Below are 188,001 nucleotides of genomic sequence, written 5' to 3' on the forward strand. Positions count from 1 at the left end.
CACCTTGGCCGCCTCGGACCGCGGAGCGACCAGGACGGCATCCCGTGTCGCGATGACGATCATGTCGCGCAGGCCGATGCCGGTCACGAGCATGTCGTCGCTGCGCAGCAGGGAGCCTGAAGTGTCGATGGCAACGACCGGACCATGCATGACGTTACCGTCATCGCTCTTGATCCCCACCGCGTGGATCGAATCCCAGGCGCCGACATCGGACCAGTCGAACCCCGCAGCCAGGACACCCGCCTTCGTCGTCTTCTCCATGACGGCGTAGTCGATCGAGGTTTTCGTGATTTCCGTGAACGCCTGCGGATCAAGCCGGATGAAGTCGAGATCGGTCTTGGCGCTGCCCAAGGCGGCGCGCGCGCCGGCGAGAACCTCCGGCGCAAACCGCTCCAGCTCTTCGATCATGGTGGCGACCGAAAAAACGAAATTGCCGCTGTTCCAGAGGAAGCCCCGATCGAGATAATCCTGCGCCGTTGTCGCATTCGGCTTCTCGACGAAACGCGAAAGACGCTTCGCTTTCTCGGCACCGAGCACTTCGCCCGGTTCGATATAGCCGTACGCTGTCGAAGGCGCCGTCGGGACGATGCCCAGCGTCATGATCAGCCCGTCCGCCGCGAGCTCGGCAGCCGCCAGACAATCGCTCCGGAAAGCATCCGCGTCCATCACGACATGGTCGGCCGCGAGCGCGATGGCGACGGCGTCAGGCGACCGTCGCTGCGCGAAGAGGGCGCCGACCGCGACAGCCGCCGCGGAATCGCGCCGCTCCGGTTCAAGAATGATGTCGCCGGCGATGCCGAGCGCCTGCATCTGCTCGGCCGCGACGAAGCGGAACTCCTGGTTCGTGATCACGACCGGGCGCCCGAACGGCGCGCCCTGAACCCTGAGGAGCGTGGCCTGATACGTCGAGAGTCCGTGGCCCAGCAGATTGATGAACTGCTTCGGCATCGAGTCGCGCGAGACCGGCCAGAGTCGCGTTCCTGCCCCGCCGGCCATGATCAGAGGTGTGATGATCATTTGTCGATTTGGCTCCTCGGCGCAGCGAGTGAAAGTTGTCCTGAAACGAAATCAGCCGAGATGCAATCGATCCGGTCGCATCCCGGCGGAGGTGCCCGTCGCGAACCAAGACGATCGCCGCTCGGCCGTGCTTTCGGCGATCGGCGTCCCCCTGCGCCGCCGCAAGCGCCCCCGAACAAGCATCGCCCCCGTCTGCACGTCAAAATCGTCGCGCAACGCTTGCGACGTTGAGGCGCATCGCGAATAACACGCCAGAGCCGCACGAACGAAGATGATCGCATGAAAGCCAATCTGCCGTTTGAACGTGTACTTTTGACGGGCGCTGCCGGCTTCGTCGGTTTTCACGTCGCGCAGGCTCTCCTGGATGCGGGTGTAGAGGTGTTCGGCATCGATAGCCTCACCCCCTACTACGATCCGGCACTGAAGCAAGCGCGGCTCGATCGCCTTCAGGCGCGCAACGGCTTCTCATTCGAGCAGAGCGACCTTGCCGACTATGACGGCTTCGAAGCGGCGTTCGCCGCATTCCGGCCGCAGGTCGTCATTCATCTCGGCGCTCAGGCCGGCGTGCGCTACTCGCTCGACAATCCCCGCGCCTATGCCAGCGCCAATCTCGACGGCTTCCTCTCCGTCCTCGAAGCCTGCCGCCGGCATCCGGTCGACCATCTCGTCTACGCTTCATCGAGTTCGGTCTACGGCGCCAATGCCAAGGTTCCGTTCAGCGAGCATGACCGCGCCGACCATCCGGTATCGCTCTATGCCGCGACCAAGCGGGCGAACGAATTGATGGCCCACGCCTATTCGCACCTCTACGCCATTCCGACGACCGGACTGCGCTTTTTTACGGTCTACGGCCCCTGGGGGCGTCCGGACATGGCGTATTTCAAATTCACCAAGGCTATCCTCGAGGGCCAGCCCATCGACGTCTACGCCGAGGCCGAGATGAGTCGCGACTTCACCTATGTCGACGATATCCGCGAGGCGATCGTGAAGCTCGCCGGCCTGCCGCCCACTGCCGACCCGAAATTCGATGCCTCCGATCCCGATCCCGCAACGGCGTCCGCGCCGTTCCGCCTCTACAATATCGGCAATCACACGCCGGTCCGGCTCGACCGCTTCATTGCGGTGATCGAGGAGGCCTGCGGACGCAAGGCCATCAAGAGGCACTTGCCATCGCAGCCCGGCGACGTGCCGGCGACTTACGCCGATGTCGGCGATCTGGCGGCTCGCACCGGCTTCAGCCCGGCAACACCGATCGAGCAAGGCATCGCGCGCTTCGTCGAATGGTATCGCTCCTTCTACAGCATTTGAGGGCGAAGCGAGCGTAGCAGGTTATCGAGTGACAGCGAGGGCAAGGGATGCATTGGGCTGACAGCCCGCCCCGGCTTTCGGCAGCGATCAAGGCGCCCATTTTTCGGTAAGCCTCACCCTCCTATGCTGCCCCCACATCCACGGCGCACGCGCGGTCCCGCATCCCGATGGATGGGATCGACCGCCTGCTAGGGCCTCATCGCGAAGAGTTCCTGGTGAAACCGCTCCGTCACCGGCAATCCAGCGGCGGCGAAATCCGCGCGCAGCGCCTCTCCGAAGTCCGAGGGGCCGCAGAACCACATGCTGGCGGCGCGCCATTCCGGCACGGCCGCGCGAATGCGATCCCCAGTCAGTCGGCCGTCCCGGCCGCTGACGAAGATATGCAGACGGATGTTCGCGGCCTCGGCATCCGCCTTGAGCTTGGAAAGCGCGGTCTCGTCGACATCCGTGGTCGGATGGAACAGGTCCACCTCCGGCGGCGGCTGGTCCGGACACGCCGACCGCCCCTGGGCCAGGTATTTCATCCTGGCGATGAACGGCGTGATGCCGATGCCCGCACCGATCCAGATCTGCCGCGGCTGGCTGTCGACGAAGTCGAAGCAGCCATAGGGCCCCTCGACCTTCACATTCTGGCCGACGCTCAGCTTCTCCCGCAGCCGGCTCGTGTGGTCTCCGAGCTCCTTGGCGATGAAGGTGATCCGGCGGTGATCGTCATGCCATGCCGAGGCGATGGTGTAGGGGTGCGCGCCTTCGCGAACATCCGACGTCGCGAAGGCGAACTGCCCGGGTTTATGGCCGGGCCAGCCTTCCGGCACATCGATCTCGACCTCGACGACGCGCACGCCGGGATAGTGCCGGAGCGAGGCGATCCTGCCCGCGACCTGCCGACCGGCGCCGACACGGCGCAGCAGAACGATGGTTGCCGCATAGGTGCCGGAGGCGAGGAGCAGCGCCATCACTACACCGAGCGGCGCCGCCCAGTAGTCGAAATCGGTCAGGACAACGGCGTGGAACGCCAGGACGAGGTATGCGGCCGCAAGCAGGCGATGGGTCTGGTAGAAGAAGCGGTAAGGGACGTGCCGGATGAGCGCTAGCGCGATCAGGAGAACCGCCGCATAGAACGCCCATTCGCCGAGCCACTCTGCCGAGCCGCGCAGGTTCGCGAAGGCCTGCTCGATCGGATTTTCCAGAGGCGGTCGCGCTCCCCGCGTCGGGCGCGCCAGCCAGCCCCATCCGACCGCCCATTTCGGCCCCCGGCTCCAGAGCCAGTGAATCACCGAGAGGATGAGCGCGGCGATGCCCAACCATTTGTGCAGGCGGTACATCTTGTCCAGCCCGCCGAGCCAGCGTTCCGGCCCGCGCGGCCGCAGCGCCAGGATCATCGCGACGCTCATCGCCGTCATGGCCAGGACGCCGCTGTACTGGACCATGGCGCCGCGCAGGGCGAAGAAATTGGCCGACTGGAACGCCGCCGGCTCGGCCGCCAGCCACAGAAGGCTCAACAGGGCTAACAGGCACCAGAATGCGTATTTGATGTTCCGCATCGCCGTCGAAATTCTCCATGGAGGATGAGAATTAAACGCTACGGGCTGTGAGGCGCGTCATTGATGGAGGTCAAGCCCGGCCGCAATCGAGCAGCCGCCGACCGCCATTTTGTGACCTTTCCAGGAGGCCGGCAGCACCCTGGTGCACGCTCGACCAGGGGCAAGGACATCAGAAGGTACGCCTGGCTGCCCGGATAGCCCGTGGCCACCGCCCGTACGACTTTCCTTCGCTCGTCGTTGGCGCTACGCACAATTCGAACTCCGGATGGCGCCCCGGTACCTCTGCGTCATTACCATCCTTTGAACAGCGTTCGACCTCGGGACGATCGGCCTCTCATGAGCAGCCTGAAATTCGGAACCTCCGGCCTGCGCGGTCTCGTCAGCGAACTCGTCGGCCTGCCGAGCTACAGCCATGTTCGCGCCTTCTGCTCGATGCTACGCGATGGCGATGCGCAAGCGCGAGAAGAAGTGCTGGTCGGCCGGGACTTGCGCTCGTCGAGCCCGCTCATCGCGGCCCAGGTTGCTCAGGCGATCCTCGATGCGGGTCTTACTCCGGTTGACTGCGGGGCCGTGCCGACGCCCGCACTTGCACTGGCCGCAATGACACGCGGCTGCGCGGCCATCATGGTGACGGGCAGTCACATTCCCGATGACCGCAACGGGCTGAAATTCTACCGGGCGCAGGGTGAGATCGACAAGGCCGACGAGGCCAAGATCCTGGCTTGGCATGAGCAGTTGGGCCTGAGCGCGATGCCGGCAGCGCAGGCCAAGGCGGCCCCCTATGATGCGCTGACGGCTTACCGGGCCCGTTATGTGGAGTTCTTCGGCAGCGCGGCGCTGGCGGGCTTGACCGTCGGGGTCTACCAGCATTCCTCCGTCGGCCGTGACGCGATCTGCGATGTACTGGCCGCGCTTGGCGCGGAACCGCTGCCCCTGGGACGCAGCGACAGCTTCATCCCCGTCGATACCGAAGCCTTGCGCCCCGAGGACGAGGCCCTGGCACGGGAATGGGCCGCCGGGCAGCGGCTCGATACCATCGTCTCGACGGATGGCGATGCGGATCGTCCTCTCGTCGCCGATGAACGGGGAACCTTCCTGCGCGGCGACCTCGTCGGCGCCTTGACCGCACGGTCTCTCGGGGCCGATGCGATCGTCACTCCCGTCACATCGAATTCCGCCCTCGACCGGCCGGGGCTGTTCGCGCGCGTGGTCCGCACGCGCGTCGGCTCGCCCTATGTCATCACCGGAATGGGACAGGCGGCAAGCGAGGGCGCCGCTGTCGTCGTCGGCTTCGAGGCCAATGGCGGGGTGCTGCTCGGCTCGGATGTCACCCGTGAAGGACGCATCCTGCCGGCGCTGCCGACACGCGATGCCATGCTCCCGATCCTGTCGACCTTGGCTCTGAAGGCGCGGCAGGGCAAGCGCCTGAGCGAAATCGCAACGGAGGCCGGTTTCGCGGTCGCCTTGTCGAACCGGCTCCAGGAGATCCCCCAGGATCGCACCGCCGCGCTGATCGCCAGGCTCGATACCGACGATGCGGCGTTCCGCGACGACAGCTTCTCGGCCCATGGCGGGGTGGTCGCACGCGACCGCCGCGACGGGCTGCGGTTGACCCTGGCCGATGGCAGCACGGTGCATTTCCGGGCCTCGGGCAATGCTCCCGAGCTGCGCGTCTATGTGGAGGCTGCCACGCCCGCTCTCGCCGAAGCGCTGCTCGCCGAGAACCTCGCCTTCGCAGCGGCTCAGACCCGTTGACGTGCCGAGAAGCGGGCTGCGGCCTTCGCTGAAGAACGTCCCGTCGGCAGGATCGCCGTAACGAGAGCTAGAATACCCGCTCGATGAAGATTTGCGCGGTGCTCTGCGTGCCTGAAAGCGCCGCGGCACGCGCAGACCCGACGATGTCCAGGCGCTGCCAGGCCAGTGATCCTTCCAGGCCGAGGCGCAGGCCTTCCACCGGCTTCCAAATCACATTCGCAGACGTTCGATCGATCCGAACCTGCCCCCCAATATCGCCTACACGCGGCAAGGTCAGGCTGTAACGGCTGATATAGGCGTTGCTGGACCATTCGTCCGACCAATCCCAACCGATCGAGACGACGCCGGACCACCCGCGCGTCGTCTGGTCGCCGGTCAAGAACGGTAATGCCGTGCGCCGGTCGAGCAGCGAGCCGACATAGGCCGGCGCATCGACAGCGCCGGCGATCTGGCCGGACAGGGTGAACGACCGGTCGAGCACGCTGCCTTCCCAGGTCGCGCCGATGATGGCGGCCCGGCCCGTCAGGCTGGAAGCCCCGATGCGCGGAACCTCTCGCAGGGCGACGGCGCCGTGCACGGTCAGCGCCTCCCCCTCATAGACCAGGCGCGCCACGCCATCCGGTATCCGCTGCCCCACCGTCGGCAGCGGAATGCGCCGATCGACGGAGACGTCTTCGGCCGACAGCGAGAGGCTCAGCTCTTCGGTGAGCGGCCGCTCATAGCCGATCAAGGCAACGGTGCGGCTGGGAATGCGCCCGATCAGGGCGAACTCGTCGCCAGTCCAGAAATCGAAGCGCGAGCTGGCCAGCCCGGCGCTGAACGCCCCCAGCGTGATGCTCGCCTCGCCGATCGTGACGTCGGTGCCACCGCCGCTGTTCGTGTCCATCGAGAACTCGAAGGCCGTCGCGAGATAATGGCCATTGGCAAGCGACTGACCGCTTTCGATCCGAAAGGTCGTGCTGAGCGGAAAGCTCACCGTATTCTTCGGCACGAGCCCCGTCGCGCGCGCCAGGGCATTCGCTCGATAGTTGTCGCGTTGGAGCCCGGCATTCACCGTTCCGGAGACGACGATGCAGCCGCCCAAGCCGGGCGAGACGAAGCCGGAGGGCGGAGGATTCTCGTCGTCGTCCGTCTCGTCTTCCTCGTCGTCATCTCCCGTATCGTCGGCACCCGCCTTGCCAGGGGAGATGGAGGGTGGTTCGGGCAGGAGGGGCTCGAGGTCCGGTGCCGCGATGGTGCAGCTTCGCAGAAGGGTCGGCGGCCTGCCGGCTGCCCTTGCCTCTCCGACAAGGTCTAGCAGGCCGATCGATGCCGCCGCCCCGACCGCAAGGACAACCCCTTCGCGGCCAGCCGCCCTGGCAATCTCGCGTGCAAGGCTTGCGCGCCGAGCCGGCTTGCTGGCGGCACCCTGTTTCAAAGTCTGATCGCTTCCGCAGCCCGGCCTCTCGCGCAGCCGCTGCCAGATGCCGCAACGTCGCCGCCAGCCATCCTCAACCGCAGAGCAACCACGATCCGCGCCTCGTGATTGACGGGAATGTCTTGGTACATCTTGATATCAAGACACACCGCAGACGACAATCATCATAGCCTTCCCACCAAGCACTCATCAGAACGGATTCAGGCTGGGCGCAACGCCCGAGACGTCGGGGGCACGTTTCCGTGGCGGAAGATATCGGCAAGAATGACCTGATAGTGGTCTCGACGCGGCCAATCGGCGAAGTGCATGACCTGCCCCTCTGCCCGGCCTGCCGCAGATTTTCTTGTTTTTTTCAACGCATGGGAGAGTGCAGATGCAAAGTGGAAAGCGACTGGCCGGCCTTGGGATCCTTGTTCTCGCCCTTCCCTTGCTGAGTGGTGCGGCGCACGCCGTGGACCGCATGGACGGGGCCTGGACGACGACCGCTTCGACCTGCGATCAGGTCTTCGTCAAGAGCAAGGGCAAGCTCGCGCTCAAGCGCACGCTCGATGGCTGGAGCGCCTTCATCGTCAACGGCAACCGGATCAATGGCGCGAACGCCACTTGCAACGTGAAATCCTCCAAGCAGAAGGGCGACGTGACGACGCTCCTTCTCAGTTGCGCGGACAAGATCATGTTCGACACCATGACGGTCTCGATCCGCTTCAAGGAAGACGGCACCTTCGTCCGCTTCGACCCCGAATTCCCGGAGGTGGAGACAAGCTATCACCGCTGCGACCGGTGATAGCTGCGGCGCTTCGGCGCCGGATTGGGTGGACAGGACGCAGCCAGCGACGGCGAGGCCTGCGCCGATCATTGGCCCGCACGAAGGCGCCCGGAGGCGACAGTGGCTCTGGAACCATGAACGCCCGCCGCGATTGAGCGCGGGCGCAACAGCACGCATCGGCTACGCGCCAATCCGCTATTCGGCGTCACTGCCCCCGGCATTCCGGCGCCATGCGCCCGGCGTCGCGCCGGTAAGCTGGCGAAAGACGCGCGTGAAGTGGCTCTGGTCCCCGAAGCCGCACATCAGCGCAATGTCGGAGAGCGGCAGATGCTGCTGGACGAGATGCTTCTTCGCCTCCGAGACCCGCAACCGCATGAGATAGCGCTGCGGGGCCACACCGACGCTCTGCCGAAACGCACGGGCGAAATGGCTGGCCGTCAGCCGGCACTCGCTGGCGACTTGCGCGATCGTCAGGTTCGATGCCAGGCGAGCCATCATGATCTCCTGCGCCCTGCGCTGTTGCCAGCCGGCCAGCCTGCCATGTCCGGCGCTGGCTGAGGGTTCGAGGCCGCCAAAGGCCCGGGCGAAATGGATCAGCAGGGCCATGGCGATCTGATCGGTCAGAAGCTGGTTGGCGCCGGGCAAGGCCGAGGCATGGACCAGCGCCTGCGACAGCCCCCACAAAATATCGTCCTGAGCGTCGTTCTCCGAACGCAGCGTCGAGGGAGCGCGGCCGCCATGTTGTGCAGCCATCGCGCCTAGCGCTTCGGAAGGAATGTAGAACTGGAGGGCGTCGAAACGGCCCTTGAACTGCCATTGCGGATCGTCGCGCAAATCCACGACGTCGACGGATTTCGCGTGAAGGCGACCCGATCGATAGCGCCGCCCTCCGAGCCAGCCGGAATGGCATTCGAGATCGTCCACTTGCTGGAGGATCGAAAATGCGTTCTCGCTCCGGGTCTGGTCGGTGCGCTCCCTGAAGCGCCGCCCACAGGAGAGTCTCGTCGCCGCCAACCCCAACCGGCCGTCGAGATGGAACTCGGAAACGACCCGCCCCTGCATCCCGAAATGATCGGCGATACACGCGCCGAAAAAGCCCTTCGGGTCTGCTGCTCTCGACAACCGCATGAACGCAACCCCCGGCAATGCCTTGGCCTGCCAAAGCCGCGGCGATCTCATATCGTTCGCCCTTGGATCCGGTTCCTCGCCTTGGCCAACCGCGCGGTTGTGCCTTTATCGCTCATCGATGAGAATCGTGCCCGATCGATGATTTGCGGTCACGAATAGCAACAAAGGCGATGACCTGAAAAGGGAGGCGCTCACCACCTGAACGTGTCCTGGGAACGGTATTCCGATGACGCGGTGCAGCAGCTCGCCCTGACGGAAGCCTAGCTCGGCTGGAACCTGTCGCGAGGGGGAGCGCGGATCGACGCCATCAGGATGATGCCGCCGCGAGCCCTCCGCAGCGGCATCATCGCCCGGTCAGCTCGCTCCCGGTCAGCTCGCTTTGGCAGCGTTCGGCCCGATGGTCTCGCCATGGGTGACGCGCTCCGGCGCCTTGTGGACCATCGTGTAGGCGTAGTCGACGCCCATGCCGTAGGCGCCGGAATGCTCCCTCACGATGGCCATGACGGCATCGTAGGTCTCGCGATGCGCCCAGTCGCGCTGCCATTCGAGCAGAACCTGCTGCCAGGTCACCGGCACGGCGCCAGCCTGCACCATGCGGTCCATCGCGTATTTATGCGCGTCGCTGGAGGTGCCCCCGGAGGCATCCGCGACCATGTAGATCTCGTAGCCGCCCTCGAGCATGGCGCAGAGCGCGAAGGTCGTGTTGCAGACCTCGGTCCAGAGCCCGGAAACGACCACCTTCTTGCGGCCGTTGGCGGCGAGCGCGTCGCGGACGTTCTGGTCGTCCCAGGAGTTCATCGAGCTCCGCTCCAGGATCTTGTGCTCGGGGAAGACCGCCAGCAGCTCGGGATAGGTATGACCGGAGAAGCTGTTCGTCTCGACTGTCGTGATCGTCGTGGGGACGTTGAAGGCCTTCGCCGCCTTGGCGAGGCCGACGACGTTGTTTTTCAACACCTGCCGGTCGATCGACTGGACGCCGAACGCCATCTGCGGCTGCTGGTCGATGAAGATGAGCTGGCAGTTCTTGGGAGTCAGGACTTCCAGGTACTTGGACATGTTGCCCTCCTTTGGGCGACCGGGTGAATGCTTGATGAGGCGCAGCGGTTGAAGATTTTGCGCAGGCGCCGTCCGTGCGGTCCGCGTTAGACGCAATCTCTCATGGCTCTGTTTCCCCGCGATGCTTCACCGGGTTCGGTGGCGGATCGACATGGAGGAAGTGCCGCACGACCGGCCCGCCCTCCCCGGCATGGAAGCGCGCGACCTCCTTCTGCAGATCGGCATCGGCCTTCGAAACGCGGCGGTGCTGGCGCAGATGCTCGGCCCAGGACGCGACCATGAACCATTCGACGAGCTTGTCCGGATCGGCGGTATCCTCGGTGATGCCCCAGCCATAGGCGCCGTCGCGCCGCCGCTCGGCCGAGAGGGCGTTGATCGCGCGCAGGAAGGCCTCACGATCGGCAGACGGCACGCGGTATTCGATGAGAATCAGAACCGGGCCGCGATCGTTCTCGATGGCAGCGGCGGTGAGCGGCTCCGGCCAGTGATTGGAGGGCGCGAGATCGGCTTCGCCGGCCGGCAGTTTGATCCGATGCATGATCAACCCGGCGACCAGCAGCGCCGCCGCGCCGATCAGCAGGGTGCCACGAATGCCGGCGGCTTGCGCGACCGCGCCCCAGCCGAGGCTGCCGGCGGTCATCGCGCCGTTGAACACGGTCAGGTACACCGCGAGCGCCCGGCCGCGCACCCAGTTCGGCAAGATCGCCTGGGCGACGCCGTTGAGCGTGGTCAGCGCCACGATCCAGGCCGCGCCGAGCAGCAGCAGAATGACCACGGCGAGCCATTGCGGCGGGCCCGATGTCAGCCCTGCCATGACGACTGCGGTCAGAACGGCCGAGAACAGCAAGAGCCCGTCGGCATCGAGCCGGGCGCGCAGGCGCGGCAGCAGGACGGCGCCGCCGATCGCACCAGCCCCGACCGCGCCGAGCAGGATCCCGTAGAAGCCGGCGCCGCCGCCGAGCAGGTTGCGCGCGACCAGCGGCAAGAGCGCCCAGACGGCACTGGCGCAGGCGAAGAAGATCGCCGCGCGCAGCAGCACGACATGCAGTTCCCGGCTCGCCCGGGCATAGCGCAACCCGGCGCGGAACGCGCCGGCAAAGCGCTCGCTCAGCGCATCGTCGGCTCCCGGCGTGCGGCGCCACCAGATCAGGGCGCCGATGACGATGACGTAGCTCAGCACGTCCGCGCCATAGGTCACGCTGGCGCCGAGAGCGGCGAGGATCAGCCCGCCCAGAGCCGGGCCGATGGCACGGGAAATGTTGATGCCGAGCGAGTTCAGCGCCACCGCGCTCTTGAGATCGGCCTTGCCCACGAGCTCGGGCACGATCGCCTGCCAGGTTGGCGCCATCAGCGCCGCGCCGATACCGCCGAGGAAGGTCAGCCCCACCAAAGCGGGCACGCTGAGCTGTCCGGTTCCGGCCAGGAGCATCAGCGAGAGGCTGACGCAGCCGAGCAGGATCTGGATTGCGATCAGGAACTTGCGCCGGTCGAGAATGTCGGAAAGCACGCCGGCGGGAATGGCGAGCAGGAAGATCGGCAGCGTCGCCGCCGCCTGCACCAGCGCGACGGCTGCCGGTGCGCCGGAGAGGTCGGTAACCAGCCAGGCGCTGGCGACGTCGCGCATGAACGAGCCGATATTGCCGATGATCGTCGCCGCCCAGAGCGCGGCGAAGACTTTCTGGCGCAGCGGCGCGAAGCCGGAGGACGGGGCCGGCGATGTGACGGCGCTCATCGCGTGCCTCCCCTGCGCCGCGACAGATCGTCGAGCGCGACCAGGATGAAGCCGCCGATCAGGCCGAGATGCTCGAAGAAGCCGTTCATCGCCATCATCCGCCCCTGCCCTGCCGGCATCTCCCAGAAGCGCAGGGCGAGGAAGGTCGCAGCGAGCGTGAAGCCGGCGAGCGCCAGCGCGGCGAGCCAGCGCCAGCGACCCACGAGGATGAGCGCGCTCATCGCGAGTTCGAAGACGATGACACCGACCGCGAAGAGCGGCGCCGGCGACAGGCCGAAATGATCCATCTCGGCGATCGCACCCTGAAAATCGAGAATCTTCGTGACCGGCCCCTGGATATAGGCGGCGCAGAGCAGCAGCAGCGCTATCCAGCGCAGCACGCCTGTTCGCGGCACCGCCACCGATTGGTCGCTCCCAGCCATCTCACACCGCCCAGCAGGCGCAGCCGAGCGCGCCCCAGAAGCTGCGCAGGTCTCCGACTGGCAGCTTGCTCGACCAGGCGCCGGCATGGTCGTGGCCATGGACGTTGCAGGAACTGGCGCAGCCGCAGTTGGTCATGGCCGCCCGCCGCAGCGAATTCTTGCCGGCCCCCTCCGGCTCGCCCCAGGCGGCATAGCCCTTGAAGGTGCGAACGGGAGACCAGTCGGGCATCGCCGGCGGCGGGGCGCTCTGGTCGGCGCTGACGAAATCACGGGCGCCATAGACGACCTTGCCGCCGACCACGGTGAGGTCGGCCGAGATATGCGAGATCTCGTCCTCCGGGCAGGCGAAGAAATCACGATCGGGCACGATTAGATCGGCGAACTGGCCGACGGCGATCCGGCCCTTCTTGCCCTCCTCGTTCGAGAACCAGGTGACGTTCTCGGTCCACATCCTCAGCGCCGTCTCGCGGTCGAGGCAGTTGCGCTGCGGCGTGATGCGCAAGCCGCCGACGGTCTTGCCGGTGATCAGCCAGGCGAGCGAGACCCAAGGGTTGTAGGAGGCGACGCGAGTGGCATCGGTGCCGGCGGAGGTCTTGATGCCCTTCTCCAGCATGCGCGCTACGGGCGGTGTCGCCTCGGCCGCGGCCGCGCCGTACCGTTCGACGAAATACTCGCCCTGATAGGCCATGCGATGCTGCACGGCGACGCCGCCGCCGAGCGCGGCGATGCGGTCGATCGAGCGCTCCGAGATCGTCTCGGCATGGTCGAAGAACCAGTTCAGCCCCTTGAGCGGAATCTCCTTGTCGACCTTCTCGAAGACGTCGAGCGCGCGCGAGATCGTCTCGTCATAGGTCGCGTGCAGGCGCCAGGGCCAGCGGTTCTCAGCGAGGATGCGCACCACGCCTTCGAGGTCGCCTTCCATCTCGGGCGGCATGTCCGGACGCGGCTCGCGGAAATCCTCGAAATCGGCAGCCGAGAAGACGAGCATCTCACCAGCGCCGTTATGGCGGAAATAGTCGTCGCCCTGCTTGTACTGCGAGGTCTTCGTCCAGTTGAGGAAGTCCTCCTTTTCCTGCTTCGGCTTCTGGGTGAACAGGTTGTAGGCGAGGCGGATGGTGAGCTGGTTGTCGTCGGAGAGCTTCTGGATGACGGCATAGTCGTCCGGATAGTTCTGGAAGCCGCCGCCGGCATCGATCGCGCCGGTGACGCCGAGCCGGTTGAGCTCGCGCATGAAATGCCGGGTCGAGTTGACCTGGTAGTCGAAGGGCAGCTTCGGGCCCTTGGCGAGCGTCGCGTAGAGGATGGCGGCGTTCGGCCGGGCAAGCAGCAACCCGGTCGGGTTGCCATTGGCGTCGCGGGTGATCTCTCCGCCGGGCGGCTGCGGCGTATCCTTGGTATAGCCGACCGCCCGCAGCGCCGCCCCGTTCAGCAAGGCGCGGTCATAGAGATGCAGGATGAAGACCGGCGTATCGGGCGCGACGGCGTTGAGCTCTTCGATGGTCGGAAGGCGCTTCTCCGCGAACTGGTGCTCGGTGAAGCCGCCGACGACGCGCACCCATTGCGGCGGCGGCGTCACCGCGACCTGGCGCTTGAGCATGCTCATCGCGTCGGCCAGAGAGCGCACGCCGTCCCAGCGCAGCTCCATGTTGAAGTTCAGCCCGCCGCGGATGATGTGCAGGTGGTTGTCGATCAGCCCCGGCAAGGCGCCGCGGCCCTTCAGGTCGATGATCCTGGTGTTCGGCCCGGCATGGGCCATCGCCTCGGCCTCGCTGCCGACGGCCAGAAACACGCCGTCCTTAACCGCGACGGCGTTCGCGGTCGGGTTGCTGCGGTCGAGCGTGGTGAAGCGGCCGTTGCGGAGAATGAGATCGGCGGTCATCGGCTTGTCTCCGGATGGCTGGGGCTGGCCCTGGGCGAGGGCCGAGGAAGCGAGCCCAGGAAGGGCTAGCCCGCCCAGAACGGTGCGGCGCGTCGGCATCAACCGCGTTCCTTCTCTGTCGCGGTCACCTGCGAAGGCTTCGCACCAGCTGGCAGATGGCCGAAGACATGCGGCTTGACCTGATGCTCCCAGGACTGCGCCGCCGGCGCCTTCGCCCAGAAGCCCCGCAGCAGCGGCGGCAACTGCTCGCCGATCAGGATGCCGAGCAGCCCCACCAGCGCCACCACCGGCGGCGCCGGGGAGCGCACATTGATGAGGCTGTAGATCACGCCAACCAGGAGCCCGGCGCCGAGCGAAAGCAGATAAATCTTCATGCGCGCACCCATGCCCGAAAGTGAAGGCCGCCCGTCCAACGCTCCGGACAACCGCCATGCGCGGACAGGCTGGGGCGCAGGCGGGTACAAGTCTTGTCGGTTTGAACGATCCTTTGCCTGATCTGTCGATCGCCGCGCCGCAGCCCAGCTTACGCCAAGGCGCGCGTGGATGCGCGCACGATCAGCGCGACCGGCATCAGCTTCACGCAGGCGCTCATGTCCGGATCGGCAAGACGCTCCAGCAGGTGCCGCGCCGCCGCCTCACCCATCTCGGCATGGGCGATCCGGATGGTGGTCAGCGGCGGATCGACCATGTCGACCAGCGGCATATCGTTGTGACCGACGATCGAGATGTCGCGCGGACAGGAAAGTCCTCGTCGTTTCAGCTCCTGGTAAGCACCCAGGGCGAGCAGGTCGTTGCTGGCGGCAATTGCGGTCAGGCCAGGCGACCTGCTGAGAAGTGCCGTCGTCGCCACCTGTCCCTCGGACCGGCTGTAACCTTGCGCCACCGCGACCGCCGAGGGATCAAGCCCCGCGGCCGTCATCGCCGCCTCGAAACCACGGCGGCGGAGAATGCCGGTCGAGAGCTCCTCGGGGCCGGCCAGATGTCCGATCCGGCGATGCCCGAGGCCGGCGAGATGCTCGACCGCCAGCCGCATGCCGCAGATATCATCGGAGACGACGGTGGCGGCGCGCGGCCGATCCTCGGCGCGGTTGACCAGCACGGTCGGGATATTCGCCGCCAGGCAAACGGTGAGCACCGGGTCGCTGCGCCGGGCGGTGGCCAATACGAGCCCGTCGACGCGACGCGCGATCAACTCCTCGACGATCGCGATTTGGCGGGCTTCATCGGCCCCACCCTCCGCGACGAGCATCGAATAGCCGTCTCTCGCCAGCGCCGCGCCGACACCGTCGAGGATCGGCGCAAAGACGGGATTGGCGAGATCCGGCAGCACCACGCCGACCAGGCGCGAGCGCCCGGTCCGCAGCGAGGCTGCGATCGAGTCGCGGCGATAGCCCTGCCGCACCGCCTCCGCCCTCACCTTCTCGACGACCTCCGGAGAGATTCGGTGCGCCTGGGCAGGATCGAGCGCGCGCGCGGCCGTCGACCGATGCACGCCGGATGCCTCGGCGATCGACTGGAGTGTCGCCGCGCGCGGCGGGCCCGCTGCCAGGGTCTTGGATTTCATGGGTTTTCTGCTGACTGAATCACCATTCGGAACAGAGCATTTTTCGCCTCGCTTGACAACGTGCAATCGATCGCATAGTTGAAATGCAATCGATTGCACGTCGTTGCGCCTGACACGCTCCGACAAGCGACGGAGGAAACGCCGATGAATGCGAGGGTAAGGACCGTGGCGCCGGATCCGGCGCGCCGCTCCCACATCATCGAGACCCAGGAGGCGGTGACGCCGGTGGTGCTCGACGCGATGTCGCGGGCACCGAATGCGCGACTCACTGAGGTGATGTCCGCCTTCGTCCGGCACATGCATGCCTTCGCCCGGGAAGTCCGGCTGACCGAGGAGGAATTCGAGTTCGGCCTCGATGTCCTCAACCGGATCGGCCAGGCGACGAACGACAGCCACAACGAAGCCGTGCTCTTTTCCGACGCGATCGGCTTTTCGACGCTGGTCTGTATGCTGAACAACGGCCAGAACGGCGCAACCGAGACGGCCGCGGCCCTGCTCGGCCCGTTCTGGCGGATGCATTCACCGGCGACGCCCAATGGCGGCTCGATCATCCGCTCGCCGACGCCCGGCCCCGCGCTCTTCGCCAATTGCCGGATCACCGACTCGCAGGGCCTCCCCCTTGCCGGCGTCGAGGTCGATGTCTGGCAAGCTTCCCCGGTCGGGCTCTACGAAAACCAGGATCCCGGCCAGGCGGAGATGAACCTGCGCGGCAAGTTCACCACCGACGCTGACGGCTGCGTCGCCTTCCGCTCGGTCAAGCCCGCCGGCTATCCCGTGCCCACCGACGGCCCGGTGGGGGAGTTGCTCCGGGCTCAGGAGCGTCACCCCTACCGCCCCGCCCATCTGCACTTCCTCGCCTACAAGCCCGGCTTCCGGACGCTCATCACCCAGGTCTTCGTCGATGACGACCAGCATCTCGAAAGCGATGTCGTCTTCGGCGTGACCCGCCACCTCATCGGCGACTTCCGGCTGGGCAACGGCCCCGCTCCCGACGCCGATGTCGAGGGGCCCTGGTACCTCTTCGACTACGCCTTCGTGATGGAACCCGGCGAGGCGAAGCTGCCGATCCCGCCGATCCGCTGATCCGCGCCTTTCCCCTCACACTCAAAAGCAGGGACAGCCATGTCTCATCTCGCCCAGCCGGACGCCGCCGCGCCGCTTCGGAAGCTCTATCCGCGTTCGCTCGACGGCAAGGTCGCGCTCGTCATTGGCGGCACAGGGGCCATCGGTGCAGCGACCAGCCGCATGCTCGCCGCCGCCGGCGCGACGATCATCGTCACCCATCTCGCCGGCGAGCGCGATACGCAAGCCGCCGAGGCTCTCATCGCCGATCTTGGCGACGGCCATGCGGCCTATGTCGCCGATGTCGTCGACACCGACTCGCTGGTCGCCCTGCGCGATGCCATTGAGGCCCGCTTCGGCCGGCTCGACATCCTGATCAACGCGGCCGGCTACACCAAACCCGTGCCGCATGCCGATCTCGACGCACTGACCGACGAGCTGATCGACAGGATGCTCCAGGTCAACTGGCGCGGTCAGTTCGCGACGGTCCGCACCTTCGCGCCGATGCTGAAGGCCTCCGGCGACGGGTTGGTGGTTTCGATCTCCTCGATCGCCGCCTTCACCGCCGTGGGATCCTCGATCGCCTATTGCGCCGCCAAGGCCGGCATCGACGTGATGACCAAGGCGCTGGCGCGAGTATTGGCGCCGGAGGTCCGCGTCCTCGCGGTCTCGCCGGGCGTGGTCGATACCGAGTTCGTGCCCGGCCGCGGCGCCGACTTCAACGACAAGGTCAGCGCCTCGACGCCGCTGAAGCGGATCGGCTCGGCCGAGGACATCGCCGCCGCCATCACCGCCTGCGCCACCATGCTCGGCTACTCGACCGGACACATCATCCAGGTCGATGGCGGCCGGGCGCTCTGAGAGAGAAGCACCATGCGCGCCCCGCTGCCCAAGGTCTTCATCACCTGCGCGATCACCGGCAACCTGACCAAGCCGGAGCAGAGCCCGCATCTGCCGATCACGCCCGAGCAGATCGCCAATTCGGCGCTCGAAGCCGCCGAGGCCGGTGCCGCGATCGCCCATATCCATGTCCGCGACCCGCAAAGCGGCCGTCCCTCGATCGAGCTTGCGCTCTATCGCGAGGTGGTCGAGCGCATCCGCGCCCGCAATCCGGACCTGATCATCAATCTGACCACGGGTCCGGGCGGGCGCTTCGTGCCCTCGGAGCAGAATCCGAAAATCGCCGGTCCCGGCACGACGCTGATGGTGCCGGAAGGGCGCGTCGCCCATGTCGCGGCCCTCAAACCCGATATCTGTACGCTCGACCTCAACACCATGAACTCCGGCGGCGAGGTCGTGATCAACACGCCCGGCAATGTCCGCCGCATGGCCAGGGTGATCGCGGAAGCCGGCGTGCGTCCTGAGATCGAATTGTTCGACTCCGGCGACATCGCGCTGCTGAACGACCTGATCAAGGACGGCACGCTGCAGCCGCGCCCGCTCACCTCCTTCGTGATGGGCGTGCGCTACGGCTTCCAGCCCTCGCCGGAGACCGTGCTCTACGCCCGCGGCCTTCTGCCCGAAGGCGCGCTGTTCACCGCGATCGGCATCGGCCGCTCGGCCTTCCAGTCGGTCGCGCTCTCCTATCTCGCCGGCGGCCATGTCCGCGTCGGGCTCGAGGACGGCGTCTATATCGAGCACGGCGTGCTCGCGCCCTCGAACGCCGCGCTGGTCGAGAAGGCCCGCCGCATCGTCGAGGACCTCGGCGGCGAGATCGCCACGCCGCGGGAAGCCCGCGCCCTCATCGGCCTGCCCGCTCGCGCCCCCGGCGCGAAGCGGGTGGCGTGACCCTTTGCATCAGGATCGCACCGCCATGTCCCCTGCCACCGAAACCCTCATTCGCGAAGCCAAGGCTGCCCGCGTCCAGACCGTGCGGGGCCTGCTGCTCCATGCCAAGGCCGCGAGCTATGAGGAGATCGCGCTACCGATCGAGGAGCGGCCCCTGCGCCCGCTCGCCGCTCGTGAGGTCCTGGTCGAAATCCAGGCCGCGGCGGTTAACCCCTCCGATGCCAAGGCTGCGACCGGGCTGATGCCCTACGCGGTCTTCCCGCGCACGCCGGGCCGCGACTTCGCGGGCAAGGTCATCGCCGGACCGGAAGAGCTCCTCGGCAAGTCGGTGTTCGGCTCCTCCGGCGATCTCGGCATCCGCCAGGACGGTGCCCAGGCGAGCCATCTCATCGTCGAGGCCGATGCGGTCGTCGAGATTCCAGCCGGCATCACGATGCGAGAAGCCGCCGGTATCGGCGTCCCCTTCGTCACCGCCTGGGAGGGCCTGCGGCGCGCCGGCTTGCCGAAGGCGGGCGAGACCGTGCTGATCCTCGGCCTCAACGGCAAGGTCGGCCAGGCCGCTGCGCAGATCGCGAGCTGGCGCGGCGCCAGGGTGATCGGCGTCGTGCGCCGCGAGGAGCCCTATGCCGGCCATGCCAGCACCCCGGTCGAGGTCGTCTCCGCCAGCGGGACGGATGTGCCGGCGCGGGTGCGCGAACTGACCGGCGGTAAGGGCGCCGACATCGTCTTCAACACGGTCGGCGACCCCTTCTACGAGATCGGCCAGAAATCGATGGCCGTCGGCGGCCGGGCGATCTTCATCGCTGTGGTCGACCGCTTCGTCACCTTCGACATCCTCGCCTTCTACAAGGGCCGCCACACCTATGTCGGGATCGACACCATAGCGCTGGGCTCCGTCGAGACCGGCGCGATCCTGCGCAATCTCGCGCCGGGCTTCGCCGCCGGCATCCTGAAGCCCTTCCCGATCAAGGAAAGCGCGGTCTACCCGCTCGAGCAGGCCCATGCCGCCTATCAGGCGGTGATGGGTTCGTCGCGCGACCGCGTCGTGCTGGTGCCGGGAGCCTGACGCCATGCATGTCGTCCGCTTCAACGAGGCTCCCCCCTATGACGCTCCCGGCCATGCGCTGATGGCGATGGTGCGGCTGCAGGGCCGCGAGGCCGGCCCGGCCGACACCGCCTGGCTCGGCGTCTCCACCATCGCGCCCGGCGGCGGCACCACCCTCGACGCCTCCGGCGTCGAGAAGCTCTATGTCGTGCTCGACGGCACCGTCACCGTTTCGAACGGGCAGGACAAGGTCCGCCTGCAACGCTGGGATTCCTGCCGGATCGCCCCAGGCGAAGGACGTCAGCTCAGCAACGACACCGGCGAGCCCGCCTCCATCCTGCTCGTCATGCCGCTCCAGACTCCGCCGGCCTGAGCCGGCGCGACCATGAAGAGACCGCGAACCGCCTAGCCAAGAAACAAACCAGCCGCGGGCGCACCCCGCGGTGGCGCAACCATGCGCCAAGGGAGGACCAAATGGCTGCAGATCATCTTTCCCCACGCCCGGCCAAGCGCTGGTACAATATCCTCTACGTTCAGGTCCTCATCGCCATCGCCGCCGCCATCGTGATCGGCCATTTCTGGCCATCGATCGGTGTCGAGATGAAGCCGCTCGGCGACGGCTTCATCAAACTGATCAAGATGGTGATCGCACTGGTGATCTTCTGCACCGTCGTCTCCGGCATCGCCGGCATGAGCGACATGAAGAAGGTCGGCCGCGTCGGCGGCAAGGCGCTGATCTATTTCGAGGTGGTCTCGACGCTGGCTCTGGTCATCGGCCTCGTCGTCGCCAATGTCGTCAAGCCCGGCGCCGGCTTCAACGCCCACCCCTCGGCGCTCGATGCCAAGGCCGTGGCCGCCTATGCCGGCAAGGCCGGCGAGCAGTCCATCACGGACTTCCTGCTCAACGTCATCCCCAACACGGTGGTCGATGCCTTCGCCAAGGGCGACATCCTGCCTGTGGTGCTGATCTCGATCCTGTTCGGCTATGTGCTCTCGCATCTCGGCGAGCGGGCGCGGCCCGTCCGCGACGTCATCGATGCCGGCTCGAAGCTCGTCTTCGGGGCGATCAACGTCATCATGAAGCTCGCCCCCATCGGCGCCTTCGGGGCCATGGCCTTCACGATCGGCCGCTACGGCGTCGGCTCGCTCGGCCCGCTCTTCCTGCTGATCGCGACCTTCTACCTGACGAGCCTGATCTTCGTGCTCGGCGTGCTCGGCCTCATCGCTCGCTGGGCCGGCTTCAGCATCCTGAAGTTCCTGGCTTACATCAAGGAAGAGATCCTGATCGTGCTCGGCACCTCCTCCTCCGACCCGGCCCTGCCGAGCCTGATGGAGAAGCTGGAGCGCGCCGGCTGCTCGAAGCCGGTGGTGGGGCTCGTCGTGCCGACAGGCTATGTCTTCAACACCGACGGCACCTCGATCTACATGACGCTTGCCGCGCTGTTCGTGGCACAGGCGACGAACACCGACCTTTCCCTGCACCAGCAGCTCGCGATCTTCGCCGTGGCCATGCTGACTTCGAAGGGCGCGTCCGGCGTCACCGGGGCCTCCTTCATCGCACTGGTCGGCACGCTCTCGGTCGTCCCGGCGATCCCAGTCGCCGGCATGGCGCTGATCCTCGGCATCGACCGCTTCATGAGCGAGGCCCGCGCTTTGGTGAACATGATCGGCAACGGCGTCGCGACGCTCGTCATGGCCCGCTGGGAGGGTGAGCTCGATCAGGGAAAGCTCCGGGCAGCCCTGAACGGCGAACCGCTGCCCGAGCCCGACGCGGCTGAGCATCCGGCGGCACAGCCCGGCACGATCGGGCTCGCCGTCCGGGCGGGCGAGGTGCTGAACGGCGCCGGCGGCGCGGCCTGAGATACCGCCGATTGTCGCGGGCTCGCGAGACGGTTAGCGTCTCGGGTCGGTCGCCTGTCAGGATCATGAGGAGAAAGCGCATGTCCGCCCACTCCGCGCCCGTGAACATCGCCGTGCTGGACGATTATCAGAATGTAGCCCTGTCGATGGCGGACTGGTCCGCGCTTGGCGGACGCGCCCGCGTCACCGTGTTCAACGATCATCTTGCCGATCCCGACGCGGTCATTGACCGGCTCCAGCCCTTCGAGATCGTCTGCTTGATGCGCGAGCGCACGCCGATGACGCGCGCGATCATCGAAGGGCTGCCGCGGCTGCGCCTGATCGCCTCGACCGGCGCACGCAATGCCTCGATCGATGCCAAGGCGGCCGAGGAGCATGGCATTCAGGTCGTCCATACCGGCTATTTCCCGACGCCGACCATCGAGATGAGCTGGGCGCTCATCCTGGCGAGCGCACGCGGGCTCGTTGAGGAGAACGCCTCCTTTCGCAGCGGCGGCTGGCAGCGCCGGATCGGCAGCGACCTCCACGGGCGGACATTGGGCCTGCTCGGCCTCGGCAATATCGGCGGCGCCATGGCCCGCATTGGCCAGGCCTTCGGCATGAACGTCATCGCCTGGAGCCAGAATCTGACCGCCGAACGGGCGGAGACGGCAGGCGCGACATGGGTTTCGAAGGAGGACCTGTTCCGGCAAGCGGACATCCTCAGCATCCATCTGGTCCTGAGCGGACGCACCCGCGGGCTGGTCGGCGCCGCGGAGCTGGCGCTCATGAAGCCCACCGCCCGGCTCGTGAACACGTCGCGTGGCCCGATCGTGGTCGAAGCGGATCTGATCGCCGCGCTCAAAAACAAGACGATTGCCGGCGCCGCCATCGATGTCTTCGATCAGGAACCGCTTCCGGCAGACCATCCGCTGCGGAGCCTGCCAAACCTGCTCGCGACGCCGCATATCGGCTACGTCTCGCAAAATCTGTATGAGCGCTTTTATCGCGACACGGTCGACAACATCCTGAGATGGCTGGACGATCGCGCTTCATCCTGACGGCAGAGAGATGCCGGTTCCGACGGCAGTTTCGTGGATGGAAAGCTTATTTGGTTTTGATCATGGTGACCTGTGCGTTGCTGTCGTTCCAGCGTTTCAAGATGTTGATCGTGACGTCGCTTTGGTGACGATGCACGCGCAGATCGAATTGCGAGGAACCCAGCGTCAGGCCGCGAATGATCACGTCATCGAGAAATGATGGCAGTACCGGGTCGACCAGCTTTATCTCGTTTGCCTCGGACGGAAGCTGCAGCCCGAGGCAAGCGGCCAGCATGGCAAAGGGAGCCGCAGCGGCCCAGGCCTGAGGCGAACAGGCCACGGGATAGGCGGTCGGACCACGTCGTGGCTTTCTGAGGAAGCCGCAGAACAGCTCCGGCAGGCGCTGCTGCTCCTGATAGGTCGCAACGTTGGCGAGGGCTTCGAATAATCGTGCCGCCTCGAACTTGAAGCCGTAGGCACCAAAGCCGATTGCGATCAGCGCGTTATCGTGCGGCCAGACCGAGCCATTGTGATACGACATCGGATTATAGCGTATTTCCCCGACGTTCAGCGTCCGGATGCCCCAGCCGCTGAAGCTTCCCTCGCTCATCAGGGTGCGAGCAACCCGGGTCGCGCGCTCGGGAAGGGCGATGCCCCCGAACAAGGCATGTCCGGCGTTGGACGAACGAACCCGGCAGGGCCGCTTGTCGCCATCGAGGGCGAGCGCATAGGAGCCGAGCTCCTCGCACCAGAAGGCTCGATCGAAGCGCTCCTGCAGAACCGATGCTTGCTGTGCGAGCACGTCGGCACGGTCGCGCAGCCCCAGGGCACGAGCGATATTCGCTCCGGCCCGTCTGGCGGCATAGACATAGGCCTGGACTTCGACGAGGGCGATCGGACCTCGCGCCAGCGATCCGTCGGCATGAAAAATCGAATCGTGACTGTCCTTCCAGCCCTGATTGGCCAGCCCGCTTTCCGTCTCGCGAAAATACTCGACAAATCCGTCCCCGTCGCGATCGCCGAATGTGTCGCACCAGAGGAGCGCGGCCTCGATATTGGCCCAGAGCCGTTCGACGGTGGCGAGGTCGCCAGTGCGATCGAAATACTGGCCGGCCAGCATGACGAACAGCGGGGTGGCGTCGACCGAGCCATAGTAGAACTTGAACGGAACCTCGCCGAGATTGGCCATCTCTCCGCTTCGTCGTTCATGCAGAATCTTGCCCGGCTGGGCGTCGGCAGCGGGATCGATGATCGCAGCCTGTGCCCGCGCCAACTGCAGCAGGACGCCGCGCGCGACCGAAGGATCGGCCCACAGCAGCATCATGGCGGTAATGATCCCGTCGCGGCCGAACATCGTCGAGAACCATGGAATGCCGGCATAGGGATAAAGCCCATCGGCCCCGCGGGTCATGAGCATGTACAGGTCCGAGGTCGATCGCCTGATGAGATCGGTGAAGGGGGCGTTCGACGATGTCACCTTGGAGATGTTGGCCGTCAGCGCACGAAGATCCCGCCGGGCGTCCTGATAGGCCTTGGCGAAGTCCTGGGGCGGTATGCCGGGGGCGTCGCTGAACGGCGGAATCTGCCGTTCCGAATCATTGATGAGATCGCAGGCGACGGTGACGAGGAGCGAGGTTCGCTCGCCAGGTTCCAGGCGGAACCGGAACGAGGCAAATCCTTTCGTCAAATGATACGGTTCCGGCTTGAAGCGAAGGACCGTTCTTCGCACCCTGTCGTCGAGACCACGATAGGCGAAGCGCGCGGCGCCTGAACCGATCTCGGTCTCCGTCTCGCCACGACGGGAGCGCTTCATCCCGCGGACCTCGAAGAGGTCGCGAAAATCCGCTTCGAAAGATATCGACAGCGAGAATTCGTGCGGAATCCGATCGAAATTGCGCAATCCGACGCGTTCATAGCAGACCGCGTTCCAGAGGAATTTCGTCCGCTCGATCGCGATCGCGTCGCGCGGGATCACGGTTGAACCGTCCCCCCGCTCGATTTCCGGATTGGCCAGATCGACCGTCAGGGCGGTATTGTCGTCCTGGATTACGGAGCAAAGGATCAAGGGCCGCTTGCCCTCGAAATACAGCTGCAGCCGCGAAAGATGCCTGGTGTCGTTGCAGAACAGCCCCTCGGACGTGTTCGGGGTGATCCCGATGTCGCCGTAGCTGTCGAGGACGGCGAAGGTATCGCCGGACTTCAAGGTGCGGAGCGGGCGTTCGACCAGGGACGGATGGGCATCGAGGGCATGCTCGATCGGCCTCTCATGCTGCGGCGCAATCTGGGGGTGCCCTGGCCGGGCGTTCTGTTCATGCATCGGAAGCGCCCTTCTCCGGAGGTCGCGCGGTGCGTTCAGACGATTGGTTCACGTCACTGCGTCGTTTCTGCGGCCCCGCGAGAATTCCGGGGGGACGCCAGCAAACGATCGAATGCCGCAAGATAGTCGCGCGCCATCCGCGCGGCAGTGAAATGACTCTCGTAGTGGACATGTACCCGCCAACGATCCAGGGCAGCGCAGCGCCGACAGGCGGCGACGGCATCCGCGATCGTGTCGACGATGAACCCGGATACCCCATCCTCCACGATTTCCGGCACGGAGCCGTTGCGCCATGCGATGACAGGCGTTCCTGCCGACATGGCCTCGATCATGACGAGGCCAAATGGCTCGGGCCAATCGATCGGAAACAGCAACGCCCTGGCTCCGCCCAGCAGTGTGGCCTTCCTGGCCTCGTCGATCTCGCCGATGAATTCGATCAGCGGATCGTCGAGCAGCGGCTCTATCCGGGTGCGGAAGTAGTCCTCGTCGACAGGATCAATCTTCGCCGCGATCTTGAGAGGCATCCCCGCACGCTTGGCAATCTCGATCGCGCGGTCCGGACGTTTCTCCGGCGTGATGCGGCCGAGAAACGTCAGGTAATCTCCTCCCTTCGCATCGAAGGGACACAGCCCCGGCCCCAGGCCGTGATGTACCGTGGCCAGCCAGTTGACGGTTGGAGGCATCGGCTTCCGCTGGCCCTGGGAGATCGAAATCAACGGCATCTGCGGAAAGGCCTGATAGACCGGCAGGAAATCGGGCAGATCGAGGCGGCCATGCAGCGTCGTCACGCATTTATGGGCCAGGTCCGAGAACAGCGCGTGCTGAAGCAGGTCGAGGTGGAAATGGATGACATCGAACGACGCATGCCGCTCACGGACCTTTGCCAACATGGCGAGATGACTGGCCGTATGATCGCGAATTCCTGCCAGCCGCAAACCCTGTGGCGAGCATGCGACCAGTTCGGCAGAGGTTTGGGAATCGCCCGAGGCGAACAAGGTGACGTGATGTCCGAGCCGGACGAGTTCCTCGGTGAGCCATGACGCAACGCGTTCCGTCCCCCCGTATTTTCGGGGAGGAACTGCCTCCGACAGCGGCGCAACCTGGGCGATCCGCATCTGCCTGTCTCCCGCCGCCGGCATCGCGAATGCGGCGAGCTAGCAACGCCTGTCCCCGCCGAAAGTTCGGGCTAGTTTCCCGGGGAGTGAATTTCCGTCGTCCCCCGCGGGATCGTCTCAGGCATGGCGATCAGCATCAGAACGAGAGCCGCCAGCCCCACCCCGGCGAGCACGGCGAAGGCGACTGAGTATCCGCCCCAGACGACGAGGCCTCCGGCGAACGCATAGCTCGATGCGCCCCCGATACCTTGAATGGTCCCGATGATGCCGCGCGCCATATTGTAGCGACCGCTGCCTAGGACGGCGCCGTAGAGAACCAGCGGCAACAGCACGTCGAACAGCCCGGCCCCCATCCCATCGAGAATTTGGAACGCGATCATCCAGTACGGGCTGTCGACTCCGGCAAAAAGGATACCGCGCAGCGGGAGAGCTGCGAATGCCAGGATGAGCAATGGCTTTCCGCCGATCCGGTTGGCGCGCATGACGAGGAACGCCATCGGAATCGTTGCGAGCTGGGCAACGATAATCGCCGCCGAGGTGACGGCGGACTCGAATCCCCTGGCCTCCAAAGCGAGCTTTTGGCTCGCGAGGGCCAGCATTGGCGCATTCGCGAAATGGAACAGCGCCGTGCCGATCGCGAGCACGGCAAAGGGCCGCTCGGCGAACAGGCGCCGCCATGCGTAAGGCTGACCGGCAGCTGGACGGACGTCATCGAGACCGCGAGCGCGCTGATGATCGATGGCCTTTGCCGGGATCGAAAGGACCGCGATCATCGACAATCCGGCGAACAGCGGAAGCATGTAGAACACGCCGCGTTGTCCGAATTGCGTGCCGACCGCCGCGGCGACCGCGGCGATGAACAGGTTGCCGGAACGGTCGAACGCGGCATTGCGCCCGAGCTGCCCGGCGATGTCGTGGGAGCCGAACAGCCCCAACGTGATCGCAGCGACAGTCGGCGCGAAAACGGCGCCCAGGAGCGCCATGCTGATATCCGCCGCGAACACGACCGCGAGCGTCGGATACGTCACGATGCTCACACCGAGCACCGCCAGGCACCAGGATCCAGCAACGATGAGGCCGCGCTTGGCAGGCGTGGCGTCGATCAAGGCGCCGATTGGCGTGTGAAAGACGATGCCCATCAAACCGCTGGCGGACAGCACGGCACCGATCGTCGCCTGGTCCCAGCCAGCCTCCGTCAGCAGGAAGACATTGACATAAGGCCCGAGGCCTCCGCGCAGATCCGCGAGCAGGAAATTCAGCCAGTCGAGGCTCGACCGATATGACAATTGATCCTCGCACCTGTGTTCCGAGGACGAAGGGTCAGGCGAGGTCTTCGGAAGGCACGGCACGAAAGAAGCTCATCGCCCGGAGAACACCGAAATCTCCTGCCTTCCAGCGCGGAGAGGACCTCTCGTCTTGGCCACCTGCCTTTTGCGAGCGTCTTCGGCCGATCAGCCAACCGCCGGATCGGCGCCGCGCGCCGGTCGGCGGTTCGGGGCTTCGCTGGCGGTGCGCCGCAGCTTCTGGCCAGCGGCTCGGTCCCGGGCCTTTGAAGCCCGCCCGCAAAAGTCCTTGCGGATCTCGGAAAGGTCGGCCTCGTCGAGCTCTTCGAGATCAAGCAATTCTTCGCGTGCGCCTTCCAGCCTGATGATCAGCTCGTCGAGCTTGATCTGCATCGCGGCTGTATCGCGGTTCTGACTGTTCTGGATGATGAAGACCATCAGGAAGGTGACGATCGTCGTCGAGGTGTTGATGACGAGCTGCCATGTATCGTTGAACCCGAAGACAGGTCCCGACGCCGCCCATACGGCGATCAGAGCGACGGCAGCAAAGAACGTCAACGGCTTGCCGGTCCAGCTTGCAACCGCTTGAGCCAGTCGTGTGAAGAGGGAAGCCTTGTTGTTCTTGTGGATGAGATGCTCGATGGAACTGCTCATTGACATCGTCCCGGATGCGCCGCGAGGCGCAAGTCACGCCGCCCGCTCGTTGCCTCCCGGCATCCCCAGCCCCAGTCCAATCTCTTGGTCTGCCTCATCCCGCGCGATGAAAACCCGGCCGGCTCTCGAATGTTCCGGGAAACGGCCATGCTCCCGGCGGTGCCGCCCGAGACCGCATCGGCCGTTCCGGGCGCGTGATCGTCGACCCGACCTCGGCAGGGCCCGGGATGTGACGCCGCGGCACCGAGCCTTGCGGAGTGATCCAAACCGCTCGGCCCAGTGAAAGGCGCCACCAGGATTCTGCAGGGCCCAAATCCTCACGCGGCCCGACGATTGATCGCATCCAGCGCGAGCTTGGTAAGCTTTTCGTCGGTGGAAGCTTCCTCGTCGAGATTCTGCTTCAGCAGCGATGCGCAGTCGTTTCGACCCAGCTGCTTTGCCCAGGCCACCAGCGTGCCGTAGCGCGTGATCTCATAGTGCTCGACCGCCTGTGCAGCAGCGATCAGGGCGGCGTCGAGCACCTGCTTGTCCTCGACCTCGCCCGCGACCTCATTGGCCTCATCGAGGATGCCGTCGATAGCGGGACAGGTGACGCCCTTTTCCTCGACCCCGTGCAGCCGGAAGACTTCCTTCAGGCGGGTGATCTGGCCCTCGGTCTCCCGGAGATGGTTTTCGAAACCGCGCTTGAGCTCAGGGCTCGTCGCCTTCCCGACCATATCCGGCAGCGCCTTCTTGATCTGGTTCTCGGCGTAATAAATGTCGCGCAAGGTATGAACGAAGAGGTCGTCCATCGTTGCGATGTCCTTGGAAAACCAACCCATGGCTGTCGCTCCATCTCGTAGGAGGGGTCCCCCAGCTCTTGCCTCTCTTTAAGTCGCCCCGCCAGCCCTCTCTCGAGGGCTGGCGGGGGTCCGGCTCATATGACCGTGGAACGATGCGGAGCCGCCGTTTCGTCGAAGCGGCTCCAGCCGGCTGCACGGTATTCTGCGAGGCGCGCATTCCGGTCGATCGGCGTCGCTCCGTCGAGGATGGCCTCGACTGCCGGGACCTGCTCATCGGCAACGCGGACCGAAACGACGGTGCCGCCACGACGAACCGTTTCAGCGTAGTAGTTGGCATCCTCTTCGCTGTGACCGGCGCTGGTCAGAGCGCCGACGATGCCGCCGGCTACGCCCCCTGCCGCGGCGCCAGCAGCCGTGGAGGCGAGCCAGCCCGCCGCGACCACCGGGCCGATCCCGGGAATGGCGAGCAGTCCGATACCTGCGAGCAGACCGGCCGCTCCGCCAAGCGCCGCGCCGATTCCGGCGCCTTCACCGGCATTGCTGTCATCGGCCTTGGCGTGCCGGCCGACCACGCTGATGTCGGCGGCGCTTACGCCGCCGGCTTCGAGCGCCTCGACCACCGAACGAGCGGTTTCGTAGCTGTCGTAGGAACGGGTGAGTGTCTGAGTCATTTGCTGCCTCCCGGTTTACTTGCGCGTGACGTTGCCGCGGTAATCGACGGTCACATTCACCTTCGTTCCGCCATGGGAAGCGCTGCCCTTCCAAACGCCGTCCGCATCCTTGGTCAGGGGACCGATCTGCGAATAGCCGTTGGCCTCGAGCCGGCTCTTGGCCTGGCCCTCGGTGAAACTATTCGCACCGGGGAGCGGAGCATTCTTGTCCGCGTCGCCCTTCGGCGACGGAACTGGGGAAGTGGTAGCAGTCTGAGCAAACGCACCAAACGTCGTCGACGTCGCGATCAGCGACGCGATCAAAAACTTCTTCATATTCGGACACCTCGATATTCGCGGCTCAGCCGCGGATATACTTAGAACGATCGGACCGCTGATTCTGTTCCGCTTGAATTCAACTTCGCAGAGATTTGTCGCCTTGCAGGCTCTTCTTCAGGGCATCGAACAGATTCACCACGTTGGCAGGCCTCCCGTCGTCGCGGCTGGCCGAAACCCTCGCGCCCTTCCGGCGCTTCTTCGACGCGATCAGCTTCAGCAGGTGCTCCCGGACGGGATCCTTAACCATCTCCGGCGACCAGTCTTCGCTTTTGGCCTTGATGAATTTCTGCGCGAGTTTCAGAAGTTCCGCTTCCGGCTTGTCTTTCTCGATATCGGAAAAATAGGCTTTTTCGTCGCGAACTTCGTCCCCGTAGCGCAGCGTCCAAACGACGATTCCGCGGTCGCGCGGCTCGAGCATCACGGCCCGCTCGCGCCGGTAAAGCACGACCCTGGAGATGCCCACCATCTTCGCCGCCGCCATGGCATCGCGGATGACGGAGAAGGCCTCGATCGCCACCTCGTCGTCAGGCACCAGATAGTGCGGACTGTCGAGGTAGATCCAGGGAATCGAGTCTTTCGGCACGAATTTGTCGATATCGATGGTACGGACCGTGTCGAGCCTGACCGCCTCGATCTCCTCGTCCTCGATCACGACGAAGCGACCGGGCTCCGCCTCGTAACCCCTGGCCTGGTCTTCCGTGTCTACCGGCTTGCCGCTCTCCGCATCGACATAGCGGCTGACGACACGATTCCCGGTATCGCGGTTCAAAGTGTGGAAACGAACCTTTTCGCCCTCCGACATCGCAGGGGTCATGGCGACCGGGCAGGTCACGAGGGACAGCTTGAGGTAGCCCTTCCAATAGGTCCGAGCGGGCATGGCGACGCGACTCCGCGAACGAAACTGCGGATCAATGCCGGGCATCCGAAACGGTTCCGGCGCAGCGGAACTTGGCCGGGCATCCGAAACGGGTCCGGCGCGGCGGAACTTGCCTTCGGCGGATGCATTGAATCGACGGTGTTGCGTCAGGAGTGGGTGCCATGGCTGCGGTGCGGGCGAACTGGAAGGGCTACCTGAAGTTCGGCGAGATCAGTTGCCCGGTCGCGCTCTATACCGGCGCCAGCACGGCCGAACGCGTGTCGTTCCACATGATCAACCGCGACACCGGCCATCGCCTCCGGCGCGAGTTCATCGATCCCGTTACCGACGAGCCTGTCGATAGGGATCACCAGATCAAGGGCTTCGAGATCGACAAGGACCGCTATGTCGAGATCGAATCGGACGAAATCGCGAAGGCTGTGCCGGAAAGCGACAAGACGCTGGCGGTGGCCGCTTTCATCCCCTGCACCGACATCGACACGATCTACTTCGACAAGCCCTACTATCTGGCGCCCGCGGGGCAGATTGCCGACGAGGCCTTCGCGGTGATCCGGGAAGCTCTTCGAGCGAGCAAGGTCGGCGCGCTCGCGCATGCTGTTCTGTTCCGTCGCTACCGCGCGCTGATGATTCGCGCACAGGGGCCAGGACTCGTCGCCCATACGCTGAACTTCGACTACGAGGTGCGTTCGGCTTCGGAAGCCTTCGACGAGATTCCAAAGCTCAAGATTCGCAAGGAGATGCTCGATCTCGCCAAGCACATCATCGAGACCAAGCGAGGCGAGTTCGACCCGGCCATGTTCGACGACAGGTATGAGGCGGCTCTCGCCCAGCTGGTGAAGGCGAAGTTGGCAGGCAAGCCAGTCAGGATCGCGAAAAAGATGAAGTCTCCCAAGGTCGTCGACCTCATGGAAGCGCTCCGCGCCAGCGCGGCACCTGACCGGGCTCCATCAAGGCGAAAAGCTCAGGGAAAGGCGGCCTAACCCTCGTCGTCCTTGCTTGCCCGAGAGGCGGCCTGGAGCCTTAGCCCGATCAACATGACGAGTTCGCGAACCGTCTTGCACGCCTGCATTTCTTCGTCGGGCACCATATCGCAATCGAATTCGCGTTCGATGACATTGCCGATCAGGGTCAGGTCGTCGAGAGTGAGACCGATCTCATCGATTGCCGCATGCGGCTCCAGCAATTCGGATTTTACGAGCCCCTCCCTCGCGATGATCTCCAGAAGCCGGGCGATGAGTTCTGCCTCTGGAGGATTGAGATCGGTCATCGCTGAGCTAACCTCGAAATCTGAAACAGGCCGTTGCCGAGTCGCTCCGCCAAATGGAAAGCTCGCAAAACTTACATCAACAATAAATTCTGAGACAGAATATCAGCCGATATCAACACATTTAACATCGACATGACGATCACATCGACTCGTCCAATGTTTGTATTTCCGCCGAAATACCCATTCAATCAGCGCATACATCGCATCAGAAGCTTTCCCGATGGGAGAGAGAAGATGCTTTCATCTTCATAGCGAACCGGGCTTCCGTCCTTGAGCGTGTACGACGTCATGGAGAGACCTGGCCAGTCACGCCAGACGATGACGGTGTAGTGGTCGCCGTATTCGTCCTCGCAGCGCTCCCGATACAGCTCGCGCTTTGCGGGCATGGGCCGGCGCGCGGGCGGCCCCGCAGCCTTCCTCAAAGCGACCATTTCGCACCTCACACAACGCACTGATGATGACAGCAACCCGCTCGGCGATGCGAGGTTCCGCCACCCGCTTGCTGCGAGGCTGCAGTTCCTTGCACGAGCGCAGTCAACTCGGCAATCGCCGCGATGATCATCCTTGCCGAACGATTTCCACGAAGCGGGCGGCCAGTTGCGAGAGCGGCCTGCTGCGCACGGTCATCAGGCAAATCGTGGTGGGAATCTCGGGCTGAAGCGAAAGCTGGGCCAGACCATCGAAGCGCTGCGCCTGTGTCAGCAGACTGTCGATCAGCGTGACATCGCCGGGCTCTGCGAGCAGATGCGCCGCCGAGATGCTGTAGGGAACCGTTATGAAGGGCGCATAGTCGAGCCCTTCCCGTTCATAGGCCTGAGCGATCAGCCAGCCGAGCGGCGACTTCTCTCGATCGAAGCAGATCATGCGCCGCGTCTTGAGCTGGTGCAGGTTGACCGTGCCCTGTCCGGCGAGGGGATCATCCTCGCGCACCAGAGCGATGATCGAGCCGCCGGCGAGCGGTGTCAGCGCGATATCGTCGGTGACACGAGGGGAGAACATCAGGCCGATATCGGCCGTCCCCCGCGAGAGTTCCGTCGGAGCATCGCCCATGATCAGCTCGACGCGCGCCTGGGGGTATTCGTCGGTCAGGCGGCGCAGGGCGCGGGCGATGATGCCATGGCCGATGCTCGGCGTGGAGGCGATGCGCAGCGGCATTTCCTGGCCGGCGCGCAATCTGGCCGCGGCGTTCCGCAAGGCGCGCCATTCCTGGTCGACCGCATCGAGGGCAACCATCAGGGCACTGGCCTCCAGGCGCAGGCTCAGGCGGCCTTCGCGCCGCTCGAAGACCTCGACCCCGAGGCTCGCCTCACTGCGCGCGATGATCTTGCTGATCGCGGACTGCGTCAGGTTCAGCTGGCGCGCGGCCTCGACCGTGGTGCCGAAGCGGTGCACCGCACGGAGCACGGCGGCGTGGGCTGGCGTGAACGGTCTCATGGAGCCGGGCGTTCCTGAAGCTGCGCGAGGAGCAGCCGGGCAGCCCTATCGAGCAGCGATCCCCGCCGGTAATGGGCGAAGGCCGTCACCAGCGGGCTCTGCTCCAGCGGCAAGGCGGCAAGGCCCTCGACGAGGTTGCTGCTGATGACGAAGCCATCGACCAGCGCGATGCCGACGCCCTCGCGGGCCAGATGGCAGGCGGTGTCGGTGTGGCGGACCGTGATTGCGACGCGACCGGCCAGCCCCGCGCCGATCAACGCGTCCTGGAAGCTGTCGGAGGCGCTCACGCCATCAGGCCCGTAGCTGATCAGGCGCTCGCCCTCGAGATCGCCCCGCGACAGTACCGTGCGCCCGGCATGCCGGTGCCTTCGCGAGAGCACGCAGACAAGCGGGCTGTGCCCGAGAGCTACGTCCTCGATCTCCTCCGCCGCCATCGGCCCATAGGAGATGCCGAGATCGGCTTCGCCGGCGCCGAGATGCTCGCGCACATGGTCGAACATGATTTCGACCGCGGCGGCCTCGCCGAGGTCCCGGCGCGTCCGGGTGATGGCCGGCGGCAGGATGCTATGGGCCAGCCCCGGGACCGTCGCCACCCTCAGCCGGTCGGCCATGCCGACGCGGATCATGTCCGCCTCATGTCGGGCGCGGCGCAGCACGCTGAAGAGCGGTTGAGCGCGCCCGACCAGCGACTGTGCTTCCGGCGTCGGCACCAGCCGGCCCTGGATGGTCGTGGCAATGCTGAGCCCGAACTCGTCTTCCGCCTGCCGCAGCGCCTTGATGACGGCGGACTGGCTGATGCCCAGACCCTGCGCCGCCTCGCCCGTTCCGCCGAGCCTCACGAAGATGTCGACCGCCAGCAGGGAGCCCAGCTTCATGGAGTATTCCAGACGGTTGATGATCTTGCCGAATGTTTCATTGGAAGGACTAGTTGTCGTTATGGAAGGATGCAAGCCGCCGCCGCAATGCGGCCAATGAATCAGGGGATCGGCATGACCAAGTTTCGCTCGTTGCTTTCGGCCGGCGCGCTGGCGCTCGCACTCGGTGCCCCCGCTCTGGTGGCAGCGCCTTCCACTGCCTTCGCCAAGGGGACGTTGCGGCTGGCGCAGACGCAGGACCTCGTCTCGCTCGATCCGATCGCGACCAGCGACAACGCYTCSATCTWCGCSCARCTSCTGATYTTCGACACSCTGCTSCGSCCGAGCAAGGAYGCCACSAAGCTCGAGCCYGGSCTCGCCGAGAGCTGGMAGGTCAGYGMCGACGGCAYGACCTACAGCTTCAGGCTGCGCGAGGCGAAGTTCTCGGATGGCACGCCCGTCACGGCGGCCGACGTCGCCTTCTCCCTGAAGCGCGCCGGCAGCGATGCTTCGAGCTGGAAGCGCTTCTTCTCCGGCATCGACACGATCGAGACGCCGGACGACCGCACCGTCGTGCTCAAGCTCAAGAAGGTGTTCACGCCGCTCCTCAACAACCTCGCCCTGTTTTCTTCGGCGATCCTGCCGCAGAAGGCGTTCGAGGCGGCTGGCGACAAGTTCTTCGAAAAGCCGATCGGCAGCGGCCCGTTCACGGTCGCGGCCTGGAACAAGGGCCAGGGCCTCTCGCTGAAAAAGAATGCGAATTACTGGCAGGCCGGCAAGCCCGACCTCGACGGGGCCGAGCTGATGGTCATCCCGGAGGGCAACAGCCGCGTGCTGAAGCTGCAGGCTGGCGAAGTCGACGCAGCGATCGACATCCCGCTGAACCAGCTTCAGGGCTTAGGGCGCGACGGCAAGATCAAGACGGCGGTAGCCAACGTCTTCCGCACCGATTTCGTGCTGATGAACACCCGGAAGAAGCCGTTCGACGATGTTCGCGTCCGGCAGGCCCTCAACTACGCCATCGACAAGGAAGGGCTGCTCAAGGCGCTGCTCTACGGCACCGGCAAGGTCTCTAACTCGCCGATGCCGCCGATGGCCTATGCGGATCCGGGCCTGAAGCCCTATGGGCACGACGTTGCCAAGGCGAAGGCGCTGCTGGCGGAAGCCGGCTACAAGGATGGCTTCAAGACCTCGCTGCTCGTCGATTCCAGCAAGCCGCTGCATCGTCAGCTCGGCCAGGCCCTGCAGGCCGCGTTGAAGCAGATCGGCGTCACCGCCGATATCCGCCTCGTCGAAGGCGGCACCCACTGGACCACGACGAAGGCCGGCGACTACGAGATGGCCGTGGCCTATGCGACCAGCGACACGATCGACCCGGACCAGCTCGTCGGCTTCCTGCTCGTCAACCCCGAGCGCGCCAACGCCTATCATACCGAGTGGAAGAACGAGCGCCTCAACGAGCTCTACGAGAAGGAGCGCGTGACGGCCGACGGGCCCGAGCGGGGCAAGATGTTCCAGGAGATCGTCAAGCTCGCCCATGACGGCGCGCCGTCCGTCTTCCTCTTCTATCCCGGCACCTCCTACGCCTATCGCAGCAATGTCGAAGGTTTCGAGGTGCTTCCGACCTCGAATTTCCGCCTCGAGGACGTGAAGCTGAAGTGAGGCAGGGGCGCCCCGGCGCCCCTCGGCCCACCCTCCTGCCATGCTGATCTACATCATCAAGCGCCTCGTCCAGCTGGTGCCGGTCCTGTTCGGCATCACGCTGGCCTGCTTCCTGCTGCTGCGTGCCCTCCCCGGCGACCCTGCGACGCTCCTCCTCGGCGCTCGCGGCGGCGCGGAGGAGATCGCGCTGATGAAGCAGCGGCTCGGCCTCGACCTGCCGCTGTGGCGGCAATATCTGCTTTTCCTCGCCGATATCGGCTCAGGCAGCCTCGGCCGTTCCGTCGTGCATGCCCGGCCGGTGATGCAACTCGTGCTGGAGCGGCTGCCGGCGACCTTGTGGCTCGTCGCCTATTCGACGGCGCTCGCCGTCGCGATGACCGTGCCGCTGGCGCTCTGGTCGGCGCTGCGCCGCGGCGGGCCGGTCGATCTCGCGATCAAGCTCGCCTTCACGATCGTGATCGCGATGCCCTCCTTCTGGCTCGGCCTGATCTTCGTCATCCTCTTCGCGATCTGGCTGCCGCTGTTTCCGACCTCGGGCTATGGCGAGGATGTCCTCTCCCGGCTGCACCACACCACCCTGCCGGCACTGGTCATCGCGCTCGCGACGGCCTCGCTGACGATCCGCAGCCTGCGCAGCGCCATCCTGGCCGTGCTCGGCTCCGACTATGTCACCACGGCCCGCGCCAAGGGCGCAGGCACCGGCCGGCTGATGGGCGTTCATGTGCTGCCCAATGCGCTGATCAGTTCGATCTCGGTGCTCGGCGCGCATACGAGCTGGGTGATCGGCGGCACGGTGGTGATCGAGACCGTCTTCGCCTTGCCGGGCCTGGGCTCGCTGTTCGTCGAGTCGATCTTCGCTCGCGACTACCCGCTGATCCAGGGGCTCACCATCGTCTTCGCCGTCCTCGTCGTGCTGATCAATCTGGCGACCGATCTCGCCTATGCGCTCGCCGATCCGCGCATCAGGCTGGAGTGAGTCGATGGACCGTCTTCGCTCCAATCCGAGCCTCATGGCCGGGCTCGGCATGCTGGCGCTGCTCGCCGGTTTCGTCGCGCTCGGCCAGGTCTGGACGCCGCAGGATCCCTTCGCGGTCGATTACGGCAACACGCTGCAGCCGCCTTCCCTGGCTAGCTGGTTCGGCACCGACGATCTCGGCCGCGACGTGGCATCGCGCGTGCTGGCCGGCGGCTATGTCGACCTCAAGGTCGCGTTGATCTGCGTCGCCGCGCCGGCGATCCTCGGCGTGATGATCGGCGCGATCTCCGGCTTCGTCGGCGGGCGCGTCGACACCTTCATCATGCGGGTCACCGACATCTTCTGGGCCTTTCCCTTCTACGTGCTCGTCATCGCCATCGTCGGCGTGCTCGGACCGGGCGAGACCAATCTTTACCTCGCCTTCCTTCTCGTGAACTGGATCTCCTTCGCCCGCATCGTGCGCGGCGAGGTTCTGGTTCTGCGCAACCTCGAATTCGTGCAGGCGGCGCGCAGCCTCGGCTGCACGACGCCGCGGATCGTCGCCGCCCATATCCTGCCGAATGCGATCAATCCGGCCATCGTCTACGCCATGGCCGACGTGGTGCTGACGATCCTCGCCGTGACCTCGCTCAGCTTCCTCGGGCTCGGCATCCAGCCGCCGACTCCCGAATGGGGGCTGATGATCGCGGACGGGCGGCAATTCCTGTTCGACGCCTGGTGGATCGCGACCTTTCCCGGCCTCGCGATCATCTACACCGGCGTCACCTTCGCGCTGATCGGCGAAGGCCTCGACACCGCGCTTCGGCCGAAGGGCTGATCCGTTCTTTCCGACCCGCCTTCGACAGGTGTGCCATGAGCTTTTTCGACGAGGATGAAAACCTGCAGCGCATCAGCGCGCTGTTGACCGCAAAGGCGGTCGCCGCATTCCGCGAGCGCGGTGTGCCGGAGGAGCAGTTCGGCTTCGTGCTGCTGCAACCGGGCCAGCAGGGCGAACGGCCGCGCGGTACGGCGCTGCGTGCGGGCTGGCGCAGCTATCCCTGCTCGCTGGTCAAGGTCTTCTTCCTGGTCGCCGCGCAAGCCGCTCTGGAAGCGGGACAATTGGTCGAGCATGAGGAGCTTGATCGCGCCATGCGCGACATGATCCTCTGGTCCTCCAACAGCGCGACGAACTACGTCATCGACCTGCTTTCGGGAACGAGCGGCGACACCCTCCTCTCCAGCGCCGAGATGACGGCCTGGGGCGAGCGGCGCGAGGCCGTCAATCGCTTCTTCGACCAGCTGGGTTGGCCGGAGCTCGCCGGCATCAACCTCAACCAGAAGCTGATGGACGACCTCCGCTATGGCCGCGAGAAGATCGGCCTCGACCGCTCGCCCGGCGGCCACAATGCCCTGACGCCGGTCGCCATGGCCCGGCTGATGCACGAGATCTTCCATGGCTCGGCGCTGAGCACGACAACGCGACGGGCGGTCGAACCGCTGCTCGCGCGCGATCTCGCGAGCCCGTTTGTGAAGCGCGGCGCCTATCAGGTCTCGGGATATCTCGCAGGCGGCATGCCGGCGGGCACGCAGATCTGGTCGAAGGCCGGCCGCACGCGCTGGCTCGGCGATGAGCGTGCCGATTTCCGGCGCCATGACGCCCTTCGCGCGATCCTCCCGGGCGGGCAAGAGTTCACCTTGACTGTTTTCACGCAGGGCGAGGCCATCGCGGAGGACGACGATTTCCTGCCGTCGCTCGGCGCTCTCGCCGCCGGGCAGCTGATGCCGCCGGCATCCGCCGGTCAGTAGGTTGCCCGGCCGCCTGACAGATCGAAGACGCCGCCGGTCGAGAAGGAACACTCGTCAGACAGAGCACCATCCGCGCGACTTCCTCGACCTCGACGAAGCGCCCCATCGGGATACGGGACAGGATGTCGGCGCGCCGCTCGGCGGAAATCTCCTTCGCCATCGCGGTCTCAGCCGCCGCGGGGGTGATGGCGGTGACGACGATGCCGTCACAGGCCGTTTCCTTGGCCGTGCTCTTGGTCAGCGCGATCACCCCGGCCCTGGTGGCCGAGTAGCTTGCTGGCCGCTGGCATGAGGATCGTGACCTCATGGAGGTCGCGGCCCGGCCTGGAGCGCGCATAGCCCACGCTCCATATTTGTTGGCCTCAACCGCCCAACCCCGTGTGACGCTTTACGAATGCCCAGGCGCTGGCCCAGGCGCCCGCATTCGCTTCGGCATTCGCGGCCGGCGTTCCGCCCATGGTCGAGGAGGTTCCGTTCATCGGATGGCGATGGGAGATGCGCGTCGCCGGGGTGTAGGGGAACAGGATGGAATGCCCGGCTTCGGGCCAGTTCTTCCAGACGACCTCATGCGGATGGCCGGCGGCCAGCAGGCTCGACTGCACGATCAGCGAATAGAGATCGGAAGGCCACGCCCCGTCGTCGCCGCCCGACAACAGCAGCACCGGCCCGGCGATCCGCTCGACCGGGATGCGGGCGCGGGCCATCGCATCGGGATCGCCCAGCGCGGTGCGCATCGCATCGGCGTTGCGGCGGATTTCAGTCGCCTCGTCATAGGGCTTCCAGCTCGCCGTGGCGTTGTCCTGCCATTGATGGACGAGCGGCTTGCCGCCGAGCGTCCAGCACGGACCGTCCCGGCCGAGCCCCGGGGCGGGGTCGGCTGCCGCCTGACCGCCATGGACGAAGGCGCTCGGCACATAGCCCAGCACCGCCGAGACTTTTTCGGGAAAAGTCGCGCCCAGCAGAAGCGCAAGCTCGCCGCCGCGCGATTGCCCGGCAACGGCGACGAAATCGTTCAGGGGGCTCACATTGGCACGCAGCCAGTCGAGCCCTCCGGCGAAATACTCGAGCGGCGTGTTCGAGATGTATTGCGGCAGCCCCGGAGCGCCGAAATAGCCGAGCGCCAGCGCCGCTACGCCACGCGAGGCCCACAGCGCCGCGCGTGGCTCGTTGATGCCACCGCCGGAGCCGTTGAGGATCATGATCGCCGGATGCGGCCCCTCGCCTGCCGGCAGGAACAGCGTGCCGACGAGCCCATCCTCGGCAAGCGGATGCCGGGTGACGCCCTCTGCCATGAGAATCTGCGTGAAGCCGTCCGACGCCGTAAGCTCGCCGCCGATATGGGCGGTGAGCCTGGTCTCCAGCGGCCGGGCCATGTCGGCATGGAACAGCTCGCCCTCACCTTGCTGCGCCCAGATCAGCCCCATCGCGGCGATGCCGGCATAATCGCCCCGCAGCGGCGCGTCGCGATCGAGCTCGACGGTGCCCGCAGCATCCGCCGCAAACACGGCCTGCGCCCGCCAGAGATGACCGCCCCGCTGCGTTTCCGCTGCAATGGTTACCTCCCCGCCAACCGGTAGCCCAGCGAGGGCGATCCGGCGCGGCACGTCGATCAGGTCGATCGCAGGGCTGACGGAGAAAGCGGCGGGCATGGCGACTTTCGTCTCCGTTAAGTCCGGACCGTGTTTGAGAGTGGAACCACGATGTCATCCCGGCCTTGAGCCGGGATCCATCGAAGGGCTGCGGAGCTCTACGATGGATCCCGGATCGGTGCGGCTTCGCCGCTTGTCCGGGATGACGTCCGAGTTCCCTTGGATGAAGGCTGACCTCGCAAGGCGGGCTCCGAAGTCACTTCGCCTTGCTAACCTGCATGGCGACGGTGCGGTCGCTGTTCCAGGGCACGACCTTCAGGTCCGGCCGGCTCGCCCAGATGTTCTTGTAATGGTAGAGCGGGATGATCCCGACATCGTCCATCACCACCTTGACGGCGTCCTTGATGATCGCCTCGCGCTTGGGATCGTCGAATTCGGCGCCGGCCTTGGCGAGCGCCTCATCCAGCTTCGGATTGCTGTAGCGGCCCCAGTTCGAGGCTCCCAGCCCCTTGGCCGGGTCGACCGTCGCCAGGATCGAGGTCATGGCATAAGTGCCCTCGCCCGTGCCGTTGCCCCAGCCGACGATGCTCATCGCATATTCGTTCTTGTTGGCGCCGGTCACATAGACCGGGAAGGGAACGACCTCGACCTGCGTCTCGACGCCGATGCGGGTCCAGAATTGCGCGACGGCCTGCGCGGTCTCGGGCGCCAGCGGATAGCGCTCGCCCGGCACATGCATGGTCAGCTTGAAGCCGTTGGGATAGCCGGCCTCGGCCAGCAGCGCCTTGGCCTTGGTCGGATCAACCGCGATCTTGGCGTAGTCGGGATTGTACCCGAAGGTGTCTGCCGGCATCCACTGCGTCGCGACCGTCACGCCGCCGCGCGCAACGCGGTCGGCGATGGCCTCTCGGTTGATCGCCATGTTGAGAGCCTGGCGGACACGCTGGTCGAGCAGGGGGTTCTTGTCGAGCGGCTTGCCGGCCTTGTCGGTAATGAACTTGGACGGCGCCGGGTTGAAGCTCGGCTGCAGGATCAGCGCGCGCAGGCCGGGATAGGACCAGACCTTGACCTTGGGATTCTTCTCCAGCTTCTCGATGTCGGAGAAGGAGACCTTGTCGATCATATCGACATCGCCCGAGAGCAGCGCGGCGGTGCGCGCCGCGGGGTTGGCGATATAGCGATAGCTCACCTTGTCCCACTCGGCCTTGTCGCCCCAGTAGGTGTCGTTGCGCTTCATCTCGATGCGGTCGCCCGGCGTATAGCTGACGAAGGCATAGGGGCCGTCGACTACCATCGCCTTGCCGCTGTTGTAGTCGTCGGTCGTCGCCGTCTGGCCGATATGCTTGCTGACGATGTAGATGCTGGAGATGTTGATCGGCAGCAGCGGGTCGGGTTCCTTGGTGGTGATCACCAGCGTCTGCGGGTCCTTGACCTCGACCTTGGCGACGCTGCGCAGGAAGCTCTTGAAGCTCGCGACCGAGCCCGGCACGTTCTGGGCGCGCTCATAGGAAAAGGCGATGTCCTCCGCCGTCACCGGCTTGCCGTCGGTCCAGACCGCCTTGTCGCGGATCTTGAATTCCCAGGTCGTGGGCGAGGTGCTTTTCCAGGCCGAGGCGAGACCGGGAGCCATGCCGCCGATCGTCTTCTGCGCGACGATGGCGGGGAAGAAATGCTGCGCAACCGAGTGGTCGCCGGCATAGTTGTTGAGCTGCGGGTCGATCGCGGAGACCGGGTCGGCGAAGCCGATGCGCAGGTCTTCCGCCGAGGCGGTCCCAGCGGCGACGATCAGCGCCGCGGACAGGGCAAGCGTGCTCAGTTTGGTCGTCATCCGATCACTCCTGTTAGCGCGCGGGCTTGGACCGCGGGCGTATCGTTGAGGTGGCAGGCGGAACGATGGCCCGGCGCGATCTCGCGCAGGGCGGGTTTCTCGACGCGGCAGCGGTCGAAAGCGGCCGGGCAGCGCGGATGGAAATGGCAGCCGGGCGGCGGCGCGGCCGGACTCGGGATCTCGCCTTTAACGGGAGCATAGACCCGCCGCCGCTGCTTGAGATCGGGAATTTCGGCGAGCAGGCCCTGCGTATAGGGGTGGTTGGGGTGGGCGAAGAACTGCCGCGCCGGCGCATCCTCGACGATGCGGCCGAGATACATGATGACGACGCGGTCGGCGATGTGCTGCACCACGCGCAGATCATGGCTGATGAACAGGTAGGTCAGGTCCAGATCGCGCCGGAGCTGCATGAACAGGTTGAGGATCTGCGCCTGGATGGAGACGTCGAGCGAGGCGACGGACTCGTCACAGACCAGGAAGCGCGGCTGCATGGCGAGCGCGCGGGCGATCGAGATACGCTGGCGCTGTCCACCGGAGAACTGGTGCGGAAAGCGCTGGCGATAGACCGGGTCGAGCCCGGCCCGCCGCATCTGCGCGCAGACATAATCGTCGAGCTCGGAGCGACCGACGATGCCGTGGACGAGAGGCGCCTCGCCGATCGCCGCGGCGACGCGCATGCGCGGGTTCAAGCTCGCCTGCGGGTCCTGGAAGATGAGCTGCACGTCGCGATGAACCGAGCGGTCACCCCGCGGATCGCGCCCGAAGACGCGGACATCGCCGCCGCTCGGCGGCAGTAGCCCGGCGGCGATGCGCCCAAGCGTCGACTTGCCGCTGCCGGATTCGCCGACGAGACCGACGAATTCGCCGGTCGGGATGGTGAGGTCGATACCGTCCAGCGCATGGATGACAGGCTGACGCTTGGCGAGATGCAGCTTTACAGCAAGCCCGTCCGCACGGCCGAAGCGGCGGCTCAGGTCGCGCGTCTCAAGCGCGGGGGCCGAATAAGAAGCGGTCGTCGTCATGCCGCTACCTCGGCAAGCGAAGCCGGGCCTGTGAGAGGGTGGAAGCAACGCAGCTTGTGCGCGCCCTGCGTGAAGGCGGGCTGCCGCGCGCAATCATCGGCACGGCGCGCGCAGCGCGGCCCGAAGGCGCAGCCATCAGGCGGGGCGACCATGTCCGGCGTTGTGCCGGGTATCTGGACCAGCATCGAGCCCGGTGCGCTCGCTCCCGGCAGGCTGCCGATCAGCCCGGCCGTATAGGGATGGCGGGGATTGTCCAGCACGGCATCGACGCGGCCCTGCTCGACGATGCGGCCGGCATACATCACCGCGATCTCATCGGCGATGCCGGCGATGACCGAGAGATCATGCGTGATCCAGAGCAGCGCCGTGCCGCTCTCGCGTGTCAGTTGCTGCACCTCGGCCAGGATCTGCGCTTGAATCGAGACGTCGAGGGCGGTCGTCGGCTCGTCGGCGATGATCAGATCGGGCCGGTTGATCAGCGCGATGGCGATGGAGACGCGCTGGCGCATGCCGCCCGAGAGCTGGTGGGGATAGGCATCGAGCCGCGCTTCCGGGCTCGGGATGCCCATGGTGCCCAGCATGTCCCGCGCTCTGACGCGGGCCGTCGCCGCGTCGACGGCCTCATGCGCCCGGATCGTCTCGATCATTTGCGTGCTGATCCGCAGCACCGGGTTCAACGTCATCATCGGGTCCTGGAAGACCATGGCGATGCGATTGCCGCGTAGGCGACGCAGGCTCTCCTCGTCGAGCCGCGTCAGATCCCGGCCGTTGAACAGGATTTCGCCGTCGACAACCCGGCCGGGCGGATCGATCAGCCCCATGATCGAGAAGCCCGTCACGGACTTGCCCGAGCCGCTTTCGCCGACGAGGCCGAGCGTCTGTCCCGCCCGCAGCGTGAAGGAGACGTCGCGCACGGCGTCGAGATCGCCGCGATCAGTGTGGAAACGGGTGCGCAGATTGCGGACTTCGAGCAGCGGCGCGCTCATTTCAGCGCCCTCGGATCGAGCACCTCGCGCAGGCGGTCGCCGACGAGGTTGATCGCGACGATCGCCAGCAGCAGCGTCACCCCGGGGAAGAAGCTGATCCAATATTCGCCCGAGAGCATGAACTGGAAGCCGTTGGCGATCAGCAGGCCGAGCGAGGGCTGCGTCACCGGTGCGCCGAGGCCGAGGAAGGAGAGCGTCGCCTCCAGCGTGATGGCGCGCGCCACCTGCAAGGCGGCGATGACGAGCAGCGGCGGCAGGCAGTTGGGCAAGACATGGCGCAGCAGGATGCGCGAGGTCGGCAGGCCCAGCCCCCGCGCCGCCTCGAAATAATCGCGCTTGCGCTCGACCAGCGCCTGGGCGCGGGCGGTGCGGGCGTAATAGGCCCATTCCAGCAGCACCAGCGTCAGCACGACATTGCCGATGCCCCGGCCCAGCAGCGCAAGCATCAAGAGGGCGATCAGGATCGAGGGCAGCGACATCAAGAGGTCGACGAGCCGCATGATCAGCGCGTCGACGAAGCCACCGCTCCAGGCCGCGATCAACCCGAGCATGATGCCGAGGATACCCGCCAGCACGGCCGAGCCGACGCCGACGGTCAGGCTGGTCCGCAACCCGTAGAGGATAGCAGAGAACAGGTCGCGGCCTTGTCCATCGGTACCGAGCCAGTAGGTGAGATCGGCGCCCGAGGAAGCCGAGCCGGGCGGTAGCCTTGCGTCGAGCACATCGATGGCAGCGAGGTCGAACGGGTTCTGCGGGGCGATCTGCGCGGCGAAGACCGCGCCCAGAATCAGCAGCGTCAGCAGGCCAAGGCCAATGACAGCCGTGGGCGCGCGCAGGAAACGGCTGAGCGCATTGACGGCCGGTCGGCGGGCGGTGGCGGCGGGAACGCTCGTCATGTCGAGGCCTCCTCGCGAACGCGCGGGTCGAGGATGCGGTAGAGGATGTCGACGACGAGGTTGATGATGACGAAGAGCGTCACCACCACCAGCAGGTAGGCCATCACCACCGGCCGATCGAGCGCGTTGATGCTGTCGAGGATCAACTTGCCCGAGCCCGGCCAGGCGAAGATGCTCTCGGTGACCACCGCGAAGGCGATGGTCGAGCCGAGCTCGAGCCCGAGCACCGTCACCAGCGGGATCATGATGTTGCGCAGGATATGCATCGTCATGATCCGGCCGCGGCGCAGCCCCTTGGCCCGCGCGAAGCGGACATAGTCGAGCGGCAGCACCTCGCGCACCCCGGCCCGTGTCAGCCGGATCACCAGCGAGACCTTGAAGAGCGACAGGTTGATCGCCGGCAGGAGCATGTGCCGCCAGCCGTTCAAGGTCAGAAAGGACCAGTCCGCGCCCAGGAAACGGACCGTGGTGCCGCGCCCGCTCGCCGGCAGCCAGCCGAGATAGACGCTGAAGGTCATGATCAGCAGGAGGCCTACCCAGAAGGTCGGCAGCGAGAAGCCGAGGATGCTGCCCGTCGTGATCAGCTTGGAGAGCCGGCGTTCCGGGTAGAGCCCGGCATAGAGCCCGAGCGGCACGCCGAGAATGACCGAGAAGACCGTCGCGGCGATGGCGAGTTCAAGCGTCGCCGGCAGGCGCTGCAGGATGAGCGTCACGGCCGGGACGTTGTAGACGAAGCTGCGGCCGAGATCGCCCTGCAGGGCACTGCCTGCGAAGCTGAGATATTGCTGCCAGAGCGGCCGGTCGAGGCCGAGCTGCGCCACGAGCGCGGCCCTGTCGGCCTGCGTCGCATCCGGAGCCAGCAGGATGTCGGCGGGATTGCCGATGGCGTGCATGCCCAGGAACACGACGAGCGACATCGCCACCACGACGAGGAGCGCCTGCGCGATGCGCTGGAGCAGCCAGCCGAGCATCAGACCGGTACCGCGGCCTGTTCGGGCAGGATCGGCTCCCACTCGTCGCCGAAGATTTCCGGCTCGGAATACTCCTGGCCACGCGCGAAATGCGCCTCGACATCCTCGACGAACAGTCGCGCCGCGACGGCCTGCGACAGCCGCACGGCGCCGTCGCTGATCGCCGGAATGTCGCCCGATACGGTTCCGTGGGACATCATCGCCGGATAGCAGAAGCAATGGACGCGTTCGAGGCCGGGGCAGGCACCTGGAATCTTCGGCTGGAACTCGAAGGCGGTGCCGAGATCGGGCAGAGAACCGAGACCCGCATCGGCATCGGCGGGCACGCCGCGATCGCTCCACAGCCGGGCGCTCGCCGCGATCTCGGCGAGGAAGGGGCGATTGTCCCAGTCGACCCGGAAACCAGTCGAGAAGATGATGAAATCGAAGCGCATCGTACCCGCGCTGGTCTCGACGACGATCTCGTCGCCGTCCATCCGTGCGGAATGCAACGCCGTGCCCTGACGGAAAAAGGCGTTGGGATACCGCGAGACGCGCAGCACGCTCGCACGCGGCGGCGGCACCTGCTCGCGAGCGATGTAGCTGTTGATCCGCCATTTCCAATCGTCGGGCAGATAGCGGTAGCCCGCGATCGAACCGGGATGGCCCATGCCCTTGCCGCGGTTGATGCGCGGAATGTCGCGGCGGCGGATCAGCAGGTCGACGCGCTCCGCCCCCGCCTCCAGCGCGGTGCCTGCGCTGTCCATCGCGGAGGCGCCGGCGCCCACTACGGCGACGCGCTTGCCACGCAGCGCGGCATAGTCGTTCGCGTCTGAGGAATGCGCCCAGCGCTCGCGCGGCAGGCTGTCGGCGATCGCCGGCACGAAGGGACCGCCGAGCCCGTCGCGCCCCGTGGCCAGCACGACATGGCGCGCCCGCACGCGCTGCCGCTTCCCGGCCGCGTCGATCTCCAGCGTCGCGTAGTCCGCTCCCAGATGGATCGCAGCGATGTCGTGATCGTTGCGGACATCGAGACGCAGCACGTCGCGGAACCAGCGCAGATAGTCCATCCACATCAGCCGCGGGATCTTGTCGAGCCGTTCCCAATCCTCGGCGCCGAACTGAGCTTCGAACCAGGCGCGGAAGGTCAACGACGGAATGCCGAGTGCCGGCCCGGTCAGGGTCTTGGGCGAACGCAACGTCTCCATGCGCGCCGTCGTTGCCCATGGTCCTTCGAAGCCCTTCGGCCGGCGGTCGAAGTTGACGGCACGCAGGCCGATGTTGCGGAGCGCCCCGGCGGCGGCCAGCCCGGCCATGCCGGCGCCGATGATCGCGACGTCGAGCAGCGGCTCGCCCGCAATGTCGCGCTGCGGAACCCAGGGCGCTGCCGGAAGGGTCAGCAACTCAAGCTCACGGGCGACGCGGCGGTTCAGCGCTGCCAGCCCTTCGGGAACCTTGCCTTGATCGGCTGTCACAGCCGCGTCTCCTGTTTGGTCAGCGAAGCGAGGAGGGCGTGGTGCTCCTCGGGCGGGATCAGGGTGAAATCGTCCAGCCGCTGCTGTGCCACCATCTGCAGCGCCGCGATCAGCTCGCGGACCTTGTCGGGGACGGCGACGCCGCGTGCCGTCACCACCCCGAAGCAATAGGGGATCGGCGTCGCCAGCGGCAGGATGCGGACGCCCGGCGTCGGGCGGCCGGTCAATGTCAGCGGCTCGACGATCGCCACGCCCGCTCCGGCCTCGATGAAGGAGAGCGCATTGATCGTCGAGGTCGTGCGGACGCGGACGCGGACATCGACACCGGCCGCGTTGAGAGCTGCGCGAATGCGCGCCGGCACTCCGCGGCGCATCGACATCCCGACGAGGCTGCGCCCGGCCAGCGCTCGCAGCTCCACCGGGCCTTCGAGACGCGCCAGAGCGTCGCCTTCGGGCACGGCCAGCACGCAAGGTGCGGTGCCCAGCCATTCGACGGTCAGGTCGCGATGCAGCAGGGGCGCGCTGGTCGCGCCGATCTGGGCCGTGCCGGACATCACGGCGTTCTGGACGCGGTCGGGATTCTCGACCTCGATCGCGAGCCGCGGCGGCTCGTCGAGGCATCCGAGCGCCTTCCAGGCACCGGTCAGCAGCCCGAAGGCCAGCGCCGACACCGCCGCCACACTGATGGGCGGCTCGGACTCGCCGACGACTTCGCGGGCACGCTCCCAGAGATTGACGAAACCGGCCAGCGCCCGCTCGACATCGTCGCGCAGCACCACGCCTTTCGGCGTTAGGACCAGCCGTTGGCCGGCGCGCTCGAAGAGCGGCTGGCCGAGGTCGCGCTCGAGCTCCTGGATCATGCGGCTCACCGAAGGCTGCGACACGCCGAGATGGCGCGCGGCAGCGGTGACGCTGCCCAGGGAGGCAACCTGCAGATACGCCTCGAGGGTCTTGAGGCGGCTCATCGCGTCAGTCGTTGCGGACGGGGTCGCCGAGCACGTGCATCAGCCGGTTGGCCCAGCCGAACAGCGCCGTTGACAGGATGAGGTCGACAGCCTCGGCCTCGCTGATGCCGGCCTCGCGCAGCTTGGCGGCATCCGCTTCAGTGACCGCCGGCGGCGATTGCGAGAGCTTGACCGAAAAGTCGAAGATCGCCTGGTCGCGCGGCGAGAGCTGTGCCTGCTCGCCACGCGCGAAGAGCTCGTCGGTGACGGCGGTGTCCTTGCTGAGCTGTGCGTGGCGGGAGGCGTGCACGGCTGCGCAGTAGATGCAGCGATTGACGATCGAGGCGCCGATGGCACCGAGCTCCCGCTCGGCCCGGCTCATGCCGCCCGGATCGTACATGATCGCGTTGAACAGCGGCGAGCGTACCGACAGCGTCTCCGGATCATGCGCCAGGACCAGCACATAATCCGAGACCTTGGTGTTCGACGGCGTGATCTTCAGCGCGTCGCGTTGCTCGGGAGTGGCGCTGGCCAGATCGACCGGGGTGACCCGCGGCTGCCATTCAGGAACGGTGCGGGTGAAGCGATGGACGATCCGGCTCATGCCACAGCTCCTTTGAGGACAGCGAGCCCGGCGAAGACCCGGCACTGGTAGCTCATAAAGGCGTTGAGCTCGCAAAGGCGCACGATGTCGGCCTCCGCGACGCCGGCTGCCTTCAGCCTCTCGATATCCTCGGAGACGACCGCACGTGGCTCGGCTGCGACCTTGTCCATAAAGGCGATGGCAGCCCGTTCCCGCGCGTCGCTGCTGGTCTGAGCCGGATCGGCGAGATTGCGGACAGCCGGCTCGGCAATCGCCGCGAGGTAGTGCGAGGCCAGTTTCGTCTGGCCATTGAGGGTTGCGATGCGCGCGGCCATCGCCGTGCGCCACTGAGCTGGAAACCCACCGGGATCCCGCGGCTGGATTACCGCGGCTTCGGCTTGGCGGCTCATCTCGATGATGTTGGCGCGCGCGTGCGCCGCGGTCAGAGCTTCCGCTTCGAGCCAGGGAGACGCCTCGGGACCGACGGTCTGGGTCATAGCAATTCCCTTCATGCATCAACTTATCGAGTTAATGCTTATAACGAATGAAGCCCGCCGTTTGCGCTATGTCAAGGATCGATCGCTGTCGGTATGCAAGGGCGCGGCCGTGCCCGCGCGCTGCGCGCCAGACCCGTGGGATCCGCGTGCACGCGATTGCAGCCGGCCCGCCCTCGACACGCACCGCTTCGGGCACTCCCGGATCGACACTCCTGCTGGAGAAGACCAGCCGCGAGATTCCCGCTCGCGAACTGTTCGCCATCGACGATGTCGATGCCGCGACCGCGTTTCCCGCGGATGATGCAGCTCGGCTCGGCACTGGCCAGCACGCCTGGATATGGTACGAAAAATGCTGGCATGAGCGCCGCTGAACGACCTTCGTACCCGAAACGCCTTAGAGGATTTGCGATGGCCCACAGCCTCAACCCCAAGTTCACGCCGGCGGCCGTGCGGACCCAGGACAATCGTCCGGACTTCTCCTCGGAGGCGATCCGGACGGTTCGGGAAGATCTGGCAGCCTGCTTTCGCGCCGCGGCGCGCCACGGCTTCGAAGAAGGCATCTGCAATCACTTCTCGGCCGTGGTGCCCGGGCACGATGATCTCTTCATCGTCAATCCCTACGGAAGGGCTTTTCGCGAGATCACCGCCTCCGAGCTTCTGATCTGCGATTTCGAAGGGAATGTCATCGCGGGCGATGGCCAGCCTGAGGCGACGGCCTTCTACATCCACGCGGAGATTCACAGGCGCGTTCCTCGGGCCAAGGTGGCCTTCCATACGCATATGCCCTACGCGACTGCGCTGAGCATGACCGAGGGCGATCCGCTTATTTGGGCCGGCCAGACCGCTCTGAAATTCTACGGTCGCACGGTCGTCGACAGCGATTACAACGGGCTGGCGCTCGATCATGGGGAGGGCGCACGCATAGCCAACGCGGTGGGCCACGCGGATATCGTGTTCATGCGCAATCATGGGGTGATGGTGCTGGCTCCCAATGTCGCGGAAGCCTGGGACGACCTCTACTATCTGGAACGCGCAGCACAGGTCCAGGTTCTGGCCATGTCGACCGGCCGCCCGGTCAGATCCGTCCCGTCCGATATCGCCGAAGCCAAGTATCGACAGATGCGCGAGGGAGATCCCGAGTCAGCCCGGCTTCATCTCGCATCCATTCGGCGGCAGCTTGATCTGGAGGAGCCGCAATATCGTCATTAGCGGCAAACTGGCGCGGCACCGCAGCATGTCGGGCAACGGCGACGCCTGGATCTGGAAAGAGCATCCAAATGCCGCCACCGCGGAGCCTGGGAGGATCTCCGCTTGTGCTCGGCATGTACGAGCACCTACGTGAATAGGATGCGCTGGGTGGACCGAATGTGAACAGCCGACAGATCGAGGTATTTGCCGCCGTGATGAAGGCGGGCACGGTCTCGCGAGCCGCGGAGATTTTGGGCGTCACCCAGCCCGGTGTCAGCCGGCTGATAGCCGAGCTCGAAAAGTCGCTGGGCTTTGCCCTCTTCGACCGGGTGCGCAACCGCATCGTGCCGACTCCGGAGGGACGCACATTCTTCGCGGAGGTCGAGGCGAACTTCCGCGGGATGGACCGGCTGCGCGCCAGCGCGGCACGTATTCGCGACTATGGTGCCGGTCAACTTCGCGTCGCCACCCTCTCGGCGCTGAGTTCTTCGATCGTTCCGAACGCCGTTCTGCGCTTTCGCCAATTGCGCCCGGATGCGACCGTCACGCTTATGGTCCTGCCCTCGCGCGACGTCCGGGATGGAGTGGCTGCCGGCATCTACGATGTCGGTCTTGCCGCCGACGAGATCGATGTCACCGGGGTCGTCCACCAGGTCTTCGTCCAGCCGCGCGCCCTTTGCGCCATCCCGCTCGGCCACCCCCTCGCCTCGCGGGAGACGATCGGCCCCCACGATCTGTCCGGCATCGATTTCGTCGCCTATGTTCCGGAAGATCGCGCCCGGCAGCGCTTCGACATGATCATGTCAGAGGCAGGAGCAGTGCCGCCGCGTGTCGTCGTCGAGACGATCTACGCCGCCACCGTTTGCGCGCTGGTGGCACAGGGGGTAGGCGTCGGGCTGATCAGTCCTTACGCGATCGCGGGCCATGATCAAAGTCGCCTCGTGCTGCGGCCCTTCGAGCCGCCGGTGCTGAGCCGCAGCTTCCTCATCCTGCCGCCCGACCGGCCTAAATCGCAGCTTGTACGCGATTTCATAGGCTGTCTCATGGAAGCGCGCTGATAACCTGGGCTTGCGAAAGCGAGCCATGCGCTGGCTCGCACCGTCAGGCGGCAAGCGCAGCTTGCGCGGGCGTGTACGGCAGGCGCAGGCTCTCCGCGACCTGAGCGTTGGTGATCTGGCCGCGATGCACGTTGAGGCCCGCGGCGAGATGCGGATCGTTGCGGATCGCATCCAGACCGTTTGCGGCCAACGCCAAGCCGAAGGGCAATGTCGCATTGTTCAGCGCGTAGCTCGACGTCAGCGGCACGGCACCCGGCATGTTGGCGACGCAGTAATGGATCACGCCGTCGATTTCGAAGGTCGGGTCCGCATGCGTCGTCGGATGGGAGGTTTCGAAACAACCGCCCTGGTCGATTGCGACGTCGACGAGGACCGCACCGCGTTTCATCCTGGACAGCTGGGAGCGCGACACCAGGCGCGGCGCGGCCGCGCCGGGGATGAGCACCGCACCAATGACGACATCCGCGGCGAGGACCTCTTCCTCGATCGCATGGAGCGTGGAATAGCGTGTCCGCGCCCTGCCGCCGAAGTGCTCGTCGAGCTGCCTGAGCCGCGGCAGGGACCGGTCCAGAATCACCAGATCCGCTCCCAGGCCCGCCGCCATGCGCGCCGCGTGAGTGCCGACGACACCGCCTCCGATGATCGCAATGCGCGCCGGAGGCACCCCCGGCACACCGCCGATCAGCACGCCGCGCCCCCCAGCATGCCGCTGCAGGCAGGCCCCTGCAGCCTCGATCGAAAGCCGGCCTGCCACTTCGCTCATGGGCGCCAGCAATGGCAGGCCGCCGGCCTTGTCGGTCACGGTTTCGTAGGCGACTGCCGTGACCCCCGACTTCAGGAGCCCGGCCGTCTGCTCTGGATCAGGGGCGAGGTGCAGATAGGTGAACAGGATTTGTCCCTCGCGGAGCTGCACCCACTCCGACGGCTGCGGCTCCTTGACCTTCACGATCAGGTCGGCCCTCGCGAAGACTTCTGCTGCATTCGCAACGACCCTGGCGCCCGCGGCCTCATAGGCCGTGTCGGGTGCAGAAATGCCGGCTCCGGCGGTTGTCTCGACAAGGACTTCATGGCCCGCTGCGGTGTATTCGCGCACGGCTTCCGGGGTCAGCCCGACCCGGTATTCGTGGACTTTGATCTCCTTGGGTACACCGACGCGCATTGCTTCCTCCTCGTTATGGTTGGAGCTTGGCTAGTCGCGCGCCGGTGCCGGCGCGGGACTAAGAACGCGAGTGAATGGCTCTCCAGATGGTCTGCGGCGTCGCCGGCATGTCGATATGGCGCACTCCATGGGGCGAGAGTGCATCGACGATCGCATTCATCACCGAAGGCAGGGAACCGGCGCATCCGGCCTCCCCGCAGCCCTTGGCGCCGACAGGATTGGTTCGGGTCGGCACGCCCTCGCTGATGAAGGTGAAGAAGGGCACGTCCGCCGCGCGCGGCATCGCATAATCCATGTAGGAGCCGGTCATCAGCTGGCCGCTTTCGTCATAGGAGGTCATTTCGCAGATCGCCTGGCCGATGCCCTGCACGACCCCGCCATGGAGCTGCCCCTCGACGATCATCGGATTCACCAGCACCCCGAAGTCGTTGACCATAACATAGCTCGCGATCTCGACATGCCCGGTATCGGGATCGATCTCGACCTCGGCGATGTGGCAGCCATTGGGATAGGCCGAGGGCGCCGCCTTGAAGACATGGTCGACATCCAGCGCCCGCGGCAGGTCATCGGGCAAGGCTGCGCCCGCCTGCAGCTTGCGGGCGAGCTCCATGATGCCGACCGAGCGGTCGGTGCCAGCGATGCCGAAGCGGCCATCGGCGAATTCGATATCGGCGACACCGGCCTCCAGGAAGTGCGCGGCCAGCAGCTTGCCTTTCTCGATGACGAGCAGGCTCGCCTCGATGATCGCCGAGCCGCTCGCCATGATCGATTTCGAGCCACCGGTGCCGCCGCCGGCGATCAGTCGATCGCTGTCCCCCTGAACGAGGCGAATCTTCTCGAAGGGCACGCCCAGTTGGCTCGTCAGGACCTGGGCGAAGGGCGTCCAGTGTCCCTGCCCATAGTCGAGCGTCCCGGTCACGATGGTGACCGTTCCGTCCGGCTCGAAATGGATGCCGCCCATCTCGTTGGTCGGAGGGGCGGTGACTTCGAGATAGCAGCCGATCCCGCGGCCGCGCAGCTTGCCGGCCTTGCGGCTGGCGCGCTCGCGCGTCCGGTAGCCCTTCCAGTCGGCGGCCTCCAGCGCCCGCGCGAAGAGCGCCGGGAAGTCGCCGCTGTCATAGACGGTCCCGATCGGGGTCTTCCACGGCAATTGCTTCGGCGCAATCAGGTTGCGCTGCCTGAGGACAGCCCGGTCGATGCCCATTTCCCGGGCCGCGGTATCGATCAGCCGCTCCATGAAATAGTTACCCTCGGGGCGTCCGGCGCCGCGATAGGCCGCGATCGGCACGGTATTGGTGACGGCACAGCGCGTCTGCACCTCCACCAGCGGCGTGCGGTACATGCCGACGCTGTTCTTGCCGATGTTCAGCGTGGCCATCATTGGGCCGGGGGGCGAGAGATAACCGCCCATATTCCCGGTGCCGGTGAAGCGCGTCGCCAGGAACCGCCCGCGCGCATCGAGGGCGAGCTCGGCCTCGAAGATCATGTCGCGGCCGTGATGGTCGGAAACGAAGCTCTCGGACCGCTGGTCGGTCCATTTCACCGGCTTATTCAGCAGCCGCGCCGCATGTAGCAGCACGACATATTCCGGGAACACGGCCGACTTCATGCCGAAGGAGCCGCCGACATGGCCGGTCAGCAAGTGCATCCGGTCATGCGGGACACCCATCGCCGCCGCCAGGTTGTTGCGCATGCCGAAAGCGCCCTGGCTCGGGGCGTGGAGCGTGTAACGCTTCGTCTTGCGGTCATAGGTACCGATCGCGGCGCGCGGCTCGATCGGATTCACGATGATGCGGTTGTTGACGATCTGCACCCGCGTGACATGCGCGGCCTTGGCAAAGGCCGCCGCGACCTTCGCAGCGTCGCCGAAATGGTAGTCGAGGATGAGGTTGCCGGGAACCTCATCGAACAGCTGCGGCGCGTCCGGGGCAAGCGCCGCCTCCACCGAGGTGACGGCGGGCAGGATGTCGATATCCAGCGATATGGCCTCGGCGGCATCGCGCGCCTGCTGCGCCGTGCGGGCCACGACCATCGCCACGGGGTCGCCGACGAAGCGCACCTTATCCGCGGCAAGTGCCTTGCGGACCGGCTTCCTCATCGCGGTCCCGTCCCGGTTCGGCAGGTCCACCTGGCATTTCAGCGATCCGTAGTTCTGCCCCTCCAGATCATCGGCCGTGTAGACCGCGACGACACCCTTCATCGCTTTCGCAGCTTCGGTATCGATGCCGCGAATGACGCCATGCGCATGCGGGCTTCGGACGAAAGCCGCGTAGAGCTGTCCTTCCAGCGCAAGATCGTCGGTGTAGCGCCCTTGACCGCGGACCAGCGCGGCATCCTCGTTGCGCGGGACAGACTGGCCAATTCCGACGCGGCCGGTCGCGCGATCGACCCGAGACACATGCATATTCATCGCAAGGCACCACTATCGAACAGAAACCGAGGCGCTGGCTCAGGCAGATAGCTGCCTTTGCCTTCGACCTCGCGCGGCGCCACCTCATTGCGAGCGGCGGACCCGACGGCGCACAACCATATGCGTGCCGGATCGAATTGGCGCCTGGGGCTGCGGCATGGCTCCATTGACCGTGTCGGATAGCGCGGCGCGACGCGACCTGAAGCTTTGCCCTTGTGGAAGCGCCAATGACGTAACCTGATACTGCGCCGATCCGACGCACGGTCTGCAATGTTCAACTTCCACAGCATGCTGCGCCGGCAGCGATCATGTTCGCGGTTGACGAGCCTGTTCGACGCAGGAGCGCGTTTCGGAGGGCAGCCGAAGCCATTTATCGTCCGCATCGACGGACGGCATCGGCTGCGCGCGACGCAAGCAAAATTCTATACGAAAGCGCTTCTACAAATAATGATTTATGTCAAAAGAGGTTTCTTTAGAATAAAATTGCCACCGTTGATTCCGATGGCCAAATCTGCTTATCAAACGCCGCCGATAAGCCGAGCAAAACAAGAATCGTCGCCAAGGAAAAAGCGGTCCGATGAGCAATTTCTACGAGGAGCAGGTTCTCAGCGTTCATCACTGGACCGATACGCTGTTCAGCTTCACGACGACTCGCGACGCGGCATTCCGCTTCAAGAACGGCCAGTTCACGATGATCGGACTCAAGGTCGACGAGAAGCCGTTGCTGCGGGCCTACAGCGTCGCGAGCACCAACTATGACGAGTGCCTGGAATTCTTCTCGATCAAGGTACCGAACGGGCCTCTGACGTCGCGGCTCCAGAACCTCAAGGTCGGCGATCCTATCGTCGTCGGCAAGAAGGCGACGGGCACGCTCGTCCTCGACAATCTCCGTGACGGCAAGCGCCTTTTCCTGCTTGGCACCGGAACCGGCCTCGCACCCTTCCTCTCGCTGATCCGCGACCCCGAGACCTATGAGCGCTTTGAGAGCGTCGTGCTCGTGCATGGCTGCCGGCAGGTCGCGGAGCTGGCCTATGGCGAGCGGATTCAGAGCCAGTTGCCGCAGGACGAATTCCTCGGCGACATGATCCGCAAACAGCTCGTCTACTACCCGACGGTGACTCGCGAGCCGTTCCGCAATCGCGGACGCATCACCGACTTGCTGACCTCCGGCCAGCTCTTTTCAGATATCGGGCAGCCGGGCTTCGATCCACGCAATGATCGCTTCATGCTCTGCGGCTCGCCGCAATTATTGGCCGATCTGAAATCGATCTTCGCGGCGCATGGCCTGCACGAGGGCAATCACGGGGAGCCGGGCGACTACGTGATCGAAAAGGCTTTTGTCGAGAAGTAGCCGCCATGATCCGGCACATCGTATTTTTCAGCGCCAAGGCTCCGGAGAATATCGAGGCGATTCGCAGAGGCCTGTCGATCCTGACAGGCATCCCTCATGCCCTCAGGCTCGAGATTGCCAAAAATCGGAAGTCGGATCCGCTGAGTTCCGAAGTCGACATCGTCGTTTACGGCGAATTCGCGGATCACGCAGCCCTCGCGGCGTACAAGGCCCACGAGCTCTATGCCGAAGCGATAAGACGGGTGCGGCCCCTGCGTGAGTTGAGGCTTGCTGCGGATTACGTAATCGCCGAGGCGACGACGGAACCTGCGGTCGCCCGCTGAAACGCCGGCCGCGGCGCCCCTTCAAGCTTCGGGTGCCGACGGGGGCCGCTGGTCCGATGGTGGGGCCGCTTGCCCGTGACCGAAGGACTTCGATCGCGTCGCGCGTCCCTACCGACAGTGAAGGCACATGCGGTCGAACCGCAGGGGTGATCCGGCCCACGCCTTGGACGAGGCCGCATCGATTTCTGTCGGAGGCGCGCCGCGCCTCCTATGCGGCTGTGCGGTTCAGCAAGCGGCGAAAATGATCCGCCTGCTGATAGAAGCGTTCAGCTTCAACGCGATCGCCTGTCGCTTCACGCTTTCGCGCGGAGCCCATGGCGCGCTCGAAATGCGCCCGAATATCCAAATCCGCCGCTCGCCCTGCCCGATTGCGTATATCGCCAGCCGGCAGCTTGCGGTGTTGGAGGTCCATGGCTTTCTCCTCAGCCCATGATCCGCGCGACGATTTTGCGCAATTCTTCGCGCGAGAGGCCACAAGGTTCGGGCTTCCAGCTTGATGAAGCTTTCGGAGGCAATGGCTGCAAGGCCGTGACGGCTACGCGCAATTTCTTATGTTCGTATCGAGTCGTATTTTTCATATGGTTCCAGTGGCGCGCGGCTTGTCCGCGCTGCCTGTAAGGCTGCCGTGCAGAATGCAGGCAGCGGTAAGCTGCGAAACGGCGTTCGATTGTCGAAAGAGTAAAAAATCGGGCAACGCGCCTGTCGCGGCGAGGCCAGCCGAATAGCTCGGTCGATGAAACCTTCTAGTGAACCATTGTGGCCGTTTGAAGTTGCCGCAGCTGCGTCAGGGGAAATAATTCGCAGGCCTGACAGCTGCACCGTGCCGGCAGGAACCATGCAGGTTCTTCCCGATGGCAGTCATCGCGCCATCGATCGCCTCGAAAGGTCCACGCAACACGTCAACCATCCGTGGAAGCTCGTCGATGGTCAGGACGATCCAGAACTGGTCATGAGGATCGCGGACGATCGAGCAGACCGAGCGCTCCAGCAGGTCGGTGACGCCCCATCGATTGGATAGATTCGGGCGAACTGTCGTATCCATAACCACCTCCTGCTTCACGATCAGGGAGAAGTCGGTTTCGTCCGTGCGCTGCGCTTTGGCTTCGGTTGCATTGCAGCTTCGCCAGCTGCCTTGGCGTCGGCGGCCTCCTTGGCGAGCCGCTGTGCTCGCAATCTCGCCGTTCGCTCGCGAATGGCGATCTGTTCCTTGCGCAACGCGTCAAGAGCGGTTTCAGCCTCGGCGCGACGTTGCGCTGCCAGCGTCGCCCTGCTCTGGGCTCGTAGTCGGGCCTCTTCCGGCGAGATCCTGTTATCCGACATCGGCTAACTCCTTCCTGCCCGCGCGATGCCAAAAGCGCGAGCGTCATTCCCGCGCAGCGCGTTCCTGCAGTGATCGAACGGTTTCGAGCGGGGCGTTCCGAGGCCGCTCGACGCCGACCCACGACAGTTCAGCCCGTCGCGGGGCATGGCGCACACGCCCCTCTCGGCGGCTCGGCCGGGCGATGCGCTCACGTTCGGCCGCTGGGAGGCGCTCCGTATCGGCGAGCCCGGCCGTCTTCTCCGCCTGCCGCTCGGCCCCGCGCCGGACCCAGAGCGTCTCATCGCCGTTGGGGCGTGTCTCGAAGCGCTGCAACCGCGCCTGTTTGGCAGTGGTCGGGCTGGTCCGGCGATCGGCGACATTCTGCAGATCGAAGCCCAAGCCACAAACCTCGCTTATTATGCCAGCGCAGGCCGCGCCGGACGAGCGGGCCGCTCCACGCGCTTCGGAGCCGGCAGCAATCCTTCACGCTGGGCCTGCTTGCGAGCAGCCTTGCGAGCGCGGCGAATGGCTTCCGCCTTCTCGCGGGTGCGCCGTTCAGACGGCTTCTCGTATGAGCGGCGCGCCTTCATTTCACGGAACACGCCTTCGCGTTGCATCTTCTTCTTGAGAACACGGAGCGCCTGATCGACATTGTTGTCGCGGACAAGAACCTGCATTCGAACTTCCCTTCTGGTGAAAACAAAAAAGGGCCGGGTTGATCCCGACCCTCCGTGGCCATCCGTCGCTCAATCGTACGGCGCCGGTGCATCCGCGGTCGCCGCATATCTCGATTGCCGCGCCAGACGGCATCTCAGCTCACTCGGCCTGCAGGTTATCCGCAGAGACCTTCCCGGAGCGCTTGTCCTGCACCAGCTCATAGGAGACCTTCTGGCCTTCCCGGAGCGTGCGCAGCCCTGCCCGCTCGACGGCGCTGATATGGACGAAGGCATCCTGGCCGCCATCTTCCGGCTGAATGAAGCCAAAGCCCTTATCGGTGTTGAACCATTTGACTGTGCCGCTGGCCATGCTGACCTCCTGTAAAAGCGACCGCTCACACGCTGCGGAATGCAACGCATGTCTCGATTTGAGCAGGAAGTTCGTCAGCAAAGCGCGATGGTGCGCGGGGCCAATTCGTTCGGCCTAGATCGATTCCTCTAAGATGGTGTTTGGCGAGCGCATTGTCAAATGAGTGCCGATTCGCATCAGTATTCTCGGAACATTATCGGGTGACTGCCCACTCGGTCGAAAACGAGCCGGCCTCGTGGCGAGAGCGGGGCCGATCCGGACTGCCACTCGCCATCGGAGCCTCCCTGGACTGGCCGCCTGTGGAGCGGCGGGCACGCCTGGCACGCACGCTCAAGCAGCGTTGAGGCCGAACTTGGTTTGGCCGAATGCCTGTGTTCACCAATGTCAGCCCGGGCAGCTGTAGCCTTCACCAAATGCCAGGGATCAGCCGCCACCGAACCCGCGCAGCGTAGTTCGCGTAGCCTGCGAGCGCTGCCTGAAGAACTCGATCCTCCGTGATCGTGCGATAGAGCAGAAACGGCAGGCTGAAAATGGCGACGAGCGCGGCTGCGAGCCACGACCCGAGTGCTGGTCCGCTTGCCAGCAGAATCAGGATTCCGGCGGCATATCCGGGATGGCGGACGAAGGCGTAAGGGCCGGTGGTGACCACGTGGTGACCACGGTCGGTCTGGATGCGAACGACCGAGGAGAAGAAGCGGTTCACGCGCATTGCCCAAAGCGCCAGGGCGTAACCGCCCGCGACCGCGCTCAGGCAAATCGCCTGCAGCCAGCCAGGCAAGTCGTCGCTCCAATGGAATCGGCCGCGATCGAGCCCGGCAACGACCCAGTGCACGAACAGAACCAGTGAAAAGGCCCGCAGTGCGAGCGGCGGCTTGCCGCCGCCAGGCCGCATGCGTTCGCGCAGGAGGTCCGGATCGAGCGCCGCGAATGAAGCGATCACGACGACGGCAATGATTGCCAGATACGCCCAAAAGCCCGGAATGGCGACCGTACCGGCGGCGGCAAACAATGCGATGGCCGCAGCGACCACGAACAAGACGGCCTGGAGATACGCCGAGATTGGCATCCCCAATCATACCATGTCAGAGGAGACGAAATACCGCTGCGCATGATCCGCCCGTCACCGCGGCCCTACCGGCGCATAGGCCAACGCCCGCGTTTCGCGCACTCCTTCAGCCGAAGGAAGGCACGTCGCGGACCGACCGTTCAAGCCACGTCGTGACAATGGCTCGCACGCTGCTCGACATAGCTGCGGCGTGTCTCGGCCGTGTTCGGAAGGCCGGCCTCCGCGAGCCACGCCAGAAACTCGGCTGGCCGAACGGTAACGATTTCCAGCGCCCGGCCTCTTGCGAGCCACGCATTCATGACGGCGACGGCATTCCGATGCCAGGTCTCGTAATCGGAAGGCATCTCGTCACGATCGTGGGCGAGTTCCCAAAGCTGCTGGAAATCCTCCGGCTCGTACCAAGGCATGGCCAGGGTGTACGCCTCGATTGTCGGTTTCATGGGCTCGCCAGTCAGTGATTAGGGGGCCGCAAGCGAGCGCGCAGAAATTCTGCGCATACTGCCCTCCCCCAAACGTACGGCAGAAACCTGCGGAAATCAACAAAAATCAAATATATTCAACAGCTTAATGACAGATAGCGGCGCTTCTTTAGCAACAGTGTCAGGTCGGCTCTCTTGAAACAAAATCGCTTCATGGGCATTCTACCTATAATGAGGCAACAGCAGCAAATGAGTAAGTCTGATGTCTGAGAGCACCGCGAAGGGCAATGATCTCGCGCGAGGCGAGCGCTTGCAGATCATGGTCGATAGCGAGGAACTCGCAGCCCTCGAGGATTTTCGGTTCAATAACCGAATGCCGAGTCGCGCAGCCGCTGTCCGCGAGCTGCTTCGTCGCGGCCTGGCCGCGACGGGGTACCGGCTGGATGAAAAGCGAGGGTCCTCCAGCGAATATGGGGTGACCCGTGGCTATGATGTGAATGGCGCTGACGAAGGCGCCGGCTGACGCTCCTCTCGGCGACATGAGCTGCTCGATCGCCGCCATTCTCAGAAGCTGTCGGCAGCCCCCTCGTGCGGCGACGGCTAACCACCCGGCCCGAGGAGCGCGAAGCCGGTGATCACAAAGCCCCCCGGCCACAGCGAAAATCGACGTCTGGCCGCGAAAGGCGCATCGGCGTGACTTTTGCCGCCGGAGGTGCCTGACACCGAACATCCGATAGCTGCGCCGCTCAGGAAAGGCCAACCGCGTTCCTTGCGGTGTTTGCATCCATTCTTGCGCGTCGGGGGATCTGGGGACTGGGCTGGACGGCCCTTTTCGGGCCCTTCCGTCAGCGGCTGTCAGCGCGACGCGGCGATCAACTTCGACACGTAGACGAACGACAGCCGCCTCGCCGTGGTGTCGCTTGATGTGCGTTGGCCCGCCCTGTCACGCCGAGCGCTTCTTGCGGTCATCCTTGCGCTTGTCCTGCTCGACTGCCGCCTTAGTGGACCGTGCGATCGTCGCTATTGCCAAAGGTGGCTTGCCGGACCGCTCGGATATCGCGCGATCCTGCTCCATAATCGTCGTTCGCGCGGGCTCGTCGCCGTCCAGGCCACCGAGCAAGGATGTGGGCACGCGCCGGTTGGAGGTTCTCGATCCGTCTTCGTAAACGACATCGAACATCGTGAACTCGGTGTCGAGAGCTTTGGATTTTGTACGTTTAGACATTTTCGCCTTCTTGGCCCGCAGCTTGCCGAATGCTCACAGGCCCCTGGAATCCGCCCGCTGCCGCTGGAAGTGGTAAGATGCACGAGCATAGGGCATGCGCCAGGAGATCAACGGACAGCGAGCCTTATTTTTGCGCCGTGACGCAAATGGCCGGGCAGCGGCCGATTGTCCAGTCACCCGATTGAAATTCAATCGATTAGCGGCAGAGAGCGGCGGATCATGCGGGAAATAGTTCGAACTTTCCTGACGCTTCCCATCCGCATTTTTCAGGCTCCGGCTGACGGGAATGAGCAACTCAACCAGTTCATTTTCGCGTTTCCGGCGGTCGCCGTAATCCCCGCGAAGGCCGAGAGGCTCTTCAGACCCAAGTTTCGGCATGCTGCTCGGGCCTCATCGCCCCCTCGATTTCAGGCTGAGGGGCATCGCGATCCAACAGACGGGTTCCGATCGCCGTGGCTCACGTCCATGGGTCAGTTCGGCCGTGTAGAGTCCGTTGATCGCCTCGGCGACAGCGTTGTCATAGCCGTCGCCGACGCAGCGCAGGCACCGCAGCTTCAGCCGGGCAGCCATTGAAATCGGCGTCAGCGCCTCCGCGTTGAGCCACGCGCTCAAGGGCCTGGAGGGCAGGCTCGGCGTCAGGCTTCTGAACCGGACCACCAAGAGCGTGACCCTAACCGCTGCCGGTGAGGTCCTCGCGGCAGCGATCGGCGAGCCAGCAATCGCATGGTGGATGTGACGGACGCGGGCTTCGATGCCGGCATCCGCTATGGCGGCACAGTGCCGGAGGATATGATCGCGCAGCGGCTGTCGGCCGATATCCGCTGGGTGGTCGCGGGCTCGCCCGATTACCTCGACCGCTTCGGCACTCCGGAGCATCCCGACGATCTGCACCGGCACCGATGCATCAGCAACCGGCTCGGTGACGATCGGGTCTATCGATGGGAGTTCGAGCGCCGCGGCGAGGATCTGCAGGTGGCGGTGCCGACATCGATCACGGTCGACCAGGCGGAAACGGGTCTCGTGGCGATCCTCGGAGGGCTAGGCCTGATGTATTTCCCCGAGCCGCTCATCGCTCCGCATCTCGCGGACGGACGGCTGCGCCCAGTGCTCTCGGACTGGGCTGCTCGCGGAGCAGGATTTCACATCTATTATTCGAGCCGCCGTCAGGTCCCGACAGGACTGCGCCTTCTGATCGACCTCATTCGAGAGTTGCAACCCATGGGGTTGTAAAATGCCGGGATTTGTCCGTCATCATCTTGCTTCGTCGGATGATCAGCTCAAGACATCGATGGGGGCGCTTTTCGGATCGAACTACCTGCCTGGAAACAGGGTCGATACGCTGGTCAACGGTATCCAGATCTCACCTCCCTCGGCGCAGACTCGCTGCCATTTTCGGGGTGGTATCTCTATCGCCCGACCGGCGCCCGATTGGGCAGCCGCTCGCTCAACGCTTCAGCTGAGCGCAGCTTGAAACTGCACTGGCGCGTTTCAGCTCCCTAAGAGCTGGCTCGGGAAAATTGGACAGGCCGGATGAGTGGAGTTTCTGCCTGAAGGCGGCACGATGGCCGCGACAGGAGAGACATGGCGAAACGACCGCGGCGGAACCACACGCCGGCCTTCAAGGCAAAGGTGGCCCTTGCAGTCCTGAGGGGCGAGAAGACGATTGTCGAGCTGGCACAGCAGTTCGACGTGCACCCGAACCAGATCACGCAGTGGCGCAATCAGCTTCTCGATGGGGCAGCAGGCGTCTTCGATGGCGAGGCGAAGACCGCAGCGCCGGCGCCGGCGGTCGACGTAAAGACGCTGCACGCAAAGATTGGAGAGCTGACGCTGGAGAATGATTTTTTGTCCGGCGCGCTCGGGAAGGCCGGCCTTCTGAGCGCAAAGCGATGATCGACCGTCATCACGATCTGCCGCTCAGTCGACAGGCGAAGGTTCTCGGGATCAGCCGGGGCAGCATCTACTACCTGCATCGCGCAGTCTCTGGCGCCGATCTCGCTCTGATGCGCCGGATCGACGCCCTGCACCTGGAGTATCCCTTAGCCGGCAGCCGCATGTTGCAGGGCCTTCTGAGTCTCCATTTCGCCGCGCTCTCTATCGTGCCGGTAGAGACGGAAGTTGGAATTTACGGGCCACCTCAATGCTCCCCGCTCCTGCCATCGGCCCGCTTCGCCTTGCGCACCCAAGCGCCGCCGCCGTTCTCGGGGATGTATTCGACCCCGGCTTCAAGCGCTGACCGAATTGCCTCCACCGTTCGACCTTGAGGCCCAGCGGACCAAGCTTATCTTCCAGCCGCTTTATCGAAGGCAGCAAGACTTTCGAGGCTTCGGCGAAATCCTACGCTAAGGCTTTTGGCGTCGAGGGATTCGCGCGTTTCTTATCGCGATGTAGATTGGCAACTGGGAACTTCCTCTGATAGACGAAATTTCCGACGCCATCCCACAATTTTGCCGACCAGGTCGATGGCAATTGCGCAACCCCGACATGGCGCTGGCCGCAACGAGCATGGTCCCATGTTCCGCATCGACGACCGGATCGATACTGAGACGCAACGCTCCATAGGCGCCAGTGCCCTCAATGCCAAATCTGCGTTGTTCCCCTCCCCAGCGCTAACGTGATCGACAGGTGTATGATTCAGGGCGCGCGATGCGAAGGCCGCAGTTGCAATGACATTGACGCCTTCGGCACGGCTAACGACGGATCGCGCGTCGTCGACCTTCCCCGAGGCGACCGGATTCGACGTTGTGCAGGCCAGTATCGAGACCACAGCTCCGGGATCGATTGCAATGGCGGAGAGCGCGTCTACGCCGCCGATCGCACCCGGCAGCAATCGCGGGCGATGCGTCTGCCGCGAAACCTCGCGTAGATCCCGTTCGAGTTCTGCAGAGACGAGGGCCGCAGCTCCAACGGTCCAAACATCAGCGAGCCGGAGAAGGTCGGCTCCATAATCCTTGATTGCGCTTGGCCCAGTGAAGTCAATTAGAAGGCCCGGCCCTAATGCTCCAAGGCAGGCAAGCGTCTCGACAACTGGAAATCGCCGCTCGTCTGATGTTGCGGCATTTCGCTTCAGGGCACCGACGATTTCCCAGCGCCCATTGTCTTCAGCCGTTCGCAGGCTCAAAAACGTCCGAGTGATACGACCGAGACCGACAAGATCTACACGAAGCTTCGTCCTATCCTTGCGCTCCGAGGCATGTTCCCCAGCGGCGCGACACGCCGCCGGATACCCACTTTGGCCGATCGCCCAAAAACCGTCTCGGCTATTTCTCGAATGCGGGGTCGATCGGGACGCGATAGCCATTGACCAACCGGTTCGTCTCGTTCGCCATGCCAACGACGGCGAGGAGCTCGTGGTACTGCTCCGGCGTCATTCCTGCCTTGGCCGCCGCAGCACTATGGCTCGCGATGCAGTAGCCGCAGTTATTGGTCACGCTGACCGCGACATAGATCATTTCCTTGACGAGGGCGTCGAGTGCGCCCGGCGCCATGACCTCGCGGACGCTCTCCCAGGTCCGCCGCAGGGTCTTCTCGTCATTGGCAAGGTATTTCCAAAAATTGTTGACGTCGTCGAGTTTCCGAGCGGTCTTTATTTCGTCGTAGACGGCTTTGACTGCATCGCTGGCTTCGTTGTACTCGATCGCTCTGGGGCGAGGCATCGGCTTTCTCCTCGGGCTGTGTCTGAAATGTCGGGCGTCGGTCAAGCGGAGGCGACGACCATGATCTCCACCAGAATATCGGGGTAGGCCATGTCGCCGGTAACGCAGGCGCGCGCCGGCGCATGATCGGGATCGACCCAACCGTCCCAGACCTCGTTCATGGCCTTGTAGTCGTCCATCGACTTCAGCCAGACGATGCTCGACAGCACCTTCGTACGGTCGCTGCCGCAACGTGCGAGCATGTCGTCGACCTTCGCGAGCGCCTGTGTGGTCTGTCCGGCTACGGAGAGGGAACGGTCATCCGCGACCTGCCCTGCCAGGTAGACCGTTCCGTTGTGCACGACGGCGCGGCTGCGGCGCCCATTCGAATCGGCTCTCGTGATCGGCATGGAAATCTCCGCGCAGGTTGCGTCGTTACGAACGGTTGACGATCAGGGGAGGATCGAAAGCGGTCACGGGCGGCAGTTCGCCTTCGTAGCGCTCGATCTCGACGAGACAGGATTGTGCACTCGGCCCCTGGCCTAGACGCGACGTGCCCAGATCATGCGTCAGGACATTGGGATTGCCGTGCTTTTCGAGGACCCCGGCCTTGCCGGGCATCACCGGGTCGTACCAGGCACCGGTGGCGAGCTGCAGGACGCCGGGACGAACCGCGTCGCACAGGACGGCCGCCGCAAGGCAGGCGCCGCGCTCGTTGAAAAGGCGGACGATGTCGCCGTCGCCGATCCGCCGCGTCGCAGCATCGGCTGGATGGATCCGGACGGGCTCACGGCCGCGTATCTTGGCAGCCCGGGAATGCACCCCCTGGTCGTACTGGCTGTGGAGCTTGGTCTTGGGCTGATTCGAGATCAGATGCAGGGGGAACTGCCTCGCCTTGGAGGCCCCGAGCCATTCCCTGGGTTCGAGCCAGGCGGGATGGCCGGGGCAATCGTCGTAGCCGAAGGAAGCGATCCGGTCAGACCAGATCTCGATCCTGCCGGAGGGCGTCGGCAAGGCGTTCCCGACCGGGTCCCGCCGGAATTCCTCGAACAGGGTCGGCTGCTGCTCCGGCTCGGGAAAGAGCAGCGCCCCTTCCTCCCAGAAGGTCTCGAAATCGGGCACGTTGAAACCCAGCGCCGAGAGGCGCTCCTGCGCCTTCTCGTAGAGGGATCGGAGCCAGTCCTCCTCGCCCCGCCCCTCGGAGAAGACCGCCGCCGCGTCGAGTTCGGCAGCCAGCGCGCCAAAGATGTCGTAATCGTTCCGCGCTTGCCCAAAGGGCGCACTGACCCGATGCGAAGCGGCAATCAGCCGGTCGCGGCTGGAACAGACGATGTCATTGCGCTCCAGCTGGGTGGTCACCGGCAGCACGATGTCGGCATGGCGTGCGAGCGGGTTCCACCAGCTCTCGTGGACGATCGTCACTTCCGGTCGCTTCCACGCTTGGAGGAAGCGATTGAGGTTCTGCTGGTGATGGAAGGGATTTCCGCCGGCCCAATAGACGAGGCGGATATCGGGGTAGCTCCGGTCTTGCCCGTTGAACTGATAGCTGCCGCCCGGCTTCAGCAGCAGGTCGGATATCCGCGCCACAGGGATGTAGTCGTCGACTGCATTGATCCCCTGCCCGAATGACGGCCAGGACAGGTCGAGTGTCGGGTTGCCGATGCCGTTGACCGAGCCGTAGCCGATGCCGAAACCGCCACCGGGCAGACCGATCTGGCCCAGCATCGCGGCCAGTGTGATCGCCATCCAGCAGGGCTGCTCGCCATGATCCGCCCGTTGCACGGCCCAGGCCAGCATGATCATGGTCCGCTGCGCCGCCATCTTGCGTGCGAGCCCCCTGATGGCCTCCGCCTCGATCCCGCAGATCGCGGCCGCCCACTCCGCCGTCTTCGCGATGCCGTCACTCTCGCCCGCGAGATAGGGCAGGAACCTGTCGAAGCCGGTGGTGCAGCGCGCAAGGAAAGCCTTGTCGTGCAACCCTTCGCTCCACAGCGTGTGGGCGAGACCCAACATCAGCGCCGTATCGGTGTTGGGCGCGATCGGAAGCCAGGTGGCGCCGAAGCGCTCCTCGACATCGTCCCGGATCGGCGTGACCGATATGAGCTCGCCCCCGGCTGCCCTGAAAGTCTCGAGGCTTTCGGCCAGGATATGACGGCCTATCCCGCCGGAACTCACCTGGGAATTCTTAAGCGGCAGGCCGCCGAACATCACCAGCAACCGGGCGTGGCGGACAATAACGGGCCATGAGGTATGCTCGGTGACGAGCCCGCGGCGGTCGCCGACGACATGCGGCACGATCGCGTCGGCGGCGGCGTAGCTGTAGTTGCCGACGGAGCGCGTATAGCCGCCGATAGCGTTCAGGAATCGATGGATCTGGCTCTGCGCATGATGGAAGCGCCCCGCGCTCGCCCAGCCATAGGAGCCGCCGAAGATGGAGCGGTTGCCATGCTCCTTGCGAACCCGGTCGAGCTCGCCGGCCGCGATGGCGATGGCCTCGGACCAGTCCACGGCGACGAAAGGCTCGGCGCCGCGGCCAGCCCCCGTCGCCCGAAAGCCCTTCTCGAGGAATGAGGCGCGGATCATCGGGCGTTCGATCCGGGTCGGATCGTCCAACGCTCCGATCATTGACCCGGCAATGGGAGACGGCGCCGGATCCTGCTCGAAGCCCTCGAGCTCGGCGGGACGCCCCTCGGACATCCGCACTCGATAGGTGCCCCAATGCGTGGCGACGGTCGGTCGTGCGGGTGTCTTCAACATCATCGTCGCCAGGGCTTTGGAGGTCGGCGTTTGGTCAGGCGGACCTCGCCAGATCGGCGGGCTTCGCCTCGGTCCGATCGACGGCGTCAGGCGAAACCATGCGCCAGGCGAAGCCGAGATGCTCCGAGACCAATCGAGCCAACAGGGGGCCATTCCGGTCGAGGAAAGCCTGGGCAATGGGCTCATGCTCGTTGAAGGCTTTCGCCCAGTTCTCCGCCTGCAGGACGCCGAGATAACGCGTGCGATAGAGGCGGAGGTTGAGCTGCGCGTGCATCTCGATCAGCACGGGATTGTGGGAGGCCGCAGCGATCGCGAGATGGAAGGCCTGGTTGGCATCAAAATAGGCGTAGCGGTCGCTGACGCGGTAAGCCTCCGCCATGGTCTCCAGATGCCGACGGATTGCCTCGTCATCCTGCTGCGTCGCCTGGTCGCAAGCGAGTTCGGCGGCGAAGACGTCGAGGCGAACGTAGACCTGCAGGAGATGGCGGATCTCGTCGTCCGACAGCGCCGCCACAACGGCGCCGCGGTTCGGGATAATCTCGATCAGCCCTTGCGTCGCCAGGATCTGCAGGGCCTCGCGCAACGGGGTTCGCGAAATCCCGAACTGGTCGGTGAGCGCCTTCTCCCGGATCCATTCGCCCGGCTTGATGTTGTCATGGATGATCTCAGACCGGATGTGATCTGAGATCTGCTGGGTTAGCGATTTGGGCGCCACGATCGCCGCGGCCCGCCGGGCCCCGACCGCCGTCACAGCACCTCCCGGCATCGCCGGCTTGTTCATGCCCGTCTCCTCATTGAGTCGCTTTCCACATTGCGAATGTGGGTGCGACGCAAATTTGATGTTGTAAACCTACATGCCTTGCGTATTGTCGACAACATGAAATCGACAATGACCTCGTGATGGAGTCGATGGCCGCATCCTCGCTCCTCAGCCGAAGGACAGTGGCGGAGCCAATTTCGTCCGCCTCGGACTCGGGCCGGCGCGATAGGCGGCTCGATCGACGTCCTCTTGCACCGCATATCGAACCCCGCATGCGATGCAGCGGCCGGGACATAGCGGCGGTCGTTCCCAGGATTCAACTTGCCGGTGTTGGCATGCCGCCAATCGGGACAGCCACCCTCTCGCTAAACTTTTCCTACCCCAGCTCTGATGAGCGTATCACTTTCCTGAAAGCGCCCGGACATAACGTATTCATAGATTATTCTACCACAAACAGTTTAGAATTCAGTAATTCAATCCCTCGCGGAAGCAGAGAATCGAGCGTAAATGGATTTGTCCGCCTCGAAAAACAAATTGGACCTGTTTGCAGAACAGTCTCCAATTTCGACGCAGGCATAGATGACCATCGAAGACCATTTCTCCACCTGACTCCAAAAAAAGGGGAATGTCATGCCGGATCACTCGTTCGTTCGTAATGGAATTTCGCGGCGCGGACTTCTGAGCGGTGGCGCCGGCCTCATCGCCGCGCCGTTCATCATCCGTCCGGCTTACGCCGCGGAGCGCATCACCGTGGCCGATCCGGGCGGCGTCTACGTCACCGGCTTTACGCCCGCCTTCTATGCGCCCTTCCGCAAGACCGGCGCCGAGCTTGTCAACGTCTCCCGCGACTCCGAGCCGACCAGCCAGGTAAAGGCGCAGGTCGACGCCAAGTCCTATGTCTGGGACGTCGTCTCGATCACCCTGTCATCGCGCAAGCTGCTCTCGGATGCCGGGCTGCTCGAGCCATTGCAGTTCTCGGGAACGGATTACGACGAGCTTCTCCCTCTGGCGAAGCAGCCAGACTGGCTGGGCACCAACGTCTATGGCAGCGTGCTGGGCTACCGCACCGACAGCATGAAGGCCCGCCCCTCGAACTGGGCCGATTTCTACGACGTTGCCAAATTCCCCGGTCGCCGCGCCCTGCCGAAGAGCCCGATCCATACGCTCGAAGGCGCCCTGCTTGCTGACGGCGTCGACCCGAAGAAGCTCTACCCCCTCGATGTCGACCGGGCCTTCAAGAAGCTCGACACGATCAAGCCGCATATCGCGGTTTGGTGGACGAGCTTCACCCAGACTACGCAGCTCCTGCAGAGCGGCGAGGTCGATTTCCTGCCTTCCAGCAATGCGCGCATCCAGGCGGCGATCGACAACGGCGCGCCGGTCGAGATCATCTGGGATGGCGGGCTCTACGGCATGGAAGGCTGGGCCATCCCGAAAGGCTGCCCGCGCGCGGAACTCGCCAAGAAGTTCATCGCCTCCTGCGCCAATGGCGAACGGCAGGCGCTCTATACCAAGGCGCTGGCCTATGGCCCGACCAACCAGACCGCGTTCAAGTTCATCGACCCCGCCCGCGCCAAGCAATTGCCGACGGAGCCGGCCAACTTCAGCAAGCTGATCCCGAGCAACGACGAATGGTGGGGCGCGAACAAGGACAAGATGTTCGAGCGCTTCAACGCCTGGCTACTCCGTAGCTGAGGCACTGGCCCGATGTCGGAGAAGCTGCGAACCGAGCAGGTCACCAAGCGCTACAGCGAAGTCGTGGCGCTGCAACCGACGACACTCTCGATGCGCGACGGGGAGTTCCTGACGCTGCTCGGGCCGTCCGGCTCGGGCAAGACCACGCTCCTGTCCCTGATCGCCGGGCTGACCGAGCCGACGGGCGGCGACATCTGGATCGACGGGCGGCGCGTCACCGACGAGCCCTCAGCGAAGCGGGGATTGGGCATGGTCTTCCAGAACTATGCCCTGTTCCCGCATCTCTCGATCTACGAGAACATCGCCTTCCCCTTGCGCATGCGCCGGATGGGCGCGGCCGAGATCGACGCGGCGGTGCGCCGCGTGCTCGACCTCATCCATCTGCCCCATGTCGCCGAGCGCCTGCCGCGGGAACTCTCCGGCGGGCAGCAGCAACGGATCGCGCTGGCGCGCTGCATCGTCTACGAGCCCTCCATCATCCTGATGGACGAACCGCTCGGCGCCCTCGACAAGAACCTGCGCGAGCACATGCAGACCGAGATCAAGCGGCTGCATGTCGAGCTCGGCATCACCATTCTCTACGTCACCCATGATCAGGAGGAGGCGCTGTCGATGTCCGACCGCATCTGCCTGATGAACAATGCGCGGGTCGAGCAGATCGGCACCCCGGCGGAGCTGTATTTCAAACCGGCCTCCGTTTTCGCGGCCGGTTTCCTCGGCGAATCCAACATCGCCCCGGCGAAGGTGCTGTCGACCGGAGCCGAGACCCTGCTCGGTTCGGTCGACGGCTCGACGATCAGGGTGGCGGCCGATGCCGGCCACCGCACCGATGAAGACGTCAACTGGATGGTGCGGCCGGAACGGCTGAAGCTCATCCGCGACGGCGAGGCGCATGAGAACATCCGGCGCGGCCAATTGCTCGATGCCGTCTTCGTCGGGGGCTTCACCAAGATCAATGTCCGGCTGGACGACGGCACCACCCTCCTCGCAAAGGAGCTGACATCCGGGCGGCCGCTGCCGGAGCGCGGGCAGAACGTGACGCTCGGCTGGTCGGCCGCCGACGCCATCGTGCTGCCGCCGGGCGCGTGACATGACGACCATGTCCACGCGCGATTGCGAACCTGCCCCGACGGCCGAGCCCGCGATATCAGCCCTTCAGCCGCGGCTGCGTCGCGCAAGGCCGCTCCTGCCACTGGTTCCGCTCCTCGCCTTCCTGGCGATCTTCTTCTTTTTCCCGGTCGCACAGATCCTGTCGCTGTCGCTGTTCGACCGGGGCGGAGCCGCCACCTCCGCCAACTTCGCGAAGGCCTTCTCCGACCCTCTCTATTTCGACGTCCTGCTCATCACCTTCAAGATCGCCGGCTGGACCACGGTGATCTCGGTCGTCGGCGGCTTCCCGGTCGCCTACTACCTCGCGAACGCCGCGCCCCAGAGCCGCAACGCTCTGATCATCTGGGTCCTGCTGCCGTTCTGGACCAGCTTCCTGGTGCGGACCTTCGCCTGGATGATCCTTCTGGGGCGGAACGGTGCGGTCAACCAGCTCTTGCTGGCACTTGGCATCGTCGACGCGCCGGCCTCGCTGATCTTCAACCTGACGGGCACTCTGATCGGCATGTCGCATGCGATGCTGCCGCTTGCCGTGATGACCATGCTGCCGGTGATGCAGACGATTGACGGCAACCTGTCGCGCGCCGCGGAAACGCTCGGCGCCGGTCGCGCCCAGATCTTCTGGCGCATCTACATCCCGCAATGCATGCCGGGTATCAGCGCGGCCGCGATGATGGTGTTCATCAGCTCGCTCGGCTTCTTCATCACCCCTGCCCTGCTCGGGGGCGCGCGGGAGACCATGCTGACGCAGGTCATCATCACCCAGATCCAGGAATTGCTGAACTGGCCGGCGGCCAGCACGCTCTCGGTCCTGCTGCTCGCGGCCTCGATCGTGGTCTTCGTCGCCTATGACCGGGTCATCGGGCTGTCGAGCCTGGCCGGTGGCTCCTCGGACCGCTCGGCGCGGACGGTCTCGGCCTGGTCGTGCATCCTCGACGTGATCGGCCGGGCGATCGTCAATGGGCTGGGAAGCCTCTGCGCCGGAATCGGCGCGGTGTTCGCCGGACTGCTGCCCGCGCGCGCCTTCCGCGGGCTCGGCCGGGGCAGCAGCCTCGCGCTGTTCCTCATCGTCGTCGCCTTCCTGCTGATCCCGACGCTCTTCGTGATCCCGGCCTCCTTCACGCCAGGAAATGCGGTCCAGGCCAATCCAAACGGCTTCTCTCTGCGCTGGTACGAGGCCGTCTTCGCCTCTTCCGACTGGACCAGCGCGGCCTGGAATTCTCTGATCGTCGGTCTGGCTTCGGGCGCGGTGGCGCTGGTGCTGGGCACGATGGCGGCCTTCGCGATGGCCTGGAACCGCTTTCCCGGCAAAACCGCTGCGCTCGCCGTGATCCTGTCGCCATTGATCGTGCCGCGTATCGTGATCGCGGTCGCCCTGTTCTTCCTCTATTCGAAGCTGGAGCTGGTCGGGACGGTGACGGGGCTCGTTATCGCGCATGCCGTGCTCGCCGTCCCCTATGTCGTCATCACCGTCATGGCGGTGCTCGCGACCTATGACCGGCGGCTCGACCAAGCGGCAGCGGTGATGGGCGCAAGCCGGTGGCAGACTCTGCGCCGGATCACCTTGCCGATCATCAAGCCGGGCCTGCTCTCGGCCTTCCTCTTCGCCTTCGTCACCTCCTTCGACGAATTGACGGTGGCGCTGTTCATCACCGGCGGCTCATTCAACACGCTGCCGCGCCAGATGTGGTCGGACCTGCTGCTCCAGATCAATCCGACCCTGGCAGCCGTCGCGACCCTGCTGCTGGTGCTGATGACTGGTCTCCTGTTCCTCAACGAGCGTTTCCGGCGTTCAGCCGGCCGCAACTGACGCCCGCGTGGCGCGATCTGGAAGGCTTCGATGGGCAACAACCTTCGCAAGAAAACCTATTACGGCGTCACCGTCGGCATCCTCATGGTCAACAGCCGCTTCCGGCGCTGGCCCGGCGATATCGGCCATGCCGGCACCTGGGATTTTCCCGTGCAGTACAGAATCGTCCACGACGCCGTGCCCTCGCGCATGACGGAGCTGCACGAATCCAGCCTGCTCGAACCGTTCAAGCGGGCGGCCCAAGAGCTGATCGATGCCGGCGTCGACGGCATCACCACGACCTGCGGCTTCCTCTCGATCTACCAGCGCGAGCTCGCCGATTTTTGCTCGGTGCCGGTCGCGACCAGCGCTCTGCTACAGGTGCCGATGGTCGAGCGCATGCTGCCGACGGGCAAGAAGGTCGGCATCCTCACCTACAACGCCGAGGTGCTGAACGGCCCTTATCTGCGCGCCGTCGGCATCGCCGAGGACACGCCGGTCGTCGGCCTGCCGCAAAGCTCCGAATTCGTCCGCAGCATCCGCGAAGGCGACGACACCGTGCCTTATGACGTGCTGCGCGGCGAGGTCCTCGCGGCCGCAGGCGACCTGCTCAGCCGGCATCCCGATGTCGGCGCCATCGTCGGGGAATGCACCAATCTGACGCCCTTCAGCGCCGATATCGCCGAACGTTACGGCGTGCCGGTCTTCGACGCGGTGACGATGGTGAACACCTTCCATGCGGCGCTGAAGCCGCGACGCTTCGGCACGGACTGATCGCCGGCGCCACGATGGAAAGCGGCCAGAACAGGACGGGTATCGCCGTCATCGGCGGGGGCATCGTCGGCGCGAGCGTCGCCTACGGTCTCGCCGCCCACGGCGAGACCGTGACGCTGTTCGACGAGGGCGACATCGCCTTCCGGGCGGCGCGCGGCAATCTCGGCAATGTCTGGGTGCAGGGCAAGGGTGCGAGCGGCCCGGCCTATGCCGATTTGACCCGACGGGCAGCGAAGGACTGGGACGACTTCGCCCGCGACCTCGGCACTGAGAGCGGAATCGATCTGCATTTCCGCCGGCCGGGGGCCTTCTTCTTCTGCTTCTCCGAGCTGGAGTTGGAGCGCCGCAGCAAGACGATGGCCGATCTGGAAGCGCATGCCGCGGTGCCGAGCCAGTTCGAGGTCATGGACAATGACGGCATCCGCAAGCTCCTTCCCGAAGTCGGACCCGCCGTCGTCGGCGCGACCTTTTGCAGCGACGACGGCACGACGAACCCGTTCCATCTGCTGCGCGCGCTGATCGCGGTGTTCGAGCGGCACGGCGACTACCGGCCCCGCCACGCCGTCGCGGGCGTCGTCCCGGACGGCGCGGGCTTTCGGGTGAAGACGCAACAGGGCGACTGGCTCGCCGACCGCGTCATCCTGACCGCCGGGCTCGGCAACAAGGAGCTCGCTCCAGGCCTAGGCCTGTGCGCTCCCATCCGCCCGGTGCGGGGACAGATCCTAGTCACGGAGAAGTTGAAGCCTTTCCTGCGCTACGGAATCAGCTTCATCCGCCAGACCGCGGAAGGCGGTATCGTGTTCGGCGAATCCTCTGAGGAGGCCGGACTCGACGACCGCACGACGCCCGATGTCATTCAGACGACGGCCCAGCGGGCCGTGACGGCCCTGCCGCTGCTCGCCAATGCGCAGGTCGTGCGCAGTTGGGCCGCTCTGCGCGTGATGTCGCCTGACGGCATGCCGGTCTATGCCGAATCCGCGGCACATCCGGGCGCTTTCTTAGTGACGGTCCACAGCGGCGTCACGCTTGCGCCCTTCCACGCCGGGCCGCTCGCAACCGCCCTCTCCGCCGGGCGACTCGACCCGGCCTGGCAGCCCTTCTCATCGGATCGCTTCAGTGTTCCAGCGCCTTGATCTCACGGAATTCGACACCGCCTTCAGCTTCGGCGGCACGACCGTGCCCGCCCGCGAGGGCGAGAACCTCGCGGCAGCGATCCTGCGCGCGGGGATCAAGACCTTCCGCAGCACGCCTCGTTCCGGGGCTCCGCGCGGCCCCTATTGCATGATGGGGGTCTGTTTCGAATGCCTTGTCACGGTGGACGGGCAGCCCAACCGGCAGGCTTGCCTCGAGACCGTACGCGCTGGCATGGTCGTCGAACCTCAGACAGGCGCCGCGGAGCTCAGCCAGTGAGCGCGCCCTTCGACGTCGCGGTGATTGGCGCGGGTCCGGCGGGCATGGCGGCCGCTGTCACAGCCCGCAAGCACGGACTGAGCTGCGTGGTGTTCGACGAGGCCGGCAAGCCCGGCGGCCAGATCTACCGAGCCATCACCGAGCGCCCGGCACCGGACCGCGCCGACATTCTAGGACGAGATTATTATGCGGGCCGCGATTTGGTCGAGGCCTTCCAACGCTCCGGCGCGGAGCACCGGGCCGCGGCGATGGTCTGGTCCGTCGCGGAGGGTGAGATCCGTTGGCGCTCGCGCGAAGGCTCCGGCGTCACCGGGGCACGCCGGATCGTCGCGGCCGCCGGTGCTATGGAGCGCCCATTCCCTATCCGCGGCTGGACGCTGCCCGGAGCCATGACTGCCGGCGCGGCGCAGATTCTGCTGAAAACCGCTGGTCTGTTGGAGGACGATCTCGTCTTCGTCGGCGGTGGCCCGCTGCTCTATCTCGTCGCTGCGCAATACTGCCGCGCAGGGCATCCGCCGCGGCTTATCATCGAGACGACCCCGCGGAAGAATTTGGCGGCCGCGCTGCCCTATCTCCCGCGGGCGCTTCTGGCCGCCCCGTATCTCTCCAAAGGACTTGGCCTGCTCCGCGAACTACGTGCTGCCTGCGTCCGCATCGAACGCGGCGTCGAGCAGGTTGAGATCGAGGGCGAAGATGCGGTGCGCGGCGTGAAATGGTTCAGCGGCGGGCGCTGGCAGCGCACTGATGCAAGCCGCGTGGCGCTCCATCAGGGCATCGTGCCCAATGTGAATCTCGCCATGGCGCTGCGCTGCCCGCATGTCTGGGACGAGCGTCAGCGTTGCTGGCGGCCGGAGCTCGACGCATGGGGGCGCTCCAGCCAGCCCTGGCTCTGGATCGCGGGTGACGAGGCCGGCATATCCGGCGCCATTTCGGCGCGTTTGAGCGGCACGCTTGCCGCGCTCGACATCGCTCGAGACCTCAGCGCGATCAGTGCAGCCGAGCGGGATCGGGCGAGCAGCTCCCTTCGCACCGCGCTCTGGCGAGACCGCGCGATCAGGCCGTTTCTGGAGGCGCTCTACCGTCCGGCTGATGCTTTCATCGCGCCCGAGTCCGACGATGTCGTCGTTTGCCGCTGCGAGGAGGTGACGCGCGGCGAAATCGCCCAGGTCGTGAAGGAAGGCGCGGCCGGACCGAACCAAGCGAAAGGCTTCCTGCGGTGTGGCATGGGTCCCTGCCAGGGGCGACTTTGCGGGCACACGATCACTGAGACGATGTCGGCGTTGAGCGGGCGCAGCCCGGGTGAAATTGGCTATTTCAGGTTACGCATGCCAATCAAGCCCGTGACGGTCGAACAGATAGCGGACTCCTGTGTCGATTCGGGTCCCAACTTCGGCGCCGAAGCATCGTAAAGTCGTCGGGGCGCAGATGGCGGTGCGATGATGGGCTAATTTCGGGTGGCGCCGGACGCTGCCCTACGAACTCAGCCCAGAGCGGCGTGCCGATGCCTTACGTGCGGTCGGCCGCTTCTTGGATCTATCCGGCAAATTGCGCCGGAAATCGATCTGAAGGATCAGTCTGCGGGTATGGTTCCGGTCCATTTCGCTGCCCAGACAGCAGCTGCGTCAGCGCCTCGTCATCAACCTGTCGTGAAGCCATTTGCAGAACCGGATCTCCAACTCCGTGATCGGGCCAGATGCTTCGCTTTCTCCTTCTCCGCTCTCTGCGCGCCCTGCTGACCGTCGCCATCTGCGTCTCGGCCGTGTTCGTCGCGCTGCGCCTGGCGGGCGACCCGGCCCAGATCATGTTGCCGAGCGACACCCCGCCGGATGTCGTCGCCTATTATCGCGAGGCCTGGGGCCTCGACCGGCCTCTGGCCGAGCAGTACCTGCTCTATATCGCGAGCGCCGTCCGCGGTGATTTCGGCCTCTCATTCGCGGATGGCAGGCCTGCCTTCACCGCCGTGGTCGAAGCGCTGCCGAAGACCTTCCTGCTCGGCTCCTCCGCACTGATGCTGGCGCTCCTCGTCGGCCTGCCGCTCGGCGTCCTCGCGGCGCTGCGCCATAATCGCGCCGCCGACCGGCTCGCCATGGCGGTCGCGGTGTTCGGCTACGCCATTCCCGTCTTCTTTCTCGGCATCCTGCTCATCCTGCTCTTCGCGCTGAAGCTGCGCGTGCTGCCTTCGGCCGGATCTGACAGCCTCTGGCATCTCATCCTGCCAACGGTGACGCTCGGCCTGCCGCTTGCCGGCCGGCTGGCGCGCTTCGCCCGCACGGCGACGCTGGAGGTGCTGGGCAAGCCCTATATCCGGGCGGCGCGTGGGCGCGGCGTGATGCCGCTCCGCGTGATCCTCCGCCACGCCCTTCCCAATGCCGCGGTGCCGCTGCTGATGTTCATCGGCATCGAGATCGGCCATATCCTCGCCGGCAGCGCGGTGGTCGAGACCATCTTCGCGTGGCCGGGCATCGGCCGGCTGCTGGTCGACTCCGTCTCGACGCGCGATCTCTCCGTCGTCCAGGCCGTGATTTTCACGGTGACGGTTATCATGGTCGGCGCCAATCTGCTGGTCGATATCGTGCATATCCTGATCGATCCGCGGCTCGGCGGCTTCGCCCGCGCGCTTGGCGGGCAGGCCTGATGAGCGCCGTCGGTCTCTCCTCCGCGCCTGCGGCTCCTGCGGCCAGACACCGGATGTCGCCGGTCGTGATGCTCTCGGCCGGCTTCCTGCTCGCCGTCGTTGTCGTCGCGCTGCTCGCGGACTGGCTGGCTCCGCTGCCCTATACCGCGCAGAATCTCGCCGCGCGATTGAAGCCACCTTTGACCGAAGCCGGCGGCACGATCTACTGGCTCGGTACCGACCAGCTCGGCCGCGATATCCTGAGCCGGATGATCTTCGCTGTCCGCACCTCGATCCTGATCGCCGTGATGGGAACCCTGATCGGAGCCGTGTTCGGGACAGCGCTCGGCTTCCTCGCGGCGCGTCTGCGCGGCTTCGTCGATCAGGCCATCATGATGCTGGTCGATGCCCAAGCGGCAATTCCGGCGCTGTTCCTGGCGCTGACCATGCTCGCCTTCTTCGGCAACAACATCGTTCTCTTCATCCTCCTCGTCAGCATCGACGGCTGGGATCGCTATACCCGGCTGGCGCGCGGCCTCGTCATCTCCGAACAGGAGAGCGACTACATCAATGCCGTCGAGGCGCTGGGCGCTGGCCCGTCGCGGGTCGTCCTGCGCCACCTCCTGCCCAATATCGCCGCCGCGCTGGTGGTGCAGGCCACGTTGAATTTTCCCGGCACGATCCTGCTCGAAACCTCGCTCTCCTTCCTCGGGCTCGGCGTGCAGCCGCCGGGCACCTCGCTCGGCCTGATGCTCGGCGAAGGCCGCCGCTACCTGCTCAACGCCTGGTGGATCGCGGTCTTTCCGGGGCTGACGATCTTCCTGACCACGCTGTCGATGAGCCTGTTCGGCGACTGGCTGCGCGACCGTTTCGACCCGACCAGCGAGAGGAACTGAGACGATGCGACCCGGCCTCCTTTCGGATGCGGGCCGGCCGCTCGCCATCGCCCATCGCGGCGGAGCCCTGCTCGGGCCGGAGAATACGCGGGAGGCCTTCTCCGCCGCCATCGCAGCCGGAGCCGAGGTCGTCGAAACCGATCTGCGCTTCAGCGCCGACGGTGCGCTGGTCTGCCTGCACGATGCCGACCTCATGCGCCTCGCCGGGCATCAGGGACGGGTCGCCGAGACCGATCTCGCGACGCTGAGGGCGCTTCTGCCCGGCTTGCTGACGCTGGACGAGGCGATCGCGTCTTCCGCGCCGCTCGGCCTCCTGCTCGACGTCAAACTGTCCGAACCCCGCATCCTGAACCCGATCCTCGCCGCCCTCGATGCGACGGATGCGCTTCCGCGCTGCCTGCTCGGCCTCCGCGACATCGACCTGATCGGCGCGGCGCGCCGGCTGTCGCCGGAGATCGCGATCCTCGCTCTGGTGCCCGATCCCGATTCCATCGCGGCAGCGCGATCCGCCGGCGCCGATTGGTTCCGGCTCTGGCAGGGCGATGCCACGCCGGAGCGGCTCGCCGCCGTGCGGAAGGCCGGTCTGGGTTCGGTCATCATGGTCGGTCAGCCGCGCTCCGTGGCGGAACCCGGCTATCCGCCCTTTCCGGTTGGCCGGATCGATGCGGAGGGCATCACGCGCCTGCTGGCGCTCGGCCCCGATGCGGTGATGCTCGACGATCCGCGACTTCTCCTTGCGGCCCGGACTGTCACCGGCCCGTCGTCAATCTGATGCAAGGCAGCCGCATCGCGGCGCCGCTGTGCCGGCCCCGCCCGATGTCTTGCGAGGATCTCCATGCCCGTCCTGTCCCGTCGCCGCTTCATCGAGGCTGCTGCCGCCCTGCCGGTCGCGCTCTCCATGCCGACCGCCTTCGCCGCCGGTGACAGCCGCCCGAGCTTTACCGTAGCGGTCGCCGACCTGCCGGCGACGCTGGAACCGGCGCGCGAGCTTTCCAATGTCGGCACCCGCGTCACCTATTCGATCTTCGACACGCTGATCCGGCGCGATTTCCTCGGCGCGGCCGATGGCGGCGGCTCGGAGCTCAAGCCGCATCTGGCGGTGAAATGGGAGCGGGTCTCGCCGCAGGAACTCGTCGTCACGCTGCGCCAGGGCGTGAAGTTCCACAATGGCGACGAGCTGACCTCGGAAGACGTCGCCTACACCTTCCGCGACGGCCGGCTCTGGGGCGACAAGGCCCAGATCCCCGGCGGCAAGGCCTATTTCGGCATCCTTGCCTCGGTCGAGCCGGTCGATCGCTACACGGTCCGCTTCAAGACCAAGGTCGCCGACGTACTACTCGAACAGCGCCTCGCCTCCTGGTGCGCCTGGATCGTCAACAAGCGCGCCTATGAGGCGATGGGCTTCGAGGCCTATTCGCGCAAGCCGGTGGCGACCGGCCCCTATCGCGTCGTCTCGCATTCGGCCGCCGACGCCACGGTTCTGGAAGCCTTCGACGACTATTTCATGGGCAAGCCGACGGCTAGGCGCGTCAGCTTCAAGCGCGTGCCGGAGCTGGCGGCGCGCGTCGCCGGCCTCGTCGCCGGCGATTACGACCTGATCACCAACATCCCGCCCGACCAGATGAGCGTGGTCGGCGGCTACAAGGACATCGACGTGCGCTCGGTCGTGCTCGCGAATGTCCATGTCCTCGCCTACAACGATCAGGACAAGGTGCTCGCCGACAAGCGCGTGCGGCAGGCGCTGAACTACGCGATCGACCGCCAGAAGCTGGTCGAGGCGCTCTGGCAGGGCACCGCGCAGGTGCCGGCGAGCCACAATTTCCCGGAATACGGCCAGATGTTCATCGAGGGCCGCAAGCTCTCCTACGACCCGGCGAAGGCCAAGGCCCTGCTCAAAGAAGCCGGCTACAAGGGCGAGCCGATCGTCTACCGGACGCAGGCCAACTACTACACCAATGCGCTCGAGGCCGCGCAGATCCTGACCGAGCAGTGGAAGGCCGTCGGCATCAACGCATCCTTGCAGGTCGTCGAGAACTCGACCCAGATGCGCGGCTCCAACACGCAGATCTTCAACTGGTCCAACTCGACACGCCTGCCCGATCCGCTTGGCTCGATCTGGGTGGCCTGGGGGCCGGCCGGCGAGATCCAGGTCTCGAAGTTCTGGACCTCGGCGCAGGCCTTCAACAAGGCGGGCACGGCGCTGGAGGCCGAGACCGATCCGGTGAAGCGCAAGGCGCTGTTCACCGAGATGCTCGACATCTGGGAGGAGGAGGCGCCGGCCACGATCCTCTACCAGCCGAGCGAGGCCTACGCGATCAAGAAGTCGATCGCCTGGCGGCCGACGACCTTCTACTTCATGGATCTGCGCCCGGACAATCTGAGCTTCGCCAAGGTTTGAAAGCGACTATGCTTCAGGGCTGCGCCGTAGGCACAGGCCCGAGCCGATAAGCGCGGCGCTATACGTCATGGTCGGCCTTGTGCCGACCATCCACGTCTTCATTCGTGCAATGCGGTGTTCAAGACGCGGATGCTCGCCACAAGGGCGAGCATGACGACTGGAGCGAGGTCGTGTTCATGGGTTCCGGGCTCAGGCTTGCGGCCTGCCTCGGAATGACGGCGCGGTTTCCTCGAAACCAGCGAGCTCTACTGCCCGCCACCCAAAATAAACCGCCGCCCGTCCTGCTCGACCACATCGACATGCTGGACGAAGGTGCCGCTGCCGGCCGAATGCCGAAGCTCACGCCCCTCCTCGCGGGCTGGAACGGCAAGATTGCGCCCCATCATCGTCGCCGCGGGCTGAAGCCCGAGCAGGCCAAGCACGGTCGGCCCGATATCGATGATGCCGGCCGGTTCCTGCGAGACGGCGCCCTGGCCGCTGGCATCGCCGAGGATCAGCACGGTGTTCAATTCATGCGGGTTGATGCCGCCATGCATGCCGCCGCCGAGTGGCACGTCGCCGGGCGTCATCGCCCCGAGACCGGGCAGCCCATATTGATCGGCGTCGAGCGTCGATTTCAGAATGAACATCAACTCCGGCTGGCGCTCGGCATGCCCCGTGTTCATAAGGCCCAGCGAGAGCGTGCCCGCGATCTCGCCTTCGACGCCGTTGCGGTCGCGCGAGAAGACATGGCCGATGGCAGGATGCTCCATCAGCCAGGCTGCGACGCGCTGGATCTCGGCGTGCTCGCCTTCCCGCAGGCGGATCTCTCCGCTCATGCCGCCGGTTGCCACGATAGCGGCGCCGTTGATTGTCTTTTCCGCGCTGAGGTCGAAGCCGGCCTGCTGCGCCGCCTCGAACAGCGGTTCGACCGTGCCGGTCGAGATCTGCCCATGATCGGAGGCCGCGATCACCGCGATACGCTCCGCATCGGGCTGAGCCTCGACCCAGTCGAGGATCGCACCGAAGGCTCGGTCGGCCTCGCGAAGGCCAGCCATAGCCTCAGGCGAACCGAGGCCGCGATAGTGGAAGGTCGTATCCGGCTCGTTGAACCAGATCAACGCGACGTCGGGCCGTGTAGGCAGCACCAGCTCGGTCATCACCCGCCCGCCATAGGCGAGTTCCTGCATCCGCGGCAATTCGCGCTCCGGCAGCGGGCCAAGACGGGCGATCGCGGCTTCGACCGCTTCCGGCGTCTGCGTCGCCCCGGCGCCGTGCATCGAGAAGGTCCAGTGCCCGTTGGCGCGGGCGCGCGGATTGATGAAATGCGCCGAGCCGGCCGAGCCGGTATGCACCACCGCCATGCGCTTGCCGGCACGGGCCAGCACGTCTCCGAAGCTGTCGGCGGCGAGCAGGCGACCGTCATGATGCGCCTCGGCGCGGCGGATCAGGCCGGCATCGCTGGTGTCGAACATCCTCTCGGGGATCGCCGCGCGATGATAGAAGGCATTGCCGACGATGCCGTGGACGATCGGGGGCGCGCCGGCCGCGATCGAGCTCGTCGCCACGCGGGTGACCGACGGAAAGACGCTGCGCGCGCGGCGGAACCAGGTTCCGCGCGCGGCAAGGCGCATGATGTTCGGCGTGAGCTCGGGCGTGACGAGATCCGGCCGCAGACCGTCGAAGACGGCAATGATGACGCGGTTGGCGGTCGGTTGGTCAGGGCGGCTCATCTCGTCTCCGGGGTCGGCGTCGTTTCGGATCAGGCTGCGGCCGCCGCGGTCGGTGCGGTTGCCAGATGACAGGCGGCGAGGCGGCCGTCAGCCACAGGCTTGAGCACCGGAACCTCCTCCCGGCAGCGGGCCACGGCGCGCGGACAGCGCGGATGGAAGGCGCAGCCCGAGGGCCTGTCGACGGGATTCGGCGGGTCGCCCTGCAGGATGATGCGCCCTTGCGTCCCGCGCAACGGCGTCGGCACGGCCGAGACGAGCGCCTCTGTGTAGGGATGGGCCGGGGCGTGGAACAGCGCATCCGGCGGGCCTTGCTCGACGATGCGGCCGAGATACATCACCGCAACCTTGTCGGCGATCTGGCGGACGACCTTGAGATCATGGCTGATGAAGAGATAGGCCATGCCGAAGCGGGTCTGCAGGTCCTGCATCAGGTTGATCACCTGCGCCGCGACGGAGACGTCGAGCGCCGAGATCGGCTCGTCGCAGACGAGCAGCGCCGGCTCGAGCACGAGCGCCCGCGCCAGCACCACGCGCTGGCGCTGCCCGCCGGACAGCTCGTGCGGATAGCGTTCGAACAGATCGGTCCGCAGGCCGACCGCATCGAACAGCGCGAGCGCCTTCTGCCGTTGCGCGCCGGTGTTGCCTTCCAGCCCATGGATGACCAGCGGCTCGACGACCTGCTCACCCACTGGCAGGCGCCGGTCGAGCGCGGCCAGCGGGTCCTGATGGACGAGCTGCATGCGCCGACGCAGTGCGCGCCACTGGCGATCGCGCAAGCCGGTCACCGGCTCGCCCTCGAAGCTGATCCGCCCGCGTGTCGCCGGCAGCAGACCGAGCGCGAGCTTGGCGGTGGTCGACTTGCCGCAGCCGGATTCGCCGACGATGCCGAGCGTTTTCCCGCGTTCGAGCGAGAAGCTCACGCCGTCGACCGCGTGCAGGATGCGGCGCGCTCCGCCGGCAGTCGCGACCGGGTATTCGCGGGCGAGATCGCGGACATCGAGAAGCATGGTCATGCCGTCGCCCCGATTGGCGCGGGCACCGACAGATCCGGAAAGGCGGCGCCGCGAGGCGGCAACGCTTCGTCGAGCCGCAGGCAGGCGGCGCGCTGGTCTTGCGCCGCGAGCGTCAGTTCCGGCAATTCATCGCCGCAGCGCTCGATCGCGATCGGGCAGCGCGGCGCGAAGGCGCAGCCCGGCGGAATGCTGGCCGGGGCCGGCACGGTGCCGGGGATCGGCGTCAGCCGCCGGCGCGGACCGTCGAGCGTCGGCAGTGCCGCCAGCAGACCTTGCGTATAGGGGTGGCGCGGCCGGGTGAGCAGGTCCTGCGTCGCCGCCGTCTCGACGATTCGCCCTGCATACATCACCGCGATCCGCTCGCAGAGATCGCCGACGACACCGATATCGTGTGAGATCAGGATTAGCGCCATGCCGGTCTCGCGCCGCAGCTCGCGGATCAGGTCGAGCACCTGCGCCTGGATGGTGGCGTCGAGCGCGGTCGTCGGCTCGTCCGCGACCAGCACATCAGGCTCGCCCGCCAGCGCCAGCGCGATCATCACGCGCTGGTTCATTCCCCCCGAGAATTCATGCGGATATTGCTTGAGGCGGCGCGTGCCGTCGGCGATGCCGACCCGGTCAAGCAAGCGCAGCGCCTCGCGGCGGGCCGGTTCTCCGGTCAGGCCGCGATGAAGCCGGAGGACCTCCGCGATCTGCGTCCCGATGCGCTGCACCGGGTTCAGCGCACTGCTCGGATCCTGGAAGATCAGGGCGATGCGGCCACCGCGCACCCGCGCCAGCTCGCGCTCGGGGAGCGTGCCGATATCCCGTCCGTCGAGCAGGGCCTCCCCGCCGGTCGTCACATTGCGCCCGAGCAGGCGCAGTGCGGCAAGCCAGGTAATGCTCTTGCCGCAGCCGGATTCGCCGACGATGCCGAGCGCCTCGCCGCGCCCCACCGACAGGTCGATGCCGCGTACGATCGGCATCGCGCCGGACACGGCAACGGTAAAGCCATGCAATCGAAGCAGGGGGGATACGGCTTGGCCTTCGATGAAACTCGAGCCGTGTCTGTTGAAGCGATGCTTCGTCAAGGTCGATGATGACTGCATGACGGCCGACATATCGCCGGGCCCGTGACCGTCTTGTGACGTCGCGGTCGAGTGTCGGATATCGACCGTCATTGACCTGGAACTGCACGCGAAGAATTTGTCGAAGGTGCTGCTAAGGTCACCGTTTTTAACATCCGCGACCATCAGCGTTTTCATGATTTTCGTGCAGTCATCCGCAACTGTGCGGATGTCCTTGAGCATCGAGACGACAGCGATACCCGCAAGATGCCGGTAATGCGCCTGCCGAGCGCGTCGGCGCCAACGCTCATTACAATCCAATTGTCGGAGGATACGATTTGCAGATGCGCGACGCCGCTTAAGGGCGCGATTAAATTACCATGCCCGCAATTCTAGTAAAAGTTGTAATTAGTCAATGTCGGCTGCCATGGAAATAACTTGCTTTACCGAATGTATTCATTGATGAAGTGGGCAAGTCGAACCAGCGACTCAGGAGACTGAAGATTGTCCGAAAATAACGAAGCGATCGTCGACATCGTCGCCAGCATCGTATCTGCATTCGTAGCGCACAACAGCGTGCCGATGTCTGAGCTGCCGGCATTGATTGCTAGCACGCATGCTGCATTGACTAATCTTGGCAGAGAGAAAGAGCCTGCCGTCGAAGAAAAGGCCGTTCCAGCTGTCGCCATCAAGAAATCAATTAGCCTGAATTTCTAATCTGCTTGGAAGACGGAAAGAAATTCAAGTCGCTGAAGCGACATCTTCGGACAGCCTACGACATGGCCCCGGAACAGTACCGGGCGAAGTGGGGCCTGCCGAACGACTATCCGATGGTCGCGCCGGCCTACGCAGAAGCCCGCTCGAATCTTGCGAAATCCATGGGCCTCGGGCAGCGGCGTCGGAAGGCCGCGCCTGTGCCTGCGCCAACTCCGAAAAGAGGGCGCGCGAAGAATCCCGCCTGATTGCTGGCGGCGGGCGCTTTTGAGCGCTCGCCGGAACTACATCGACCGCTGATGGTTCAAGGCACGTGGCACAAGGAGAAACCTATGCGCGACGGCCCACCTGACCAAAAATTCCAACCCAGGTCGGTTGGCGTCACCCCCGCGCGGCGCATGAAATCGGCCATTGTGCCGCCAACGGGCGCGCTGACGGTATCCCCCGACAGGAACGTCTGCTGGGCGTTACCCGATTGCGTCGGAGTGTACCGACTTCTTCGAAATCGGGAATCCGCAATCCGGCTTGGTCGTGATTGAAGATCATGCCGGGTACCTGGCTCGGGAGCGATGCGCCTTCGGCGCTCGACCAAAACCTGACATTCACAGCCGTGGACGGGAATGGACCTTCCCACCAGGGGAGCCCTCTCTGGGCCATTCATAATGGGACGATCGGGTCGATACCGTCGTGGAAGATCCGGGCGCGGCTACGCCCGACTCATTCGCCGCGCAATTCCCGATGGAGCCCTGCTGCCGACAGCAGTTCTAGATCGAGCATGGGCAGCAAGTCGTTCTCGGCGCGGAAGTTCCGGGCGCAGATCGCGTCGAACAGCGCGATGCCGGCCTCATGCAGGGGCAGCGGCAAGCCGATCACCCGCCCCAAAGCTTCCAGAGGGACTAGCCCGAAGGGGACGTCCTCAGTGATGAAACGGGTATCCAACGTCTTCGGGCCAAGAAGCTCCGGACGGTTCTTGTAGACCGCCGCGGCCATCTCTCCGACGGGCCCGGGCGCGACGCCGAAGGAATGGACATAGTGGTCCTGCACGCTGCGGACCGAAAGGCCAAAGGCCTTGGCGAGCGCCAGGCGCTCGCCATCCATGGCATCGACGATGCGACCCACACCCTGGGTGATCGAGCCGTAATTCGGCCAATCCTCCCCGCGCTCGGCGCGGGTCAGATTGCCGAGCATATTGGCGACATGGGCCGGAGGGTTGAGATTGCTGAGCATGATGGCCAGCACGTCCTCGCGCAGCTCGAAACGATTGCCGAAGAGTGCCTGGCAGGTTGCGAGGCCTGCCTCCGCGTGGCGGACCGGCAAGGTGGCGACGTCGAGCTTCGCCCGTATACCGGAGATATGGACGCTGCGTGGCCCGCTCTTGCGCGCGGTCAGAGCCGTTGTGGCCCAGGCGGCAACCGGAATATCGATCCCCCGCGCCTTCAGCAGTCGGTGCAGATAGAGCGCGGCGAACGAGCAATGGGCGCTGATGATGACGGTCTGCCCCGCCGTGAGATGAGGGGCGATCGCGTCGATCACCGTCTTGAAGCCGTTGGCCTGCACCGCGACGATGATCGTTTCGGCTCTGGCAAGCGCCTCGGCGCAATCGCGGGCGATGCGCGGCGGCACGGCGGCTTCGAGCTTACCCGTGGTGGTCAACATCGCGTCGCCCGCGAAATCGGCAAGCGCCGCGCCGCTCGGCGACCAGATGACCGGCTCGTGCCCTTGAGCGGTCAGGTAGGCGCTGTAGCCGCGCCCGATCCCGCCGAAGCCGATGATGGCAACGCGCATGGGTTCGATCCCCTTTGATGGTGTCAGACGATTTCGAGGCCGCCGAGCACGTGCTTATGGACGACGGCTTCAAGGCCGGGCCCATCGCGTTGAAGTAGGCATTCGACGATCTCGTAATGCTCGCGCACCGTGTTCGCGAGCAGCGCTGCGGTGTTCTTTTCACGCGTCAGCGTGACTGGAACGCGGCTGCGCAGGTCGAAGATCATCGAGACGAGATCGCCGTTCGGGCAAAATTCGAGCATGGCAGCGTGGAAGGCGTAGTTGGCCTCCTCCTGCGCGATCACGGTTCCGGCACTGACAGCATCGGCGAAATCGTCGGCCCGCTGCCGCAACCGCTCCAGCCCCGCCTCATCGATGTATTTCAACACCTCGGCGGCGGCCGCGACCTCCAGGATGGCGCGGATCGTCACGACGTTGCGGAAGCGCGCCTTGTCGAAGGTCTCGACGCGGTAACCGCGATTGGCCTCCAGCTTGACGAAGCCCTTCTCCTCGAGCCGGTCGAGCGCCTGACGAATATCAAGCCGCGAGGCGCTGTATTGCGACTCGAGATCGACCTGCTTCAGCCAAGAACCGGCGCTGAGGCGACCGGTGCTGATATCCTTCTCGATCAGCTTGGCGAGCTCGCGGGCCCGCGACGCGCTGCCACCGGCCGTCCGCGCGCTACGCGCGCCGGCGCCAGCCCTACCGCTTTGTCCCGTATCCAAAGTCATCAGCGCCATGTTCCGCAGACGAATCCCTGCATCTTCGCAACCATCTTCACCTGCGTTGCCCCTGGACCGCAATTCATTGGCACGGCCCTCCGGGATGGCGGAGATGAAATCCTCTGCCGATGCACCTTCATTGAGCAAAACATCTTAAGACGGGCGATTGACAGATGCCAATCATGAACGCAGGATTGGCGCCAAAGTCAAGAACAGGGGATTGTCATGCACAAGGCCTTCGCCCACCGGCTCGTCGCCACCCTCGCTTTCGGGTTCGGCTCAGCCGCCCTGCTCATGCCAGCGGCGGCGCGCGATCTGACCATCGCCCTGTCGAGCAACGTCAACACGCTCGACCCCGACAAATCGACGACCGTCGGCACGGATCTCAGCGTCGCCGCGCATATTTATACGCCCCTCGTCGATCGCGGTCCGAACCTGAAACTTCGTCCCGGTCTGGCGACGGAATGGGAAGCGATCGGCGATACGGCCTGGCGCTTCACGCTGCGCGAAGGCGTGACCTTCTCGAACGGTGAAAAGCTCGATGCCGAGGCCGTGAAGTGGAATGTCGAGCGCGTGCTCGATCCGAAGACCGGCGCGCGCAACAAGCCGTGGTTCGCAGCGATCAGCGAGGTCAAGGTCGTCTCGCCTACCGTCGTCGAATTCGACACCAAGGGCGCCTATCCCGACCTGCCCGACCAGATGTCGATGTTCCTCCTGATGCCCCCGAAATGGACGGGGGAGTACAACCCCTCCGTTGCTGCACTCGGCAGCGGGCCCTATGAGCTCGTGCGCTTTGCCAGCGGCGACCGCGTCGTGTTGAAGGCGCGTAAGGACTACTGGGGCGAGAAACCCGCCTTCGACAACGTCACCTTCCGGATCATTCCAGAAGATTCCTCGCGCATCGCGGCGCTGGAGGCCGGCGATGTCGACCTGATCACCGCCTTCCCGACCTCCGAGATCGCGCGCATCAAGGCCGGTGGCAAGGCCGATGCCAGCTCCGTCGCCGGCACGCGCGGCATGTTCATCAAGCTCAACGCGTTGAAGGCACCCTTCAAGGACAATCCCAAGCTCTGGCGCGCGCTCAATCTCGGCATCGATCGCAAGGCGATCAATGACGGGCTGGCCCAGGTCAGTGCTTGCCAGCCGCTCTCACCGGTCTATTTCGGCTACAATCCCGATCTCAAGCCGATCACCTACGACCCGGCGCAGGCCAAGAAGCTGCTGGCCGAAGCCGGCTTCGCCAACGGCCTGACCATGGATCTCGAAGTTCCGACCGGGCGCTACATCCAGGCCTCTGACATCGCCCAAGTCGTCGCCTCCCAGCTCGGCGAGATCGGCGTTACCGTGAAGCTGCGCGAGATGGAATTCGGCGCCTTCATGAACAAGTACATCGTGGGCAAGAACCTTGGCGACGCCGCCTATTTCGGCCTGGGATGGCCGACGCTGGATGCCGGCGGGCTCCTGAACTTCTGGGAGAAGGAGAACCCGCAATCCTATTGGGAGAACGTGAGCTTCAACGAAGCCGCCCAGGCTGCCCGCTCGACCAATGACGCGGCCAAGCGCACCGAGCTCTACCGCAAGCTCACCAAGCAGCTCTGCGAGGACTCGCCCTCGATCTTCATGTTCTTCACGCCGATCACCTACGCCCAGTCCAAAGGCATCGCATGGCAGGCGCGCGGCGACGACTGGGTACGCGCGATCGACATCAAGACGCGCTGACAGTGACAGAACGACCCGAGCGGCGGGCTTCACCGGCCCATCGACGGCGGAACCTTGCCTGAATTTCCGATCAACCGGATCGCGACAAAGTCATGACCGTTCAAGACGAAACCACCTTGAAGCTGCGCGTCGGCGTCGATTCCGGCGGCACCTTCACCGATGTCTGCATGTTCGACGAGACGCATGGCGAGATCCATGTCTGGAAGGTGTCGAGCACACCGCAGGACCCTTCGCTCGGCATTGCCGGCGGCATCGAGCAGGGCGTCGCCGAAGTTGCCAAGGCAACGGGGCAGAAGGTCGACGTCGTCTATTTCGGCCATGGCACGACGGTCGCTACCAATGCGCTGATCGTCGGGCGCGGCGCCGAAACGGGTCTGATCACCACCAAGGGCTTTCGCGACGTGTTGGAACTGCGCCGTCAGAAGCGCGATTCCCTCTACGACATCCAGACGCAGAAGCCGCGCATCCTGGTGTCGCGCGACAAGCGCCTCGAGGTCAGCGAGCGCGTTCGCTTCGACGGCAGCATCCACACCCTGCTCGACGAGGAGGAAGTGCGCGCCGCCGCCCGCAAGCTCAAGGCGGACGGCATCACGACGGTCGCGGTCTGCTTCCTGTTCTCCTTCGTCGAGCCGGCGCATGAGAAGCGCGTCAAGGAGATCCTGGCCCAGGAGATGCCGGGCGCCTTCGTCTCGATCTCGCACGAGGTCGCGCCCGAGTTCCGCGAATATGAGCGGCTCTCGACCACGGTCGTGAACGCCTATCTCGGCCCGATCATGAAGTCCTATCTCTCGAAGCTCCAGCCCCGGCTGGCTGAGATCGGCATCGACGCCCACCCGCATCTGACCCAGTCGAATGGCGGTGTGATCTCGTCGGAGGTGGCGCAGAACTTCCCGGCCCGCACCGTGCTCTCGGGGCCGGCGGCCGGCGTCATCGGCGCGCTCTCGGTCGGCGGGCTCGCCGGCTTCGACAACATCATCACCTTCGACATGGGCGGAACCTCGACCGACGTTTCGCTGATCGACCGCGGACGGCCGCAGATGTCGAACGATGCCGTCGTGCACGGCTATCCGCTGAAGCTGCCGATGCTCGACATCCACACCGTCGGCGCCGGTGGCGGCTCGATCGCCCATATCGATGCCGGCGGCCTGCTCAAGGTCGGCCCGCGCTCCGCCGCCGCCGATCCCGGCCCGGTCTGCTACGGGCGCGGCAACGAGGAACCCACCGTCACCGACGCCAATGTCGTGCTGCAGGTGCTGAACCCGACGCATCTCCTGAACGGCCGCATGAAGATCGACCAGGCCCGCGCCAAGGCCGCGATCGGGCGCTTGGCCGACCAGCTCGGCCTCGGCGTCATGGAGACGGCCCAGGGCATCATCAGCGTCGTCATAGCGAACATGGCCAAGGCCATCCGCGTGATCTCGGTCGAGCGCGGTTACGATCCGCGCGACTACGTCATGCTCGGCTTCGGCGGCGCCGGCCCGATCCATGCCTCCAGGCTCGCCCGCGAGCTGGAGATCCCGCGCCTCGTCGTCCCGAAATATCCGGGCATCATGTGCGCGCTTGGCCTGCTGCTGACCGATCTGCGCACCAATCTCTCGCTGACGCGGCTCCTGCCTCTGAGCGAAGCCGGCGTGCCGGGCATGGAGAGCGGCTTCGCCGGTCTCGAGGAGCGCGGGCAAGACTGGTTCGCGCAGGAGGCGATCCCCGAGGAGCGGCGCTCGCTGATCCGCTCGCTCGACATGCGCTATGGCGGCCAGGGTTACGAGCTCACCGTGCCCTGCCCCGCCGGCCCGATCGACGCGGCCGCCCTCGTGACGCTGCGCGCGGAGTTCGAGCGCATCCACAAGCAGGTCTATGGCTACGTCGCCACCGAGGAGCCGGTGCAGGTCACGACCCTGCGCATCGAGGCGGTCGGCCTTGTGCCGAAGGCCGACCTCAAGGCTTATCCCCCGGCGGCTGGTCCAGTGGAAGCGGCCGTCACCACCCATCGCGACGTCTGGCTGCCGGAGACCGGCGGCTTCACCAACTGCCCGATCTACGACCGCGAACGGCTCGGCCCCGGCCACAGGGTCGCCGGCCCCGCCATCATCGACCAGATGGATTCGACCACCCTCGTCCTGCCCGGGCAGGTCGCGACGGTCGATGCCCATCTCAACCTCATCCTCGAGGGCTGACCATGCTGGACACAGTCAAGACACAGCTCGATCCGATCACCGTCGAAGTCATCGGCAGCGCACTCACCACCATCGTCGAGGAGATGGGCAAGGCCATCATCCGTGCGGCCTATTCGACCAACATCAAGGAGCGGCAGGACTGCTCGACCGCGCTGTTCGACGCCCAAGGCCATACCATCGCCCAGGCCGAGCATATCCCGGTGCATCTGGGCTCGCTGCTCGGCATCGCCGACCACGTCTTCAAGAACCACGACCTCTCGACGGTCAGGCCCGGCGACGTCTTCGTCGGCAACGACGCCTATACCGGCGGCGGCACGCATCTCAACGATATCGTCTTCCTGGAGCCGATCTTCCATGGCGACAAGCTCGTCGCCTGGGTGACGAACCTCGCCCACCACTCCGACTTCGTCGACCGCGGCCACGCCCATATCTTCCAGGAAGGTTTGCGCATCCCGCCGGTGCGGCTCTATCGCGAGGGCGTGCTGCAGGAAGATTTGATGCAGCTCATCCTGCTGAATTGCCAGGTGCCGCGCGAGCGCATCAACGACTTCCGGGCCCAGATGGCGGCCAACCGCCTCGGCGTGCAGCGCTACCAGGCGCTCTGCGACAAATACGGCGCCGAGACGGTGCGTGCCGCCGGCGCGCAGGTGCTCGACTATACCGAGCGGCGCACGCGCGCCGGCATCGCGCAGATTCCGGACGGCACCTACAGCTTCCGCCACGACTTCGACAGCAACCTCGTCGATGGCGTAATGGACTTGAAGGTCGTGATCGAGGTCAAGGGCGACGAGATCTCCATCGACTTCCCCGACGCGCCGCCACAGGTACGCGCGCCGATCAACATGGTCTACACGGCGCTGCTCGCCACGGTGTATTTCGCGGTGAAGGCGATCGTCGATCCCGATCTGCCGGCCAATGCCGGCTTTCACCGGCCGATCCATGTCTCCGCTCCGCTGGGCTCGGTGCTCAATTCGACGCCGCCGGCGGCCGTCTACAGCCGCACCGATATCGGCCAGCGCCTCGTCGACATGATCTTCGCCGCGCTCGCCGATGTGGTGCCCGAACGCATCGCCGCAGCCTCGACCGGCGGCACGCTGCTGACCACCAGCGGCATCCATCCGCGCACTGGCCGCTTCTACGTCTATAACGAGATGCATGGCGGCGGCATGGGCGCGCGCGCCGACAAGGACGGGCTCGACGGCGTGCAGGTGAACACGACCAACACCGCCAACCTGCCGATCGAGGCGCTCGAGATCGAGCACCCCGTCATGGTGAAGTGCTACGAGCTGGTGCAGGATTCCGGCGGCGCAGGCGAATACCGCGGCGGCATGACCTTGCGGCGGCGCGTCGAGATGCTCGACCACACCGCCCGCATCTCGGCCGGCGGCACCAACAGCATCGTGCCCCCCTTTGGCCTCAAGGGCGGCCAGGACGGCCTCACCGCCCGCGTCGAGCTGTCGCCCGGCGCCAAGCCGCTCGACCGTCGCGCCGGCATCCTGCAGCCGGGCGAATGGGTCGGCATGGTGGCGGCCGGCGGGGGCGGCTTCGGCGATCCGAAGCAGCGCGACCGTGCGCTGGTCGAGCGCGACCTGCGCGAGGAGCGCATCTCGCGGCAGGCCGCCGTGGAGATCTACGGGCTGAAGCTCTGAGGACCGTCGTGACGAAGGAGGCCGCCGGATGCCGCGCCACCTGACCTCCCGCCTCGGCGAAGGCCTGATCGCGATCTGGGGCGTGGTGACGATCGTCTTCATCGTCTCGCGGCTGCTCGGCGACCCCGCCGTGCTGCTGCTGCCGATCGGCGCGACGGAGGCGCAATTGCAGGAGCTGCGCATGCAGCTCGGGCTCGACCAGCCGCTTCTACAGCAATATCTGACCTTCCTGCTCCATGCGTTGAAGGGCGATTTCGGCCAGTCCTTTTAGTTCGCCCGCCCGGCGCTCGACGTCGTGCTCGAACGGCTTCCCGCGACGGCGCTCCTCGCCGGCTGCGCCCTGTCGATCGGCGTGCTGGTCGGCGGTCTGGCCGGCGCGCTCGCGGCGATCTATCGAGGTTCCGCAATCGAGGGGCTGGTCCTGCTGGTAGCACTGCTCGGCCAGGCGACGCCCTCCTTCTGGCTCGGGATCATGCTGATTCTGTTATTCGCGGTGCAACTCGGCTGGTTTCCGACGGGTGGCTACGGCGAATGGCAGAACCTTGTCCTGCCCTCCGTGACATTGGCTTGCTTTACGACGGCCAGCATCGCGCGCCTGCTGCGATCCTCCATGCTCGACGTGATGCGCGACGACTATGTCCGCACCGCCTACGCCAAGGGCCTGGCACCGCGTCGGGTCTATATCTGGCATGTCGGCCGCAATTCGCTGATCCCGGTGGTGACCATGACCGGTATCCTGGCCGGCGAGCTGCTCGGCGGCGCCGCCGTGACCGAGACCGTCTTCGCCTGGCCGGGCGTCGGGCGGTTGATCGTGCAGGCGATCGAGACCAAGGATTTTCCGGTCGTCCAGGCCGGTGTCGCCGTCGTCGCGACGATCTTCGTCGTGGTCAATCTTCTGGTCGACCTGCTCTACACCCTGATCGACCCGCGCATCCGGCAGGCGTCATGAGACTTTTCTCGTTCCTGCACCGCCAGCGCGCGAACTGGTTGGGGCTGCTCGGCGCCGGACTGCTGATCCTGCTGCTGGCGCTGGCCCTTGCCGGCCCCTGGCTCGGCCTGCCCGACCCGACGCGCGGCGACCTGCGCGCCCGCATGCTGGCGCCGACGCTCTCCTGGGCCGGGCTGGGAGCCCATCCGTTCGGCACTGACCAGCTCGGTCGCGACATTCTGAGCCGCATCATCGCTGGCAGCCGCGTCACCCTGACGATCGCAGGCTCGGCCGTGATTCTCGGCGGCATCGTCGGCGTGCTGCTCGGGCTCGTCGCCGGCTATTTCGGCGGCTGGTATGACCGCGTGCTGATGCGACTGGTCGACATCCAGCTCGCCTTTCCGCTGATGTTGCTGGCGCTTCTGGTCGTCGCCGCGCTTGGCCCCAGCCTGCACAACCTGATCGCCGTGCTCGCCCTGACAAGCTGGGTCCGCTACGCCCGCATCATCAGGGCCCAGGTTTTGACGGTCCGGGAACGGGAATTCGTCCAGGCGTCGCTGGCCATGGGGGCGGGCCATGCCCGCCTGCTGCTGCGCCACATCCTGCCCAATGTCCTGACGCCGGTCTTGGTGGTCGCGACGCTCGAACTCGCGCGCACCATCGTGCTCGAAGCGGGCCTGAGCTTCCTCGGCCTCGGCATCCAACCGCCCTCCCCGAGCTGGGGCCGGATGCTGGCGGACGGGCGCACCTATATCGCCAGCGCGTGGTGGATCATCACCCTGCCCGGCTTGGCGCTGATGCTCACGGTACTAAGCGTCAATCTCCTGGGCGACTGGCTGCGAGACTGGCTCGATCCACGCGCGGATCGCCACTGATTTCGACACCTTTGCGCGGCTGTCTGCGCGCGAGGATTGAGCCGAATTGGCTCAATTCCTGAGGTTGCCACGCAGAAGTGCATCTGAACCTCGCTTATCGGTGGTTCTGCCGGCTCGGGTTCGAAGGCGATGTGCCCGAACACTCGACTTTCTCGAAAAACCGGCACGGCCGCTTCCGCGAGAGCGATCTCTCGAGAGAGCTATTCAAGACGACCGTGCGGCGCTGCATCGCGGAGAGGCTCGACGACGGCGAAATCTTCGCCGTCGGTGCCGGCCCGATCCGGGCAGACGCGAACAAGCAGCGCTGTCCCGCGCTCCGATCCAGCGGCGCAATGGACCTGAGCCCTGAAGGGCCATGCCAGGTTTCGGCTCGATCGCGGCCGGACGCGACGATCTCACTCCGGGCACTCCAGTCCACGTGCTCCTGCGGCTGGAGACCATCCGCCTCTCCAAAGAAGAGCAGTCTCCCGAAAACATCGGCTCACCGTCGGCGAGATCGTCAATTACGGCGACAGCTTCCTGGTCATCGGCAAGAGCGCCGGTCAGGAGCTGCGCGCCCGCGTGCCAGGCCTCGACATGCCAGTGCTCGCTCGGGGGAGCGCTGTGGCATCCGGTGGTCCAAGGAGCGCGTCCACATCGTTCCTAGATGATTGCGGTGCAGATCAGCCCGTCCTGCATCTCGAAGTGGCGCCAGCTGACCGGGGAGGACCAGAAGGCGATCGCCGTTTACCTTTAAACTGTTTTGCCTATTCGAGATCCGGCCGACACGAAGCCATTCTTTGACTGAGGCGGACCATCAGAGGTTGCATTGGAGATCGGTCTCATTTGAATGCTGTTCGGTGCTTTCGTCCGGATGTGCCAGGATTTCGCGGGCGGATTCGTCATGATCGCCATCGAAACCTTTGTGCGAATTCTCGATCTGGGCGGCACCTTCGTACTCGCGATCAGCGGGGCGGTTGCCGCAGTCAATCGCCGCCTCGATATCTTCGGTATCCTCGTCCTATCGTTCGTCACCGGCAATTTTGGCGGCATCACTCGTGACGTCGCGCGAGCTCGGCTTCTTGCGCCGGGGCCGGCGAGCGGAATCCCGCCCGAATTTCCTCGCCCCGCGCCGAACCGTCCCGTTGGCAGGGTCCGGCTAAGCGGCGTCGAGTGCCCCGAAAAACTCGCTGACTTGACTTCTGATCCGCCGTGCTTCGCCATCGAGGTCGCGAGCAAGCGCCATCACCTCGGTCGCGCTGGTGTTGGACAAGTCGGTCGCCTGGCGCACGGCCCTGGCGCTGGATAGAGCACCTTGCGCATCGTCTGCGGCCGCCCGGATGGTCAACGCGATCTGGGTGGTCGAGCGGCTTTGCTTGGCTATCTCGTCGGAGACACCCTGACCGCTCGTGCGCGCGCCCAGCATCCGACCCCGGATACTCTGGAGTGCCTCGATGCAGCGTTGGCTCGCCAGTTGGATCGCCTCGATCTGGCGACTGATCTCGTTGGTCGCGCCGCTTGTCTGCGCAGACAGCGACTTCACCTCGGAGGCGACGACCGAAAAGCCACGGCCAGCCTGGCCGGCGCGAGCCGCCTCGATCGTGGCGTTGAGCGCCAACAGGTTGGTTTGGCTGGCGATTTCGCGGATCAGCGCTGAGACGCTGTCGATCTGGTTCGTCGCTTCCGCCAGTTGCGCGATGGCAAGGTCGGTCTGGTCGGCTTCCGCGATCACGTCGGCTGCGGTGCTCACCGAGGCCGCCACGCGCGCCGCGATCTCGTGCCCCGCGCTGGAAATGCTCTCGGCATCGGCAGCAACGCTGGCGACATGGTCGGCTGCGCGGCTGGAGACCACCTCGGCCCGCTCGCTGCCTTGGCGCGCGTGCCCGGCCGCCGCCATCATGCTCTGCGACAGGCTCGCCACACTTTCGATCATACGGCCGAGCCGGTCGAGCGAACTGCGCAATTGCGCGTCGAAGGCTGTCACGCGGGATTTCATGGCGGCGTCGCGCCGCAGCAGGGACTCGCGCGCGTCGCGGAGCTGTAGTTCCTGCATGTGATCGGAGGCCGTCTTTTCGGAAGCAGCTAGTTCAGAAAGCACGACACCGTGCTGCCGTAGTAACTTGGCGATCCAGATGGTCAGGAGGCTAATCATAAAGACGAAGAAGGTGACGATGCTTCCGAGGAGCAGCGCGCGCTTCTTCCAGTACTGAAAGACCAACTCTCCAGGCGCCGCGATACTGATCTGGAGTGGGTAATCGCGAACAGCCTGCACTAAGATCAGCCCCTGCTCGCTGTCTCGACGGCCGGCAATCTGGGTCCCGACGAACAGGGTTCCGATGGATTCGGCCGCCTCGGGCAGGTCGTGGAACAGGACGGAACGGCCGGCGGGCGAGAGAGCGACAGCGTCGTCATTGTTCGGCAGGCTGGCAAGTAACACGCCATCACGGCGAAAGAGCGCGACATGGACAAGCGGATCGGCCCGCGCTTTGTCGTAGAAGGTACTCAGGAAGCCAGTCTCGATTTCGGCCATGGCAAGGCCGACCACGGCTCCGCTCCTGTTCTTGATCTTGCGGGACAAGGCCATCGTCCCCCCTGACGCGCTTTGGCCGAGGACGGGGGCGGCCAAATGCAGCGCAAGCGCAGGATCGGCCATATGGGCCAGGAAGGATTCTCTGCCCTTCAGGCTGACCGCGGGTGGGGGAAAGGACCGTGTCGAGTTGACGACTTCGCCGTTGATATCGACGATCGTCACCGCTGCGATCTGCGGAATTGCGCGAGTGCGCTCAATCAAAGCATCGAAATTCTGGCGCGTGCCGAACTTCGTACGAATATCGCCAGGCGACGCGATATCGGTCTCACTGGCGGCTTCGGACCAGCCGCGCAACACCAGATCTGCAGTCGCGAGCGTCTGGTGGGTTTGTTCAGAGAGCAGCGCCGCGAGCGTACTGAGCTGCTGCCGTGATACGTCGGTTGCTGTCTGGCGCCCCTGCCAGAGCGCAAAGCCGGCAGTCACCGCAATGATGGCGGCGGCGACCAGGCCACTCCAGGCCATCAGGCGGGCACGTTTGGCGATGGTTTCGCGCATGTCGGGCGCCAGCAATCGGCCAGCCGGCCTTGCGGTATCCGTCTTCACTGGCGTGAACTCTCGTCCAAATGAGGGGGCGCGATTGCTGGACAATTCAATGTGGCGGAGAATGGTAACGCTCGCATTAAGGCGTGTTGTGTCTTGAGTGCGACTGCCAGGCGCACCGGATGGATGTGTACCAATCCTGAGGCGCTGGGCTTCCAAGATCCGTACGGAGGATCGCGCGCCGGTCATGAAGGATAGGGCCGCCTGTCCTGCGACACCGGATTGTCGCTATTTGGCGATCCACCAATCCTGACCTGCCAGTAGACCGCCGTCATCAGCTTGTTGCCGAACTGATGGATGCTCGGCGGGCTGTCAAAGAAGCCAAGCGCGGAAACGGCGAGTTGAAAGCCGCACGCGCTCGCGTCGATTCCGCCAAGGTCGCCGTCGGTGAGAGCGGGCCGGTCTGGTGGAGCGACGGAGCCCCAGACCTCAATCGCCATCTCGTGAAGAACACGCCCTACGCCGAGTGGTTGGAAACGCCGGAAAGGCAGGCGTAACGTAACGCGATCCGCACCTGAAAAGCAGGAGGGCGACATGCATCAGGCTGTCGTCGCCGTAACGACCCCGGTTGGGCTCAAGGGCGACTTCGACGTCGACTTGCCCCTCGACACAGCCACGCTGAACGAGCGCCTCTTTGCCATCGGGCTATGGCTAATTGAGCGCCATAATTCCTCATCAGGCTCGCATCCTCTGGGAGCCATATCATCGGCGGATCCGTGTAAGTTTTCCCGATGCGGTCGATGCAAAGGCTTTCCGCAAATGCTTTGGGACACCGCTGCATTAATTGTGCACCAATGACCATAGAATCCTGGCATTGAGAATCGACCGGCGGCCCTTAGGGCGGGACGACCGATCTATCCGATGATCCCCCGATGGACGGGACGAAAAGCATCCCTGTCGGCATGATGCTGGAAAGCCAGGCCGCATCGTGACGAGCGCCTCACCCCGCATGGATCAAGCAGCTTCTCGAGGCGTTCTTCCAGCTCTCGGCTTACTGCCCACATGACCCGCGTCATCGAACACCGAAACGGAACGGCGCTCGGGCCGTCCGACTGGAAAATGCTGCCGCCCCGAGTTGGCGCTATGGTTTGGCGATCGCCCGGAACGCATGCACCAGCTTCCTGACCGCGATCTCGATCTCCATGGGCGTATAGGCGGCAAAGCCCATTAGGAACCCGGCGGCAGCATCGCTTCTGGCATGAAGTGCGGACAATCCCAGGAGCTCGATGCCGGAACGTCGCCCTGCATCGATGGCGATGCGTTCGGATAGATCGCCCGTCAGTAGGCAAGGCATTTGTAGCCCGCCGATGGGGACGCGCGGCTCGATAAAGTCGGCCAAGTGCTTACGGACGAGATCTGCAAGCGTATCGAGCCGCTGCGCATAGATGCCGCGCATGGTGCGGACATAGGCACCGAAATGCCCGCCCTCGATGAACCGGGCCAGCGTCAGTTGGGCCATCGGGGCGGAATGCCCATCGAGGAGAGTGCGCGCGACGGTCATTGGCTCCACCAGTTGCGGCGGCAGTACGGCATAGCCGATCCGCAGGCCCGGAAAGAGCGACTTAGTGAAGGTGCCAATATAGATCGTCCGGTCATGGCGATCGAGCCCTTGCACGCAGGCCATCGGCTTGCCTGCATAGTGGAATTCGCTGTCGTAATCGTCCTCGATGATCCAGGCCTGATGCCGCGCGGCCCATTCGATCAAAGCCAGGCGCCGGTCCAGCGCCAGAGTCGCGCCGGTCGGGAACTGGTGGGACGGCGTCAGGGAAACCGCTTTCGCCTTGCGGGAGGCAGCCAGGATCTGCTCGATGGCGATCCCCTGTGGATCCACCCGGATCGGAACGCATTCCAGCCCGGCTGCATCGAACCCCTTGCGGGCGCCGTAATAGGCGGGGTCTTCGATGAAAATCCGGTCGCCAGGATCAAGCAACATGTTCGCGCACAGCATCATGGCCTGCTGTGAACTGGTGAGAACCAGCACCCGGTCCGCCGTGGCGCGCGCGCCGCGTTCGACGTTCACGTAATCGGCGATGGCACGGCGCAGCGCTTCGGTCCCTTGCGGATCGGAATGTGCCAGTGCCTGGGTTCCGGCCTCCCTCCGGACCTGCCGTTCCAGCCTCTCCCAGAGCTGAAGTGGAAAGGTCCGGGTTTCCGGAACCCCGGGTGCGAAAGGCCGCGGCGACAGCATCTCGCGCCCCCCGCCGCTGCTGAACATTGCATTTCCGCGCTTGCTGAGATTGGGAGCCTGGTGGCGCAGTAAAGCTTCCCTTCGAACGGCCCGATGGCCGGCCGTGAACTCCGAGATCTGTGCCACGAAGCTACCGCTGCCGACACGGCGCTCGATGAAGCCTTCGGCATGAAGCCGGCCATATGCTGCTTCGACGGTATCCCGCGACACGCCCAGCGATGCGGCGAGGGCTCGCGAGGCTGGCAAAGGCTTTCCCGGTCCAAGCGCGCCATCGACGATCAGCTGCCGAATGGCGCGCTGGATTCGCTCATGCAGGGGCATGGCCGCGTGAGCAGGATGAGCGATCCACGCCTTCGCGGATTCCAACTGGGAATGCCTGAACAAATGGTCTGAACCCCTTGATCAAAATGGATGGGAACACCGAGCCATTCACTGGCTATGTGTCAATACGGTTTGCCGTCCCGCGCGCGGGGCTCCAGGAGGTTTTTTCAGGATCATGTCGCCTCGCACTGCATCTTCTTCCATTCGCTTGAACGACCTGCCGCATCCAGTAGTCGCTGGCCTGATCTCCGTTATCGTCAACTATGGCGGCACCTTCATTCTGGTCTTCCAAGCCGCGAAGGTCGCAGGGTTGAGCCCCGAACTGACAGCTTCCTGGGTCTGGTCTGTCTCGATCGGCGTGGGAGTGACGGGTCTATTTCTGAGCTGGCGCTACCGAGAGCCAATCATCACAGCCTGGTCGACGCCAGCGGCTGGTTTTCTCGTCGCCGCGCTCGGCAGCACGCCTTATGCCGAAGCCGTCGGAGCCTACATGGTCTCGGCAGCGGCCTTCGTCGCGCTGGGGCTGTCGGGCTATTTCGAGAAAGTTATCCCGTTGATCCCGCCGGGTATCGCTTCCGGTTTGCTGGCCGGTATCCTGCTCCAATTCGGCATCGGCGCGTTCGGCAGTGCGAGCATCGATCCGCTGCTCGTTGGCTTGCTGATCGTCGCCTACGTGGTGCTGAAGCGGTTCTCAGCGCGCTATGCCGTGGTCGGCATCCTGGTCATCGGACTGGGGCTCCTGCTCATACAGGGACGCGTCGATCTGTCGGGGCTGAAGCCGGCCTTCGCGATGCCCGTCTTCACCATGCCGGCTTTCTCGCTGAACGCTCTCCTGTCGATCGCGCTGCCGCTCTTCCTGATCACTTTGAGCGGTCAATACATGCCGGGGATGCTCGTGCTCCGGAATGACGGTTTCAAGACCAGCGCCAACCCGATCGTCACCGTGACGGGCCTCGGCTCGCTCGTCATGGCTCCGTTCGGGTCCCATGCCTTCAACATCGCAGCGATCACAGCTGCAATCGCTACGGGCAAAGAAGCTCACATCGATCCGTCGAAGCGCTGGATCGCGGGTATCGCGGCGGGCTGCTTCTATGTGCTCGTGGGGATCTTCGGTGTCACGCTCGCTGCCGTCTTCATGGCGTTTCCGGCAGCCTTCATCACCACGCTCGCTGGCCTGGCGTTGCTGGGGACGATTGGCGGAAGCCTTGCGGGAGCGATGGCCGATCCGACGTCCCGCGAAGCAGCGCTTATCACCTTCCTGGCCTCGGCAGCGAACATTAAGCTGCTTGGGATTGGCGGAGCGTTCTGGGGGCTGATCATCGGGCTCGTCGCCCATTTCGTTCTGAATAGTCGCTTGCCGCGCAACGGGCTGGCCGGGAACGGGGCCGCTGCGAAGTAGCGGCAGAGCCACGCGCTTCCCGTTTCGGGTCGGAGACCGTGATGTGCCTGGTTTCAAGCGGGACACGAAAGCTCTCACCCATCGAGAGCCGTGCAGCGCAGTTTCGAGAGAGCGCACTCCGGTCCGATCGCTCTCTCCCGTGTAGGCGGATAATGCCGGAATCAGGCCAGGTCCTTGCGATAGACAATGAAGCCAGAGCGCAAGGCGACATCGTCATAGAGCCCGCGTGCGGTCGCATTGCTTTCATGCGTGTGCCAATAGACGCGCCGGGCACCAGCATGGCCAGCACGCTCGTAGACGCCAGCGATCAACCTCCGGCCGACGCCCTTGCCCCTTGCGGCCTCTCGCGCGAACAGGTCCTGCAGATAGCAGGCCGGCCCGATCATCGTCGTGCTGCGATGGAAGATGTAGTGCATGATGCCGACGAGTTCGCCGGCACACTCCGCGATCAGACCGTGGACCGGCTCGTAGGAGTCGAAAAAACGTGCCCAGGTGGTCGGTGTGATGTCGCCCGGCAGCGCGGTCTGGCCAGCTCGGCCATAGAAACTATTATAGCCGTCCCACAACGCCCGCCATTGTTCGAAGTCGCGGCGCTCGACATTTCTGATTGCAATATCCATCACGCAGCCTCTCCCTGCCTGCTCCACGGTTCGCCGGCGATGAGTTTCGCGGCCAGCAGCTCCGCCGCAATCGTGCGGATGCGCTCGCCCTTTTTCGCCGAAGCGCGCCGGGCGTCGCCGCGAACGCCGCTGGGGCAGAAATCCTTGAAGGAGGTCCAAAGCAGCAGGGGATCGTTGAGCGGTGATACATCGCCTTTGCTGTACCCGGGTTGAAATGCTTCCCCCAACCGATCGGCCCGAACCAGATCGGGCCTTACGGCCATCATCATGGAGGTTTCGGCCTCGCAGGCATGCTGCAGGATCAGCTGATCTTCGAGGACCGCCTCCAGAGCGCTCTGCTGACTAGGCAAGAGCGTGTAGGTCGTGCTCGCCACCGCCAGCCCGGTCTCCTGCGTCAGGGCATTGGGCGACGCTGACGAGCTTTCAGTCGCGATATCCTTCGGGAAGCGTCACATCATAGATTGGGTGATCCCCCTTCCGTTGGGACCTGTGCAGAAACGTAGGCCAATACGCCGAACGTGACGGTGATGACAGCGAAGGCGCAGGCTAGGGTTGCTTGCATGCGATCCTCCTTCATTGGCGCGAGGCGATGAGCCCGATGGCTTGCCGACCGAACTGCTTGCGCGGGGCCAATGACGATGTAGCTCCGGAAGTGTATCGCAGCGGTCGACTTCTCCCCGCGACACAGGGGCTGCCATCCTCAGAACCCGAAATGGCTGAGACCCTGGTGGTCGTCTGGGCGCCGGCCGAGAGGCCATTTAAACCTGCGATCCGCCTCTGCGATCGGATGCTCGTTGATGCAGGCGAGCCGTCGGCGCATCAGCCCGTCTCCATCGAACTCCCAGTTCTCGTTTCCGTAAGCCCGGAACCACGTGCCGCTGTCGTCATGGAACTCGTAGGCGAAGCGCACCGCGATCCGGTTGCCGGTGAAGGCCCAGAGCTCCTTGATCAGCCGGTAGTCGAGTTCACGCGTCCATTTCCGGGCAAGAAAGGCCTCAATCTCGACGCGTCCATTGATGAACTCGGCGCGGTTTCGCCAGGTGCTGTCAATCGTATAGGCGAGCGCGACCTTGGCGGGTTCGCGAGTGTTCCAACCATCCTCGGCCAGTCGCACTTTCTCGATGGCTGTCTGCTCTGTGAACGGGGGTAAGGGAGGTCGTGACATAGTGTGGATCCCTGTAAGAAACGCAGGACGGCATTGGATTGCGCGGGATCGATGTCGGCGCGCCGCGCATTGTTAAATTTGAGCCGAACCACCATCGACAAAAAGCTCGCTCCCCGTAACGAAGCTACTGTCATCTGAGGCAAGGAAAAGAGCGGCCCGCGCAGCTTCCTCCGGACCGCCAAGCCGTCCGAGCGGTGTCGTCGACTTCACGAACGCGATCATTTCCTCGTGGCTCTCCTCAGAGCTCGCAAGATTATGCCAGCCAGGCGTCGAAGTGGCGCCGGGCACAAGCACATTGACTCGGATTTTTCGGGGAGCGAGGTCGAGAATCCAGCAGCGAGCAAAGTTTCGAATTGCGGCTTTGCTTGCGCTGTAAACACTGAAGGCTGGTGTACCGGTTACTGCCGTGGTGGAACCAGTAAGAATGATCGAGCTTCCGTCCTTGAGCAGAGGAAGAGCCTTCTGGACGGTGAATAGTGTTCCTCTGACATTGGTCGAGAATGTCTTGTCGAAGTGCTCGGTGGTGATAGAGCCGAGCGCGGCGAACTCGCCGCCGCCAGCGTTGGCAAACAGGACATCGATCATGCCAGCCTCGTCGCGTACGATCGCAAATAGGCGGCCCAGGTCGGCAAGGTTGGAGACATCGCTTGGAACACCGCGGGCGTTACTTCCCACGTCGGCGACCGCCGCATCGAGTTCTTTGCTGCGACGCGCTGTCATAAAAACGCGAGCCCCCTCCTGTGCGAAGAGCTTGGCGCTAGCCAACCCGATACCGCTATTGGCGCCGGTGATCACGGCGACTTTGCCCTGAAGTCTACCCATTGGAGCGCTCCTCGGCTGGATTCGGTGCATCACGACGAACTGATGGTGGCTTGTCTTTCTCGCTAGGCATCGCACGCCGACCTGGTTGCGCCCCCACAAGCACTTGGCGCCAAGAACTCCCCCCGATCGCCGGATTATCCTTTAATGAAGGCGAGCAACTCCGGATTGATGACGTCCGCATGGGTGGTGCACATGCCGTGCGGGAAGCCCTTGTAGACCTTGAGGACACTGTTCTTCAGCAGCTTGGCCGAGAGGGGCGCCGCGTCGGCGAACGGGACGATCTGGTCATCGTCGCCATGCATGACCAGCACGGGTATATCGATCTTCTTGAGATCCTCCGTGAAGTCGGTCTCAGAGAAAGCCTTGATGCAGTCGTAATGGGCCTTGGCGCCGCCAATCATGCCCTGACGCCACCAATTGTTGATGACCCCTTGCGATATTGCCGCTCCTGGTCGGTTGAACCCATAGAAGGGGCCCATGGGCACGTCGATATAGAACTGAGCGCGGTTGGCTGCGAGGGTTTCGCGGAAGCCGTCGAATACCTCGATCGGCAGGCCGCCAGGGTTTTTGTCAGACTTCACCATGATCGGCGGAACCGCACTGATGAGCACTGCTTTGGCTGCGCGCCGAGTGCCATGGCGACCGAGATAACGCGCTACTTCACCGCCGCCGGTCGAGTGGCCGATGTGAATGGCGGCGTTGAGATCCAGCGCTGCCGCGAGTTCCGCAACATCGTCGGCGTAGGTGTCCATCTCGTTGCCGATGGCCGTTTGTGTCGATCGACCATGGCCGCGGCGGTCATGCGCAATGACGCGATAGCCGTGCTGCAGGAAGAACAGCATCTGGTTATCCCAGTCATCGGCACTGAGCGGCCAGCCATGGTGGAAGACGATCGGTTGGCCCTTGCCCCAGTCCTTGTAAAAGATTTCCGTGCCGTCCTTGGTTGTGATCGTGGGCATGGTTCACTCTCCTATTTCGAGCTTTGAACTACGGTTTGGCGACACCCTGCGCGACGCCGGTGACAGGGACGAAGTGGCAGAGAACCACGGTCGAGCGACGAGCAGGATCGAGGCGATCGCGATCAACCCGACGGTCAGGTTCGCGCCGATGAACAGGTACGGGGCCAGAACAGCCGCGGCGCCTGTTTCTCCGTGCTCGATCATGCGCAGCGGCGCTGCCCCAAGGGCGGTCGCCCCGAAGGTGAAGGCCCAATAGGAAGGCGCGAAAGGTTGTTGCATGATCCAGGGCAACATGCGGAGGAGCAGAAGCGCCTGCAGTAGGCCATATCCAAGAAGCGCATGGGCGACGATATCGGGGCTTCCCTCGGACACACTGAGGTATGCGATCAGGCCCACGACTGGCGGGGCGAGCTGAATGCCGAGCGTCGGACGAAGAGCCGGCAGAAGCGCGGGCCCCGTATAAAGCCGATGCAGCAGGACGGATTCGATCGCCAGCCAAGAGAAGAAGCCGGCACCGAGAGCAAGTTGCCCCCAATCTGAGTGCCCGATGGCTCCGAGAGCCGTTGCACTGACGAAGGCGCCCGCGACGAGGGGCAGGTAGAGAACCGGCGTCGTCGTGCCGGGATCACGTTCGCCGTGCCAGAGCCGTCCGGTTCGCCACAGCGCGAAAGCTAACGTTAGCAAGGCGCCGAGCAGCGTGAGGATCCTGGCCGCGGTGGCGGAATAGGGAAGCGTTGCCAGTCCGATCAGCATGGTCGAGACACCGATCAGCCCGACGAAGCAGCACTGCACGGGATGGTCGAGCTCGGCGATGGCCTCATCGCGCGCGAGAAGCCATTTCATAAAGTAGAGCAGGAGGAGACATGCCCAGATCAGGCTCGCGAGCAGCATCAGCATTTCTCCCACGATGGGCGGCATTCCCCAGATCCGGTGGGCCAACCGCCAGGCGCCACCGAGCCCTGCCAGACCAAGAACCACCCCGAAAAATGACGCTGGAACGGAAGGAGTGCGCATGGCTCAGCGGTTCCCGCGCTCGGGCACGGTGAACGTAACGGTCTCGCTGGTAATGACCCTGTGGGTGGGGTCCGCCAGCTCGACAAGAACCTGATGCGGCCCGGGTTTCAGGCCGACAACGATAATAGTCTCGCCGCTCGAGTCGACGAAATGCCACGGAGCGTCGTCAACGGTGATATGGACATGGCCAACCCGCGGCGACACGTCCAGCGCGCCCGCTCCGAACACCGGGGCGATGCGAAGATTCTCGGTCCGATACTGGATGAATACCGACCCTCGCGACAATGGCCCTTCTAGCGGCTGGTCTACGATGAGCTTGGGCGCGGGCTCATCTTGGATGGCGATCAGCGGCGATGGACCGAGAATTGCCCTGGCCGTCCGAACCGAAGCTGCCCCAACGATGGGCATGGATGTGGCCATTGGTACGAAATTTTTCGGAGCCGGGTTCATAGCGGTTGCTCCACGACTGTCGCCGAAACTACGAAATTGCCCGGGTTGAGAGCCTGTGAAGCTGGCTGCTACCCGACTTTGCGCTGGAGGAAGTCGCGGATCAGTGGGACCATCTCGTCGGCCTTGTCTTCGAGCGCGAAATGGCCGGTGTCGAGGAGATGGAATTCGACCTCCGGCAGGTCGCGCTTGTAGGGATGGGCGCCGTCAGCCGGAAAAATTTTGTCGTTCTTGCCCCAGACGATCAGAGTCGGTGGCCGGTGGTTACGAAAATAGGCCTGTACCGCAGGGTATAGTGGCAGATTGGTGCGGTAATCATAGAAGATGTCCATCTGGATATCGGCATTACCCGGCCGGTCGAGTAGCGCCTGGTCGTGAACCCAGTTGTCGGGTGAGATGCGACTGAGATCCGCCACACCGTCAGTGTACTGGAACTTCGTGATCTCCGGGGTGACCAGCACATAAAGGGCTTTGCGATGACTTTCCGAATGATCCGACCAATAGGCCTTGATCGGGTCCCAGAATTCCTTGAGCCCCTCGTCGTAGGCATTGCCGTTCTGGACGATGAGGCCCGTAATCCGCTCGGGGTGTCGGAGGGCTAGCCGCCAGCCGACGGGCGCCCCATAGTCCATCACATACATCGCGTAGCGCGCCACGCCGAGCTGATCGAGCAGTCCGTCGACGAGTTGCGCAAAGCGATCGAACGTATAGGCGAATGTGGCGCGGTCGGGCATGTCGCTCTGGCCATAGCCGGGATAATCAGGCGCGATGACGCGATAGCGATCCGCGAGCGCGGGGATCAGGTTGCGATACATATGCGACGAGGTCGGGAAACCGTGCAGCAGCAGCACGACCGGCCCGTCTGCCGGCCCCGCTTCGCGGTAGAAGATCCCGACCCCATCGACAGTCCTGGTATGGTAGCGGGGTAAGGGCGAACCGGCTTGGGCGTTGCTCTGGCGCGGCTCGGCCGTGGGAGTTGCCTGCGCTGCCGCAGTTCCGGCGGCCAGGACCGAAAGCCCGACCAGGAGTCCGCGGCGATCGACTGCGGGAGATCTTTGGGAAATGCTCTCGGTGTTCATCTGATCCTCCAGGTCGGACTCCTGCGAAGTCGGGATGGCTGGCGATCGGCACTCACACGCCCGCGTAGACCAAGCGGGTAAAGAAGGCGGGATCGATGAGAAAGTTGCCCCATCTGGCATCGAAGGCGGCGGTGGGCCTGGCGGCGACAGTCTCGTCCCGCGACCGGCCTTGTTGCTTGAGCTTGGCGACGTTCTCCCGGATCGCGACCAGCATGTCGCGAAAGTCCTTGAGCTCGGCCCTGCTGCTGACGGGCTTGCCGTGGCCGGAAATAATGATCGTCTTGTCAGTGGTGGCCGCCAGGTTGGCGTCGGATGCGGCGATCATTCCGTCGATACTGCCGCCAGTCGAATAGTCGATAAAGGGATAGATGCCGTTCCAGAAAGTATCACCGAGATGGACGATGTCGGCTTCGGCAAAGGTGACGGAGATGTCGCCGTCGGTATGGGCCGGGCCGTAATATTTCAGCATGATTGATGCTCCGTTGAGCTTGAGGGAGCGCGTGGTGGCAAAAACATCGTCGGGAACGCCTCCCTGCGGCAGAGGCAGGAAGTTATAGTCCCAATCGGCGACCCGCTGGACCTGCGACAGGTATTTTTGGGTGTTCTCCTGGGCGATGATCTTCGCACCGAGCTCGTGCAGCCAAGTGTTGCCATCGGCATGATCGAAATGCCAATGCGTGTTGATCAGATGCGTGACGGGATCCGCGGACAGATCGGCCAAAGCCTTTGTCATCTGCGGGCGCGAGACGCCGATGCCGGCGTCGACGAGCACCTTGCCGTCCGGCCCGGTCACCACGGCGACATTCCCGCCCGAACCTTCGAGCACGCTGATATTATTGCGCAGCTTATGGGTGACGATGGGCGCGGCGGCCGCGCTGTCCTTGATCAGGCTGACGAGGCCGCGCGCTTCGGCGTAGGCCTCGCACGGACTGAGCCATCCACGGGCGGCGGCACCGGATGCGGCAACGCAACAGAGGCAGAAGTGCCGGCGAGACATGGAGCGCGACAGAGCAGTCATGGCGACCTCGTTCGGTTGCAGGACAGCAGGCAGCGAGCCGACCTCAAGCCTTCAGAAAGGCAAGCAGGTCCGAGTTGAACTGGTCTGCATGCGTAGTCGTCAGGCCGTGCGGAGCGCCCGGATAGACTCTCAAGGTCGCCTGCCTGATCAGCTTCGACGACAGAAGCGCCGAGTCCGCGATCGGGACGTTCTGGTCGTCGTCACCATGCACGATCAGCGTGGGTACGTTGATCTTCTTGAGATCCTCAGTGAAATCCGTCTCCGAGAACGCCTTGATGGACTCATAGGCATTCATCAACCCGGCTTGCATGCTCATCAGCCAGAAGGCGTCCTTCACACCTTGCGGCACCTTCGAGCCCGGGCGGTTGGCGCCATAGAACGGACCGTCGCCGAGATCTCTGTAGAATTGGGTGGGGCTAGCGGCGAGGCTGGCGCGCGTAGTGTCGAAGACCTCGATGGGTAGGCCGCTGGGGTTGGCAGGCGTTTTCAGCATGAGCGGGGGTATGGCCGACACAAGAACGGCTTTGGAAACGCGGCGCGTGCCGTGCCGGCCCATATACCTTGTCACTTCCCCGCCGCCGACGGAGTGTCCGACCAACACAACGTCTTTGAGCTCAAGCTCTTCCAACAGGGCGGAAAGATCGTCGGCATATGTGTCGAAGTCGTTCCCGTTCGCGGGCTGGCTGGACCGGCCATGACCGCGCCTGTCGTGGGCAATGCAGCGGAAACCACGCGACATCATAAAGAACATCTGGGGGTCCCACGCATCGGCGGTCAGCGGCCAGCCATGAGAAAAGACGATCGTGGGACCACGGCCCCAATCTTTGAAGAAAATCTTTGTGCCGTCTTTTGTTGTGATTGTATTCATGCTCTTGCCCCTCTGAGAGGCACGCGATACCGGCTGCGACATCAAGTAATTTACCGGGCTCGTCAAAGCGGAGAACACCAGAATGCCGTTGGCGCTCGCCAAAATCGCTCTTCGAGAGAATTTAAGCGAAAAATTGTGAGTCATGCGCATTTTTCTACATGATATAATTATGGGCGCAATCATTTAGCGGTAATCTTTACCCCTTGAACGGCTACATATATTAAATTTTACAACCGTTTTGATAAATTTAAACTTTTACGAACTAAGTACAAATACGTGAGAATTGGTTAGACGCTCTGATCGGATCTGTGGTCGCCCCGCGCGACATGCGCCAAATTCCAAAGTCGCCAGAATGCCGAACCCACGAGGCCCAAGTGAAACTGGGTTCATCGGCGCTCCATAGAAGCCTTCGAATTACAAGCAGACTGAACGTTGGCGCGCCGCGTGGAGTTGCTGATTACTCGTCAAACAAACTGCCGGCTCGCTGGCCAGTCACAACAAATATTCACGCATAGGCTGAGATTCATCCGTGGCACGAAGTCGGCCAATAACGATCGCCTTAAGGGCGCTAACAAGCTCGTGCCGTCCCGCCATGGTTAGACGATTGCGGCACACGAGGGCAGTCCATAAATTTGAGAAGGTTCTTTTCAAACATGAGAGAGCGATCAGCGCATGAATCGCCTGGAATCGATGTCGATCATCATCGCTGTGGCTGAGGTGGGGAGTCTTTCCGCAGCCTCCCGTAAGCTGGCTATGCCGGTCGCGACCGTAAGCCGCAAGCTCGCCGAACTCGAGGCGCACCTGAACACCGAACTATTCCAAAGGTCTTCACGGCAAATGAAATTGACCGATGCCGGAAGATCCTACGTTGAAACTTGCCGACGGATCATAGAGCAGGTAGAAGATGCCGAGAGAGAGGTGTCCGGAGAATATAGAACACCTAGTGGAGACCTTACGGTCACTGCACCTTGGGGACTAGGGCACCTACACTTGCTGCCCATCGCCAGTGAATTCCTTACGGCTTATCCCGATATCGCACTCAGACTCTTGTTAACCGACCGCGTGCTTCGACCGCTGGAAGACCACATCGACGTCTTGATCCGTATCGGGCCCCTTGCGGATAGCAGTATGATAGCGACTCGGATCGGTTCTGTCCGGCTCGTGGCCTGTGCAAGCCCTGCGTATCTTTCAGCGCGCGGACACCCGGAAAGACTTGAAGATCTCTCAGGTCATGATTGCATAACGATCGATGATTTTGGCGCGCCGCGCAGTTGGAAGTTCATCAGAGACAACAAGGAGGTCGGCGAGCAGATTCGGTCGAGACTCACCGTGAATACTTCCGAGGCAGCCGTGGGGGCAGCCATTGCTGGATCGGGCATCGCGAGGGTTATGTCTTACAAAATGGAGGCAGCAAGGCGCGCGGGCCTCCTGACGATCGTGCTTGAGGCGTTTGAACCGAAACCGATGCCCATCCACATTATATACGCGGAGCGAAAACCCATGCCGCTCAAACTGCGCGCCTTTCTCAATTGGACGACCCCGCGCCTCAAGGCTCGCCTCGCCGGCCCGTAGACGGACCTCCGCAGGACGATCCAGTTCGGCAACATCCAGCGGGTCGCGCATGGCGAGGGCAGCGGCTATGGCGTCATCGGCCATGCCATCGCCGGTTATCGGCTCGCCTCGCTTGCCGGTCTCGACCTGTCGCCTGAAGCCGGCGTCAGCCTGAACTATTTCCAGCAGGACAGCCTGACCGAGACCCAGGCCGGCGCTTTCGCCCTGACCTTGCGCGGCCAAAACCAGACCTCCGCCCGATCCCTGGTCGGCGCCCGGCTATCGACACCATTGGCGGCGATCGTTCTGACGACAGGGGCGGACCGGCCGTTTTCGGGAGTCGAGGATTTCGGTCGTCGACCGGCGGCCCGTCGGCTTGCGTTTCACCAACGATCTGGCGATCGGCTGGAACGCGCGCTCCTATTCGCGCCTCAACACGACGGTGACGATCGCGCGCTATGCGGAGCGCTATCATCTTCGCGTTTTCATTCCCATCATCGCCGTGCTCGCGGTCTCATTGTTCGTGCTGTGGACCCCGGGCTTTAACGAGCCGGACAAGGGCGGCCTGATCTTCTCCTCGCTGCTGGCCCTCGCCGCAATCAGCTTTACCTTCGAATCCTCGGTTCCCGGCTCGATCTCTCTCAACACTCCCGTGGCCGAGATGATTTCGCTCGGTTACCTCTATCTTGTCGTGGTGCTGATGTTCGAGATCGTCCTCTCGGTCGCCATCGCCCACCCCGGCTCTCGCTGGCGCGGCCATGCCGCGGACCTGCGCTGCCAGTTGCGCTGGGCGGTGCCGGCGATGATGTTGATCATCTGCGTGGGGGCAGCGGTGCGCGCCCTGCCCGGATAACCCGGACGATATCGAACGCCCGGAATATCTGGCTTATGGAGCGGATCTGCATCTTACAGAACCGAACTCATTCCTCCGTCGACGTAGATGATCTGCCCGTTGACGTAATGCGATGCAGGGGCAGCAAGAAATACCGCCGCACCGATCAGTTCTTCGGGCCTGCCCCAGCGTTTTGATGGCGTGCGGCCTTTGACCCACGCATCAAAGGTCGGATTGTCGACCAGCGCTTGGTTCATATCGGTCAGCATATAGCCGGGGCCGATCGCATTGGCCTGAATGCCATGCTCGGCCCATTCGGCCGCCATGGCCTGGGTCAGCATTTTTATGCCGCCTTTGGCGACGGTGTAGGGCGCGACGGTCGCGCGCGCCAGCGCGCTGGTCAGCGAGCCGATGTTGATGATCTTGCCGTGGCCGCGCGCGATCATCCGCTTTGCCGCTTCCCTGCCGATGATGAAGGCCGACGTCAGGTTCGTGTCGATCACGCGCTGCCAGTCGGCCGTCGCCAGTTCGACCATCGGCTTGCGGAACTGAATGCCGGCATTGTTGACGAGGATGTCGACCGCGATGCCGGCAGCATCGAAGTCGGCGAAGGTCTGCACAATCTGCTCCTCGGAGGTCACGTCGAATACCGCCGGAGCGGCCTCGAAGCCGGCCTCGCGCATTTCTCGCACCGCTACGTCGACGCGGCTGGAGTCGGTGCCGTTGATCAGGACGCTTGCGCCGGCGGCCGCAAGGCCTTCAGCCATCGCCCTCCCGAGGCCCCGTGAGGAACCCGTGACGAGGGCGGTGCGCCCGGTGAGATCGAACAACGGATTGGTCATCCCGGAAACCTCAGAGGCTCGACCGACGATGATGCAGATCAGGCCGCTGGAACACGGCCTCCAGCAATTCGACGCCGAGGCCCGGCGCCTCCATCGGATAGACATAGCCGCCCTCGATCCGCGGCATCTCGGTGACCAGTTCCTTGTACCAGCCGGTGTAGAAGGCGCGAACCGATTCCTGGATCAGCGTGTTCGGCTGGCTGAAGGAGGCATGGATCGCAGCGACGAAGCCGACCGGGCCGATGCAGTCATGCGGCGCGAAGGGGCGGTGATAGGTCTCGGCCATCGCCGCGATCTTGCGGCCCTCGGTCAGGCCGCCGGTCCAGCAGAGATCCGCCATCACCACATGCATCGCGTCGCGGTCGAGCATGTCCTTGTAGGGGAAGCGCGAGCCCAGCGTCTCGCTCGCCGTCACCGAGACCGTCGTCGAGCGCGCGAACTCGGCCAGCGCCTGCGGCGAGTTCATCCGGATCGGATCCTCGTACCAACTCGGCTCATACTGCTCCAGAAACCGCGCGATCTTGATCGCGGTCGGCAGGTTCCAGAGCGAATGCATCTCGACCATGATCTCGATCTTGTCGCCTACCGCCTTGCGGATCTTCTCGAAAGGCTCACATGCCTTCCGCATCTGCTCGGGCGTGATGAAAAGGCCCTGGTTCTCGATCGCGGGCGGATCGAAAGGCCAGATCTTCATCGCGGTGATGCCCTGCTCCAACAGGCTCTCGGCCACCGCGTCGGCGCGGTTCATGAAGCCGTCCAGATCTTCGTAGGGGCCTTGCGTCTCGCCGAGGTTCCAGGTCGAGACTGGCTTGATGTTCTGCGAGCGGACATAGCGGTAGCCGGCGCAGGTATTGTAGATGCGCTGCCGGTCGCGACACAGGCCACCAAGCATCTGATGCACCGGCTGGCCGCAGACCTTGCCGAAGATGTCCCACAGCGCAATGTCGACCGCAGATGTGGCGCGAGACTCCACGCCAGTCGAGGCCTGCGCCATCGGCAGGTTCGTCATCTCCTTGTGCAGCGCCTCGATATGCAGCGGGTTCTTGCCGAGCAACCGCATGGCGAGGGTGTCATGGAGATGCGCCTCGACGGCGGCAGCACCGTAGAAGGTCTCGCCGAGGCCGATGACTCCGGCATCGGTGTGCACGCGGACCCAGAGAACATTGGCGAACTCGTCCGTCCGCAGCGTTTCGATCGCGGTGATCTTCAAATCGGCCTCCCGGAGCTGCGCTCTTCTGCGAGACGATCTCGGGAGCGCCTTGTTCGCTTGCTGCGCGGGCTGCCCATGAGCGCTGGCGGCCTCGCACGGCGAGACCATAGGAGCGCTTGTAAAATTTCACAACATGTTTATCGTCAAGCGCAAGATGGCGCCGTTTCGAAGCGTCACGCGGGATTCGAAACGAACATGGGAGGAGCACGGCATGGCGAGGCGCCATAACCAGCCGCGACTGGTCTCGGCCGACGATCCGGCAACGTCGAAGCGGCGCAATCGCGTCAACCTGTTCGAGCTCGCCTATGGCCGCATCGAGGAGATGCTGGTGACCTGCGAGCTCACCCCGGGCCGTTTTCTTGCCCTACAGGACCTGCAGGATCTGACGGGCTTCGGCCGGACCCCCGTCCATAATGCCGTCAACCGACTCGCGGCCGACACGCTGATTATTATCCGCCCGCGCCATGGCCTGCAGATCGCCCCGATCGACCTCGCGCGCGAGCGTCTGCTGCTCAAGCTTCGGCGCGATCTCGAGCGCTTCGTCATCGGCCTCGCCGCCGAGCGTGCCGGGCCTTCGCACCGCAACCAGATGCTCCATATGGAGCGTCTGCTGAGGGAACGCCGGGCGGAGCTGACGCTTGCCGAATTCAACATCCTCGACAGGCGCATCGACCAGATGGTGCTGTCGGCCGCTGCCGAGCCGTTCCTCGAGCATACGCTGCGCCCCCTGCATACGATCTTCAGGCGCATCGGCTTCATCTATCACAACTACATGCCCCGCCGCGCCGGCCTGGAAGGCACGATCGACCACCATCTCGCCGTGCTGAACGCTATCGCGATGCGCCATGGCGACCGCGCCGTCGCAGCCTCTGATGCGCTGATCGGTTTCGTCGACGGCATGTTCGACGAGATGGAAGCTGCCATCGACCCTTCGTTGCTGGATTGCAGCGTCGAGCCGCTGCTAAATACCTGACCTAAGGAAAGCTGCCCGATCATGCGCATCGTCTTCCACGGTGAGAATGCCGCCTCCTTCAGCCATGGCTTTGCCGAGTTGGCGGGTGCGGACGCCGACATCACAATTCTTCCGGATCAATTGGAGGCCGAGGCGGATCGTCTCGCTTACGCAGGGGCGGACGTCATCATCGGCGTGAAGTTCGACGCCGCGCTCCCGACGCCGGTCCACCTTCGCCTGTTCCATGTGCCGGGAGCTGGGTACGACGCTGTGCGGCTCGACGAGCTTCCGCCAGGGGCAAACCTCTGCAATTGCTTCGGGCATGAGCAGGCGATCGCGGAATATGTGATGAGCGCGCTGCTGGCGCGGCACATCCCGCTCGCCGATGCCGATCAGCGATTGCGGCGCGGCGACTGGGCCTATTGGGCCGGCTCCCCCGAGCGTATCCATGGCGAGATCGCCGGCAAGATCATCGGCCTGCTCGGCTTCGGACATATCGGGAAGGCGGTTGCGCGGCGCGCCAAGGCCTTCGAGATGGAGGTCAATGTTGCCAATCGCAGCCCGGTCGCGACCTCCGAGGTCGTCGACCGCTCCTTCACGCTCGACAGGCTCGGCGAATTCTGGGGCTCGGCCGACGCGATCGTGGTGTCGCTGCCGCTGGCTCCCGAGACGCGGGGCATTGTCGGCGCCGACGCCTTCGCCGCGATGCGCCGAAATGCGACCATCTTCAATGTCGGGCGCGGCCCGCTGCTCGACGAGGCGGCTTTATACCAGGCGCTCAAGCAGGAACGTATCGGCGGCGCCGTGATCGACACTTGGTACCGATATCCCGGCCCCGGGGACATGAATCCCCTGCCGGGCTCGTTGCCTTTTGAAGAGCTGCCGAACATCGTGATGACGCCGCATATGTCAGGATGGACAAGCGGCACGATCCGCCGCCGCCAGCAGACGATCGCCGACAATATCCGGCGCTGCTATGCCGGCGAGCCTCTGATCAACCTCGTACGCCAGGGCAAACGCGCAGACTGATCTTCGATTTCCGAGCCGGACGCCAAGAAGCCGGCTGGGCCAACCGCGGGCAATCCGCCAACAGCAGGGAAACGCACCATGGGTCTTTTCAAGCATTTCAGGATTGCCGGCACGCTGCTGGCGCTGGGGGCAGGCATGCTGGCCGCCAGCCAGGCTTCGGCCCAGACGATTACCGACATCATCAAGCGGGGCTCGGTCAAGATCGGCGTGCTGATCGGCGCGCCGCCTTATGGCTCGGTCGACTCGCAGGGCAACGCCGTCGGCTATGATGCCGACGTCATCGCGCTGATCGGCAAATATCTCGGCGTCAAGGTCGAGATGGTGCAGCTCACCCCTCCGGCCCGCATCCCGGCGCTGGAAGCCAACAAGGTCGACTTCCTCGTCGCCACGCTGGCGCCGACGCCCGAGCGCGCCAAGGCGGTGATGTTCTCGATCCCCTACAGCGCCTTCCAGACCGGCATCTACGCCAAGAAGAACGTCGCCATCAAAACCTGGGACGATCTCAAGGGTCGCAAGGTCGGCGTCAACCGCGGCTCCAGCGTCGAGCGCGAGTTCACCAACCGGGAAAAGGAGCTGAACCTCACCATCCTGCGCTTCGAGGACGACGCCACCACCATGCAGGCGCTGTTCTCCGGCCAGGTCGAGGCCATCGCCGGCCCCGATGCGCAGGCCAATGCCGCGATGAAGGCGCGCGGCGAGACCGAGACCGAGCTCAAATTCGTCTTCGGCATGCAGCCGAACTCAATGACCATGCGCAAGGACGCCTGGGAGCTGCGCCAGTGGCTCAATAACTTCATCTACTACGTCAAGCAGAACGGGGAGCTCGACGCGATCGCGCAGAAGTGGGTCGGTAGCCCGCTGCCGCCGCTGCCGACCTTCTGATGCCCCTTCCTGACCGGATCTGCTGACCAGCCGGCGCGCCCTTGCGCGCCGGCAACCCTCGACCTCACTCACAGGCCGAAGGAGCGCGCCATTGCTCTTCCAAGACGTCCTTTCCAAATGGCCGATGATCCTGCACGGGGTCTGGCTTACGATCGCGCTATCCTTCGTCGCGATCGCGCTCGGCCTTGTCCTAGCGACGGCGATGACCGCGCTGCGCAGCCTCGCCGGCAACTGGGCCGGCTATATCGTCGACGCCTATGTCGAGCTGATGCGCAACACGCCGTTCCTGGTGCAGCTCTTCATGATCTTCTTCGGGCTGCCGCAGCTCGGCATCCGGCTGAACGGGCTCGAAGCTTCCGTCCTGGCGATGACGCTCAACCTCGCCGCCTACGCCACCGAGATCATCCGCGCCGGCGTCGACTCCATCCATAAATCGCAGATAGAAGCCGGCCTCGCTCTGGCGATGACCAAATGGCAGGTGCTGAAACACGTCATCCTGCAGCCGGCCTTCGCCCGCGTCTGGCCGGCGCTGTCGAGCCAGTTCGTGCTGATGATGCTGGCCTCCAGCATCTGCTCCTTCGTCTCGGTGCAGGAATTGTCCGGAACGGCCGCGATCATCGAGCAGGACACGTTCCGCTCGTTCGAGACCTATATCGTCGTGACCGTGCTCTATCTCGCGCTGGCGCTCTCCTTCAAACTCTTCCTGAACTGGCTCGGCCGGAAACTCTTCCCGCAGGTCTCGGGCCTCGCCCGCCTCACCGAAGCGCATGAGGAGGCCGCCTGATGCAGACCTTCGGTTGGCCCGAGGCCCTCTTCATCCTGCGCTCCGCCGGCTGGACGCTGGCGCTCACCGCCATCGCCTTCTTCATCGGCAGCATCATCGGCGGCATCTTCGCGATCCTGCGGTTGTCGCGGATCCGGTGGCTGCGCCGCTTCGCGGCCGGCTACATCCTGATCATCCAGTCGATCCCGGTGCTCATGGTGCTGTTCATGAGCTATTACGGGCTCTCGGCGCTGGGCATCGAGCTGCCGCCCTTCCTTGCAGCCTCCACCTCGCTCTCGATCTACGTCTCCGCCTATCTCGCCGAGATCTGGCGCGGCTCGATCGAGTCCGTGCCGCGCCAGCAATGGGAGGCCTCGGCCTCGCTGGCGCATACGACGGCACAGACCTACGCTCATGTGATCCTGCCGCAGGCGGTCCGCATCTCGCTGCCGCCCACGGTCGGCTTCCTCGTCCAGCTCGTGAAGAATACCTCGATCGTCCAGGTCGTCGGCTTCGTCGACCTGATGCGGGCCGGCATGCTGGTCAACAACGCGACCTATCAGGCCTTCCAGATCTTCAGCCTGGTTGCCCTGATCTATTTCGCGATCTGCTTCCCGCTGTCCCGGCTCAGCCGCCATCTCGAAAAGGTGATGAATGCCAGCCGTTCTCATTGAAGACATCCACAAGCGCTTCGGCTCCCTGGAGGTGCTGAAGGGCGTCTCGCTCAGCGTCGAGACCGGCCAGGTGGTCGCGATCATCGGGCGGTCGGGCTCGGGCAAGTCGACGCTCTTGCGCTGCATCAACGGGCTCGAGAGCTTCCACGCCGGCAAGATCGAGGTCGCCGGCCACAGCCTGACCCAGGACCCGAAGAAGCTGCGCGAATTGCGCAAGGACGTCGGCATCGTCTTCCAAAGCTACAACCTGTTCCCGCATCTGACCGTCGGGCAGAACATCATGCTCTCGCCGCGCATCACCAAGAACGTGCCGCAGGCGGAAGCTTTGTCCCTCGCCAAGGAGGTGCTGGCGCAGGTCGGCCTCTCCGAGAAGTTCGATAGCTATCCGGACAATCTCTCCGGCGGCCAGCAACAGCGCGTCGCCATCGCCCGCTCGCTGGCGATGAAGCCCAAGGTCATGCTGTTCGACGAGGTGACCTCGGCGCTCGACCCGGAACTGACCGGCGAAGTCCTGCTGGTGATGGAGAAGCTCGCCAAGGGCGGCATGACCATGCTGCTCGTCACCCACGAGATGAACTTCGCCCGAACGGTCGCCGACACGACGGTGTTCATGCATCGGGGGAAGATTTGGGAACAGGGAGCGTCGAAGACGCTGTTCTCAGATCCGCAGACGCCTGAACTCAGAAACTTCGTGCGGGCTGGCGCTCACTGAGCGCTTGGCCCGATCCGGGCCAAGCTGGCCGACCACGTCGGGGCGCACCTCAAGTGGGTTCAGCCTGCCTGTCGAAATCAATGGCGGTCCGCACGCGGGTCAAGCCAGTCGCAGCTGGAGGCTGTCGATGACCGCGCGCCGGCTGCGCCATTGCAATCCGGGACGTCTACCGAAATCGCGATGCCGCTGCCGAACTCGTTATCGGCTGTCCTTATCAGGCAGCTTCGTCACGAGATTGAATCGGCCTTCGTCCTCTCCGAAAGCAACCGCCTGACCACCACCGATTTTCGACGCAGGGGAGCACCTGCCCGCCCGGTTCCGGCAAGAGACATCCCCACAGTCCAAGACCAGGTTGCCCCGATCGAGAGCGGTCAGAATTTGAAAGACACCCTCGATCGGATCGAGAACAAGCTCATCAATGAGACCCTAAAGATGTTCAAGGGCAACAAGAAGAAGGCGGCTGAGCACCTCGGAATTTCACGATCCTATCTCTGTAAGAAGATCGAAGAGGCCCAGCAAAACTGAGGCACCCTGCCACCAATGCAGAGTGCCGCACCTGCTTCAGGTCCTCAGGCGACCTTTGGCAGCAGCTCGTCGAGGCTTTTCTTGGCGTCGCCGTAGAACATCCTTGTATTCTCCTTGTAGAAGAGCGGGTTCTCGATGCCGGAATAGCCGGTGCCCTGGCCGCGCTTGGAGACGAAGACCTGCTTCGCCTTCCAGACCTCGAGGACGGGCATCCCGGCGATCGGCGAGTTCGGGTCCTCCTGCGCGGCGGGATTGACGATGTCGTTGGAGCCGATGACGATCGCGACGTCCGTGTTCGGGAAGTCCTCGTTGATCTCATCCATTTCCAGCACGATGTCGTAGGGCACCTTCGCCTCGGCGAGCAGCACGTTCATATGGCCGGGTAGGCGCCCGGCGACCGGGTGGATCGCGAAGCGCACCTCCTTGCCGGCGGCGCGCAGCTTGCGCGTCAGCTCGGACACGGATTGCTGGGCCTGCGCCACCGCCATGCCGTAGCCGGGCACGATGATGACGCTGTCGGCCTCGTTCAGTGCCGCCGCGACGCCCTCGACATCGATCGCGATCTGCTCGCCCTCGATCGCCTGCGCCGGCCCGGTGGTGTTGCCGAAGCCGCCGAGGATGACCGAGACGAAGGAGCGGTTCATCGCCTTGCACATGATGTAGCTGAGGATCGCACCGGACGAGCCGACCAGCGCACCGACGACGATCAAGAGGTCGTTGCCGAGCGTGAAGCCGATCGCCGCGGCCGCCCAGCCCGAATAGCTGTTCAGCATGGACACCACGACCGGCATGTCGGCGCCGCCGATGCCCATGATCAGGTGGTAGCCGATGAAGAAGGCGAGCAGCGTCATCAGGATCAGCGTCCAGATGCCGGCACCCTGCACGTAGAGGATCAGCATCAGCAGCGAGAGAGCCGCTGCGCCGGCGTTCAGAAAATGGCCGCCGGGCAGCTTCCTGGCCTTGCCGTCGACCTTGCCAGCGAGCTTGCCGAAGGCGACGACCGACCCGGTGAAGGTGACCGCGCCGATGAAGACGCCGAGGAAGACCTCGACCTTCAGAATACTGATCTCGACCCCTGTCTTGTGCGCCAGCACGGCGGCGAAGCCGGTCAGCGCCTCGCGGGCGGCGGGTTCCAGCGCCTGCACATAGCCGAGCTCGATATGCGCGTTGAAGCCGATCAGCACGGCGGCGAGGCCGACGAAGGAGTGCAGCGCCGCCACTAGTTGCGGCATCTCGGTCATCTGCACCTTCATCGCCACCTGCCAGCCGATGGCGGCTGCGATGGCGAACATGACGATGACGAGCCAGAGCTTGCCGCTGCCCGGCCCGAAGACCGTGGCGACCATGGCCAGCGCCATGCCGGCGATGCCGTACCAGACCGCGCGCTTGGCGCTTTCCTGGTTCGACAGGCCGCCGAGCGACAAAATGAACAGGATGGCGGCGGAGATATAGGCCGCGGAAACGATACCGATGCTCATGTCCGAGCCCCCTCAGGACTTCTGGAACATGGCGAGCATCCGGCGCGTGACCAGGAAGCCGCCTACGATATTGATGGACGCGATCAGGACCGAGATCATCGCCAGGACAGTGACGAGCCAGCCCGAGGAGCCGATCTGCAGGAGCGCGCCCAGCACGATGATGCCGGAGATCGCGTTGGTGACCGCCATCAGCGGCGTGTGCAGCGAGTGCGACACGTTCCAGATCACCTGGAAGCCGACGAAGCAGGCGAGCGCGAACACGATGAAATGGCTCATGAAGCTCGCCGGCGCATAGGCGCCGACGATCAGCATCACGACCGTTCCGATGCCGAGCAGCATCAGCTGCGAGCGGGTCTGCGCCTTGAAGGCGGCGGCCTCCTGCGCCCGCTTTTCCGCCGGCGTCAGTTCCTTGGCCTTCTCCTTCGGCTTCTGCGCGGCGATGGCGGCGATCTTCGGCGGCGGCGGCGGGAAGGTGATGGCGCCCTGGAAGGCGACCGTCGCGCCGCGGATGACGTCGTCTTCCATGTTGTGGGCGAGCTTGCCGTCCTTGCCCGGCGTCAGATCCGTCATCATGTGGCGGATGTTGGTGGCGTAGAGCGTCGAGGACTGCGCCGCCATCCGGCTCGGGAAGTCGGTATAGCCGACGATAGTGACGCCGTTCGGCGTGACGATCTTCTGGTCGGCCTTGGTCAGTTCGCAATTGCCGCCGCGCTCGGCAGCGAGGTCGATGATGACCGAGCCCGGCTTCATCGCCTCGACCATGTCCTTGGTCCAGAGCACCGGCGCATCGCGGCCGGGGATCAGCGCGGTGGCGATGACGATGTCGATCTCGGGGGCGAGCTCGCGGAACTTCTTGAGCTGCGCCTCCCTGAACTCGGGGCTCGACGGCGCGGCATAGCCGCCGCTCGAGGCGCCGTCCTGCTGCGCACCCTTGAAGTCGAGGAAGACGAACTGCGCGCCCATCGACTCGATCTGCTCGGAGACCTCCGGCCGCACGTCGAAGGCGTAGGTGATGGCACCGAGCGAGGTCGCCGTGCCGATCGCGGCGAGGCCAGCGACGCCGGCGCCCACGACCAGCACCTTGGCCGGCGGCACCTTGCCGGCGGCCGTGATCTGGCCGGTGAAGAAGCGGCCGAAATTATTGCCGGCCTCGATCACCGCGCGATAGCCCGCGATATTGGCCATCGAGGACAGCGCATCCATCTTCTGGGCGCGCGAGATGCGCGGCACCATGTCCATGGCGATGACGTCGGCGCCCGTGCCCTTGCAGAGCTCCAGCAGTTCCTTGTTCTGCGCGGGATAGAAGAACGAGATCAGCGTCTTGCCGGCCTTCAGGCGCTCCGCTTCCGCCGCCTCGGGCGGGCGCACCTTGGCGATCACGTCGGCCGCGTCCCACAACGCGGCGGCGGTCTCGACCACGCTCACGCCGGCGGCGCGATAGGCCTCGTCCGCGAATCCGGCAGCGACACCCGCCCCGGTCTCGATCAGGCAGTCATAGCCGAGTTTCTGGAGCTGCAGCGCGCTCTCGGGCGTCATTGCAACCCGCGCCTCGCCAGCCACAACTTCCTTCGGTGATCCGATCCTCACGGTGCCCCCCACTGGTAAATTGGCGTTGTGATGGATGAAAGCCCCATCACAGCCAAACGATTTTTGGTCGCATTCCACCTCCGGCAGATACAGGCGCCGGACCGTGACGGGAACCGCTGCCTTTTCACCTGCCAATTCGTCAAGTCGCTGAAGGGTTCGTAGCTGGCTGCAGATTCGCGAGCGTCCTCAAGACCCCGTCCAGCATCGTCCCGTCCTCGTCGGCGAGCGCAGCGCGAACCAAGCGGTTCAGCCAGCCGGCCGCGTCCGGCAGGCTGGTCAACATCGGCACAGCCGCGAGGACGCGATCGAATTTCGATAGACCCCTCGCGTGAGTATCCGAATAACCCTTCACCAAGCGCCTGCTGGCGAGCACTTCGACGGCGAGGTCATAATCCCCGATCAAGAGCTCCTCGGCGCGCTCCAGCCACTCGCGGATGTGCTCCATTTCGCGCTGATGGCGCAGGAGGCTGCGGCGAACCGGGCGCAAGGCCGATATCCCATAGAGCAGCAGGAACCAGGAGACCGTGCCGGTGCGTACGCGCCGTCCACGATCGGTCAGGCGGCCAAGACGGCGCAGCAGGCCGGGGCGCTTTTCCAGGCTGCGGCCGAGGGCAGCGGGCAAGGAGCCCACGACCTCCTCGATGCGCGGATGCATGAACTCGGTCATGTAGAGGATCTGGTCGGGCTTGCGCCCGGTCTCGCGGTCGATCCGGGCGAAGCGAGCGGGGCGGGTCTTCAGATCGGCAACCCGGATGACGTCGTCATAGCTCATCGCGGCGGCGAGATACTTGGCCGCCGCCGCCGCGAACGCATAGGCCTTTTCAGCGCCACCGGCCGCACGGTCCCGTTCCAGCAATCGCGACAGTTCCGCCAGATATTCGGCTCCATAGGCCGTATCCTGGTAGTCGACGCAGCGCCGCAAGCCGGCGAAGAGGATCGGGTGCAACTGCTCGGGAAACCCGTCATGGAGCCGGCCGAGCAGTGCATCAAGCTTCGGGGCTCCGACGCTGCGTGGAGGCGGCAGCAGAGTTTTTCCGACAGGTTGCGGCAATTCGATCGATCGTACTGCCGCCCGCTCCGCCGCCGCCGCGAAGGCGCGCAGGCTGGGCTCGACGCCCTTCCCCCCGGCGCGTATCGCCTCCTCGAAGGCGCTGCGCGGAAAGGGGAGTGCAGCCGCGCCCGCCAGCGCGCCGAACAGAGCCGCTGAAATCACGCTGCCATTGCGCTCCGCCAGCGCCTGCATGTCGAACATGACGGAGCGCTGCGCCGCGATGGCGACCGCGGCCGTCACCGTAGCGGGGTCGGCGATTCCGCCGCCCGGCTTCTCCTTTTCCGCCACCGCGAAGGAGCGATGGGTCGAGGCGATCAAGGTGGTCCGCTCCGGCGTGACGAAGCCGCGCAAAAGCGAGCGGCCCGCTTCCATGAACTCGGCCGCCATCACCACATCGACATCGCCCGGCGTCGGCGTCAGCGACAGCACCGGCGGGCGCCCCGCGCGCGCCGGGAGCATCTCGATATAGTAGATCGTCGCGCCGGTCCGCTGGGCGACGCCGGGAACCGAGGTGGATTGCGCGACCCAGCCTTGCCGCTCGGCCAGGTCGACGATCCAGTCGCAGAGCACGCCGCCGCCCTGGCCGCCCATGGCGAGGATCGCGATCGAAATCGGCCGTTCATGCCGCTCGCCGGCTGCGGCGGGGGGAGCGATGTCGGTCATGGCGTTCAACCGAAAACGATGCGGCGGCGATCGCGCCGGCGCTGCAGGAAGCCGATCACAGCGCTCCGAACCCGGGACAGCAGCCGGTCGCGCACGGACGGGTTGTGGATGATCTCGGCGCGGTAGAAGGAGGGGCAAAGCACCGCGGCCTCGGCTACCTCGCCGCAATTGCCGCAGCCGACGCAGCTATTGTCGATCGACGCCACGGGATCGTCCCTCAGCGGATCGTCCGTTTCCTTGACCGAGAGCGAAGGACAGCCGGACAGGCGGATGCAGGCGTGATCGCCGGTGCAGACATCCTCGTCGACCCCAAAGCGCTCCTTGACCATGCGCCGGCCGTCCTTCACCGCGCGATTGAACAGCGGCTTTTCGCGGCGCTGGCGGTTCAACATGCATTCCGAGGAGGCGACGATGACCTTCGGGCCTGGTTCGGTCGAGGTGAGCGCCGCCTTCAAGGTGTCTCGCATCCGGCCGACATCGTAGGTGCGCTCGATCTGGCGCACCCAGCCCGCGCCGATCCCCTTCACCGCCTGGACGATCGAATGCTTGGTCGAGCGCGTGTCGTTCGTCGCACGCGACGATAGGATGTCCTGGCCGCCGGTCGCCGCAGAATAGAAGTTGTCGACGATCAGGATGACCTGATCCTGCTTGTTGAACACCGCATTGCCGACGCTCGATGTCAGGCCGTTGTGCCAGAAGCCGCCATCGCCGAGCACCGAGATCGGCTTCTTCCCGGCCGGCACGTTGAAGGCGGAGGCAGAAGCGCCCGCGAGCCCGTATCCCATGGTCGTGCCGCCGAGATTGAACGGCGGCAGGATCGAGAACAGATGGCACCCGATATCGGACGAGATGTGGTGCGGACCGAGCTCCTTCTCGACGAGTTTCATCGCCGCGAAGATCGGTCGCTCCGGGCAGCCGATGCAGAAGCCGGCGGGGCGCGGTGGCACGACCGCTGCCAGTTCCTTGACCTCGGGGGCCATGAGGACCGCATCGGCATTGGGCGGTGGCGCCCGGTTGCCCAGGAGCGGACGGGCATGGGCGGCCAGAAAAGTGTCGATCCCCTTGGTCAGCACGGCCGCCGTATAGTCGCCGCCGAGCGGCAGCACGTCCTTGCCGGCAAGCGTCGCGGATAGCCCGTGCTGGCGCAGCACCATCCCGACGGCTTGTTCCAGATAGGCGGGATGGCCTTCCTCGACCATGAGCACGGCGCGCTTGCCGGCGCAGAACGCGGCGACTTCGCCGTCGACCAGCGGATAGGTCACGTTCAGCACGTAGAGTGGCACGGCGGTTTCGCCATAGGCGTCGGCCAGGCCGAGATATTGCAGGGCGCGGATCACGGAATTGTACATGCCGCCCTGCAGGATGATGCCGACATCCCCTTGGGCCGGTCCGAAGAGCTCGTTCAGCCGATGCGTGCGGATGTACTCGACGGCTGCGGGCCAGCGCTCCTGCAGCTTCTGCCGGTCCTGGAGCATCGAGGCCGGCGGCAGCACGACGCGGTCGACATCGCGCAGCGGTCGCTCGAGGGCTTCCCGGAGCGTGAAGGCCGGCGGCTTGTTCGCCTTGGCGATGAAATGACCATGGACATGGCAGGCCCTGATCCGCACCTGCAGCATGACCGGCGTATGCGAGGCCTCCGACAGGGCGAAGCCGTCCTCCACGGATTTGACGATGGATTCGAGATTGGGGCGCGGATCCAGCAGCCAGATCTGCGATTTCATCGCAAAGGCGTGGCTGCGCTCCTGCGGGATGGAGGAGCCCTCGCCATAATCCTCGCCGAGGATGATCAGCGCGCCGCCATTGACGCCGCTGGAGGCGAGATTGGTCAGCGCGTCGCTCGCGACATTGGTGCCAGCCGTTGATTTCCACGTCACCGCGCCGCGCAGCGGGTACATCACCGATGCCGAAAGCGTCGCTGCCGCGGCCGCCTCCGAGGCGGACGACTCGAAATGAACGCCGAGCTCGTCGAGGACATCCTTGGCGTCCGCGAGCACATCCATCAGATGCGAGATCGGCGAACCCTGATAGCCGGCGACATAGGCCACGCCGGATTGCAGCAAGGCCTTGGTCAGCGCGAGGATACCTTCGCCGCGGAAGATTTCTCCTTCCGTCAGGCGCAGGTCCTGCACTTCCTTCGCGAAGGACCGTTCGGCCATGGCGCACCCCTGATCGCGCGATTGAAATTTATATGCACATTCATCTAATAAGCATCGCCGGCTGTCAATTGGCCTGCTTGCATGCAAAGAACGGCTGACGCCCGGCGTTTTCAACCAAAACGCTAGGGAAGCCTCCGGCGAGCGGGCTGCTCGCTAAGGCGCCGCATCCGCCATTGTCGCGCGATTTGTCGAATTTATTTGCATTATCATATTTATCGGCGACAATCGCCCGGTGGCCTGCATGCTGTCGGCCGCGAGACAGAAAAAAGGGGATGCTGACATGAACGCTTCGGCGCTGATCTCGGGCGTCGCCACGGCCATCGCGTCGGGCGCCATATCTGTGGTGGATCTCACCGCGCCGCTCGGGCCGGACACGCCGGTGCTGTATCTGCCGCCCCAGTTCGGCAAGAACACGCCGCGTTTCAAGATGCACGAGATCTCGGCCTATGACGGCAACGGTCCCTGGTGGGCCTGGGGCTGGATGGAGCTGGGCGAGCATACCGGCACACATTTCGACGCGCCCAGTCACTGGATCTCCGGCAAGGACCGGCCAGACAACACGACCGACAAGCTGCCGCCGCGCGATTTCGTGGCCCCCGCCGTGGTGATCGATTGCAGCCGCGCCGTTGCGGAAGATCCCGACTTCCTGCTGACGGCCGCAGGCGTGCGGGCCTGGGAAGCCGAGCATGGCGAGATCGAGCCCGGTTCCTGGGTGCTGATGCGCTCGGATTGGCACCACCGCAACACGAATGCCCAGGCGTTCCTCAATGCGGACGAAAACGGCCCGCATTCGCCCGGTCCGAGCGTCGACTGCATCGAATATCTCCTGTCGCGGGGTGCGATCGGCTTCGGCAGCGAATGCGTGGGCACCGATGCTGGTGGTGCCGCCGCTTTCGAGCCGCCCTTCCCCGCGCATGCGCTGATGCTTGGCCAGGGCAAATACGGGCTCGCCAGCCTCTGTCATCTCGACAAGCTGCCGCCGAAGGGCGCGCTCCTGCTGGTGGCGCCTTTGAAGATCGTCGGCGGAACAGGTAGCCCGGTGCGCGTTCTGGCGCTGACCCCGGCGGGCTGAGTGCCGGGGTTGCCTGCGCCGGAAACTCCGGTACCTATGCCGTCAAGCTTGAGCATGCGGACCCGATTTCTTGGCCAGTGACGTCAAACGCAAGAGCGCTTCGCGGCCCGCTACCCGGCGGGCCGTCACGGGCGACGCGACCCGGCACCGTCCTCCGACCATCGGGGAATTCGGGTTGGAGAATTTCGCGCCCTATCTGATCAATCGCACCGCGATGCTGTGGAATGCGCGCATGCTCCAGGCCGTCCGCGGGTTCGGCCTCACGACCACGAAGATGCGCGCGCTCGCGGTCCTGAGCATCTACCCCTCGCTGACGGTCAACGAACTCGCCCAGCATGCCGCGACCGAGCAATCGACCATGAGTCGCACACTCGACGCGCTGGAGAGGCAGGGCTTCGTCAGCCGCCAGATTCATGAGCAGGACGGGCGCGTGCGCAGCATCGCCATTACCGCCGCCGGAGCTGCCTTCTTCCAGCAGTTCTGGCCGACGATGTTGGCCATGCATGCGGACCTGATGGACGGCGTCGATGAGACGGAGTTCGCGGCCTTCGCCGCGACACTGCACAAGCTCCTCGCCAACCTCGCCCGCTGACAATCAGCCGGGCCGCCAGCGAATCTGTTGCCCGATATCCAAGGCCTGCGCCTTGCGAAGGGCGCAAACGGCCGCCGCCATGTCCTCGATGGCCATGCCGAGGGATTTGAAGACCGTGAGCGCTTCGGGGCCGGACCGGCCCGGCCGGGAACCGACCAGAACCTCGCCGATCTCGGCGCGGACGTGATCCTCGCCGATCACCCCTTCTCGCATCGGCAGCAGCAATTCCCCGCACTCGACCATCGCCTGCGCCCGCGAATCCACGAAGAACTCGGCTGACGAGACGATGTCCGAGCCGAGCTCACGCGCCTGGGGCGAACTCGCGCCGACGGCGTTGACGTGGCAACCGGCCTTGAGCCAATCGAGCCGCAGCAGGGGCTCGCGGGCGCCTGTGACCGTGCAGATGATGTCCGCTTCGACGACGGCACCTTCGATGCTCGAGGCCAGGCGGCACCCGGTTTCCTCGGCCAGTTTCTCGGCCTGCTGGGGAGAGCGGGCGCAGATGACGATCTCGGCCTGCGGCAGGGCCAAGCGCAGGGCTTCGATATGGGAACGAGCCTGCGTTCCGCTTCCGAGGATCGCGATCCTCAGGGCGTCCGGGCGCGCCAGGGCCAGCGTCGCGACCGCGCTGGTGGCCGCCGTCCGCAAGGCTGTGATCGCGGTCGCGTCGACGAGCGCCAGCGGTTCGCCCGTCGTCCCGTCATGAAGCAGGATGGCGCCCTGATGACTGTCGAGGCCGCGTGCGCGGTTCCCCGACGCGACCAATACGTCCTTCAGGCACCAGATCGGCGCGTCACCGCCCTGAAACGCCGGCATCAGCCCCATCAGCGGCCCGTCCGTCCCCGGCTTGAGCTGGAAGCGCGGAAACTGCTCGCAGTCTCCGCGCGCGAAGGTTTGCAGCGCCTCGCGTACCGCCCCGATGCAATCCTCCATCGTGAGCGCGGCACGAACGTCCATTCCATCGAGGATCAGCACCGTCAGAGCCCCGCCTGCTTGTCCTGCCAGCGCGCCTGCGCGATCGCGAAGGACGGCGCGGCCACGGCGAGCGAGCGCAAGGGAATCCCACCCGGATGCGCCAAACCGATCGGCAGATCCTGGAGCCGGGCGCCTCCCGCGGCTGCGGCCATGACCTCGCCGAGCATGGCGGTCAGTGCGATACCGCGCCCATTGCAGCCGATGCCGCCGAGGAAACCCGGACCAAACTCGTAGAGATGCGGCAGAAAATCGGTCGTCATCGCTGCGGTGCCGCGCCAGACGAAGGCCGCCTCGGGCCTTTCCGGCAGGGCGAGCTCACGCTGGAGGCGCGCGACGATCATGCGCGCCATGCGCTCTTCGGCCCGGACCGGCAGCATCGCCATGCCGCCGCTGATCAGGCGATTATCCCGGTCGAGCCGGTAAGTCAGGAGGTTCGCACGCGTATCGGCCACGGGATTCCGGCGGGGCGAAATCCTGCGGACGGTCGCCTCGTCGAGCGGCTGCGTAGCAACCTGATAGACCGTAAGCGGCACGGTCGATCGGCCGAGACGGCGCGCCGCGCCCTGCTCGAAGGCATTGGTGCAGAGCAGGACCTGTCCGGCTTGAATCTTGCGCTCGCCGCAGACGAGGCGCCAACCGCTTCCCGAACGCTCGACGCTGTCCACTGGACAGCCCTCATGGATTTGCCCCCCGGCGGCGATCGCCGCGCCAGCGAGGCCATAGGCATAATTCAGGGGATGGAGCATGCCGCCGCTCGCGTCGAACAGGGCTCCGGCGCAATGCTGCAGGCCGGAACGGCTGCGCGCTCTCGCCTCGTCCAGCATGACGACCGGCCTGCCGAGATTCTGCCAGGCTTCGGCTCGGCGCGAGAGCACTTCCGCCATCGCCGGCGAATGGGCGACTTGCATCCAGCCGACCCGTTCGGCGTCGCAAGCTATGTCATGGTCTCGGATCGTCGCGAAAACCCGTTCGGCTCCGGCGCCGATCATGGCGAGGAGGCGCTCTCCGCGCTCGCGTCCGAGCCGCGCGATGACGGCGGCCGGGTCGGCCTTGGCGAAGTTCGGGACAACGAACCCGGCGTTCAGGCCGCTGGCCCCCGAGCCGATTGCGTCCGCCTCCAGCACGACCACCCTGGCACCTGTCCGGCCAAGATGCAGCGCCGCGGTGAGGCCGGTAAAACCGGCACCGATGATAGCGATATCCGCAGTGATATCGGCCCGGAGCGGGCTCAAGTGCGGTCGCGGTGCAGCCGTGCTCCACCAGACCGTCCTTCGGTATTGTGGCGTCCCCGGCTCGTATCGCCTCGCTGGCGTCATCGCGTCGTGAACTCCGGCAGATAGAAGGCGGTGACAGGGGGGACCTCCCCCCTCCAGGGAGCGATCTCGACGAGGCAGCTTTGCGCACTGCAGCCCTGGGATAAGGTCGAGGCCGGCTCGTCAAGCGTCAGCACATTCGGGTTGCCGTGCCGGTCGAGACCCGTCGCGGGATCGGGGTCGTACCAGGCACCGGTAGACAGGCGCGCGACGCCCGGCATGATCTCGTCGCTCAGGATCGCCCCGGCCAGGCAGCGGCCGCGATCGTTGAAAAGCTCGACGATTTGCCCCTCGGCTATGCCACGGGCGGCGGCGTCGGCCGGGTTCAGATAGACGGGCTCGCGCCCGGCGATCTTGCCGGCGCGGCTATGGAGGCTCGCATCGAGCTGGCTGTGCAGCCGCCGCGCCGGCTGATCGGTCAGCAGATGCAAAGGAAAGCGCTGTGCCTTCTCGGCACCAAGCCACTCTGTGGGTTCCCGCCAAACGGCGTGGCCCGCACAATCGGGCAACCCGAAACCGGCAACACGCTGCGAGTGGATCTCGATGCGGCCGGACGGCGTTCCCAGCGGATTGCGCTCGGGATCGGCAACGAAAGCCGCGAGCATCGTCGCAGGGCGATCATGTGCCGTCAGATCGACGAGCCCCTTCCGCCAGAAGCTCTCGAAATCGGGCAGCGTGATGTTGCGCGCCTGATTGATCTTGCGGCTTGCGTCATAGAGGCGACGCAGCCAACCCATCGTATCGAGGTTTTCGGTGAAGGTTTCGGCGCAACCCAGCCGGGCGGAGAGCGCCGCGAAGATATCGTAATCGTCGCGGGCTTCGTTCTCGGGAGGCATGGCGCGCTTCATCGCCACGAAAAAGGCTTCCAGCGTCGCGGAGCCGATATCGTCGCGCTCGAGTGTCGTCGTGGCAGGCAGGACAATGTCGGCGCGCTTGGCCGTCGCGGTCCAGTATTGCTCGTTGACCACGATCGTCTCCGGCTTTTGCCAGGCCCGCCTCAGGCGGTTGAGATCCTGATGATGGTGGAAGGGATTGCCTCCCGCCCAGTAGATCAGGCGGATGTCGGGATAGGCGAAGGTCCCACCGTCATAGGTGAAGGGTTCGCCCGGCCCGAGCAGCATGTCGGCGATCCGTGCGACGGGAATGAAGTCGGGGATGCCCGGGCGTCCCTGCGAGAGTGTCGGCCCCTTCACCCTGGCATGTGCGCTGCCCACCAGATTGGCGGCGCCGTAGCCGAGGCCGAAGCCGCCGCCGGGGCGACCGATCTGCCCGAGCATGGCTGCCAGCGAGATCACCGCCCAGAACGGCTGCTCGCCATGGCTGGCGCGCTGCATCGACCAGGAGACATTGAGCATGGTACGCGACGCGGCCATGCGCCGCGCCAGCGCGCCGATCGTCGCGGCCGGCACGCCACTGATCTCCTGCGCCCATTCGGGAGTCTTGGCGATGCCGTCGGATACCCCCTTGAGATAGGCCGCAAAGGCGCTGAAGCCGACGCAATAGCGATCGAGGAAGTCGTGATCGACGAGGCCCTCCGAGAGCAGGACGAAGCCGAGCGCGAGCATCACGGCCGTGTCGGTATTCGGCCTGCACGGAAGCCATTCGGCTCCCGCCCGCGCTGCGCCGATATTGTCGCGGACAGGGCCGATATTGACGAATTGCACGCCGGCCTCCCGCATCATGGCGAGGCCCTGCGCTACGCCGTGCAGCCCGACGCCGCCGGCGTTCATCTGCGCATTCTTCACCGGCACTCCGCCGAAGGTGACGAACAGCTCGGTATGCTCAGCCATCACCTCCCAGGAGGTGTGGCTCGCCATGAGCTCGTCCATGCTGGCGACGATGTGTGGCAGCACCACATTGGCGGCGCCGAGGCTGTAGGAATCGACGTGCCGGACATAGCCGCCGACTGCGTTGAGGAAGCGGTGCACCTGGCTCTGCGCATGGTGGAAACGCCCCGCGCTCGACCAGCCATAGGAACCGCCGAAGATCGCGCTGTTGCCGAAACGCTTGCAGACACGCTCGATTTCGCAGGCGACGAGGTCGAGCGCCTCGTCCCAGGGTACCTCGACGAAAGCATCCTGCCCGCGTCGCTCCGGTGACGCGCCAGGTCCATCGCGCAGCCAGCTTTCGCGGATCGCTGGCCGCCGCACCCGCAGGCGCTTCAACGCGGGATCGAGCTGGTGCAGGCCGATCGGGTTCGGGTCGGGATCGCGCCGGAACGGAGCGATGGCGGGATCGGTCCCGGTCCGCGGCTCGACCTCGTAGAGCCCCCAATGCGACAGCGTGTAGTTCGTCATGGCCTTCTCAGCCGGACGGGCCCGGGCCGCGAGCGCGGCCCGGGCCCGTCCGGAACCTAGCCCCCAATGTGTCAGCCATCGATCTGCTTGAACAGCTACTGCATGTCTTCGGTCGAGAAGCTGCGGTCGATGACGAGATTGGAGCCGTCGACACGCCAGGCCAGGGCCGGACCGCTGACGTCGCCGTTAGCGTCGAACTCGACCGGGCCGGTCGCCCCGAGATATTTGATCGGCGCGCCCTTCGCGATCAGCGCGAGCGCCTTCTTGAACTCGGCAGGACCGGTCGAGACCATTTCTCCCCCCGCCGCATGGCTCTTGCGGATCGCGTCGCGGATGGCGGTTCCCGAGAGGTCGGGGGCGATGTTCATCGCGAGGCCCAGCACCATCACGGCGTCGTAGATATTGTAGATGCCCGGGCCAGCCGCGCTCGCCTTGAACTCGGCCTCGAAGGCTTCCTTGAAGACGTTGACGGAAGGTCCAGCCGCCGAGGCATTGTCCGTGCCGAACGCCTTTGCGAGGTATTTGTCGCCGACCGCCTTGACGAAGTCCGGGCTGCGCAGGGCGTTGTTCAGGATCAGGTTCTGCGTGCCCCCGAGCGATATCCATTCGCGCGCGATCGTTGCGCCATCCTGCGGGAAGGCGACGAGGAACATCGCATCCGGCTTCTCGGCGAGCGCGGAGGCGACCTCGGCCCGGTAGGAGGCCTGGTTCTCGTTGAAGCCGACGGTCTTGACGACCTTGCCGCCGAACGCCTCGGTCGCGCGCGTGAAATCCTTGACCAGGCTCGTGCCATAGTCGGTGTTGACGTAGATCATCGCGATGCGCTTCCAGCCGCGCTCGGCCGCGATTTTCGCCGGTGGGTAGGCGAGGTTCTTCACTGTCGGAAAGGTTCGGAAGAAGAAGCCGCCGGTCTTGCCTTCCTGTGCCATCGTCGTGAGGATCGGTGCGGACGAGCAGCAGGCGATCTGCGGAATCTTGGATGGCACCGCAACCGAAGTCAGGACGGGAATGGTGACGCCGCTGGAGATCGCCGCGGTCAGCGCCGCGACCCGCTCGACCTCCACGAGGAACTTGGCGGCGTCGACGCCGACATTGGGCTGCCCCTGATCGTCCCGCAGCACGAGTTGCACCGGGCATCCCTTGACGCCGCCGCCGGCATTGATGTGCTGCACGGCGAGTTGAGCGCTGTTGGCGATATTCTTGCCCACCGCTCCCATCGATCCCGTCAGCGACAGGACGCCGCCGATTTTGACCGGGCAGGACACGGTCTGAGCCAAAACCTGCGACGGCGCCAGCGCCGACCCCGCAGCGCCTACCGCGCAGGCGAGCAGCAGGCTCCTGATTATGCTCGACATGGCTTTCCCCTCTTTTATGCCTTGGTCGAAACGGCTTCCCGGCAGCCCTCCGGACGCGTCGGGCCACCTGAGGTGATCTTGCATCATTTGATCATAAGAGCACACAAACGCCATGCGGTAAAGCGCCCGCCGCGCGCCCTCTGCAAGCGTGATATCAATTTGATACTTATGCGGTTTTATGCGCGATAGCTGCCGTTCGACTTTGGCTTCAATCTCGAATTCGAACGCCTCGAAGCGAGCCTTCACGCACTCGGGAACCAAGCGACGGCTTGTCCCAGCCAGGCTGGCACCCTATGCTGCAAATCGAAGCATCGTTTGATCAAAAAGTGATCCGGAATGGCCATCGATTTCCTTGAGCCGGTCTCGTCGCGTTCGACGATCCAGGACGGAGTCTACAGGCAGCTGCGGCATGCGCTGATGTCCGGACATTTCGAACCCGGGCAGACGCTGACGATCGCCTTTCTGGCGGAGACGTTCCAGACGAGCCACATGCCGGTGCGCGAAGCGCTGCGCCGCCTGACCGCGGAGAATGCGCTCGTCGTGGTCGCCAACGGGTCGGCCAAGGTGCCGACCGTCAGTCTTGCCGGCCTGAACGATCTGTGCCTGACGCGCATCGCGCTGGAGACGCTCGCCGCGAAGCTCGCCACCGAGCGCAGCACGGCCGAAGACCGCAAGCGCTTCGCCGCGCTGATGCTGGAGCATGAGGCGGCCACGGCCGAGCGCAACCTCGCCAAGATGCTCGGCCGGAACCAGGAATTCCACTTCGCCGTCTACGACAGCTGCGGCTCGCCCGTGGTGGTGCAGTTCATCCAGACGCTCTGGCTGCGCTTCGGCCCCTATATGCGCATGCTGTCGAATTATATCGAGCCTCTGCTCGTATCGGACAGCTACAGGCCGAGTTCCCATCACCGCGACCTCGTGGCGGCGATCGAGGCCGGCGATGCACGCGCCGCCGCCAAGGCGGTGAAAGGCGATATCGAGACGACACAGGATCTCCTGCGCCGGCTGTGTCGCGACGAAGTCGAGAATTCACCGCCGAAGCGCAAGAAAGGAAGCTGAGCCGAGATCGCGTCGCGGCTGGCCTCGATCAGGCCGCGTGACGGGACGTCGTGCTTCGTTCGCCGATCAGGCCGCGCGGGCGCAGCAGCAGCGTCAGCACGAGGATGAGGCCGATGACCAGGGACTGGAGCGCTCCGCCATAGGCCTGATATTGCGCGGGAACCAACTGGGCTGTCGCGGCGCCGATCAGGGTCCACAGTCCCCAGACCAGGATCGCGCCCAGGATCGCGCCCTTGTTGTTGCCGCTCCCACCGATGATGAGCATCGTCCAGATCTGGAAGGTCAGGATCGGCATGAAGTCGGAGGGGCTGACGAAGCCGACGAAGCCGACATAGAGCGCGCCGCCGAGCCCCATCAGCATCGACCCCAGCACGAAGGCCTGGAGCCGGAACAGGCTGACATCCTTGCCGAGCGTCTGCGCGGCGATCTCGTCCTCGCGGATGGCCTTCAGCACGCGCCCCCAAGGCGACGCGACGATCCTCTGCAGGCCACCATAGACCAGCGCGACGATCGCCAGAACGAGCCCGAGATAGTAGAGATTGTTGACGATGGGCGAGCCGGACAGGCCGCGGGCGGGGTTGGGGATCGATGCGATGCCCATCGCGCCGCCGGTCAGCGGCTCGGCGTTCAGGGCGAGGAGCTGGATCGTCGAGGCAATGCCGAAGGTCGCGATCGCGAGATAGTCGTCGCGCAGCTTCAGCGTGGCGAGGCCGATGATCAGCGCGGCGAAGGCCGAGGCGGCCATCGCCCCTGCCAGCCCCACCAGCCAGGGGAGCCCGAAGTTGCCGATGAGCTCAGGGCGAGGCGGCGCGGTGAGGATCGCGAAGGCATAGGCGCCGATCGCATAGAAGCCGACGATACCGGCGTTGAAGAGGCCGGTGGAACCCCACTGCAAATTAAGACCCAGCACGACCACCGCGAAGATCAGCGCGACGCTGGTGAAAAAGACGAGATAGGATAACAGACCGATCATTCCGCCCTCACGCGCGCGTCGACTTGGCGAAGAGCCCCTGCGGCCGGATATAGAGCACGAGCAGGAGCAGCAGGAAGGGCACCGCCGGCTTGAAGCTTGCGGGAATGACCAGGACGGAGAGGCTCTCGGCCAGCCCGACGATGAGCCCGCCGACGACGGCGCCGAAAAGGCTGCCGGACCCGCCGAGCACAGCCGCCGTCAGAACGGCGAGCAGCATGTTGAAGCCGAGCTCCGGCCGGATCTGGACGGTGAGTCCGGCGAAGACGCCGGCGCAAGCCGCCAGCATGCCGGCCAATAGCCAGGTCCAGCGAATGACGCTCGCCGTATCGATGCCGCAAGCCTGCGACAACGCCGGGCTGTCCGCCATCGCGCGCATCGCGATGCCGACGCGGCTCGACTGCAGGAAGAGATGCAGCGAGAGCACGAGGATGAAGGTTAGGACCAGCACGAAGACATGATCCGGCATCAGACGGACGTCCGGCAGGATCTCGACCGCGATCTGAAGCTCCTGGCCGTAGTAGTGCGCGTCCGGCCCCCATAGCAGCAGGATCAGATTGCGCAGCATCAGCGCGACGCCGAAGCTGGCGAAGACCAGCGTGAGAGCCGCGGCCCGCCGTGAACGCAGCCGGCTGAAGACGAGCCTGTCGATCGCGATCGCAACCAGCCCGGTCCCGATGCCCGCGAGCACTGTTGCAGCGATCAGCGGCAGGCCGAAGGACAGGGGGCCGATCGGCTCCGCCGCTCCCATCAGGCTCACCAGCGCCAGCGCGAGATAGGCGCCGACCGTCAGCATCTCGGCATGGGCGAAGTTCGCGAATTTGAGGATTTGCGCGCTGAGCGAATAGCCGATCGCGCCGAGCGCCAGAATGCCGCCTGTCAGAAGGCCGTCCGCAATCGCCTGGCCGATCATGGCGTTCTCCGGGATCCGAGAAAGGCTTCGGCGATGGCGGCGTCATCGAGCAGCTCGCGCGCAGTGCCGGCCATGTGGTTGCGCCCCTCGACAAGGACGTAGCCCCTGTCGGAGACGCGCAGCGCCGCCTTCGCATTCTGTTCGACCATCAGCACGGCGACGCCGCTATCCGCCAGCGCGCGCAGATCGGCCAGAACCTCCTGGACGATCTTCGGCGCAAGACCCGCCGTCGGCTCGTCCAGCATGATCAGCCGGGGCTCGGTCATCAGGGCGCGGGCCACCGCCAGCATCTGACGTTGACCGCCCGACAGGACGTTGGCGGCCGAACGCCGGTGGCTGGCGAGCGCGGGGAACCGCTCGAAGGCGCGCGCGAGCCGCTCACGCAGCAGTGCCTTGGGAAGGATGTGCCCGCCCGCGATCAGATTGTCTTCGATCGAAAGCGTGGCGAAGACATTGCCGGTCTGAGGTACGAAGCCGACACCGGCCGCGATGATCGCGTGGGTCGATCGTCCGGTGATGTCATGATCGTCCAGATGGACGGCCCCCCCTTCGATCATCACGAGCCCGGCGAGCGCCTTCATGAAGGTCGACTTTCCGGCGCCGTTGGGACCGACGAGGGTGACGAGCTCGCCGGCGGCGACATCGACCGAAATGTCGTGGACGATCGGCAGGCCGCGGCGATAGCTGGCGCGCAGGTTGCGGGTGACGAGAAGCGGCCCGCTCATAGCGCCAGCTCCGTCACATCGCCCAGATAGGCATCGACCACACGCTGTTCGCGGACGACGTCCTGCGGCCTGCCGGAAAAGATCAGCTGCCCTTGCGCCATGACGATGATCGATCCGCAGATCCGCATCACCATGTCCATGTTGTGCTCGACGATGAGGAAGCCGATGCCCCTCTCGTTCAGCGCCACGATCTTCTCGATCAGCGTCTCCAGCAGCGCCGGATTGACGCCGGCCGCCGGCTCGTCGAGCAGGATGAGCCGCGGCTCCACCATCATCACCCGCGCAAGTTCGAGCAGCTTCTGCTGACCGCCCGAAAGCACGCCCGCGGGATCCTGCGCCTTGGCGGCCAGCCCTGTGAAGCCGAGCACCTCCATGGCGCGCTCGCGGCAGCGTCGCTCCTCCTCGCGGACGAGCGACGGCCGAAACCAGTTGTTCCAGAAGCGCTCCCCGGCCTGCGCGACGGGGGCCAGCATGACGTTTTCGAGCACCGTCATCTGCGGGAACGGGCGCGGAATCTGGAAGGTGCGGGCCAACCCCTCGCGGAATATCCGGTCCGGTCGAAAACCCGTGATCGGCCGGCCGGCAAAGGTGATTTCTCCCGAGCTCGGTCTGACCTCGCCAGCGATCAAGCCGAAGAGCGTGCTTTTTCCGGCCCCATTCGGGCCGATGAGCCCGGTGATGCCGCCATTCGCGATGGAGAAGGTGACGTCGTCGACGGCGCGCAAGGCGCCGAAGCTGCGGGAGAGGCCGCGGATTGCAAGGATGATGTCGCTCATCTCGTCGTGCCGCCCCGAATGCTGAATGGTCGCTTTCTGGCAGTCATCGCCGGGATCACAGCCGATTGAAGAAGCTGCTCAGGCGATCCATGCCCTCTTCCAGCCTCGCAAAGCCTTCCGAGCCGAAGCAGATGCGCAGATGCCCTTCGCCCGCCGCACCATAGAAACTGCCGGCCTCGACGACGACATGTGCCTGCTCGAGGATCATATCGGCGAGAAGCTGGGATGGCAGGCCGGTGCCCGAGATATCGGGAAACGCATAGATGGCGCCTTGCGGCAGGGCGCACCGCACACCCGGCATTTGGTTCAGCCGCTGCACCACGAAATCGCGTTTGCGGCGATCCTCCTCGACCAGCGCGGCGAGAACATCGCCCGGTCCGGTGATGGCCGCATGGGCGCCGGCCTGGATGAACGTGTTCACATGCGTGACATCGTTCGCCGTGATCTTGAGTAGTCCCGCCATGGCCCAGGCCGGTGCGGCGAGATAGCCGATGCGCCAGCCATCCATCGCGAAGGACTTGGTGAAGGCGAAGGCCGAGAAGGTCCGCTCGGCCATGCCGGGAAGCGAAGCGATGCTGACATGTTCGCCCTCGTCATAGACGATGTCCTCATACACCTCATCGGCGAAGACCAGCAGGTCGTGCCGGCGTGCGAGTTCCGCGAGCCCCTCGAGCTCCGCCCGCGTGAACACCCGCCCCGTCGGATTTACCGGATTGACGAGCACGATCATGCGCGTCCGGCTCGTGATCCGGCATTCGATACGCTCCGGCACGAGCCTGAAATCATCGGCCGGGTCGAGCGCCGCGAAGACGGGCTTGGCTCCGGCGAGCTCGATCTTGCCGATATGCTGCGGGTAATGGGGATCGATCAGGATGACCTCGTCGCCCTGGTCGAGCAGCGCCATGAAGACGGCGAAAGCCGCATGCGTCAGCCCGTTCGTAACGAGGACGGTCTCGGGCTCGGCTGCGATGCCGTTGCGCGCCTGCAGCTTCTCCGCGAGGACATTCCGCAACCGTGCCGTTCCCGGCAAGTCGCTGTAGTGGACGTCACCGGCGAGCAAGGCGTCGATCGTGGCCCGTTTGATGTGCTCCGGCGTGTCCGCTGCCGGCCGCCCCAGCTCCAGATGAATCAGATCATGGCCTGCACCGCGCAGCGCCGCCGCCTTCTGGTACATGCCGAAGGATTTCTTCGGCGTTCCCGAAATCCGCTGAGCCACTCGTTTCATCGTCCGGTCTCCTTGGACGCGATGGCGCTCGCGTGTGTCCGCCGCGCAACCGCTTCGATCTCGACCTTGATCTCCTCGACCGGAAAACCGCAGAGGATCGTCGTATTGGTCGGCCGCGGATCGACAAACTGCTCACCGAGGACCTTGGAAACGGCGAGAACATCGCCGCGCTCGGCGAGGTAGACGCGCACTGACACGATATCGGCGAGGGTCGCATCGGCCTGCGCCAACGCGTCCGCGATGGTCTGCAGGGCACGGCGCGCCTGATCCTCTGCCGAAGCCGGAAAGGCTCCGCTCACCGGGTCATAGCCAGCCGTCCCCGACACGAAGATCCAATCCCCGTCGACGAGCGCGCGCGAATAGCCGGCCAGCTCCTCAAATTTCGAACCCGAGTAGATCGCTCGCCGGCTCATGGGCTTCCTGTGAGTGCTCGTTTGATCAAATAATCGATTCCGCTTTTAGCATATCCGGAACGACATGCAACGGGGGGAGCGCAGCGTTTACGGAAGCGGAATGTCAGGCGGCCGGCCCGGCACGCACCGCGACCAAAGGCGTCAAGCTGCAGAGCCGATCGAGCGGGGACGGGACGCGGCGCACCTTGGCGAATGGCGTCGTCTTGGACGGACTGCGCGCTCCGAGAACGATAAGGGCAAGGCTCGACGTCCACCCTTCGGCGGCTCGTCAACGTGATGCGCTGATTCTCTCGGAACAGACCGGGACAAGGGACGTCGCGATGGAAACCGTCGCACCGTTGCTCATATGAGCAATGGGCCGTCCGAAGTCGGCGACCGATCGTGCGCGTTCAATTCGAACCCACCAGACGACGATATTGTGCCCCGCTTGGGCCAGCGTCCGCTGCACCGCTTCGACGATAATCCATCGGAGACTGTCCTTCCCAGCGCTGGAACGCCCGGGTGAAATGCGACGCGTCCGAATAGCCGAGCATCATCGCGAGTTCCGTCACGCCTGTGCGGCTGTCCTTGAGCCATGTTGTCGCGAGTTTATGGCGCCGATCGTCGAGGATTTTCTCGAAAGGTGCTCCGCGATCGTCCAGTCTGCGTTGCAATGTGCGCGGCGACAGCCCCAGGATGCGGGCAGCTATCTGCAACGTCATTGGCCGATGCGCGAGAGACGCATCGATCATCCGCCCGATCGCGAGCTCGATGTCATCCACGCCCGGCCGGAAGGTGCCGATCGGTTCCTGACTTGTCGGAGCGGACGCCCGACCAAGCATCGAGCCTTTCGTGTGCAGCGGCGTAGAGAGAGCGGCCCGCTTCATGTGAATGAGCGTTTCGCCCTGGTTCCCGAAGCTGACCGGCGCCTGGAAATGATCTTCGTAGCGCGCTCGGCGCCCCTTGCAGGCATGCGCGAAGCTGACGTGCCGGGGCGCCCAGCCCTCGCCTATCAGATAGCGAAGCATACCGACATTGAACGCCGCCGCTCCTTCGTGAAGCAGCCAGGCCGACTCGTCGTCGCCGTCGAGACGATGGCTCCAGATGATCTCGTCGTCCCGCTTCAGCAGCGCGATGGAGACGTGCGATTGCATCGTGGGCATCAAATTGATCTGGTTCTGAAGGCAGGCCTCGGGCGTCGCGCCACGTTCCATCGCCTGGCCGATCGCTCCAAGCTTGGCTGGGTCGGCAGCCTGGCCGAGAGATAGCCCGATCTCTGCGACCCCCAGGCAACGCGCAGAGAGCGCCAGGGCATGATTGACCTGTGATCGCGCAACCACTTTCGCCGAGGTTACGTCATCCAGGCTCATCCCAACCTGACGGAAGATGCCGTCAGGGTTCACGCCGGCTGACGTGAGATAGGTCGGCAGCATGTGGAGCAGGGCGGCACGGGCCGCAGCGCGTGACATATTGCTCCCCCCTGCCCATGTCGTCGCATTTGGGCCTGCCCCAAAACCTTACGCTAAGGCAGTCGCCGCCATCATGACGAATCACTCCGCTGATGCAAATGAAATTCACGCGCTAGTCATGTGAATCGCAGTTGAGCGTCTCAGCTAATCTCCTTGAGAAAAGAAGGCATCATCGTTGGGGAATACGGGCGCCGGTGCATGGCGGCCGAGATAGGATTTGAAAGTCGCCTGAAAGAACAGTGACGGTTTCATCTCCTTGGCGAGGTCGTCGATGCGCTTCTGCAACGCTGCAACCATTGCCGGGTTCTCGGCGGCGAGGTTCTTTGACTCGCCGGGATCCTTCGCGACGTCGTAGAGTTCCAGCTTGGCCGGGAGGGTTGCGCGCCAGGACAGCTTCCAGTCTCCCTGGCGGACTGCGCCCCGAAACATCTCGATATTGTAGACAATCTCCTTCCGGGGCGACGGGGCGCCCTGACTGATGGTCTGCCACACGTCGCTGCCGTCGAGCGGCTGGGTGCCGGTGACGGCCGCGCCGGCCTGCTTCGCGAGCGTCGGCAGCATGTCGACGACGTGGAGAGGCTGGTCGACCTTGCCAGGTTTGACGTGCCCCGGCCAGTTCACCAACGCCGCCGCGCGGGTTCCTCCCTCGTAGAGTGAGCCCTTGCACTCGCGGAACGGGCCGTTATTGGCGGGCAGATCGCCCTTGGTCTCGATCTGCCCGGCAAAGGCAGCCGATTTCACTCCGCCATTGTCGCTGTGGAAGATCACCAGCGTGTTCTCGCGCATGCCCTTCTTCTTGAGCGCGTCGAGCACGGCGGCGATCTGGTCGTCCATCGCGGCGATCATCGCCGCATAGGTGCGCCGGTTCGGGTCCGAGATCGACTTGAAGCGGTCGACATACTGCTGCGGCGCCTGGAACGGAGTGTGCGGCGCGGTGAAGGCCAGATACATGAACATCGGCTTCTTGGCGTCGCGCTTCTCGATATAGCGCACCGCGTCCTTGCCGAGCAGCGTGGTGACGTAGCCGGGCTCCTCGAGCTTCTTGTTGTTGCGGTACCAGTCGGTGACGCCGTGGACCTTGTGCGTGAAGTAGTCGATCTCGCCGATCATGGCGCCGTATTGGTAGTCGAAGCCGCGCTGCTTCGGCCACAGCTTGGTGTCGCCATGGCCAAGATGCCATTTTCCGATGATGGCGGTGTCATAGCCGGCTTCCTTGAGGATCTGCGGCAGCAGCTTTTCGTCGAGCGGGATGCCGAAATTCTGCTCGGGCAGGATGACGAAGCTCTGCAGGCCGTAGCGCATCGGATAGCGGCCGGTCATCAGCGCCGCGCGTGTCGGCGTGCACATGGGCTGGACGTAGAACTGGTCGAGCACCGCGCCGTCGCTGGCAAGCTTATCGATCGTCGGCGTGGCGAGGTCCTTGCTGCGGAAGCCGACGTCGTTCCAGCCGAGATCGTCGGCGACGATATAGAGGATGTTGGGCTTCGGCGCCGATTGCGCCATCGCCGCGGCAGGGGCCAGCAACGCCAGGGTGAAGCAGGCGGAACGAACGGAGGGGAACATATTGTGGTCTCCCATCAAGTCAAAATCGCGCTTTGCCGCCGAGCACGGAACCCTGCTGCAGCGCGTCGAAGATGAAATTGTCGTTGCGATAGTCGACCGTCACCAGAACCTGCAGAGTTCGGACGAAGGGGCCTTGGATATGCGGTTGACCGCCGCCAGGATGATAACGGTACCGTTGGTGACGGCGGCCACCACGCAGCCCCAGGACCGGAGGCGTACTGCCGGAGCGGGCCGAATCGCAGGCTAACACCATCGTGCGGGGATGATGGACCGTCCGCCGCCGCGTATGACGAACCGCGCAATGGTGAGCCCTGCGCGTGGCGGCGGGCTGCGCCTGCGCCTGCGCCAGTCGACCGAGAAGCGGAGGAAGGGAGGGAGTTGCAGCCAGAAGAGAAGCCCCGAGCGCAGGGAATGAATTGCGTGATGTCATCGGAGAACGCGGACGATGCGAATATCAGCGCTCACTCCTAGCCGCCGGCCGCGCGCTCGACTTGCCATTTCGCGCCAAATCCAGGCACGCATCTTCGCGCGACGCCGTGACGATGCGGCACGGACAGCTGCCGATCAGGGCAGATGACGCGCCTCACGGCTCCCGGAGTTCAAAGAGTTGCGCTTCCTGGCGCCCTGGTTCGCGTTGGTGGTGTTCGCCTTCTCCGCGACGGCCCGGTGAAGTCAGGGCCACCCACCATCACGGCCGCCCGCGCGCCCGAGCAAGTTCCGATCGCAGGCCTGTGCGGGCTGCCATGCGCCACAGGCGGCGGCCTGGGCCACATCCCATCACCCCCACCGTGGGCGGCGACTTCTCGGCCCAATTGCCGACGAATTTCCAGATAGTCCGGGACACGCTCGCGGAATCGATAGATGCCGGTCTTGATATGCTTTCAGAGGCACGACACTGCGCGCCACCTGCGCGCACCCCTCCGACGGCCAAGCTCTTGCTTTGCCTAGTCTCTCTGGAAAATCAATCCCTTGGCGGGATGATGGCGGACAGGGAGGGATTTGAACCCCCGATACCCTTGCAGGTATGCCGCATTTCGAGTGCGGTGCATTCAACCACTCTGCCACCTGTCCGCGGTCGCCTTCGGTCGAAGCGAGGCGGTTACTACACAAGCCATCGCCAGGGGGCAAGCCTCTCCGCCAGGAGAAATCCACTCTTCCCCGCCGCTTTTGCTTGACCTCACGCACGAGCCCGACTATCGAGCACCGTCCGGCGTGGGGAAACCCGCGCCTGATCTCTTTTGGCCTGCGTGATGCGTCGCAAGCCGGCAAGAGCAAACCAGACCACGCAACCGACTGCCAAAAAGCCGTCCCGCATGCGCGTCCTTTCCGGAGGCCATGACAGGACGGGGCCGAACATGGAGGACAAAATGTTCGCAGTCATCAAGACCGGCGGGAAGCAGTTCCGCGTCGCCGCCAACGACAAGATCACCGTTGCCAAGATCGAGGGCAACCCGGGCGACACCGTCGCCTTCGGCTCCGTGCTGATGCTCACCGAAGGTGAGAAGACCACGCTCGACACCAAGGCCCTTTCCGAGATCACCGTCGCCGGTGAGATCGTCGAGCAGGCCCGTGGCGAGAAGGTCATCGCCTTCAAGAAGCGCCGCCGCCAGAACTCGAAGCGCAAGCGCGGCTTCCGCGCCGAGCTGACCGTCATCCGCATCACCGACATCCTCACCGGCGGCAAGCAGCCGGAGATGAAGAAGGGCGATGTCTCCGCCGAGCCGGCTGCCGCCAAGGCGAAGGCTGCTCCGAAGGCCGCCAAGGCCGAGACCGGCGAGGAAGGCGACGCGCCGAAGAAGGCTGCGGCCAAGAAGGCCCCTGCCAAGAAGGCCAAGGACGAGGCGTCCGAGGCCTGAGGTCGGGTTTCCCGGCGTCAACATTCGCGCCGGATCATCATTTGCCCAGGCTTCGGCCTCGGCCTGTCGCTCCTGACAGAATGGTGCTCCGGCATTTCGTATCCGAGACGGGTGGCTTTCGCCGCCATTTCGGGTTAGAGAGACACGACAAGTTTTGAGGTAGGGCGTTATGGCTCACAAAAAGGCAGGCGGCTCGTCGCGTAACGGCCGCGATTCAGAGAGCAAGCGACTCGGCGTGAAGCGCTTCGGCGATCAGGCCGTCGTTGCCGGCAACATCATTATTCGTCAGCGCGGCACGAAGTGGCATGCCGGCGCCAATGTCGGCATGGGCAAAGACCATACCCTCTTTGCGACGACGAATGGCCGCGTCCGATTCACGACGAAACTCGGCCGAGCTTTCGTGAACGTAGTCCCGGCCCAAGAGGCCGCAGAGTAAAAGGCGGATAGGGAAATCTCTCGATCCGCCGGTTCCATCGAACCGAACGGATCAAGGGGTAAATGGCCCGAAGAGGGTCTCCCGAAGGTCAGCGAAGGGGAGATGGGACCAAAGTCCCAGCTCCCTTTTTTCGTTTGCGCCGACGGAGAGACACAATGTTCCCCGAACTGACCCGCGACGATGTCTTCCGGCTCGAGACCCGGCGTCTCTGGCTGCGTTGGCCCCGCATGGCCGATGCCAATGCCATCCTTCGCCAGGCCGGCGAGAAAGCGGTGGCGGAGATGACGGCGTCGATCCCACACCCCTACCCGCCCGAGGCGGTCGAGCCATTCATCTTCGCCATGCGCAAGGGCAATGCGCTGGGCGAGCATCTGGTGCTGGCGATCACGCCACGTTCGAAGCCGAACGAGGTCATCGGCATGATCGGTGCGCACAAGCAGGCTTCGGGCGTGCCTTTCATCGGCTACTGGCTCGGCACGCCGCACTGGAGCAAGGGCTACGCCACCGAAGCGGTGCAGGCGCTGATCGACACCTTGTTCTCGCTGGTCGACCTGCCGGCGATCGAGGCCGATACCCGCGTCATCAACCCGGCCTCGCGGCGAGTGCTGGAGAAGTCCGGCTTCCGGCMKGARGGCTCSTTCCTGAAGTCGCTGCCGGCGCGCGGCGGGCTGTTCCCCTGYGAGCAGTWCCGGCTCGACCGCTCGACCTGGGCSGCGCTSAAGAGCTGGGGTGCCAGCGGCTGGGCGCATGCGCCGGAGCGGGAAACTGGCGAGGAGCGGGCGCACGCGCCGACGCTCGGCATGCCCCCGCGCCGCCAGCAGGAACAGGCCGAGCCTTGCCCGGCTTGAAGACCACACAGCCGTCATGCTCGCCCTTGTGGCGAGCATCCACGTCTTGAACGCAGCCCTGGAGCAAAGAAGACGTGGATGGTCGGGACAAGCCCGACCATGACGGTGCCGCGACGTCGCGCTACTTGACGAAAGTGCCGTGCAATTCGTCTTCGATATGCACGCGGATGATCTCCTCGAAGCTCGACTCGCTTTTGAAGCCGAGCGCCAGCGAACGCTGCGGATTGAAATCGCGCGGCCAGCCCGCGACGATCCCATCGATCACCGGATCGGGCACGCGCTTGATCCGGGCTGCGACATTATCGCCGGCGACCTTGCGCAGCGCTTCGATCTGCTCGGCGACCGTGCAGGAATAGCCCGGCATCGTCAGCACCCGGCGCGGGCCGATCGCAGCCGTGTCCATCGTCGCGGCATGGATGAGGAAGCCGACMGCCGAACGCGGCGAGGCATGCCAGTGSCGSACCTGATCSGARACCGGCAGCACCGCCTCCTCGCCGTTCAGCGGCTCGCGGATGATGTTGGAGAAGAAGCCCGAGGCTGCCTTGTTGGGCTTGCCGGGGCGCACGCAGATCGTCGGCAAGCGGATACCGACGCCATCGAAGAAGCCGCGCCGCGAATAGTCGCTGAGCAGGAGCTCGCCGATCGCCTTCTGCGTGCCGTAGCTGGTCAGCGGCGTGGTGAAGAACTCGTCCTCGATCTTGTCGTGGAACGGCGCACCGAACACCGCGATCGAGGAGGTGAAGACCAAGCGCGGCTTGTAGCCGCCGCCGGCCTTGCGGATCGCCTCGAAGAGATGGCGCGTACCGTCGAGATTGATCCGGTAGCCCTTGTCGAAATCGGCTTCGGCCTCGCCGGAGACGATGGCCGCGAGATGGACGATCAATTCGGGCCGCGTCGCGATCAGGCTCTCCGCCTCGCCCTCGATCGAAAGATCGGAGATCACCGCCTCGAAATCGAAGGGAGCGGCCGGCGGGGGTGAGGCGACGACGACATCCTGCGCGGTCACGCGGGTCACCGGCTTGCCGCCGAGCGCGCCGTCGCGCGCCAGCCGCTCGATGAACTTGCGTCCGACCATGCCGGCGCCGCCGAGAACGAGAATATGCATCGAATCTGTCCTGAAGGTTGGGTCTGATTGGTTGGCGTCGGTCAGTTCGGAAGATGGCCGTCGAGATCGTCCTCGATATGGACGCGGATGATCTCGTCGAAATCGCGTTCAGCCTTGAAGCCCAGCGCCAGCGCGCGCTTGGCGTCGAACCGCGTCGGCCAGCCGGCGATGATGGCGGAAGAGGCAGGATCGGGCGCGCGCCTGATCAGCTTGACCGCCCGGTCGCCGGCAACGCGCCTGAGCGCCTCGATCTGCTCGCCGACCGTAACGCAAACGCCCGGCATGGTCAGGTTGACGCGCGGGCCGAGTTGCTCGCGCGAGAGCCCGGAAGCATGGATCAGGAAGCCGACGGCCGCGCGCGGGCTGGCATGGGTGAAGAGCACTTCGTCGCCGACCGGCAGCAGCGCCTCCTGCCCCTGCAATGGCTCGCGGATGATAGCTGAGAAGAAGCCGCCAGCCGAGGCGTTCGGCTTGCCCGGCCGGACCACGATCGAGGGGAAGCGGATGCCGACCCCCTCGACGAAGCCGCGCCGCGTGTAGTCGGCCAGCAGCAATTCCCCGATGGCCTTCTGCGTGCCGTAGCTGGTCAGCGGCGTGACATGGAACTCATCGGAGATTACGGAGGGGAACGGCGCGCCGAAGATGCCGCTCGAGCTGGTGAAGACGAGCTTCGGCACGTAAGCCGCGCCGCCCTCGTGCCGGATCGCTTCCAGCAGATTGCGCATGCCGTCGAGATTGACGCGGTAGCCCTTGTCGAAATCGCGCTCGGCCTCGCCGGAGATGATCGCGGCAAGATGGAAGATCAGGTCCGGCCGCAGGGCGGCGAGTTCCTTCGCCACGGCAGCGTCGCCGGAATCCTCAACGCGGATCGCAGCCCGGTCTGCGAGCTCGGGCGGCAAGGAAGCGGGCACGACATCTGTCAGAGTGAGCTTGCTGATCGCCTTGCCGGCGCAACTTCCCTCGCGCGCCAGACGTTCCGCCAGTTTCCGGCCGACCATGCCGGCCGCCCCCGTGATCAGAACATGCATGGGCGCTCCCTACCCGTTCTCGTGCCGGGGCGCTTCTTGTCGCGCCCTTGAACGATGGCGGACGGAAGACCGCCCGCCATCCGCAGTCGCGCTCAGAGCGCGAAGCCGCCATCCGCCAGATGGATCTGGCCGGTGGTGTAGCTCGACTCGTCGGCGGCGAGATAAACCGCGAGCCAGGCGATCTCCTCGGCCGTGCCGAGGCGGGCCATCGGCTGGCGATCGATGAAAGCCTGCCGGGCGGCGGCCTCGGTCGTCCCGGTGGAAGCAGCGAGGTCCTTGATGCGCTGGTCGAGCGAGGGCGACTGGATCGTGCCCGGGCAGATCGCGTTGGCGCGGACGCCCTTCTTGATGTAGTCGGCTGCGACGGCCTTGGTCAGGCCGATCACCGCCGCCTTGGTCGCGCCATAGGCGTAGCGATTGGGGATGCCGCGCACCGAGCCGGCGCCCGAGGCAATGTTGATGATCGAGCCGTTGTGCTTCTCCAGCATGCCCGGCAGGAACGCCTGGATCGTCCGGTGCATCGCCTTGACGTTGAGGTCGAAGGAGAAGTCCCAGGCCTTGTCGTCGGTGTTCAGCACCGTGCCGTGATGGACGAAGCCGGCGGCGTTCACGAGAACGTCGATCGGGCCGACCTTCTCGGCGAAGGCGTTGACCGCCTTGGTCGAGAGCACGTCGAGCTTGCGCTTCTTCGCCTTGGGAATGCCTTCGAGCAGGCCGACATCCTTGTCGGTCGCCCAGACGGTGGCTCCCTCAGCCACGAAAGCCTCCGCGATGGCCCGGCCGATCCCCTGCCCCGCGGCGGTGACGACCGCTACCTTGCCCTTCAAACGTCCTGCCATGCTCGCTTCCTTTTATTAGCCGGCTTTTGCAATAGTCTTGCGCATATGGGTCAGCCGCCGGTCGGCCATGTCCTCATGATGCGTGATGGCGAAGCCGAGGCGCTCGTACCAGCCGATGCGCTGGGCCAGTTTGGCGTGGGTGTAGAGGTGGACGGAGCCGTAGCCGAGCGCCCGCGCCCGCTCGTCAGCGAAGGCCATCAGCGCTGCGCCCAGCTTGCGGCCCCCGGCCTCCGGCGCGACCGCGATGCTCCAGACCGTGAAGTCCTGCGGCTCGACCTCGAGAACGATGGCGGCCTCGAGGCCATTCTCGCCATCCACCAGCCAGACCTCATGCTCGGAGACGACCTGCCGGTAATCGGCGATGCGCGGCAGCGAGGGAACGCCGATGATGCTCTCGTTTGGAGTATACGCCGCGTTCTTGAGGGCGAGGATGGCCGGAATGTCGGCATAGCCCGCGCGGCGCAGTGCGGCAGCCCCCGCCTGTGCGGCGATCTGGTTGAAGGCGCCGAGCGAACGCTTCTGGTTGCCCTGTCCGTCAAAATTCTCCGGCGCCAGCCAGCGACGGAAGGCCTGAGCGCGCACCGGCCACTCGCTATCGAGGATCGAGAACCAGGCGGTGTCGCGGTTCTCGCCCTTCACCACCATGTGCTGGCGGAACAGCCCCTCATACTGGAAGCCGAAGCGCAGGGCGGCGCGCTTGGAGGGCTCGTTGAGGTTGTTGCACTTCCACTCGTAGCGGCGATAGCCGAGCGAGAAGCCGTAGTCGCCGACGAGATAGATGGCTTCCGTCGCCGTTCGCGTGCGCTGCAGCGCCGGGGAATAGGTGATCCAGCCGACCTCGAACACGCCATGCTCGGGCCGGATCTCCATGATCCAGAGATGGCCCTTGGCCTTGCCGTCGGCCTTGTCGATCACGGCGAGCGGGACGATGCCCGCCTTCGCCACCATCGAATCCAGCAAGGCGCGGTATTCGTCCTTGCTCTTCGGCGGGGTGGCGGGCAACCAGTCCCAGACGCTGTCATGCCCGGCATTGGCAGCCCAGATGCCATCGAGATGGCGGCTGACATCGAGCGGCTCGAGCCGGCAATATTGCCCGTCCAGAACCTTGGCCGGCGGGAATGGCGGCGCCTTCCAGTCGAGTGTCATGACAGTCCCTTCCCCCGCCAGCTCGTGAAATCCTGCTGAACGCTCCAGCCCGAGCCGAGCTCTTCCGCAATGGCATGGGCGAGCGCATGCCCCTCGGCCTCCCAGGCCATGCGCTCGACCTGATCGGCGAAGTCGGACGCTACCGGATCATCCTCGTCATAGATCGCGTCGAACGCATCCATCCAGGCTTCGAGCCGATCTCCGATCGCCTCGGACAGGCCGAGATCCTCGGCATCAACGGCCTTGCGCTTGCCCTTGGCGTCGACCTGCCAGAGCCCGCTACGCCCGAGCCATTCCGGTGCGATCAGGAGCGTGCCGCTCATGAGCGCTCCCCGAGATCCTTGGTGAAAAACGGATTGAGCGGCACCGAAGCGCCGTTGCCGGCAAAGCCCTTGAAACTCCCCTCCTCCGCGATCAGCCGCGTCGTCTCGATGAAGGCGGCCCATGCTGCCCTTGCCAAGGCGGCGCCGATCGAGATGCGCCGCACGCCAACCGCCGCGATATCCGCGACAGAGAGCCCGAAATCGCCATAGACCAGCGCGTTCACCGGCTTTCCCCCGGCCGCGGAGACGATGGTGGCGATATCGGCCGCGGTCTTCGGCCCGGGGGCATAGAGCACGTCGGCGCCTGCCGCCGCATAGGCTTCGATCCGGCGCACCGCTTCCTTCAGCGGCTCCGAATGACCGGTCAGGAAGCATTCGGCGCGGGCCGTCAGCACGACGCCGGAGCCGGTGTCGTCGATTGCCTTGCGCGCGGCCTTGACCCGCTCGACCGCAAGCTCGAAGGCATAGAGAGGATCGTCCGTGCGCCCGGTTGCATCCTCGATCGAGAGGCCGGCGACGCCGGTCGCGACGCAGAGCTTGACGTTGGCGGCGACGCCGTCCGGCGTATCGGCATAGCCGTTCTCGAAATCGGCATTGACTGGCAGATCCGGCACAGCCTTCACCATCTCGGCGATGTGGGCGAGCATCATGTCCCGCGGTACGTCTTGGTCGGCACGCGCCTGCGTGAAGGCGAAGCCGGCGCTCGTCGTCGCCAGCGCCTTGAAGCCCTGTCCGCGCAGCCAGCGCGCCGAACCGAGATCCCAGGGATTGGGCATCACGAAGCACTCAGCCTCGTGCAGCTTGCGGAAGGCTTCGACTTGCGGGCTATGTGCCATTTTAAATCGTTTCAAATGGAGACCGATGCGAGGGTCGCATAGTGTCCAGCGCGCACGCATTTGTCAGCCCCGAAGCCGCGCATCGGCGGACGGGCGCCGTTGCGCATGGCGAATGCCGCCGCAGCCGTCATTCTCGGGCGGCACGAAGGGCCGACCCGAGAATCTCTCGCCGGAAGAGGCGCATTCTTCGGCACGAGATGCGCGGGACAGGCCCGAGCATGACGCGCCAGGGAGCGCCGCGCTCAGTGGTTGTCGCGCGGAATGCCGAACTTCTTGTGGATCTTCTGGTACTTGACGGCCGGCTTGAGGACCATGCCCTCGGAGAGCTCGCCAACGATCTTGCGTTGGATCTCCTGCCAGGGGGTCTGGCTCTTCGGATATTTATAGCCGCCCGACGCCTTGAACGCCGCCTTGCGCTCAGCCAGTTCCTCATCCGAGATCAGGATGTTGGCGCTGCGTTTCTTGAGGTCGATACGGACCTTGTCGCCGGTCTTCAGCAGCGCCAGGCCGCCGCCGGTCGCCGCCTCCGGCGAGGCGTTGAGGATCGAGGGCGAGCCGGAGGTGCCGGACTGGCGCCCGTCGCCGACGCAAGCGAGCGCGGTGACGCCCTTCTTGATCAGGTAATCCGGCGGCCGCATGTTCACCACCTCGGCCGCGCCGGGATATCCGATCGGGCCGACGCCGCGGATGAACAGGATGCAATGCTCGTCGATGGCGAGCGCGGGATCGTCGATGCGGTGGTGGTAGTCCTCCGGCCCGTCGAAGACGATGGCGCGGCCCTCGAAGGCCATCGGGTCCTTTGGGTTCTCCAGATAGCGCTTGCGGAATTCCGGGGTGATCACGCTGGTCTTCATGATCGCGGAATCGAAGAGATTGCCGGAGAGGTTGAGGAAGCCGGACTGGGCCTTCATCGGCTCGTCATAGCTCTTGATGACCTCGCGGGCGATGGAGAAGGCACCCTTGCAGTTCTCTTCCAGGGTGTTGCCGTTGGCGGTGATGGCGGGCTTCAGCTTGCCCTTCTCCACCAGCTCCGCGATCACGGCCGGCAGGCCGCCGGCGCGATAGTAATCCTCGCCGAGATACTCGCCGGCCGGCTGCAGGTTGACCAGCAGCGGGATCTCGTAGCCGATCTTGGTCCAATCCTCGTTGTCGAGTTCGACGCCGATATGCTTGGCGATGGCGTTGACGTGAACAGGCGCATTGGTCGAGCCGCCGATCGCCGAATTGATGACGATGGTGTTTTCGAAGGCCTCGCGCGTCAGGATCTTCGAGGGGATCAGGTTTTCCCAGACCATTTCGACGATGCGCTTGCCCGTCAGATAGGCCATCTCATAGCGGTCGCGATAGGGCGCGGGGATCGCGGCGGCGCCGGGCAGCGTCATGCCCATCGCTTCCGCCAGCGAGTTCATCGTCGAAGCCGTGCCCATGGTGTTGCAGTGGCCGGCCGACGGCGCCGAGGAGGCGACGAGTTCGACGAAGCCCTTATAGTCGATCTCGCCCGCCGCCATCATCTGGCGCGCCTTCCAGACGATCGTACCGGAACCGGTCCGCTCGCCGCGGAAGGAGCCGTTCAGCATCGGCCCGCCCGGCAGTGCGATCGCTGGGATGTCGACCGTCGCGGCCGCCATGATCTGCGCCGGGGTCGTCTTGTCGCAGCCCGTCGTCAGCACCACGCCGTCGAGCGGGTAGCCGTAGAGGATCTCGACGAGGCTGAGATATTGCAGGTTGCGGTCGAGCGAGGCGGTCGGCCGCTTGCAGGTTTCCTGGATCGGGTGGATCGGGAACTCGAAGGGCACGCCACCCATCTCGCGGATGCCGTCGCGGACGCGGTGCGCCAATTCGATATGGTGGCGATTGCACGGGGCGATGTCGGAACCGGTCTGGGCGATGCCGATGATCGGCCGGCCGGACTGCAACTCGTCGCGCGACAGGCCGAAATTCATGGTGCGCTCGATATAGAGCGCGGTCATATCCGCATTCGCGGGATTGTCGAACCACGCCTTGGAGCGCAGCTGCTCGGGCTTGATGCGCCGAACCGGCTTCTTGCCGGGGGTCTTGCCAGGTGCCTTGGCCATCTCGTTTCCTCTCGCGCGGCACGGCGCTGACGGCCGTTTGCCGATCTCTCATTCAAACGATTTGAGACAAGCCATCATGCCGATCGCCGGTAGCTCGGCAAGGGCCATTCTGCTTGATAGTCATACTAATTATTCATGCTGTATGCAGTATGCAACAACGTGTGGTGCGCGGCACACGCTTGCCAGCCCTGCCGGTTTGGCGCCAAGAAAAGGCGGGTCAGAAGGCACGCCCTGACAGAACCGGCCAATCTGACCGTCCGAAAAGCGCCGCCGAGGAAACGCGCCATGTCCCTTCACGTCGTCCCATCCTTCGCCCGCATCGGCGAGGAGAACGCCTTCGCCGTGCTGGCGCGCGCGACCGAGCTGCAGCGACAGGGCAAGGACATCATCAATCTCGGCATCGGCCAGCCGGACTTCGCCACGCCCGAGCACATCGTCGAGGCCGCGGTGAAGGCACTCCGCGACGGCCATCATGGCTACACCCCGGCGAACGGCATCCTGCCGCTGCGCGAGGCCGTCGCCGCCGACCTGCACAAGCGCTTCGCGGTCGAGGTCTCTCCCGAGAGCGTAATGATCGTGCCGGGGGGCAAGGTCACCATGTTCATGGCGATCCTGATGTTCGGCGAGCCCGGCGCCGAAATTCTTTATCCGGACCCCGGCTTCCCGATCTATCGCTCGATGATCGAATATACCGGCGCGACGCCGATCCCGGTGCCGGTTCGCGAGGAGAACGGCTTTGCTTTCTCCGCCGAGGAGACGCTCGCGCTGATCACGCCGAAGACCCGGCTCCTCATCATCAACTCGCCGGCCAATCCGACCGGCGGCGTGACGCCGAAGAGCGAGATCGACAAGCTCGTCGCGGGGCTGGCTGATTTCCCGGACGTCGCGGTGATGTCGGACGAGATCTACGACCAGATGGTCTATGACGGCGAGAAGCATGTCTGTCTTCTCAGCTATCCCGAGATCCGCGACCGCCTCATCCTGCTCAATGGCTGGTCCAAGACCTATGCGATGACGGGCTGGCGCCTGGGCTACTCGGTCTGGCCGAAGCCGCTGCTCGACAACGCCCGCAAGCTTGCGGTGAACTCGCATTCCTGCGTCAACGCCCCCGCGCAATGGGCAGGTCTGGCGGCGCTCACCGGCCCGCAGGACGCCGTCCACACGATGGTCGCCGAGTTCGACCGGCGCCGTAAAGCGGTGGTGAAGGGGCTGAATGGCCTGCCGGGCGTCTCCTGCGCCGTGCCGAAGGGCGCCTTCTATGCCTTCCCAAACATCACCAAGACCGGCTGGAAGGCGAAGAAGCTCGCCTCGGCCCTGCTGGAGGAAGCCGGCGTCGCCACAATCGGGGGACCCGATTTCGGCGTCCATGGCGAAGGCTACATCCGTCTCTCCTACGCGAACTCGCTAGAGAACATCGAGAAGGCGCTCAAGCGGATGGGCGCTTTCCTCGAGAGCCGGCACGGAGCCTGAACATGGTAACCTGTTATCTGCGCTATATCATCGATCCCCATCAGCTCCCGGCCTTCGAGGCTTACGGCAAGCTCTGGATCCGGCTGGTCGAGAAGTTCGGCGGCAAGCACCACGGCTATTTCATGCCGTCGGAAGGCGTGTCCAACGTGGCGCTCGCCTTGTTCAGCTTTCCCACACTGGCGGCCTATGAGGATTACCGCAAGCGCTCCTTCGACGATCCCGAATGTCAGGCCGCATTCGCGATGAACGAAAAGGACCGCTTCATCATCAGCTACGAGCGGTCATTCTTCCGGCCGGTCTTCGAGGATGATCAGGGCGTAAAGCGCGCGCCCTGAGAGCCCCCTCAGTTCCGCGCCGCGCTCGCGGTGACGCCGGGATCGACCTTGAAGCTCGAGGCCTCGATCACCGCCGTTCCGATCATCGTCTTCACGGAGATGCGCACCGGCACCATCACATCGGTGCCGGCGACCGGCGCCAGCCAGGCTGTGATGTCTCTGTTCTCGGTCATGAACTTGGTGCTGGGCCGGAGCGCCCGGTGGCCCGAAATCGGCGCATAGCGCGCCTGGCAAATGGAAACCGGACCGCTATAGCCGTCGAGCTTGACGTTGCGGGTCCCGGCGCTGCTGAGCTTGATGTCGTAGCGCGCCGCGCCGTCGAAGATCGGCAGTGTGCGGTTGCAGGCGCCGTCCCTGCCCTTGCCGTTGACCGGCATAAGGAAAGCGCTGAGCGGATCGACGATGTTGCGCTTGTGCCCCTCGGTGACCGGCACGCGGTCAGGCTTGTCGTCGATCGGCGGCTCGATATCGATGCCCGCGACGCTGTTATCGGCGAGCGCCATGCGCACGGTGCGGCTCTCGCTGGAATTGGCGGAGCTGACGGCGAAGGTCCTGGGCGCGAGCTTGCCGCCCACCAGTGCCCCGGTCGCCGCGCCGGAGCCGCGGCCGCCGGTCACGCCGCCGACGATTCCCGTCAGCTTCGCGGCCATGTCGAGCTTGTAGCTCGATCCGTCGATACCGCCGGAGAGGCTCGCGGTGCCCAACGTGATGCCGAGAAGGGAGACGTCGTAGCGCGCATCGAGCGAGGCCGCCTCGGCCATCTCGGCCAGACAGGCTGCGAGAACCAGCGCTGCGAGGGACGATGCGACGGCGGATTTCATCCATTGCCTCCGGAACGGCGCGATCCTGCGCGACATGCACTCTGAATCGGTCCGAATCGTGACCGGTTTCCCATCGCAGCGAAGCGACGGCCGGACGAAGCATCCGATGCCGATCTTTACACCTCGTTAACGCTGAAGGCGATGTGAACAGGCCGCGGGAGTTTTCCTTGACGAGGCCTGCGAGCTTGGCTATGGAACCACGACTTCAATTTGACTTCCGGTGCTCGCCGGCACGTCGCGTGTCGGTTTTTTTGTTTGAGCGACCTGGGGATGTAAGGAACGATTGCCATGGCCCGCCGTTGCGAACTGACCGGGAAAGCCACCCAGACCGGCCACCTCGTCAGCCACTCGAACCGCAAGACGAAGACCGTCTTCCGCCCGAACCTCGTGAACGTCACGCTGCAGTCGGACGCGCTCGGCCGTTCGGTGCGCCTGCGCATTTCGGCCAACGCCCTGCGTTCGGTCGAGCATCGCGGCGGCCTCGACGCCTTCCTGCTCAAGGCTGCGGCCGGCGACCTCTCGGTCGGCGCGCTCACCCTGAAGCGCGATCTCGAGAAGAAGCTTATCGCCAACTGAGCGGGCTTCCCTTTCGGGGTTGAACGAAGCGGCCGAAAGGCCGCTTTTTTCGTTTGGGCCACACCTGCCGTCATTCTCGGGCGCGGCGAAGCGGAGACCCGAGAATCTCGGGCGGGAAGAGGCTCCTGTTCCACTGGTCATGAGATGCTCGGGTCAAGCCCGAGCATGACGTTCTCTCTACGAAAGCAGCTCGAATTCCAGCAGCACCGTCCGCTGCAGGAAGGAGAAATTGTCGTCCGAGATCAGGGTCAGCACTGTGCGCCCGTTCTCCTGATGGACGGACAGCCCTTCCATATTATCGATCTCATAGCCGAGATCGGCCTCGATCAGGCCCGGTCCATCCACCAGCGCGCCCGGCCGGATGTCGCGCCCGGCGATTCGCCTCATCCTCATGCCGACGCCCCGCAGCGGCTGGTACCAGCGCTCGAGCAGCAGCATGTCGCCAGACGGCAGAAAGGCGAGATCGGTGATGTCATAGCCGTCATGCCTGGCGACCTTGAACAGCCCCGGCTGGGGACCGCCGAGAATCGCGCCGAGGGTCGGCTCGTCCTCCTTGCCCGATCGCTCGGCGACCGCGACAAGCGCGCCCTTCAGCGGCCCTACCGGCACCACACCCAGCGCCTCCAGCCCGCGATTACGCGGCAGGCGTTTGATTTCGGGCGGCACGGGCACCGATCGCGCCCGCGCTTCGGCGCCCTCGCCCGCCCAGTCGAAACGCACGATCTCGTGCCGGCGTTCGATCCCGACATGGGCGACGCCATCGGCGATGCAGAGGCTCTCGGTGTCGAAGAGCCCCGAACGCGCAAGCGGCCGTCCGGAGGCGCCGAGGATGGCAGCCATCTCGGCATCGGCGAGGCCGGTAAGCTTGCCCCCTTGCGAAGCGATTCTCGCCGTCAGCCAGTAGCCGCGGTCGGTCACTGCGACGAGATCGCGTCCTTCTTTGAGTCGAGCCATGCCGGAGAAACCGCCAAAGCGCGGATGCCCGGACGACAGCACGAGGCCGCTGCGGAACTGGAGCGCGCCGAATCGGCGCCGCTCGGGGTTGCGCGGTTCGAAGGCCGCGAGCGGCCGGGCTGAAACCGAGACTGGAAAGCGAGTCTGCTCGGCGGCCTGCGCCACCCCCGGCAGCACCAGGCCGCCGAGGCCCGCAAGCGCGGCACGCCGTGTCAGGCGCATCAATGCAGGCGGCGCGACGTGGGACCGGCGGCTGGCCCGTCCTCTTCGAAAAGCTCGGCGAGCTTCTCGGTCATCACGCCCCCCAGTTCCTCGGCATCGACGATGGTGACGGCGCGGCGGTAGTAGCGCGTGACGTCGTGGCCGATGCCGATGGCGATGAGTTCGACCGGCGAACGGCTCTCGATCTCGGCGATGATATGGCGCAGATGCCGCTCGAGATAATTGCCGGCATTGACCGAGAGGGTGGAATCGTCGACCGGCGCGCCGTCCGAGATCACCATCAGGATCTTGCGCTGCTCCGGCCGGCCGAGCAGGCGCTTATGCGCCCAATCCAGCGCTTCGCCGTCGATGTTCTCCTTGAGCAGACCCTCGCGCATCATCAGGCCGAGATTCTTGCGCGCGCGCCGCCAGGGCGCGTCGGCGGCCTTGTAGATGATGTGCCTGAGGTCGTTGAGGCGGCCGGGATTGGCTGGCTTGCCCGACTGCAGCCAGGCCTCGCGCGACAGCCCGCCCTTCCAGGCGCGCGTCGTGAAGCCGAGGAGCTCGACCTTGACGCCGCAACGCTCCAGCGTGCGAGCGAGGATATCGGCGCAGGTAGCGGCGACCGTGATCGGCCGTCCGCGCATCGAGCCGGAATTGTCGATCAGCAGGGTCACCACCGTGTCGCGGAAATTGACGTCCGATTCCCGCCGGAAGGAGAGCGGCTGGAACGGGTCGATGATGATGCGCGGCAGGCGGGCAGGATCGAGCGCGCCTTCCTCCAGATCGAACTGCCAGGAACGGTTCTGCTGTGCCATCAACCGCCGCTGCAGGCGGTTGGCGAGGCGTGCGACGACGCCCTGCAGATTCGCGAGCTGCTTGTCGAGATAGGCGCGCAGGCGCGTCAGTTCCTCGGCGTCGCAAAGCTCCTCGGCCGTGACGATCTCGTCGAACTTGGTCGTATAGGCCTTGTAGTCCGTCTGGGGGCGTTCATTGCCGCGGCTCTCGCGCGGACGCGGCGCCTCGCCGGCCTCCTCGGATTCGGAGCTGTCATCCTCCTCGTCCCAGTCGCCGGCCGGCGCGTCGGTCGCCTCGGAGGCGCCCTCCTGCAGCTCCTCGGTCGCGTCCTCGCTGACCTCGACCTCGGAGCGGTCCGCGCCGCTCTCCTGCTCGGATTCGCCTTCCTGCTGCTGCTGGTCCTCGGAGGACTGGTCCTGGTTGTCCTCGTCCTCCTCGGACTCGTCGCCCTGCGCGGTCTGATCGGCCATGTCGAGCGAGGCCAGCATGTCGCGCACCGTACGGGCGAAGCCGCGCTGGTCCTCGATCGTCTTGGAGAGCCTGTCGAGATCGCTCCCGGCCTTGGCTTCGATCTGCTCGCGCCAGAGCTCGACGATCTTTTCGGCCGCCTTCGGCGGCTTCAGGCCCGTCAGGCGCTCGCGCACCATCAGCGCCAGAGCATCCTCGAGTGGCGCGTCGGCGCGATCGGTGATTTCCTCGTAACGCCCGCCGCGATGATAGCGGTCCTCCAGCATCGCGGTGATGTTGCCGGCCATGCCGGACATCCGCCGCGCGCCGATCGATTCGACGCGCGCCTGCTCGACGGCATCGAAGACGGCGCGGGCAGCATCGCCCTCCGGCGCGGCGCGGCGATGGATCGCGGCGTCATGGCAGGCAAGGCGTAGCGCCATCGAATCGGCATGGCCGCGAAGGATCGCGACATCGCCGACGCTGAGCTTGCGCGGCGGCTCGGGCAGTCGCGCCCGCTCGCCGACCAGCGACGGCTTGTCCGAGGCAAAGACGATTTCCATCTCCGGCTTGCGCGCGATCGCCTTCATCGCGCCCGAGATCGCCCGCTTCAGCGGCTCGGCCGGGGCTTCCTTCGGCGTTCCAGGCTTGCGGTTCGAGATGCTCATAGCGCCTTCGTGAAGTGATGCAGCGATTGACCCGCCACCGGATAGTTCTCCATCCGGCCGCATTCGCGATAGCCGAGCTTGGGATAGAAGCCCGGCGCCTGGATGCTCATTGTCCCGAGAAAGACACCCTTGGCGCCGTGCTGGCGAGCCTCGTCTTCGGCTCGCGCGACCAGCGTCTCGCCCAATCCCGCGCCGCGATGGGCCTCGTCGATCCAGAGCAGATCGACATAGAGCCATTCCCATTTCAGCTCGCCGACGAGGCCGCCGACGATCTCGCCGCTCTCGTCGCGCAGGCTGATGGCCAGCGGCTTGGCGTTCCGGGGGCCGACCTTCGCCTGGTTATGCGCGCTCAGGCCACGCAGCACCGCGGCACGCGTCTCGTCCTGCTCGGGCTCGACCGTGATCGCGACCACAACCCCTCCTAGCGCGAACGCCCGTCATAGGCCGTCGGCGACAATTCGGTCGGCTCGATGCCGGCGAGGCAGCGCACATTGACCGCGACCATCGGCGTGCCGTCGGGCCCATTCGCCTTGGCAAAGGATTCGACGCCGCAGGTCTCGCAGAACAGATGCTGGATCTTCTGCGTGTGGAAACGGTACTCGGTCAGCGCATCCTCACCCTTGGTGAGGGTGAAGGTGCTGGCGGGCGAGAACGCGAGGATCGAGCCACGGCGCTGGCAATAGGAGCAGTTGCAGGTGAGCGTCGTCCCGAGATCGGCCTCGACCTCATAGGCGACACGCCCGCAGTGACAGCTTCCCTGGTACTGCGCCATGGCTCGTGTCCTCTCGTTAGCTCAGCACCACATTCGCCGCGCTTTCCGGCAGTTCCTTGCCGAAGGAGCGCTGGAAGAACTCGGCCACCAGCGTGCGCTCCATCTCGTCGCACTTGTTCAGGAAGGTGACGCGGAAGGCGAAGCCGATATCGCCGAAGATCGCCGCGTTCTCCGCCCAGGTGATGACCGTGCGCGGGCTCATCACGGTCGAGAGATCGCCGTTCATGAACGCGTTGCGGGTGAGATCGGCGACGCGGACCATCTTGTTGACGATGTCCTTGCCCTCCGGGCTCTTCTGATAGTGCTTCGACTTCGCGAGAACGATCGCGACCTCGTTGTCATGCGGCAGGTAGTTCAGCGTGGTGACGATCGACCAGCGGTCCATCTGGCCCTGGTTGATCTGCTGCGTGCCGTGATAGAGGCCCGAAGTGTCGCCAAGACCAACCGTGTTGGCGGTCGCGAACAGCCGGAAGGCCGGATGAGGGCGGATGACGCGCTTCTGGTCGAGAAGCGTCAGCTTGCCGGACTGTTCGAGCACGCGCTGGATCACGAACATCACGTCTGGGCGGCCGGCGTCATATTCGTCGAAGACGAGCGCGATGTTGTTCTGCAGCGCCCAGGGCAGGATGCCGTCCTGGAACTCGGTGATCTGCTTGCCTTCCTTGAGCACGATCGCGTCCTTGCCGACGAGATCGAGGCGCGAGACGTGGCTGTCGAGGTTGACGCGGACGCAGGGCCAGTTGAGGCGGGCCGCGACCTGCTCGATATGGGTCGACTTGCCGGTGCCGTGATAGCCCGAGATCATGACGCGTCGGTTATGCGCGAAGCCGGCGAGGATCGCGATGGTGGTGTCGCGGTCGAAACGGTAGTCGGGGTCGAAATCGGGCACATGCGGATCGGCTGCCGAATAGGCCGGCACTTCGAGGTCCGTATCGATCCCGAAAGTCTGCCGAACCGACAACTTCATGTCGGGCAATCCGGGCGCGGTCGTCGTCGTCATCATCTTGTCTCCAGGCGCAGGGCCGTGGCCGGCTACATGCCGGTTTGCCCAGAGCCGACCGAGGAGGGAGGCGGATCATCCCTCATTAGAGCGAAAGACCGGAAGCGGCAATTCGCAAAGCTGCACCCTGGCCCTCGCAAAGGGCATGCCGGCCACGGCTCGTGATCGCTCAGACGCGCTCGTCCAGGAGCTGTTTCACCATTGCGACCGCATTGCGGGCACCGTCGAGTGCGAGAGCGATGCCGGGCGGGTTTCGGCCGATTCCGGCGGCGACGGCGGCCGCCAACCGATCTGGTGTCAAAGCCCCCTCCCCCGAAATCCGCAGGCAACGCGCCAGCCCGGCACGCTCCATCGCTTCGGCTCTGACGGCCTGCTCCGTCTCGCCACCGGCATCGAACGGGACGACGATGGCGGGGCGCCGTGCGGCGACGAGGTCGAGCACCGTGTTATAGCCCGCCTGGCTGATCGAGATCGCACAGCCGGCGAGCAGCGCCGGGAAATCGGGCCGCACGCGCTCGACCGTGACATGCGCCGGCGCGTCTGCCCGCAGCCGGCCGAAGACGTCCCCGCCGACCGCACGCCCGACTAGGATGCGCCAGCGCCGCTCCTGCGGACCGAGCTTCGCCGCCGCGATGGCGAGTGCGAACAACGGAATGGCCGCGGCGGAACCGCCGCCGGATACGAGCACTTCGCCGGTCTCGATCGGCGCGTCGGCAGCCGGCGCTTCGGCCATGTAGCCGGTGTAGCGCAGCTTGGCCGCCAGCCTCGCATCGACTGGCCAGGAGCGGTCGAGCGGCAGGAAATCCGCATCGCCATGGACCAGCACCGCATCGAACAGCGTCGCGAGCCGCCCCTCGGCCTCCGCTATGCGCTCAGGGCGCGGCCTTACCAGCACGTCCCGGACCGAGGAGAGCACGAGGGTCCTCGGATTGGCGGCCCGCGCCGCCGCGATCAGGGCGAGAAATTCGGCGGCGAGCTGTCGGCGCCCGAACGGGAAATGTTCGACGATCACCGCATCGGGCCGCAAACCTGTCGCCAGCCCTTCCAAAGCCGCAACGCGCTGGGCCTTGCGTTCGAGGTCGATGGGCCGACCGGCCTCGTCGAGCAGCGTGCGGAAATCGATGCCCTCCGTTCTGACCGGCGGCAACTGCACGAAGGTGAAGGGCTCCTGCTCCATCGGCCACAACGGCATGCCGCCGCTCGCCAGAGTCACCGCGAACCCTTCTCGCGCCAGCGCCCGTGCCAGATTGGCCGCACGCACCAGATGGCCCGACCCGAGCAGATGCGTCACCGCGATGAGGACGGTCGCGCTCATGCCTTTTCTTCGGCAGAGGCGTGTAGCCGCGCAGCGATGCCGTCCAGTCCGGCAGCCGCCGAGAAGGCGCCGGTCAGCCGCGCCAGCGCGCGATAGCCGAGCTGCCCCCGCTGCTGCGGCGAACAGGCGAGCTCACCGAGCACCCCGGCAAGCCCGTCGATGTCACCGGGCTGCACCAGAAGCCCCTCGACACCATGCCGAACGAATTCCGGAATCCCGGCGAAATCGGTTGCCACGATCGGCAGGGCCTGGCTCGCGGCCTCCATCACGACGTTCGGCAGCCCGTCGCGGTCGCCGTCGCCGGCCTGCTTCGAGGGCAGGACGAAGAGATCGGCAGCCCTGAGCGCGGCGATGACCTCGTCCTGCGCCTTCGGTCCCGCCCAGACGACCTTGTCATCGAGGCCGAGGGAACGCGCCTTCTCCTTCAGCGTCGTCAGCATCTCGCCGCCGCCGATATGGGTCAGCCGCCAATGCAATATGCAGGGCAATCGGGCCAGGGATTCCAGCAGATCGTCGAAGCCCTTCTTCGCCACGGCTCGCCCGATGGTGACGAAGCGCACCGGATCGGCCGCATCCGAGCCGTCGCGACCGGACCTCGGGGCGGGCGGCGGAAAGCGGGTGAGGTCGAGCCCGTGATAGACGAGCTCCACTTTGTCGGGCTGGTCGGAGAGCCGCCCGAGCTCGCGAAAGCCGTCCTGCGTGCAGGTCACGCCCCAGGCGGCATCGGCGATCTTCTCCCGTTTTTCCCAGTCGGGCGTCGTCCAGATGTCCTTGGCATGGGCGGAGAAGGACCAGCTCAGGCCGCGCAGCAGGGCCGCGTAGCGGATGACCGAAGCCGGCGTGTGCAGGTAATGCACATGCAGGTGCCGGATATCCTCGGGCAGTTCTCGCGCCATCACGCAGGCCTGACCGAAGCGGCGCAGGCGGTTGCGCGTCCGGTCACGGGCAAGATCGCGCAGGAAGAGCGCCAGGAGCTTGCGGAAGCCGGGCTGGGTCAACGCGCCGAACACTGCGCGCGCCACCCGCCCCGGTTCGTCATGCAGATATTCCGGCAGGTAGCGCACCGGTGCGATGATCTGGTTGTGCATCAGGTGCTTGGCGCCGTCGGTCGGATGCCGGAGCGACCAGATCTCGAAGGCGAGGCCGCGCTGTTGCAGCCCGAGCAATTCCTGCGCGATGAAGGTCTCCGACAGCCGCGGATAGCCCTTCATCGCCACCGCGATACGCGGCACCGTGCCTGTCGTCATCGCCGGCCGATCAGCATGAAGCGTGTATAGTTTTTCGTCGGCCGTGCCCCGGCGAACCAGACCTCGGCAAGCCCCGCCTGCTCGCGGAAGGCATCGAGGGAGGCCACGCAGCTGCGATGATCCGGCTCGCGGTAATAGTCGTTGGATTGCAGCACGAGCGGCAGGCCGGCCGGCAAACTCGCGATCCAGCCCGGCACGTCGGCGAGATGCTCGCAGCTTGTGTTGACGACGAGCCCGGGCCTGGGTGACTGAGCCGCGAAATCAAGCGCCATCATGTCCGCTGTCGCTGCCCGGAAGCGGCCGGAAGCGACATGGCGGTGATTCAGGATCTCCGCGATCGGCGCGCAGGTCGGGTCGATATCGAGGCTGACCACCTCATCGATAGCGAGTCTCGGATCGTCGAGCAGCAACGCTCCGAGCACACCATACCATGCGCCGAGCACCCAGACCGGGCCTTCCGGCTTCGGGCAGGCCTCGGCCAGCGCCTCGACGAGCCACTGCTTGGAGGCGATCTGCTTGTGGTTGCAGGCGATCGACAGGTCCGGCGGCGCGCCTTTGCCATAGAGGCGTGCGACATCGGCGACGATGCGGTTCCCGGATAAGGCCGCCATGCCGCGCAGCAGGTCGTGGAAGGCCTCGCAAGGAGGTTCAGGCGTCATGGTTCCGTCGTTGTCGGCAAAAACTGGCGGGACCATAGGCAGCGGTTGCGGCAAAGGCCAGCCTCCCGTGCCTGTTCAATCGCGCGGATTCGCCTCTTCCGTCCCGGATGCCGATCCCACCGCCGGCTCGGCCGCGTCGCCCGCTGTTTCCTCCGACGCAGCGGCCGGAATCGGCCTCGCCGCCATCGCCGCATCCTCGCGCTTGCGGCGGGCAATTTCCGGCGCGCTCGCAAAGCCATAGGCCGTCAACGGCTTCTCGCGCCCCTTGATCGCGATCTTGAGCGGCACGGTTCCAGCGTAGCTGCGGCCGGTAGTGCGAATCGTGTCTTCCGACACCACGACATCGGCGAGAACCCGGCGCGTCGCGGCTTCGAGCTGGCTCGCGATCATGACCGTTTCACCAACCGTGATCTCGCGCCGGCCGAGATTGTCGTTCTCGACCGCACCGGTGATGGCATCGCCGGTATGGATCCCGATCCCGATCCTCAGCGGCAGAGGCAGCGCCACACCAAACTCGCGGTTGAGCGCGTCAACCGCCCGTACGATGTCGGCCGCAGCGCTGATCGCCGCCTGCGCGCCGCGCGCCTGCGAGCCCTCGAGGCCGAACACGGCCATGAAGCCATCGCCGTAGAAGGCATCGATGCGCCCGTCATGGGCCGTGATCGCCTGGCCCATCTCGTCGAAGAAGCGGTTGAGCAGACCGATCAGTTCGCGGGGCAGCTGCCGCTCCGAGAGCGCCGAGAAGGCACGCAGATCGGCGACCACCACCGTCAGGCCGCGTTTGTTGACGGCATCGTCGGGCTGCAACGTGCGCGCACCGGCGGCGTTCAGGCGCGAGGCGAGCAGGATCTGCACCTGCAGGTCGTCTTGCGGCCTGATCTGGCAGGCAAGCCGGACACCTTCCGGCGCGGAGATGCGCCGCAGCAACCTGGCTTCGTTCGGCCCCGGCGACGGCAGCTTGTCGATGCCGTCCATCACCAGCACGCGGCAGGTGGCGCAGCGCGCCCGCCCGCCGCAGAGCGCCGCGTGCGGAATGCCGAAGCGCCGGAACATCTCAAGCACCGTCGGCCCCGGCACCAGCCGCCGCGTACCGTGACCGACGAAACGTACCGTGATCTCCCGTCGCGTCCTGACCCGGATCTCGCGGATGCCGACGAACAGCACGAAGGCGCCCACCAGCCCGTAGAAGGCGCTCTTCGCCCACATCACGTCGCGGTCGAACATCACCCGCTGCGCGTCGGTGACGAACTCGGGCGGGAGCGCCATCCGCTCGGCCTCGCGTGCCGCCACCATGAAGCCGATCAATGCCAGCAGCGGGATCAGGATCGAGACGAGCAGGAACGGATCGCGCCAATGGCGATAGGCGTCGCGCGAACGCAGCATGAAATGGAGACCGAGGATGCCATGCGTCCAGACCAGCAGCAGCAGCAGCGACTGCAGCAGCGCACGGCTCGGCCACAGCCGCCGAAGCACGGCATGATAGGTCTCGTCGACGCCGAAATAATACCCCAGCACGCGCGTGCTGACGATGTGATCGACCAGCAGGAGCGGTATCGCGAGACCCAGCGCGATCTGCAGCATCTCGCGCAGCGGCATCTTGAAGGTGCGCCGCTGGACCACGCGCAGCAGCGCGAACACCGGATGGATGATCAGTGCGCCGTAGAGCACGATCGTCCCGATGCGGGAATGCCAGACATTGTAGCGCCAGTCCTGGACGCGCTCCATGACATCGAGGCCGAGGATGCCCATGGCATGGTTGAGGAAATGCGTCGTCGCGAAGGTCAGCAGGATCAGGCCCGAGACGAGGCGGATGTCGCGGCTCCAGGACGAGACCTGATCGATGCTCGCGCCCATGCTGCTGCGCGCCATCTGCGGGCGCTGCGTGCCGGCGGCTTGTGGCCGATTCATACGACGCTTGACCTCATCAGACGGTTTCGTGCTCGCGGAGCAAGACGCTCGCAAGACGATGAACGCGATCCGCCAGGTCGCGGCAGACCGCAAGGCTGAATTCCGGCACGGTCTGGAGCAGTTCGAAGAACAGGTCCTTCGGAATTCTCAGCGCCAGGACCGGCGTCTTCGCGCTGACCGTGCCGATGAACGGCCGGCCGCTGAGCAGCGATACGTCTCCGGTAATGCTGCCGGCGTCCTTCTGGAACCGACGCCCTTCGCCGTCCGGGCGCGACTGCGAGAATTCGACATCCCCCTCGAGAATGACATAGACGCCGTCCAGCCGGTCCTTCTGGTCGATCAGGACTGCACCCGGTTCGAAGCGCAATCTTTCGCCCATGAGGGCGACGAGCTTGAGCCGCGAGGGAGGCATGTCGCGAAACAGCGGCAGGCTGCGCAAGCAGCCGATATCGGCTTCCAGACTCATGACCGTGCCTCCATTCGCTGGGCATCCGCAAAGCGTAACGCCTGGCCGCCGACATCGTTCGCCGCCTCGAGCGCCCCGCCCGCCTCGACCGAGCCGGTCGCCCCATGGAAAACGACCCGCATCGGGACATCCTCAACGAGTCTAGCATCTCCCAGCAGAAGAAACAGCGTCATACCAGCGCAATAGCTGCGTAGCCGGGCGACGATCTTCTCCGGCTCGTCGGAGATTGCGAGCAGGGCCGAGACGTCGAGCACAGCGATCTGCGGCGCCTTGACGAGAGCCTGCGCCAGGGGAATCGCATGCAGCAGACGCGCTGGCAGATAGCGCCCGCGGATGCCGCTCTCGGTATCGAGCCCGAGGCGATACAGCGCTTCCCCGAGGCCTGAGCGTTCGAGCGCCTGCAACACGATCTCCGCCACCTTCCGGCCTGCGTCGGGGATGCCGTAGCCGATGCGGCCGAACATCAGGTTGTCCCGCACGCTGGCGCCGAGCATGACCTTATCGGGAGCATAGAAGTCCACATCGGCTGCAGCATCGGCCGGCAGGTGCTTGCGGAAGCTTGCCCGCGCTCTGAGGACACGGCGCTCGAGCCGGTCGTCGATCAGGTTCAGCCGGTGCTTGGGCTCGATATAGCCCAGTGCCAGCGCCACCAGGTCGCGCTCCGTCTCCTGGTCGAGCGGGCTTCGCATATCGTGCTTGGCCAGGATGGCCGCCAGCTCGTTGAGGCGCTCGAAATCGAAATTCTCGCCGAAGGTATAGCGCTCGAACAGCGCATGCCCTGGCGGCAGGCCGGCGAAGATCTCGACGACGGTCGCGACGATCCGCCCGCCCATCTCGGTCATCGGCTCGACCAGGGCCTCCGCCTTGAGGATCGATTGGGCGTAAGGCTCGAAGAGCAGCGTCGCATTGGCGAAGCGGGCGCTGGTCCGTGTCCCGAAGATCAGGTTTTCGGCAATCGAAGCATTTCGGTTGTAGCGGTCGAGGACGAAGGGCTCGATCAGCTCGCCAAGGTTGATGCGCTCGAGCTCCGCCGCCACGACCTGACGGGCGGTAATGATGCGCTCGGTGGCTTCCGCGCTCACCGGCGGCATCACCTTGCCGCCCAGGCCGAGCTCGAACACGTCCTGCGTGCAGCCGAACACGTCGAGCAGCTCGCGCACCCGCGCCGCGAGCTCGGCCGCGTCGGCGACCCCGACGCCGTCGTAATCCGTCCAGTCCGCTTCGAAGGGAAATGGCGAGTTGCCCGAGCGGACCGCCTCGACAAAGCGGCGATGCTCCTCCGGTGAAACCGGCCCCTCGGACTTGATCTCCGGCCGACGCCGCCGCAGCGGCAACAGGATGTTGTCCCGCATCGTCCCGGCGATGATCTCCGCTTGGTCTCCGGAATAGCCGATCAGATGGCTCGCCCGCTCGACCGACATGTCCGCGAGCAGTTCGCCATCGATGAGCACCCGCCCCGAATAATTTGTCGCCTGTCGCCCGAGGATGCGGCCGAGCACATCCCCGCCACTGCCATGGGGGCCGATCAACGCGACGCAGCCCGGGCGCTGAAGGCTGAATGAAAGCGGCGTCAGCAGCGGCTGCCCGCGATTGTCCAGCATCTGCACGGCCTCGAGCCGGATGCTTCCCTTGACCGGCAGCGGCGAGCAGCCATTCGCCTCGTCGAGGACGAGCGTGTCGTCGCTGTTGAACTGGGAAATCACCTGCTCGTATTTGATCGTGACGTCGTTGCGCTGCTGGTCCCAGTCGATCAGCTCCTTGATCGGCGAAGGCAGGTCACGATAGGCCGCGATCACCGCCACCAGCTGGCCGATGTCGAGGCGTCCCTGCAGCGCGAAATAGCCGCCTATCGCATAGAAGAAGAACGGCGTGACCTGCGCCAGCAGGTTATTGAGGAACTTGACCGCGAACTTGCGCTTGTAGAGCTCGTAGCGGATGTCGAAGAGGCGCCCGAGGCGCGCGGCAATATCCGCCTGAACGTATCCCGCAGCGCCGTGCCCCTGGATCATCGGCCCGGCATCGACGATTTCGCCGATCCTTCCTGCAAGCTGGCGGGATGCGATCTGGCGCTCGCGGCCCAATCTCAGCTGCTCGCGGCGCAGGATCGGGATGATGATGGCCTGCGCCAGCACGATCAGCAGGGCGATCGAGCCGAGCCAGAAGCTCTGCACCATGATGAAAACGAGCGCGGTCAGGGCTTGGCTCAGCAGGAAGACCGGCTGGATGAACGCGTCGCCGACGAAGCCGCCGATGGGCTCGACCTCGTCCTTGATCATGCTGGCGATCTCTGCCGGCTTGACTGCCCGGATCTCCTCCGGGCGAAACCGCAGCAGCTGGCTGAAAAGGTCGTAGCGCATGCGCCGCAGCATGCGCTCGCCGAGAATGCCCTTGCGCACGTTGACGATGTATTTGAAGGCGCCGTTGATCAGAACGAGCACCAGGAAATAGCTGGAGAGCCCCATGAGGAGCCCGACCTGATTGACCTGAAACCCTTCGAACAGCCTCAGCGTCGCCCCACCGAGCCAGGACGGCAGATGCAGCGTCATTTCCATGAAGGTGGCGGTGGTCTTGCCGCCTCTGAAGGCCCCTCCCTGGATGGCGTCGTTGACGATCCGCTTGGGGACGTCGAACGAGGCCCAGTTGAAGGGTATCGAGACAACGATGATCAGCAGGACGATGATCTGCTCGCCGCGACTCTTCTGCCAGATGTAACGGAAGAGGTTGGGCTCCAAAGGGCAATCCTGTCGCGAAACGCCGACGGCGCTGTCATCTCGGGGCAAGGCCCCTGCGAGCGACCATATGTGGTGAGGTTGCGGCGGAGTGCAATGCGAGCCACTTTGAACCTGCGGCACAGCCGGATCGCGCCGCGTCGGGGGTCGATGTGAGGCGCCTGTTGCTCCGTACGGCCATTGCCTGTGCTGCTCTTGTGGTCGCGGTTGCTTCCCCCCTTGCATCCGCCTGCGCCGAAGTCGCAGCCGGCAACGCTTCCGACCTCCTGCATGATGGCTTCGACAAGGGCGGTTTCGCCGCCGAGGGCGGGCTATTCTACAAGGAGAACGTCGAGCAGCGCGCCGGCCGGATGGTTTTCAGCCCTGCCTCGCCTTCGGCCGGCACCGGCGCGCTGACCCTCACGGTCATGGCGGCCTGCCCACCCCACCAGCTCGGCTGCAGCGAGCGCGCCGAGGTCTGGGAGCGCCCGCAGGTGCTTGCTCCCTATGGCAGCACGGTCTGGTACGGGCTGGCCCTGCGTCTCGACGCCCCGCTGCCGCAGGACGATCGCAGATATGTGATCGCCCAATGGAAGCGAGAGATCCTCCCCGGCGCCGTGGGAGACTACTCGCCCTTCCTGGCACTGCGGCTCTATCGCGGGCATCTCGGCGTCACCGTCGAGACGGATCGCATCGCGTCCTATCCAATCGGGAGCCCCGAGCGCCCGGATGGCTGCCGCCCCGGCGAGGCCCTGGTGCTCGACCGCCCGAAGGTTCGCCAGACGCGGGCTCTGGTCGCGATCGAGGCCGGCGCTGCGCGCGAAAGCTACCCCGGCTATTTCGATGCCTGTGCCCCGGGCATCCAGGTCACACGCCATGCCGATCTGCCGGCGGCCCGGAACGGTTGGATCGATTTCGTGATCCGATCGCAACCAGGCCCCCATGGCGACGGATACATCGAGATCATGGCCAACGGCGACCCGATCGTGACCATCCGCGGGCATATCGGCCATAGCGGCCCGGGTCTCGCCACCAACCAGTACTTCAAATTCGGCCCCTACCGCGCCCCCGGCCTCCAGCCCTGGAGCGTCAGCTACGGCGGTTTCCGCCGGGGGCCGCGTTGCAGCGATGTCATCCGGCTCGGCCAATGTCCGGCCGAATGAGTCGCTATGTCGAAAGTCATTGGCAAGACCGAACTTTAGACGTCTAGTGAAGTCAGGAGAATTGCGGACGGTTCCGGGGTGGCGTCAGATCGGGCTATGGATATCCTGCGCATCAGCGACCTGCGTATCGGCTTCACGGTTCACGGCCTGTCCCGCGAGGTGGTGAAGGGCGCGAGCCTGCGCGTTCCCGCCGGCAAGACCGTCGCGCTCGTGGGCGAATCCGGCTCCGGCAAATCAGTCATCTCGCAGGCCATCATGGGCCTGTTGCCCCGCGCGGGCGCCGTGACGGGGGGTGAGATTCTGTTCCGCGACCCGCTGGCGCCGCAGAGCGTGACCGACATCGCGGCGCTGCCTGCCGAAGGCCCCGAGATCCGGGCCCTGCGCGGCGGCCGCATCGGCATGATCTTCCAGGAGCCGATGTCCTCGCTCTCGCCGGTCCACACCATCGGCAACCAGATCGAGGAAGCCTTGCTCCTGCATCGGCCGATGCCGAAAGCCGAGGCGCGCGGCCTGATCGAGGCCATGCTGAAGCGCGTCGGCTTCAAGAACGCCCATCGCGCCTATGGGCTGTATCCCTTCGAGCTCTCCGGCGGCCTGCGCCAGCGCGCCATGCTTGCCATGGCGCTGATCTGCAAGCCGGCCCTGCTGATCGCCGACGAGCCGACCACCGCGCTCGACGTCACCATCCAGGCGCAGGTGCTCGACCTGATGCGCGATCTCCAGGCCGAGATGGGCATGGCGATCCTGCTGATCACCCACGATCTCGGCGTCGTCGCCAACATGGCCGACGAGGTGGTGGTGATATTCCACGGCGAGATCCTGGAGCGAGGCCCGGTCGAGGACATTTTCCGGCAGCCGCGCCATCCCTATCTCAAGGCGCTGCTGAACGCCTCGCCGCATTTCGACATGCAAGAGGGCGAGCGCCTCGTCGCGCTGCGCGAAGCCAGGCCCCGCCCCCCGGCGGCGCCCCGCCCCGCCCCGCCGCCGGGAGATCGCGAGAACACGCCGCTCCTGCGGGTCCGCAACCTCCGCAAGACCTATGTCACCGGCTCCCGCGGCTTCTTCGGCAAGGGTACGCAAAGTGTCGTGAAAGCCGTCGACGATGTCAGCTTCGACATCCGCCGCGGCGAATGCCTCGGTCTCGTCGGCGAGAGCGGCTGCGGCAAGACGACGGTCAGCAAGATCGTGATGCGGGCCGTCACAGCCGATTCGGGAGAAGTCGTCTTCGATGACGGCCATGAACGGGTCGACGTGCTCGGGCTGAAGGGCGAGGCATTGCGGGCCTTCCGCCCGCGCATCCAGATGATCTTCCAGGATCCCGTCTCGTCGCTGTCGCCACGCATGACGGTGATGAACATCCTGCGCGAGCCGCTCGCGGTCCACGACAGGGGCCACTCTGCTGCTCAGGACGAACGGGTTCGCTCCCTGATGCAGGATGTCGGGCTCGATGTCCGCTTCCTGAACCGCTATCCGCATTCCTTCTCGGGCGGCCAGCGCCAGCGCATCGGCATCGCCCGCGCCCTGGCGCTCGATCCCGAGCTGATCATCTGCGACGAACCGGTCTCGGCGCTCGATGTCTCCGTGCAGGCGCAGATCCTCAACCTGCTGAAGGATCTCCAGGCCGAACGGGACCTCACCTTCCTGTTCATCTCGCACAACCTCGCCGTGGTGAACTACATGGCGGATCGCATCGCGGTGATGGCCAATGGCCGCATCGTCGAGCTGGCGCCGCGCCATATCCTCTTCACCAAGCCGGTCCATCCCTACACCAAGGCGCTGCTGCGCTCCGTGCCTTTCCCCGATCTCGATCGCAAGCTCGACTTCAAGCTCGCGGCGCCTGGCGGTGCATCCGATGACAGCCATTGGGGTGACGCCTTCAAGGTCGGTTCCGACGCCTCTGACCTGGCGCATCTGTCGCTCGGAAGCGGTCACTACGTCCTTGCGCGGCCCAATGCCGATGTGCGGGAGATGGTCCCATGACCTCCCGTCGCTCGCACACGACGCGCCGCGGCGCCCTGCTGTTGGGAACGGTCGCGCTTGCCGGGGCCGCGCTGCCCCGCCGCGCGCTGGCTCAACCTGCCCCGATCGACAGCCCCTTCTTCGCCGAGAAGGTCGCCGCGGGGACGCTGCCGCCGGTGGCGCAGCGCCTGCCGGCGTTGCCCCGCCTCATTAACCTCGGCAAGCTCGGCCGCACCCCGGGGCGCCATGGCGGCAATATCCGCATGCTGATGGGCGATCAGCGCGATGTCCGGATGATGACCCTCTACGGCTACACGCGCCTGATGGTCTACGATGAGACTCTGGAGCTCGTGCCGGACGTTCTCGAGAGCTGCGACGTCCAGGACGGCCGCATCTTCACGCTGCGCCTGCGCACCGGCCATCGCTGGTCCGACGGCTCTCCCTTCACCACGGAGGATTTCCGCTACTGGTGGGAGGATGTCGCCAACAACAAGCGCCTGTCGCCCGGCGGACCGCCTCAGGCGATGCTGGCTGGCGGCAATCTCCCCTTCTTTGAAGTGCTGAGCGAGACCGAGGTTCGCTACAGCTGGGAGATGCCGAACCCGATCTTCCTGCCGGCGCTGGCGGGCGCGCAACCGACCTATATCTTCATGCCGTCGCGCTACCTCAAGCAGTTCCACGAGAAGCACGCACCCAAGCACGAGTTGGTCCAGCGGGTGAAGGAGAACCGCGTGCGCGACTGGGGCGCGCTCCATGAGCGCCTCTCGCGCATGTACCGGCCGGAAAACCCGAACCTTCCGACGCTCGAGCCCTGGCGCAACACCACGCCCCTGCCGGCCGAGCAATTCGTGTTCGAACGCAATGCCTTCTTCCACCGTGTCGACGAGAAGGGCCGGCAGCTGCCCTATGCCGATCAGGTCACGCTGACCCTCGGTACGAGCTCGCTGATCCCGGCCAAGGCGGCTGCGGGAGAGGCCGATCTTCAGGCCCGCTACATCCGCTTCGACAACTACACCTTCCTCAAGGAGGCCTCGAAGCGGATGAACTTCGAGGTCAAGCTCTGGAAACGGGCCGAGGGCTCCTACTTCGCGCTTCTGCCGAATCTGAACGCCATCGATCCGGTCTGGCGCGACCTCAATCGCGACGTGCGCTATCGCCGCGCGCTCTCGGTCGCGATCAATCGCGCCGACGTCAACAAAGTGATCTTCTTCGGCTTGGCACGCGAAAGCGCCAACACGGCCTTGCCGGAAAGCCCGCTCTACGATCCGACGCTCGCTTCGCTCTGGATTCAGCATGACCCCGGGCTGGCGAACCGGCTTCTCGACGAGATCGGCCTGACCAAGCACGACGATGACGGCGTGCGCCTGCTTCCCGACGGGCGCAGGCTCGAATTCACCATCGAAACSGCCGGCGAGARCACSGATGAGACGGACATCCTCGACCTCCTCAAGCAGGATTTCTTGACCGTCGGCATCAAAATCTATCCGCGCTCCACGCAACGCGACGTCTTCCGCCGCCGCATCGTCGCGGGCCAGACCGTCATGTCGGCCTGGGCCGGCATGGACAACGCGCTCGTCACCTCCGACATGGAACCTGATGCGCTGGCGCCGACCTCCTCGGCTCAGTTCCAGTGGCCGCGTTGGGGCCAGTTCATCGAGACCAGCGGCCGCGAGGGCGAGAGACCGGCCTCGCACGAGGTCAACGAACTGGTGCGGCTCTACGAGGAATGGCGGATGAGCTCGACGCGCGACCAGCGCCGCGCCATCTGGCACAAGATGCTGGCCATCAATGCCGAGCAGGTGTTCACCATCGGCGTGATCAACAGCACGCTGCAACCCATCGTCGTCTCCCGCGATCTGCGCAATGTGCCCGAGGTCGGCCTCTACAGCTTCGAGCCCGGTGCCTTCATCGGCCGCTACATGCCCGACACCTTCTGGTTCGATCGGCCAGAGACCAAAGGCTGATCCGTGCTGTTCCGCTACATCCTCAAGCGCATCCTGATCATGATCCCGACGCTGCTGGTCACCAGCGCGCTGATCTTCACCGTGATCAATCTCCCGGAAGGGGATTATTTCGAGACTCTCGCGGCCGAAATGCAGGCACAGGGCGAGAAGGCCGATATGAGCCGCATCGAATTCCTGAAACAGGAATACGGCTTCGACAAACCTCCGGTCGAACGCTATTTCTGGTGGGTCGCGGGCCTGCTTCAGGGCGATATGGGCTATTCCTTCGAATATCAGCGGCCGGTCAGGGAGATCGTCGGCGACCGCCTGCTGCTGACCATGCTGGTATCCTTCGCCACCATCATCTTCACCTGGATCGTGGCCTTCCCGATCGGCATCTACTCGGCCACGCATCAATACAGCTGGGGCGACTACGGGCTGACTTTCCTCGGTCTCATCGGGCTCGCGGTCCCGCATTTCCTGTTGGCCCTGGTCTTCATGTATCTCGCCAATCTCTGGTTCGGCCTCTCGATCGGCGGCCTCGTCGACCCGCAATATCTCAACCAGCCGATGAGCTGGGCCAAGCTCCGATCCGTGCTGGAGCATCTCTGGATTCCCGTCATCATCATCGGCGCCGGCGGCACCGCCGGCATGATCCGGGCGCTACGCGCCAATCTGCTCGACGAGCTGCAGAAGCAGTACTACGTCACCGCCCGCGCCAAGGGCCTGCCGCCCGGCAAGGCGCTGCGGAAGTACCCGCTGCGCATGTCGCTCAACTTCTTCATCTCGGATATCGGCGACATCCTGCCTTCGATCGTCTCGGGCGCCGAGGTCGTCGCCATCGTGCTCTCGCTGCAGACCACCGGCCCGCTGCTCATCCGGGCCCTGCAAGCCCAGGACATGTATCTCGCCGGCTCCTTCCTGATGTTCCTCTCMTTGCTTACCGTGATCGGSGTGCTGATCTCTGACATCGCGCTCGCCATCCTGGATCCGCGCATCCGTCTTCAGGGGGCCGCGACCAAGTGAAGGCGAACTCACTCAACACGCTCCCGCCCGACGGCGCGCCGCTGCCGCATGCGGCTTCGACCGCGCCTTTCGAGCCCTATGCCACCGAGGTGATGACGCCGCAGCAGGAGCGGGTCTATCTCGCGTCGCAGTGGCAGCTGATGTGGTGGAAGTTCCGCCGGCACAAGCTCGCGGTCGTCTCCGCCTTCGTCATCGTGGCGATCTACGCGATGGCGGCCTTCGCCGAATTCCTCGCCCCCTACCATTACACGACGCGCAATACCGACTTCATCCGCGCGCCGGGCCAGAGCGTCCACCTCTTCCACGAAGGCAGCTTCATCGGCCCCTTCGTCTACCCGTACACGATGCGGCTCAACTTGGAGAATCTGAAGCGGGAATACGAGGTCGACAGCACACAGCCGCAGAAGCTGCGCTTCTTCTGCCGCGGCGACGACAGCTACATGTTCTGGGGGATGATCCCGGGCAGCTGGCGCCTCGTCTGCCCCCCGAAGGACGGCACCTTCTTCTGGCTCGGCTCGGACCGGCTCGGACGCGACATGCTCTCGCGCATCCTCTATGGCGGCCGCATCTCGCTCTCGATCGGCCTGCTCGGCGTCTCCGTCTCCTTCGTCCTCGGCGTCATCATCGGCGGGATCGCCGGCTATTATGGCGGCCGTATCGATCTGTTCATCCAGCGCATCATCGAAATCGTGCAGTCGCTGCCGCATATCCCGCTCTGGCTGGCACTGGCCTCGATCATGCCGCCGTCATGGAGCCCAGTGGTGGTCTATTTCGGCATCACCATCATCCTAGGCCTGATGGACTGGACGGGGCTTGCCCGCTCGGTCCGCTCGAAGCTGCTGTCGCTGCGCGAGGAGGACTATGTCGTCGCCGCCCAGCTGATGGGCGCGAAGCCCGCCCGCATCATCGGCCTGCATCTGGTGCCGGGCTTCATGAGCCATCTCATCGCGTCGGCCACCATCACCATCCCGAAGACCATCCTCGGCGAGACCGCGCTCTCCTTCCTCGGCCTGGGCCTGAGACCCCCGATCACCAGCTGGGGCGTGATGCTGAACGAGGCCCAGAACATCAATGTAGTGGCGCTTTATCCTTGGCTGCTCTATCCGGTCGTCCCCGTGATCGTGATCATCCTCGCCTTCAACTTCCTTGGCGACGGCCTGCGCGATGCGGCCGATCCGTATCGCTGACCAGCCACGTTCCGCCCCTTTGCAGTATCGCCTTGCGCATTGCATTCCACACTCCGCTGAACCTGTTCGACGATGGCGGCGTCTCCGGCGACCGCCGCATGGCGCGCCAGCTCGTCGCGGCGCTGGAGACGTTGGGCCATGTCGTGGAACCTGTCCGGGCCGGCCGCGGCTACCTGCCCAGCGCCGATCCAGCTTGCCTCGACCAGCATCGCGCCGACGCTGCACGGCTTAGCGACCAACTGCTGGCGGACTATCGCTCCGGAATCCCGCGCCCCGATCTCTGGTTCACATATCACAACTACTACCGCGCCCCGGACCTGCTCGGCCCCGGGATCGCCACGGCACTCGGCATCCCCTATGTCACAGCCGAGGCCAGCGACTCCGAACGACGCGCCTTCGATGAATGGAGCGCCCAGACCGAAATCGTCCGGCACAGCCTCTCGGCAGGCGATGTCCACTTCTACTTCACCGATCGCGACCGCCAAGGGCTCGAACCCTGGCGCCGGCCCGGCACCGCTCTTCTGGAGCTCCCGCCCTTCATCACCTTCGGGGACGAGCCGCCGCGGCGCCGGAACCATTCCGGCCCTCCCCGCCTGATCACCATTGCAATGATGCGCGAGGGCACCAAGCAGAACAGCTATCTGACGCTCGCGCGCATTCTCGCCCGCATTGCCGATGCGGATTGGCGGCTCAGCATCGTCGGCGATGGCCGCCAGCGCGCCGTGATCGAAGCGGCTTTTGCGGGCCTGCCGCAAGGCCGGATCGATTGGCTCGGCCTGATACCGCGCGAGCGGGCGCTCGACGAGCTGACACGGCACGACATCTTCGTCTGGCCGGGCGTCCGCGAGGCCTATGGCCTGGTCTATCTCGAAGCCCAGGCGGTGGGACTGCCCGTGGTCGCCTTCGACAGCGGCGGCGTCTCCGCCACCGTGGTGCCGGGAGAGACGGCGCTCTTGGCTCCGGAAGGCGACGAAACCGCTTTCGCCGGCCATCTCGTCGCCATGCTGCAGGATAAGGCGCGCCGTGAACGGATGGGCGCCGCGGCGCGCCGTTTCGTATTGGACGAGCGCACCAACGCCCGCGCCGCCGCCAGGCTGGCCGAAGGGCTCGACCTCGCCTGCCGCCATCGCCGCGACAAACGCCAAGCTGCCGGTAGCGCTGCGTCATGAGCGAGACGCATTGGCAGACCCTGTCGCGGGAGCTCGATAACTGGCAGGCGGCCGGCCGCCAGTTGCGGCTCTGGCTTCGGGACGACGATGCGGTCGCGCCGACGCCGGCGCTGACGCGGCTCTCGGATCTTGCAGAACGCCATGGTGCACCTGTGCTGCTGGCGGTCATACCGATGTTGGCCGAGCCCGCCCTGGCCTCGGCGCTGGAGGACATGCCTCGCCTGCGCCCCTGCCAGCACGGCGTCTGGCATCGCAACCATGCACAGGCCGGGGCAAAGAAGTCGGAATTCGGCGCCGACCGCGCCGAGACCGCCGTCGATGGCGAGATCGCCGCGGGTCGCGACCGTCTGCGCGACCTGATCGGCAGCGACTTCCTGCCGGTCTTCGTGCCGCCCTGGAATCGCATCGATCCCGGCCACGCCGCCCGGCTCGGGAGCCTTGGCTTCTCCGGCCTGTCATGCTTTCGCAATTATCGCCACGGTCCCACCGGCGGTCCGCGCCTGCTCAACACCCAAATCGACGTTATGGACTGGCATGGCGGCCGCATGGGCCGGCGGCCGGATGACCTTCTGCCCGAGATCGTGGCGCAGATGATCGCGATGCGCGGCGATGTCCCCCATCGGGCGGCCGCGCTCGGTCTGCTCCTGCATCACCGCGACCATGACGAAGGCGCGTGGTCCGTTCTTCACGACATCTTGAGCCTCGCCGGGGCCCATCCGGCCGTGCATTTCGCTGATCCGGCCGAGCTTCTTCCTGGAAGAGTATAGGCTTGCCTCCGGCTAAGATGAATCCTTGCTCATTGCCACCGCCACGGGCTTGGTTGATGAACCTCGCCGCGCTATAAGCGCTTTCAACTGGTTCCGAGCTGCGTTCGTCCTCGCCAAGAGGTCGTCTGGCCTTTGCGGAGGGCGACATCCAATGTCTTCCAACGTCATCGATTTGGTCGGGGCCGAAAGGGCGCCGCGCAGCCCGCATGCGCCGCGGGTGCTGATCTACAGCCATGACACTTTCGGTCTCGGCCATATCCGCCGCTGCCGCGCCATCGCCAATGCGCTGATCGCCAGCTTTCCGCACATCTCGGTCATCATCGTCTCCGGCTCTTCGGTGATCTCGAGCTTCCAGTTCGGCGACGGCATCGACTATGTCCGCATTCCCGGCATCGAGAAGCAGAGCGACGGCCGCTACGAGCCGCATCATCTCAATCTCGATCTCGGCGACACGCTGCGGCTGCGCACCGATCTCATCAAGCAGACCGTTCTTTCCTTCGATCCCGACGTCGTCATCGTCGACAAGGAGCCCGTCGGCCTGCGCGGCGAGCTGAAGCCCTCGCTCGACATCCTGCGCCGCCGCGGCGCTCGCATCGTGCTGGGTGTGCGCGACGTGCTCGACGATCCAGCCACACTGCTGGAGGAGTGGCGCCATAGCGGCGCGCTCGAAGCGCTCGACACCATCTATGACGACATCTTCGTCTACGGGCTGGAGGGCATCTATCAGCCTCTGATCGGCCTGCCCGAACAGCAGCGTTTCGCCGACAAGATTCGCTATGTCGGCTATCTCAAGCGTGCGGTCCCGAGCCCGATGCCGCCGAACCGCTATCCACGGATCACGAAGCAGCCCTTCGTCCTCGTCACCCCCGGCGGCGGCGGCGATGGCGCCGGCGTGATCGACTGGGTGATCTCGGCTTATGAAGCCGACCCGACCATCGCACTGCCGGCGCTGATCGTGTTCGGGCCCTTCATGTCGCGCGAAAAGCGCAAGGACTTCGCCGAACGGATCGCCCGCAACCCGAAGCTGGAGGGCCTCGGCTTCGAGCCTCGCCTCGAGCTGCTGATGAATCGGGCGCACTGCGTCGTGGCGATGGGCGGCTACAACACCTTTTGCGAGATCCTCTCCTTCGACAAGCCGGCGCTGATCGTGCCCCGCGTGAAGCCTCGCCTGGAGCAGGCGATTCGTGCGCAGCGCGCGGACGAGCTGAGCCTGGTCGAAATGCTCTGCGACCCCTCGCAGACCGGCGAGGGCGAGCGCGATCCGCTCGTGATGGCGAGGGCGCTCCACGCCCTGGCGAAGCGACCGCCGCCATCGCAGGCCTTCATGCCCGATCTGCTCGAAGGGTTGCCGGCGATCAGCCGCGCGCTTTCGGACGATCTCTCGCAGACCGTGCGCGGCCGGGCTCTCGCGCAGAACGCTGCGACCAGCTGACCCGGTGCTGCCGGCGCGGCATCGCGCCGCTGGTCAATGCTCGGGCTCCGTTCTACAGGCTTTCAACATGACGCTTTCGAACACTCTCGTCTCGGTCGCGGTCGGCGCCGTCTCCATCGTGCTGCTGCTGGGCCTGGCGAACATGCTGCGCGGCGGCAGCGCCGACACCTCGCAGAAGCTCATGCGTCTGCGCGTCGTGCTGCAGTTCGTCGCGATCATCCTGATCGTCGCCGTGCTCTGGTACCGCAACGGCTGACCTTCCGCGGCATCCTGCCCAATTAATTGACGTCATTGATGTTTCGCGAACGCTTGGCTGTGAACGGAGCCTTGGCCGCACGGGCTCTGCCACATTCCGAACACGAGTATGTGTGCTTCACTAACGCCTGCTCTCTCACACCCCGCCGAAGGCCCATGGTTCGCGTCGCGTTGCTGCTCCTCGCCGGTTGTCTGGCGGCCTCCTCTGCTCAGGCACAGACCCGCTCTCTGTCCGGCAACGTCTCCAGCTACGCTCCCGCGACAGAGCCGCCGGCCCCGGCCTGGGAAACGCGCATCGGCGCCGGCCTCGCCAACCCAGGCGGACGCGAAGGCGGCCTCGTCAACGTGGGAGCTGAAGTGCTCTCGCCCCGCCTGATCCCCCTGCAGGACCGAATCGCCGCGGCCTTCATCCCGCGCTTCAACCTGGGCACCAGCCTGAACTTCAACGGCACGCGTTACGCCTATGCGGGAGCGACCTGGAGTTTCGACGTCACCCGGGACGTCTTCGTCGAGGCGAGCTTCGGCGCCGCCGTGAACGACGGCAAGAGCGGCTTCGTCGTTCCCGAGAATCGTCTCAATGTCGGCTGCAACACCGGCACCCGCGAGGCCGCGGCACTCGGCGTGCGGCTCTCCGATCGCTGGAACCTGGTCACCACGCTCGAGCATTTCAGCACGGCAGGCTGCGGCGACCGTGCAGGATCCTCTCCGCGAGGCCCGGCCAATATCGGCGCCCGGCTCGGCTATACGTTCTAGCAACCGGCCTCGGCAGAAAACCGCACTTCCGTCCCCGCCGCGCCGCGTTATAAGCGTGGCATGGTCAAGCTGAATCGCATCTACACCCGCACCGGCGATGACGGCACCACCGGGCTGACGGCCGGGCCGCGTCGCCCGAAATTCGACCTGCGGGTCGCCGCCTACGGCACCGTCGACGAGACCAATGCCTGCATCGGCCTGGCGCGCCTCCATGCCGCGGGCGAAGACGCCGAGGTCGATGCCATGCTCGGCCGCATCAGCAACGACCTCTTCGATCTCGGCGCCGATCTCTCCACGCCGGAAACTGGCAAGGCGCTCGCCTTCGAGCCGTTGCGGATCGTGCAGGCGCAGGTCGATCGCCTGGAAGCCGAGATCGACCGGATGAACGAGAGCCTTGCACCCCTGCGCTCCTTCGTCCTGCCCGGCGGGACGCCCGCCGCGACCCATCTCCATCTCGCCCGCACCATCAGCCGCCGCGCCGAACGGCTGATGACGGAACTGGCAGCCATGGAAGGGGAAACAGTCGCCCCGCCAGCGCTCAAATACATCAATCGCCTGTCGGACTTCCTCTTCGTCGCCTCCCGCTTCCTCAATGCGAAGGCCGGCGGGGACGTTCTCTGGGTGCCCGGCCAGAATCGCTGAGGCGCGCCATGTTCCTCCCCCTGCATGACGGAGTGCCACTTCGTTTCATGCGAACTCCCTATGTCACCTACGCGCTGATCTGTGCCTGTCTAGCAGCCCAGGTTGCGCTCTGGTTCTGGCCCGGGGAGAACGCCGAGCTCGCGATCATGGCCGGCTTCGGCATGATCCCCTCGGTGCTGTTCGGCACAGCGCAGCTGCCGGAAGGGCTCGCCCATCTGCCGCCCTGGCTGACGCTGTTCAGCAATGTGCTGCTCCACGCCAATCTGGCGCATCTGGCCGGCAACATGCTGTTCCTCTGGGTCTTCGGCGACAATGTCGAGGACGCGATGGGCCATGCCCGCTTCCTCATGTTCTTCTTCCTCTGCGGTCTCGGCGGTTCGCTCATCCACGCCGGAATGTATCCGGATTCGGAACAGCCATTGATCGGCGCCTCCGGCGCGATCTCCGGTGTCATCGCCTCCTATCTGATGCTCTATCCGCAGGTCCGCATCTGGGGCGTCGCCTTCAACTGGATTCCGATCCATATCCCGGCGATGTACGCGCTCGGCGGCTGGATTCTGCTGCAGGCCGGCTCGGCCTTGTTCCAGACCGACGGCAATGTCGGCTGGTGGGCCCATCTTGGCGGGCTTGCGACCGGGGCCGCGCTCACCCCGCTCTTCATTCATCGCAGCGTGCCCTTGTTCGGCCGCCCGACCATCGGCGGGTAAGCCCGTGCGCTTTTGCCCCTCCGACCAGACCTTGGACGACGTTGACAAGCCCAAACCGGCGTCGCTACGGTCCCTGCGCATTCCAGCCGAGGGCCGCGATGCCGCCACTCTGCCGTCTTGGACGGCGCGGCGCGAGGCGCATCTCTTCTGAACGGTGATCTGACGATGAAGATCTTGGTGCCCGTCAAGCGGGTGGTTGATTACAACGTGAAAATCCGCGTGAAGGCGGATGGGTCCGGCGTCGAGCTGGCCAATGTGAAGATGTCGATGAACCCGTTCGACGAGATCGCGGTGGAAGAGGCGCTGCGCCTCAAGGAAGCCGGCAAGGCGAGCGAAGTGATCGTGGTCTCGATCGGCCCGGCGCAGGCCGCCGAGACGATCCGCACCGGCCTCGCCATGGGCGCCGACCGCGGCATCCTCGTGAAGGTCGACGGCGTGGTCGAGCCGCTCGCCGTCGCCAAGCTGCTGACGAAGGTGGTCGAGCAGGAAGGGCCCGGCCTCGTCGTCCTCGGCAAGCAGGCGATCGACGACGATTGCAACCAGACCGGCCAGATGCTCGCCGCGCTGCTCGGCTGGGCGCAGGGCACATTTGCCTCCAAGGTCGAGTTGGCCGCGGATAGCGTCGACGTCACCCGCGAGGTCGATGGCGGCCTGCAGACCGTCACCCTCAAGCTCCCGGCGATCGTCACCACCGATCTGCGCCTGAACGAGCCGCGCTATGCCTCGCTGCCGAACATCATGAAGGCGAAGAAGAAGCCGCTCGACGAGACCTCGGCCGAGACGCTCGGCGTCGACGTTGCGCCGCGCCTGAAGGTTCTGAAGACGGTCGAGCCCGCCGGACGCTCCGCCGGCGTCAAGGTGGCCAACGCCGCCGAACTCGTCTCCAAGCTCAAGACCGCCGGGGTGATCTGATGACCACGCTGCTGATCGCCGAACACGACAACGCCTCGATCAAGGACGCCACCGCCAAGGCGCTGACCGCCGCCGCCCAGCTCGGCGCGCCCGTCCACATTCTCGTGGCCGGCCAGGGCGCCAAGGCCGCGGCCGACGCGGCCGCCAAGCTCGCCGGCGTCGAGAAGGTGCTGCTCGCCGATGACGCGGCCTACAGCCATGCGCTGGCCGAGCCGCTGGCGGCGCTGATCGTGAAGCTCGCAGGGGCTTACGATGCCATCGTCGCGCCCTCGACCACCACTGGCAAGAACGTGCTGCCGCGCGTCGCCGCGCTGCTCGACGTGATGCAGGTCTCGGATGTCAGCAAGATCGTCGCGCCCGACACCTTCGAGCGCCCGGTCTATGCCGGCAACGCCATCCAGACGGTGCAGGCGACCGACGCCAAGAAGCTGCTGACCATCCGCACCGCCTCGTTCCAGGCGGCAGGTGAAGGCGGCTCGGCTGCCGTCGAGGTCGTTTCGGCCGCCGAGAACCCCGGCAACTCGTCCTTCAAGGGCGAGGAGGTCGCCAAGTCCGACCGTCCGGAACTCGCTTCCGCCAAGATCATCATCTCGGGCGGCCGCGCGCTCGGTTCGGCCGAGAACTTTGGCAAGGTGATCGAGCCGGTCGCCGACAAGCTCGGCGCCGCGATGGGCGCCTCGCGCGCCGCGGTCGATGCCGGCTACGCCCCCAACGACTGGCAGGTCGGCCAGACCGGCAAGGTCGTGGCTCCCGAGCTCTACATCGCCGTCGGCATCTCCGGCGCGATCCAGCACCTCGCCGGCATGAAGGATAGCAAGGTCATCGTCGCCATCAACAAGGACGAAGAGGCCCCGATCTTCCAGATCGCCGATTACGGCCTCGTCGGCGACCTCTTCACCGTCCTGCCCGAGCTCGACGCAGAACTGGCGAAAGCCGGCAAGTAAGGCATAGACCATCGTTCCGGGCCGCCTCAGGGCGGCCCGTTCCGCTCCCTGCGGGAGCATAAGAAGACTATCCGGGATCAAACCATGTCGGACCACGCGATCAAGACGATCGGTATCATCGGTGCAGGCCAGATGGGCAACGGCATCGCTCATGTCGCCGCGGTGGCCGGGTTCGACGTCAAGCTGCACGACGTCGCCGAGGACCGGATCAAGGCGGCGCTCGCCACCATCGACGGAAACATGGCCCGCCAGGTCCAGAAGGGCGCCCTCGCCGACGAGGATCGCCGCGCCGCCGTGCAGCGGATCGAGCCTGCGGTCGGCCTTGCCGATCTCGGCGATTGCGATCTCGTCATCGAGGCGGCGACCGAGAACGAAGAGGTCAAGCGCAAGATCTTCACGGCCGTCTGTCCGCATCTGAAGCCCAAGGCGATCCTCGCCTCCAACACGTCGTCGATCTCGATCACCCGGCTCGCGGCCGCGACCGACCGCCCCGAGCACTTCATCGGCATCCACTTCATGAACCCCGTGCCGCTGATGCAGCTCGTCGAGCTGATTCGCGGCATCGCCACGGACGACGGCACGTTCGAGCGTGCCAAGGCCCTCGTCGGCCAGCTGCACAAGACGGTTTCGGTCTCCGAGGACTTCCCGGCCTTCATCGTCAACCGCATCCTGCTGCCGATGATCAACGAGGCCGTCTACACCCTCTACGAGGGCGTCGGCTCGGTCGAGGCGATCGACACCGCCATGCGGCTCGGCGCCAATCATCCGATGGGCCCGCTTCAGCTCGCAGACTTCATCGGCCTCGACACCTGCTTGTCGGTGATGCAGGTGCTCCATGACGGCCTGGCCGATTCGAAATATCGCCCCTGCCCGCTGCTGGTGAAATATGTCGAGGCCGGCTGGCTCGGCCGCAAGACCAAGCGCGGCTTCTACGATTATCGCGGCGAGAAACCCGTTCCGACCCGCTGACGAACCGGGGCCGGCGGGCCAGAACCCGCCAATCGACCGAAATCACCACGATCTGCCTGCCGGCTGCCACGAGCGAGGAAGTACCTCGCCCGTGCGAGAGCGTTTGTCGCACCCGCAATAAGTTCCTTCACATTCCTGTCGTCTCGCGCTTACATTGATCTGAGGGCGGGATTCGTCCCGCTTGACGAAGCGGAGGTGCGACGGGTTTGACGGCGCATGTGATGCATCCGATGGCATCGCCGGACGGCTGTCCGGCCCTGGTCCTGAACGCCGATTTCCGGCCGCTCAGCTACTATCCCTTGTCCCTTTGGAGCTGGCAGGACGCGATCAAGGCGGTCTTCATGGACCGCGTCAACATCGTTTCCGAATACGACACGGTCGTCCGCAGCCCGAGCTTCGATATGCGGCTGCCCTCGGTCGTCTCGCTGAAGAGCTACATCAAGCCCTCGCGGACGCCGGCCTTCACCCGCTTCAACGTCTTCCTGCGTGACCGTTTCGCCTGCCAATATTGCAATACGCGCGACGAGCTGACCTTCGATCACGTCATCCCGCGCTCCAAGGGCGGCCTCACCACCTGGGAGAACGTCGTCGCCGCCTGCTCGCCCTGCAACCTGCGCAAGGGCGACAAGATGCCGGCCTCCGTCGAGATGTTCCCGGCCCAGAAGCCCTACGCGCCGACGGTCAACGACCTCCACCGCAACGGCAAGCTCTTCCCGCCGAACTATCTTCACGAGAGCTGGCTGGACTATCTCTAYTGGGACTCGGAGCTGGAGCCGTAAGGCCTGGGTGATCCACCCCCGTTGAATTGGTCCACCCTGAAGTATGTCTTTTGGCAGACAGGAGGACCGATATGCCGAAGAAGCGCCACAAGCCCGAAGAGATCGTCGCAAAGCTGCGTCAGGTCGATGTGCTGGTCTCGCA

Annotated in this window: 179 protein-coding genes, 1 tRNA gene and 6 pseudogenes (1 of these 186 running past the window's edge); 81 read left to right on the forward strand and 105 right to left on the reverse strand. The window is 65.1% G+C overall.

What is annotated here, in order from left to right:
- Window positions 1–1,017 carry the 5' portion of a mannose-1-phosphate guanylyltransferase/mannose-6-phosphate isomerase gene (locus tag AC1DEZ_RS15495; RefSeq protein WP_441510537.1) on the reverse strand. 420 nt of this gene lie to the left of the window's left edge, so 1,017 of the gene's 1,437 nt are visible here — the first part of the coding sequence; it begins with the start codon at window positions 1,015–1,017; the stop codon falls past the left edge of the window.
- Between the two features lie 51 nt (window positions 1,018–1,068).
- On the reverse strand, window positions 1,069–1,362 hold the full coding sequence (locus AC1DEZ_RS15500; RefSeq protein ID WP_441510724.1) for a hypothetical protein: 294 nt from the start codon (window positions 1,360–1,362) through the stop codon (window positions 1,069–1,071).
- On the opposite strand from AC1DEZ_RS15500, the gene AC1DEZ_RS15505 reads away from it, so the two are divergent.
- Window positions 1,309–2,325 (forward strand): NAD-dependent epimerase, encoded by a 1,017-nt coding sequence (locus tag AC1DEZ_RS15505; RefSeq protein ID WP_441510717.1) that lies wholly within the window; start codon window positions 1,309–1,311, stop codon window positions 2,323–2,325. The two genes, AC1DEZ_RS15500 and AC1DEZ_RS15505, sit on opposite strands and share 54 nt — an antisense overlap.
- Before the next feature lie 188 nt (window positions 2,326–2,513).
- Here AC1DEZ_RS15505 and AC1DEZ_RS15510 read toward each other — a convergent pair whose 3' ends face one another.
- On the reverse strand, window positions 2,514–3,869 hold the full coding sequence (locus AC1DEZ_RS15510) for a ferredoxin reductase family protein (protein ID WP_441510538.1): 1,356 nt from the start codon (window positions 3,867–3,869) through the stop codon (window positions 2,514–2,516).
- A 336-nt stretch (window positions 3,870–4,205) separates the two neighbouring features.
- Here AC1DEZ_RS15510 and AC1DEZ_RS15515 point away from each other — a divergent pair, with 336 nt between their 5' ends.
- Window positions 4,206–5,624: a phosphomannomutase gene (locus tag AC1DEZ_RS15515; RefSeq protein ID WP_476779900.1), complete on the forward strand. Its 1,419-nt coding sequence runs from the start codon at window positions 4,206–4,208 to the stop codon at window positions 5,622–5,624.
- 67 nt (window positions 5,625–5,691) lie between these two features.
- Here the strand turns inward: AC1DEZ_RS15515 and AC1DEZ_RS15520 are convergent, their stop codons facing one another.
- Window positions 5,692–6,510, reverse strand: a complete 819-nt coding sequence (locus AC1DEZ_RS15520) for a hypothetical protein (RefSeq protein ID WP_476779901.1) — start codon at window positions 6,508–6,510, stop codon at window positions 5,692–5,694.
- A gap of 904 nt (window positions 6,511–7,414) precedes the next feature.
- Between AC1DEZ_RS15520 and AC1DEZ_RS15525 the strand changes: the two genes are divergently transcribed.
- The gene (locus AC1DEZ_RS15525) at window positions 7,415–7,825 is read left to right on the forward strand and encodes a hypothetical protein (RefSeq protein WP_476779902.1); all 411 of its coding nucleotides are present in this window, start codon (window positions 7,415–7,417) and stop codon (window positions 7,823–7,825) included.
- Between the two features lie 177 nt (window positions 7,826–8,002).
- On the opposite strand, the gene AC1DEZ_RS15530 is transcribed toward AC1DEZ_RS15525, so the two are convergent.
- The 7 genes from AC1DEZ_RS15530 to AC1DEZ_RS15560 all read right to left on the reverse strand — a co-directional run bounded on the left by AC1DEZ_RS15530 (window position 8,003) and on the right by AC1DEZ_RS15560 (window position 15,588).
- Entirely contained in the window at window positions 8,003–8,935 is a 933-nt protein-coding gene (locus AC1DEZ_RS15530) for a helix-turn-helix domain-containing protein (protein ID WP_476779903.1), read from the reverse strand.
- 369 nt (window positions 8,936–9,304) lie between these two features.
- Window positions 9,305–9,991, reverse strand: a complete 687-nt coding sequence (locus tag AC1DEZ_RS15535; RefSeq protein WP_476779904.1) for a hydrolase — start codon at window positions 9,989–9,991, stop codon at window positions 9,305–9,307.
- A gap of 100 nt (window positions 9,992–10,091) precedes the next feature.
- On the reverse strand, window positions 10,092–11,723 hold the full coding sequence (locus AC1DEZ_RS15540) for an MFS transporter (RefSeq protein ID WP_476779905.1): 1,632 nt from the start codon (window positions 11,721–11,723) through the stop codon (window positions 10,092–10,094).
- Window positions 11,720–12,145 (reverse strand): DoxX family protein, encoded by a 426-nt coding sequence (locus AC1DEZ_RS15545; protein WP_476779906.1) that lies wholly within the window; start codon window positions 12,143–12,145, stop codon window positions 11,720–11,722. The genes AC1DEZ_RS15540 and AC1DEZ_RS15545 overlap by 4 nt, the downstream gene beginning before the upstream one ends.
- 1 nt (window position 12,146) lies before the next feature.
- Complete coding sequence (locus tag AC1DEZ_RS15550) at window positions 12,147–14,123, reverse strand: amidohydrolase (RefSeq protein WP_476779907.1); 1,977 nt, start codon at window positions 14,121–14,123, stop codon at window positions 12,147–12,149.
- On the reverse strand, window positions 14,123–14,398 hold the full coding sequence (locus tag AC1DEZ_RS15555) for a XapX domain-containing protein (RefSeq protein WP_441510547.1): 276 nt from the start codon (window positions 14,396–14,398) through the stop codon (window positions 14,123–14,125). Before AC1DEZ_RS15555 ends, AC1DEZ_RS15550 begins: the two co-directional genes overlap by 1 nt.
- 149 nt (window positions 14,399–14,547) lie before the next feature.
- The gene (locus tag AC1DEZ_RS15560) at window positions 14,548–15,588 is read right to left on the reverse strand and encodes a LacI family DNA-binding transcriptional regulator (RefSeq protein ID WP_476779908.1); all 1,041 of its coding nucleotides are present in this window, start codon (window positions 15,586–15,588) and stop codon (window positions 14,548–14,550) included.
- 144 nt (window positions 15,589–15,732) lie between these two features.
- Between AC1DEZ_RS15560 and AC1DEZ_RS15565 the strand changes: the two genes are divergently transcribed.
- The 7 genes from AC1DEZ_RS15565 to AC1DEZ_RS15595 all read left to right on the forward strand — a co-directional run bounded on the left by AC1DEZ_RS15565 (window position 15,733) and on the right by AC1DEZ_RS15595 (window position 22,383).
- On the forward strand, window positions 15,733–16,671 hold the full coding sequence (locus tag AC1DEZ_RS15565; RefSeq protein WP_476779909.1) for a dioxygenase family protein: 939 nt from the start codon (window positions 15,733–15,735) through the stop codon (window positions 16,669–16,671).
- Between the two features lie 39 nt (window positions 16,672–16,710).
- Window positions 16,711–17,511: an SDR family NAD(P)-dependent oxidoreductase gene (locus AC1DEZ_RS15570; RefSeq protein WP_476779910.1), complete on the forward strand. Its 801-nt coding sequence runs from the start codon at window positions 16,711–16,713 to the stop codon at window positions 17,509–17,511.
- A gap of 12 nt (window positions 17,512–17,523) precedes the next feature.
- On the forward strand, window positions 17,524–18,438 hold the full coding sequence (locus tag AC1DEZ_RS15575) for a beta-keto acid cleavage family enzyme (RefSeq protein ID WP_476779911.1): 915 nt from the start codon (window positions 17,524–17,526) through the stop codon (window positions 18,436–18,438).
- A 25-nt stretch (window positions 18,439–18,463) separates the two neighbouring features.
- Complete coding sequence (locus tag AC1DEZ_RS15580) at window positions 18,464–19,504, forward strand: quinone oxidoreductase family protein (protein WP_476779912.1); 1,041 nt, start codon at window positions 18,464–18,466, stop codon at window positions 19,502–19,504.
- Between the two features lie 4 nt (window positions 19,505–19,508).
- Window positions 19,509–19,856, forward strand: coding sequence for a cupin domain-containing protein (locus AC1DEZ_RS15585; RefSeq protein ID WP_476779913.1), 348 nt, complete (start codon window positions 19,509–19,511; stop codon window positions 19,854–19,856).
- Between the two features lie 101 nt (window positions 19,857–19,957).
- Window positions 19,958–21,343, forward strand: coding sequence for a dicarboxylate/amino acid:cation symporter (locus AC1DEZ_RS15590; protein WP_476779914.1), 1,386 nt, complete (start codon window positions 19,958–19,960; stop codon window positions 21,341–21,343).
- Window positions 21,344–21,423: 80 nt separating this feature from the next.
- Entirely contained in the window at window positions 21,424–22,383 is a 960-nt protein-coding gene (locus AC1DEZ_RS15595; protein WP_476779915.1) for a D-2-hydroxyacid dehydrogenase family protein, read from the forward strand.
- A 46-nt stretch (window positions 22,384–22,429) separates the two neighbouring features.
- Here the strand turns inward: AC1DEZ_RS15595 and AC1DEZ_RS15600 are convergent, their stop codons facing one another.
- The 8 genes from AC1DEZ_RS15600 to ku (AC1DEZ_RS15635) all read right to left on the reverse strand — a co-directional run bounded on the left by AC1DEZ_RS15600 (window position 22,430) and on the right by ku (AC1DEZ_RS15635) (window position 30,379).
- Complete coding sequence (locus AC1DEZ_RS15600) at window positions 22,430–24,679, reverse strand: amylo-alpha-1,6-glucosidase (RefSeq protein WP_441510556.1); 2,250 nt, start codon at window positions 24,677–24,679, stop codon at window positions 22,430–22,432.
- A 53-nt stretch (window positions 24,680–24,732) separates the two neighbouring features.
- Window positions 24,733–25,794 (reverse strand): glycosyltransferase family 4 protein, encoded by a 1,062-nt coding sequence (locus AC1DEZ_RS15605; RefSeq protein ID WP_441510557.1) that lies wholly within the window; start codon window positions 25,792–25,794, stop codon window positions 24,733–24,735.
- Between the two features lie 71 nt (window positions 25,795–25,865).
- Window positions 25,866–27,143: an MFS transporter gene (locus AC1DEZ_RS15610; protein ID WP_441510558.1), complete on the reverse strand. Its 1,278-nt coding sequence runs from the start codon at window positions 27,141–27,143 to the stop codon at window positions 25,866–25,868.
- Window positions 27,144–27,245: 102 nt separating this feature from the next.
- A complete protein-coding gene (locus tag AC1DEZ_RS15615) occupies window positions 27,246–27,731 on the reverse strand; it encodes a low affinity iron permease family protein (RefSeq protein WP_441510559.1) in 486 nt (161 codons plus the stop codon).
- Between the two features lie 317 nt (window positions 27,732–28,048).
- A complete protein-coding gene (locus AC1DEZ_RS15620) occupies window positions 28,049–28,552 on the reverse strand; it encodes a YciE/YciF ferroxidase family protein (RefSeq protein WP_441510560.1) in 504 nt (167 codons plus the stop codon).
- Between the two features lie 95 nt (window positions 28,553–28,647).
- Window positions 28,648–29,184, reverse strand: a complete 537-nt coding sequence (locus tag AC1DEZ_RS15625) for a hypothetical protein (protein ID WP_441510561.1) — start codon at window positions 29,182–29,184, stop codon at window positions 28,648–28,650.
- 15 nt (window positions 29,185–29,199) lie between these two features.
- Window positions 29,200–29,499: a hypothetical protein gene (locus AC1DEZ_RS15630; RefSeq protein ID WP_441510562.1), complete on the reverse strand. Its 300-nt coding sequence runs from the start codon at window positions 29,497–29,499 to the stop codon at window positions 29,200–29,202.
- A gap of 79 nt (window positions 29,500–29,578) precedes the next feature.
- Entirely contained in the window at window positions 29,579–30,379 is an 801-nt protein-coding gene (gene ku / locus AC1DEZ_RS15635) for a non-homologous end joining protein Ku (protein ID WP_441510563.1), read from the reverse strand.
- A gap of 161 nt (window positions 30,380–30,540) precedes the next feature.
- On the opposite strand from ku (AC1DEZ_RS15635), the gene ku (AC1DEZ_RS15640) reads away from it, so the two are divergent.
- Window positions 30,541–31,359 (forward strand): non-homologous end joining protein Ku, encoded by an 819-nt coding sequence (gene ku, locus AC1DEZ_RS15640; RefSeq protein ID WP_441510564.1) that lies wholly within the window; start codon window positions 30,541–30,543, stop codon window positions 31,357–31,359.
- On the opposite strand, the gene AC1DEZ_RS15645 is transcribed toward ku (AC1DEZ_RS15640), so the two are convergent.
- The 3 genes from AC1DEZ_RS15645 to AC1DEZ_RS15655 all read right to left on the reverse strand — a co-directional run bounded on the left by AC1DEZ_RS15645 (window position 31,356) and on the right by AC1DEZ_RS15655 (window position 33,955).
- Window positions 31,356–31,646: a hypothetical protein gene (locus AC1DEZ_RS15645; protein ID WP_441510565.1), complete on the reverse strand. Its 291-nt coding sequence runs from the start codon at window positions 31,644–31,646 to the stop codon at window positions 31,356–31,358. The two genes, ku (AC1DEZ_RS15640) and AC1DEZ_RS15645, sit on opposite strands and share 4 nt — an antisense overlap.
- 558 nt (window positions 31,647–32,204) lie before the next feature.
- The gene (locus tag AC1DEZ_RS15650; RefSeq protein WP_441510567.1) at window positions 32,205–33,080 is read right to left on the reverse strand and encodes a LysR substrate-binding domain-containing protein; all 876 of its coding nucleotides are present in this window, start codon (window positions 33,078–33,080) and stop codon (window positions 32,205–32,207) included.
- Window positions 33,077–33,955 (reverse strand): LysR substrate-binding domain-containing protein, encoded by an 879-nt coding sequence (locus AC1DEZ_RS15655; protein ID WP_441510568.1) that lies wholly within the window; start codon window positions 33,953–33,955, stop codon window positions 33,077–33,079. The genes AC1DEZ_RS15650 and AC1DEZ_RS15655 overlap by 4 nt, the downstream gene beginning before the upstream one ends.
- A gap of 114 nt (window positions 33,956–34,069) precedes the next feature.
- Here AC1DEZ_RS15655 and AC1DEZ_RS15660 point away from each other — a divergent pair, with 114 nt between their 5' ends.
- From AC1DEZ_RS15660 to AC1DEZ_RS15675, 4 genes are read left to right on the forward strand one after another with little or no spacing between them, the layout of a single operon-like run.
- Window positions 34,070–35,596, forward strand: coding sequence for an ABC transporter substrate-binding protein (locus AC1DEZ_RS15660; RefSeq protein ID WP_476779916.1), 1,527 nt, complete (start codon window positions 34,070–34,072; stop codon window positions 35,594–35,596).
- 40 nt (window positions 35,597–35,636) lie between these two features.
- Window positions 35,637–36,572: an ABC transporter permease gene (locus tag AC1DEZ_RS15665; RefSeq protein WP_476779917.1), complete on the forward strand. Its 936-nt coding sequence runs from the start codon at window positions 35,637–35,639 to the stop codon at window positions 36,570–36,572.
- A 4-nt stretch (window positions 36,573–36,576) separates the two neighbouring features.
- Window positions 36,577–37,389, forward strand: coding sequence for an ABC transporter permease (locus AC1DEZ_RS15670; RefSeq protein ID WP_441510571.1), 813 nt, complete (start codon window positions 36,577–36,579; stop codon window positions 37,387–37,389).
- Between the two features lie 35 nt (window positions 37,390–37,424).
- Window positions 37,425–38,357, forward strand: coding sequence for a serine hydrolase (locus AC1DEZ_RS15675; protein WP_441510572.1), 933 nt, complete (start codon window positions 37,425–37,427; stop codon window positions 38,355–38,357).
- On the opposite strand, the gene AC1DEZ_RS15680 is transcribed toward AC1DEZ_RS15675, so the two are convergent.
- The 11 genes from AC1DEZ_RS15680 to AC1DEZ_RS15730 form a co-directional block, all read right to left on the reverse strand.
- Window positions 38,257–38,694: an SDR family oxidoreductase gene (locus tag AC1DEZ_RS15680; RefSeq protein WP_441510573.1), complete on the reverse strand. Its 438-nt coding sequence runs from the start codon at window positions 38,692–38,694 to the stop codon at window positions 38,257–38,259. The genes AC1DEZ_RS15675 and AC1DEZ_RS15680 overlap by 101 nt on opposite strands.
- A gap of 25 nt (window positions 38,695–38,719) precedes the next feature.
- Window positions 38,720–40,006, reverse strand: a complete 1,287-nt coding sequence (locus tag AC1DEZ_RS15685) for an acyl-CoA thioesterase/bile acid-CoA:amino acid N-acyltransferase family protein (RefSeq protein WP_441510574.1) — start codon at window positions 40,004–40,006, stop codon at window positions 38,720–38,722.
- A 196-nt stretch (window positions 40,007–40,202) separates the two neighbouring features.
- On the reverse strand, window positions 40,203–41,774 hold the full coding sequence (locus tag AC1DEZ_RS15690; protein WP_441510575.1) for an ABC transporter substrate-binding protein: 1,572 nt from the start codon (window positions 41,772–41,774) through the stop codon (window positions 40,203–40,205).
- Window positions 41,771–42,796, reverse strand: coding sequence for an ABC transporter ATP-binding protein (locus AC1DEZ_RS15695; RefSeq protein ID WP_441510576.1), 1,026 nt, complete (start codon window positions 42,794–42,796; stop codon window positions 41,771–41,773). The genes AC1DEZ_RS15690 and AC1DEZ_RS15695 overlap by 4 nt, the downstream gene beginning before the upstream one ends.
- Complete coding sequence (locus AC1DEZ_RS15700) at window positions 42,793–43,782, reverse strand: ABC transporter ATP-binding protein (protein ID WP_441510577.1); 990 nt, start codon at window positions 43,780–43,782, stop codon at window positions 42,793–42,795. Before AC1DEZ_RS15700 ends, AC1DEZ_RS15695 begins: the two co-directional genes overlap by 4 nt.
- Window positions 43,779–44,678: an ABC transporter permease gene (locus tag AC1DEZ_RS15705; RefSeq protein WP_441510578.1), complete on the reverse strand. Its 900-nt coding sequence runs from the start codon at window positions 44,676–44,678 to the stop codon at window positions 43,779–43,781. The genes AC1DEZ_RS15700 and AC1DEZ_RS15705 overlap by 4 nt, the downstream gene beginning before the upstream one ends.
- Window positions 44,675–45,649: an ABC transporter permease gene (locus AC1DEZ_RS15710; protein WP_441510579.1), complete on the reverse strand. Its 975-nt coding sequence runs from the start codon at window positions 45,647–45,649 to the stop codon at window positions 44,675–44,677. Before AC1DEZ_RS15710 ends, AC1DEZ_RS15705 begins: the two co-directional genes overlap by 4 nt.
- Window positions 45,649–47,103, reverse strand: coding sequence for a SidA/IucD/PvdA family monooxygenase (locus tag AC1DEZ_RS15715; protein ID WP_441510580.1), 1,455 nt, complete (start codon window positions 47,101–47,103; stop codon window positions 45,649–45,651). Before AC1DEZ_RS15715 ends, AC1DEZ_RS15710 begins: the two co-directional genes overlap by 1 nt.
- Entirely contained in the window at window positions 47,100–48,068 is a 969-nt protein-coding gene (locus AC1DEZ_RS15720) for a LysR family transcriptional regulator (protein WP_441510581.1), read from the reverse strand. The genes AC1DEZ_RS15715 and AC1DEZ_RS15720 overlap by 4 nt, the downstream gene beginning before the upstream one ends.
- A 4-nt stretch (window positions 48,069–48,072) precedes the next feature.
- The gene (locus AC1DEZ_RS15725) at window positions 48,073–48,651 is read right to left on the reverse strand and encodes a peroxidase-related enzyme (protein WP_441510582.1); all 579 of its coding nucleotides are present in this window, start codon (window positions 48,649–48,651) and stop codon (window positions 48,073–48,075) included.
- Complete coding sequence (locus AC1DEZ_RS15730) at window positions 48,648–49,127, reverse strand: hypothetical protein (RefSeq protein ID WP_441510583.1); 480 nt, start codon at window positions 49,125–49,127, stop codon at window positions 48,648–48,650. Before AC1DEZ_RS15730 ends, AC1DEZ_RS15725 begins: the two co-directional genes overlap by 4 nt.
- Before the next feature lie 68 nt (window positions 49,128–49,195).
- Between AC1DEZ_RS15730 and AC1DEZ_RS15735 the strand changes: the two genes are divergently transcribed.
- The 3 genes from AC1DEZ_RS15735 to AC1DEZ_RS15745 all read left to right on the forward strand — a co-directional run bounded on the left by AC1DEZ_RS15735 (window position 49,196) and on the right by AC1DEZ_RS15745 (window position 51,373).
- Window positions 49,196–49,498 carry an SDR family oxidoreductase gene (locus AC1DEZ_RS15735; protein WP_441510584.1) on the forward strand — a complete coding sequence of 101 codons (303 nt, stop codon included), beginning with the start codon at window positions 49,196–49,198 and terminating at the stop codon, window positions 49,496–49,498.
- A gap of 37 nt (window positions 49,499–49,535) precedes the next feature.
- The gene (locus tag AC1DEZ_RS15740) at window positions 49,536–50,336 is read left to right on the forward strand and encodes an aldolase (protein WP_476779918.1); all 801 of its coding nucleotides are present in this window, start codon (window positions 49,536–49,538) and stop codon (window positions 50,334–50,336) included.
- 158 nt (window positions 50,337–50,494) lie between these two features.
- Window positions 50,495–51,373, forward strand: coding sequence for a LysR substrate-binding domain-containing protein (locus tag AC1DEZ_RS15745; protein ID WP_441510586.1), 879 nt, complete (start codon window positions 50,495–50,497; stop codon window positions 51,371–51,373).
- A 43-nt stretch (window positions 51,374–51,416) separates the two neighbouring features.
- Here AC1DEZ_RS15745 and ald read toward each other — a convergent pair whose 3' ends face one another.
- Window positions 51,417–52,532: an alanine dehydrogenase gene (ald, locus tag AC1DEZ_RS15750; protein WP_441510587.1), complete on the reverse strand. Its 1,116-nt coding sequence runs from the start codon at window positions 52,530–52,532 to the stop codon at window positions 51,417–51,419.
- Window positions 52,533–52,590: 58 nt separating this feature from the next.
- On the reverse strand, window positions 52,591–54,936 hold the full coding sequence (locus AC1DEZ_RS15755) for a xanthine dehydrogenase family protein molybdopterin-binding subunit (protein WP_441510718.1): 2,346 nt from the start codon (window positions 54,934–54,936) through the stop codon (window positions 52,591–52,593).
- Window positions 54,937–55,519: 583 nt separating this feature from the next.
- On the opposite strand from AC1DEZ_RS15755, the gene AC1DEZ_RS15760 reads away from it, so the two are divergent.
- On the forward strand, window positions 55,520–56,293 hold the full coding sequence (locus AC1DEZ_RS15760; RefSeq protein WP_441510588.1) for a ferredoxin--NADP reductase: 774 nt from the start codon (window positions 55,520–55,522) through the stop codon (window positions 56,291–56,293).
- A gap of 5 nt (window positions 56,294–56,298) precedes the next feature.
- Window positions 56,299–56,616, forward strand: coding sequence for a Dabb family protein (locus AC1DEZ_RS15765; RefSeq protein WP_476779919.1), 318 nt, complete (start codon window positions 56,299–56,301; stop codon window positions 56,614–56,616).
- 208 nt (window positions 56,617–56,824) lie between these two features.
- Here AC1DEZ_RS15765 and AC1DEZ_RS15770 read toward each other — a convergent pair whose 3' ends face one another.
- From AC1DEZ_RS15770 to AC1DEZ_RS15800, 7 genes are all read right to left on the reverse strand, one after another.
- A complete protein-coding gene (locus AC1DEZ_RS15770; RefSeq protein ID WP_441510590.1) occupies window positions 56,825–57,028 on the reverse strand; it encodes a DUF4167 domain-containing protein in 204 nt (67 codons plus the stop codon).
- 372 nt (window positions 57,029–57,400) lie between these two features.
- Window positions 57,401–57,658: a hypothetical protein gene (locus tag AC1DEZ_RS15775; RefSeq protein ID WP_441510591.1), complete on the reverse strand. Its 258-nt coding sequence runs from the start codon at window positions 57,656–57,658 to the stop codon at window positions 57,401–57,403.
- Window positions 57,659–57,979: 321 nt separating this feature from the next.
- The gene (locus tag AC1DEZ_RS15780) at window positions 57,980–58,315 is read right to left on the reverse strand and encodes a hypothetical protein (RefSeq protein ID WP_476779920.1); all 336 of its coding nucleotides are present in this window, start codon (window positions 58,313–58,315) and stop codon (window positions 57,980–57,982) included.
- Between the two features lie 17 nt (window positions 58,316–58,332).
- The gene (gene rpsU, locus AC1DEZ_RS15785) at window positions 58,333–58,593 is read right to left on the reverse strand and encodes a 30S ribosomal protein S21 (RefSeq protein ID WP_441510593.1); all 261 of its coding nucleotides are present in this window, start codon (window positions 58,591–58,593) and stop codon (window positions 58,333–58,335) included.
- Window positions 58,594–58,732: 139 nt separating this feature from the next.
- A complete protein-coding gene (locus AC1DEZ_RS15790; RefSeq protein WP_441468576.1) occupies window positions 58,733–58,942 on the reverse strand; it encodes a cold-shock protein in 210 nt (69 codons plus the stop codon).
- A 406-nt stretch (window positions 58,943–59,348) separates the two neighbouring features.
- On the reverse strand, window positions 59,349–59,972 hold the full coding sequence (locus AC1DEZ_RS15795; RefSeq protein ID WP_441510719.1) for a methyltransferase family protein: 624 nt from the start codon (window positions 59,970–59,972) through the stop codon (window positions 59,349–59,351).
- Window positions 59,973–60,148: 176 nt separating this feature from the next.
- A complete protein-coding gene (locus tag AC1DEZ_RS15800) occupies window positions 60,149–60,448 on the reverse strand; it encodes a hypothetical protein (RefSeq protein WP_476779921.1) in 300 nt (99 codons plus the stop codon).
- 241 nt (window positions 60,449–60,689) lie between these two features.
- Here AC1DEZ_RS15800 and AC1DEZ_RS15805 point away from each other — a divergent pair, with 241 nt between their 5' ends.
- Entirely contained in the window at window positions 60,690–60,950 is a 261-nt protein-coding gene (locus AC1DEZ_RS15805) for a hypothetical protein (RefSeq protein ID WP_441510595.1), read from the forward strand.
- Between the two features lie 420 nt (window positions 60,951–61,370).
- On the opposite strand, the gene AC1DEZ_RS15810 is transcribed toward AC1DEZ_RS15805, so the two are convergent.
- Window positions 61,371–61,652 (reverse strand): hypothetical protein, encoded by a 282-nt coding sequence (locus AC1DEZ_RS15810; RefSeq protein ID WP_441510596.1) that lies wholly within the window; start codon window positions 61,650–61,652, stop codon window positions 61,371–61,373.
- A gap of 595 nt (window positions 61,653–62,247) precedes the next feature.
- On the opposite strand from AC1DEZ_RS15810, the gene AC1DEZ_RS15815 reads away from it, so the two are divergent.
- The 3 genes and pseudogenes from AC1DEZ_RS15815 to AC1DEZ_RS15825 all read left to right on the forward strand — a co-directional run.
- On the forward strand, window positions 62,248–62,388 hold the full coding sequence (locus tag AC1DEZ_RS15815) for a LysR family transcriptional regulator (RefSeq protein ID WP_441510597.1): 141 nt from the start codon (window positions 62,248–62,250) through the stop codon (window positions 62,386–62,388).
- On the forward strand, window positions 62,376–62,882 hold the full coding sequence (locus AC1DEZ_RS15820; protein WP_476779922.1) for a LysR substrate-binding domain-containing protein: 507 nt from the start codon (window positions 62,376–62,378) through the stop codon (window positions 62,880–62,882). The genes AC1DEZ_RS15815 and AC1DEZ_RS15820 overlap by 13 nt, the downstream gene beginning before the upstream one ends.
- A 351-nt stretch (window positions 62,883–63,233) precedes the next feature.
- A pseudogene (locus tag AC1DEZ_RS15825) lies at window positions 63,234–63,724 on the forward strand (transposase); the annotation flags it as partial.
- A gap of 1,188 nt (window positions 63,725–64,912) precedes the next feature.
- Here AC1DEZ_RS15825 and AC1DEZ_RS15830 read toward each other — a convergent pair.
- The 4 genes from AC1DEZ_RS15830 to AC1DEZ_RS15845 are packed head-to-tail and all read right to left on the reverse strand — an operon-like array spanning window position 64,913 to window position 68,825.
- The gene (locus AC1DEZ_RS15830) at window positions 64,913–65,308 is read right to left on the reverse strand and encodes a carboxymuconolactone decarboxylase family protein (RefSeq protein ID WP_476779923.1); all 396 of its coding nucleotides are present in this window, start codon (window positions 65,306–65,308) and stop codon (window positions 64,913–64,915) included.
- Between the two features lie 41 nt (window positions 65,309–65,349).
- Window positions 65,350–65,697 (reverse strand): RidA family protein, encoded by a 348-nt coding sequence (locus AC1DEZ_RS15835; protein ID WP_476779924.1) that lies wholly within the window; start codon window positions 65,695–65,697, stop codon window positions 65,350–65,352.
- Between the two features lie 25 nt (window positions 65,698–65,722).
- Window positions 65,723–68,044 (reverse strand): molybdopterin-dependent oxidoreductase, encoded by a 2,322-nt coding sequence (locus AC1DEZ_RS15840; protein ID WP_476779925.1) that lies wholly within the window; start codon window positions 68,042–68,044, stop codon window positions 65,723–65,725.
- Between the two features lie 34 nt (window positions 68,045–68,078).
- A complete protein-coding gene (locus AC1DEZ_RS15845; protein ID WP_441510602.1) occupies window positions 68,079–68,825 on the reverse strand; it encodes a GntR family transcriptional regulator in 747 nt (248 codons plus the stop codon).
- A gap of 609 nt (window positions 68,826–69,434) precedes the next feature.
- Here AC1DEZ_RS15845 and AC1DEZ_RS15850 point away from each other — a divergent pair.
- The 11 genes from AC1DEZ_RS15850 to AC1DEZ_RS15900 all read left to right on the forward strand — a co-directional run bounded on the left by AC1DEZ_RS15850 (window position 69,435) and on the right by AC1DEZ_RS15900 (window position 81,487).
- Complete coding sequence (locus tag AC1DEZ_RS15850; RefSeq protein ID WP_476779926.1) at window positions 69,435–70,499, forward strand: ABC transporter substrate-binding protein; 1,065 nt, start codon at window positions 69,435–69,437, stop codon at window positions 70,497–70,499.
- A 12-nt stretch (window positions 70,500–70,511) separates the two neighbouring features.
- The gene (locus AC1DEZ_RS15855; protein ID WP_476779927.1) at window positions 70,512–71,588 is read left to right on the forward strand and encodes an ABC transporter ATP-binding protein; all 1,077 of its coding nucleotides are present in this window, start codon (window positions 70,512–70,514) and stop codon (window positions 71,586–71,588) included.
- Window position 71,589: 1 nt separating this feature from the next.
- The gene (locus tag AC1DEZ_RS15860; RefSeq protein ID WP_476779928.1) at window positions 71,590–73,416 is read left to right on the forward strand and encodes an ABC transporter permease subunit; all 1,827 of its coding nucleotides are present in this window, start codon (window positions 71,590–71,592) and stop codon (window positions 73,414–73,416) included.
- Window positions 73,417–73,446: 30 nt separating this feature from the next.
- Window positions 73,447–74,169 carry an aspartate/glutamate racemase family protein gene (locus tag AC1DEZ_RS15865; protein WP_476779929.1) on the forward strand — a complete coding sequence of 241 codons (723 nt, stop codon included), beginning with the start codon at window positions 73,447–73,449 and terminating at the stop codon, window positions 74,167–74,169.
- Between the two features lie 14 nt (window positions 74,170–74,183).
- A complete protein-coding gene (locus AC1DEZ_RS15870; protein ID WP_476779930.1) occupies window positions 74,184–75,302 on the forward strand; it encodes an NAD(P)/FAD-dependent oxidoreductase in 1,119 nt (372 codons plus the stop codon).
- The gene (locus tag AC1DEZ_RS15875; RefSeq protein ID WP_476779931.1) at window positions 75,286–75,579 is read left to right on the forward strand and encodes a (2Fe-2S)-binding protein; all 294 of its coding nucleotides are present in this window, start codon (window positions 75,286–75,288) and stop codon (window positions 75,577–75,579) included. The genes AC1DEZ_RS15870 and AC1DEZ_RS15875 overlap by 17 nt, the downstream gene beginning before the upstream one ends.
- A complete protein-coding gene (locus AC1DEZ_RS15880; protein WP_476779932.1) occupies window positions 75,471–76,988 on the forward strand; it encodes an FAD/NAD(P)-dependent oxidoreductase in 1,518 nt (505 codons plus the stop codon). Before AC1DEZ_RS15875 ends, AC1DEZ_RS15880 begins: the two co-directional genes overlap by 109 nt.
- Window positions 76,989–77,272: 284 nt before the next feature.
- Entirely contained in the window at window positions 77,273–78,214 is a 942-nt protein-coding gene (locus AC1DEZ_RS15885) for an ABC transporter permease (protein WP_476779933.1), read from the forward strand.
- Window positions 78,214–79,089 carry an ABC transporter permease gene (locus tag AC1DEZ_RS15890; RefSeq protein ID WP_476779934.1) on the forward strand — a complete coding sequence of 292 codons (876 nt, stop codon included), beginning with the start codon at window positions 78,214–78,216 and terminating at the stop codon, window positions 79,087–79,089. The genes AC1DEZ_RS15885 and AC1DEZ_RS15890 overlap by 1 nt, the downstream gene beginning before the upstream one ends.
- 4 nt (window positions 79,090–79,093) lie before the next feature.
- Window positions 79,094–79,861, forward strand: a complete 768-nt coding sequence (locus tag AC1DEZ_RS15895; protein WP_476779935.1) for a glycerophosphodiester phosphodiesterase — start codon at window positions 79,094–79,096, stop codon at window positions 79,859–79,861.
- 63 nt (window positions 79,862–79,924) lie between these two features.
- On the forward strand, window positions 79,925–81,487 hold the full coding sequence (locus AC1DEZ_RS15900; RefSeq protein ID WP_476779936.1) for an ABC transporter substrate-binding protein: 1,563 nt from the start codon (window positions 79,925–79,927) through the stop codon (window positions 81,485–81,487).
- A 245-nt stretch (window positions 81,488–81,732) separates the two neighbouring features.
- Here AC1DEZ_RS15900 and AC1DEZ_RS15905 read toward each other — a convergent pair whose 3' ends face one another.
- From AC1DEZ_RS15905 to AC1DEZ_RS15915, 3 genes are read right to left on the reverse strand one after another with little or no spacing between them, the layout of a single operon-like run.
- Window positions 81,733–83,199 carry an alkaline phosphatase family protein gene (locus AC1DEZ_RS15905; protein WP_476779937.1) on the reverse strand — a complete coding sequence of 489 codons (1,467 nt, stop codon included), beginning with the start codon at window positions 83,197–83,199 and terminating at the stop codon, window positions 81,733–81,735.
- A 29-nt stretch (window positions 83,200–83,228) separates the two neighbouring features.
- On the reverse strand, window positions 83,229–84,212 hold the full coding sequence (locus AC1DEZ_RS15910; protein ID WP_476779938.1) for an ABC transporter ATP-binding protein: 984 nt from the start codon (window positions 84,210–84,212) through the stop codon (window positions 83,229–83,231).
- Window positions 84,209–85,177 (reverse strand): ABC transporter ATP-binding protein, encoded by a 969-nt coding sequence (locus AC1DEZ_RS15915; protein ID WP_476779939.1) that lies wholly within the window; start codon window positions 85,175–85,177, stop codon window positions 84,209–84,211. The genes AC1DEZ_RS15910 and AC1DEZ_RS15915 overlap by 4 nt, the downstream gene beginning before the upstream one ends.
- A gap of 585 nt (window positions 85,178–85,762) precedes the next feature.
- On the opposite strand from AC1DEZ_RS15915, the pseudogene AC1DEZ_RS15920 reads away from it, so the two are divergent.
- A pseudogene (locus AC1DEZ_RS15920) lies at window positions 85,763–86,220 on the forward strand (Ros/MucR family transcriptional regulator).
- Window positions 86,221–86,689: 469 nt separating this feature from the next.
- On the opposite strand, the gene AC1DEZ_RS15925 reads toward AC1DEZ_RS15920, so the two are convergent.
- Both AC1DEZ_RS15925 and AC1DEZ_RS15930 read right to left on the reverse strand, forming a co-directional pair.
- Window positions 86,690–87,757 (reverse strand): NAD/NADP octopine/nopaline dehydrogenase family protein, encoded by a 1,068-nt coding sequence (locus AC1DEZ_RS15925; protein WP_476779940.1) that lies wholly within the window; start codon window positions 87,755–87,757, stop codon window positions 86,690–86,692.
- Window positions 87,758–87,780: 23 nt separating this feature from the next.
- Window positions 87,781–88,467, reverse strand: a complete 687-nt coding sequence (locus tag AC1DEZ_RS15930) for a GntR family transcriptional regulator (RefSeq protein WP_476779941.1) — start codon at window positions 88,465–88,467, stop codon at window positions 87,781–87,783.
- Window positions 88,468–88,683: 216 nt separating this feature from the next.
- On the opposite strand from AC1DEZ_RS15930, the gene AC1DEZ_RS15935 reads away from it, so the two are divergent.
- The 8 genes and pseudogenes from AC1DEZ_RS15935 to AC1DEZ_RS15970 all read left to right on the forward strand — a co-directional run.
- A complete protein-coding gene (locus AC1DEZ_RS15935; protein ID WP_476779942.1) occupies window positions 88,684–90,177 on the forward strand; it encodes an ABC transporter substrate-binding protein in 1,494 nt (497 codons plus the stop codon).
- 92 nt (window positions 90,178–90,269) lie between these two features.
- On the forward strand, window positions 90,270–92,351 hold the full coding sequence (locus AC1DEZ_RS15940; RefSeq protein WP_476779943.1) for a hydantoinase/oxoprolinase family protein: 2,082 nt from the start codon (window positions 90,270–90,272) through the stop codon (window positions 92,349–92,351).
- Window positions 92,352–92,353: 2 nt separating this feature from the next.
- The gene (locus AC1DEZ_RS15945; protein ID WP_476779944.1) at window positions 92,354–94,000 is read left to right on the forward strand and encodes a hydantoinase B/oxoprolinase family protein; all 1,647 of its coding nucleotides are present in this window, start codon (window positions 92,354–92,356) and stop codon (window positions 93,998–94,000) included.
- A 28-nt stretch (window positions 94,001–94,028) separates the two neighbouring features.
- Window positions 94,029–94,271, forward strand: a complete 243-nt coding sequence (locus AC1DEZ_RS15950) for a hypothetical protein (RefSeq protein WP_476779945.1) — start codon at window positions 94,029–94,031, stop codon at window positions 94,269–94,271.
- Window positions 94,272–94,295: 24 nt separating this feature from the next.
- Window positions 94,296–94,949 (forward strand): ABC transporter permease, encoded by a 654-nt coding sequence (locus tag AC1DEZ_RS15955; protein WP_476779946.1) that lies wholly within the window; start codon window positions 94,296–94,298, stop codon window positions 94,947–94,949.
- On the forward strand, window positions 94,946–95,803 hold the full coding sequence (locus AC1DEZ_RS15960; protein WP_476779947.1) for an ABC transporter permease: 858 nt from the start codon (window positions 94,946–94,948) through the stop codon (window positions 95,801–95,803). Before AC1DEZ_RS15955 ends, AC1DEZ_RS15960 begins: the two co-directional genes overlap by 4 nt.
- A 74-nt stretch (window positions 95,804–95,877) precedes the next feature.
- Window positions 95,878–96,108 (forward strand): annotated as a pseudogene (locus AC1DEZ_RS15965) (transposase); the annotation flags it as partial.
- 578 nt (window positions 96,109–96,686) lie between these two features.
- Window positions 96,687–96,839, forward strand: a pseudogene (locus tag AC1DEZ_RS15970) (TRIC cation channel family protein); the annotation flags it as partial.
- Window positions 96,840–96,941: 102 nt separating this feature from the next.
- On the opposite strand, the gene AC1DEZ_RS15975 reads toward AC1DEZ_RS15970, so the two are convergent.
- Together AC1DEZ_RS15975 and AC1DEZ_RS15980 are read right to left on the reverse strand one after the other, a co-directional pair.
- Window positions 96,942–98,867: a methyl-accepting chemotaxis protein gene (locus AC1DEZ_RS15975; protein ID WP_476779948.1), complete on the reverse strand. Its 1,926-nt coding sequence runs from the start codon at window positions 98,865–98,867 to the stop codon at window positions 96,942–96,944.
- A gap of 230 nt (window positions 98,868–99,097) precedes the next feature.
- Window positions 99,098–99,352 (reverse strand): hypothetical protein, encoded by a 255-nt coding sequence (locus AC1DEZ_RS15980; RefSeq protein WP_441510628.1) that lies wholly within the window; start codon window positions 99,350–99,352, stop codon window positions 99,098–99,100.
- Between the two features lie 94 nt (window positions 99,353–99,446).
- Between AC1DEZ_RS15980 and AC1DEZ_RS15985 the strand changes: the two genes are divergently transcribed.
- Window positions 99,447–99,710 carry a hypothetical protein gene (locus tag AC1DEZ_RS15985; RefSeq protein WP_476779949.1) on the forward strand — a complete coding sequence of 88 codons (264 nt, stop codon included), beginning with the start codon at window positions 99,447–99,449 and terminating at the stop codon, window positions 99,708–99,710.
- A 283-nt stretch (window positions 99,711–99,993) separates the two neighbouring features.
- On the opposite strand, the gene pdxR is transcribed toward AC1DEZ_RS15985, so the two are convergent.
- Window positions 99,994–101,484: a MocR-like pyridoxine biosynthesis transcription factor PdxR gene (gene pdxR, locus AC1DEZ_RS15990; RefSeq protein ID WP_476779950.1), complete on the reverse strand. Its 1,491-nt coding sequence runs from the start codon at window positions 101,482–101,484 to the stop codon at window positions 99,994–99,996.
- A gap of 112 nt (window positions 101,485–101,596) precedes the next feature.
- On the opposite strand from pdxR, the gene AC1DEZ_RS15995 reads away from it, so the two are divergent.
- A complete protein-coding gene (locus tag AC1DEZ_RS15995; protein WP_476779951.1) occupies window positions 101,597–102,820 on the forward strand; it encodes a benzoate/H(+) symporter BenE family transporter in 1,224 nt (407 codons plus the stop codon).
- Between the two features lie 161 nt (window positions 102,821–102,981).
- Here AC1DEZ_RS15995 and AC1DEZ_RS16000 read toward each other — a convergent pair whose 3' ends face one another.
- The 10 genes from AC1DEZ_RS16000 to AC1DEZ_RS16045 all read right to left on the reverse strand — a co-directional run bounded on the left by AC1DEZ_RS16000 (window position 102,982) and on the right by AC1DEZ_RS16045 (window position 110,962).
- Window positions 102,982–103,440, reverse strand: coding sequence for an N-acetyltransferase family protein (locus AC1DEZ_RS16000; protein WP_476780013.1), 459 nt, complete (start codon window positions 103,438–103,440; stop codon window positions 102,982–102,984).
- On the reverse strand, window positions 103,440–103,814 hold the full coding sequence (locus tag AC1DEZ_RS16005) for a creatininase family protein (protein ID WP_476779952.1): 375 nt from the start codon (window positions 103,812–103,814) through the stop codon (window positions 103,440–103,442). Before AC1DEZ_RS16005 ends, AC1DEZ_RS16000 begins: the two co-directional genes overlap by 1 nt.
- Window positions 103,815–104,140: 326 nt before the next feature.
- On the reverse strand, window positions 104,141–104,605 hold the full coding sequence (locus AC1DEZ_RS16010) for a nuclear transport factor 2 family protein (protein WP_441510633.1): 465 nt from the start codon (window positions 104,603–104,605) through the stop codon (window positions 104,141–104,143).
- Between the two features lie 72 nt (window positions 104,606–104,677).
- The gene (locus AC1DEZ_RS16015; RefSeq protein WP_476779953.1) at window positions 104,678–105,427 is read right to left on the reverse strand and encodes an SDR family NAD(P)-dependent oxidoreductase; all 750 of its coding nucleotides are present in this window, start codon (window positions 105,425–105,427) and stop codon (window positions 104,678–104,680) included.
- A gap of 134 nt (window positions 105,428–105,561) precedes the next feature.
- The gene (locus AC1DEZ_RS16020; RefSeq protein ID WP_476779954.1) at window positions 105,562–106,386 is read right to left on the reverse strand and encodes an alpha/beta fold hydrolase; all 825 of its coding nucleotides are present in this window, start codon (window positions 106,384–106,386) and stop codon (window positions 105,562–105,564) included.
- A gap of 3 nt (window positions 106,387–106,389) precedes the next feature.
- Window positions 106,390–107,400, reverse strand: a complete 1,011-nt coding sequence (gene tehA, locus AC1DEZ_RS16025; RefSeq protein WP_476779955.1) for a dicarboxylate transporter/tellurite-resistance protein TehA — start codon at window positions 107,398–107,400, stop codon at window positions 106,390–106,392.
- A 3-nt stretch (window positions 107,401–107,403) separates the two neighbouring features.
- Complete coding sequence (locus AC1DEZ_RS16030; RefSeq protein WP_441510638.1) at window positions 107,404–107,850, reverse strand: DUF6130 family protein; 447 nt, start codon at window positions 107,848–107,850, stop codon at window positions 107,404–107,406.
- Between the two features lie 68 nt (window positions 107,851–107,918).
- The gene (locus AC1DEZ_RS16035; protein WP_476779956.1) at window positions 107,919–108,926 is read right to left on the reverse strand and encodes an alpha/beta fold hydrolase; all 1,008 of its coding nucleotides are present in this window, start codon (window positions 108,924–108,926) and stop codon (window positions 107,919–107,921) included.
- Window positions 108,927–108,978: 52 nt separating this feature from the next.
- Window positions 108,979–109,944 carry an MBL fold metallo-hydrolase gene (locus AC1DEZ_RS16040; protein WP_476779957.1) on the reverse strand — a complete coding sequence of 322 codons (966 nt, stop codon included), beginning with the start codon at window positions 109,942–109,944 and terminating at the stop codon, window positions 108,979–108,981.
- A gap of 43 nt (window positions 109,945–109,987) precedes the next feature.
- On the reverse strand, window positions 109,988–110,962 hold the full coding sequence (locus tag AC1DEZ_RS16045) for an alpha/beta fold hydrolase (protein ID WP_476779958.1): 975 nt from the start codon (window positions 110,960–110,962) through the stop codon (window positions 109,988–109,990).
- Window positions 110,963–111,484: 522 nt separating this feature from the next.
- Here AC1DEZ_RS16045 and AC1DEZ_RS16050 point away from each other — a divergent pair.
- The 3 genes and pseudogenes from AC1DEZ_RS16050 to AC1DEZ_RS16060 all read left to right on the forward strand — a co-directional run bounded on the left by AC1DEZ_RS16050 (window position 111,485) and on the right by AC1DEZ_RS16060 (window position 113,216).
- Window positions 111,485–112,384, forward strand: coding sequence for a LysR family transcriptional regulator (locus AC1DEZ_RS16050; protein WP_476779959.1), 900 nt, complete (start codon window positions 111,485–111,487; stop codon window positions 112,382–112,384).
- A gap of 15 nt (window positions 112,385–112,399) precedes the next feature.
- A pseudogene (locus tag AC1DEZ_RS16055) lies at window positions 112,400–112,648 on the forward strand (autotransporter domain-containing protein); the annotation flags it as partial.
- 91 nt (window positions 112,649–112,739) lie between these two features.
- Window positions 112,740–113,216, forward strand: a complete 477-nt coding sequence (locus tag AC1DEZ_RS16060; protein WP_476779960.1) for a hypothetical protein — start codon at window positions 112,740–112,742, stop codon at window positions 113,214–113,216.
- A gap of 53 nt (window positions 113,217–113,269) precedes the next feature.
- Here the strand turns inward: AC1DEZ_RS16060 and AC1DEZ_RS16065 are convergent, their stop codons facing one another.
- Both AC1DEZ_RS16065 and AC1DEZ_RS16070 read right to left on the reverse strand, forming a co-directional pair.
- Window positions 113,270–114,037 carry an SDR family oxidoreductase gene (locus tag AC1DEZ_RS16065; RefSeq protein ID WP_476779961.1) on the reverse strand — a complete coding sequence of 256 codons (768 nt, stop codon included), beginning with the start codon at window positions 114,035–114,037 and terminating at the stop codon, window positions 113,270–113,272.
- Between the two features lie 10 nt (window positions 114,038–114,047).
- Window positions 114,048–115,247 (reverse strand): mandelate racemase/muconate lactonizing enzyme family protein, encoded by a 1,200-nt coding sequence (locus tag AC1DEZ_RS16070; RefSeq protein WP_476779962.1) that lies wholly within the window; start codon window positions 115,245–115,247, stop codon window positions 114,048–114,050.
- 211 nt (window positions 115,248–115,458) lie between these two features.
- Between AC1DEZ_RS16070 and AC1DEZ_RS16075 the strand changes: the two genes are divergently transcribed.
- The 7 genes from AC1DEZ_RS16075 (at window position 115,459) to AC1DEZ_RS16105 (ending at window position 120,784) form a co-directional block, all read left to right on the forward strand.
- Complete coding sequence (locus AC1DEZ_RS16075; RefSeq protein WP_476779963.1) at window positions 115,459–116,220, forward strand: GntR family transcriptional regulator; 762 nt, start codon at window positions 115,459–115,461, stop codon at window positions 116,218–116,220.
- A 21-nt stretch (window positions 116,221–116,241) separates the two neighbouring features.
- The gene (locus AC1DEZ_RS16080; protein WP_441510647.1) at window positions 116,242–117,228 is read left to right on the forward strand and encodes a 2-hydroxyacid dehydrogenase; all 987 of its coding nucleotides are present in this window, start codon (window positions 116,242–116,244) and stop codon (window positions 117,226–117,228) included.
- 78 nt (window positions 117,229–117,306) lie between these two features.
- Window positions 117,307–118,110 (forward strand): transporter substrate-binding domain-containing protein, encoded by an 804-nt coding sequence (locus tag AC1DEZ_RS16085; RefSeq protein WP_476779964.1) that lies wholly within the window; start codon window positions 117,307–117,309, stop codon window positions 118,108–118,110.
- Window positions 118,111–118,234: 124 nt separating this feature from the next.
- Window positions 118,235–118,894: an amino acid ABC transporter permease gene (locus AC1DEZ_RS16090; RefSeq protein ID WP_476780014.1), complete on the forward strand. Its 660-nt coding sequence runs from the start codon at window positions 118,235–118,237 to the stop codon at window positions 118,892–118,894.
- Window positions 118,894–119,547 (forward strand): amino acid ABC transporter permease, encoded by a 654-nt coding sequence (locus AC1DEZ_RS16095; protein ID WP_476779965.1) that lies wholly within the window; start codon window positions 118,894–118,896, stop codon window positions 119,545–119,547. Before AC1DEZ_RS16090 ends, AC1DEZ_RS16095 begins: the two co-directional genes overlap by 1 nt.
- The gene (locus tag AC1DEZ_RS16100; protein ID WP_476779966.1) at window positions 119,528–120,259 is read left to right on the forward strand and encodes an amino acid ABC transporter ATP-binding protein; all 732 of its coding nucleotides are present in this window, start codon (window positions 119,528–119,530) and stop codon (window positions 120,257–120,259) included. Before AC1DEZ_RS16095 ends, AC1DEZ_RS16100 begins: the two co-directional genes overlap by 20 nt.
- Before the next feature lie 180 nt (window positions 120,260–120,439).
- Window positions 120,440–120,784, forward strand: a complete 345-nt coding sequence (locus AC1DEZ_RS16105; RefSeq protein ID WP_476779967.1) for a helix-turn-helix domain-containing protein — start codon at window positions 120,440–120,442, stop codon at window positions 120,782–120,784.
- 44 nt (window positions 120,785–120,828) lie between these two features.
- Here AC1DEZ_RS16105 and AC1DEZ_RS16110 read toward each other — a convergent pair whose 3' ends face one another.
- From AC1DEZ_RS16110 to AC1DEZ_RS16125, 4 genes are all read right to left on the reverse strand, one after another.
- Window positions 120,829–122,262: an NAD(P)(+) transhydrogenase (Re/Si-specific) subunit beta gene (locus AC1DEZ_RS16110; protein WP_476779968.1), complete on the reverse strand. Its 1,434-nt coding sequence runs from the start codon at window positions 122,260–122,262 to the stop codon at window positions 120,829–120,831.
- A 12-nt stretch (window positions 122,263–122,274) separates the two neighbouring features.
- Window positions 122,275–123,849 carry a Re/Si-specific NAD(P)(+) transhydrogenase subunit alpha gene (locus tag AC1DEZ_RS16115; RefSeq protein ID WP_476779969.1) on the reverse strand — a complete coding sequence of 525 codons (1,575 nt, stop codon included), beginning with the start codon at window positions 123,847–123,849 and terminating at the stop codon, window positions 122,275–122,277.
- 139 nt (window positions 123,850–123,988) lie between these two features.
- Complete coding sequence (locus AC1DEZ_RS16120; protein ID WP_476779970.1) at window positions 123,989–125,563, reverse strand: indolepyruvate oxidoreductase subunit beta family protein; 1,575 nt, start codon at window positions 125,561–125,563, stop codon at window positions 123,989–123,991.
- Between the two features lie 5 nt (window positions 125,564–125,568).
- On the reverse strand, window positions 125,569–127,719 hold the full coding sequence (locus AC1DEZ_RS16125; RefSeq protein ID WP_476779971.1) for a thiamine pyrophosphate-dependent enzyme: 2,151 nt from the start codon (window positions 127,717–127,719) through the stop codon (window positions 125,569–125,571).
- 280 nt (window positions 127,720–127,999) lie between these two features.
- On the opposite strand from AC1DEZ_RS16125, the gene AC1DEZ_RS16130 reads away from it, so the two are divergent.
- On the forward strand, window positions 128,000–128,791 hold the full coding sequence (locus AC1DEZ_RS16130) for a cyclase family protein (protein WP_441510656.1): 792 nt from the start codon (window positions 128,000–128,002) through the stop codon (window positions 128,789–128,791).
- A 70-nt stretch (window positions 128,792–128,861) separates the two neighbouring features.
- A complete protein-coding gene (locus AC1DEZ_RS16135) occupies window positions 128,862–129,383 on the forward strand; it encodes a MarR family winged helix-turn-helix transcriptional regulator (protein WP_441510657.1) in 522 nt (173 codons plus the stop codon).
- A 3-nt stretch (window positions 129,384–129,386) separates the two neighbouring features.
- Here AC1DEZ_RS16135 and AC1DEZ_RS16140 read toward each other — a convergent pair whose 3' ends face one another.
- From AC1DEZ_RS16140 to AC1DEZ_RS16155, 4 genes are all read right to left on the reverse strand, one after another.
- Entirely contained in the window at window positions 129,387–130,340 is a 954-nt protein-coding gene (locus AC1DEZ_RS16140) for an ornithine cyclodeaminase family protein (RefSeq protein WP_476779972.1), read from the reverse strand.
- A 20-nt stretch (window positions 130,341–130,360) separates the two neighbouring features.
- On the reverse strand, window positions 130,361–131,590 hold the full coding sequence (locus AC1DEZ_RS16145; RefSeq protein ID WP_476779973.1) for an NAD(P)/FAD-dependent oxidoreductase: 1,230 nt from the start codon (window positions 131,588–131,590) through the stop codon (window positions 130,361–130,363).
- A gap of 80 nt (window positions 131,591–131,670) precedes the next feature.
- Window positions 131,671–133,968 (reverse strand): molybdopterin guanine dinucleotide-containing S/N-oxide reductase, encoded by a 2,298-nt coding sequence (locus AC1DEZ_RS16150; RefSeq protein ID WP_476779974.1) that lies wholly within the window; start codon window positions 133,966–133,968, stop codon window positions 131,671–131,673.
- A gap of 95 nt (window positions 133,969–134,063) precedes the next feature.
- A complete protein-coding gene (locus AC1DEZ_RS16155) occupies window positions 134,064–135,323 on the reverse strand; it encodes an ABC transporter substrate-binding protein (protein ID WP_476779975.1) in 1,260 nt (419 codons plus the stop codon).
- A gap of 336 nt (window positions 135,324–135,659) precedes the next feature.
- Here AC1DEZ_RS16155 and AC1DEZ_RS16160 point away from each other — a divergent pair, with 336 nt between their 5' ends.
- Window positions 135,660–136,382: a GntR family transcriptional regulator gene (locus AC1DEZ_RS16160; RefSeq protein WP_441469638.1), complete on the forward strand. Its 723-nt coding sequence runs from the start codon at window positions 135,660–135,662 to the stop codon at window positions 136,380–136,382.
- Between the two features lie 28 nt (window positions 136,383–136,410).
- Here AC1DEZ_RS16160 and AC1DEZ_RS16165 read toward each other — a convergent pair whose 3' ends face one another.
- The 10 genes from AC1DEZ_RS16165 to AC1DEZ_RS16210 form a co-directional block, all read right to left on the reverse strand.
- Window positions 136,411–137,355, reverse strand: coding sequence for a branched-chain amino acid ABC transporter permease (locus AC1DEZ_RS16165; protein WP_476779976.1), 945 nt, complete (start codon window positions 137,353–137,355; stop codon window positions 136,411–136,413).
- A gap of 7 nt (window positions 137,356–137,362) precedes the next feature.
- Window positions 137,363–138,265, reverse strand: a complete 903-nt coding sequence (locus tag AC1DEZ_RS16170; protein WP_476779977.1) for a branched-chain amino acid ABC transporter permease — start codon at window positions 138,263–138,265, stop codon at window positions 137,363–137,365.
- Window positions 138,262–138,990, reverse strand: coding sequence for an ABC transporter ATP-binding protein (locus tag AC1DEZ_RS16175; protein ID WP_476779978.1), 729 nt, complete (start codon window positions 138,988–138,990; stop codon window positions 138,262–138,264). Before AC1DEZ_RS16175 ends, AC1DEZ_RS16170 begins: the two co-directional genes overlap by 4 nt.
- Window positions 138,987–139,766 (reverse strand): ABC transporter ATP-binding protein, encoded by a 780-nt coding sequence (locus AC1DEZ_RS16180; RefSeq protein WP_476779979.1) that lies wholly within the window; start codon window positions 139,764–139,766, stop codon window positions 138,987–138,989. The genes AC1DEZ_RS16175 and AC1DEZ_RS16180 overlap by 4 nt, the downstream gene beginning before the upstream one ends.
- A gap of 55 nt (window positions 139,767–139,821) precedes the next feature.
- The gene (locus AC1DEZ_RS16185; protein ID WP_476779980.1) at window positions 139,822–140,991 is read right to left on the reverse strand and encodes a pyridoxal phosphate-dependent aminotransferase; all 1,170 of its coding nucleotides are present in this window, start codon (window positions 140,989–140,991) and stop codon (window positions 139,822–139,824) included.
- Window positions 140,988–141,404, reverse strand: coding sequence for a RidA family protein (locus AC1DEZ_RS16190; RefSeq protein ID WP_476779981.1), 417 nt, complete (start codon window positions 141,402–141,404; stop codon window positions 140,988–140,990). The genes AC1DEZ_RS16185 and AC1DEZ_RS16190 overlap by 4 nt, the downstream gene beginning before the upstream one ends.
- A gap of 389 nt (window positions 141,405–141,793) precedes the next feature.
- A complete protein-coding gene (locus AC1DEZ_RS16195) occupies window positions 141,794–142,852 on the reverse strand; it encodes an AraC family transcriptional regulator (RefSeq protein ID WP_476779982.1) in 1,059 nt (352 codons plus the stop codon).
- Between the two features lie 144 nt (window positions 142,853–142,996).
- Complete coding sequence (locus AC1DEZ_RS16200; protein WP_476779983.1) at window positions 142,997–144,415, reverse strand: arylsulfatase B; 1,419 nt, start codon at window positions 144,413–144,415, stop codon at window positions 142,997–142,999.
- A 19-nt stretch (window positions 144,416–144,434) separates the two neighbouring features.
- Window positions 144,435–144,845: a hypothetical protein gene (locus AC1DEZ_RS16205; protein ID WP_476779984.1), complete on the reverse strand. Its 411-nt coding sequence runs from the start codon at window positions 144,843–144,845 to the stop codon at window positions 144,435–144,437.
- 551 nt (window positions 144,846–145,396) lie between these two features.
- Window positions 145,397–145,486, reverse strand: a tRNA-Ser gene (locus AC1DEZ_RS16210).
- Between the two features lie 296 nt (window positions 145,487–145,782).
- Here AC1DEZ_RS16210 and rplU point away from each other — a divergent pair.
- From rplU to AC1DEZ_RS16225, 3 genes are all read left to right on the forward strand, one after another.
- Window positions 145,783–146,271 carry a 50S ribosomal protein L21 gene (rplU, locus tag AC1DEZ_RS16215; protein ID WP_476779985.1) on the forward strand — a complete coding sequence of 163 codons (489 nt, stop codon included), beginning with the start codon at window positions 145,783–145,785 and terminating at the stop codon, window positions 146,269–146,271.
- Window positions 146,272–146,440: 169 nt separating this feature from the next.
- Window positions 146,441–146,707, forward strand: coding sequence for a 50S ribosomal protein L27 (rpmA, locus tag AC1DEZ_RS16220; RefSeq protein ID WP_038363769.1), 267 nt, complete (start codon window positions 146,441–146,443; stop codon window positions 146,705–146,707).
- A gap of 155 nt (window positions 146,708–146,862) precedes the next feature.
- The gene (locus AC1DEZ_RS16225; RefSeq protein WP_476779986.1) at window positions 146,863–147,555 is read left to right on the forward strand and encodes a GNAT family N-acetyltransferase; all 693 of its coding nucleotides are present in this window, start codon (window positions 146,863–146,865) and stop codon (window positions 147,553–147,555) included.
- Between the two features lie 121 nt (window positions 147,556–147,676).
- Here the strand turns inward: AC1DEZ_RS16225 and denD (AC1DEZ_RS16230) are convergent, their stop codons facing one another.
- From denD (AC1DEZ_RS16230) to AC1DEZ_RS16265, 8 genes and pseudogenes are all read right to left on the reverse strand, one after another.
- Window positions 147,677–148,660, reverse strand: coding sequence for a D-erythronate dehydrogenase (denD, locus tag AC1DEZ_RS16230; protein ID WP_476779987.1), 984 nt, complete (start codon window positions 148,658–148,660; stop codon window positions 147,677–147,679).
- Window positions 148,661–148,701: 41 nt separating this feature from the next.
- Window positions 148,702–149,688 (reverse strand): D-erythronate dehydrogenase, encoded by a 987-nt coding sequence (denD, locus tag AC1DEZ_RS16235; RefSeq protein ID WP_476779988.1) that lies wholly within the window; start codon window positions 149,686–149,688, stop codon window positions 148,702–148,704.
- A 92-nt stretch (window positions 149,689–149,780) separates the two neighbouring features.
- Window positions 149,781–150,527 (reverse strand): SDR family oxidoreductase, encoded by a 747-nt coding sequence (locus AC1DEZ_RS16240; RefSeq protein ID WP_441510673.1) that lies wholly within the window; start codon window positions 150,525–150,527, stop codon window positions 149,781–149,783.
- A gap of 15 nt (window positions 150,528–150,542) precedes the next feature.
- The gene (locus AC1DEZ_RS16245; protein ID WP_476780015.1) at window positions 150,543–151,019 is read right to left on the reverse strand and encodes a GNAT family N-acetyltransferase; all 477 of its coding nucleotides are present in this window, start codon (window positions 151,017–151,019) and stop codon (window positions 150,543–150,545) included.
- Window positions 151,017–151,673 (reverse strand): annotated as a pseudogene (locus tag AC1DEZ_RS16250) (GNAT family N-acetyltransferase); the annotation flags it as partial. The gene AC1DEZ_RS16245 and the pseudogene AC1DEZ_RS16250, both read right to left, overlap by 3 nt.
- A complete protein-coding gene (locus AC1DEZ_RS16255; RefSeq protein WP_476779989.1) occupies window positions 151,670–151,996 on the reverse strand; it encodes a hypothetical protein in 327 nt (108 codons plus the stop codon). The gene AC1DEZ_RS16255 and the pseudogene AC1DEZ_RS16250, both read right to left, overlap by 4 nt.
- Entirely contained in the window at window positions 151,993–152,832 is an 840-nt protein-coding gene (locus AC1DEZ_RS16260; RefSeq protein ID WP_476779990.1) for an isocitrate lyase/PEP mutase family protein, read from the reverse strand. The genes AC1DEZ_RS16255 and AC1DEZ_RS16260 overlap by 4 nt, the downstream gene beginning before the upstream one ends.
- Window positions 152,833–153,074: 242 nt before the next feature.
- On the reverse strand, window positions 153,075–154,907 hold the full coding sequence (locus AC1DEZ_RS16265; RefSeq protein WP_476779991.1) for an IlvD/Edd family dehydratase: 1,833 nt from the start codon (window positions 154,905–154,907) through the stop codon (window positions 153,075–153,077).
- Between the two features lie 285 nt (window positions 154,908–155,192).
- Between AC1DEZ_RS16265 and AC1DEZ_RS16270 the strand changes: the two genes are divergently transcribed.
- Both AC1DEZ_RS16270 and AC1DEZ_RS16275 read left to right on the forward strand, forming a co-directional pair.
- The gene (locus tag AC1DEZ_RS16270) at window positions 155,193–156,377 is read left to right on the forward strand and encodes a pyridoxal phosphate-dependent aminotransferase (RefSeq protein ID WP_476779992.1); all 1,185 of its coding nucleotides are present in this window, start codon (window positions 155,193–155,195) and stop codon (window positions 156,375–156,377) included.
- A gap of 2 nt (window positions 156,378–156,379) precedes the next feature.
- Window positions 156,380–156,712, forward strand: a complete 333-nt coding sequence (locus tag AC1DEZ_RS16275; protein ID WP_476779993.1) for an NIPSNAP family protein — start codon at window positions 156,380–156,382, stop codon at window positions 156,710–156,712.
- Window positions 156,713–156,720: 8 nt separating this feature from the next.
- Here AC1DEZ_RS16275 and AC1DEZ_RS16280 read toward each other — a convergent pair whose 3' ends face one another.
- Window positions 156,721–157,533 carry a DUF3108 domain-containing protein gene (locus AC1DEZ_RS16280; protein ID WP_476779994.1) on the reverse strand — a complete coding sequence of 271 codons (813 nt, stop codon included), beginning with the start codon at window positions 157,531–157,533 and terminating at the stop codon, window positions 156,721–156,723.
- A gap of 288 nt (window positions 157,534–157,821) precedes the next feature.
- Here AC1DEZ_RS16280 and rpmB point away from each other — a divergent pair, with 288 nt between their 5' ends.
- Complete coding sequence (rpmB, locus tag AC1DEZ_RS16285) at window positions 157,822–158,109, forward strand: 50S ribosomal protein L28 (RefSeq protein WP_441510680.1); 288 nt, start codon at window positions 157,822–157,824, stop codon at window positions 158,107–158,109.
- A 177-nt stretch (window positions 158,110–158,286) separates the two neighbouring features.
- On the opposite strand, the gene AC1DEZ_RS16290 is transcribed toward rpmB, so the two are convergent.
- The 11 genes from AC1DEZ_RS16290 to AC1DEZ_RS16340 form a co-directional block, all read right to left on the reverse strand.
- Window positions 158,287–159,285 (reverse strand): esterase-like activity of phytase family protein, encoded by a 999-nt coding sequence (locus AC1DEZ_RS16290; RefSeq protein WP_476779995.1) that lies wholly within the window; start codon window positions 159,283–159,285, stop codon window positions 158,287–158,289.
- Window positions 159,285–161,177, reverse strand: a complete 1,893-nt coding sequence (gene cobT, locus AC1DEZ_RS16295; protein ID WP_441510682.1) for a cobaltochelatase subunit CobT — start codon at window positions 161,175–161,177, stop codon at window positions 159,285–159,287. The genes AC1DEZ_RS16290 and cobT overlap by 1 nt, the downstream gene beginning before the upstream one ends.
- A complete protein-coding gene (locus tag AC1DEZ_RS16300) occupies window positions 161,174–161,590 on the reverse strand; it encodes a GNAT family N-acetyltransferase (RefSeq protein ID WP_476779996.1) in 417 nt (138 codons plus the stop codon). The genes cobT and AC1DEZ_RS16300 overlap by 4 nt, the downstream gene beginning before the upstream one ends.
- 8 nt (window positions 161,591–161,598) lie before the next feature.
- Window positions 161,599–161,949 carry a GFA family protein gene (locus AC1DEZ_RS16305; protein WP_476779997.1) on the reverse strand — a complete coding sequence of 117 codons (351 nt, stop codon included), beginning with the start codon at window positions 161,947–161,949 and terminating at the stop codon, window positions 161,599–161,601.
- A gap of 16 nt (window positions 161,950–161,965) precedes the next feature.
- Entirely contained in the window at window positions 161,966–162,949 is a 984-nt protein-coding gene (cobS, locus tag AC1DEZ_RS16310; RefSeq protein ID WP_441510685.1) for a cobaltochelatase subunit CobS, read from the reverse strand.
- 169 nt (window positions 162,950–163,118) lie between these two features.
- Window positions 163,119–164,264 (reverse strand): glycosyltransferase family protein, encoded by a 1,146-nt coding sequence (locus AC1DEZ_RS16315; RefSeq protein WP_476779998.1) that lies wholly within the window; start codon window positions 164,262–164,264, stop codon window positions 163,119–163,121.
- Window positions 164,261–165,511 carry a glycosyltransferase gene (locus AC1DEZ_RS16320; protein WP_476779999.1) on the reverse strand — a complete coding sequence of 417 codons (1,251 nt, stop codon included), beginning with the start codon at window positions 165,509–165,511 and terminating at the stop codon, window positions 164,261–164,263. Before AC1DEZ_RS16320 ends, AC1DEZ_RS16315 begins: the two co-directional genes overlap by 4 nt.
- On the reverse strand, window positions 165,508–166,170 hold the full coding sequence (locus AC1DEZ_RS16325; protein WP_476780000.1) for a class I SAM-dependent methyltransferase: 663 nt from the start codon (window positions 166,168–166,170) through the stop codon (window positions 165,508–165,510). Before AC1DEZ_RS16325 ends, AC1DEZ_RS16320 begins: the two co-directional genes overlap by 4 nt.
- Before the next feature lie 75 nt (window positions 166,171–166,245).
- Complete coding sequence (locus AC1DEZ_RS16330; RefSeq protein WP_476780001.1) at window positions 166,246–168,078, reverse strand: adenylate/guanylate cyclase domain-containing protein; 1,833 nt, start codon at window positions 168,076–168,078, stop codon at window positions 166,246–166,248.
- Between the two features lie 16 nt (window positions 168,079–168,094).
- Window positions 168,095–168,544 (reverse strand): Crp/Fnr family transcriptional regulator, encoded by a 450-nt coding sequence (locus AC1DEZ_RS16335; RefSeq protein ID WP_441510690.1) that lies wholly within the window; start codon window positions 168,542–168,544, stop codon window positions 168,095–168,097.
- Window positions 168,541–171,276, reverse strand: a complete 2,736-nt coding sequence (locus AC1DEZ_RS16340; protein ID WP_476780002.1) for an ABC transporter transmembrane domain-containing protein — start codon at window positions 171,274–171,276, stop codon at window positions 168,541–168,543. Before AC1DEZ_RS16340 ends, AC1DEZ_RS16335 begins: the two co-directional genes overlap by 4 nt.
- A gap of 161 nt (window positions 171,277–171,437) precedes the next feature.
- Between AC1DEZ_RS16340 and AC1DEZ_RS16345 the strand changes: the two genes are divergently transcribed.
- The 16 genes from AC1DEZ_RS16345 (at window position 171,438) to AC1DEZ_RS16420 (ending at window position 187,859) form a co-directional block, all read left to right on the forward strand.
- The gene (locus tag AC1DEZ_RS16345) at window positions 171,438–172,415 is read left to right on the forward strand and encodes a polysaccharide lyase family 20 protein (RefSeq protein ID WP_476780003.1); all 978 of its coding nucleotides are present in this window, start codon (window positions 171,438–171,440) and stop codon (window positions 172,413–172,415) included.
- 96 nt (window positions 172,416–172,511) lie between these two features.
- Entirely contained in the window at window positions 172,512–174,395 is a 1,884-nt protein-coding gene (locus tag AC1DEZ_RS16350; RefSeq protein WP_476780004.1) for an ABC transporter ATP-binding protein, read from the forward strand.
- On the forward strand, window positions 174,392–176,338 hold the full coding sequence (locus AC1DEZ_RS16355; protein WP_476780005.1) for an ABC transporter substrate-binding protein: 1,947 nt from the start codon (window positions 174,392–174,394) through the stop codon (window positions 176,336–176,338). Before AC1DEZ_RS16350 ends, AC1DEZ_RS16355 begins: the two co-directional genes overlap by 4 nt.
- A 6-nt stretch (window positions 176,339–176,344) precedes the next feature.
- Window positions 176,345–177,343 carry an ABC transporter permease gene (locus AC1DEZ_RS16360; protein WP_476780016.1) on the forward strand — a complete coding sequence of 333 codons (999 nt, stop codon included), beginning with the start codon at window positions 176,345–176,347 and terminating at the stop codon, window positions 177,341–177,343.
- Entirely contained in the window at window positions 177,340–178,530 is a 1,191-nt protein-coding gene (locus tag AC1DEZ_RS16365; RefSeq protein WP_441510695.1) for an ABC transporter permease, read from the forward strand. Before AC1DEZ_RS16360 ends, AC1DEZ_RS16365 begins: the two co-directional genes overlap by 4 nt.
- Window positions 178,531–178,562: 32 nt before the next feature.
- Complete coding sequence (locus AC1DEZ_RS16370) at window positions 178,563–179,699, forward strand: glycosyltransferase family 4 protein (protein WP_476780006.1); 1,137 nt, start codon at window positions 178,563–178,565, stop codon at window positions 179,697–179,699.
- Window positions 179,696–180,466 carry a polysaccharide deacetylase family protein gene (locus tag AC1DEZ_RS16375; RefSeq protein WP_476780007.1) on the forward strand — a complete coding sequence of 257 codons (771 nt, stop codon included), beginning with the start codon at window positions 179,696–179,698 and terminating at the stop codon, window positions 180,464–180,466. Before AC1DEZ_RS16370 ends, AC1DEZ_RS16375 begins: the two co-directional genes overlap by 4 nt.
- 151 nt (window positions 180,467–180,617) lie before the next feature.
- Entirely contained in the window at window positions 180,618–181,898 is a 1,281-nt protein-coding gene (locus AC1DEZ_RS16380) for a glycosyltransferase family protein (RefSeq protein ID WP_441510698.1), read from the forward strand.
- Between the two features lie 67 nt (window positions 181,899–181,965).
- Window positions 181,966–182,154 carry a twin transmembrane helix small protein gene (locus AC1DEZ_RS16385; protein WP_441510699.1) on the forward strand — a complete coding sequence of 63 codons (189 nt, stop codon included), beginning with the start codon at window positions 181,966–181,968 and terminating at the stop codon, window positions 182,152–182,154.
- 155 nt (window positions 182,155–182,309) lie between these two features.
- Complete coding sequence (locus tag AC1DEZ_RS16390; protein ID WP_441510700.1) at window positions 182,310–182,906, forward strand: acyloxyacyl hydrolase; 597 nt, start codon at window positions 182,310–182,312, stop codon at window positions 182,904–182,906.
- A gap of 60 nt (window positions 182,907–182,966) precedes the next feature.
- On the forward strand, window positions 182,967–183,548 hold the full coding sequence (locus tag AC1DEZ_RS16395; protein ID WP_441510701.1) for a cob(I)yrinic acid a,c-diamide adenosyltransferase: 582 nt from the start codon (window positions 182,967–182,969) through the stop codon (window positions 183,546–183,548).
- A gap of 8 nt (window positions 183,549–183,556) precedes the next feature.
- The gene (locus AC1DEZ_RS16400) at window positions 183,557–184,255 is read left to right on the forward strand and encodes a rhomboid family intramembrane serine protease (protein ID WP_476780008.1); all 699 of its coding nucleotides are present in this window, start codon (window positions 183,557–183,559) and stop codon (window positions 184,253–184,255) included.
- 165 nt (window positions 184,256–184,420) lie between these two features.
- Entirely contained in the window at window positions 184,421–185,167 is a 747-nt protein-coding gene (locus AC1DEZ_RS16405) for an electron transfer flavoprotein subunit beta/FixA family protein (RefSeq protein WP_476780009.1), read from the forward strand.
- Window positions 185,167–186,111: an electron transfer flavoprotein subunit alpha/FixB family protein gene (locus AC1DEZ_RS16410; protein ID WP_476780010.1), complete on the forward strand. Its 945-nt coding sequence runs from the start codon at window positions 185,167–185,169 to the stop codon at window positions 186,109–186,111. Before AC1DEZ_RS16405 ends, AC1DEZ_RS16410 begins: the two co-directional genes overlap by 1 nt.
- An 84-nt stretch (window positions 186,112–186,195) precedes the next feature.
- Entirely contained in the window at window positions 186,196–187,080 is an 885-nt protein-coding gene (locus tag AC1DEZ_RS16415) for a 3-hydroxybutyryl-CoA dehydrogenase (RefSeq protein WP_441510705.1), read from the forward strand.
- A gap of 221 nt (window positions 187,081–187,301) precedes the next feature.
- Complete coding sequence (locus tag AC1DEZ_RS16420) at window positions 187,302–187,859, forward strand: HNH endonuclease (protein WP_441510706.1); 558 nt, start codon at window positions 187,302–187,304, stop codon at window positions 187,857–187,859.
- Window positions 187,860–188,001 lie beyond the last annotated feature (142 nt).

The sequence above is a fragment of the Allobosea sp. 10L422 genome (assembly GCF_056395345.1).

Excerpts from the sequence above, each read along its gene's own strand:
- AC1DEZ_RS15980 (WP_441510628.1), bottom strand. The coding sequence starts at position 99,352 with ATGGCGATTGAGGTCTGGGGCTCCGTCGCTCCACCAGACCGGCCCGCT.
- tehA (WP_476779955.1), bottom strand. The coding sequence starts at position 107,400 with ATGCGCACTCCTTCCGTTCCAGCGTCATTTTTCGGGGTGGTTCTTGGT.
- AC1DEZ_RS15690 (WP_441510575.1), bottom strand. The coding sequence starts at position 41,774 with ATGACGACCAAACTGAGCACGCTTGCCCTGTCCGCGGCGCTGATCGTC.
- AC1DEZ_RS15595 (WP_476779915.1), top strand. The coding sequence starts at position 21,424 with ATGTCCGCCCACTCCGCGCCCGTGAACATCGCCGTGCTGGACGATTAT.
- rpmB (WP_441510680.1), top strand. The coding sequence starts at position 157,822 with ATGGCCCGCCGTTGCGAACTGACCGGGAAAGCCACCCAGACCGGCCAC.
- AC1DEZ_RS16015 (WP_476779953.1), bottom strand. The coding sequence starts at position 105,427 with ATGGGTAGACTTCAGGGCAAAGTCGCCGTGATCACCGGCGCCAATAGC.
- AC1DEZ_RS15755 (WP_441510718.1), bottom strand. The coding sequence starts at position 54,936 with ATGCATGTGTCTCGGGTCGATCGCGCGACCGGCCGCGTCGGAATTGGC.
- AC1DEZ_RS15685 (WP_441510574.1), bottom strand. The coding sequence starts at position 40,006 with ATGCCCGCCGCTTTCTCCGTCAGCCCTGCGATCGACCTGATCGACGTG.
- AC1DEZ_RS16325 (WP_476780000.1), bottom strand. The coding sequence starts at position 166,170 with ATGACGCCTGAACCTCCTTGCGAGGCCTTCCACGACCTGCTGCGCGGC.
- AC1DEZ_RS15770 (WP_441510590.1), bottom strand. The coding sequence starts at position 57,028 with ATGGACCTCCAACACCGCAAGCTGCCGGCTGGCGATATACGCAATCGG.
- AC1DEZ_RS15590 (WP_476779914.1), top strand. The coding sequence starts at position 19,958 with ATGGCTGCAGATCATCTTTCCCCACGCCCGGCCAAGCGCTGGTACAAT.
- AC1DEZ_RS15850 (WP_476779926.1), top strand. The coding sequence starts at position 69,435 with ATGCCGGATCACTCGTTCGTTCGTAATGGAATTTCGCGGCGCGGACTT.
- AC1DEZ_RS15975 (WP_476779948.1), bottom strand. The coding sequence starts at position 98,867 with ATGCGCGAAACCATCGCCAAACGTGCCCGCCTGATGGCCTGGAGTGGC.
- AC1DEZ_RS16050 (WP_476779959.1), top strand. The coding sequence starts at position 111,485 with ATGAATCGCCTGGAATCGATGTCGATCATCATCGCTGTGGCTGAGGTG.
- AC1DEZ_RS15930 (WP_476779941.1), bottom strand. The coding sequence starts at position 88,467 with ATGACTTTGGATACGGGACAAAGCGGTAGGGCTGGCGCCGGCGCGCGT.
- AC1DEZ_RS15580 (WP_476779912.1), top strand. The coding sequence starts at position 18,464 with ATGTCCCCTGCCACCGAAACCCTCATTCGCGAAGCCAAGGCTGCCCGC.
- AC1DEZ_RS15535 (WP_476779904.1), bottom strand. The coding sequence starts at position 9,991 with ATGTCCAAGTACCTGGAAGTCCTGACTCCCAAGAACTGCCAGCTCATC.
- AC1DEZ_RS15765 (WP_476779919.1), top strand. The coding sequence starts at position 56,299 with ATGATCCGGCACATCGTATTTTTCAGCGCCAAGGCTCCGGAGAATATC.
- AC1DEZ_RS16305 (WP_476779997.1), bottom strand. The coding sequence starts at position 161,949 with ATGGCGCAGTACCAGGGAAGCTGTCACTGCGGGCGTGTCGCCTATGAG.
- AC1DEZ_RS15680 (WP_441510573.1), bottom strand. The coding sequence starts at position 38,694 with ATGCGCGCTCCAGGCCGGGCCGCGACCTCCATGAGGTCACGATCCTCA.
- AC1DEZ_RS16405 (WP_476780009.1), top strand. The coding sequence starts at position 184,421 with ATGAAGATCTTGGTGCCCGTCAAGCGGGTGGTTGATTACAACGTGAAA.
- cobS (WP_441510685.1), bottom strand. The coding sequence starts at position 162,949 with ATGACGACGACGACCGCGCCCGGATTGCCCGACATGAAGTTGTCGGTT.
- AC1DEZ_RS15545 (WP_476779906.1), bottom strand. The coding sequence starts at position 12,145 with ATGGCTGGGAGCGACCAATCGGTGGCGGTGCCGCGAACAGGCGTGCTG.
- AC1DEZ_RS16380 (WP_441510698.1), top strand. The coding sequence starts at position 180,618 with ATGTCTTCCAACGTCATCGATTTGGTCGGGGCCGAAAGGGCGCCGCGC.
- AC1DEZ_RS16045 (WP_476779958.1), bottom strand. The coding sequence starts at position 110,962 with ATGCGCATGACTCACAATTTTTCGCTTAAATTCTCTCGAAGAGCGATT.
- AC1DEZ_RS15630 (WP_441510562.1), bottom strand. The coding sequence starts at position 29,499 with ATGAAGAAGTTTTTGATCGCGTCGCTGATCGCGACGTCGACGACGTTT.
- cobT (WP_441510682.1), bottom strand. The coding sequence starts at position 161,177 with ATGAGCATCTCGAACCGCAAGCCTGGAACGCCGAAGGAAGCCCCGGCC.
- AC1DEZ_RS15805 (WP_441510595.1), top strand. The coding sequence starts at position 60,690 with ATGTCTGAGAGCACCGCGAAGGGCAATGATCTCGCGCGAGGCGAGCGC.
- AC1DEZ_RS15910 (WP_476779938.1), bottom strand. The coding sequence starts at position 84,212 with ATGACCATGCTTCTCGATGTCCGCGATCTCGCCCGCGAATACCCGGTC.
- AC1DEZ_RS16120 (WP_476779970.1), bottom strand. The coding sequence starts at position 125,563 with ATGACCGACATCGCTCCCCCCGCCGCAGCCGGCGAGCGGCATGAACGG.
- AC1DEZ_RS15925 (WP_476779940.1), bottom strand. The coding sequence starts at position 87,757 with ATGCGCGTTGCCATCATCGGCTTCGGCGGGATCGGGCGCGGCTACAGC.
- AC1DEZ_RS15760 (WP_441510588.1), top strand. The coding sequence starts at position 55,520 with ATGAGCAATTTCTACGAGGAGCAGGTTCTCAGCGTTCATCACTGGACC.
- AC1DEZ_RS15665 (WP_476779917.1), top strand. The coding sequence starts at position 35,637 with ATGCTGATCTACATCATCAAGCGCCTCGTCCAGCTGGTGCCGGTCCTG.
- AC1DEZ_RS15800 (WP_476779921.1), bottom strand. The coding sequence starts at position 60,448 with ATGAAACCGACAATCGAGGCGTACACCCTGGCCATGCCTTGGTACGAG.
- AC1DEZ_RS16190 (WP_476779981.1), bottom strand. The coding sequence starts at position 141,404 with ATGAGCCGGCGAGCGATCTACTCGGGTTCGAAATTTGAGGAGCTGGCC.
- AC1DEZ_RS15605 (WP_441510557.1), bottom strand. The coding sequence starts at position 25,794 with ATGCGGATCGCCCAGGTTGCGCCGCTGTCGGAGGCAGTTCCTCCCCGA.
- AC1DEZ_RS16165 (WP_476779976.1), bottom strand. The coding sequence starts at position 137,355 with ATGATCGGTCTGTTATCCTATCTCGTCTTTTTCACCAGCGTCGCGCTG.
- AC1DEZ_RS16180 (WP_476779979.1), bottom strand. The coding sequence starts at position 139,766 with ATGAGCGACATCATCCTTGCAATCCGCGGCCTCTCCCGCAGCTTCGGC.
- AC1DEZ_RS15860 (WP_476779928.1), top strand. The coding sequence starts at position 71,590 with ATGACGACCATGTCCACGCGCGATTGCGAACCTGCCCCGACGGCCGAG.
- AC1DEZ_RS16130 (WP_441510656.1), top strand. The coding sequence starts at position 128,000 with ATGAACGCTTCGGCGCTGATCTCGGGCGTCGCCACGGCCATCGCGTCG.
- AC1DEZ_RS16100 (WP_476779966.1), top strand. The coding sequence starts at position 119,528 with ATGCCAGCCGTTCTCATTGAAGACATCCACAAGCGCTTCGGCTCCCTG.
- AC1DEZ_RS16170 (WP_476779977.1), bottom strand. The coding sequence starts at position 138,265 with ATGATCGGCCAGGCGATTGCGGACGGCCTTCTGACAGGCGGCATTCTG.
- AC1DEZ_RS16090 (WP_476780014.1), top strand. The coding sequence starts at position 118,235 with ATGATCCTGCACGGGGTCTGGCTTACGATCGCGCTATCCTTCGTCGCG.
- AC1DEZ_RS15620 (WP_441510560.1), bottom strand. The coding sequence starts at position 28,552 with ATGGGTTGGTTTTCCAAGGACATCGCAACGATGGACGACCTCTTCGTT.
- AC1DEZ_RS16105 (WP_476779967.1), top strand. The coding sequence starts at position 120,440 with ATGCCGCTGCCGAACTCGTTATCGGCTGTCCTTATCAGGCAGCTTCGT.
- AC1DEZ_RS15655 (WP_441510568.1), bottom strand. The coding sequence starts at position 33,955 with ATGAAGCTGGGCTCCCTGCTGGCGGTCGACATCTTCGTGAGGCTCGGC.
- AC1DEZ_RS15960 (WP_476779947.1), top strand. The coding sequence starts at position 94,946 with ATGAGACTTTTCTCGTTCCTGCACCGCCAGCGCGCGAACTGGTTGGGG.
- AC1DEZ_RS16255 (WP_476779989.1), bottom strand. The coding sequence starts at position 151,996 with ATGAGCGGCACGCTCCTGATCGCACCGGAATGGCTCGGGCGTAGCGGG.
- AC1DEZ_RS15790 (WP_441468576.1), bottom strand. The coding sequence starts at position 58,942 with ATGGCCAGCGGCACAGTCAAATGGTTCAACACCGATAAGGGCTTTGGC.
- AC1DEZ_RS16095 (WP_476779965.1), top strand. The coding sequence starts at position 118,894 with ATGCAGACCTTCGGTTGGCCCGAGGCCCTCTTCATCCTGCGCTCCGCC.
- AC1DEZ_RS15900 (WP_476779936.1), top strand. The coding sequence starts at position 79,925 with ATGCCCGTCCTGTCCCGTCGCCGCTTCATCGAGGCTGCTGCCGCCCTG.
- ku (WP_441510563.1), bottom strand. The coding sequence starts at position 30,379 with ATGCCCGCTCGGACCTATTGGAAGGGCTACCTCAAGCTGTCCCTCGTG.
- AC1DEZ_RS15530 (WP_476779903.1), bottom strand. The coding sequence starts at position 8,935 with ATGCGGTTGTCGAGAGCAGCAGACCCGAAGGGCTTTTTCGGCGCGTGT.
- AC1DEZ_RS15585 (WP_476779913.1), top strand. The coding sequence starts at position 19,509 with ATGCATGTCGTCCGCTTCAACGAGGCTCCCCCCTATGACGCTCCCGGC.
- AC1DEZ_RS15725 (WP_441510582.1), bottom strand. The coding sequence starts at position 48,651 with ATGAGCCGGATCGTCCATCGCTTCACCCGCACCGTTCCTGAATGGCAG.
- AC1DEZ_RS15705 (WP_441510578.1), bottom strand. The coding sequence starts at position 44,678 with ATGACGAGCGTTCCCGCCGCCACCGCCCGCCGACCGGCCGTCAATGCG.
- AC1DEZ_RS16260 (WP_476779990.1), bottom strand. The coding sequence starts at position 152,832 with ATGGCACATAGCCCGCAAGTCGAAGCCTTCCGCAAGCTGCACGAGGCT.
- AC1DEZ_RS16265 (WP_476779991.1), bottom strand. The coding sequence starts at position 154,907 with ATGGCCAAGGCACCTGGCAAGACCCCCGGCAAGAAGCCGGTTCGGCGC.
- AC1DEZ_RS15885 (WP_476779933.1), top strand. The coding sequence starts at position 77,273 with ATGCTTCGCTTTCTCCTTCTCCGCTCTCTGCGCGCCCTGCTGACCGTC.
- AC1DEZ_RS16200 (WP_476779983.1), bottom strand. The coding sequence starts at position 144,415 with ATGTTCCCCTCCGTTCGTTCCGCCTGCTTCACCCTGGCGTTGCTGGCC.
- AC1DEZ_RS15950 (WP_476779945.1), top strand. The coding sequence starts at position 94,029 with ATGCCGCGCCACCTGACCTCCCGCCTCGGCGAAGGCCTGATCGCGATC.
- AC1DEZ_RS15645 (WP_441510565.1), bottom strand. The coding sequence starts at position 31,646 with ATGACCGATCTCAATCCTCCAGAGGCAGAACTCATCGCCCGGCTTCTG.
- AC1DEZ_RS15810 (WP_441510596.1), bottom strand. The coding sequence starts at position 61,652 with ATGTCTAAACGTACAAAATCCAAAGCTCTCGACACCGAGTTCACGATG.
- AC1DEZ_RS15560 (WP_476779908.1), bottom strand. The coding sequence starts at position 15,588 with ATGAAATCCAAGACCCTGGCAGCGGGCCCGCCGCGCGCGGCGACACTC.
- AC1DEZ_RS15615 (WP_441510559.1), bottom strand. The coding sequence starts at position 27,731 with ATGAGCAGTTCCATCGAGCATCTCATCCACAAGAACAACAAGGCTTCC.
- AC1DEZ_RS15730 (WP_441510583.1), bottom strand. The coding sequence starts at position 49,127 with ATGACCCAGACCGTCGGTCCCGAGGCGTCTCCCTGGCTCGAAGCGGAA.
- AC1DEZ_RS16140 (WP_476779972.1), bottom strand. The coding sequence starts at position 130,340 with ATGGACGTTCGTGCCGCGCTCACGATGGAGGATTGCATCGGGGCGGTA.
- AC1DEZ_RS16280 (WP_476779994.1), bottom strand. The coding sequence starts at position 157,533 with ATGAAATCCGCCGTCGCATCGTCCCTCGCAGCGCTGGTTCTCGCAGCC.
- AC1DEZ_RS15870 (WP_476779930.1), top strand. The coding sequence starts at position 74,184 with ATGGAAAGCGGCCAGAACAGGACGGGTATCGCCGTCATCGGCGGGGGC.
- ku (WP_441510564.1), top strand. The coding sequence starts at position 30,541 with ATGGCTGCGGTGCGGGCGAACTGGAAGGGCTACCTGAAGTTCGGCGAG.
- AC1DEZ_RS16335 (WP_441510690.1), bottom strand. The coding sequence starts at position 168,544 with ATGAGTCTGGAAGCCGATATCGGCTGCTTGCGCAGCCTGCCGCTGTTT.
- AC1DEZ_RS15890 (WP_476779934.1), top strand. The coding sequence starts at position 78,214 with ATGAGCGCCGTCGGTCTCTCCTCCGCGCCTGCGGCTCCTGCGGCCAGA.
- AC1DEZ_RS15570 (WP_476779910.1), top strand. The coding sequence starts at position 16,711 with ATGTCTCATCTCGCCCAGCCGGACGCCGCCGCGCCGCTTCGGAAGCTC.
- AC1DEZ_RS16035 (WP_476779956.1), bottom strand. The coding sequence starts at position 108,926 with ATGAACACCGAGAGCATTTCCCAAAGATCTCCCGCAGTCGATCGCCGC.
- AC1DEZ_RS15915 (WP_476779939.1), bottom strand. The coding sequence starts at position 85,177 with ATGCCGATCGTACGCGGCATCGACCTGTCGGTGGGGCGCGGCGAGGCG.
- AC1DEZ_RS15735 (WP_441510584.1), top strand. The coding sequence starts at position 49,196 with ATGTCAAGGATCGATCGCTGTCGGTATGCAAGGGCGCGGCCGTGCCCG.
- rpsU (WP_441510593.1), bottom strand. The coding sequence starts at position 58,593 with ATGCAGGTTCTTGTCCGCGACAACAATGTCGATCAGGCGCTCCGTGTT.
- AC1DEZ_RS15550 (WP_476779907.1), bottom strand. The coding sequence starts at position 14,123 with ATGCCGACGCGCCGCACCGTTCTGGGCGGGCTAGCCCTTCCTGGGCTC.
- AC1DEZ_RS16205 (WP_476779984.1), bottom strand. The coding sequence starts at position 144,845 with ATGACATCACGCAATTCATTCCCTGCGCTCGGGGCTTCTCTTCTGGCT.
- AC1DEZ_RS15830 (WP_476779923.1), bottom strand. The coding sequence starts at position 65,308 with ATGCCTCGCCCCAGAGCGATCGAGTACAACGAAGCCAGCGATGCAGTC.
- AC1DEZ_RS16330 (WP_476780001.1), bottom strand. The coding sequence starts at position 168,078 with ATGAATCGGCCACAAGCCGCCGGCACGCAGCGCCCGCAGATGGCGCGC.
- AC1DEZ_RS16075 (WP_476779963.1), top strand. The coding sequence starts at position 115,459 with ATGGCGAGGCGCCATAACCAGCCGCGACTGGTCTCGGCCGACGATCCG.
- AC1DEZ_RS15520 (WP_476779901.1), bottom strand. The coding sequence starts at position 6,510 with ATGGACACGAACAGCGGCGGTGGCACCGACGTCACGATCGGCGAGGCG.
- AC1DEZ_RS16185 (WP_476779980.1), bottom strand. The coding sequence starts at position 140,991 with ATGAAACGAGTGGCTCAGCGGATTTCGGGAACGCCGAAGAAATCCTTC.
- AC1DEZ_RS16270 (WP_476779992.1), top strand. The coding sequence starts at position 155,193 with ATGTCCCTTCACGTCGTCCCATCCTTCGCCCGCATCGGCGAGGAGAAC.
- AC1DEZ_RS15555 (WP_441510547.1), bottom strand. The coding sequence starts at position 14,398 with ATGAAGATTTATCTGCTTTCGCTCGGCGCCGGGCTCCTGGTTGGCGTG.
- AC1DEZ_RS16375 (WP_476780007.1), top strand. The coding sequence starts at position 179,696 with ATGAGCGAGACGCATTGGCAGACCCTGTCGCGGGAGCTCGATAACTGG.
- AC1DEZ_RS15865 (WP_476779929.1), top strand. The coding sequence starts at position 73,447 with ATGGGCAACAACCTTCGCAAGAAAACCTATTACGGCGTCACCGTCGGC.
- AC1DEZ_RS15540 (WP_476779905.1), bottom strand. The coding sequence starts at position 11,723 with ATGAGCGCCGTCACATCGCCGGCCCCGTCCTCCGGCTTCGCGCCGCTG.
- AC1DEZ_RS15985 (WP_476779949.1), top strand. The coding sequence starts at position 99,447 with ATGCATCAGGCTGTCGTCGCCGTAACGACCCCGGTTGGGCTCAAGGGC.
- denD (WP_476779988.1), bottom strand. The coding sequence starts at position 149,688 with ATGCATGTTCTGATCACGGGGGCGGCCGGCATGGTCGGCCGGAAACTG.
- AC1DEZ_RS15835 (WP_476779924.1), bottom strand. The coding sequence starts at position 65,697 with ATGCCGATCACGAGAGCCGATTCGAATGGGCGCCGCAGCCGCGCCGTC.
- AC1DEZ_RS16040 (WP_476779957.1), bottom strand. The coding sequence starts at position 109,944 with ATGACTGCTCTGTCGCGCTCCATGTCTCGCCGGCACTTCTGCCTCTGT.
- AC1DEZ_RS15515 (WP_476779900.1), top strand. The coding sequence starts at position 4,206 with ATGAGCAGCCTGAAATTCGGAACCTCCGGCCTGCGCGGTCTCGTCAGC.
- AC1DEZ_RS15845 (WP_441510602.1), bottom strand. The coding sequence starts at position 68,825 with ATGAACAAGCCGGCGATGCCGGGAGGTGCTGTGACGGCGGTCGGGGCC.
- AC1DEZ_RS16415 (WP_441510705.1), top strand. The coding sequence starts at position 186,196 with ATGTCGGACCACGCGATCAAGACGATCGGTATCATCGGTGCAGGCCAG.
- AC1DEZ_RS15600 (WP_441510556.1), bottom strand. The coding sequence starts at position 24,679 with ATGCATGAACAGAACGCCCGGCCAGGGCACCCCCAGATTGCGCCGCAG.
- AC1DEZ_RS15740 (WP_476779918.1), top strand. The coding sequence starts at position 49,536 with ATGGCCCACAGCCTCAACCCCAAGTTCACGCCGGCGGCCGTGCGGACC.
- AC1DEZ_RS16320 (WP_476779999.1), bottom strand. The coding sequence starts at position 165,511 with ATGACGACAGGCACGGTGCCGCGTATCGCGGTGGCGATGAAGGGCTAT.
- AC1DEZ_RS16080 (WP_441510647.1), top strand. The coding sequence starts at position 116,242 with ATGCGCATCGTCTTCCACGGTGAGAATGCCGCCTCCTTCAGCCATGGC.
- AC1DEZ_RS15720 (WP_441510581.1), bottom strand. The coding sequence starts at position 48,068 with ATGAGCCGCCTCAAGACCCTCGAGGCGTATCTGCAGGTTGCCTCCCTG.
- AC1DEZ_RS16030 (WP_441510638.1), bottom strand. The coding sequence starts at position 107,850 with ATGAACCCGGCTCCGAAAAATTTCGTACCAATGGCCACATCCATGCCC.
- AC1DEZ_RS16395 (WP_441510701.1), top strand. The coding sequence starts at position 182,967 with ATGGTCAAGCTGAATCGCATCTACACCCGCACCGGCGATGACGGCACC.
- AC1DEZ_RS15675 (WP_441510572.1), top strand. The coding sequence starts at position 37,425 with ATGAGCTTTTTCGACGAGGATGAAAACCTGCAGCGCATCAGCGCGCTG.
- AC1DEZ_RS15575 (WP_476779911.1), top strand. The coding sequence starts at position 17,524 with ATGCGCGCCCCGCTGCCCAAGGTCTTCATCACCTGCGCGATCACCGGC.
- AC1DEZ_RS16020 (WP_476779954.1), bottom strand. The coding sequence starts at position 106,386 with ATGCCCACGATCACAACCAAGGACGGCACGGAAATCTTTTACAAGGAC.
- AC1DEZ_RS15820 (WP_476779922.1), top strand. The coding sequence starts at position 62,376 with ATGGTGGATGTGACGGACGCGGGCTTCGATGCCGGCATCCGCTATGGC.
- AC1DEZ_RS16195 (WP_476779982.1), bottom strand. The coding sequence starts at position 142,852 with ATGTCACGCGCTGCGGCCCGTGCCGCCCTGCTCCACATGCTGCCGACC.
- AC1DEZ_RS16385 (WP_441510699.1), top strand. The coding sequence starts at position 181,966 with ATGACGCTTTCGAACACTCTCGTCTCGGTCGCGGTCGGCGCCGTCTCC.
- AC1DEZ_RS16010 (WP_441510633.1), bottom strand. The coding sequence starts at position 104,605 with ATGTCACGACCTCCCTTACCCCCGTTCACAGAGCAGACAGCCATCGAG.
- AC1DEZ_RS16315 (WP_476779998.1), bottom strand. The coding sequence starts at position 164,264 with ATGAGCGCGACCGTCCTCATCGCGGTGACGCATCTGCTCGGGTCGGGC.
- ald (WP_441510587.1), bottom strand. The coding sequence starts at position 52,532 with ATGCGCGTCGGTGTACCCAAGGAGATCAAAGTCCACGAATACCGGGTC.
- AC1DEZ_RS16150 (WP_476779974.1), bottom strand. The coding sequence starts at position 133,968 with ATGACGAACTACACGCTGTCGCATTGGGGGCTCTACGAGGTCGAGCCG.
- AC1DEZ_RS16065 (WP_476779961.1), bottom strand. The coding sequence starts at position 114,037 with ATGACCAATCCGTTGTTCGATCTCACCGGGCGCACCGCCCTCGTCACG.
- AC1DEZ_RS16125 (WP_476779971.1), bottom strand. The coding sequence starts at position 127,719 with ATGGCCGAACGGTCCTTCGCGAAGGAAGTGCAGGACCTGCGCCTGACG.
- AC1DEZ_RS16110 (WP_476779968.1), bottom strand. The coding sequence starts at position 122,262 with ATGAGCATCGGTATCGTTTCCGCGGCCTATATCTCCGCCGCCATCCTG.
- AC1DEZ_RS15525 (WP_476779902.1), top strand. The coding sequence starts at position 7,415 with ATGCAAAGTGGAAAGCGACTGGCCGGCCTTGGGATCCTTGTTCTCGCC.
- AC1DEZ_RS15905 (WP_476779937.1), bottom strand. The coding sequence starts at position 83,199 with ATGAGCCGCCCTGACCAACCGACCGCCAACCGCGTCATCATTGCCGTC.
- AC1DEZ_RS15565 (WP_476779909.1), top strand. The coding sequence starts at position 15,733 with ATGAATGCGAGGGTAAGGACCGTGGCGCCGGATCCGGCGCGCCGCTCC.
- AC1DEZ_RS16155 (WP_476779975.1), bottom strand. The coding sequence starts at position 135,323 with ATGTCGAGCATAATCAGGAGCCTGCTGCTCGCCTGCGCGGTAGGCGCT.
- AC1DEZ_RS15840 (WP_476779925.1), bottom strand. The coding sequence starts at position 68,044 with ATGTTGAAGACACCCGCACGACCGACCGTCGCCACGCATTGGGGCACC.
- AC1DEZ_RS15700 (WP_441510577.1), bottom strand. The coding sequence starts at position 43,782 with ATGAGCGCGCCGCTGCTCGAAGTCCGCAATCTGCGCACCCGTTTCCAC.
- AC1DEZ_RS15855 (WP_476779927.1), top strand. The coding sequence starts at position 70,512 with ATGTCGGAGAAGCTGCGAACCGAGCAGGTCACCAAGCGCTACAGCGAA.
- AC1DEZ_RS16160 (WP_441469638.1), top strand. The coding sequence starts at position 135,660 with ATGGCCATCGATTTCCTTGAGCCGGTCTCGTCGCGTTCGACGATCCAG.
- AC1DEZ_RS16410 (WP_476780010.1), top strand. The coding sequence starts at position 185,167 with ATGACCACGCTGCTGATCGCCGAACACGACAACGCCTCGATCAAGGAC.
- AC1DEZ_RS15650 (WP_441510567.1), bottom strand. The coding sequence starts at position 33,080 with ATGAGACCGTTCACGCCAGCCCACGCCGCCGTGCTCCGTGCGGTGCAC.
- AC1DEZ_RS15945 (WP_476779944.1), top strand. The coding sequence starts at position 92,354 with ATGCTGGACACAGTCAAGACACAGCTCGATCCGATCACCGTCGAAGTC.
- AC1DEZ_RS16350 (WP_476780004.1), top strand. The coding sequence starts at position 172,512 with ATGGATATCCTGCGCATCAGCGACCTGCGTATCGGCTTCACGGTTCAC.
- AC1DEZ_RS15775 (WP_441510591.1), bottom strand. The coding sequence starts at position 57,658 with ATGGATACGACAGTTCGCCCGAATCTATCCAATCGATGGGGCGTCACC.
- AC1DEZ_RS16390 (WP_441510700.1), top strand. The coding sequence starts at position 182,310 with ATGGTTCGCGTCGCGTTGCTGCTCCTCGCCGGTTGTCTGGCGGCCTCC.
- AC1DEZ_RS15625 (WP_441510561.1), bottom strand. The coding sequence starts at position 29,184 with ATGACTCAGACACTCACCCGTTCCTACGACAGCTACGAAACCGCTCGT.
- AC1DEZ_RS15510 (WP_441510538.1), bottom strand. The coding sequence starts at position 3,869 with ATGCGGAACATCAAATACGCATTCTGGTGCCTGTTAGCCCTGTTGAGC.
- AC1DEZ_RS15695 (WP_441510576.1), bottom strand. The coding sequence starts at position 42,796 with ATGACGACGACCGCTTCTTATTCGGCCCCCGCGCTTGAGACGCGCGAC.
- AC1DEZ_RS16085 (WP_476779964.1), top strand. The coding sequence starts at position 117,307 with ATGGGTCTTTTCAAGCATTTCAGGATTGCCGGCACGCTGCTGGCGCTG.
- AC1DEZ_RS15670 (WP_441510571.1), top strand. The coding sequence starts at position 36,577 with ATGGACCGTCTTCGCTCCAATCCGAGCCTCATGGCCGGGCTCGGCATG.
- AC1DEZ_RS15995 (WP_476779951.1), top strand. The coding sequence starts at position 101,597 with ATGTCGCCTCGCACTGCATCTTCTTCCATTCGCTTGAACGACCTGCCG.
- AC1DEZ_RS16000 (WP_476780013.1), bottom strand. The coding sequence starts at position 103,440 with ATGGATATTGCAATCAGAAATGTCGAGCGCCGCGACTTCGAACAATGG.
- AC1DEZ_RS15710 (WP_441510579.1), bottom strand. The coding sequence starts at position 45,649 with ATGCTCGGCTGGCTGCTCCAGCGCATCGCGCAGGCGCTCCTCGTCGTG.
- AC1DEZ_RS16175 (WP_476779978.1), bottom strand. The coding sequence starts at position 138,990 with ATGAGCGGGCCGCTTCTCGTCACCCGCAACCTGCGCGCCAGCTATCGC.
- AC1DEZ_RS15880 (WP_476779932.1), top strand. The coding sequence starts at position 75,471 with ATGCCTTGTCACGGTGGACGGGCAGCCCAACCGGCAGGCTTGCCTCGA.
- AC1DEZ_RS16275 (WP_476779993.1), top strand. The coding sequence starts at position 156,380 with ATGGTAACCTGTTATCTGCGCTATATCATCGATCCCCATCAGCTCCCG.
- AC1DEZ_RS15935 (WP_476779942.1), top strand. The coding sequence starts at position 88,684 with ATGCACAAGGCCTTCGCCCACCGGCTCGTCGCCACCCTCGCTTTCGGG.
- AC1DEZ_RS16290 (WP_476779995.1), bottom strand. The coding sequence starts at position 159,285 with ATGCGCCTGACACGGCGTGCCGCGCTTGCGGGCCTCGGCGGCCTGGTG.
- AC1DEZ_RS15940 (WP_476779943.1), top strand. The coding sequence starts at position 90,270 with ATGACCGTTCAAGACGAAACCACCTTGAAGCTGCGCGTCGGCGTCGAT.
- rpmA (WP_038363769.1), top strand. The coding sequence starts at position 146,441 with ATGGCTCACAAAAAGGCAGGCGGCTCGTCGCGTAACGGCCGCGATTCA.
- AC1DEZ_RS15895 (WP_476779935.1), top strand. The coding sequence starts at position 79,094 with ATGCGACCCGGCCTCCTTTCGGATGCGGGCCGGCCGCTCGCCATCGCC.
- AC1DEZ_RS16400 (WP_476780008.1), top strand. The coding sequence starts at position 183,557 with ATGTTCCTCCCCCTGCATGACGGAGTGCCACTTCGTTTCATGCGAACT.
- AC1DEZ_RS16240 (WP_441510673.1), bottom strand. The coding sequence starts at position 150,527 with ATGGCAGGACGTTTGAAGGGCAAGGTAGCGGTCGTCACCGCCGCGGGG.
- rplU (WP_476779985.1), top strand. The coding sequence starts at position 145,783 with ATGTTCGCAGTCATCAAGACCGGCGGGAAGCAGTTCCGCGTCGCCGCC.